At 35.3% G+C, this 230,686-nt stretch carries 213 protein-coding genes, 6 tRNA genes, 1 pseudogene and 1 riboswitch (1 of these 221 only partly in view); of the genes and pseudogenes, 65 read left to right on the forward strand and 155 right to left on the reverse strand.

Going from position 1 to position 230,686, the window contains the following annotated elements:
• Positions 1–185: 185 nt before the first annotated feature.
• The 4 genes from ACONDI_RS08055 to ACONDI_RS08070 form a co-directional block, all read right to left on the reverse strand.
• A complete protein-coding gene (locus tag ACONDI_RS08055) occupies positions 186–2,339 on the reverse strand; it encodes a sigma-54-dependent Fis family transcriptional regulator (protein WP_241078023.1) in 2,154 nt (717 codons plus the stop codon).
• Between the two features lie 23 nt (positions 2,340–2,362).
• Positions 2,363–3,961, reverse strand: a complete 1,599-nt coding sequence (locus ACONDI_RS08060; protein WP_241078024.1) for a long-chain-fatty-acid--CoA ligase — start codon at positions 3,959–3,961, stop codon at positions 2,363–2,365.
• A gap of 193 nt (positions 3,962–4,154) precedes the next feature.
• Entirely contained in the window at positions 4,155–5,774 is a 1,620-nt protein-coding gene (locus ACONDI_RS08065; RefSeq protein WP_241078025.1) for a long-chain-fatty-acid--CoA ligase, read from the reverse strand.
• 69 nt (positions 5,775–5,843) lie between these two features.
• A complete protein-coding gene (locus ACONDI_RS08070) occupies positions 5,844–7,229 on the reverse strand; it encodes a putative sulfate/molybdate transporter (RefSeq protein ID WP_241078026.1) in 1,386 nt (461 codons plus the stop codon).
• A gap of 584 nt (positions 7,230–7,813) precedes the next feature.
• On the opposite strand from ACONDI_RS08070, the gene ACONDI_RS08075 reads away from it, so the two are divergent.
• The gene (locus tag ACONDI_RS08075; protein WP_241078027.1) at positions 7,814–8,863 is read left to right on the forward strand and encodes an alpha/beta fold hydrolase; all 1,050 of its coding nucleotides are present in this window, start codon (positions 7,814–7,816) and stop codon (positions 8,861–8,863) included.
• A 138-nt stretch (positions 8,864–9,001) separates the two neighbouring features.
• Here ACONDI_RS08075 and ACONDI_RS08080 read toward each other — a convergent pair whose 3' ends face one another.
• The 4 genes from ACONDI_RS08080 to tyrS all read right to left on the reverse strand — a co-directional run bounded on the left by ACONDI_RS08080 (position 9,002) and on the right by tyrS (position 13,613).
• The gene (locus ACONDI_RS08080) at positions 9,002–10,990 is read right to left on the reverse strand and encodes a transglycosylase domain-containing protein (RefSeq protein WP_241078028.1); all 1,989 of its coding nucleotides are present in this window, start codon (positions 10,988–10,990) and stop codon (positions 9,002–9,004) included.
• 72 nt (positions 10,991–11,062) lie between these two features.
• On the reverse strand, positions 11,063–11,407 hold the full coding sequence (locus ACONDI_RS08085; RefSeq protein ID WP_241078029.1) for a hypothetical protein: 345 nt from the start codon (positions 11,405–11,407) through the stop codon (positions 11,063–11,065).
• Between the two features lie 89 nt (positions 11,408–11,496).
• The gene (yunB, locus tag ACONDI_RS08090) at positions 11,497–12,192 is read right to left on the reverse strand and encodes a sporulation protein YunB (protein WP_241078030.1); all 696 of its coding nucleotides are present in this window, start codon (positions 12,190–12,192) and stop codon (positions 11,497–11,499) included.
• Positions 12,193–12,404: 212 nt separating this feature from the next.
• Positions 12,405–13,613 (reverse strand): tyrosine--tRNA ligase, encoded by a 1,209-nt coding sequence (gene tyrS, locus ACONDI_RS08095; protein WP_241078031.1) that lies wholly within the window; start codon positions 13,611–13,613, stop codon positions 12,405–12,407.
• 240 nt (positions 13,614–13,853) lie between these two features.
• On the opposite strand from tyrS, the gene ACONDI_RS08100 reads away from it, so the two are divergent.
• A complete protein-coding gene (locus ACONDI_RS08100; protein ID WP_241078032.1) occupies positions 13,854–16,697 on the forward strand; it encodes a transglycosylase domain-containing protein in 2,844 nt (947 codons plus the stop codon).
• Positions 16,698–16,847: 150 nt separating this feature from the next.
• Here ACONDI_RS08100 and ACONDI_RS08105 read toward each other — a convergent pair whose 3' ends face one another.
• The 20 genes from ACONDI_RS08105 to ACONDI_RS08195 form a co-directional block, all read right to left on the reverse strand.
• Entirely contained in the window at positions 16,848–19,256 is a 2,409-nt protein-coding gene (locus ACONDI_RS08105) for an endonuclease MutS2 (RefSeq protein WP_241078033.1), read from the reverse strand.
• Complete coding sequence (gene polX / locus ACONDI_RS08110; protein ID WP_241078034.1) at positions 19,246–20,982, reverse strand: DNA polymerase/3'-5' exonuclease PolX; 1,737 nt, start codon at positions 20,980–20,982, stop codon at positions 19,246–19,248. The genes ACONDI_RS08105 and polX overlap by 11 nt, the downstream gene beginning before the upstream one ends.
• A gap of 20 nt (positions 20,983–21,002) precedes the next feature.
• Positions 21,003–21,467: a CvpA family protein gene (locus tag ACONDI_RS08115; RefSeq protein ID WP_338086493.1), complete on the reverse strand. Its 465-nt coding sequence runs from the start codon at positions 21,465–21,467 to the stop codon at positions 21,003–21,005.
• Positions 21,468–21,485: 18 nt separating this feature from the next.
• On the reverse strand, positions 21,486–21,917 hold the full coding sequence (locus tag ACONDI_RS08120) for a cell division protein ZapA (protein WP_241078035.1): 432 nt from the start codon (positions 21,915–21,917) through the stop codon (positions 21,486–21,488).
• Between the two features lie 131 nt (positions 21,918–22,048).
• Positions 22,049–24,499 (reverse strand): phenylalanine--tRNA ligase subunit beta, encoded by a 2,451-nt coding sequence (gene pheT / locus ACONDI_RS08125; RefSeq protein ID WP_241078036.1) that lies wholly within the window; start codon positions 24,497–24,499, stop codon positions 22,049–22,051.
• Between the two features lie 27 nt (positions 24,500–24,526).
• The gene (gene pheS / locus ACONDI_RS08130) at positions 24,527–25,552 is read right to left on the reverse strand and encodes a phenylalanine--tRNA ligase subunit alpha (protein ID WP_241078037.1); all 1,026 of its coding nucleotides are present in this window, start codon (positions 25,550–25,552) and stop codon (positions 24,527–24,529) included.
• A gap of 278 nt (positions 25,553–25,830) precedes the next feature.
• The gene (locus ACONDI_RS15820; RefSeq protein WP_420848195.1) at positions 25,831–25,935 is read right to left on the reverse strand and encodes a YqzL family protein; all 105 of its coding nucleotides are present in this window, start codon (positions 25,933–25,935) and stop codon (positions 25,831–25,833) included.
• A gap of 56 nt (positions 25,936–25,991) precedes the next feature.
• Positions 25,992–26,807 (reverse strand): TrmH family RNA methyltransferase, encoded by an 816-nt coding sequence (locus tag ACONDI_RS08135; protein ID WP_241078038.1) that lies wholly within the window; start codon positions 26,805–26,807, stop codon positions 25,992–25,994.
• A 24-nt stretch (positions 26,808–26,831) separates the two neighbouring features.
• The gene (locus ACONDI_RS08140; protein WP_241078039.1) at positions 26,832–27,497 is read right to left on the reverse strand and encodes a potassium channel family protein; all 666 of its coding nucleotides are present in this window, start codon (positions 27,495–27,497) and stop codon (positions 26,832–26,834) included.
• Between the two features lie 16 nt (positions 27,498–27,513).
• Entirely contained in the window at positions 27,514–28,875 is a 1,362-nt protein-coding gene (locus ACONDI_RS08145) for a TrkH family potassium uptake protein (protein ID WP_241078040.1), read from the reverse strand.
• 31 nt (positions 28,876–28,906) lie between these two features.
• A complete protein-coding gene (gene rplT / locus ACONDI_RS08150) occupies positions 28,907–29,260 on the reverse strand; it encodes a 50S ribosomal protein L20 (RefSeq protein WP_241078041.1) in 354 nt (117 codons plus the stop codon).
• A 29-nt stretch (positions 29,261–29,289) separates the two neighbouring features.
• Positions 29,290–29,478: a 50S ribosomal protein L35 gene (gene rpmI / locus ACONDI_RS08155; protein WP_241078042.1), complete on the reverse strand. Its 189-nt coding sequence runs from the start codon at positions 29,476–29,478 to the stop codon at positions 29,290–29,292.
• Between the two features lie 50 nt (positions 29,479–29,528).
• The gene (gene infC / locus ACONDI_RS08160; RefSeq protein WP_241078043.1) at positions 29,529–30,029 is read right to left on the reverse strand and encodes a translation initiation factor IF-3; all 501 of its coding nucleotides are present in this window, start codon (positions 30,027–30,029) and stop codon (positions 29,529–29,531) included.
• A 404-nt stretch (positions 30,030–30,433) separates the two neighbouring features.
• Positions 30,434–32,341: a threonine--tRNA ligase gene (gene thrS, locus ACONDI_RS08165; protein ID WP_241078044.1), complete on the reverse strand. Its 1,908-nt coding sequence runs from the start codon at positions 32,339–32,341 to the stop codon at positions 30,434–30,436.
• Positions 32,342–32,458: 117 nt separating this feature from the next.
• Positions 32,459–33,058, reverse strand: coding sequence for a DUF445 domain-containing protein (locus ACONDI_RS08170; RefSeq protein WP_241078045.1), 600 nt, complete (start codon positions 33,056–33,058; stop codon positions 32,459–32,461).
• 49 nt (positions 33,059–33,107) lie between these two features.
• A complete protein-coding gene (locus tag ACONDI_RS08175; protein WP_241078046.1) occupies positions 33,108–34,046 on the reverse strand; it encodes a prenyltransferase in 939 nt (312 codons plus the stop codon).
• A gap of 49 nt (positions 34,047–34,095) precedes the next feature.
• Positions 34,096–34,491, reverse strand: a complete 396-nt coding sequence (locus tag ACONDI_RS08180) for a P-II family nitrogen regulator (RefSeq protein WP_241078047.1) — start codon at positions 34,489–34,491, stop codon at positions 34,096–34,098.
• The gene (locus ACONDI_RS08185) at positions 34,491–34,835 is read right to left on the reverse strand and encodes a P-II family nitrogen regulator (protein WP_241078048.1); all 345 of its coding nucleotides are present in this window, start codon (positions 34,833–34,835) and stop codon (positions 34,491–34,493) included. The genes ACONDI_RS08180 and ACONDI_RS08185 overlap by 1 nt, the downstream gene beginning before the upstream one ends.
• A complete protein-coding gene (locus tag ACONDI_RS08190) occupies positions 34,777–35,559 on the reverse strand; it encodes a DUF1538 domain-containing protein (protein ID WP_241078049.1) in 783 nt (260 codons plus the stop codon). Before ACONDI_RS08190 ends, ACONDI_RS08185 begins: the two co-directional genes overlap by 59 nt.
• A complete protein-coding gene (locus tag ACONDI_RS08195; RefSeq protein WP_241078050.1) occupies positions 35,556–36,248 on the reverse strand; it encodes a DUF1538 domain-containing protein in 693 nt (230 codons plus the stop codon). The genes ACONDI_RS08190 and ACONDI_RS08195 overlap by 4 nt, the downstream gene beginning before the upstream one ends.
• 215 nt (positions 36,249–36,463) lie before the next feature.
• Here ACONDI_RS08195 and ACONDI_RS08200 point away from each other — a divergent pair, with 215 nt between their 5' ends.
• The gene (locus ACONDI_RS08200; protein ID WP_241078051.1) at positions 36,464–37,501 is read left to right on the forward strand and encodes a potassium channel family protein; all 1,038 of its coding nucleotides are present in this window, start codon (positions 36,464–36,466) and stop codon (positions 37,499–37,501) included.
• 26 nt (positions 37,502–37,527) lie between these two features.
• On the opposite strand, the gene ACONDI_RS08205 is transcribed toward ACONDI_RS08200, so the two are convergent.
• The 5 genes from ACONDI_RS08205 to msrB form a co-directional block, all read right to left on the reverse strand.
• A complete protein-coding gene (locus ACONDI_RS08205) occupies positions 37,528–38,124 on the reverse strand; it encodes a hypothetical protein (RefSeq protein ID WP_241078052.1) in 597 nt (198 codons plus the stop codon).
• 36 nt (positions 38,125–38,160) lie between these two features.
• Positions 38,161–38,817: a methyltransferase family protein gene (locus ACONDI_RS08210; protein WP_241078053.1), complete on the reverse strand. Its 657-nt coding sequence runs from the start codon at positions 38,815–38,817 to the stop codon at positions 38,161–38,163.
• Positions 38,818–38,852: 35 nt separating this feature from the next.
• Positions 38,853–39,077, reverse strand: coding sequence for an SHOCT domain-containing protein (locus ACONDI_RS08215; protein ID WP_241078054.1), 225 nt, complete (start codon positions 39,075–39,077; stop codon positions 38,853–38,855).
• Between the two features lie 142 nt (positions 39,078–39,219).
• Entirely contained in the window at positions 39,220–41,691 is a 2,472-nt protein-coding gene (locus tag ACONDI_RS08220) for a heavy metal translocating P-type ATPase (protein ID WP_241078055.1), read from the reverse strand.
• 287 nt (positions 41,692–41,978) lie between these two features.
• Complete coding sequence (gene msrB, locus ACONDI_RS08225) at positions 41,979–42,395, reverse strand: peptide-methionine (R)-S-oxide reductase MsrB (protein ID WP_241078056.1); 417 nt, start codon at positions 42,393–42,395, stop codon at positions 41,979–41,981.
• A gap of 178 nt (positions 42,396–42,573) precedes the next feature.
• Here msrB and ACONDI_RS08230 point away from each other — a divergent pair, with 178 nt between their 5' ends.
• Positions 42,574–42,981 (forward strand): YoqH family protein, encoded by a 408-nt coding sequence (locus ACONDI_RS08230; RefSeq protein WP_241078057.1) that lies wholly within the window; start codon positions 42,574–42,576, stop codon positions 42,979–42,981.
• 98 nt (positions 42,982–43,079) lie between these two features.
• On the opposite strand, the gene ACONDI_RS08235 is transcribed toward ACONDI_RS08230, so the two are convergent.
• The 3 genes from ACONDI_RS08235 to ACONDI_RS08245 are packed head-to-tail and all read right to left on the reverse strand — an operon-like array spanning position 43,080 to position 45,009.
• Positions 43,080–43,682: a DNA-3-methyladenine glycosylase family protein gene (locus ACONDI_RS08235; protein ID WP_241078058.1), complete on the reverse strand. Its 603-nt coding sequence runs from the start codon at positions 43,680–43,682 to the stop codon at positions 43,080–43,082.
• Positions 43,683–43,715: 33 nt separating this feature from the next.
• Complete coding sequence (locus ACONDI_RS08240) at positions 43,716–44,684, reverse strand: alpha/beta fold hydrolase (protein ID WP_241078059.1); 969 nt, start codon at positions 44,682–44,684, stop codon at positions 43,716–43,718.
• A gap of 43 nt (positions 44,685–44,727) precedes the next feature.
• The gene (locus tag ACONDI_RS08245) at positions 44,728–45,009 is read right to left on the reverse strand and encodes a hypothetical protein (RefSeq protein WP_241078060.1); all 282 of its coding nucleotides are present in this window, start codon (positions 45,007–45,009) and stop codon (positions 44,728–44,730) included.
• 237 nt (positions 45,010–45,246) lie between these two features.
• Between ACONDI_RS08245 and ACONDI_RS08250 the strand changes: the two genes are divergently transcribed.
• Positions 45,247–45,810: an ABC transporter ATP-binding protein gene (locus tag ACONDI_RS08250; RefSeq protein ID WP_241078061.1), complete on the forward strand. Its 564-nt coding sequence runs from the start codon at positions 45,247–45,249 to the stop codon at positions 45,808–45,810.
• Positions 45,811–45,900: 90 nt separating this feature from the next.
• Here ACONDI_RS08250 and ACONDI_RS08255 read toward each other — a convergent pair whose 3' ends face one another.
• The 4 genes from ACONDI_RS08255 to ACONDI_RS08270 form a co-directional block, all read right to left on the reverse strand.
• Positions 45,901–47,124 (reverse strand): InlB B-repeat-containing protein, encoded by a 1,224-nt coding sequence (locus ACONDI_RS08255; RefSeq protein WP_241078062.1) that lies wholly within the window; start codon positions 47,122–47,124, stop codon positions 45,901–45,903.
• 54 nt (positions 47,125–47,178) lie between these two features.
• Positions 47,179–48,300 carry a leucine-rich repeat domain-containing protein gene (locus tag ACONDI_RS08260; RefSeq protein ID WP_241078063.1) on the reverse strand — a complete coding sequence of 374 codons (1,122 nt, stop codon included), beginning with the start codon at positions 48,298–48,300 and terminating at the stop codon, positions 47,179–47,181.
• A gap of 81 nt (positions 48,301–48,381) precedes the next feature.
• Entirely contained in the window at positions 48,382–50,043 is a 1,662-nt protein-coding gene (locus tag ACONDI_RS08265; protein ID WP_241078064.1) for an InlB B-repeat-containing protein, read from the reverse strand.
• 181 nt (positions 50,044–50,224) lie between these two features.
• Entirely contained in the window at positions 50,225–50,515 is a 291-nt protein-coding gene (locus ACONDI_RS08270; protein ID WP_241078065.1) for a hypothetical protein, read from the reverse strand.
• Positions 50,516–50,656: 141 nt separating this feature from the next.
• Here ACONDI_RS08270 and ACONDI_RS08275 point away from each other — a divergent pair, with 141 nt between their 5' ends.
• A complete protein-coding gene (locus ACONDI_RS08275; RefSeq protein ID WP_241078066.1) occupies positions 50,657–52,120 on the forward strand; it encodes a stalk domain-containing protein in 1,464 nt (487 codons plus the stop codon).
• Positions 52,121–52,273: 153 nt separating this feature from the next.
• On the opposite strand, the gene ACONDI_RS08280 is transcribed toward ACONDI_RS08275, so the two are convergent.
• From ACONDI_RS08280 to ACONDI_RS08295, 4 genes are all read right to left on the reverse strand, one after another.
• Positions 52,274–52,348 (reverse strand) — tRNA-Val (locus tag ACONDI_RS08280).
• 153 nt (positions 52,349–52,501) lie between these two features.
• Positions 52,502–56,278 carry a helicase-exonuclease AddAB subunit AddA gene (gene addA, locus ACONDI_RS08285; RefSeq protein WP_241078067.1) on the reverse strand — a complete coding sequence of 1,259 codons (3,777 nt, stop codon included), beginning with the start codon at positions 56,276–56,278 and terminating at the stop codon, positions 52,502–52,504.
• 210 nt (positions 56,279–56,488) lie between these two features.
• Positions 56,489–60,019, reverse strand: coding sequence for a helicase-exonuclease AddAB subunit AddB (addB, locus tag ACONDI_RS08290; protein ID WP_241078068.1), 3,531 nt, complete (start codon positions 60,017–60,019; stop codon positions 56,489–56,491).
• An 18-nt stretch (positions 60,020–60,037) separates the two neighbouring features.
• Positions 60,038–61,348 (reverse strand): MFS transporter, encoded by a 1,311-nt coding sequence (locus ACONDI_RS08295; protein ID WP_241078069.1) that lies wholly within the window; start codon positions 61,346–61,348, stop codon positions 60,038–60,040.
• 204 nt (positions 61,349–61,552) lie between these two features.
• Between ACONDI_RS08295 and glsA the strand changes: the two genes are divergently transcribed.
• From glsA to ACONDI_RS08320, 5 genes are all read left to right on the forward strand, one after another.
• On the forward strand, positions 61,553–62,518 hold the full coding sequence (glsA, locus tag ACONDI_RS08300) for a glutaminase A (protein ID WP_241078070.1): 966 nt from the start codon (positions 61,553–61,555) through the stop codon (positions 62,516–62,518).
• A 109-nt stretch (positions 62,519–62,627) separates the two neighbouring features.
• Positions 62,628–63,446: a pyrroline-5-carboxylate reductase gene (gene proC / locus ACONDI_RS08305; RefSeq protein ID WP_241078071.1), complete on the forward strand. Its 819-nt coding sequence runs from the start codon at positions 62,628–62,630 to the stop codon at positions 63,444–63,446.
• Positions 63,447–63,510: 64 nt separating this feature from the next.
• Positions 63,511–64,656, forward strand: a complete 1,146-nt coding sequence (proB, locus tag ACONDI_RS08310) for a glutamate 5-kinase (RefSeq protein ID WP_241078072.1) — start codon at positions 63,511–63,513, stop codon at positions 64,654–64,656.
• 1 nt (position 64,657) lies between these two features.
• Positions 64,658–65,911, forward strand: coding sequence for a glutamate-5-semialdehyde dehydrogenase (locus tag ACONDI_RS08315; protein WP_241078073.1), 1,254 nt, complete (start codon positions 64,658–64,660; stop codon positions 65,909–65,911).
• Between the two features lie 105 nt (positions 65,912–66,016).
• Positions 66,017–66,850 carry a histone deacetylase family protein gene (locus ACONDI_RS08320; protein WP_241078074.1) on the forward strand — a complete coding sequence of 278 codons (834 nt, stop codon included), beginning with the start codon at positions 66,017–66,019 and terminating at the stop codon, positions 66,848–66,850.
• Between the two features lie 38 nt (positions 66,851–66,888).
• Here ACONDI_RS08320 and ACONDI_RS08325 read toward each other — a convergent pair whose 3' ends face one another.
• The 23 genes and pseudogenes from ACONDI_RS08325 to ACONDI_RS08435 form a co-directional block, all read right to left on the reverse strand.
• Complete coding sequence (locus ACONDI_RS08325) at positions 66,889–67,254, reverse strand: phage holin, LLH family (RefSeq protein WP_241078075.1); 366 nt, start codon at positions 67,252–67,254, stop codon at positions 66,889–66,891.
• Between the two features lie 169 nt (positions 67,255–67,423).
• Positions 67,424–68,269, reverse strand: a complete 846-nt coding sequence (gene prdB / locus ACONDI_RS15670; RefSeq protein WP_338086494.1) for a D-proline reductase (dithiol) protein PrdB — start codon at positions 68,267–68,269, stop codon at positions 67,424–67,426.
• Between the two features lie 3 nt (positions 68,270–68,272).
• Positions 68,273–69,355: pseudogene (locus ACONDI_RS15675) on the reverse strand (glycine/sarcosine/betaine reductase component B subunit); the annotation flags it as partial.
• Positions 69,356–69,526: 171 nt separating this feature from the next.
• Positions 69,527–69,617, reverse strand: a tRNA-Leu gene (locus ACONDI_RS08340).
• A 34-nt stretch (positions 69,618–69,651) separates the two neighbouring features.
• Positions 69,652–69,730 (reverse strand) — tRNA-Cys (locus ACONDI_RS08345).
• A gap of 15 nt (positions 69,731–69,745) precedes the next feature.
• Positions 69,746–69,820 (reverse strand) — tRNA-Gly (locus tag ACONDI_RS08350).
• Positions 69,821–69,851: 31 nt separating this feature from the next.
• Positions 69,852–69,927 (reverse strand) — tRNA-Phe (locus tag ACONDI_RS08355).
• A 13-nt stretch (positions 69,928–69,940) separates the two neighbouring features.
• A tRNA-Asp gene (locus ACONDI_RS08360) sits at positions 69,941–70,017 on the reverse strand.
• A 113-nt stretch (positions 70,018–70,130) separates the two neighbouring features.
• Positions 70,131–70,784, reverse strand: a complete 654-nt coding sequence (locus ACONDI_RS08365; protein ID WP_241078078.1) for a redox-sensing transcriptional repressor Rex — start codon at positions 70,782–70,784, stop codon at positions 70,131–70,133.
• 268 nt (positions 70,785–71,052) lie between these two features.
• Positions 71,053–72,093: a hypothetical protein gene (locus ACONDI_RS08370; protein ID WP_241078079.1), complete on the reverse strand. Its 1,041-nt coding sequence runs from the start codon at positions 72,091–72,093 to the stop codon at positions 71,053–71,055.
• An 83-nt stretch (positions 72,094–72,176) separates the two neighbouring features.
• Positions 72,177–73,043, reverse strand: coding sequence for a succinate--CoA ligase subunit alpha (sucD, locus tag ACONDI_RS08375; protein WP_241078080.1), 867 nt, complete (start codon positions 73,041–73,043; stop codon positions 72,177–72,179).
• Positions 73,027–74,193 carry an ADP-forming succinate--CoA ligase subunit beta gene (gene sucC / locus ACONDI_RS08380; RefSeq protein WP_241078081.1) on the reverse strand — a complete coding sequence of 389 codons (1,167 nt, stop codon included), beginning with the start codon at positions 74,191–74,193 and terminating at the stop codon, positions 73,027–73,029. The genes sucD and sucC overlap by 17 nt, the downstream gene beginning before the upstream one ends.
• An 86-nt stretch (positions 74,194–74,279) precedes the next feature.
• Positions 74,280–75,902, reverse strand: a complete 1,623-nt coding sequence (locus ACONDI_RS08385; protein WP_241078082.1) for an FAD-binding protein — start codon at positions 75,900–75,902, stop codon at positions 74,280–74,282.
• Between the two features lie 14 nt (positions 75,903–75,916).
• On the reverse strand, positions 75,917–76,564 hold the full coding sequence (locus ACONDI_RS08390) for a 4Fe-4S dicluster domain-containing protein (protein ID WP_420848196.1): 648 nt from the start codon (positions 76,562–76,564) through the stop codon (positions 75,917–75,919).
• A 112-nt stretch (positions 76,565–76,676) separates the two neighbouring features.
• Positions 76,677–77,156 carry a hypothetical protein gene (locus ACONDI_RS08395; RefSeq protein ID WP_241078084.1) on the reverse strand — a complete coding sequence of 160 codons (480 nt, stop codon included), beginning with the start codon at positions 77,154–77,156 and terminating at the stop codon, positions 76,677–76,679.
• Entirely contained in the window at positions 77,157–78,089 is a 933-nt protein-coding gene (locus tag ACONDI_RS08400) for an FMN-binding protein (RefSeq protein ID WP_241078085.1), read from the reverse strand.
• Positions 78,086–78,658, reverse strand: coding sequence for a hypothetical protein (locus ACONDI_RS08405; RefSeq protein ID WP_241078086.1), 573 nt, complete (start codon positions 78,656–78,658; stop codon positions 78,086–78,088). Before ACONDI_RS08405 ends, ACONDI_RS08400 begins: the two co-directional genes overlap by 4 nt.
• A gap of 24 nt (positions 78,659–78,682) precedes the next feature.
• Positions 78,683–80,293: a hypothetical protein gene (locus ACONDI_RS08410; RefSeq protein WP_241078087.1), complete on the reverse strand. Its 1,611-nt coding sequence runs from the start codon at positions 80,291–80,293 to the stop codon at positions 78,683–78,685.
• A gap of 56 nt (positions 80,294–80,349) precedes the next feature.
• On the reverse strand, positions 80,350–80,580 hold the full coding sequence (locus ACONDI_RS08415) for a hypothetical protein (RefSeq protein ID WP_241078088.1): 231 nt from the start codon (positions 80,578–80,580) through the stop codon (positions 80,350–80,352).
• A gap of 173 nt (positions 80,581–80,753) precedes the next feature.
• A complete protein-coding gene (locus ACONDI_RS08420) occupies positions 80,754–81,290 on the reverse strand; it encodes a hypothetical protein (protein ID WP_241078089.1) in 537 nt (178 codons plus the stop codon).
• A gap of 47 nt (positions 81,291–81,337) precedes the next feature.
• On the reverse strand, positions 81,338–81,895 hold the full coding sequence (locus ACONDI_RS08425) for a Fe-S-containing hydro-lyase (RefSeq protein ID WP_241078090.1): 558 nt from the start codon (positions 81,893–81,895) through the stop codon (positions 81,338–81,340).
• A gap of 24 nt (positions 81,896–81,919) precedes the next feature.
• Complete coding sequence (locus ACONDI_RS08430; RefSeq protein ID WP_241078091.1) at positions 81,920–82,762, reverse strand: fumarate hydratase; 843 nt, start codon at positions 82,760–82,762, stop codon at positions 81,920–81,922.
• 241 nt (positions 82,763–83,003) lie between these two features.
• A complete protein-coding gene (locus tag ACONDI_RS08435) occupies positions 83,004–83,450 on the reverse strand; it encodes a CBS domain-containing protein (protein ID WP_241078092.1) in 447 nt (148 codons plus the stop codon).
• A 166-nt stretch (positions 83,451–83,616) separates the two neighbouring features.
• Here ACONDI_RS08435 and ACONDI_RS08440 point away from each other — a divergent pair, with 166 nt between their 5' ends.
• The gene (locus tag ACONDI_RS08440) at positions 83,617–84,291 is read left to right on the forward strand and encodes a manganese catalase family protein (protein WP_241078093.1); all 675 of its coding nucleotides are present in this window, start codon (positions 83,617–83,619) and stop codon (positions 84,289–84,291) included.
• Between the two features lie 74 nt (positions 84,292–84,365).
• On the opposite strand, the gene ACONDI_RS08445 is transcribed toward ACONDI_RS08440, so the two are convergent.
• The 9 genes from ACONDI_RS08445 to ACONDI_RS08485 form a co-directional block, all read right to left on the reverse strand.
• Entirely contained in the window at positions 84,366–84,785 is a 420-nt protein-coding gene (locus tag ACONDI_RS08445; protein WP_241078094.1) for a hypothetical protein, read from the reverse strand.
• The gene (locus tag ACONDI_RS08450) at positions 84,785–85,462 is read right to left on the reverse strand and encodes a DUF2225 domain-containing protein (RefSeq protein WP_241078095.1); all 678 of its coding nucleotides are present in this window, start codon (positions 85,460–85,462) and stop codon (positions 84,785–84,787) included. Before ACONDI_RS08450 ends, ACONDI_RS08445 begins: the two co-directional genes overlap by 1 nt.
• A gap of 52 nt (positions 85,463–85,514) precedes the next feature.
• The gene (locus ACONDI_RS08455) at positions 85,515–86,102 is read right to left on the reverse strand and encodes a 2'-5' RNA ligase family protein (RefSeq protein WP_241078096.1); all 588 of its coding nucleotides are present in this window, start codon (positions 86,100–86,102) and stop codon (positions 85,515–85,517) included.
• A 71-nt stretch (positions 86,103–86,173) separates the two neighbouring features.
• Positions 86,174–86,884, reverse strand: a complete 711-nt coding sequence (locus ACONDI_RS08460; protein WP_241078097.1) for a FadR/GntR family transcriptional regulator — start codon at positions 86,882–86,884, stop codon at positions 86,174–86,176.
• 106 nt (positions 86,885–86,990) lie between these two features.
• Positions 86,991–88,283, reverse strand: a complete 1,293-nt coding sequence (locus tag ACONDI_RS08465; RefSeq protein ID WP_241078098.1) for a nickel-dependent lactate racemase family protein — start codon at positions 88,281–88,283, stop codon at positions 86,991–86,993.
• A gap of 113 nt (positions 88,284–88,396) precedes the next feature.
• Positions 88,397–90,067 carry an L-lactate permease gene (locus tag ACONDI_RS08470; protein WP_241078099.1) on the reverse strand — a complete coding sequence of 557 codons (1,671 nt, stop codon included), beginning with the start codon at positions 90,065–90,067 and terminating at the stop codon, positions 88,397–88,399.
• A 192-nt stretch (positions 90,068–90,259) separates the two neighbouring features.
• Positions 90,260–91,660 carry an FAD-binding oxidoreductase gene (locus tag ACONDI_RS08475; protein ID WP_241078100.1) on the reverse strand — a complete coding sequence of 467 codons (1,401 nt, stop codon included), beginning with the start codon at positions 91,658–91,660 and terminating at the stop codon, positions 90,260–90,262.
• Between the two features lie 30 nt (positions 91,661–91,690).
• Positions 91,691–92,689 carry an electron transfer flavoprotein subunit alpha/FixB family protein gene (locus tag ACONDI_RS08480; protein ID WP_241078101.1) on the reverse strand — a complete coding sequence of 333 codons (999 nt, stop codon included), beginning with the start codon at positions 92,687–92,689 and terminating at the stop codon, positions 91,691–91,693.
• A gap of 2 nt (positions 92,690–92,691) precedes the next feature.
• Positions 92,692–93,495 carry an electron transfer flavoprotein subunit beta/FixA family protein gene (locus ACONDI_RS08485; protein WP_241078102.1) on the reverse strand — a complete coding sequence of 268 codons (804 nt, stop codon included), beginning with the start codon at positions 93,493–93,495 and terminating at the stop codon, positions 92,692–92,694.
• A gap of 314 nt (positions 93,496–93,809) precedes the next feature.
• On the opposite strand from ACONDI_RS08485, the gene ACONDI_RS08490 reads away from it, so the two are divergent.
• On the forward strand, positions 93,810–94,298 hold the full coding sequence (locus tag ACONDI_RS08490) for a GNAT family N-acetyltransferase (RefSeq protein ID WP_241078103.1): 489 nt from the start codon (positions 93,810–93,812) through the stop codon (positions 94,296–94,298).
• On the opposite strand, the gene ACONDI_RS08495 is transcribed toward ACONDI_RS08490, so the two are convergent.
• The 4 genes from ACONDI_RS08495 to ACONDI_RS08510 form a co-directional block, all read right to left on the reverse strand.
• On the reverse strand, positions 94,278–94,463 hold the full coding sequence (locus ACONDI_RS08495) for a hypothetical protein (RefSeq protein ID WP_241078104.1): 186 nt from the start codon (positions 94,461–94,463) through the stop codon (positions 94,278–94,280). The genes ACONDI_RS08490 and ACONDI_RS08495 overlap by 21 nt on opposite strands.
• 43 nt (positions 94,464–94,506) lie before the next feature.
• Positions 94,507–95,988 carry a CapA family protein gene (locus tag ACONDI_RS08500; RefSeq protein ID WP_241078105.1) on the reverse strand — a complete coding sequence of 494 codons (1,482 nt, stop codon included), beginning with the start codon at positions 95,986–95,988 and terminating at the stop codon, positions 94,507–94,509.
• Between the two features lie 253 nt (positions 95,989–96,241).
• On the reverse strand, positions 96,242–98,281 hold the full coding sequence (locus ACONDI_RS08505; protein ID WP_241078106.1) for a heavy metal translocating P-type ATPase: 2,040 nt from the start codon (positions 98,279–98,281) through the stop codon (positions 96,242–96,244).
• 15 nt (positions 98,282–98,296) lie between these two features.
• Positions 98,297–98,680, reverse strand: a complete 384-nt coding sequence (locus ACONDI_RS08510; protein WP_241078107.1) for an ArsR/SmtB family transcription factor — start codon at positions 98,678–98,680, stop codon at positions 98,297–98,299.
• A gap of 264 nt (positions 98,681–98,944) precedes the next feature.
• On the opposite strand from ACONDI_RS08510, the gene ACONDI_RS08515 reads away from it, so the two are divergent.
• From ACONDI_RS08515 to ACONDI_RS08525, 3 genes are all read left to right on the forward strand, one after another.
• Positions 98,945–100,192, forward strand: coding sequence for a putative DNA modification/repair radical SAM protein (locus ACONDI_RS08515; protein ID WP_241078108.1), 1,248 nt, complete (start codon positions 98,945–98,947; stop codon positions 100,190–100,192).
• Complete coding sequence (locus tag ACONDI_RS08520; protein WP_241078109.1) at positions 100,189–100,953, forward strand: TIGR03915 family putative DNA repair protein; 765 nt, start codon at positions 100,189–100,191, stop codon at positions 100,951–100,953. Before ACONDI_RS08515 ends, ACONDI_RS08520 begins: the two co-directional genes overlap by 4 nt.
• A gap of 376 nt (positions 100,954–101,329) precedes the next feature.
• Positions 101,330–102,472: a cation:proton antiporter gene (locus ACONDI_RS08525; RefSeq protein ID WP_241078110.1), complete on the forward strand. Its 1,143-nt coding sequence runs from the start codon at positions 101,330–101,332 to the stop codon at positions 102,470–102,472.
• Positions 102,473–102,501: 29 nt separating this feature from the next.
• Here the strand turns inward: ACONDI_RS08525 and ACONDI_RS08530 are convergent, their stop codons facing one another.
• Genes ACONDI_RS08530 through ACONDI_RS08540 form a run of 3 tightly spaced genes read right to left on the reverse strand, consistent with a single transcriptional unit; the run spans position 102,502 to position 106,355 of the window.
• Entirely contained in the window at positions 102,502–103,653 is a 1,152-nt protein-coding gene (locus tag ACONDI_RS08530) for a Ger(x)C family spore germination protein (protein WP_241078111.1), read from the reverse strand.
• Positions 103,640–104,728 (reverse strand): GerAB/ArcD/ProY family transporter, encoded by a 1,089-nt coding sequence (locus tag ACONDI_RS08535; RefSeq protein ID WP_241078112.1) that lies wholly within the window; start codon positions 104,726–104,728, stop codon positions 103,640–103,642. Before ACONDI_RS08535 ends, ACONDI_RS08530 begins: the two co-directional genes overlap by 14 nt.
• A 10-nt stretch (positions 104,729–104,738) precedes the next feature.
• Positions 104,739–106,355 carry a spore germination protein gene (locus ACONDI_RS08540; RefSeq protein WP_241078113.1) on the reverse strand — a complete coding sequence of 539 codons (1,617 nt, stop codon included), beginning with the start codon at positions 106,353–106,355 and terminating at the stop codon, positions 104,739–104,741.
• Positions 106,356–106,584: 229 nt separating this feature from the next.
• On the opposite strand from ACONDI_RS08540, the gene trkA reads away from it, so the two are divergent.
• Both trkA and ACONDI_RS08550 read left to right on the forward strand, forming a co-directional pair.
• The gene (gene trkA / locus ACONDI_RS08545; RefSeq protein WP_241078114.1) at positions 106,585–107,931 is read left to right on the forward strand and encodes a Trk system potassium transporter TrkA; all 1,347 of its coding nucleotides are present in this window, start codon (positions 106,585–106,587) and stop codon (positions 107,929–107,931) included.
• A gap of 139 nt (positions 107,932–108,070) precedes the next feature.
• Positions 108,071–109,006, forward strand: a complete 936-nt coding sequence (locus ACONDI_RS08550) for an NAD-dependent epimerase/dehydratase family protein (RefSeq protein WP_241078115.1) — start codon at positions 108,071–108,073, stop codon at positions 109,004–109,006.
• 91 nt (positions 109,007–109,097) lie between these two features.
• Here ACONDI_RS08550 and ACONDI_RS08555 read toward each other — a convergent pair whose 3' ends face one another.
• Positions 109,098–109,277, reverse strand: coding sequence for a hypothetical protein (locus ACONDI_RS08555; RefSeq protein WP_241078116.1), 180 nt, complete (start codon positions 109,275–109,277; stop codon positions 109,098–109,100).
• A gap of 80 nt (positions 109,278–109,357) precedes the next feature.
• A riboswitch (cyclic di-GMP riboswitch) is annotated at positions 109,358–109,450 on the reverse strand.
• Between the two features lie 284 nt (positions 109,451–109,734).
• Here ACONDI_RS08555 and ACONDI_RS08560 point away from each other — a divergent pair.
• From ACONDI_RS08560 to ACONDI_RS08575, 4 genes are all read left to right on the forward strand, one after another.
• Positions 109,735–109,947 (forward strand): hypothetical protein, encoded by a 213-nt coding sequence (locus tag ACONDI_RS08560; protein WP_241078117.1) that lies wholly within the window; start codon positions 109,735–109,737, stop codon positions 109,945–109,947.
• On the forward strand, positions 109,940–111,364 hold the full coding sequence (locus ACONDI_RS08565) for a class I SAM-dependent methyltransferase (RefSeq protein ID WP_241078118.1): 1,425 nt from the start codon (positions 109,940–109,942) through the stop codon (positions 111,362–111,364). The genes ACONDI_RS08560 and ACONDI_RS08565 overlap by 8 nt, the downstream gene beginning before the upstream one ends.
• Positions 111,361–112,914, forward strand: coding sequence for a sulfatase-like hydrolase/transferase (locus tag ACONDI_RS08570; protein WP_241078119.1), 1,554 nt, complete (start codon positions 111,361–111,363; stop codon positions 112,912–112,914). The genes ACONDI_RS08565 and ACONDI_RS08570 overlap by 4 nt, the downstream gene beginning before the upstream one ends.
• An 89-nt stretch (positions 112,915–113,003) precedes the next feature.
• The gene (locus ACONDI_RS08575) at positions 113,004–113,192 is read left to right on the forward strand and encodes a hypothetical protein (RefSeq protein WP_241078120.1); all 189 of its coding nucleotides are present in this window, start codon (positions 113,004–113,006) and stop codon (positions 113,190–113,192) included.
• Positions 113,193–113,249: 57 nt separating this feature from the next.
• Here the strand turns inward: ACONDI_RS08575 and ACONDI_RS08580 are convergent, their stop codons facing one another.
• Positions 113,250–113,945: a metal-dependent hydrolase gene (locus tag ACONDI_RS08580; protein WP_241078121.1), complete on the reverse strand. Its 696-nt coding sequence runs from the start codon at positions 113,943–113,945 to the stop codon at positions 113,250–113,252.
• Positions 113,946–114,177: 232 nt separating this feature from the next.
• Here ACONDI_RS08580 and ACONDI_RS08585 point away from each other — a divergent pair, with 232 nt between their 5' ends.
• Together ACONDI_RS08585 and ACONDI_RS08590 are read left to right on the forward strand one after the other, a co-directional pair.
• On the forward strand, positions 114,178–114,792 hold the full coding sequence (locus ACONDI_RS08585; RefSeq protein ID WP_241078122.1) for an inorganic pyrophosphatase: 615 nt from the start codon (positions 114,178–114,180) through the stop codon (positions 114,790–114,792).
• A 106-nt stretch (positions 114,793–114,898) separates the two neighbouring features.
• Positions 114,899–115,279, forward strand: a complete 381-nt coding sequence (locus ACONDI_RS08590; RefSeq protein WP_241078123.1) for an Asp23/Gls24 family envelope stress response protein — start codon at positions 114,899–114,901, stop codon at positions 115,277–115,279.
• 89 nt (positions 115,280–115,368) lie between these two features.
• Here the strand turns inward: ACONDI_RS08590 and ACONDI_RS08595 are convergent, their stop codons facing one another.
• Positions 115,369–115,509 carry a hypothetical protein gene (locus ACONDI_RS08595; protein ID WP_241078124.1) on the reverse strand — a complete coding sequence of 47 codons (141 nt, stop codon included), beginning with the start codon at positions 115,507–115,509 and terminating at the stop codon, positions 115,369–115,371.
• Positions 115,510–115,526: 17 nt separating this feature from the next.
• The gene (locus tag ACONDI_RS08600) at positions 115,527–115,811 is read right to left on the reverse strand and encodes a hypothetical protein (protein ID WP_241078125.1); all 285 of its coding nucleotides are present in this window, start codon (positions 115,809–115,811) and stop codon (positions 115,527–115,529) included.
• A 214-nt stretch (positions 115,812–116,025) separates the two neighbouring features.
• Here ACONDI_RS08600 and ACONDI_RS08605 point away from each other — a divergent pair, with 214 nt between their 5' ends.
• Positions 116,026–117,105 (forward strand): alpha/beta fold hydrolase, encoded by a 1,080-nt coding sequence (locus tag ACONDI_RS08605; protein ID WP_241078126.1) that lies wholly within the window; start codon positions 116,026–116,028, stop codon positions 117,103–117,105.
• On the opposite strand, the gene ACONDI_RS08610 is transcribed toward ACONDI_RS08605, so the two are convergent.
• The 3 genes from ACONDI_RS08610 to ACONDI_RS08620 all read right to left on the reverse strand — a co-directional run bounded on the left by ACONDI_RS08610 (position 117,088) and on the right by ACONDI_RS08620 (position 119,220).
• On the reverse strand, positions 117,088–117,840 hold the full coding sequence (locus tag ACONDI_RS08610; RefSeq protein ID WP_241078127.1) for a hypothetical protein: 753 nt from the start codon (positions 117,838–117,840) through the stop codon (positions 117,088–117,090). The two genes, ACONDI_RS08605 and ACONDI_RS08610, sit on opposite strands and share 18 nt — an antisense overlap.
• Before the next feature lie 323 nt (positions 117,841–118,163).
• The gene (fabG, locus tag ACONDI_RS08615; protein ID WP_241078128.1) at positions 118,164–118,898 is read right to left on the reverse strand and encodes a 3-oxoacyl-ACP reductase FabG; all 735 of its coding nucleotides are present in this window, start codon (positions 118,896–118,898) and stop codon (positions 118,164–118,166) included.
• Between the two features lie 37 nt (positions 118,899–118,935).
• Positions 118,936–119,220 (reverse strand): hypothetical protein, encoded by a 285-nt coding sequence (locus ACONDI_RS08620; protein ID WP_241078129.1) that lies wholly within the window; start codon positions 119,218–119,220, stop codon positions 118,936–118,938.
• 186 nt (positions 119,221–119,406) lie between these two features.
• Here ACONDI_RS08620 and ACONDI_RS08625 point away from each other — a divergent pair, with 186 nt between their 5' ends.
• Genes ACONDI_RS08625 through fabG (ACONDI_RS08635) form a run of 3 tightly spaced genes read left to right on the forward strand, consistent with a single transcriptional unit; the run spans position 119,407 to position 122,553 of the window.
• Positions 119,407–120,597, forward strand: coding sequence for a poly(R)-hydroxyalkanoic acid synthase subunit PhaE (locus ACONDI_RS08625; RefSeq protein WP_241078130.1), 1,191 nt, complete (start codon positions 119,407–119,409; stop codon positions 120,595–120,597).
• Between the two features lie 18 nt (positions 120,598–120,615).
• Positions 120,616–121,713 carry a class III poly(R)-hydroxyalkanoic acid synthase subunit PhaC gene (phaC, locus tag ACONDI_RS08630; protein ID WP_241078131.1) on the forward strand — a complete coding sequence of 366 codons (1,098 nt, stop codon included), beginning with the start codon at positions 120,616–120,618 and terminating at the stop codon, positions 121,711–121,713.
• Positions 121,714–121,731: 18 nt separating this feature from the next.
• Complete coding sequence (fabG, locus tag ACONDI_RS08635; protein WP_241078132.1) at positions 121,732–122,553, forward strand: 3-oxoacyl-[acyl-carrier-protein] reductase; 822 nt, start codon at positions 121,732–121,734, stop codon at positions 122,551–122,553.
• A 184-nt stretch (positions 122,554–122,737) separates the two neighbouring features.
• Here fabG (ACONDI_RS08635) and ACONDI_RS08640 read toward each other — a convergent pair whose 3' ends face one another.
• Together ACONDI_RS08640 and ACONDI_RS08645 are read right to left on the reverse strand one after the other, a co-directional pair.
• Complete coding sequence (locus ACONDI_RS08640; RefSeq protein ID WP_241078133.1) at positions 122,738–123,100, reverse strand: hypothetical protein; 363 nt, start codon at positions 123,098–123,100, stop codon at positions 122,738–122,740.
• Positions 123,101–123,120: 20 nt separating this feature from the next.
• Positions 123,121–123,354 (reverse strand): YkuS family protein, encoded by a 234-nt coding sequence (locus ACONDI_RS08645; RefSeq protein ID WP_241078134.1) that lies wholly within the window; start codon positions 123,352–123,354, stop codon positions 123,121–123,123.
• A 192-nt stretch (positions 123,355–123,546) separates the two neighbouring features.
• On the opposite strand from ACONDI_RS08645, the gene ACONDI_RS08650 reads away from it, so the two are divergent.
• The 4 genes from ACONDI_RS08650 (at position 123,547) to ACONDI_RS08665 (ending at position 127,254) form a co-directional block, all read left to right on the forward strand.
• Positions 123,547–124,095 carry an NADH-quinone oxidoreductase subunit NuoE family protein gene (locus ACONDI_RS08650; protein WP_241078135.1) on the forward strand — a complete coding sequence of 183 codons (549 nt, stop codon included), beginning with the start codon at positions 123,547–123,549 and terminating at the stop codon, positions 124,093–124,095.
• Entirely contained in the window at positions 124,092–126,005 is a 1,914-nt protein-coding gene (locus ACONDI_RS08655; protein WP_241078136.1) for an NADH-ubiquinone oxidoreductase-F iron-sulfur binding region domain-containing protein, read from the forward strand. The genes ACONDI_RS08650 and ACONDI_RS08655 overlap by 4 nt, the downstream gene beginning before the upstream one ends.
• Before the next feature lies 1 nt (position 126,006).
• Positions 126,007–126,654 (forward strand): 2Fe-2S iron-sulfur cluster-binding protein, encoded by a 648-nt coding sequence (locus ACONDI_RS08660; protein WP_241078137.1) that lies wholly within the window; start codon positions 126,007–126,009, stop codon positions 126,652–126,654.
• 192 nt (positions 126,655–126,846) lie between these two features.
• Positions 126,847–127,254 carry a tellurite resistance TerB family protein gene (locus ACONDI_RS08665; RefSeq protein ID WP_241078138.1) on the forward strand — a complete coding sequence of 136 codons (408 nt, stop codon included), beginning with the start codon at positions 126,847–126,849 and terminating at the stop codon, positions 127,252–127,254.
• Here the strand turns inward: ACONDI_RS08665 and ACONDI_RS08670 are convergent.
• The gene (locus tag ACONDI_RS08670) at positions 127,251–127,478 is read right to left on the reverse strand and encodes a heavy-metal-associated domain-containing protein (RefSeq protein ID WP_241078139.1); all 228 of its coding nucleotides are present in this window, start codon (positions 127,476–127,478) and stop codon (positions 127,251–127,253) included. The two genes, ACONDI_RS08665 and ACONDI_RS08670, sit on opposite strands and share 4 nt — an antisense overlap.
• A gap of 212 nt (positions 127,479–127,690) precedes the next feature.
• On the opposite strand from ACONDI_RS08670, the gene ACONDI_RS08675 reads away from it, so the two are divergent.
• The gene (locus tag ACONDI_RS08675; protein WP_241078140.1) at positions 127,691–127,852 is read left to right on the forward strand and encodes a hypothetical protein; all 162 of its coding nucleotides are present in this window, start codon (positions 127,691–127,693) and stop codon (positions 127,850–127,852) included.
• 53 nt (positions 127,853–127,905) lie between these two features.
• Positions 127,906–128,229: a hypothetical protein gene (locus ACONDI_RS08680; protein WP_241078141.1), complete on the forward strand. Its 324-nt coding sequence runs from the start codon at positions 127,906–127,908 to the stop codon at positions 128,227–128,229.
• Positions 128,230–128,276: 47 nt separating this feature from the next.
• On the opposite strand, the gene ACONDI_RS08685 is transcribed toward ACONDI_RS08680, so the two are convergent.
• Entirely contained in the window at positions 128,277–128,540 is a 264-nt protein-coding gene (locus ACONDI_RS08685; RefSeq protein ID WP_241078142.1) for a metal-sensitive transcriptional regulator, read from the reverse strand.
• A gap of 182 nt (positions 128,541–128,722) precedes the next feature.
• Here ACONDI_RS08685 and ACONDI_RS08690 point away from each other — a divergent pair, with 182 nt between their 5' ends.
• Positions 128,723–129,220 (forward strand): flavodoxin family protein, encoded by a 498-nt coding sequence (locus ACONDI_RS08690; RefSeq protein ID WP_241078143.1) that lies wholly within the window; start codon positions 128,723–128,725, stop codon positions 129,218–129,220.
• Positions 129,221–129,406: 186 nt separating this feature from the next.
• Here the strand turns inward: ACONDI_RS08690 and ACONDI_RS08695 are convergent, their stop codons facing one another.
• Complete coding sequence (locus ACONDI_RS08695) at positions 129,407–129,826, reverse strand: CBS domain-containing protein (protein WP_241078144.1); 420 nt, start codon at positions 129,824–129,826, stop codon at positions 129,407–129,409.
• Positions 129,827–130,000: 174 nt separating this feature from the next.
• Here ACONDI_RS08695 and ACONDI_RS08700 point away from each other — a divergent pair, with 174 nt between their 5' ends.
• Positions 130,001–130,240, forward strand: coding sequence for an MTH865 family protein (locus ACONDI_RS08700; protein WP_241078145.1), 240 nt, complete (start codon positions 130,001–130,003; stop codon positions 130,238–130,240).
• Positions 130,241–130,255: 15 nt separating this feature from the next.
• Here the strand turns inward: ACONDI_RS08700 and ACONDI_RS08705 are convergent, their stop codons facing one another.
• The 8 genes from ACONDI_RS08705 to fusA form a co-directional block, all read right to left on the reverse strand.
• Positions 130,256–132,178, reverse strand: coding sequence for an AAA family ATPase (locus tag ACONDI_RS08705; protein ID WP_241078146.1), 1,923 nt, complete (start codon positions 132,176–132,178; stop codon positions 130,256–130,258).
• A gap of 157 nt (positions 132,179–132,335) precedes the next feature.
• Entirely contained in the window at positions 132,336–133,190 is an 855-nt protein-coding gene (locus tag ACONDI_RS08710) for a hypothetical protein (RefSeq protein ID WP_241078147.1), read from the reverse strand.
• Positions 133,191–133,278: 88 nt separating this feature from the next.
• Complete coding sequence (locus ACONDI_RS08715; protein ID WP_241078148.1) at positions 133,279–135,384, reverse strand: FAD-dependent oxidoreductase; 2,106 nt, start codon at positions 135,382–135,384, stop codon at positions 133,279–133,281.
• A 149-nt stretch (positions 135,385–135,533) separates the two neighbouring features.
• Entirely contained in the window at positions 135,534–136,109 is a 576-nt protein-coding gene (locus ACONDI_RS08720) for a flavodoxin family protein (RefSeq protein WP_241078149.1), read from the reverse strand.
• Positions 136,110–136,356: 247 nt separating this feature from the next.
• Positions 136,357–136,548, reverse strand: coding sequence for a hypothetical protein (locus tag ACONDI_RS08725; protein ID WP_241078150.1), 192 nt, complete (start codon positions 136,546–136,548; stop codon positions 136,357–136,359).
• A gap of 225 nt (positions 136,549–136,773) precedes the next feature.
• Complete coding sequence (locus ACONDI_RS08730; RefSeq protein ID WP_241078151.1) at positions 136,774–138,303, reverse strand: IS200/IS605 family accessory protein TnpB-related protein; 1,530 nt, start codon at positions 138,301–138,303, stop codon at positions 136,774–136,776.
• Positions 138,304–138,654: 351 nt separating this feature from the next.
• Complete coding sequence (locus ACONDI_RS08735) at positions 138,655–139,320, reverse strand: hypothetical protein (RefSeq protein WP_241078152.1); 666 nt, start codon at positions 139,318–139,320, stop codon at positions 138,655–138,657.
• Between the two features lie 166 nt (positions 139,321–139,486).
• Positions 139,487–141,562 carry an elongation factor G gene (gene fusA, locus ACONDI_RS08740; RefSeq protein ID WP_241078153.1) on the reverse strand — a complete coding sequence of 692 codons (2,076 nt, stop codon included), beginning with the start codon at positions 141,560–141,562 and terminating at the stop codon, positions 139,487–139,489.
• A 313-nt stretch (positions 141,563–141,875) separates the two neighbouring features.
• Here fusA and ACONDI_RS08745 point away from each other — a divergent pair, with 313 nt between their 5' ends.
• A complete protein-coding gene (locus ACONDI_RS08745) occupies positions 141,876–142,874 on the forward strand; it encodes an MBL fold metallo-hydrolase (protein WP_241078154.1) in 999 nt (332 codons plus the stop codon).
• On the opposite strand, the gene ACONDI_RS08750 is transcribed toward ACONDI_RS08745, so the two are convergent.
• Together ACONDI_RS08750 and ACONDI_RS08755 are read right to left on the reverse strand one after the other, a co-directional pair.
• Positions 142,862–143,893 carry a diguanylate cyclase domain-containing protein gene (locus ACONDI_RS08750; RefSeq protein WP_241078155.1) on the reverse strand — a complete coding sequence of 344 codons (1,032 nt, stop codon included), beginning with the start codon at positions 143,891–143,893 and terminating at the stop codon, positions 142,862–142,864. The genes ACONDI_RS08745 and ACONDI_RS08750 overlap by 13 nt on opposite strands.
• A gap of 92 nt (positions 143,894–143,985) precedes the next feature.
• Positions 143,986–144,270 carry a GYD domain-containing protein gene (locus ACONDI_RS08755; protein WP_241078156.1) on the reverse strand — a complete coding sequence of 95 codons (285 nt, stop codon included), beginning with the start codon at positions 144,268–144,270 and terminating at the stop codon, positions 143,986–143,988.
• A gap of 193 nt (positions 144,271–144,463) precedes the next feature.
• Between ACONDI_RS08755 and ACONDI_RS08760 the strand changes: the two genes are divergently transcribed.
• A complete protein-coding gene (locus ACONDI_RS08760) occupies positions 144,464–144,943 on the forward strand; it encodes a DUF456 domain-containing protein (protein ID WP_241078157.1) in 480 nt (159 codons plus the stop codon).
• A 27-nt stretch (positions 144,944–144,970) separates the two neighbouring features.
• On the opposite strand, the gene ACONDI_RS08765 is transcribed toward ACONDI_RS08760, so the two are convergent.
• On the reverse strand, positions 144,971–145,528 hold the full coding sequence (locus ACONDI_RS08765; protein WP_241078158.1) for a VanZ family protein: 558 nt from the start codon (positions 145,526–145,528) through the stop codon (positions 144,971–144,973).
• Between the two features lie 132 nt (positions 145,529–145,660).
• Between ACONDI_RS08765 and ACONDI_RS08770 the strand changes: the two genes are divergently transcribed.
• On the forward strand, positions 145,661–146,731 hold the full coding sequence (locus tag ACONDI_RS08770) for an HD-GYP domain-containing protein (protein WP_241078159.1): 1,071 nt from the start codon (positions 145,661–145,663) through the stop codon (positions 146,729–146,731).
• Between the two features lie 76 nt (positions 146,732–146,807).
• Positions 146,808–147,638: an FMN-binding protein gene (locus ACONDI_RS08775; protein ID WP_241078160.1), complete on the forward strand. Its 831-nt coding sequence runs from the start codon at positions 146,808–146,810 to the stop codon at positions 147,636–147,638.
• Positions 147,639–147,755: 117 nt separating this feature from the next.
• Here the strand turns inward: ACONDI_RS08775 and ACONDI_RS08780 are convergent, their stop codons facing one another.
• From ACONDI_RS08780 to ACONDI_RS08805, 6 genes are all read right to left on the reverse strand, one after another.
• A complete protein-coding gene (locus tag ACONDI_RS08780; RefSeq protein ID WP_241078161.1) occupies positions 147,756–148,469 on the reverse strand; it encodes an amidohydrolase family protein in 714 nt (237 codons plus the stop codon).
• A gap of 2 nt (positions 148,470–148,471) precedes the next feature.
• Positions 148,472–149,311 carry an SIR2 family NAD-dependent protein deacylase gene (locus ACONDI_RS08785; protein WP_241078162.1) on the reverse strand — a complete coding sequence of 280 codons (840 nt, stop codon included), beginning with the start codon at positions 149,309–149,311 and terminating at the stop codon, positions 148,472–148,474.
• Positions 149,312–149,418: 107 nt separating this feature from the next.
• Positions 149,419–152,136 (reverse strand): SpoIIE family protein phosphatase, encoded by a 2,718-nt coding sequence (locus ACONDI_RS08790; protein ID WP_241078163.1) that lies wholly within the window; start codon positions 152,134–152,136, stop codon positions 149,419–149,421.
• A gap of 125 nt (positions 152,137–152,261) precedes the next feature.
• Complete coding sequence (locus ACONDI_RS08795; protein WP_241078164.1) at positions 152,262–153,197, reverse strand: DMT family transporter; 936 nt, start codon at positions 153,195–153,197, stop codon at positions 152,262–152,264.
• Between the two features lie 164 nt (positions 153,198–153,361).
• Positions 153,362–155,128 carry a hydantoinase B/oxoprolinase family protein gene (locus ACONDI_RS08800; protein WP_241078165.1) on the reverse strand — a complete coding sequence of 589 codons (1,767 nt, stop codon included), beginning with the start codon at positions 155,126–155,128 and terminating at the stop codon, positions 153,362–153,364.
• A gap of 402 nt (positions 155,129–155,530) precedes the next feature.
• Positions 155,531–157,570 (reverse strand): hydantoinase/oxoprolinase family protein, encoded by a 2,040-nt coding sequence (locus ACONDI_RS08805; RefSeq protein ID WP_241078166.1) that lies wholly within the window; start codon positions 157,568–157,570, stop codon positions 155,531–155,533.
• A 95-nt stretch (positions 157,571–157,665) separates the two neighbouring features.
• On the opposite strand from ACONDI_RS08805, the gene ACONDI_RS08810 reads away from it, so the two are divergent.
• Positions 157,666–159,261: a BCCT family transporter gene (locus tag ACONDI_RS08810; RefSeq protein ID WP_241078167.1), complete on the forward strand. Its 1,596-nt coding sequence runs from the start codon at positions 157,666–157,668 to the stop codon at positions 159,259–159,261.
• A gap of 116 nt (positions 159,262–159,377) precedes the next feature.
• Here the strand turns inward: ACONDI_RS08810 and ACONDI_RS08815 are convergent, their stop codons facing one another.
• Genes ACONDI_RS08815 through ACONDI_RS08825 form a run of 3 tightly spaced genes read right to left on the reverse strand, consistent with a single transcriptional unit; the run spans position 159,378 to position 161,805 of the window.
• A complete protein-coding gene (locus ACONDI_RS08815) occupies positions 159,378–160,214 on the reverse strand; it encodes an energy-coupling factor ABC transporter ATP-binding protein (RefSeq protein ID WP_241078168.1) in 837 nt (278 codons plus the stop codon).
• Entirely contained in the window at positions 160,193–160,915 is a 723-nt protein-coding gene (locus ACONDI_RS08820) for an energy-coupling factor transporter transmembrane component T family protein (protein WP_241078169.1), read from the reverse strand. Before ACONDI_RS08820 ends, ACONDI_RS08815 begins: the two co-directional genes overlap by 22 nt.
• The gene (locus tag ACONDI_RS08825; protein ID WP_241078170.1) at positions 160,915–161,805 is read right to left on the reverse strand and encodes an energy-coupling factor ABC transporter permease; all 891 of its coding nucleotides are present in this window, start codon (positions 161,803–161,805) and stop codon (positions 160,915–160,917) included. Before ACONDI_RS08825 ends, ACONDI_RS08820 begins: the two co-directional genes overlap by 1 nt.
• Positions 161,806–162,057: 252 nt before the next feature.
• Here ACONDI_RS08825 and ACONDI_RS08830 point away from each other — a divergent pair, with 252 nt between their 5' ends.
• A complete protein-coding gene (locus ACONDI_RS08830) occupies positions 162,058–162,471 on the forward strand; it encodes a Fur family transcriptional regulator (RefSeq protein ID WP_241078171.1) in 414 nt (137 codons plus the stop codon).
• 203 nt (positions 162,472–162,674) lie between these two features.
• On the opposite strand, the gene ACONDI_RS08835 is transcribed toward ACONDI_RS08830, so the two are convergent.
• The gene (locus ACONDI_RS08835; RefSeq protein ID WP_241078172.1) at positions 162,675–164,087 is read right to left on the reverse strand and encodes an MmgE/PrpD family protein; all 1,413 of its coding nucleotides are present in this window, start codon (positions 164,085–164,087) and stop codon (positions 162,675–162,677) included.
• Positions 164,088–164,163: 76 nt separating this feature from the next.
• Here ACONDI_RS08835 and ACONDI_RS08840 point away from each other — a divergent pair, with 76 nt between their 5' ends.
• On the forward strand, positions 164,164–164,322 hold the full coding sequence (locus ACONDI_RS08840; protein WP_241078173.1) for a hypothetical protein: 159 nt from the start codon (positions 164,164–164,166) through the stop codon (positions 164,320–164,322).
• Between the two features lie 21 nt (positions 164,323–164,343).
• Here ACONDI_RS08840 and ACONDI_RS08845 read toward each other — a convergent pair whose 3' ends face one another.
• From ACONDI_RS08845 to ACONDI_RS08900, 12 genes are all read right to left on the reverse strand, one after another.
• Complete coding sequence (locus tag ACONDI_RS08845) at positions 164,344–165,972, reverse strand: FAD-dependent oxidoreductase (protein ID WP_241078174.1); 1,629 nt, start codon at positions 165,970–165,972, stop codon at positions 164,344–164,346.
• A gap of 38 nt (positions 165,973–166,010) precedes the next feature.
• Positions 166,011–166,334, reverse strand: coding sequence for a DUF4387 domain-containing protein (locus tag ACONDI_RS08850; protein ID WP_241078175.1), 324 nt, complete (start codon positions 166,332–166,334; stop codon positions 166,011–166,013).
• Position 166,335: 1 nt separating this feature from the next.
• Positions 166,336–167,688, reverse strand: a complete 1,353-nt coding sequence (locus tag ACONDI_RS08855) for an acyclic terpene utilization AtuA family protein (RefSeq protein ID WP_241078176.1) — start codon at positions 167,686–167,688, stop codon at positions 166,336–166,338.
• A gap of 189 nt (positions 167,689–167,877) precedes the next feature.
• Positions 167,878–168,540 (reverse strand): GntR family transcriptional regulator, encoded by a 663-nt coding sequence (locus tag ACONDI_RS08860; protein ID WP_241078177.1) that lies wholly within the window; start codon positions 168,538–168,540, stop codon positions 167,878–167,880.
• A 30-nt stretch (positions 168,541–168,570) separates the two neighbouring features.
• Positions 168,571–169,539: a DNA repair protein RecN gene (locus ACONDI_RS08865; protein WP_241078178.1), complete on the reverse strand. Its 969-nt coding sequence runs from the start codon at positions 169,537–169,539 to the stop codon at positions 168,571–168,573.
• A 158-nt stretch (positions 169,540–169,697) separates the two neighbouring features.
• Positions 169,698–171,767, reverse strand: a complete 2,070-nt coding sequence (locus tag ACONDI_RS08870; RefSeq protein WP_241078179.1) for a TRAP transporter permease — start codon at positions 171,765–171,767, stop codon at positions 169,698–169,700.
• A 118-nt stretch (positions 171,768–171,885) separates the two neighbouring features.
• Positions 171,886–172,917: a TAXI family TRAP transporter solute-binding subunit gene (locus ACONDI_RS08875; RefSeq protein ID WP_241078180.1), complete on the reverse strand. Its 1,032-nt coding sequence runs from the start codon at positions 172,915–172,917 to the stop codon at positions 171,886–171,888.
• Positions 172,918–173,243: 326 nt separating this feature from the next.
• A complete protein-coding gene (locus ACONDI_RS08880; protein WP_241078181.1) occupies positions 173,244–175,220 on the reverse strand; it encodes an LTA synthase family protein in 1,977 nt (658 codons plus the stop codon).
• A gap of 15 nt (positions 175,221–175,235) precedes the next feature.
• A complete protein-coding gene (gene sppA / locus ACONDI_RS08885; RefSeq protein WP_241078182.1) occupies positions 175,236–176,198 on the reverse strand; it encodes a signal peptide peptidase SppA in 963 nt (320 codons plus the stop codon).
• A 14-nt stretch (positions 176,199–176,212) separates the two neighbouring features.
• Complete coding sequence (locus ACONDI_RS08890; protein WP_241078183.1) at positions 176,213–177,658, reverse strand: sigma-54-dependent transcriptional regulator; 1,446 nt, start codon at positions 177,656–177,658, stop codon at positions 176,213–176,215.
• A gap of 66 nt (positions 177,659–177,724) precedes the next feature.
• A complete protein-coding gene (locus tag ACONDI_RS08895; RefSeq protein ID WP_241078184.1) occupies positions 177,725–179,320 on the reverse strand; it encodes an ATP-binding protein in 1,596 nt (531 codons plus the stop codon).
• 86 nt (positions 179,321–179,406) lie between these two features.
• Positions 179,407–180,555: an iron-containing alcohol dehydrogenase gene (locus ACONDI_RS08900; RefSeq protein WP_241078185.1), complete on the reverse strand. Its 1,149-nt coding sequence runs from the start codon at positions 180,553–180,555 to the stop codon at positions 179,407–179,409.
• 315 nt (positions 180,556–180,870) lie between these two features.
• Here ACONDI_RS08900 and ACONDI_RS08905 point away from each other — a divergent pair, with 315 nt between their 5' ends.
• The 4 genes from ACONDI_RS08905 to ACONDI_RS08920 all read left to right on the forward strand — a co-directional run bounded on the left by ACONDI_RS08905 (position 180,871) and on the right by ACONDI_RS08920 (position 185,670).
• On the forward strand, positions 180,871–182,025 hold the full coding sequence (locus ACONDI_RS08905) for an iron-containing alcohol dehydrogenase (protein ID WP_241078186.1): 1,155 nt from the start codon (positions 180,871–180,873) through the stop codon (positions 182,023–182,025).
• Between the two features lie 114 nt (positions 182,026–182,139).
• Complete coding sequence (locus tag ACONDI_RS08910) at positions 182,140–183,873, forward strand: aldehyde ferredoxin oxidoreductase family protein (protein ID WP_420848140.1); 1,734 nt, start codon at positions 182,140–182,142, stop codon at positions 183,871–183,873.
• Positions 183,874–184,056: 183 nt separating this feature from the next.
• The gene (locus ACONDI_RS08915; protein WP_241078188.1) at positions 184,057–185,181 is read left to right on the forward strand and encodes a tungsten cofactor oxidoreductase radical SAM maturase; all 1,125 of its coding nucleotides are present in this window, start codon (positions 184,057–184,059) and stop codon (positions 185,179–185,181) included.
• Between the two features lie 120 nt (positions 185,182–185,301).
• Positions 185,302–185,670 carry a cyclophilin-like fold protein gene (locus tag ACONDI_RS08920; RefSeq protein ID WP_241078189.1) on the forward strand — a complete coding sequence of 123 codons (369 nt, stop codon included), beginning with the start codon at positions 185,302–185,304 and terminating at the stop codon, positions 185,668–185,670.
• Here the strand turns inward: ACONDI_RS08920 and ACONDI_RS08925 are convergent.
• Together ACONDI_RS08925 and ACONDI_RS08930 are read right to left on the reverse strand one after the other, a co-directional pair.
• Positions 185,667–186,170: a nitroreductase family protein gene (locus tag ACONDI_RS08925; RefSeq protein WP_241078190.1), complete on the reverse strand. Its 504-nt coding sequence runs from the start codon at positions 186,168–186,170 to the stop codon at positions 185,667–185,669. The genes ACONDI_RS08920 and ACONDI_RS08925 overlap by 4 nt on opposite strands.
• A 160-nt stretch (positions 186,171–186,330) precedes the next feature.
• Positions 186,331–186,495 (reverse strand): nucleoside-triphosphatase, encoded by a 165-nt coding sequence (locus ACONDI_RS08930; protein WP_241078191.1) that lies wholly within the window; start codon positions 186,493–186,495, stop codon positions 186,331–186,333.
• Positions 186,496–186,665: 170 nt separating this feature from the next.
• On the opposite strand from ACONDI_RS08930, the gene ACONDI_RS08935 reads away from it, so the two are divergent.
• Positions 186,666–188,456, forward strand: coding sequence for a glycosyl hydrolase family 18 protein (locus ACONDI_RS08935; protein ID WP_241078192.1), 1,791 nt, complete (start codon positions 186,666–186,668; stop codon positions 188,454–188,456).
• Here ACONDI_RS08935 and ACONDI_RS08940 read toward each other — a convergent pair.
• The gene (locus ACONDI_RS08940; RefSeq protein WP_241078193.1) at positions 188,448–189,158 is read right to left on the reverse strand and encodes a DUF3786 domain-containing protein; all 711 of its coding nucleotides are present in this window, start codon (positions 189,156–189,158) and stop codon (positions 188,448–188,450) included. The two genes, ACONDI_RS08935 and ACONDI_RS08940, sit on opposite strands and share 9 nt — an antisense overlap.
• A 223-nt stretch (positions 189,159–189,381) precedes the next feature.
• Here ACONDI_RS08940 and ACONDI_RS08945 point away from each other — a divergent pair, with 223 nt between their 5' ends.
• From ACONDI_RS08945 to ACONDI_RS08970, 6 genes are all read left to right on the forward strand, one after another.
• Positions 189,382–189,555 carry a hypothetical protein gene (locus tag ACONDI_RS08945; RefSeq protein ID WP_241078194.1) on the forward strand — a complete coding sequence of 58 codons (174 nt, stop codon included), beginning with the start codon at positions 189,382–189,384 and terminating at the stop codon, positions 189,553–189,555.
• Positions 189,556–189,746: 191 nt separating this feature from the next.
• Positions 189,747–190,451: a response regulator transcription factor gene (locus ACONDI_RS08950; RefSeq protein WP_241078195.1), complete on the forward strand. Its 705-nt coding sequence runs from the start codon at positions 189,747–189,749 to the stop codon at positions 190,449–190,451.
• A complete protein-coding gene (locus tag ACONDI_RS08955; protein WP_241078196.1) occupies positions 190,438–191,967 on the forward strand; it encodes a sensor histidine kinase in 1,530 nt (509 codons plus the stop codon). Before ACONDI_RS08950 ends, ACONDI_RS08955 begins: the two co-directional genes overlap by 14 nt.
• A gap of 299 nt (positions 191,968–192,266) precedes the next feature.
• Positions 192,267–192,524: a hypothetical protein gene (locus ACONDI_RS08960; protein ID WP_241078197.1), complete on the forward strand. Its 258-nt coding sequence runs from the start codon at positions 192,267–192,269 to the stop codon at positions 192,522–192,524.
• Positions 192,525–192,527: 3 nt separating this feature from the next.
• Positions 192,528–193,163: a C-GCAxxG-C-C family protein gene (locus tag ACONDI_RS08965; RefSeq protein WP_277397852.1), complete on the forward strand. Its 636-nt coding sequence runs from the start codon at positions 192,528–192,530 to the stop codon at positions 193,161–193,163.
• A gap of 170 nt (positions 193,164–193,333) precedes the next feature.
• The gene (locus tag ACONDI_RS08970; RefSeq protein WP_241078199.1) at positions 193,334–193,513 is read left to right on the forward strand and encodes a hypothetical protein; all 180 of its coding nucleotides are present in this window, start codon (positions 193,334–193,336) and stop codon (positions 193,511–193,513) included.
• A gap of 29 nt (positions 193,514–193,542) precedes the next feature.
• On the opposite strand, the gene ACONDI_RS08975 is transcribed toward ACONDI_RS08970, so the two are convergent.
• Positions 193,543–194,298 carry a M48 family metallopeptidase gene (locus ACONDI_RS08975; RefSeq protein WP_241078200.1) on the reverse strand — a complete coding sequence of 252 codons (756 nt, stop codon included), beginning with the start codon at positions 194,296–194,298 and terminating at the stop codon, positions 193,543–193,545.
• A gap of 183 nt (positions 194,299–194,481) precedes the next feature.
• On the opposite strand from ACONDI_RS08975, the gene ACONDI_RS08980 reads away from it, so the two are divergent.
• Positions 194,482–194,622, forward strand: a complete 141-nt coding sequence (locus ACONDI_RS08980; protein ID WP_241078201.1) for an LDCC motif putative metal-binding protein — start codon at positions 194,482–194,484, stop codon at positions 194,620–194,622.
• Between the two features lie 36 nt (positions 194,623–194,658).
• Here the strand turns inward: ACONDI_RS08980 and ACONDI_RS08985 are convergent, their stop codons facing one another.
• The 11 genes from ACONDI_RS08985 to ACONDI_RS09035 form a co-directional block, all read right to left on the reverse strand.
• Positions 194,659–195,291 (reverse strand): J domain-containing protein, encoded by a 633-nt coding sequence (locus tag ACONDI_RS08985; RefSeq protein WP_241078202.1) that lies wholly within the window; start codon positions 195,289–195,291, stop codon positions 194,659–194,661.
• A 79-nt stretch (positions 195,292–195,370) separates the two neighbouring features.
• Positions 195,371–197,359, reverse strand: coding sequence for a methyl-accepting chemotaxis protein (locus ACONDI_RS08990; protein ID WP_241078203.1), 1,989 nt, complete (start codon positions 197,357–197,359; stop codon positions 195,371–195,373).
• Between the two features lie 137 nt (positions 197,360–197,496).
• On the reverse strand, positions 197,497–199,749 hold the full coding sequence (locus ACONDI_RS08995; protein WP_241078204.1) for an amino acid permease: 2,253 nt from the start codon (positions 199,747–199,749) through the stop codon (positions 197,497–197,499).
• A gap of 213 nt (positions 199,750–199,962) precedes the next feature.
• The gene (locus ACONDI_RS09000; RefSeq protein ID WP_241078205.1) at positions 199,963–200,619 is read right to left on the reverse strand and encodes a transglutaminase-like domain-containing protein; all 657 of its coding nucleotides are present in this window, start codon (positions 200,617–200,619) and stop codon (positions 199,963–199,965) included.
• Between the two features lie 59 nt (positions 200,620–200,678).
• On the reverse strand, positions 200,679–201,392 hold the full coding sequence (locus ACONDI_RS09005) for an HAD family hydrolase (RefSeq protein WP_241078206.1): 714 nt from the start codon (positions 201,390–201,392) through the stop codon (positions 200,679–200,681).
• Positions 201,393–201,407: 15 nt separating this feature from the next.
• Positions 201,408–201,956: a VanZ family protein gene (locus tag ACONDI_RS09010; protein WP_241078207.1), complete on the reverse strand. Its 549-nt coding sequence runs from the start codon at positions 201,954–201,956 to the stop codon at positions 201,408–201,410.
• Positions 201,957–201,975: 19 nt separating this feature from the next.
• Complete coding sequence (locus ACONDI_RS09015) at positions 201,976–204,198, reverse strand: helix-hairpin-helix domain-containing protein (RefSeq protein WP_420848197.1); 2,223 nt, start codon at positions 204,196–204,198, stop codon at positions 201,976–201,978.
• The gene (locus ACONDI_RS09020; protein WP_241078209.1) at positions 204,176–205,132 is read right to left on the reverse strand and encodes a 3'-5' exoribonuclease YhaM family protein; all 957 of its coding nucleotides are present in this window, start codon (positions 205,130–205,132) and stop codon (positions 204,176–204,178) included. The genes ACONDI_RS09015 and ACONDI_RS09020 overlap by 23 nt, the downstream gene beginning before the upstream one ends.
• A gap of 211 nt (positions 205,133–205,343) precedes the next feature.
• On the reverse strand, positions 205,344–206,357 hold the full coding sequence (locus ACONDI_RS09025) for an HD-GYP domain-containing protein (RefSeq protein ID WP_241078210.1): 1,014 nt from the start codon (positions 206,355–206,357) through the stop codon (positions 205,344–205,346).
• Between the two features lie 159 nt (positions 206,358–206,516).
• Positions 206,517–207,455, reverse strand: a complete 939-nt coding sequence (locus tag ACONDI_RS09030; protein WP_241078211.1) for a metal ABC transporter solute-binding protein, Zn/Mn family — start codon at positions 207,453–207,455, stop codon at positions 206,517–206,519.
• Positions 207,456–207,494: 39 nt separating this feature from the next.
• Positions 207,495–208,349: a metal ABC transporter permease gene (locus tag ACONDI_RS09035; RefSeq protein WP_241078212.1), complete on the reverse strand. Its 855-nt coding sequence runs from the start codon at positions 208,347–208,349 to the stop codon at positions 207,495–207,497.
• A gap of 445 nt (positions 208,350–208,794) precedes the next feature.
• Between ACONDI_RS09035 and ACONDI_RS09040 the strand changes: the two genes are divergently transcribed.
• Positions 208,795–209,124, forward strand: coding sequence for an HD-GYP domain-containing protein (locus ACONDI_RS09040; protein WP_241078213.1), 330 nt, complete (start codon positions 208,795–208,797; stop codon positions 209,122–209,124).
• A 122-nt stretch (positions 209,125–209,246) separates the two neighbouring features.
• Here the strand turns inward: ACONDI_RS09040 and ACONDI_RS09045 are convergent, their stop codons facing one another.
• Both ACONDI_RS09045 and ACONDI_RS09050 read right to left on the reverse strand, forming a co-directional pair.
• Positions 209,247–210,173 carry a hypothetical protein gene (locus tag ACONDI_RS09045; protein WP_241078214.1) on the reverse strand — a complete coding sequence of 309 codons (927 nt, stop codon included), beginning with the start codon at positions 210,171–210,173 and terminating at the stop codon, positions 209,247–209,249.
• On the reverse strand, positions 210,163–210,690 hold the full coding sequence (locus tag ACONDI_RS09050; protein WP_241078215.1) for a sigma-70 family RNA polymerase sigma factor: 528 nt from the start codon (positions 210,688–210,690) through the stop codon (positions 210,163–210,165). Before ACONDI_RS09050 ends, ACONDI_RS09045 begins: the two co-directional genes overlap by 11 nt.
• A gap of 445 nt (positions 210,691–211,135) precedes the next feature.
• Here ACONDI_RS09050 and ACONDI_RS09055 point away from each other — a divergent pair, with 445 nt between their 5' ends.
• From ACONDI_RS09055 to ACONDI_RS09080, 6 genes are all read left to right on the forward strand, one after another.
• Complete coding sequence (locus ACONDI_RS09055; protein ID WP_338086495.1) at positions 211,136–211,501, forward strand: HD-GYP domain-containing protein; 366 nt, start codon at positions 211,136–211,138, stop codon at positions 211,499–211,501.
• A gap of 238 nt (positions 211,502–211,739) precedes the next feature.
• Positions 211,740–213,392: a methyl-accepting chemotaxis protein gene (locus ACONDI_RS09060; protein WP_241078217.1), complete on the forward strand. Its 1,653-nt coding sequence runs from the start codon at positions 211,740–211,742 to the stop codon at positions 213,390–213,392.
• Positions 213,393–213,468: 76 nt separating this feature from the next.
• Positions 213,469–213,708, forward strand: a complete 240-nt coding sequence (locus tag ACONDI_RS09065; protein WP_241078218.1) for a hypothetical protein — start codon at positions 213,469–213,471, stop codon at positions 213,706–213,708.
• Positions 213,709–213,788: 80 nt separating this feature from the next.
• The gene (locus ACONDI_RS09070; protein WP_241078219.1) at positions 213,789–214,127 is read left to right on the forward strand and encodes a chemotaxis protein CheW; all 339 of its coding nucleotides are present in this window, start codon (positions 213,789–213,791) and stop codon (positions 214,125–214,127) included.
• 455 nt (positions 214,128–214,582) lie between these two features.
• Entirely contained in the window at positions 214,583–214,942 is a 360-nt protein-coding gene (locus tag ACONDI_RS09075; protein ID WP_241078220.1) for an alpha/beta fold hydrolase, read from the forward strand.
• A gap of 29 nt (positions 214,943–214,971) precedes the next feature.
• A complete protein-coding gene (locus tag ACONDI_RS09080) occupies positions 214,972–215,529 on the forward strand; it encodes a hypothetical protein (RefSeq protein WP_241078221.1) in 558 nt (185 codons plus the stop codon).
• A 208-nt stretch (positions 215,530–215,737) separates the two neighbouring features.
• On the opposite strand, the gene ACONDI_RS09085 is transcribed toward ACONDI_RS09080, so the two are convergent.
• Positions 215,738–216,958, reverse strand: coding sequence for an IS110 family RNA-guided transposase (locus tag ACONDI_RS09085; protein ID WP_241078222.1), 1,221 nt, complete (start codon positions 216,956–216,958; stop codon positions 215,738–215,740).
• Positions 216,959–217,334: 376 nt separating this feature from the next.
• Here ACONDI_RS09085 and ACONDI_RS09090 point away from each other — a divergent pair, with 376 nt between their 5' ends.
• The gene (locus ACONDI_RS09090) at positions 217,335–217,526 is read left to right on the forward strand and encodes a hypothetical protein (RefSeq protein ID WP_241078223.1); all 192 of its coding nucleotides are present in this window, start codon (positions 217,335–217,337) and stop codon (positions 217,524–217,526) included.
• Positions 217,527–217,534: 8 nt separating this feature from the next.
• On the opposite strand, the gene ACONDI_RS09095 is transcribed toward ACONDI_RS09090, so the two are convergent.
• The 6 genes from ACONDI_RS09095 to ACONDI_RS09120 form a co-directional block, all read right to left on the reverse strand.
• On the reverse strand, positions 217,535–217,684 hold the full coding sequence (locus ACONDI_RS09095) for a hypothetical protein (RefSeq protein WP_241078224.1): 150 nt from the start codon (positions 217,682–217,684) through the stop codon (positions 217,535–217,537).
• Positions 217,685–217,863: 179 nt separating this feature from the next.
• On the reverse strand, positions 217,864–218,820 hold the full coding sequence (locus ACONDI_RS09100) for a 3-hydroxyacyl-CoA dehydrogenase family protein (protein WP_241078225.1): 957 nt from the start codon (positions 218,818–218,820) through the stop codon (positions 217,864–217,866).
• A gap of 91 nt (positions 218,821–218,911) precedes the next feature.
• A complete protein-coding gene (locus tag ACONDI_RS09105) occupies positions 218,912–220,225 on the reverse strand; it encodes a GntP family permease (RefSeq protein WP_241078226.1) in 1,314 nt (437 codons plus the stop codon).
• Between the two features lie 42 nt (positions 220,226–220,267).
• On the reverse strand, positions 220,268–221,188 hold the full coding sequence (locus tag ACONDI_RS09110; RefSeq protein WP_241078227.1) for a beta-keto acid cleavage family enzyme: 921 nt from the start codon (positions 221,186–221,188) through the stop codon (positions 220,268–220,270).
• Positions 221,189–221,240: 52 nt separating this feature from the next.
• A complete protein-coding gene (locus tag ACONDI_RS09115; RefSeq protein ID WP_241078228.1) occupies positions 221,241–222,257 on the reverse strand; it encodes a ketopantoate reductase family protein in 1,017 nt (338 codons plus the stop codon).
• 299 nt (positions 222,258–222,556) lie between these two features.
• Positions 222,557–223,945, reverse strand: a complete 1,389-nt coding sequence (locus ACONDI_RS09120; RefSeq protein WP_338086496.1) for a sigma-54 interaction domain-containing protein — start codon at positions 223,943–223,945, stop codon at positions 222,557–222,559.
• A gap of 633 nt (positions 223,946–224,578) precedes the next feature.
• Between ACONDI_RS09120 and ACONDI_RS09125 the strand changes: the two genes are divergently transcribed.
• Complete coding sequence (locus ACONDI_RS09125; RefSeq protein WP_241078230.1) at positions 224,579–225,970, forward strand: short-chain fatty acid transporter; 1,392 nt, start codon at positions 224,579–224,581, stop codon at positions 225,968–225,970.
• Positions 225,971–225,991: 21 nt separating this feature from the next.
• Positions 225,992–226,918 (forward strand): beta-keto acid cleavage family enzyme, encoded by a 927-nt coding sequence (locus tag ACONDI_RS09130; RefSeq protein WP_241078231.1) that lies wholly within the window; start codon positions 225,992–225,994, stop codon positions 226,916–226,918.
• Between the two features lie 912 nt (positions 226,919–227,830).
• On the opposite strand, the gene ACONDI_RS09135 is transcribed toward ACONDI_RS09130, so the two are convergent.
• The 3 genes from ACONDI_RS09135 to ACONDI_RS09145 form a co-directional block, all read right to left on the reverse strand.
• A complete protein-coding gene (locus ACONDI_RS09135) occupies positions 227,831–228,073 on the reverse strand; it encodes a MoaD/ThiS family protein (RefSeq protein ID WP_241078232.1) in 243 nt (80 codons plus the stop codon).
• Positions 228,074–228,141: 68 nt separating this feature from the next.
• Entirely contained in the window at positions 228,142–229,890 is a 1,749-nt protein-coding gene (locus tag ACONDI_RS09140; RefSeq protein WP_241078233.1) for an aldehyde ferredoxin oxidoreductase family protein, read from the reverse strand.
• A 39-nt stretch (positions 229,891–229,929) separates the two neighbouring features.
• On the reverse strand, positions 229,930–230,686 hold the 3' portion of the coding sequence (locus tag ACONDI_RS09145; protein WP_241078234.1) for an iron-containing alcohol dehydrogenase. It continues 470 nt past the right edge of the window; 757 of the gene's 1,227 nt are visible here — the last part of the coding sequence; its start codon lies off the right edge, out of view; it ends in the stop codon at positions 229,930–229,932.

A 230,686-nucleotide genomic window follows, 5' to 3' on the forward strand; every position in this document is an offset into this window, starting at 1 on the left:
CTCATCTCGAATGCAATAGATATAATAGCAGGTTTGATTATTTATGTCAATAAGATATTTTGAAGAAATCTTGAAGGATGCATTAAATCAAAAACTCTTAAATTTTTGTCGAATTCACTTAAAAGAAGTCTATCAGGCAACGATGTTATATTATAATTAATTATCACGCAGTTTTTTAGTTATTTTTAATTTTCTATTTCATATTCTTTAATCTTTTTGTATAACCAGACTCGACTTATCCCGAGGCTCTTTGCAGTCTTGGTTTTATTCCACTTATTTTTATATAACGCATCCATAATCTCGTCTTTACCAATAGTCTTACCATTACTTGTTGAATTATTTTTTGATATAACTTGTTTTTCTTGTTTTATGTTTTCAGCATTTTCAATTAAAAATTCAGGTAAGTCGTTTGTCGTAATTTCATTGTCATCACAAAAGTTTATTATTCTTTCAACAGTATGCTTTAGCTCTCTTACGTTACCAGGCCAAGAATAATTTGACATCAAAGCTATTGCATCATCTCCTATGCCTTTAATATTCTTATCAAACATCTCATTAAATTCTTTAATAAAACTTGATACCAATAGTGGAATATCTTCTATTCTATTTCTCAATGGAGGAATTGTAAAAGAAATTACATTAAGCCTATAATACAAATCAGCTCTAAAGCTCCCCTCCTCTATTTTTTTCTCAATATCTTGATTGGTGGCTGCGATTATCCTTATATCAGATTCTATTTGATTAATTCCACCAACCCGTTCAAATTTTTTATCTTGCAATACTCTTAAAAGTTTGGCCTGTAAAGATAATGGCATGTCTCCAATTTCGTCTAAAAAAACAGTCCCTTTGTGGGCAATTTCAAATTTTCCAGGTTTACCTTTCTTTTTAGCTCCAGTAAAAGCTCCTTCTTCATATCCAAAAAGCTCAGATTCAAGTAAGTTTTCGGGAATCCCAGCACAATTTATTGTCACCAGGCGATTTGAAGACCTTTTGCTATTTACATGGATTGTTTGTGCTAACAAGTCTTTGCCAGTTCCACTTTCACCTCTTATCAAAACTGTTGAATCATGCTTAGCTGCATCCTTTGCCAACCCCAAAATTCTTTTCATTTTATCATTAGAGGTAATTATATTTTCATCTGTAGATCTTTGTTTTTGAATTTCTTTCTCGTAATAGGCAAGCTTATTATTCATAGAATCTATTAGTTCAGCTAATTCTATAATATCTTTAAAGTTATTAAATATCATTTTGCCTACAGCGCCAATAGGCTTTCCATTTTCTTCTATAGGAATGCCTGATTGGATATATCTTTTATTTTGATAATCTCCAATTTTATTTTTAAAAGGTTTCCCTGTTTTGGTTACTTGCCCAAGCTTGCACTCTTCAATAACATCATTGATGTGGGAATCAAGTAAATTTTTATTTGATTCCTCAACAAACTCACCGAAAGCAGTATTTGAAAATTTAATTTTCCCTTTGTTATCAATTACAACAATCCCATCACTGTCAATATTTAGTACAGTTTCTAATGTTGACGCAATATTTTTATAAGCTTGAAGTTCCGAAGCTAGATTTTCTAAATCATGTATATCCTGCAAGGTGGTAATTGTTCCTACTACCTTCTTCTTGTCAACAATTGGGGTAACATTTATAAAATATCGCTTATCATTAATGCTGACTTTTTGGGCAACTACTTGTTTTTCTGTCTCAACCACGCTTTTAACAGATTCATCAATATTAGGAGCATAGGAAGATAAATCGCTACCCCTTACACAACTAGCTGAAACATCAAATATTTTTTCTGCAGCTTTATTAATATTTATTATTGTTCCTTCTGTATCACTAACAATAATGCCGTTATATATGTTTTTACCTATAGAATTCATTTGGTTAAGCAAAGAATCAATATGATTAAATAAAGTAGAAATAAGATCTTCTTTTGTAATAACCCCTGATAATTTGTTGTTTTTATTAACTACTATTACATATCCATGAGGGTTTTTGGCAGCAATATCAATAAACTTTTCCAGGACAACAGCTTCATTGATAACCCATACTTCACTGTTGATAAAAGGGTCGATTTTTGTGTCTAATTCATACCCTTTAGCTAATGCATTCAATATATCTGTCTTAGTTAATAATCCTATAGGCTCTTCGATCTTGTTAACCACAGGCAATCCATCTAATTTATCCTGGTTTTCTAGCAATTTAATTGCATGATAAAAGGTATCTCCAGGATATAAGACATTCTCACATTTATACAAAATATCTTTTGATTTTATTCCTGAATCCACGACAAACTTACCGGTCAAAAATTGTTTAGTTGTACCTACATACATACCTATACTCCCCTTAATCCTCCTTACATTTCTTGTAATATATGTTTTTGGATTTTTCCTGTTGAGGTCTTTGGTATTTCATCTAAAAACACTATTTCATAAGGACATTTAAACTCAGGCAGCTTCTGTTCGCAAAATTCTGAAATATCATTTTCAGAAGGGCTTGTACCTGGTTTAGGAACTACAAAAGCTTTAGGTACTTCTCCCCATGTTTCATGTTTTTTTGCTATTACGGCCGAGTCTAAAACTAAAGGATGCTTACATATAGCTAATTCTACCTCAATCGTTGAAACATTCTCGCCACCTACAACAATGATATCTTTCTTTCTATCTTTAATTTCAATATATCCATCCTCATGCATAACAGCCAAATCACCGCTGTGAAACCATCCACCTCTAAATGATTCTTTAGTTTTTTCTTCATCACGGAAATAGCCCTTCATAACATTATTACCCCGCATCACTATTTCTCCAAGAGTTTTTCCATCTTTAGGTACATCATTCATACTTTCATCTACAACCCTGGTTTCAAAAGCTTGGATATAAGGGACCCCTTGCCTGGATTTCATCCTTGACTGCTCCATTAGTGACAATTCATCCCAATGTTGTTGTGGCTCACATATACAATATGGACCATAAGTTTCTGTAAGTCCATAGGTATGAATAATATTAGCACCCATAGCTTCCATCTTATGAATCACATGAGGAGACGGCGAAGCTCCAGCTGTCATAATCCACAGTTCCCTATCGATATCCAACATACTAGCATAGGGGCTTTCTGATAATAATATTAGCATAGTTGGCGTAGCACATAATCGAGTTATTTTTTCTTTATCGATCAAATCATAGACAAGATCTGATTTGAAAGACCTTAAACAAACATGGGTCGCTCCAACTGCAGTAACAGCCCAAACAAACCCCCACCCATTACAATGGAACATGGGTAATGTCCATAAAAAGTTATCATCAGAACTCAATTTCATCACAAGAGCTTCTCCCATAGCATGTAGGTAAGCTCCTCGGTGAGTATACATTGCTCCCTTTGGTAACCCAGTTGTACCACTAGTATAATTAATTGAAATAGTATCATTTTCGTTTGATATTTTAGGACTAATTGGTTCTTCTGACCCATGGCTCAAAAATTCTTCATAATCTATTCCTTCTAAATCCGTATGATATTCTTCATCATGTATCAAAACAAATTGTTCCACAGATTTTAATTTATCTTTGATGGGTTCTACAATTTTTGCAAATTCAGTATCTACAAATAATACTTTCGGTTCTGAGTGGTTCAGGATATACTGTACATCTTTTTTGTCTAACCCTGTATTAAAAGAAACCAAAACACCTCCAGATAGAGGAACCCCAAAATAACCTTCTATAAGAGGAGGTATATTAGGTGAAAGAAATGCGACCCGGTCTCCCTTTTTAACACCAAATTTATTTAAAGCTCTTGCTAAACGGTTAACACGAGCATTAAGCTCATGATAAGTATATCTTTTTTGCCCATAAATTATGGCAGTATTAGAAGAAAAAACGGCAGCACTTCTATTCAGAAAACTTAAAGGACTAAGGTTAGTAAAATTAACAGAGTTTTCATTACTATAGCTGATAAGTATCACCCCCACAAAACTGCCATCAACTAATCTATATAAACTATGTTCTAGTGGTGTATTTATTCTATTTTAATCACGTTATACCTTCAAATAATAAAGCATTTGCACAGATTATAATAATAAAAATATTGTTTAAGTGAGTGTCGACATTTGTTATTCTGTTCACATGTTAGCAAAAAACAATAAGGGTCTAAAGAATTTAATAGGTTTGAATCTTTAGACCCTTAATAGTCAAACTGCCATTATTTTTCTTTTTTCTTAATTCAAATTTTTGTACTTTTCCTGTAGCAGTGGTTGGTAAACTATCAACAAATTCAAAAATTGTGGGACATTTATAATTTGCTATCTTTTCTTTTACAAACTTCTTTAAGTTTTCCTCAGTTGGTTCTTCTGCACTCTTATTCAATACAATTACGGCCTTTGGTGTTTCCCCCCATTTTTCATGAGGAATGCCTATTACGGCACATTGATCAACTGCCGGATGCTTGTACAAGACATTCTCAACCTCTACTGACGAAATATTTTCTCCACCTGAGATAATAATATCTTTTTCCCTGTCTTTTATCTCACAGAGTCCGTTTTTATCTATAGTAGCAAGGTCTCCCATGTGGAACCAACCAGGCTTCTTGGCATTAAAAGCTTCTTTTGTAGCCTCTGGCTTGTTCCAGTAGCCTTCCATAACCTGATTACCACGAACAATAATCTCCCCTAAATGCTCATCATCCCAGGGCACATCCTCTCCATCTTCGTCAACAACCCTAACTTTGCATCCCATAACTTCTCCGCCTTGTTTTCTTTTTAAATCATATTTGTCATAGGATTCTAACAGTTTAGGTGAATGGCTTGTCGTAATAATAGGCCCAACTTCTGTAGCGCCATATACATGGGCAATCTCCCAGCCAAATTCTCCCTCAACTCTCTCAATAGTAGCCTGAGGTGGAGGACTACCGGCTGTTGCTATTCTTACTGGACTTTCACCAGTAGTTACAGTATCTGGATTTTCTTTAAAGTAACCCATGAGCATATTTAGCACAGTTGGAGCTGCACACAAATACGAAACATTATATTTATTAACCTTCCTAAAAATTTCTCCAGCATCAACTTTCTTAAGGCAAACATGCTTTGCTCCATTACCGGTTATACAATAAATATGCCCCCATCCATTAACATGAAACATCGGAAGAGTCCATAAGTAAACATCATTATCTTTAACTCCCATATGACCACTTAACATAATGGCATGCCAATGCTCGGTCCTATAAGTTCTCATTACACCTTTGGGTTCTCCTGTTGTACCACTGGTATAATTGATAGTTGCAATATCTTCTTCATCAAATTCAGGTCGCTCTGGTTGCTTAGGGCTTGAACCTTTTATTAAGGCTTCATAATCTTCAAAATCTCCTTCAGTCTTATCAGCATCATAAGCAACATAATGCTCAACTGAAGATACTTTATCCCTTATTTGTTCAATTTGACCTGATAGCTCTTCATCTACAATTACTACTTTTGGGGTACAGTCATTTAAAATATATTCAAACTCACCAGGCTTCAGTCTATAATTCATAGGGACATGAACTAAGCCCAACTGATTAGCAGCATAAAACGTTTCTAACATCCAATGAGTATTAAAGGATAATATTGCTACCCTATCACCATATTTCAATCCCCACTTCAAGAATACATTCGAGAGACGATTTACCCTCTCATTAAATTCATTGTAAGTAAATTCAGTCCCATCATCTGCCACTACTCCCACATGATCTCCATAAATGTCAACAGCCCTGTCCAAAAATTCTATAGTTGTCATAGGTACTTTCATAATATCCAGGCCTCCTTATAATTTGGCTTTAATTTTTAATTTGTTTTATTTAACAATTTTCAGGAAACATTACTCTTCACTGTCATCGTCATCGTTTTTGTTTCCATTTCCATTTTTTTCGATAATCTTCGTCGTAAATAAATCCCTTTCCATTAAAACATGAAGTACAATCCCTGCAGCTATTCCATAAGTAGCGCCATATAAAGCAAGAACTATTCCCATAGTACCCGCAACACTTCTTTCAACTGAGCCTCCTAACTGCTCCATACCAACTCTTAAGCATACCCACCCTGTAAGAAGTAATGTCATAGAAAAAGCAAGATCCAACACAGGTTGGAAGAAAGTTAGCACGGGTGAGATAAAAAGCAAGATAACACAGCAGAACATAAAGGTAGCAGCACCACTATATATTGAATCCATAGCATTACGACCAAATTTGTAACGCTCTGAAATCACTGCTGTCATAGGTGTCCAAATAGGCCCCATCAAACCTGGCCATGGTGCAATAAATGCATGCATAAAGTTTCTTAAAGATGTAACGATATTGATTCTATTCTGATCAACATCAACATCCTCATCTTTTCTAATATCATCTGCTTCATTAATTAGGGTTGTCCCAACTATTACATCACCAAACGCTATAACATAAGCTGCAAAAGCAGTAGGTATAGCCATATAAAGCATCTCAAAATTAGGAAATCCAACTGCAAAAGGTGTAAATTCCATCATCTCTACAAATGCAGGGTTGTTTAGTCCCCATTCTATTGAAGGTCTAGGAAATTCACCTATAGCAAAAGCAATTATGATTGCAATTAATAAACCAGGGAGCAAACCACCGTTAGACAAAATATTTGCAAACCTAAAGTTTTGGCGTAGATTTTTAAATGAAATTGAAAACATAATATAAATACATAATACAAAGCCTATTATTATAGAGATTGGAGCTTCAGGAACTATTGCACCTGGTTCAATCTCCCCAATAATAGCTGCAATACCAGCACCCAAAATCAATCCAGCCTTTAAGGACATTGGAATTCTATCAACCAATTTCTGTCCAAGTCCTGTAAGGCCAAGGATAAGGAAAATCGCGGCTACCAAAATCTGAACAGCAACCACAGCCCTGATAGCATCATCTGTACCTTTCCAAGGTTCTAGGTAAGCTAACATTAAAGGTATCGCCGGAGTAATCCAACCTGGAACCAGGGGAAGTCCCAAAATCGGACCAGATAACAAGGCAAACCCCGAGATAACCGTCATAGCCAGGGCAACTTCATAAGGTGCTCCGAAATACTCTTCAATTGTTGGTATCATCCCCAAAACAATTACAACCATAACTAAAGCTTGAATTGCCTCGGGCCACTCCCATTTCAAATGTATTAGTGGAAGTCTAATTTTTAATGGTCCAACTTTCCAACAAGGATGTTCTTCGCCTTCTCTTCTTTGATATAGCGGCAATTGTATCGCCTCCTTTAAATTTGATAAAATCTGATAAAAATAGAATATTTTATTGCCTTATTAAACTGTTTTATAGAGAAGTGGGAAAATATATCACCTCCTGAAACAAATTAGCAATTAACCGTTCAATTTATTCGCCTTATTGTTTAGAAAATTGCAATTATTATGCCAATTTAAAATATTTAAGAAATTTAATACAGGTATTTCGACAAAAAACCGTCATACAGTATTCTGTAGCTTTAAAATAATTAATAAAATAGATCTGCCCGGTTTACAATCCACACTAACACTTTACAAGTTGTTAATTAACAACTTGTAAAGTTTACACGATAGCTAAGCAAGTTTACTTTACAGTATTTCGAATTTTTTTATTTTAAAACTTATGAAGTTAAATACTACATAATCCAAAGCTTATTGTTAGGATATAAGACAATTGGAGAATTATTAGTTTTGCTCTGAACAATAAATAATTAACTTGCATAATTTGTAGAAATCTAATATCATCTTATTTAGTAAATTTTTCATGTGAAATTTATAATCAGTTTTGGTTATACTAATAATTTTAATATTTAGGAGTGGATTAATTGAATTTAGTTAGTAAAAATTGGGAATATTTAAAGATAGTCACAGATATTCCAAAAGATTATTGGAGTACAAAAAATGAAGTAGTATTGGAAAAAGAAAATTTAAAATTGAGGCGATTTAAAAACAAAAGTAAATCAAGTAACAATGCAGTTTTGATACTACCGCCTCAAGCGGGACACAGCAGTAACATCTGTGATTACGCACCAGATCAAAGTCTTGTTAGATTATTATTAAGTTATGGGTTACAGGTTTATGCTACAGATTGGCAGTCTGCAAGATTAAATCAGGCAGACTTAAGCATAGAAGACCATATAAACTTAACAGATGATGCAGTAGAAAAAATCAGGGAAGAAACAGGTTTAGATTCTATAACCTTAATAGGTCAATGTCAGGGAGGATGGCAGGCAAGCGTCTATACTTCCCTATACCAGGACAAAATTTCAAAATTAGTAGTAGCAGCTTCACCAATAGACTTTTATGCCGAAAGAGATTTCATGAATGATTACGTAGATGATTATCCTATGGAATTTTTTGAATGGCTGGTTAAATTAGGTGGAGGAGTAATGAAAGGTGACTTTATTTTAAAAGGTTTCAAAAGCTATGACCCTTACCAACATTATATTAAAAAGTATCAGGATTTATGGAAAATGATTTTAGAGGACGATAAGGAAGGTATAGAAAGATATAAGAGGTTTTATAACTGGTATGAATATACACAAGATTTACCCGGGAAGTTCTATTTAGAAGTTGTAGAAAAAATATTCAAAAAAAATGGCATGATAAACCCTGGAACTATAGTAATTAATAATACCTCTGTTGATTTATCAAATATAACTTGCCCACTATTTTTATTAGCAGGTGAAAAAGACAATATTACACCACCAAGGCAGTGCTTAGAAATGGCAAACCATGTTGGCACACCGAAGGAAAATATCGTTCAAGTTACTACTAAAGGCGGACATATAGGGACATTAACAGGCAGTAGTGCTCTAAAAAAACATTGGCCTAAGGTAGTAGAATTTATAGAAAATTATTCACAAACTGCTTAATAGAAATATTAATAGCTAGACAGATAAAAAACTACCCGGCAAATCTCATTAGGAGCCGTGATTATTCTTATATCACAGTTGTAGTCTCCTTGGTTTGCCGGGTAATTGTGAATAGACTTTTTGCACCAGAAACAATGTCTACCACCAAAAATCCCATTGCCACCAGCTAGGCTCTTCAATATGCGGACAATCAGCGTAAGAGCAATCTTCATCTGGCTCTGTACCTCTTATAAATATTTCTTCTTCTCCATCAATTGTACAGTCAGAGGACTGAATCAAGCCGGTTTCAGAACAAATAGTAAACTCAACAATATCATCAGGCCTATCAAAATCTTTGGCAGGAGTATCCAATGCCTCATTAATAAATTCTGCCCACAATGGTGCTGCAAGGTTTCCTCCTGTAGCTTCAAGAGGAACCTCAGCATCATCTCCAATAAACAAACCTACTACTAAATCAGGGGTATAACCTACCATATAAACATTTTTAAAGTTTTGCGAGGTACCGGTTTTACCTGCTGCTGGTCTATCCAAAATCATAGAAACTCCAGAAGCCGTACCGTCTTGAACCACATCTTTCATTAAGTCAGTTATTAAGTACGCAACACTTTCGTCGAGCACCTTATCTAATTGGGATGAATTATTTACCAACTCCTCCCCATCAGGACCAATCACACTATCTAGTAACATAGGCTCAATCCTATAACCACCATTTGCAAAAGCAGCGTAAGCAGCAGTTAACTCTAATAAGGTAACCTCAGAAGTCCCAAGAGGCGTAGACAGGTAATTATTCACATGACTATCAACCCCTAATCTTGCTGCCATTTCAACAGTGTTATCACCGCCTACCTCTTGATTTAACTTAACGGCAGTAATATTACAAGATTGGGCAAAAGCTTCTCTTAAGGTTAAGTCTTCGTTATGATAACCACCATCAAAGTCAGTAGGCTCATATGGCTCATCCATTCCGTCTTCATGCAAAGATATCGGTCCACAATGAAAGGTGTCAACTGCTGTATAACCATTCTCCATTGCAGCCGCATATACAAATGGCTTAAAAGCTGATCCCGGCGACCTAGGTAGGTTTACTCGGTTAAGAGAAGTCTCTTGGTAGTCTCGACCTCCAACCAACGCCCTAATTTTTCCCGTATCTGGTTCAAGAGCAATCAATGCCCCCTGAGGTTGAGTAATTCCTTGTTCATCCTTTCTTAAGTTTTCAACTTCTTCTTGTAATATTCTTTCAGCCACGGACTGCATTTCGCTGTCTATAGTGGTATAGAGATCTAAACCTCCGTTTTGGATAATTTCTGGATCATTTTTAGAGATGTCATCAAGCTCTTTGCTTAATATTTGTTCAACCACGTAATTACTTTCTCTTGAAAGACTAGGATTTTCAATAAATTCAATTTCCTCATCCAAAGCTTCTTCTAACTGTTTTTCAGTAATATAACCTTCTTCTTTCATTAGTTTAAGCACAACCTTTTGACGGCGATACGCTGCTTCTTCATTTATAAAAGGAGAATAATAACCTGGACCTCTTGGAAGCCCTGCAAGCATAGCCGCTTCTCCAAGAGATAACTCGCTTGCAGATTTATCAAAAAACAAATTGGATGCTGCTTCAATACCGTAAGTAGCATGTCCGTAGTAGATAGTATTAAGATATTTTTCCATTATTTCATCCTTTGTCAGTTCTCTTTCAAGTTGTATAGTAATAGCAGCCTCATCTAATTTTCTTTGCCAGGTCCTATCATGTGATAAAAAGAGATTTTTGGCAAGCTGTTGAGTTATTGTGCTCCCCCCTTGGGTTATCTGCCTTTCTAATAAGTTCTGACTTGCGGCTCTACCAATTCCTATTAAGTCAAAACCATTATGTTCATAAAATCTCCTGTCTTCAACGGCAATTGTAGCCCATTTAAGTTCTTCTGCTATATCATCTAAAGAGACCTTGGTTCTGTTTTCTACGTATTGGTTGGTCATGATTTCCTTATCCTGGTAATAAAAGCGCGAGGTCTGAGGGCTTTCTATATCGGTTACATCCTCCATACCATATACTACATAGACAAAGTAACCTAATCCCCCGCCCGCAACCACCAATAAAATCATTAATAAAATTAATATAAATCTCGTCAAATTAATCCTCATCTATAACCATTCCTTGTTTATATGTTTGTTTTAAAACAAAAGTGTTTAGATATAAGTATATCATAAATTCATTATATAGGCTCCTGTTGCTACCATCACCACACCTATAAAAGTGTGGATTGAAATACTTTCTTTAAAAAACAAGGCACCAAATATTGATAAAATAAAAAGATATATACCTGTTTGAAAGGCAACTATTGAGGCTAGTCTGGCAAATTTCACTCCGAATTGAAACCCATGAAACAAAAAAGCATTTGCTACTATCATTATAGGCGTGGTATATACTGCATATTTAAGAAGTGTTAAAAAAGAAGGAGTATCATACAACCAGTTTTGAAAAGTGACCACCACTGCTATACCAAGGCTGCCAAGTACTAATGCACCAATACCTAGAAGATAAATCATATCCACTTCTCCTTTATAGTCTTTAAATTTTATATAACTTCAATTTTATCTTTTGTACTATTATTACTCAAGCCTCACTCCAATTTTTTTTATCTATTAAAGAAAGGCATACCATCGCTAATACCTTCACCTCCATCTCCGTCTTTTAAAGGAAATGGAAGGTCTATAACTGTATCCGGTACATCACCCATGTAAATGGTATCTGCTATTGGAATGGCAGTATTTACTTCACGTTCTGCTGATATAAAGGGAACAACAAATTGCACGTCTGCAAAAACTTCTAAGTATATTTTGTGTCTTGTTTGATTGATCCCCGCTTCTGAAAAGGAATGACTAATATCAACATGAACTGTTCCTATTGGAATAAGGGTAACAGGAACCTTGGGACCATAATAAGCCAAAATCTGACTACCAAGCACCTGACCAAGGGGAATCCTAACTATCTCTCCTTCAATGTTTTGTAAAGTACCCTGTACTCTTCTAACAGTTTCTGCTTGTATTCTATTTACTTCCATAGTATTTATCTGAGTCATTGCAATTTTCCCGTCTCGATCTTTTTCGACTTCAATTAGATCATTATATCGTATTTCTTGAGCTACTTTTTCATTTATCGCCTGATTAATGGCATCAAAAGCAATAATCTTAGCTCTCGCCTCTGCTATAGCAAGCAAAGTTGGTCGTAAATTACTTTCCACAAATAAAAAAACCTGAATAATTAATAATATAATTACTATCAAAATAATAAATATTATTAACCTGGGGTTTAATCTTAACCTTCTTAACATTTTAAAGCACCTCCAGGAATTACACTCTAGGCCAAAAACCTAAAGTTATTTCTTTTCTCATTTAAAATATGGCAATTAGCCATTTTGTGTGAGAAAAAAAAATAAAAAAATAGCGATGATAAATATAAAAATTTATCATCGCTATCTGGATAAACCCAATAAGCTAGTAATTTATTATGGATTAATGGCGACTTGCACAAGAATCATAATTTTTATTTAATTTTTACCCTTGCATACTTTCTTTTACCAACTTGAACTATCATGCCATCAGTAAGTGTGACTTCTGTTTTATCTTTTGGAACTTTTTCTTGATCTATCTTGACAGCCCCCTGTTTTAACATTCTTTTCCCTTCGCTATTAGAGGGAACAAGTTCACAACTTTTTAATAAGTTAATGATATTCATACTACCGTTATCCATGTCATCACTGTTTAATTCCACCTCAGGTATTTCGTCAGGAAGGTCTTTTTGTTGAAAAACTTTTTGGAAGCCTTCTTCTGCTTTTAAAGCATCTTCTTCACTGTGATATAAGGTTACCAGTTCTCTGCCAAGTCTCATTTTCAAATCTCTTGGATTTACATTCTTTTCTTCTAGCTGTATCCTTATTTCCTCAATCTCTTCTGGAAACAGATCAGTCACAAGTGTAAAGTAATGCATTAATAAGTCATCCGGAATAGACATAGCTTTTCCATACATATCCCGGGGCGACTCGTATATTCCTATGTAATTACCTAGAGATTTACTCATTTTTTGTCTGCCATCAAGTCCTATCAAAATTGGCATCATATAAGCAATTTGCTGCTCTTGTCCGTATTCTCGCTGTAGATCTCTTCCCATTAAAAGGTTAAATTTTTGTTCTGTTGCTCCAAATTCCACATCCGCTTCTAAATGAACAGAATCATAACCCTGCATCAAAGGATAAAAGAATTCATGAACACTAATTGAGTAATTATTTTTGTAGCGCTTAGCAAAATCATCTCTTTCAAGCATTCTAGCAACAGTACATGAAGAGGAAAGTTTTATTACATCTTCAAATTTAAGCGGTGCTAACCATTCTGAATTGAAACATAATCTAGTTTTTTCTTTGTCTAAGATTTTAAAAATCTGTTCCTTATAAGTATTAGCATTTTTCATAACTTCTTCTTCAGTAAGCGCTTTTCTAGTTTCGCTTCTACCTGTCGGATCTCCTATTCTACCCGTAAAGTCACCTATTATGATTATCACTTCATGTCCTAAATCCTGAAGCAATTTTAGTTTTCTGAGAACAACTGTATGACCCAAATGAATGTCAGGAGCTGAAGGGTCTAGACCTAATTTCAGTTTAAGAGGTCTATCCTTTTTAAGTTTCTTTTTCAATTCATCTTCTGAAATTATTTCTGTAGCACCATGTATAAACAACTCATAATGACGTTTAAAATCCATTAGATTACCTCCCCATCAAAAAGCTTTAACTTTTTCAAGTAATTTTAGCATATTTAACTTTAGATATTCTATCATAACAAGCCTCCATTTACAAAAAAGATTTTCCAATTAAAACATAACATTGAGAGGTTTTTTTCGTCTTATAGTATAATATAATATAAATGAATTTAGTTTAGTTTTTACATTCATTTTAATTGTGATATAATTTCGTTTAGGATAGGTACAGGAGGGGTAAAGACTATGACTAATTTTAATAATGATACTGATAAAAAGAAGTCTAGAACGCCGAGAAAGAAAAATAAAAAGAAAAACATAAAAGTAAATTATAAAAAATCTTTAGTGCTTGCTCTAAAAATTGCACTTGTAATTGGAGCTTTTCTTATTGTCTTTGGTGGAAGCGCTGCTTTTGGAATGTTTGTTGCTTCATTACAGGATATACCAGACTTCGACCCTACAGAACTAGAGTCTACATTACCTTCTAAAATAAAAGATAAAGATGGGGAACTAATAGTTAGATTAGATAGGGAACAATATCGCGAAACAGTTTCACTCGACGAAGTTCCTGAACATGTCAAGCAGGCTTTTTTAGCCATTGAAGACTCTAATTTTTATGATCACCTAGGTTTTGATGTTAGAGGTATCGGTAGGGCAGCGATGATTAATATGAGAGAAACAGGTTCACCTTTTGGTGGACTTCATGGTGGTAGTACAATCACACAACAGCTGGTCAAAAATTCATTTTTGACCCCTGAACAAAGTCTCGAAAGAAAAGCACAAGAAGTTTGGCTAGCAATGCAAGTTGAAAGAGCATATACGAAAGAGGAAATTTTAGAATTATACTTAAACAACGCGGTTTATTTTAACCATAATGCTTATGGTATACAAGCTGCAAGTAATATTTACTTTGACAAAGATGTAGATGAGCTAGAGGTTGAAGAAGCCGCTTTACTTGCAGGAATCATCAGACATCCAAGTCGCCTTTCGCCTTATGAAAACCCGGATGGAGCAAAGCAAAGACAACAGGTTGTATTGCAATCAATGTTAAATCAGGATTATATAAGCCAAGAAGAATTTAACGAGGCAAGTAATAGACCTTTAGACGATATGCTCCATGAGCTTGAAGCTAGAGAATACCCTTATCCTCATTATGTTGATTATGTAATCAATGAGGAGATTTTGCCAATACTTGCAAGTGAAATGGATGAGGAAGATGAATCTATAGATACTCGCTCTGAAGCAGAACAAATGCTTTATCATGGCGGGTTGACAATTTATACTAATATGGACAGGGACTTACAAGCTAGGGTAGAAGAGGTCATGGATAATAATGATAATTATCCGATGACGTTGACTGGTGATAATGGGATCCCTCAACCTCAAGGTGCTGCAGTAATAACAGATCCCGCAACGGGTGAAATAAAAGCACTATTTGGCGGTAGGGGGTACAGCATAGAAAACATGGCAAATAGAGCTAATAGTAATAGCATAAATCCTGGATCAGCGCTTAAACCTATTATAGTTTATGGTGCAGCTTTTGAAGAAGAGATAATGTCTCCAGGAAGTGCAATAGATGACGCCCCTACAGCTTGGGAGGATTCTGGTGGCTATTATACTCCAGAAAACTTTTCAAGAGCTTTTAGAGGACTTATAACAATTAGGGAAGCACTTGTTCACTCTTTAAATGTTCCTGCAGTAAAGGCTTTTGAAGAAGTCGGCAAGGATACAGGGGTAGAGTTTGGTCAAAATCTAGGGCTATCTACATTAACTGAGGGTAATAAAAACAATTTATCCTCTGCAATCGGTGGTGGGGTTGATGTAAACCCTATCGAGATGGCTAAAGCTTACGGTGTTTATGCAAATGAAGGAATTAGAGTTGAAACTAACGCTATTTCAAGAATAGAAAACAGAAATAATGAAGTGATTTATGAATCAAATCCTGATAGAGATGCAGTTGTCTCCCATGAAACATCCTGGTTGATAACAGATATACTTAAAGATGTAGTTTCTAGTGGAACTGCTTCAAGCTTAAATGTAGACCGACCGGTGGCAGCTAAAACTGGTACATCACAAAACAGCAGAGATGGATGGTTGGTCAGTTATACCCCGGATAGAGTAATTTCAATCTGGATGGGATTTGACTCTGGTGGTGAATTCATACCAAGTGCAACTTCTTATCCAGTTAGCATGACCAACCAAATCTTTGATCAAGCTCATGAAGGTATAGAGCCCAGTGATTTTGATATGCCATCAGATATTACAGGACCAATTGAGATAAGTAGCAAATCTGGGCTTCGCCCATCAGATCTTACTCCGGAAGATTATATTACAACGGATTATTTTAGACGAAATATGGTTCCAAGCGAAGAATGCGATGTATTTGTCGAAAAAGAAGTATGCAGTGAAAGTGAGCAGATAGCAGGAGATTATTGTCCTTCTGACACCATAGAAACAGAAGTTTTTCTAAAAAGAGACGAACCTTATGAAGTAACAGACGAAAGATGGGCACCAGAAAGTGAAGGCAGACGCCCATGGGACCATGATTTAGAAGCACCTGATGAAGAATGCGAAGTACACCTTGATGGACCTAATAGACCAGTTGGTGTATCTTTAGATTTAATAGATGACGAGGTTCCAGAAATCTCCTGGTTCCCACCTTTTGGTGAAGAAATTGCAGGATATAATATTTATCGAAGAGCACCAGATGAAGATGAATTCACAAAATTAAATGACAGACCTATTAGTGCTACAAGTTATAGAGATGAAGATGCAGAACCAGGTGAAAACTATGAATATATTGTTAGAACAGTAGACGAAGACGATGTTGAATCAGCTGATAGTAATATTGTAGCTGTCGAGGACGAAGGTGAAGAACCGGATATAGACGACGATGAATTAGACGACATAGATGATATAGATGAAGATGATGTAGATGATATTGAGGATATAGATGAAGAAGATTTAGAAGACGATGACGACAACGATAATAACAATGACGAAGATACCGATGACAATGATGACAATAATAATGACGAAAATAACAGTGAAAACAACGATGAGGGAGAAGAGGAAAATAATGAGGACTAAAACTTCATTAAAATCTTAAGAAGTAATAAAGGGATGCGACTCACAAATTTTTATTGGAGTCCATCCCTTTATATTTTATTTGTTAAAAAGCAAACACTTTCAATTTTGATTCTGTCTGGTTCATGATGTCATATGAGGAAAGTTTTGTTTTTAACCAGCAAGAGTTACTACGGTTACACCCTCTCCACCTTCACCTTTTTCACCTAATCTATAATTTTTTATATGTCCGTGTCCCTCAAGATGAAAGTGAACTCCTCGTCTAAGATCTCCTGTGCCTTTTCCGTGAATGATTCTAACACTATTAAGGCCAGCAAGTAGTGCATCATCCAAATATTTATCTATCTTTTGTATAGCTTCATCTATCCTATGGCCCCGTATATCTAACTCCTGGGACATAGATCCAGCTTTTTGTACACCAAGTTTACTTGATCTTACTTTATTTTCTTTTGGCGAACCAGAAGTACTACCATATTGCTTGGCAGTGTTTCCTTTTTGATCATTTGATTCGTAAGGATAAAGTTCTTTTACTTTGACATTCACCTTCATAAGTCCAACCTGTACTTGGGCTTCTTTTTTGTCCTCAGATATTTCTTGAAATGTTCCAGGTTTATCTAAACTCTTTACATATACTTCTGTACCTGGTTTTAGTTCTGAAGGGTCAATAGGCTTTGATGTGGTTTTGTTAAGCTCTTTTTCTAAAGCTTCTTTTGTTTGAGTAAGTTCATTTCTTACATTCGTTGAAGTTTCTGTTATTTCTTTGTGCGAATCTTTACTTGATAATTTTCTTATTTCAGAGATTTGTCTTTCTGCCTGGCGTTTAGCTTCTGTAATTATCTCTGCTGCTTCTTCTCTTGCCCGTTCTATTATATTTTTTTCTTTTTCTTTTAGCTCTTCTTCTTTCTTAGTAAGTCTAGCTTTCAGGTTATTCACCTCAGCTTTTGACCTTTCAATATCTTCTTTTAATTCCTCTGATTTTTTCTCTTTCTTTGTTAGAGATGATATAAGCTCATCGACTTTTAGATCTCCCTCACCTATAAAGCTTCTAGCAGTTTCTATAATTTCATCCTTTAAACCAAGTCTCTTCGAAATCACCAGAGCATTACTTTTACCGGGAATACCTATCATTAATTTATATGTGGGTTCTAATGTTTTTTCATCAAATTCAACCGATGCATTCTCCATTCCCTGCTTTTTGTAAGCAAAATTCTTCAGACCGGTAAAGTGTGTCGTAGCTATGGTTCTAATCTCCCTACTGTGTAGATATTCGAGTATAGCCATTGCAAGGGCCGAACCTTCTGTAGGGTCTGTACCCGCTCCAAGCTCATCAAGTAACACCAGAGAATTAGAAGATGCATTTTCCAAAATACCTATAATATTTTTCATATGAGAACTAAATGTACTTAATGATTGTTCAATATTTTGCTCATCACCAATATCAGCAAAGACTTCATCAAAAACTGCCATTACACTTCCATCATCCGCAGGAATATGAAGCCCGTACTGAGTCATAAGACTAAAGAGACCCACCGTTTTAAGGGTTACTGTTTTCCCACCTGTGTTAGGTCCTGTTATGACCAGAGTATTAAACTCTTTACCAAGGTTTACGCTTACAGGAACAACCTCTTCTCCTAACAAGGGATGTCTTCCCTGTATTATATCAAGCTTCTTCTCCCTATTTATTTCGGGTTCTACAGCATTCATTTTTATAGCTAGCGATCCTTTTGCCATAATAAAGTCAAGCTCAACTAGATACTGAAGAACTTGTTTTAATCCTTCATTCTCATTTTTTATATCCTGGCTAAGAAGCCTTAATAACCTTTCTACTTCTCTTTCTTCTTTTGCAGTAAGTCTTGCGATTTCGTTACTTAACTCCATCAAAGATTCTGGCTCAATATATACGGTCGCTCCGGTTGTAGAATAATCATGGGTAACACCCTTTACTTCACCTTGATGTTCAGCTTTTACGGGAAGAACGTACCTGTTGTTTCGTACAGTTATAACTTCATCTTGAAGGTACTTACTAAAGCTTCTTTTAACCTTTTCTAAGCGACCTTTTAAATCCGACCTTTTATTTTTTATTTGTTTCCTAACACTTGATAGCTCACCACTTGCATTGTCTTTAAAATCCACTCTATCAATATCAAGTAACTTTTCAAGTTTGACAGTTAAATTTTTTAGACTAGGAATTTGCCCTACAATATTCATAATTATAGGGTATGATTCATATATTTCATCATCTTTAAAAAAGTTTTGTACTCTTTTTTGAGCCTGCAGAACACTAAGTACATCTATAAATTGTTCCATAGAAAGTGTTCCATCTTTTTTGGCTAATTGAAGAGGTCCCCGAACATCTTTTAAGCCATTTAAAGATATTCCCCCGCTTTCCCGGATCAAAAAAGCAGCTTCGCTAGTCTCTTTTTGCATCTTTTTTACTTCATCTACATTCTGGGAAAACTCTGTATTATCTATCATTTCTTTAGCCATATCCGAATATGTTTCTTTTTTTAACTCGGCTAATATTTTATCTAGTTCTAACTTTTTATAAGACTTATCTTTCACTTTGTTCCCTCCCGGGCTTTTTCTCCTTCAACCATAAATTTAACTCATCAAGGGACATTGTATTAATAACATCACTTTGTTCCAAATAACCTTTTCTCGCCACAAAAACCCCATATTTTATCTCTTCAAGTCGATTAGTATCGTGGGCATCAGTATTAATGACAAATTTAATCCCATATTCTTTTGCTTTTTTTACATAATTAAAAGGTAGATCCAATCTATCCACCGATGAGTTTATCTCCAGCGCTGTTCCTGTTTCTATGGCCTTTTCAAAAATCCTCTCCAGGTCAAGCTTATGGCCTTCTCGTTTATTTATAAGTCTACCAAGGGGATGAGCTATCACTCTTACATACGGATTTTCCATCGCTAATAATACTCTTTTGGTTATTTTTTCTTGATCCTGACCAAATCCCTGATGAATAGAACCGATCACAAAATCTAACTCCTTTAAAATTTCATCCGGATAATCAAGACTGCCATCGTTTAGTATATCAGCTTCAACTCCTGAAAATATTTTAAAGCTATCTTGCTTTTCTTCATTAAGCTTTCTTATATTTTCTGTCTGATTTTTTAGTTCATCGATGCTTAAACCCCCAGCAATCGATAATGACCGAGAATGGTCCGTGACAGCTATATATTCATAACCCTTATTTTTTGCACTATAAGCCATATCTTCTAAGCTATCTGTACCATCACTCCAGTTAGTATGGATGTGTAGATCACCTTTCAACTGAGACTTCTCAACCAAATCGGGGATATTCTTGTCTTCAGCAAGATTTATTTCATCCTTGCCTTCTCTTAATTCTGGAGGAATATACTGCAAATCAAGAAAACTGTACACATCCTCTTCGCTAACACTTTCTTTATTTAATTTCCCACCCAAAGATATCTCAAGGTTTTTCTTTGCTACTCTTTCTTTTAGCATTTCGACATGTTCTTTGTTGCCAGTTAGTTCTATCCATCCTAATGGAAATTTGCTTTCTGACAACATAAAAACATCGACCTTAAGCCCGATAATATTTAGAAAAGATATTTTTTCCCCGTCATCTTTCAAGATTTGTCTAATAAGCGGAAGATCAATTATTTTATCTTTTACCTGCTGACGGTTATTATCATTTGTGATAACGATAACGTCAATATCCTTTACTGTTTCTTGTTTTCTTCTAATACTACCGGCAAGTTCTACAAATTCTACCTCATCAAATTCCCTAATATTATTTAAAAGACTCTTAGCAAATGGAAAAGCTAACCCTAACAGATGTCTTTGTTCTTGCTTTTCTAGTTTTTCTATCCCCTGCAATATATTTTTCTCTGTTTTTTTGCCAAGAGAGGGGAGTCTTCTAACTTCTCCGCTTTCACATGCCTTTTTCAAATCATTTAAAGATTTTATTTCCAAGTTATTAAATATAATCCGAGCCGTCTTAGTACCTACTCCCGGTATGCCAAGAATACTTTTCAAAATAGCTGGAAACTCTGATTTTAGTTCTTCTAAAAAAGAACAACGGCCAGTTTTTATTATTTCTTCAACCTGTGATGCAAGTTTTTCACCTATACCTTCAATGCTATCAAGTCTATTTTCCTGGACAAGTCTCACAATATCTTCTTGTTGTCTCTCTATTATCTGTGCTCCCTTTTGGTATGCTCTTACTCTATAAGGATTATCCTCTTTTAGCTTCAAAAAATTAGCTATCTCTTTTAACACCAAAGCTATTTCTATATTAGTCATTTCATTACACCTCTATTAGTCTAAATAAACATCAAAATTATTTTTGGCCAAAACTCCAGCCAAAATAAAAATACCTGTGATTCCCATAAACTTTCCTGAAAAAATCCCCAGGGTAAAACAAACATTATTGCCATCACTATCATAACCACTATTATTCCTTTGATTAAGCCAAAAGCTCCTCCTAAAACTCTATTCAATGTACTTACAACAGGCAAAAAAGTACTTATACCTATTATTCCACCGACAAAGCTAATTAAAGTCTTGGTAACAAAAAATAATATTAAAAAAGCAGCTATATTTACCAATATACTGCCTTCTAAAAAACCACCTAAGTTTAGCACTTCATTAAAAAAATCACTTAATTCCTGAAAATAAGAAACAGAAATAATATACGCTGCTAATAGTTGTAGCACGCTAAATAACTGGTAAACAAAACCCAGCTTTGCCCCTTGAAAAACAGCAAAAAATATAAGTAAAAAGCAAATATATCAAGCCAGTTAAAATCAGCTACCATTGGCTAAATCTCTTTCGTCCACTAAAGCTAATAACTCCTTATGGTCTTTTTCTAAACGCAGATATTCTTCCGCAATATTCAAAGCTGCAAGTACAGCAATTTTTTGACTGCTTAAGGTTGGATGTTTTTCAAATATCTCAGTCATTTTGTAATCCACAAGTTCTGCAATCTTCTTTATATCTTCCTCTGAAAGATCACCTTTAATACAAAAATCTTCACCAAATATCCTTGCCACAACTTTATTAACCTCTTGTTTTTTGTCTTCTGATGCATCCAATGAACTATCTTTATAATTTTCATCTTGCTGATCTATATTATCACTTTCGTTTTTAATTTCTTTATCACCTTTTATTTCAGGATTTTCAGCTTGATCATGATTATTCTTGTTTTTATTTTTTTTGTTTTTCTTTTTAGAAGGCATAGCTAACCTCCTCCAGACTTATAATAATTAATCTTATTTTTACTCGCCTAAATATTTTATTCGATTAGTTATTCAAAATATCCTTCAAGATATTTATAATGGCGCCCAGCATGAGTGGACGCCATCTTTTCCTATTTCCTAATCTCTGCCCCACATTTATCTTTAAGCTCATTTTCTATAGTATTATATAGATTCTCCACTTCCTCATCAGTCATAGTCCTATCAGGTGCTCTAAACTTCAAGGAGTAAGCAAGGCTTCTCTTACCTTCTGGTATCTGCTCTCCTTCATAAAGATCAAATAATCTAATAGCCTCTATAAGATCCCCACCTGCTTTTTCTATCGTCTCTTCTACTTCACCTGCAGGAACATCTTTAGATACCAAAAGAGCAATATCTCTTAACACAGCAGGATACTTTGGTAGTGGTTTATAAGTTGTTTCTAGATTTGCATTTTGAACAAGTTCATCTATTCTAAGTTCGCAGTAAACCACTCTATTTGTTAGTTCATATTTTTCAGATGCTACCATAGGATGTATTTCACCTATAGTACCTACCTCTTTTCCTTTCAAGTTGATTTTGGCTGCTCTAGTCGGATGATAGCTTGGATGTTCATAAGGCAAAAATTCCATTTCATCTGCCAATCCTAACCTTTGAAACAATAATTCAATAATTCCTTTTAAGTGAAAGAAGTCCGCTTTTTCACCTTCTTTTAACCAGCCCTCTTCTGTTGTTTTGCCCATCATGGCACAGGCAAGCATTTCTCTTTCTTCAGGCAGAGTATTAAGCGGCAGCTCTTCTGTCAAAAACACTTTACCTATCTCAAAAATATGAAAATCTCCTTCGCCTCTATTTTGATTATACTCTAACACCGATAAAAAAGAAGGCAGCATTGTAGTTCTCATTATACTTTGCTCTTCACTTAAAGGGTTAGATATCGGTATCGCTTTTCTTAGAGGGTCTTCATTTGAAAGATTAATACTGTCAAATTCTTCAGGCGATATAAAAGTAAAAGTCAGTACCTCACACAATCCACTTGAAAGCATTGTATCTCTGATGATTTCCTTGATTTTTTGGGGGGCAGTCATCATCCCCTGAGTCAATATACCTTCAGGTAGTGTTGTAGGTAGATTATCATAACCATACAATCTCGTCACTTCTTCTATCAAATCAACTTCAATTTTTATATCCTGTCTTCTGGTTGGCGCAGTTATTTTTAACATCTCGTCTTCTGCGCCTGATTCTCCAACTTCTTCAATACCAAATTGAAGCTTTCTAAAAACATCTTTGATTTCATTGCTACTAATTTTCAAACCTGTAAGTTTTCTGACATTTTCAGTTTTTAACTTAATTTTTTCCGGAAAAGCTTTTACTGGATATTCATCAACTGTACCAGAGACCACTTTGCCAATTCCTAGTTCTTCAATTAATTCTAAAGCTCTAAGTGCAGCATTTAAAGTATTATTTGGGTCAATACCTTTTTCAAATCTCAAGGAAGCCTCAGACCTGAGATTTAGTCTATTTGCCGTTCTTCTAATGTTAATATTATCAAAAGCCGCTGCCTCTAAAAGCATAGTCTTTGTCTCTGGTGTGACCTCGGTATTTAGACCTCCCATAACCCCTGCAAGCCCAATGGCTCGCTCTTTATCAGCTATAACAAGAGCACTCTCGTCCAAAGTCCTTTCCTTCTCATCAAGGGTTGTAAGCTTTTCATTTTCATATGCTCTTCTAACAATTATTTCATCACCAGAAACTCTATCATAATCAAAAGCGTGCATTGGTTGTCCGTATTCAAACATCACAAAGTTTGTAATATCAACAAGATTATTAATAGGTCTAATCCCTACAGCTCTAAGACGCTGTTTTAACCAGGTAGGAGACGGCCCGATCTTTATATCTTTAACGATATGAGCAGTATACCTATTACATAGTTCTTCATCTTTTATATCAACACTCACCATATTTTCTGCTTCGTTTTTATCAAAAGTAACTGGCGGTTTTGGGGGTTCAAAAGGAATGTCTAAAAGCGCAGCTACCTCATAACAAACTCCCATCATCCCTAGACAATCAGCTCTATTAGGTGTCAGGTCAAATTCAAGTATGTAATCATCAAGACCCATAACTTCCACCAAGTCTTCTCCTGCCTCAAGAGCAGGATCAAGTACCATAATTCCTTCTTCACCCTCTTCTGGCAGCAGCCCAAGTTCTTCACTAGAACAGATCATGCCATATGATTTTTCTCCTCTTAGCTTTGCTTTTTTTATCTTAAACCCACCTGGAAGCACTGCCCCTGGTAAAGCTACAGGTACTTTTTGCCCTTTAGCAACATTATCGGCACCACAAACTATATGTAGAGGGTCTTCGCTTGTTCCTGCCTTTACTTCAACAACACTAAGATTATCCGCATTTGGATGAGAAGAGACATCCAAAACTTCTCCAACTACCAAGTTTTCTTTTGATAAATCTTCTACAAAGGGCTTAACTGTTTCTACTTCCACTCCTCCATTTGTTAGCTCCCCGGCTAGTTCATACGGATCAATATCTATATTCAAAAGTTCTTTTAGCCAATTATATGAGATTTTCATCTAACCCCTCCTAAGTTCTATTAAGTATTATATGAACTGTCTAAACATTCTCTTATCATTTGCAAAAAATACTCTCATATCATCAAAGCCATATTTTAACATAGCGATTCTCTCAACACCCATGCCAAAAGCAAAACCTGTTACTTTCTCGGGGTCATAGCCGGACATTTCAAAGACCCTTGGATGTACCATCCCTGCACCCAAAATCTCCAACCAGCCTGTATTCTTGCAAATTCTACAGCCACTACCTTCACATATTACGCAAGATATATCTACTTCAGCACTAGGCTCAGTAAAAGGAAAGTAGCTAGGCCTAAGTCTTATCTGCTGTTTTTCACCAAACATTTGCCTGGCAAAATTAAGTAAAGTACCCTTCAAGTCTCCCATAGTTATAACTTCATCTACAACTAATCCTTCAACCTGGTGAAACATAGGCGAATGAGTAGCATCATCATCTTTTCTATAAACTTTTCCTGTGCAGATAATTCTTATAGGAAGCTTTGGAGCTATCTTCTCCATAGTTCTTGCCTGAATAGGTGAGGTATGAGTTCTAAGTAGAATTTCATCGGTAAAATAAAAAGAATCCTGCATTTCTCTTGCGGGGTGCCCCTTAGGAATATTTAAAGCCTCAAAGTTATAGTAGTCAGTTTCAATCTCTGGTCCGTCTTGAATTGTATAACCCATCCCGAGGAAAATTTCATTGATTTCATCCAAAACTTTGTTTAGCGGATGTTTTTGCCCTTGTTCAATTTTCTTTCCTGGAAGTGTCACGTCTATTCTTTCTTTTTCTAACTTTTCTTTAAGTTCTTTTTCCTTAAGCTCTTCTTGTCTATCTTTTAAAAACGATTCTAACCCGTCTCTTATTTCATTTGCTAGTTTACCTATTTTGGGTCGTTCATCTTCTGGAAGTTGGCCCATTTTTCTTAATATTGTAGTTAAGTTCCCTTTTTTGCCCAAAAACTCAACCCTAATCTTTTCTAATTGGTCTAAATTTTCTGCTGCTGATATTTTATCTTTTGCCTGTTGTTCCATATCTCTTAACTCTTGTTCCATTTAATCCGCCTCCCTATCACAATTGTAATTATGAATCCAAAGCTTGATTTCACTAGAAAAAGCTAACCTCAAAATTAACTTTTTCTAGTGGAATCAATCCTCATATACTAAAAAAGACTTTCGCCATATAAGGAACGAAAGCCCGGTTTCGCAGTAATATAATAATTTACCCAATTAACCCAATAAATACCCTAATTAAGAACTGGCCTAAATAAGTAAAGTGCTTAACTATCATTTAACACTAATAAACAATATATCCAGCGTCAAATATATTTTTATCAAACTAATTCTTTATATATAAGATAGGCCGTTACTGATCCCGTAAGCTTAAATAATCTCCAAAAAAAATCTGCAGTCAACATACCGGGATCCCATCCCTTCATCAATTTGGGTAAATTATATCACAAAACCCAACTCAAAACAAGTTAAATCCCTTATATCATCGGCTTCGATAAACTTCATACATAAGTATAGAACCAGCCACTGCAGCATTTAAAGAATCAGAGTTGGCTGATATTGGTATTTTTATTTTTAACATGTCTAAATCACTGGCCAAAATTTCTTTTGAGATACCCCAACTTTCACTTCCAACTATAATGCAAAGTGGATCTTTTGATAATTCAATATTATAACTGCTTATGTCACCATCAGGCATGGCAGCAATTAATTTGTAACCAGCTTCAGACAGAGTTTCTATCAAATCATTCTCATTTAAGCCTGTATTATTATTACTAAATGGAAGGTTAAAAATTGCACCCATGCTGCTTCTTACTACTTTTTCATTAGTTGTATCAACACTATCACCAGTTACAATAATACCACCAAAATCAAAAGCCACAGCACTTCGCATAAGTGTACCCAGGTTTCCTGGATCTTGAATACTGCTAGTTAGGATCAAGTCTTTTTTTGTCTCAATTATTTTTTCTAGTGAATACTCTTTAACACTAGCACAAGCAAGAATCCCTTGAGGACTCTCTGTAAAAGATGTACTTTTAAATATATCATTATCTACTAGATAACAAAATGTCTCTAACTTACTTAACTCTTTAAAAAATTGGCTGCTTCCATAATTATCTTTGAACTCTTCAGATATGATTACAAATTCCAAATTGATATTATTATTTATAGCTTCTTCTACTAGCTTAACCCCTTCAATCGGGATAAGCCCTAGCTTCTCACGCCACTTTTTTTTGTTTAATTTCCTATAGTTTTTTAGATATTTATTGCTTTTACTTTCTATCTTTTTAATTTCCATATTTGTAATATCACCTGTTTAATACTATATTTCTTCAATTTTTTTAATTTTGTCTTCTTTGCCAACAGCTATTAAAATGTCGCCCCTATTAATCTTCACATCAGCACCAGGAGATACGTTAACTTCATCGTTACAATTTTTTATGGCAAGTACATTTATCCCGTACTTTGCTCTCAAATCAAGTTCTTTTAAACTTTTGTTAGCAAGATTTTCTGTAACTTCTATTTCAGCCAGGCTATATTCCGGTGTTAGTTCAATATGATCCAATATATTTGTACATTCCAAGTTATGTGCAACCCTAACACCCATATCTCTTTCAGGAAAAACTACCCTATCTGCACCTACTTTATCTAGAATTTTGCCATGGTTTTCTGAGTTAGCTTTTGCAACTACCATCTGAACCCCTTGTTCTTTAACAAGTAGTGTCGTCATTATACTAGCATTGATATCGTCATCTCCAATTGCAATAATCACTACATCAAAATTTCTAAGCCCAAGAGATCTAAGCGCTTTTTCATCTGTTGCATCAGCCTGGACAGTGTGGGTAACCTTTTTTGCCATCTCTTCAATTTTTTTCTCTCTGTTATCAATGGCAAGTACTTCATATCCTGTATTAAACAAAGTATTGGCAACGCTCTGGCCAAATCTCCCCATTCCTATAACGGCAAATTGCTTTTGTTTTTTCTTCATTACAAAGCTATCCTCCTCAACCAACCAAGATTTTCTCTTCAGGATAACGAATTCTAGGGTCCTCTCTATCCCTGGCCAAAGCAAATGCTAAAGTCAAAGGGCCTAGTCTACCTATAAACATTGTAATTGTAATTAGTATCTTACCAACATTTGTTAGATCAGGTGTTAGCCCTCTAGACAAACCAACAGTCCCAAATGCCGAAATTGTTTCAAATAATACATCAATAAACTCAGCTTTTTCACTCATAAGTAAAATAAGAGCTACTATGAAAACAGCAAGCAAAGAAATAAAAATTATTGCCACCCCACGTGTAATTAGCTCGAAAGGTACCCTTCTTTCAAAGAAAGAAACGTCTTTTTTCCCTTGTAAAACAGCTATTACAGTAAAAAATAATACGCCAAAAGTCGTTGTTTTTATTCCTCCGCCAGTCGAAGCAGGAGAGGCACCAATAAACATCAAAACCATTACAAAAAGGGTAGTTTGGTTTAGTAACTCATCAGTAGGCAGTACATTAAAACCAGCAGTCCTGGGAGTAGCCCCTGTGAAAAAAGAGGTTAAAATTTTTTCTGAAAATGACAAACCTTTTAATGTTTCAGGGTTATTCCACTCCATAAATATAATGCCAATAAAACCCAGTATTAACAAACCACCGGTTATAGTTAAAGCTGCCTTTGTGTGAAAACTAAACTGAAGCCAGTTTCTATTGTAAAATAAATCAATAACTACTGTAAAACCAAGGCCGCCCACAATGAATAAAAGAGGTATAACTGTTAGAATAACCACATCATCTGCAAAAGGGGTCAAACTTCTAAAGTTTCCAATAAGATCAAAACCGGCATTATTAAAAGCACTAATCGTATGAAAAAGTCCATAATAAAACCCACGACTAAAACCATACTCTACTGCAAATCTACTACCTAGAATTAGTGTCCCTATACTCTGCACCACTACAGTCAAAATAAGAACATATTTTACGATCCTTACAGTTCCAGACAAATCAGTTTGATTTAGTGCTTGCTGTATAACAAGCCTTTCTTTTAAAGATATCCTTTTGCCCAAAATAATAAATATTAGGGTAGCCATGGTCATAAATCCAAGGCCACCCGCCTGGATTAATAACATTATCACAATTTGACCAAATATAGTAAAAGTAGTTCCTGTATCAACCACTACAAGGCCTGTTACACAGACTGCAGATGTTGCAGTAAACAAAGCATCAATTACAGGCAAGGAGCCTTGCTTTACTGTAGCTATAGGAAGACTAAGTAAAATAGTCCCTATTATTGTCAGCGCTAAAAAACCAAAAACCAGCACCTGTGCCGGCGAGAAACTTCTTTTGCCTTTTATCCCATTTGCCCCTTCGTTTCCTTCGTTCATTGGGCTTCACCCCGGTCATATACAAAAAGTACTATGCATTTTTCTTAGCAATATCAACAAGTTCACTGAAAGCTTTTGAGTCGTTAACTGCCAAATCAGATAACATCTTTCTATTTATATCAACACCTGCTTTTTTTAGTCCGTTGATAAACTTATTATATGAAAATCCGTTTTGACGGCATGCAGCACTAATTCTTGTAACCCAAAGCTTTCGAAAGTCTCTCTTTTTCGTGCGTCGATCTCTATATGCATAAACTAAGGATTTCATCACCTGCTGATTAGCCAAGCGATACACCTTATTTTTAGAACGACCGTACCCCTTAGCCATTTTTAATATTTTCTTATGTCTTTTGCGTCTTGTTGTGCCAGTCTTTACTCTAGGCATATATATAACCTCCTTCTACTTCAAAATAATTAAATTAGCTTTTTGATATTTTGCTCATTAGTCTTGTTAACCTGTGCAGTTTTCTTTAATCTTCTCTTTCTTTTCGGGCTTTTCTTTCTCAAAAGGTGACTCCTATTAGCCTGATTTCTCATAATTTTACCATTTTTAGTTTTTCTAAATCTTTTCTTTGCACCTTTATGAGTTTTCATCTTAGGCATTAGTAGATTCTCCTTTCTAACAAAATAAATTTAAACGGTTTCAGGTATTATCATTCCTGTCTTGGTGCAAGAATCATAATCATGTTTTTACCTTCTAGTTTTGGTTTTCTTTCCATTACAGCAAGATCTTTAACTTCTTCGTACATTCTTTGGCAAAGCTCTTCACCTAATTGAGGGTGCGTTACTTCTCTTCCTCTAAACATAATAGTAACTTTAACCTTGTCTTCTTTATTAAGAAATCTTTTAGCATTATTAAGTTTGGTATTAAAGTCATTGTCTTCAATATTAGGTCTAAGCTTCACTTCTTTTACATTGATTGTCTTTTGTTTCTTTTTAGCTTCTTTGTCCTTTTTGTTCTGCTCATACTTATACTTCCCATAGTCCATAATCCTGCACACAGGAGGTTTCGCTCCTGGTGAAACAGTTACAAGGTCCAACTTCTTTTCCCTTGCTAGTTCTAGTGCCTTCTGTGGTTTCATAATCCCTAACTGCTCTCCATTACTATCCACAACTCTGATTTCTTTAGCTCTAATTTGCTCATTCACCGGCAAATCCTTAGAAATATTGTGTCACCTCCCAAAAATATTAGAAAAACTAACTTACAAAAAAAATTATCAAAAATATAAAAAAGAGCGGTTTAGAATTCCCGCTCCTCAAGACAACTAAAATATTTTGCCAAATCTCAAAGTACACCTCCACATAAGCATCTTCTCATGTTATTTTAATACTAATTTAAATCCATGAATGATGAATAAAGAATGCCTGTGGGAAATTTGTTTGGCTAGTCTAGTCATATTTAATCTTATCGACCCTACTAACTACCACTTCAGGCGTTGCAGGGTGAGAAGCGAGAACTTCTTCTTTTGATCTTTTTTATTTATTTTTTAAAAGTTCTTTTACTTTTTATGCACCATTTTAAAGTATATCACTCTATCATGACCAAGTCAATCAATTACTATGCCTTATTTTCAATTTTTTCTAATACCTTGTTTTTTACTTCATCAAAATCTTTACTTCCAAGATCGCCCTCTTCTCTACTTCTAAGAGATACCTGCCCTGTTTCTATTTCATTATCTCCAACGACAAACATATATGGTATCTGCTGCATTTGAGCTTCTCTTATTTTGAAGTTAACTTTTTCATTTCTCGCATCAACTTTTGCCCTTATGTCATTCTCTTCAAGACGCTCTTTTAACTTTTCACAGTGTTCTACATGTCTATCAGCTATTGGTAGTACTATAACCTGGGTTGGAGATAACCATAAAGGAAATCTTCCGGCATAGTGCTCGATCAAAAGAGCAAAGAATCTTTCAAGAGCCCCATAGATAACCCTGTGAAGCATAACAGGTCTATGTTTTTTACCATCTTGTCCTATATAATTAAGTTCAAATCTATCTGCCATTAAGAAGTCTAGCTGGATAGTACCACACTGCCATGTTCTGCCGATTGCATCTTCTAGGTGAAAATCTATTTTAGGACCATAAAAAGCTCCGTCACCTTCGTTTATCTTATAATCTATGCCTCGTTTTGTAAGTACATCTTTTAGAGCATCAGTAGCTCTTTCCCAGATCCAATCTGGACCCATAGCTTTCTCGGGCTTAGTAGATAACTCAACCCTGTAGTTAAAACCAAAGATCTCATAAAATCTCTCGACCAGCTTGATTACATTTTCTATTTCACTCTCTATCTGTTCTGGCAGCATGAATATATGGGCATCATCCTGGGTAAAATTTCTAACCCTCATTAGTCCGTGAAGGGTACCAGACAGCTCATGCCTGTGAACAAGGCCAAGCTCAGCTATCCTAAGAGGTAGATCTCTATAACTATACATACCATTTTTATAAATTAACATAGCACCAGGACAGTTCATAGGCTTTATGGAATAATCATCTTCATCTATCCTGGTAAAATACATGTTCTCCTTATAATGCTCCCAGTGACCAGAGGTTTCCCAAAGTTCTCTGTTTAATATTATTGGAGTCTTTATCTCTTTGTATCCAGCTTTTTCATGTTCTTTTCGCCAAAAGTCTGTAAGTTCATTTAATATTATCATCCCATTTGGATGAAAGAACGGAAAGCCTGGCCCTTCTTCATGTAAGCTAAACAGGTCAAGTTCTTTACCGATTTTTCTATGATCTCTTTTTTTGGCTTCTTCAAGGCGTTCAAGGTATTCATCCAGCTGTCCTTTTTTCATAAAGGAAGTACCGTATATCCTTTGAAGCATAGGTTTGTTTTCATCACCACGCCAGTATGCACCAGCTACTTTAAGCAGTTTTATAGCAGTGTGTTTTACTTTACCTGTTGATGGAAGGTGCGGACCCATACACAGGTCAATGAATTCTCCCTGTCTATAACAGGTGATAGTTTCATCATCAAGGTCTTCAATAAGCTCAACCTTATATTTTTCACCCATCTCATCAAACATTTTAATTGCATCTTCTTTTTTATAAACTTCTCTTTCGATAGGAAGGTCTTCTTTAATAATTTTTTGCATTTCTTTTTCTATTGCTTCAAGGTTTGAATCCGACAAGCTATCATTTAAGTCAAAATCATAATAAAACCCATCTTCAATAGCAGGACCTATTCCTAGCACTACGTTATCAAACAACCTCTTTACAGCTTGAGCTAGGATATGTGAACTAGTATGGCGATATATCTCTTTTCCTTCTTCATCATCAAAGGTAATAACTTCTAATTCCCCGTCCTCTGATAGCCTTTCTTTTAAACCTAGCAAGCTACCATTAAATTTTGCCCCTACTGATTCCTTGTACAATTTGTTGCTAATTGTTTTCACTGCTTCTTTTACTTCTATATTTTCTTCTAACTCTATAGTAGAACCATCTTTTAGAGTAATAGTTAGCATTTTATTTCCTCCTTTGTTCAATAAAAAAACCTCAATCCCCTGAAGGGTACGAGAGGTTTGACACACGCGCGCAAATATTATGGCATTATTATACTCATTAAGTACCTTTTTGTCAAATTATATCAGTCTTAACACAATTAACTGAAATATCCCTATAATAACTCCTAATACACCACCAAATATTTCGATAAATTTAAACTCTTTTTTTGCAATTCTAAAGGTCATATCTTCAACTTCTTCAATGTCGAGCAAAAGGATTTGATTCTCTATCATTTCCCCTACGTCTATCTGATCTTTACCTTCTTTTAATAGCTTATCTATACCTTCTCTTACAGAAGTATTCAAATCATCATTTATAATATTTGTTACTATGCTGGATATCCTTTTCTTAATAGATGATGGTACTATCAAACTCAGTCGTTTGTCTACTATATCTTCTACCTTTGTTTCTGTGAATTCTACCAGGTCAACAGCAGCTTTTTCTTTGTCTATCGAGTCAAGCAACTTGTCCTTAGACATCAGCTCCTCTGCTACAACCTGGCTTACAGCCTTTGCTATATCAGCTTTTCTTCTGCTAAACACTCCCTGGATTTTGAAATTAATAATAGGTATGGTATATGGTACTCTTGGCCAAAATAAAAACTTCAAGACTAAAAAGTTTGTAAACCAACCTATCAACCCAGAGATCACAGGAATAAATAAATATCTCCCATCCATTACTAGGATGCCATCCTTTCAAAGCTTATAATTTGGGGTGTTTTTTGATTTAATATTGTTCTGAGATAGCAGCAAGCACCATAAGTGCACCAATAATTTGATATATTTTTATAGTAGTCGCATTGGCCTCTAGCATCTCTGGAATTTGCTCATGATTTTCCTTTGCAATTTTGTAAGCTCTTATCGCAAGCCTAATACAAACCAAAGGTAACAGCCACAGCGGATTTCTAAAATATATAAACATTAAAATAAAACATAAAAATGCTATAATAAAAAGAGCTTTATAAACAATCAACCCTCGTCTTTTGCCAAGTCTTACAACCCAGTTAAACTTTTTCGCTTTGTAGTCTGCTTCATAATCAGGGTACTGATTAATCCATATTACACTTGCAATAATTAAGCCTATAGGAAAAGAAACAAGGATAACATCAAAGCTTAAAGCACTAGCCTGCACCATGTATGCACCTGTAACCATCAAAGGACCAAAAGTAATACCAATAGCAACTTCACCAAGCCCCCTGTAACATAATTTGACAGGGGGAAGACTATAAAATACTGCCAACAATATTCCAGCTATTCCAATCCACAGGACAAAAAATTCCCGGTAAAAAGTGATATACAAACCTGTCATTATACCAATTGACAAAGTCAAATAAAATATTGCCATGGTTTCTTTTATTGAAAGTAACTTTTGTACAATTACCTTTTTCCCTCCACTAAAAGGAGTGGTTTTATCTTTTTCAACAAACAAATCTGCCCCACTTTGATAGTCAACCACATCATTTAATGCATTTTTAGCAATTTCGATAGAATATATACCTATCAAAGTTATCATTAGCCAGTAAAAACTCAACTCTCCCGTATGGCCAAATGCTAAAGCATTAGCTACTATCAATGGAACAGTAGAAGCTATCCATATCTTAGGGTCAGAAATCTGCCAAAAACCTTTCCAAAAACGTTTTATTTCCATTTTTGAAATTTTCCCCATAATATCCCCTCTGCCCTCTTTTTAGATCTTTAAGATATTTGCCTAATTTTCATAAGTCAAAATCATGATTACTATTACCAATCTTCTCTCTTATATCTTCATCAAGTAAGTGAGTAATACCTGCTACTCTTTTTACTTCTAACACAAAAGTAATACCTTTTCCTGGTTTGTCAAGCTCCGCTTCTTCTATTATAGAATTTAATACCTTATCAACGTCATCTCTAGGTACAAGAGTCAAAATTATATCTTTTTCCGGTTCGATTGTTATCCCAAAGAGTTTAGCTTTTTCGTGAATTCCTGTACCGCGTCCTCCTAATATAGTGCCTCCTTCTGCCCCAGCATTTTTGGAAGCTTCTACCACCAAATGAGAACGACCTTTATTAACAATAGTTATGATAAGATCGAATTTCACTTTACATTCTTTTGTTTTACATTCTTCATTCATTATCCTTCAACCCCCTTTAGCAAGTGAACAATACCATCAATCTTCTTTAAATCCATCACAAACACAATACCATTACCAGGTTTGTTTAGCTCACCCTTTTCCACTATTGCATCAAATACTTCGTCTTCTATTTTATCATTAACAACAGTCAAAACCACTTCTCTATCATCATCTAAGGTAAGTCCAAAAATCTTTTTAAATTCTTTCACACTAGTACCCTTGCCAAGGATCGTAGTCCCACCTTCTGCACCGGCTTTTTTGGCTATATCACATATTTTTTTGGCTTTACCCTTCTTGACTATAGTAATTATTACGTTGTGATTCTTTTTCAAGTTCTCGTTCATTTTGCTTCTCCTTTCTCAAATAAACTAAACCTAAAAGTAAAACAGACAATATAGGAATCAATGCAACTAAAGCAATCATTCCAAAACCTTCAACTAGGGGATCTCTTCCTTCTATTTGGGAAGCAACCCCTACTGAAAAGGCCATGATAAAGGTCACTGTCATTGGACCTGTTGCAACTCCACCTGAATCAAAAGCAATTGAAACAAAGTTTTCTTTTGTAATAAGTGTAGTCGCAAGGGTCAAACCATAGCCAGGAAGTAAAATATACATAAACGGTATACCAAATATCGTCCTTATCATAGCGATAGAAATAGCTAACCCTACACCTAAAGATAATGTCATAAGTAAAACAATTTGTGGTATATAACCAGCCGAAACTTTTTCAACTTCATCACTTAATGCTCTTACAGCAGGCTCTGCAAAAGTTGCCACTGCTCCTAGGATAAAGCCTACAACTATAACAACCCATTTACCCGTATGTTCAATCATTCCTTGACCTAATATCTCCCCAACAGGCAAAAATCCAACATGTACCCCTTGTAAGAAAAAAACTATCCCAACAAAAGTAAGGATTACACCTTTAACCATGTTCAACACTTCCATACGGGGTAATTTCAAATAAACAAGCTGAAAGAATATAAAAAATAAGACCAAAGGTGCCAGAGCTATAGAAACCTCTAAAATTGTGTCTAAAAATCCTTCAAATATAACGACTTCGTTCAACCGTAAATCACCCCCAAAATCATCACACCAATCACCGGTCCAATTGATGCAAGAGCCACAAATCCGAAATTATCTGGTTTGCCACTCTTACTACTTAAAACAGATGTCACACCAACACCAAGAGCTATAATAAAAGGAGCTGTTAGAGGACCTGTAGTAACTCCTCCGGCATCAAAAGAAATAGGCACAAAAGATACCGGTGTAAAGATTGACAAAATAAAAACACCTGTATAGCAGACAATTAAAATATACTTCAGAGGAATATTGAATACAATTTTGATAATAGACATAGCCACAAAAATACCTACCCCTATTGCTACAGTATAAATCAAGATAAAATTAGGTATCGCACCATCCGATACCATATCAATCTGAGATGCAAGCACTCTTACATCTGGCTCTGCAGCTGTCACCAAAAAACCTAGTACAAAAGCATAAATTAGAATAAGACTTAACTTTTGTGTTTGTGGAATCATATTTCCAATAGACTCCCCCATAGGGAGTAAGCCGATTCGTATTCCCACAAGAAAAAATATAAGCCCTAAAACTACAAATATTAATCCAACTAAAAACTGCAGCACTTCTTCAATAGGTGAAGATAGTACGGCTATCATTAATAAAAAAACAACTATGGTTAATGGTAATACAGCCTGCAAAACTTCTAAAGTAATTTCTTTTAGTACTTTCATCTTGTTAGGAACTCCTTTATAACTTTTTGTCAAATTAACCGATTATCTTATTAAGCCACTTAACCTTTTTAATATATTTTTCAACATTTTAATTTTATTACCTTCATCATCCGCGATAATTTTGCTATTTTTGTTTGCGTTGGCTTGTATGTTTTCTAAAATAATAATATAATAAACTCCAAAACAATAACCTTATCATAGGAAAGTGAATCAATATGAATACAACAAATAATGCTTTAAAAATACTGATTTCAATTGTCTCAGTTATTATAATTGGAACAATAGGATACATGCTCCTTGCAGGGCTTGGACCATTAGACGCCTTATATATGACAATTATTACTATATCAACTGTTGGATTTATGGAAGTTGCTCCACTTAGTCAGGCTGCTAGATTATTTACTATTTTTTTAATTATAGCCGGGTTAAGTGTTGCAGCTTATGGCTTTTCTTCTATTGTATCATTATTTTTTGAAGGTGAAATCCAGGAATTAATCAGGAGGAGAAAAATGCAAGACAAAATCTCTAAGTTAAACAACCACTATATTTTGTGCGGAGCAGGAGAAACAGGTTACAGTGTCATTTCACAGTTCAAGCGAAGCGAAGCAAATTTTGTAGTTATTGAAAAAGATGAAGAGATGTGCAGTTCTTTAGCAAATGAAGGTATTTTAACTGTTCAGGGGGACGCAACTCAGGAAAAGATTTTACACAATGCCAACATAGATAACGCTTGGGGATTAATTTCATGTTTATCCAGAGATACCGATAATGTATATACTGTTCTAACAGCCAGACAGCTTAATCCTGATTTACATATAGTCTCAAGAGCCATTAACCGGGGCTCTCATTCAAAACTAAAAAGAGCTGGTGCTAACAATACTATTTCACCAAATGAATTAGGTGGCGCTAGGATGGCTTCACTATTGCTTAAGCCTTCTGTAGTATCCTTTTTAGATGTAATAACTCAGGCAGACGAAATCATGTTAGACTTAGAAGATGTAGTGATATGCGAAAACTCAGAGTTTAAAAATAAACAACTAAAAAACGCTAATATAAAAGAAAAAACTGGACTGATGGTCATAGCTTTAAAGAAAAAAGGTGATGAAGACCTTGTATTTAACCCCAGTCCAGAAGAGTTATTAGAAGAAGGAGACCAAGTTTTAGTTCTTGGTAAACAACAGCAAATAAATCTGTTAAGAAACCTTGCCTGTGACTTAGGAACTAGAAAAAACATAAACAAACGTGAATTGTAGCAAACCAACATTAGATGTGACAGCCATCATTCATACCAAAATTCATCCATATCCCAGATATAAGACGCAGGAAGCCCCGGGAATTCATCAAGTCTACTACTATCAAGTCTATTACCTTTGAAGAATAGATATAATCCTGTAGGGTCTTCTTCATGGGGCAGATAAACCCATACTTCCCTGTTGTTTTCCTCTTCTACTGCTATACTTCTAACAAGAAAAGGTGGCTCACCCAGAATGCCCCTAACAGTAGATATTGATTCGCCTTCAAGAGTTGTAGTTTCGTAGTCAGGGAAATATTCGTCCCATCCAGGATTAGGCCTATGGCTGATCTGTGTTGGGTCTGTCGTCTCCTCTTTTTCCTCTTCTAATCTTGTTATTTCAGCCTGGAGATTCTGGTTTTCTTCTTCAAGGTTAGATACATCTTCTTCAAGTTTGGATATCTCCTGATCCACATGGTCCTCATCCATATAATCCTCTTCTTTTTGAGGTATATCTTCAGCCATCTGACCAGCACCCCAGGCAAAATATAGAACTCCTCCAACTATAATAGCGGTAACCAACGCAGTTATAAGAATTACAAGGCCGTATGCAGGTTTTTTAGGACGCCTGTGTTTATCAACCAAAATATCTCACTCCATGCTAAAATATTTTTAATATAGCTACATATTTTCATAATGATTGATTTCAGTTTGTGCAGGCCACGGTAAAAATCTATTAGTATAATTCATATATTCAATATACTCCTCCCCAAACTCTTCTATCATCTTCTTCTCTTCTTTTTTTGCCAACCGGATGTATATAATAAATAGTATTGGAGCCATTACAATGGTTGTAATAGTAGGCCACTGTATCAAAAAAGAAATTATAACTATAAAAAAACCTGTATACTGAGGGTGACGTATTCGACTATAAATGCCATCTGTTACCAACTGACCATTTCCTTTGTGTATAAGTTTCCACCCTTTGGCTATAATTATAACTCCAATTAATAGCAGTATATTACTACCCGGGTGGACTAGATAAGAAATGCCAGGAACGTCTTCAAGAAATACATACAACAAATGACCATGTTCGTGAGACAAAGGATCCATGACCGGGTATCTGCTTCCAAGCCATGAAGTGAGTAAATATATACTAAACGGGAAACCATACATTTCTGTAAACAAAGCCACAAAAAAAGCACTTAATGAACCCAGGCCTTTCCAATCAGCTTTAGTTTTAGGCTTGAAGATTATAAACAACACAAATAATACAATAGCAATATGCCCTATTACTATAGGCCAAAGTCCATAACCATAGTCCATATTGTGTTCCATATGACTATTCCATCCTCTCTATGATAAAGTTTTTATCATTTAATCAAATTATCCTTCTTATGCTTATATTCTTCCTCTGATATTTCCCCTCTAGCATACCTCTCATTCAAAATATCGAGGGCATCTTTTGGCCTATTCTCAATACTTTGAGTCCTATTATTGTCATTGTTAGACCTAAATAACAGATATATAACAAGCACAACTAAAATAATCGGAATTAACATCCAAAGCCCCATCATACCATGCCAAACACCGTGCATATTTAATCATCACCTTCCTAAATATTATTTTTCTATGCTTTAAGTCTTTAATAATATAGGAAGAGAGATTAAGACAAAAGCACTATGCTCTCTTCCTATATTTTAATTAGTTGGCTATGCCCTGGCCAATTTATTTTTTAATTTAGTCAGATTTATCTTCTTTATAAGATGGGTCTAAATTAACTTTTTTGAGCCTAGTAGAATTTAGCACTACATTTATCGAGCTAGCTGCCATAGCTGCTGCACCAATCATCGGATGGATCAAACCAAAGAACGCAGCAGGAATAGCTATTGCATTGTAGAACCATGCCCAGAAGTAATTTTCTTTAATCTTTCTAAAAGTAGCTCTAGAAAGCTTGATCCCCGAAACAACTGCGCTCAAATCTCCTCTTACAAGGGTAATATCAGCAGCCTCTATAGCTATATCTGTTCCTGTGCCTATGGCTATCCCGATATTCGCTTGTTTAAGGGCTGGAGCATCGTTAATACCATCTCCAACCATCGCAACAGTTCCATATTCATCTTGCAACTTTTTAACCTCATCAACCTTACCATCGGGTAAAACTTCAGCCAAAACTTTATCTATGCCAACTTTTTTGGCTATAGCATCGGCAGTTCTTTCATTATCTCCAGTTATCATCGCTGTTTTCATGCCTAACTTTTCTATCTCTTTAATTGCCTGGATAGAATCTTCTTTTAAAGTATCTGCTACCGCAACAATACCTGCCATTTCACCGTCAACTGCTACCAACATAGCTGTCTTTGCCTCATCTTCCAACCTTTCTAATTCGCTATTCAAGTGTTCATGTAAAACACCGTACTCTACCATAAGTTTTCTACTACCAATAAGAATTTCTTTACCTTTAACTTCTCCTTTTACACCTTTGCCAGTTACCGATGAAAAGTTTTGTACTTCTTCCAATTTAATTTCTCCTACTTTAGCATCTTCAACAATTGCTTGACCCAGCGGATGCTCAGATGATGCTTCAATACTTGCCGCATAATAGAGTACATTTTCTCTACTAAAACCGTTGTAATTAATCACATCAGTAACCTCTGGTTTTCCCTTGGTAATAGTTCCTGTTTTGTCAAAGGCTATAATGTTTACATCCTTCATTGTTTGAATAGCCTCACCACTTCTAATCAATACACCTTTTTCGGCTCCAGAACCACTACCTACCATCAAAGCTGTTGGTGTCGCAAGACCAAGAGCACAAGGACAAGAGATAACCAGCACAGCTATAGTCGCAAGTAGTGCTAATGAAAGATGAGGTAAATCCACAGTAGACCATGGAAAGTTAAAATACTCAACAACTGCAACATGAAAATCGGGAAATAACATCCAAGAAACAAAGGCAGATATCGCTATCAAAATAACTACTGGCACGAAGTAGCCGGTTACTCTGTCAGCAAATTCCTGGATAGGAACTTTCGTCCCTTGAGCTTCTTCAACCATTTTAATGACTTGGGATAAGAATGTATCTTTGCCTACTTTAGTTGCTTTAATATGCATTACGCCCTGCTTATTAATAGTAGCACCAATAGCATCGTCATCAACTCTTTTGTTCACAGGAATAGACTCTCCCGTTGCCATAGATTCATCTACGCTGCTTTCTCCTTTAATTACTACACCGTCAGCCGGAATCTTTTCGCCAGGCTTTACAACCATCACATCCCCAACCTGTACTTCCTCTATAGGAACTTCCTTTTCCTCACCATCTTTTAAAACTCGAGCAGTTTTTGCTTCCATCTCTAGGAGCTTCTTAATAGCCTGAGAAGCCCTCCCTTTAGCTTTTATCTCTAGAAACTTACCTACCATATGAAATGCCATAATTGTTGTAGCCATCTCTATAAACGATGTTATCGGCAGTCCTAGTAATCCTAAAAAGTTTATAGTATATGGAATAGCAGATCCCATTGTTACTAGTGTATCCATATTAGGGCTACCATTTTTTAAAGCTCTCCAGGTAGCTTTGTGAGTTGGAGCTCCGATGATAAATATTACAGGAAAACCTAGCACTGCTATAATAGGAATATAATAAGGAACAGGTGCCACAAACATATGAACCATCATTAAAATCATTACTGCACTAGCAAAACCTACAGACCACCACATACGTTTGGCTGCTTCTTTAATCTTCTCTTCTTCTGGGTCAGTCTCTGTTTGAAGATCTTCATCTACGACTTCATAACCTGAGTCTTTGATAGTTTGCTTTAATTTTGACAAGCTAACATCTGAAGGATCATAGGAAATCAAAGCTTTTTCCGTTGCAATATTTACACTGGCATTTACTCCATCAAGCTTATTTAAGCCTTTCTCTACCCTATTAGAACAAGCAGAACAGGTCATGCCAGATATTTTAAGTTCTACCTTTTTCTTATTTTCTTCTTCTACACTAGCATCGTAACCAGAATCTTTTACTATTTTGATCAATTCATCCTGCGTGATGACATCAGGATCATGTTCAATATAAGCTTTCTCTACTGCAAAATTAACTTGAGCACTTTTTATTCCTTCAGCTTTATTTAGATCTTTTTCTATACGACCTGAACAATTGGCACATGTCATACCTAAAATTTTTAGACTTGTTTTTTTTAAATTATTTTCGGTCATTTCACTCACCTCTTTTTATCTGTCCTATTAAATAGACATACTAGACATACTCTCGCTCCTATTATTTGCCCACCCCCCATGGGGTGGGTTGATTTAAATTTATCATACTATTATACTTTTGTCAAACATATAAATCACTTTTTATATTGTTTTCATCTAGCTATCTCCAATAATATGGGAGGATATAAAAGGTATGGGAGCAAAGGCTAGCTGTTACTATAACATTACTAATCAGGAATTTGAACTTCGTAGTGGAGATTTACATAGCTGAAGGAGTTATTTCTTTCTCACTTTTCCTCTTTGAAATCAAGAGATGCTGAATTGATACAATATCTAAGGCCAGTTGGCTTTGGTCCATCCTCAAATACATGACCAAGGTGGCCACTGCAAATTGAGCATAAAACCTCAGTTCTTATCATGTTATGGGAAGTATCTTTCCTTGTAGAAATATTGTCCTCTGACACTGGTTCAAAAAAACTTGGCCAACCACATCTTGAATTATATTTTGCTTTTGAACTAAATAGAGGATTACCACAACCAGCGCAGTAATATGTTCCTTCTTCTTTATGATTGTAGTATTTGTTTTCAAATGGCTCTTCTGTCCCGCCCTCTCTCAATATACAATAGGATTCCGGCGATAGCTCTTCTTTCCATTCTTCTTCCGATTTTTTAATCTTTTCTTTTTGTTTCTTATCTTGAGACATAATAATCCCCTTCCTTTTGACTATTTCATAATCAATCTTTACATCTAACATTATTTTTTCAAATTTATAATATTTAAATCTTGTTATTTCATCACTTCTCCCATAACCTTCAACTTTTCTGCACTGTTAATACTACAATGCATAAAATATAAGTATAAATGATAAGGAGGTATATAGCGTGGAAAACAGTGAACAGCACAATAACAATGAAAACCAACCTTTTATCTCAACTAACCCTTTATTTCCTACAGGACCAGCTGAAAAACTTTTTATAGCAGGAGCTTCAGCCTTTGAAATAACAACATTTACTCCCCCCGTTCAACGCGTTACTATCTTAGGCATTAACCTGCCGGAACCAGATACATTTGGTCCATATGATAGTTACGTAGCTACCCTTACAGTTCCAGACTCTACCTCAACATTAGCAACATTATATTTAGTGCCCACAGAGGACAGTCAGAATTGGGTAGCCTCAACTTTATTAGATTTTGGTGGGACATTACCATTTATAGATGTTTCCGTTAGACCACAATTAGGGGCTCAGCGTATAGGTGAAATAGTACTTCAGGGGCAAGTATTTTCTTAAAGTTTACTTTTCTAACAAAGAATCGGTATTTACCGATTCTTTGTTAGTGTGAACCTACTATAATCATATTTACATAAACTAACCGCGGGGTACTCCAGCTACAACACATTCATCTCCCAAAGATATAGAGACGCAACTGTTCCATATGGCGAATACCTAGCTCTAATTTCCTTAAATTGTTCCTTAGAAACTTCTTTTAGCCCATATAATTTCATCATACCTTTACGGATACCTAAATCTCTATAGCTAACAACATCGGGGCGTTCAAGGGAGAATATTAATATCATCTCAGCCGTCCAAACCCCCACTCCATAAAGAGAGGATAACTCTTTTATTATTTCCTGATCGGCAAGTTTGTTAAGATTGTCAAAATCCACTTCACCCTCTATTGCCGCTTTTGCTATTCCTTTTATATAGGTTGCCTTTCTTTTTGACATGCCGCAACTTTGGATCGTTTCAATTTCTGTTGACATAATGTTTTCTGGTGTGATAGTTCCAAGTAGCTGATATAGTCTATTTCTAACCGTCGCTGCCGCCTTATTCGAAATCTGCTGACCAACAATACTTATAATCAGGGCTTTGAAGGGATCAGGTACAACTTCTCGCTCTATTATACCCATTTTATCAATAGCTTCTCCTAGTATTTTGTCATTCTTTTTTAAGTAATCTATCTCCTTTTGTCCATATTCAAACACTGGCATCAAAATACACCTCAGTTAAAGTTATAATATCAATTAATTACCAGCTGCCATTTCTATAAGTTTTTTACTTTTTTCAGCAATTAATTCGGGTTTGTCAAGGTGAATATAGTGCTCTGCATCCAAAACAAAATATTCCCCGGCAGTTGATTCTGAAAAGGAAATTAAACTCTCCTTCCAGTATTCATCTTCATTCTCAACAGATATAAAAACATGGAAAGGCACATCAGGTTCTCCATGCAGAGAAACGGTCTGAGAGTTTGTTGGTATCGAATCAGCTTCATCCCACATATTCTTTGTTTGGGTGCGGCGGAAAAATATTGTCCTGGCTATCTCAGCTTCTTCTTCTGTCAAATGTCCTTTTTTCATAGCTGGAAAATTATCATTAAAAACATCTGGTTGCTGTCTCATGAGGCCAGTACGTGCCAGTAAGGTTATAACACGCGAAGGAGAAGGTTCATCCTCCGTTTGCTCATAATAATCTGGGATAAGTGGATCCAAACCCACAATAGCTTTAATTTCTTCCGGATGAAGATTAGCCCAATGTATTGCCTCCATTCCAGCCATAGAATGTGGGAACAAAACATAAGGAGGGCTTTCTCCAGAAAGCTGCAATGCGGTACGGGTTTGTTCTAGAACTGTATCTATGTCTCTAGAGCTAGAGGTAATATCACTCCAACCATATCCAGCTCGCTCTACTACGGCAATTCGGTAGTCATCTGATAATTTGTCGTAAAGAACTTTAAAATCATATACTGGAGAACTAGTCCCAAGACCTGACATAAAAACAAGAGTCACTTCCCCGTCTCCTTCTGAGTAAACATGTAACTGGTCGCCATCATCATTAACATCGACAAGCGTGCCAGGTGCTGGGTATTCCTTTTTTTCCTGTGTTACTAACTCTCTGTGTTCAAAATAACTACTCCCAACTATGAATATTACACCCACAATTAACAGTAATGGTATCCCTATCATAATCCATTTAAATATTTTTTTCTTTTTCACTTTTTGTCTCCTTTCTTGTTTGCGTTTGTTATTAGCTCCACATTTAAAGCTCTTCTTTTTTCTTTTGGCATTTATTGATAACTATTGCAGCCATAATGCTTATCATAGATGTGCAAAACAGCATGACACTCCAAATCCCTTTAATTAAGCTAGTTATTCCATCTGTTGCAAAATATCTTGCCGAAATAACTAAATAGACAGCTGCTCCCATCAAAAGGAATGAGGGTATATATTTAAGTATTCTTTTTTTGAATAGTCGAGACAACATATAAGTAATATCCACAAAAATGCACCCTAGTATCAATACAGCGAATAAAAATTCCATTTAAGGTTTCTCCTCTATTATTAATTTAGCCTAAAAGATTAGTGTACCTACCATTTTATCATAAACATGTTTTACGTGACTTACCTATTCATTACACTTAATTAACTGCTATTTCTAAGATTTTTCAGCCTTTTTATGTATTTAAAGTTCATCCTTTTGACCGTTTTGATAATATTGCCAAAACATTAAACTATAGATAGTAAAACAAATAGTAAAACAGTTGGAGGTGTCTTGTAGATGAACATATTGGAAATTAACAATTTATCAAAATCCTTTGGTTCACGAAATGCGGTTGATGGGGTTAGTTTCAACGTAAAAGAAGGGGAAGTATTTGGCCTTCTTGGCCCTAACGGTGCAGGGAAATCCACAACTCTCTCCCTGGTAAGCGGTCTGTTAAATCCAACTGCAGGGAACATAACCTTAGGGGGATGTAATATGGCCAAAGAGAGTCTGAAGGGTAGAAGTTATCTTGGTATCGTCCCTCAAGAACCTGCACTGTATGCAGGACTATCGGCTAGGGCAAATCTAAAGTTCTGGGGAACAATTAATAATGTCAAAAAAGAAGATCTCGAGGAGTCAGTAAACAGAGTACTAACTATCGTAGGACTTCTTGATAGAGCTGATGAACCGATAAAAAAGTATTCAGGAGGAATGAAGCGCCGACTCAACATAGCAGCGGGACTTATCCATAACCCTAAACTTTTGATAATGGATGAACCCACTGTGGGTGTTGACCCTCAATCTAGGAATCATATCATTGAAACGGTCAAAAAATTTGGCTCTGTTATAGTTCGTTGTTGATTTGAGTAAAATTATTTAAGCGGTAGCATTTTTGAAGGAAGCTACCGCTTATGACGCAGTAATCGGAGGATGTACAATAAACCGCTAATATTATAAATCATATCTGATCCGCTTAATTTCAAATGAATCTACCTTATTCTCTTCAAAAGATAAAGTAAAAGTAAAGTGGTGCTGGTAAAAACCAAAGGGAGCTTGATCAGGAAGATGATCTTCAAAGATAATTTTTTCTATAGAAGAGTCATTGTCCAACTTTACATTACCATTACGTCTAATTACATCATCATCTTGATATAAGATCGGAAATTTTTCAATGACATTTTCCACGCTATCGCCTACTTCTATTTCTCGTGGCCCTTTCACATTAGGTTCGAAAGCCTCTAATACTTTAAATTCAAAATCTTTACCTACATCTTTATAATTATGAGTTTTAGAATCATATTCTAATGGTTGCTGAAACATAACTTCAAATTGTGGATATTCATAAGTCTTTTCGTTAAAAGGGCCTACTACATCATAGAGAACTTCTTCTTCAAAAGCTACATCTTCTGGTTCTTCGGGGATATCTTCTAAACCATCTTCTCCTTCTTTAAATATTTTAGAAGAACTTTCAAATTTCAAATCTTCAAGTCCATGAAATCTTTCCATTCCTTCTAACTTAAGTTGTTCTAAATTAGTTAAATTGGTAATAAACTTTTCTTGTTTTGTAGGATCTATGCTATTTAAACATATTTCAAGTTTTTCTAAATTTTTTAATTCAAATATTAGTTCTGGATTTTTTATTTCATTATTTTTCAGGTTCAATTTTTCTATATTAGAAGCATACTCTAAACCAGTTAAATTTTTAATAGCATCATTAGAAGATAAGTCTAGTGATGTTATCTTCTCTAATTCTTCAATTGTCAGTTGACCTTCTGTTTTATTTATTTCATTCCTTATAGCAGTTTCTAAATTTGAATCAGTTATGTCAACTGCTTCCTTTTCAAATTTAGCCTTTATAGTGACATTTTCATTTATTTCAAATTGATAATCTAGTTGATTACTCACTTTCTCGCCATCTTTTTCCCAATTTACAAATTCATAACCTTCTTCAGGTTCTGCTTCTATCTTAACCTCTGCTCCTTCTTCATAAGTGCCTTCACCTGTTATTTCTCCCGCATATTCAGGATCAGCTTGTACCTCTACTTGATATTTATTCAGATTATTTTTATTTTTTTCATCTTCTGCTTTTTCTTCTGGAGCACAGCCTGCTATAAAAACTGTAAAAACTATTACACTTATCACTATTGATATATAAGCTAATTTTCTTACTGACACTTTTACCACCTCACCCCAAAGTATTCAAAAAGGTCATTCATAAACAGTAATTCTTTATCCTCTTAAAAAGTCAGCATCAGTTATATTGACACCTTGTGATTCTAATTCATTAATTACATCAGTGTCATCTGCGGGGTTATCGATTAAGCGAAGGGTTTCAAGATTTGTTAAGTCCTTAAGTGAAGTAATTTCATCTATTGAGTTATATCCCAGGTCTAGCTCTTCTAGATTTGTAAGTTCTATTAATGAGCTGATATCAGTCACTTCATTTCTAGCTAGCCCTAGTACTTCTATACTATTCAGCCCTGATAAAGCGTCGATTTCCTGTATTTCATTACTGCCTAATCGCAGTCTTGTCAGATTATCGTGACCTTCAAGGGGTGAAATATCTGATATTTGATTGTCATTTAGGTAAAGTGTTTCTAAATTTGATAAATTCTTAAGTGGGCTGATATCGGTCACTTCATTTTCAGCATCTTCATCACCCCACTGTAAGCTTGTCTCTGAGTTGGTTAACTGTAGTGTTTCTAAGTTTGTTAAGTTTTCTAATGGTGTAATGTCATCTATCTGGTTTCTGCACAGTTGTAACTGTTCTAAATTCTCTAATTTAGACAATGGGTCTATATTTTCGATTTTATTATCATTTAAAAATAATTGTTCAAGGTTTGTTAACTCTTTAAGAGGAGATATGTCTTCTATCTCATTGTATCTCAATCGCAAATCAGTTAAGTTAACAGCATATTCTAAGCCCGTGAGATCTGAAATATCTTCTTGATAAACTTCTAAGCTTTCAAGATTCTTCATGTCTGACATTGTTATTTCACCTGATGATTTATTTAATTCATCACGTATCGCAGTTTTAAGTGTATCGTCTGGAATATCTACTGTTTCATCAAACTGTGCCGTCACCTCCTTATCAGTTTCAACTTCTAATTCGTATTTCTGATCTTGACTTATTTTTTCTCCTTCTACTTCCCAACCAACAAATGTATAACCTTCTTTCGGTGTTGCCTTTAATAGGACTGTCTCACCTTTTTCAAAAGTTCCACCTTCTGTTACTGTTCCCATATCCTCATCATTAGATTGGATGATGACTTCTAACTCGTTATTACAACCTACCGATAAACTCATAGAAACGAGTATAATCCATACTGTTATAGTAATATTCTTAATCATAAGTTAGCCTCCTGTTTGCCCCAATTATCTATAACTTTTTCTTCTTGGCCCCAAAGTTTTTCACCGTAAAATAGACAATCACTATTTTATCTTCTTTAGTCTATGTTCTTTAACACTGAACTCCCAAGTTGTAGCTTCTATGTCTTCTGAATCAACTTTTTGTCCATTTTCACTAGGGGTCACCTCAAATGATAAGGTTTCTCCATCTTCATCCCACTCTAACCCCTGAAAATTAACATTGTATTCAGGTTGTTCTGTATCCTTTTTTAGTTCGTCATATTCTTCTTCAAACTCATCCCAATCAGTAACTCGAAATACTTCATCTTGATTGGTATCATATATATTTAAAGTTTTACTTCCAGTTTCGCCTCCAATCCATAGCTTCCTAATATATGCCACATAGTCTTCCTGCGGTGACCAAAAGTAATCGTCAATAACTCCATTAACATCTTGAATTATATTTACGTCCTGCTTGTTGCTATTTAAATATCCTAGCACTTCATTTACTTCACTTTTTTCTTGATAAACTATTCTAATATTCTTTTTATCCTGTTCTAGGGTATCGGAGAATTTAATTTGCCGCATATTAGCTTCTGGATTTGAAGAGTCGAGTTTATCTTCTAGTGGACCCAAAATATCATTCAATGGAATTTTGGATTCACTTGGCAATGTAAGAACTGTTTTATCAAGTAAATAAGGATCAATTACTGTTGAAACTCCTGTGAGTTTTTCTTGATCTAATTCAATTTCAAGATTACTATTAAAGCGTGCTAAAACACTATTTATAGAGGATTCATCATAAGCTACTTCAGTATCTGCATCATCAGTTGTTATAACTACTTCATTAATCAGATCAATTACTGATTCTTTATAGAGTTCATCTAGAGATGAATAAGATTCTTCTAGTGAATCCATAGAAGTAACTTTTAGTTCATCATCCGTTTCTTTTAGCACAATAGTTTTCTGTGTTTTTTCCTTCTCAAGGTCTTGATCTTTCAATAGTTCTATAAAAAGTGATCTCAAAGAAACAGAGTCCTCTTCGGCTTGAGACTTCAATTTATTAATCAGTTCTTTTTGGATAATCTCAATATTTTCATTACTGAATTTTGGGTATTTCAGTGAAGCTGTTACTTGAACAGATTCTTCACTTTCTTCAATTTTTTGCAACTCTACATCACCTAAAAAACCAAGCTTTCCAGGGCCTACCCGATCATAATCTTGGTAAACTCCAAAATTAGGATAGCTATTTGATTCTAGTACTTCTCTTAAGCTTTCTTCGGAGAATAGTGTTGTCGAAACATCCTCATTAAAAATTTGAAAAGCTTCTTCTGCTGTTTGTTTAACTTCTTCTAAAGGCCACTCTGCCTTTACGGACTCTTCTACATTAATTTCATCTTTAAAGTTAGCTATTATTTCCTTGTCGTCTTCAACTTCTATTTCGAGAGTCTTGTTTTCTTCTAATACTTCTCCTTCTTTATTCGTCCAATTATCAAAATTGTACCAGTTTTCAGAGATAGCTCTAATTTCTGCTAGTTCCCCTTCTTTATAAGTACCTTCACCTGTTATATTGCCAGCCTCTTCAGGATCAGCTTGTACCTCAACTTCGTATTCAATTGAGTCATCTTTATCTTGTTCTTCCTGTTCATCTCCTGCTTTTTCCTCTGGAGCACAACCTGTCATAAAGGCTACTGAAACAAACAAGCATGTAATCAATAATAAATGAAACAATCTCTTTCCTGACAAAATACCACCTCACTTTAATTTTTCAAAAAAAATTAAGTCCAAATCGGACTATAAAATATCATGCTAACTAATTTTCATCTAATTTTTCTTCATAACCTAGGTTAAATTAAGGAACAGCAAATATCTTATACGCAGCAAACCATACATTACCATTTTGGCATGGCTTAATAATAATTTCAACCTAAACTATGCTAAATTTCGAAGTTCTAATTGAATCATAAGTATCGTTAACTTGGTATAGGCATATTTTTACTAGGAATTCTTTGATATTATTTACAGTATTATCATGTCCGATTGAATCAAGAAAATTATACCATGATAAATAATTATCAAGGTATTTGGTAGAGATACCCTTAAACTTATGAATAAAATCTTTATCAACAACCCTTTTATTATCAACTGTAAGGTAGTCTAAAACCTCAAATTTAACATATTGATTTGGATATAACTGTCTAACTTCAGACCATTTCATATGACCCACCTCCGTTAAGTCCATTATATCACTTAACACTTTGGAAAAACATACCACGACAAATTATAATACACTCTTTTTGACAAAAAAGCTGCTTAATGGTAACTTTTAGTGTGCCAAAAATAACTTGGAGGTGTCTCTTTGAAACGGATAGTTTTATTATTTTTTGTTTTTATGCTAGTTAGCTCATCAAGTTTTGCAGCCGAGCCCCAGGAAGATATCGATATAATAATCGATGATCAGACAATCGAAACTGAGGTTCCACCCAGGCTTGTAGATGACAGGACCTTAGTTCCTGTTAGGGATGTTTTCGAAAACTTAGGTGCCGAAATGAAGTGGGACCCAGAAGATAGAGTAGCTTCAGGTATACATGAAGATCAGAGAGTAGATATACCAATTGATAGTAAGGAAGCTACAGTGAATGAGACTACTGAAACTTTAGATGTTCCAGCACAAGTTTTTGAAGAAAGGACTTATGTTCCACTAAGGTTTTCCGGAGAGGCTTTGGATGGTGAAGTTGATTGGGACGGAGATGCAAGGGAAATAACAATTGACCCTCCAGAAATTGATGATTCTGTAAAGGTTGGAGAACTTACAGCTCACTTTATAGATGTAGGCCAGGGTGATGCTATATTCCTTGAAACACCTTGCGATAATCACGTATTAGTGGACGGGGGACAAAACTGGGAAGGTGACACAGTAGTTAGCTATATTGAAAATTTGGGCATAAATGAAATAGAAAAAGTCGTAGCCTCCCACCCCCATGCTGACCACATCGGAGGATTAAGTGATGTATACCAAGAGCTAGATGTAGAAGTCATCTACGATAATGGTTATGAACGTGATACACAAACTTATGAAGAGTATTACGAATTAGCCAACCAGGAAAGTGATTTTAGAGTGGCCACACAAGGGGATACTCTTGATGTAGATTCTATAGACGCTGAATTTATTCATCCACCAGAAGGCCACACAGGAGATATACACGACCTTAATCTAGTTCTAGATTTGGATTTTGAAGGACAGTCAATTCTATTAACTGGAGATGCAGAGATACCTTCTGAAGAAATGATGATGAATAATTCCCCTGAGCTTCTACCAAGTGAGTTACTAAAGGTAGGACACCATGGGTCTAGCACAAGTACTGGAGACGAATTTTTAGATGCAGTAGATCCCGAAGCTGCTGTTATCCAAGTAGGAGAGGATAATAGATATGGTCACCCTGATGCTGAAGTGCTTCAGCGCCTTCAAGAAAATGATGTGAAAATCTATAGAAACGACTATCATGAGGATGTAGTTATAACTTTGGACGAAAATAGCTGGAGCGCCAATGTTGAACCGTGGGACGGGGAAGTTATAATAGAAGAAGATGAAGCAACTGATGAGCCAGATGATGAAACTGTAGAAGAACCGGTTGGAAGAGTTAATATAAACACAGCATCTTATGAAGAACTGCAGGAAATAATCAATATAGGAGAAGCAAGAGCAGAAGAAATAATAGAGCTAAGACCTTTTAATTCCCTTGATGAATTAGATGCAGTTCATGGGCTTGCCGATGCGACTATAGAAGAAATTAAAGAAGAAGGAATTGCTTATGTTGAATAAAAATATTGCCATCTACACATAAGTGGTGACGATGCAAAACCATTAACCTATCCAAAATATAACAGGGCGCAATTTAGGCTCAACTTGAAGGTTAACAAATTCATTAAAAAACCGCAGGATTGTTATAACCCCTGCGGTTGTCGTTTTCATTAATGGTGGGTCTGGGTGGGTTCGAACCACCGGCTTCTACCGCGTCAAGGTAGCGCTCTCCCCCTGAGCTACAGACCCATTATTTAATTTATCAATATCTTGTTTTTGCGGATATAAGTATAACATATCCAAAGGCACGAAGCAACACTAACTAACTATTAATTCTCGCTATTTTTATCACATCATACCCATTATACTCATCAATTATTTGCTTACTTATAAGTCACTCTGTCAATCCACTCTTATAGCCTTCTCTAACATAATATGATAGATATAGGTCTCTTTCACTTCTTTATTATATATCTTTTCTACAGCCATTTTATAATAATCAAGCTGCACCTTGTAATCTTTTTGCAATCTTTTTAGTTCATTCTCTTTAATATTATCTGTCTTAAAGTCAATTAACAAAAACCCGTCCTTTTCCTCTATAAGATAATCTACAGCCCCCTGGATAACAATAATTTCATCCTTTTCTTCACAATTATTATCAGTCTCCTCCATCTCTTCATAAATCTCAATATCTTTATAAGACACACCCAGGGTAAAATTAATTTCTCTTGTTAAGTTATCCTTATTTTGTAATACTCTCTTTCCAAGCTCTGTTTCAAAAAAACTCTCCACTTTGCCCGGCTCTATCATTTCTATTTGTTCTTTTGTTATTATCTCTTTTTCTATCAATTTATCCAATGATTCACTTAAATGTTCACCAAAAGCATTATAAGCCAAATCTAATGGCACATGCTGAAAGACAAGATGATAGGCCGTACCTAGTTCTGCTCCTGTCAGTTTTTCTTTTTCTTTCAAAAACTCAGGCCTTTTTAAAAATGTCTCAGCTAGATGTTTGCTAGTTTCGTTAGTTTTTCTACTTTCCCTTATTTCTTTAGCTTCCTGCTGTATTTGGGTAACTGTTAGTTTTGCCGGCAGTTGTGTTACATGTTGATATGGATATTTCCAGTTAAGGGCACTTCTAATGGCTTCTAAATCATCAATTTCATCAACAATATCACTAGGTTCTTCCTCATAATCATCTACATCTTCAGTTTCCCTTCCTACAGCAATTTCACCGTACCCTTCTGATTTCTCATACTGATTTTGATCATCCTGAGTTTTCTCATCTTGAATTTCTTCATGAACCTGGAGCTCAAAATATCTTTTATTATGCCCTTCACCATGCCCTTCATCATTCACATCATAACTTATACTGGGGATTATCCAATCAAAATAACAGCCTATATTATCAGGCTCCTCATGACCATCTATTTCCTTTCCACTCCCCACTAGTATCAGGTGTTCTTCCGCTCTTGTAAGTGCTACATATAGTATTCTCATCTCTTCGGCAAGGACTTCTTTTCTTATCCTTTCTTTTATCACTTCATATGAAATGGTCGGATATTTTAATCTTTTGTCAAGGTCAACTATCTTTGGACCGAGCCCAAGCTCCTTATGATAAAGAAGATCTTTCTTTATTTCGTTCATATTAAAACTTTTCCCAAGCCCCATTACAAAAACAACTCTAAATTCAAGGCCTTTGCTTTTGTGAATACTCATAAGCCTTACAACATTTTCTTTTTCACTTAAGACTCTTGCCTTTGCTAGATCTTCATCCCTATCTTCAAGTTTTTCTATAAATCTCAAGAATCTAAAAAGTCCCGACTGAGAAAAAGTATCAAACTGAAGGGCCAAATCATACAGGGAGTGTAGATTTGCCTTTCTCTCCTCACCATCTTTAAGTCCCCTGACAAAATCCAAATATCCAGTAATCTCAAAGATGTCCCAGATAAGCTCCGATAATTTATTTTTCCTTGAAAAGCTGCGCCATCTATTTAGTTTTGTCAAAAATTCATTAATTTTAGATACTAAGCCTATTTTTACTTTTTCTTGCACAACATTTTCTTTCTCATTCTCATTTGCATTTTCACTAAAATCATTACTAACCCCAGAAACATTAATCAAATCTTCATAAAGATCCCCTCTACCTCTAATCTCAAACAGTTCTTCTTCAGTAAAATTAAATATTGGAGATCTAAGAACTGCTGCCAGGGGTATGTCCTGTCTTGGGTTATCAATAACTTTTAAAAGTGAAAGCATCACCTGAATTTCTGGTGACTTGAAATAACCTTTATTTAGCTCCGCATAAAAGGGGACCTCTTCCTCAGCAAATATCTCTGTTATCCGCTCCCCGTGAGAACCTAGCTGTCTATTTAAGACTACAACATCCCTATATTCCAAAGGCCTATACTCATCAATATCTTTTTCATAAACACAGTAGCCACTATCTATTAACTCTTTTATTCTTTTTGCTATAAGTTTTGCTTCTTGTTCTTCATCTGTTAGCTGCCTTTCCTGATCTTTTTGTACAAAGTGTACCTCGACAGGCTTATCTAGCAAAATTTTTTGGCCCTGGTCCTGCTCCGGCTTAGGGAAAGTTTTACCACTATCAAGCCTTGTATTTTCGTCGTAGTCTACTCCTCCAATTTTTCTTGTCATTATATTTTCAAAGATATTATTGACCCCATCAATGACTTTCTTTGAGGAGCGAAAATTTTGTTTTAGTTCAATTAGCCGACCAGGAAAGTCTAAATCATTTTCTTGATTATCATAATCACTATATTTATAATATTTGTTCAAAAATAGCCCCGGTTCTGCAAGTCTAAATCTATATATACTCTGCTTAACATCTCCTACCATAAACATATATGGATAATCGTTCACAGTGCTATCGCTAATGACTTCTAATATTTCGTTTTGTACCCCGTTTATATCCTGATACTCATCTACCATCACTTCTTTATATTTTTCTTTTAACTCCCTTACTATCTCCTCAAACTCTAAAAGTAAAAGGGTTTTATGCTCCAAATCACTGTAATCAAGAAGTTTTCTTTGCTTCTTGACCTCCATGTAGCGCCTGTCAAACTCAAAAACCATGTCTGTTAGTAGCTTCATATATGGAGCTACAGCTTTTAGTTCTTCTATCATTTCATCTTCTTGTCGTGAAAAAAAACTATCTTTAAGGCTTTTTATTTCATCTTTTGCCTTGTCTCTCAAGTTTTTTACTTCTTCTTTTAGTTCATCATCTACCGGATCGTCTTTTTTTATAGAGGGTAGTCTTTTGAACCGAAAGCCCTGACAGATACTTCTTAACTTGTCCCAATTTTTAGTATCATTATCATTAAGCTTTTCTTTTAACCCACAAGCCGTAGTAAGCTCCTCTTCTAACCTTTCATAATATTGATAAGGTCCCCCGGGAAGATTAGCCCTATCTATGGCTCTTTCAAGAGCTTTGATTATCTTTTCTACTTTTTCCTCCAAAATCTCCACTATATCTTCAAAGTATTTACTATCTGACAGTGAACTAACACCCTCCATGGAAAAATATTCTCCAACGTCATTTAACCATTTTTCTGGATCAGGGTGACTTCTAGAAAACTCATGTAGACTGAGTATCATCTGTTTTAAATTTGAGTCATCAAGACTTCCCCCATAATAATCCACAAGTCTAAAGAAAGTATCACTATTTACTTCTTTGCTTGTTTCATTGTCTGACTCTTTTTCATACATCTCTTCAAGATAGCCTTCTAAGACTTCATCTTTAATAAGCTCTACTTCTTGATCACCTGCAATCCCAAAATCAGGGTCAAGCTCTAACATATAAAAATATTTCCTCAACAGTTCATTACAAAAAGAATGTATGGTCGAGATATTTGCCTTATTTATAAGTTGAAGCTGGGCTTTTATCCTTTTGTTAGATGGATCATTAATCAGCTTTTCTGTAAGTGACTTGCTAATTCTCTCTTTCATCTCAAGAGCAGCTTTTTCTGTAAAAGTCACTACAAGAATTTCATCTACATTCAAAGGATTAGCTTCATCCGCTACCCGCCTCACAATTTTTTCAACAAGAACCGCAGTCTTACCAGCTCCCGCCCCAGCAGAGACAAGTACATTTTCATTTTTGGAACCTATTATCTTCATCTGGGTATCAGACCAGGATATCTTTTCCTTTTCACTCATCAAAGATTTTCTCCTTCCTAAATTCAAAAAAGTGTCTCATCTTGAGTTAGCCATAACTCTAGGCATAACTCAATCATTTTCTATCTCGAATACGATAATCTAAACTTGTTTCTGATGTAATACAAAAAAGCCATATAAACTACATAAATTTTTGTTTCAAACATCAATCTTTAATATGCACGATACTTTATAGTTTTTCAAAAAATTTTACTAATCCTCTAGTTCACCGGTTATTAACTCTAAATAATTATCTTTATCTCCAATTCTTCTATAATTATTACCATCAAATCTCAGGTCAAACTGACATACCGGATTATAAGAGCAATATCCGCAAGGTGTATCCGTCCCCATTTTGTAGGGGCTTATATCAAAATTACCTTCACAAATCTCACCAGCAAGCATAGCTAATCTCTTCTCAGAAAAATTAAGCACCTGCGAAAAATCATCTATATCTAGCACCCTACTTCTAGCAGTAAATCTTCCCTGTTTTGTAGAATATTTTTGTTTTAATAAATCATCCCTACCTCCTGTCATGGCATTATATACTCCTTCATCAGCTAGTATATATCCATCCATCTTCATCTTATTTCTAAACTTTTTGTCTGCCTCTTCTTTAGTTAGCGGTGTTTCTGAAGTTATTACAGGGCTTTTTATCCCAAAGTACAGCATCCCACCGGGTTTTACGCTTTTACTATCTATATCTAAAAGGTGTTTAGAATTTTTAACAACTACTAAAAGATAAACAGGAAGCTGAAGGTTTATCCCGTAATATAGTTCTTTTAAATCAATTGGCCTTGTCTGACCCTTGTAATCTATCACCCTGACATACTTCTCACCATCTATCTTTGCTTCATCTATCCTGTCAATCTTACCCTCAAGCTTTAACTTCCTCCCACCATCAATCTCTATCTCCAAAGGCGGAACTTCTCTTTTTTCACCAAATTCAAGTTCAGCATACAAAGGGCTAAAACCATCTTTTATCTCATGCTCGGCCAATATACTAATGGCATTATTCAAGTGTTCTTTTAATTTTTCTGTTACATACCTATTTCTTTCACTGCTCTCCAAAATCTTGCTTTTTAATCTACCTGACAGTTTTTCTAATATTTCATCTATAAAGGTTTCTATCTCTTCGCTTGATACATCCTTCCAAGAGAGGCCTTCTTCATTAAGTTTTTCAAAGAATAATTTTAAGACTGCATGATACAAAATACCAAAGCCAAGAGGGTCCAAACGATAAAATTCTCTTTCTTTTAGCTTTAACATCCTACCTGCCAAAAACATAAAGGGACAGCTGCAGTAGTTTTCAAGGGCTGATACTGAGCTTTTTAGTACTCCGTCATATTTTTCATCAATATAATTATCAGGTAGTTTTGTAACTTGATTCTTGTAGGAAAGACCCAAATAGGCTGGGTTTTGTTTAAGCTCATCAATGTAATCTTCTTTAATTACACTTAATACATTTTTCCAAAAAGAAGATGGCTCATCCATTTTTTGCATCTGTTGGACCATAATTGGAATCAAGTTTTTCGGATTTATTAAGATATCAAGTTCATCCTCTGTCAGATCTTCATGGAAGTATTCTTCTTCAAGGGATGGAATGATTCTTTTGATATTATCTATTATTGGTGATGGATGTAGGGTCCCCCCGTCCTGCCCTGCCAAAGGATAGCTTAAAACAAGTTTTTCTCTGGCCCTTGTAAGGGTAACATAGGCCCAAAACTGTTCATCATATAATTTTTTCTCTGTTGTTGGAGCAAGTTCTATCCCCTTATCTCGAAGAACAAGTCTTTCTCTGTCATTAAATATCCCCGACTCCAAAAATGATGCCGGAAAAGATCCTTCACACAGTCCTAAAAGATATATCGACTTGATATCGTGCTGTCTTGACCTCTCTACAGAACCTACAACTACCTGGTCTAGCGAAGGAGGGATAAGTCCTAAAGATATATTTTCAAAACCCTGTTCTAGCACCTGTAAGTATTCATACACACTCATCTTCTTATCACCAAGATAATAAACAAGTTCATCAAAAAGATCCACCGACACGTCCCAGACCTGGGTATTAAACTGCATTTCATAGTGTTCTTTTGAACTTTTATTATCTTCTATCCACTCCTGAAGCTTCAATGGCACATTTAACTCCTCAATCAATTCCCACAACTTTAAAGTTATCTCTTTTGCCGTATAGGCTTGTTTATGCTTACCAATCTTCAGGCTTTCGTATATTGGTTTAAGAACTTTTACTATTTTATCTCTCGTCACATCAATCTCTTCTAAAGTTTGTTTATCTTTCTTTGATACTTTATCATCCAAATTCTCAAGGTCAGTATCTAACACATAGCCCCAGGGCTCGTCCATAATCCACTGCCTACCCTTTATCCCGTGGGCTAAGACATAATTCTCAAGCTTATCAACCTCATCTCTAGAGACGTCAACAAGGTCAGTTTTCAAATAGCGAAAAACACTTTCATAAGAAAAGTCACTCATAACTATCTCAAGAACCGACCTAAATAACTCAACTAAAGGATGATAATAAACTATCTCTTTTTTGTCGATAAAATAAGGAATATCATATTTTGAAAAGACTGACTTAATGATAGGTTCATAATCATCAAAATCCCTTACTATTATTGATATATCTTTGAATCTTTTGCTATCTTGTTTAACCTCTATAAGGATTTTTCTTGCAATTTTCTCCACTTCACCTCGTCTATTAGAAGCCTGAATAAGTTCAATATTTTGAGGTTCATCCGTATAGACTTCCCTTGGAGATATCTTATCCCAATTTTTCTCCAAAAGATAAAGTTCGTCCGCTTCATTAAACCTATGCTTATCTTTACTTGGAAGCTCAACCTGATCAAGAATATCAATATTATTCTTAAGAGCCATCTGAGTAAGCCTATTATATGTTTCAATAACAGGATAGAATAGATCCACTTCAGTAATATTTTTTTGATTTTTATTTTGTAACAATAAAGGATCCAAAGTTAAAGAAATCTCCATATAACTTACATTAAGCATTATTTTCTCTAACATCATTAGCTCTCTTGGGGTAAAGCCAAAAAATCCATCTACATATACTTCACTATTGTGTAGTAATTCAAATTCATCTATCTTTTCATAGGCTTTAAAATAATAATCTTCCTGGTGAAGATAACTATCCTCAACATGTTTTTGGTAATCATCAAACAGAAATGAAATCTCTTGTAATTTCTTATCAAGAACGTCTTCAGTGTTCTCTTCTTTGTTTTCTTCTGATTTTTCTTCATTAAGCCTGTCTATTACAAAATCTTCGGGAGAAATATTATACATTTTGGCTTCTCGTATCAGGTTTGATAGCTTATCGACAAAACCTCTTTGATTCGCAGCCTTTTTCAAAAATTCTATACTACCCTCATTCAACCTATCTTGAATCAGACCTTTTAAGATCATCTCTTTTCCCGTATCAGTAAGATGTGCCTTGTTATCGCCACCAGTCATTTGAAGAACTTTTTTTGACAAACGTTCAAAACTTAATATATGTAGCCGGGTAAATCCTTCTATATCTTTGTCACTACCTTCTAATCCGTTATCCTCTTTTTCTAAAAAAGCCTGCTCCATCTGAAAGGTAGACTGTTCAGGAACTATTAATATTATCGGATCACCCGCAGGGTCAGATATTAACTTATCTTTAATCATATCTATAAAATAACGGGTCTTACCCATACCGGCCCGACCTAAGACAAATCTAATAGACAAATTAACCACCTCTAGCGTTCATTTTACCCTATTCTTTCCACCAATTAAAGATGTTAATTTGTCCCTAATGGATTTTAGCTTTCCTCCAGCATTTACAGAGATATCAACATCTTCACTTTGATTATTTACTACTAGTATTACAATATAGGAAAAGATAGTCATTAAAAGCAAAAATCCAGCAGCCATGCCAAACATAAAGATCCGACTGACCTGTACCATCCAACCAAATGCTGGTGGCCCAGCTGCAACCCCAAAAAATCTAACACTACCATAAAGCGAAGTAACACCACCCCTTGCACGACCTGTTGTGGAGCTTGTAACTAACGTATTTACAGAAGTCAAGATAACTCCTGCAGAAATGCCTGCAAGAACAATGGCTGCAAAAAATACATAGTCACTTTCAATAAATAAAGCTATAAACAAAAATGCTATGCTACCAAATAATAGACCACCTACTACTGCATATTCCATTAAAGACCTGTCTGTTTTTATAACTTTTCCAATAGTATAAGAAGTAGTTGCCATAACTATTACTGGTATAGCAAGGACAACACCTTTTAACACCCCAAATAAACCATAGCGTATCTCCAAAATATCTGACATATATGACAAGGTCCCAAACAAAAAAAACAACACACTAAAACCTGCAAGATAGGTTCCTATAAGATACCAACCCTGCTTTTTAAAGATATTACCTATCCCAGAAAAATAATCATTAAATGAATTTTTTGAATCCGCACCAGTTGATTTGTTTTCAGGTTCATTTATTACAATCCACATAAAGATAATAACTGGAATCGCAAGAACAGGATACACAAAAAAAGGTGAAAACCAAAACAAAACTACTATAACTGCTCCAAGGATGGGACTTACAATCTTACCAAGACCATTAAAAGCCTCTAAAACACCCATAGCCTTGGTTCTCTTACTTTCCTGAAACAAATCCCCAGCAAGAGCCATGGCAATTGGCCCAGTTCCCCCGGCACCAAACCCCTGGATAAGTCTTCCGCCAAGCATAATGGTATATGGGTCCTCCATCAAAAGAGCAGCAAAACCAGATATAAGCCCACCTAGAGCATAAAGAAATAATGCGATGATTATTATAATTTTTCTTCCTATCTTGTCTGATAAGAACCCAACTATAGGTATTGTAACCCCCGCAGATATCGAAAAGACAGTAATTAATAGCCCTACTTCAAACTGAGTTATATTCAAAGCTTCTTGAATCTGTGGAAAAGCAGGAATTAATAATGAATTACCGAGCACCATAATAAATGGAACGAAACTTAAAGTATATAATTTTAAGCTATCTTTATTTGCAATCTCCAATTAGATCCACCCCATTAATTGTTGAATTCAACTACAAAATTCTTATGAACAAAGTTTTATTTTTGATTGCAATACATCGCTGTCTTTTGTAGCTTTTCCATATTAATTAATCAGATATTCTGGAGCATTTTGGCTATTATGTAAATATAAAATAAAAAGTAAAGTATAAAGAGAATGAAAGAAGATTGAAAGGAGAGAACAAATTTGGAAAAAACAATAAATAATGTACATAATAAAACTTTAACCAATAAATTTTTAAACGAATTAATAGAAAAAAATTTCAACTGGGCAAAAATAGGAAACCTGCCTACGTCTATACCGGCTCTTGCAGAACAGGATCCAAATTTGTTTGGAGTAAGTATACATACGGTAGAAGATGAAAGCTTTAACGCAGGAGATTACGACACCCCTTTTACCATACAAAGCATATCCAAAGTGTTTGCTCTTTTACAGGCATTGATAGATAATAGCGAAGAAAAAGTTTTTTCTGATATTGGTATGGAACCTACGGGCGATTTATTTGACTCTATATCAAAGCTAGAATCTTTTAACAATCTCACACCTCTAAATCCTTTAGTTAATGCAGGTGCTATTGCAACCACTTCTTTCATTCATGGCAAAGATTATGATGACAAATTCAACCGGCTAAAAGAACTCATGATTAGCATATCTAATAATCCTACTATTTCAGTTGATTATGATGTTTATAGATCAGAAAAAGAAACTGCAGATAAAAATCGTTCTATAGCATATTTTTTAAGAAATATCGGGGCTATAAAAGGAGATGTAGATAAAATCCTGGAATTATATTTTAAGCAGTGTTCTTTGAAAGTCACCTGCAAAGACCTATCTTATATTGGGGCAGTACTTGCAAGAACGTCAGGTTTTAACTCTTTGAGCTTTTCTGGGGTAGAGATTCCTTCAAGGTACTTTAGGATTATAAAAACATTTATGTTCACCTGCGGACTTTATAATGAATCCGGCAAATTTGCTGTTAGGGTTGGTATCCCTGCTAAAAGCGGTATTTCTGGAGGTATCCTAGCAGTAGTACCAGGAAAAATGGGGATTGGTATATTAAGCCCACCTCTTAATAAAAAGAGTAATCCTCTGGCTGGGATGAGGCTATTAGAGGATTTGTCAGATAGATTAAATCTATCATTAATTCAATGAAATTTCGTTTTATGGTGTACTAATGCTTATTTCAATGATTATTGAAAAAAATTACTGGGTTAGCTATAATGAAGCGAAGCCTAACTTTTGCAAGGGGGGATTCATTTATATGAATAATGACCAAACAATCGGAATAATAGGTACAGGTAATATGGGAAATGCTCTCTTAAAAGGATTTATTGAAAGTAAAAGCATATCGACTAAAAATATTTATGCTTATGACGCTGACGAAAATAAGGTAAAAAATATCGCCAGTGAACTAAATATCGAAAAAGCTAGCACCATAGATGAATTAGTTAAAGTTTCAGACATAATATTTTTTGCAGTTAAGCCTCAAAACATCGAAGAACTTCTTAGACAAATCCCAACGGATAATTCCACCAACAAGCTATTTGTCAGTGTACTAGCAGGTACACCAATTGAAACTTTTGAAGATTATCTAGGTGATAATGCCAAAATTATAAGATTAATGCCTAATACTCCCTGCCTTGTAAATGCAGGAATGATAGCATTAAGTAAGAATAATTATGTTAGTGACAAAGAAAGTGACTTCATCAAAAAACTTTTGGAACCTACCGGGGAATTAATAGAAGTAGACGAAAAAGACATGGATGCAGTCACAGCACTATCTGGTAGTGGGCCTGCTTACATATTTATGATTATACAGGCTATGTCAAACGCAGGAGTAAAACTTGGACTAACCCAAGAGCAGAGTTTGAAACTTGCCACCCAGACAACATATGGTGCTGCAAAGCTTGTATCTTCTACAGGTGAGCATCCAGAAATTTTAAAAGATAAAGTATCATCTCCCGGAGGAACTACTATTTATGCCCTTCACGAGCTAGAAGATGAAGGCTTAAGGGGTATAATTATGAACGCTGTGGAAGCATGCTATAATAGATCTATAGAATTAAAAGATGATAATTGAAAAAAAGTGTTGGCATAAATCCATAATTATTTTTTGAAAATTAATTCACTGAAGGAATGATAATATGACTAATAGAAATTTAAATTTAACAGAAAATTCAATAATAGTCTTTAAGGTTGGGACAAGTACTATAACTTACCCTAATGGCAAGCTAAATCTTAACTACTGCGATAAGCTTGTTAGACAGCTTTCAGACCTTGCCAACCAAGGGATAAAAGTAATTTTAGTAGCTTCAGGTGCTGTAGGGGCAGGTCTTGGGAAGCTTAATTTCCAAAAAAAGCCGGAAACTACATCGGAAAAACAAGCCCTTGCTGCTGTTGGTCAGGGTGTCTTGATCCAACACTTTGAAAAACTGTTTTCAGAGTATGGGCATACTATCGCCCAAATCCTTCTTACAAGAGATGACATAGCAAATCGTAAAAGCTATCTTTACGCTAGAAAAACTTTAGCTACCCTTCTTTCATACGGTGTGATACCTATAATAAATGAGAATGATACAGTAGCAACAGACGAAATAGAATTCGGGGATAATGACACTTTGAGTGCTCTTGTGGCGAGTACTGTTGACGCAAACCTACTGGTCCTTCTATCAGACATAGAAGGACTGTATACAAAAGATCCTTACAAACATCCTGATGCAAAGTTTATATCAGAAGTTAAAAAAATCACTCCTGATATCGAGAGTTTGTGTGGTATTTCTCATGACAAAAGAGGCACGGGAGGAATGGTAAGTAAAATACAAGCTGCCAAGATAGCCACAAGCTCTGGAGTACCCATGATAATAACTCAAGGTAATTGTCCAGAAATAATCCAAGATATAATTGAGTATAAAAGTGTAGGAACTCTTTTTCATCCTGCCAAAAAAACACTAAACTGCAGAAGAAGATGGATAGCTTTTGCAGAATTTTCTCAGGGCAAGATATATGTAGATGAGGGAGCTAAAGAAGCTATCTGTACTTTAAATAAAAGTCTCCTTCCAAGTGGGATCAAAATGGTAGCAGGTAGTTTTGAGAGATACAAAGTTGTTAGTATCTGTGATGAAGCAGGCAACATCATTGGTAAAGGCATCTCTAACTATTCTTCAAGGGAAATCCACAAAATAAAAGGTCTTCAAAGTAAAGAGATTAGTGCAACTCTTGGCTATAGCCTTGGAAGTGAAGTGATGCATAGAGATAATTTTGTAATATTTGAAAACGAGGAGGTAGTATAAAATGAGTAATGTAAACGTAGAAGCTCTGTGTAAAAAAGCCAAAACAGCAAGTAAAAAACTGGCAATTTTGTCAAGCGAAGCAAAAAATGAAGCTCTATTAAAAATGGCCGAAAGTCTTCGAAAAGAAAAAAGTGCTATTATTGATGCAAACAAGGAAGACGTTGAAAACTTAATGAAAAAAGAAAATTACACAAGTGCATTTAAAGACAGATTGACACTAACTGAAGATAGAATAGAAGGTATGGCAGAAGGATTAGAAGACATAGCCAAATTAGACGACCCTGTAGGCGAACATCTAGGAGCCAAAAAGATCCAAAACCAAATGGAAGTAGGAAGAGTAAGAGTTCCAATGGGTGTCATAGGTATAATCTATGAGGCAAGGCCAAATGTCACTGCTGATGCTGCTGGCCTATCTCTAAAAGCAGGAAATTCTATTGTCTTAAGGGGTAGTGCAGAAGCAATTAATTCAAACATGGCAATAACCAAAGCCCTTAAAGCGGGATTAGAATATACAAAAGTTGACCCTGACTGTATTTCTTTAATCGAGGACAAATCAAGAGATAGTGTGAACGAACTCTTGACACAGGATAAATATGTAGATGCCTTAATCCCCCGCGGCGGCAAAGGTCTTATACAATTTGTTGTCAAAAACAGCACCGTTCCAGTAATAGAAACCGGCAAAGGAAACTGTCACACTTACGTTGACAAAGATGCAGATATTGATATGGCTGCTGAGATCGCCGTTAATGCAAAAGTACAGCGCCCTGGTGTATGTAATGCCATGGAAACATTGCTAATACATGATAACATAAAAGAAGACTTTCTTAAAAAAGTTGTTCCTAAATTAGAAGAACAGGACGTAGAAATTAGAGGGTGCGAAAAAGCAAGACAGGTCTGTGATGTGAAAGCGGCGGACGAATCTGACTGGGATGAAGAATACCTAGACCTAATCCTCGCAGTCAAAGTAGTTAATAATACTGATGAAGCAGTTAATCACATAGAGACATATGGAACAAGTCATTCAGAAGCAATTGTCACCGAGAATTATACAACAGCTAGAAAATTCTTAAACGAAATAGATGCTGCAGCAGTATATGTTAATGCATCAACAAGATTTACCGATGGTGGTATGTTTGGAATGGGTGCAGAGATCGGAATAAGTACCCAAAAACTTCACGCAAGGGGGCCAATGGGAATAGAACAGCTAACAACCACCAAGTTTACAATATTAGGATCAGGCCAGATAAGGAGCTAATAATTTCTATGTAAAATTATTATGGCTGAATTGTATTTTAGTAATAAAATTAAAGTATATGAGGTTATATTTTTGCACTTAGGGGAAAAAGGGGGATAGTTAGTTATGAAAATAGTGTACACAGAAAAAACTCTTGATTACGGGGTAATAGGACATCCTGATAGTCCGGAAAGAGTACAAAAGGCACATGAGTATTTAAAGGATCTAGACATATATGAATTTGTCAAACCAGAGCCAGCAAATGAAGAAGACATAAAGCTAGTTCACACAAAGGATATATTTGAAAAAGTCAAAAAAGGCAATTTTTTTGACCCAGATTGCCCGGTCTATGAAAATTTGTTTGAACAGGCTCTATTATCTGCAGGTGGAGCAATAAAAGCTCAAGAATTACAGGGGTTTAGCTTAATGCGCCCACCTGGTCATCATGCAGGCGAAGGTGCAATCGGTGGATTTTGCTATTTTAATAATCTTGCAATTGCGGTAAAAAAATCAGGGCTAAAAACATTAATAGTTGATTTTGATGGTCATCATGGTAATGGAACAGAAGATATTTTCCATGGAGATGAAAATGTTTATTTCCTCTCACTTCATAGAGCAATTGGTTTTCCTGGTACAGGAAAAAAGTCTAGGGACAATATAATCAACTATCCTATTGGCAACTGTGATGATGATGAATATATTGAGCTTTTAAAAGAAGGGCTAAGTAAAGTTGAAGATATAGAGTTTGAGCAGATTGCAGTCTCAGCTGGCTTTGATGCCCACGAAAGAGATCCACTTGCCTCTTTAGGTCTGTCTACTGAAGTCTACAAAGAGATTGGAGAAATAATAGCTGAATATAACCTTCCTACATTCGCTGTTCTTGAAGGTGGTTATATAGGAGACGATTTGGGTAAAAATATTGATTCTTTCCTAAAAGGACTCACAAAGAACTCTCCGTGACTCAGAAACGGAGAGTTTTCTTTTTTTGTTTAACTTTTCTATTCACTACTCTCCCCATTTTTTAACCATTCCTCTTTGTAAGAACTCTTAAACTCTCTTAGAGCTGCTTCTATCAAACCTCTGATTTCATCATTAGAATATTTAAGTCCCAAATCTTTAAATCTTGATTCAAGCCATCTACTACCTGCACTTAATTTGTCCTGCCCATTCAAATAATTATAGGACTGCTCAATAAAACCTACAGTAATCCTTGCCAAGTCTTTTTTCATCTGAAGCTCTCTTTCGCTTTTTTCAACCATATCTTTTCCAATTTTATTTTTAACCCATGACGCCAAATATGCAGCAAGAGCTGACGATAACACTAATAAAACATTTTTTAGTATGTCAAATAAAATTTCTTCCAAACTTCTCCGCCCCTTTTAAATTTGATATTACTATCAACTTATAATAAACAATATGAGACAAAAGAAAATTTAGTTAATAAAAAAATAACCGTTTATCACACAAGTTTGTGTGATAAACGGTTATTTAAATCATATTATTAACTCTAAACCTACATTATTTTTATAATAATTAAATTTTAGCCTGATATTCATAAGGTATACTGACAAAAGTTCCAGGTTTGTTAATTTTAACTAAATTACGTAACGCTGAACGCAAAATATCTGTTTGAACTTTAACATCACCTGGCGGCCCTACATTGGCACCCATTGGCACTAATGCATGCACTGCCCTTGGAGCACCTTGCTGCTTAGCTACAGGAGGTAGAGAAGCTATAATAATAGTCGGGATTCCTGCTTCTTCGATTTTTCTCTGCACAACCACGGCAGAGCGATGGCATGTTCCTCATCCAGCAGTAAGTACTGCTGCCCCAACATTTACCTTATTTAATTCATCAGCAATGTCAGGGCCCACATAATCATTAAACGCTTCAAAATCTCCTCCACCTCCCATAAATCCAATATGAATTTCAGTAGAATTTTTAATAAATCCTTCTCTAGATAGTTCATTTAACCTATCAATGGGAAACATGCAGTTTATATCTTTTCTCACATCTTTATGATCATAACCACCATGGGTAACCATCAGTCTATCTGAATCAACGTCTCCTGGAATAACTCGATATGTATTATCACCTGCAACGTTAAAAGGCTCTTGGTCTTTGAGATGAATTCCCGCTGCAGAAACTAGTGCAACTTCGGTATTTTTAAGATCTTTAGGTGGCTTTGACCATACTACAGGTGGTTCTTTTGGAACAAAAACTTCGGATTTAACATTTTTCCCTTCATTAAATAGCTTATCTTTTAACATCCAAACAGCCCTATCAGCGTCTTCTTTGATCAGAGTATTCTCTGCTAAAATCTCTGAACCTTTGTCAGATTGACTTTCACTTTTACTTAATTCAACCATAGCATCCATATACTTATTACCAATAACAAGAGCGCCTTTTTTTGCTGCATAAGTAACTCCTACAACTGGAAACTCTCTTTTACCTATCTCTTCAATATGTCTTGCAAAATCAATATGATTATTACCGTAACCTTCTGTCATCACAATAACCCCATCTGGATTAACTTTCTCTACAATCATACCTACTCTTTTTGCTGTATATTCTTTTTCATGATTTGATTGTGGTGACCCTACAGCAATTACTCCACCAAAGTATAATTCCTCATCTTCATCTATTCTTTGAATTAGAGGGTCCCGGCTGTAATGTCTTGTAGTCTCTTTAGTTGAAGGAGCCACACAGGTCATAGCATGTATTGCTCCATCTTGCACCTCATTCGGGCAAAGCATGACCGGTACATTGCCCATATCGACAACACTTTTGCCACCTATGACTCCACAAGGCTCAAGAGGTAATATAGTATTATCATGCATACCACCCTGGCCCATCATCTCTTTGACTAATAATACGTTAGGTTTGTTTTTATATTCTTTGGGATCATTTTCTTTGATTATTCTTTCTCGATCTTTACTGTCATCTATCAATTCTTTTTTCATTACATTTCTAATATCCTGGATAATTTCATCTGCTGCTCTGTGACATGCAGTTGGACCATCTCTTGTCATGGAAATACCATCCTCAATAGTTATATCAATATTTATAATCAAATCATCTTCATCAGGACATCCAGGTTTATTAAAGGCAATTTTGTCAGTTAACTTGCCAGCTGTGCTTCCAAACTCAGCTACCTGTTTCCCTCCCTGTTCTTTACCTGTTAACACCACTACAACACCTTCTAATTCCATTGTGATACCAGTTCCTAAATGTTCTTCATTCTTTGTTTGAATTGGAATTACATCCATAATTGTATTTACCTTTGTATTTTCATTTTTAGTAGATAATACACGGATGTTAATGTCTTTTAGCTCAGAGTATTTACTAACAATATTACTTGCCAGGTTTTCATTCACACATAGCTTTTCTTTTTCAATTTTTGTACACTCTCCCAAGTATACAGAATTTATTTCATGGCCGATTAGCTGTAGCCTTCTATTCATATTTCATTGCCCCCTATCAAAATATTTTCACTATAGTTTTTGCTAAAACAAGGGACAATATTATACCTGCCTGTATAGCAGAGCCAATTTTAAGAAATAAAATAACGCACCTTCTTGTCTTAAGAAAGATGCGCTTTCTTTTTATATAAATATCAACGCTGTCATATCAAATGGTGCAGGAGGAGGGACTTGAACCCTCACGGGCAAAGCATTGCCCCCAGGATTTTAAGTCCTGTGTGTCTGCCGATTCCACCACTCCTGCATTTTAATCCTTACAAGACTTGCATATTTTATAATGGAGGTGGGAGTGGGATTTGAACCCACGAATAACGGATTTGCAGTCCGCGGCGTTAGGCCGGACTTCGCCATCCCACCTTTTTAAGCATTAAATGGAGCGGGAAACGGGATTCGAACCCGCGGCCCTCGCCTTGGCAAGGCGATGCTCTACCACTGAGCTATTCCCGCGTTAGTAAAAGCAAAAGTTCTATTCTTTAGATGGTGCCGAGAGACGGAGTCGAACCGCCGACACGAGGATTTTCAGTCCTCTGCTCTACCGCCTGAGCTATCTCGGCAAAGCCTATAATATGGCGGGGCTGACGGGATTTGAACCCGCGATCTCCGGCGTGACAGGCCGGCGTGTTAAGCCACTTCACTACAGCCCCAAAAGTTGCCTTTCGTCATCGGCACTTTCAAATTATACACAATGTTAACAAACAAGTCAACACTTTTTTTAATACTTTTTAATAAAATTATTTCCTATGTTACAGTAATTAATTTATAACTTCTCTCTTTCTTTAGCATCTGCAGTACTATAATAAATTAAACTCTGAAGTTCAATTGTTAAATCTACATCATGGATTCTAACATTTTCTGGAGCACTCAATTTTGATGGTGCAAAATTTAATATTGCTCTTATATCAGCCTCAACCAGTCTATTAACTACTTCTTGCGAATGTACAGCCGGAACTGTCAAAACACCTACGCTTACATTTTGATCTTCAACAACTTCTTCTAATTTATTTAAATGATATATTTCAACGCCATCAACATTATCGCCCACTAATTCCGGGTTAACGTCAAAAATAGCAACAACATTTGTATATGGGTTTTCTTGAATATTATAACGGGCAAAGGCTGTTCCTAAGTGTCCAGCGCCAACCACAACAACATTAGTAGGTTTATCAAGGCCAATTATTCTGAGTACCTTCTCTCGTAAATAAGATGTATTGTAGCCTGTCCCTCTTGTACCAAAAGCTCCAAAGTATGCTAAGTCTTTTCTTATCTGTTCTGCTGTAAAACCTGTTTCTTTACTTAAATTTCTTGAAGATATTACATCAATATCCCGCTTAACTAGATTATCAAGAACTCGTAGGTATACTGGTAGCCTTTTTATTATTGACAATGGTGCATCTTCTCTTCTGTTTCCCATAATTTTCCCTCCCTCTATAAGTCAAATTATATTCCTTAATTAAAAACTGAAATCATGACCTTATATTCACAAGCATAAAAATAAAAAAAATGAATTCCCCTTATAGTATAATAACAAAAAATTATAATAATTTCAGCAAAATTCATAGGTTAAATTAAAAAAAGCCTGATTAGAATAATATTTGAGGGAATTCCCTCATAACTATACTATAACCAATTAGTTCTATAAAATATACCGAATATTATACTTCTTTAAGCTTATTTTTTAATTATCTGCTTTTAAAGTAAGGTTTAACTTTTTCGCAAAGATCTTCGGGATAAAATGCACTAAAAGGCTCCTTCATTAATAATTGTAACACATTAGCATCAGGAGGACATTCAGTCAAATTCAAAAATGTTCTTGGAATAATTCTGGCATGAATATTAAAACCATTCTTTTCACTTTCAGAAGGAGCAAAATATAATCCTAAATTAAAACTACAAATATCATTATCTTCAAAATAATTAAATAACCTCAAAAGATCATTAACAAACTCCTCTAATGTTTCGTTATCAATATCTTTCACTGTACTTTTGCCGTTGAAGACTGCAATATACTCACCTAAAACACCAAGGGGAGCAAAAGAAGTAAGCCATGTAAGGTTTTTACCTTCATGTACAAATCTTTCATTTATCTCTTTTTCTTTTTCACAAAGATTATCCCAAAAATTCGTTTTATGTTTTTTGAAGTAGTTTTCACTTTCTTCTAACAGTTTTCTATAATAATTTCCCGGTTCTTTAGAAGATAGAACCTGCTGATGTGCATGAACTAATCCACCGCCAGAAGGCGGCATGTAATTCCATCCAAGAAAATGATAAGAAGCTTCAGGTTTTTTATCCAAAATTATTTTATAAAAGTCCAAGCCCACTTCAAAAGCATTCTTTAATACATCAAAGGACATATCTTCTAAAGTAAGTAGGTGTTTGTTACTTACAACTGTAAGTGCACTAAACAGATCATACGGGGCTATATTTGGAATTAATCTCGCTTCACCTTTTTTTAAAAAACCCTCTGGCAATATATCTGCAGGGTATCTAGGTGTCATTTTCTCAATATTGTCCGGACAAAAAGGGCAGCGTTTCTTTACCTCTTCATTATCTAACTTGGTCAAATCTATTTTCTGAGGCTTAATCATTCCGAAATGGCCTAGCCGGGTAGTATCCCTGGTCAACGGATCAAAACGAATCTCAGGATTCAAACCGGTTTCTTCAAAATTTTTACGCGGATCTAGCATTACAGAAGACATCTTTTCGGATTTAAATTCAATCATATGTAAAATCCCCTCCTCTTAATTTTTGTACAAAAAGGGGGCCCTTATCAGCCCCCTCTTCAATTTATAATTATAATCCCTTTTTATAACTCTTTTTTAAGCATATCTATCAGCTGCCACGGCATTTCAGCTACCTGTACACCGGCCTCTCCAAGGGCAGTTACTTTTGACTCAAAAGTCCCTTTATTACCTTCGATAATGGCTCCGGCGTGTCCCATTCGTTTACCTGGAGGTGAGCTTTTGCCTGCGATATAAGCAAAAACTGGCTTTTTCATCTTCTCTTTAATATATCTAGCAGCTTCTTCTTCTCTTGTACCACCTATCTCTCCAATCATAACAATAGCTCTAGTATTAGGCTCTTGTTCAAACAGTTCAAGCATATCAATAAATTCGCATCCAACTACCCTATCTCCGCCAAGTCCAACAACTGTGCTTTGCCCTATCCCATTTAATGTCATATCGCCTACTATTTGGTAGCTAAGAGTACCGCTCCTCGCAACAACTCCTACTTCTCCTGGTCTATAATATCTGTTAGGCATAATTCCTACTTTGCACTGACCTGGTGTAATAACACCAAAGGTGTTTGGACCAACTACTGTTGATCCTCTTTCTCTGGCAAAGGCCATTACTTCCATTGCATCTTGAACTGGAATATGTTCTGATATAATAACTACTAACTCTATTCCTGCATCTATTGCCTCAAAGGCAGCATCTTTACAGAAAGGGGCAGGAACAAATATTATTGAAGCATTGCATGCTGTCTTCTCCCTTGCTTTTGCTACCGTATTGAAAACAGGAACTCCTTCAACCTCTTTTCCGCCTTTTCCAGGAGATACACCAGCCACAATTTTGGTACCATAATCTTTCATCTGGCCTCTGTGAAAACTGCCCTGGTGACCAGTAATCCCCTGTATACATAGCCTAGTATCAGCATTAACCAGAATTGCCATCTACATCAGCCCCTTTTTTACCTTTTTTGCCACCTTCTTTATGCCCCTTAGCAAGCTCAACAACTTTTTTGGCCGCTTCGTCCATCATCCTATATGCTTTGATACCATTTTCCTGAAGCATTTCAACCCCTTTTTCATCATTTGTACCCATCAATCTAATAACAAGGGGTACAGGGATACCTGTCTCATTTTTGACCTGAATAAGGGCATTAGCTACATCATCACATCTAGTAATGCCACCAAAAATGTTTATCAAAACTGCATTAGGATTAGTGGACAATAAGACTTCTAGAGCCTGCTTTGTAAGTTTTACACTGGCTCCTCCCCCGGCATCAAGGAAGTTAGCAGCGCTACCACCAAAGTAATCTATAACGTCCAGGGTAGCCATAGCCATTCCTGCACCATTAGCCATGATTGCTATATCACCTTCTAATTCCACAAATGAAAGTCCCATTTCTTCTACTTTCTTTTCTAGTGCAGTTTTGTCACTTATCTTTGGCAAGTCACTGTGGCGAAATAGCGCGTCTTCATCAATGTTAATCTTAGCATCTGCTGCTACCACTTTTTCTCCGGAAACAACCAAAGGATTAATCTCAACTAGTTCTGCATCATAATTTTTGAACAGGTCATAGATTTTTTTCATAATCTTTGTAACCTGCTTGCTTACAATTTGGTCTAAATCTAATTCATCAACTATTTCCCTGGAAATATAAGGCTCTACTCCCCATTTTGGATCCACATGTCTTTTTACTATTTTATCTTCTGGGACCTCCTCTATATCAACGCCACCTTCTTTGGATGCTATAACTACTGGTTTCTTATTAACTGCATCAATAGCAATGCTCAAATATAATTCTTGGTCAATTTGAAGCTTTTCTTCTATCAAAATTGTGTCTACTTTATACCCCTTAATCTTCATGTCCAAAAGCTCTTCTGCAGCTTCAGAAATTTCTTCAGAGCTCTCAGCAAACTTAATTCCACCAGCTTTTCCTCTTCCGCCGGACAGAACCTGACTTTTTAAAGCGACAGGTGTATCCATTTCTTCGGTTTTCTCCTTTGCCTCGGCAGTCGAGCCTGCTACTTCTCCCCTTGGCACGGGTATTCCATTTTTACCCAACAATTCCTTGGCCATGTACTCATACAGTTTCATTTAGTTAACCCCTCCACTATAGTTCTTAATAACTTAATATTGCACTTTATAATAATGTACTTTTAGACACACACTGAAATACAAATTTACTTTGCAGTTTCAGCCCTTTTAGTGTAATCAGGGAGCAATAGAGGAGCTTTTCTATCTGTCTCAATTCCTGCTGATTTCAATTCCTCTATATAATTTTCAACATGATTTAGTGTAAATTTAGCATTGTCGTTATCAATATCTTTTGATTTTTTAGCAGCAAATTCTCCTGCTCTTCTACCATATACTACAACATCTAATAGGGAATTGCCCATTAGACGATTTGAGCCATGTATACCACCTGCTGCTTCACCTGCTACAAATAAGTTTTCAACGGAGCTTTCTCCATGCTCGTTAATCAACACGCCACCATTTTGATAGTGAAGAGTTGGATAGACTAAGATGGGATCTTTTTTGATATCAATTCCAAATCTTTCGAACTGTCTTACCATAGCTGGTAGTTCTTTATCAATTGTTCCTTTGCCATGAGTTTCCTCAATAATTGGCGAGTCTAACCAAACTCCCTGCATTCCTGAAGGAGTGGTGATCCCTTTACCTTTTTTACATTCCCGAATAAATGCAGATGCTTCTACGTCTCTTGTTTCAAGGTGATAAACAAACATCTCACCATCAATGTTTACTGGTACAGCGCCTAAACCTCTAACTTTCTCTGTTATTAGAAGTCCTTCTAGCTGTTCTGGGTAAGCTGCTCCAGTTGGGTGGTACTGAATAGTATTCATGAATGCTAATTTGGCTCCTGTTCTATAAGCTAGTACTAGTCCGTCAGCTGTAGCTCCGTAATGGTTTGTTGTTGGGAACCCTTGTGTATGAAGTCTTCCAAGTCCTCCTGTTGCGATGATTATAGTTTTAGCTTTGACTACTTCATATTGCTGCGTCTCTAAGTTTAATAAAAGTGCACCAGCAGCTCTACCTTTATCATCCATTATTAGTTCAACTACCGGGCTAAATTCAATGATATTAACATTGCTATTGTATACTTCATCTCTTAGTGTCCTCATTATCTCAGCGCCCGTGTAGTCCCTTGCAGAGTGCATCCTCTTTCTTGAAGTACCACCACCATGCCTGGTGCTCATATTCCCTTCTTCATCTTTGTCAAACATAACTCCTAGATCTTCTAGCCACTTTAGTGCAATAGGGGCATCGTTTACTAGAGCTCTAACAAGTTCGGGATAGTTTGAATAATGCCCCCCACCCAAAATATCTAGATAATGTATAGAAGGGGAGTCATTTGGTTTGTCAGCTCCCTGAATACCACCCTGAGCCATCATAGTATTAGCATCACCGAATCTAAGCTTAGTAGCTAGTAATACATTAGCTCCTTCCTTATCAGCCATTAAAGCAGCAGAAGCCCCAGCACCACCACCACCAACAATAAATACATCAACATCATAATCTACACTCATTTTATCGATATCAAAATCATTTGGATTTATTCTAGGATAAGCTTCTAACTGGTCACATAACTCGTGAGGAAAATCGTCTCCTTCATTTTGACCAATTTTTGCTCCTCTAAATTGATCTTGTATATAGTCAGGATGGTTATTTGACAGAACATCTTCTTTTTCTTCTGGTGTCATTCTTGGATAGTCTTTCCCTACTCTGTCTTTCCTTGTAGCTTCAACTTTTTTAATCAGTTCTCTCATATACGGGGTATAACTCATTTAATTAAACCTCCTTATTTCTCCATGTCTCTATTGTTGTACTTTTCTTTCAATTCGTCAGTACTAGCATTCATCAGCTCTTCTAGTTCTTTGTCGTATTTGCCATCTTCTATCTCTTTAACTCTGTCAGCTAGATGTTTAGCTGGTGGTGCAATATATTTTCCATATAAGCGACGAGCGAGAAGTGTAACATTGTACTGTACCGAATGAGCAGGACATCTTGAAGTACAAAGTCCACACATCAAACAATCGAATGACTCATCTGCAGCTTTTGTAATATCCCCTCTTAACACGTGAGAGATACACTTCATAACTTTAAGATCCTGAGGACAAACTTTAGTACAGGAATTACAACCCAAACATCTCATTATCTCTGGGTACAATTCAGCTATCTGCTGTCCTGTTGGCTCTAGCTCATCAATGTTATAGTTTGCTCTTTGAGCCGGAAAGAAAGGGATCTGTGTCAAATACATTCCTTCTTCAACTTTAGTCTGACAGGCAAGACCAACTTTTAGGTCTGTAGTCTCCGGAGTTCTATAAACTGTACCACACGCTCCACAGAATCCTGCTCTACAGCCACACCCTCTTATCAGCTTATATCCTGCATACTCAAGGGCGTTCATAATAGTTAAAGATGATGGAACCCTATATTTTTTACCCATGATAAAAATATCAATAAATTCTTGTTCTACACCACCTGAGTTTTCTTGATTTTGTTCTTTCTCTTCATTAGCTTTATCTACGGCCACTTTATTCAGCCTCCTTTAACATTATTTACATTGCCAAAAATATACCAAAAATAGCTCCAAAAATTAGGGTTACAAGCAAAGCATAGTAGTTATCAAACAAACTTAGCGGTTTCACGTCAGGAACTAATTCTTGAATTTTGTTATCAGCAATGTGTTCCTTATATTCTTTATTAACCATAGGACATGATAATGCACATGAATAGCATTGCTCACAGTCTTCACCAACTACACTTTCTAATGCGTAAGAAGTTCTTTGTTCTGTTTCTTCTAGCCTTTCAGGTTCTCTTCTTAGCACTGCACATGAATCTACACAGTTTCCACATGCTAGGCAACTTTTGTCACCTTCTAAGTTAGTATTTGTTTGTAGAGCATAATATGGCTCCATTCCGTTTGACATTAATCTTAACCTTCCAACCGGGGGCAACTTAGTTTCTAAAACTTCATCTACCATACCTAAAGCCCCTTTAATTAAACGTTTGGTGTTTTCTGCTTTAGCTGGTGCCATCTAATCTTCCTCCCCCCTTAATTCGTCATGAATTACTTTGGAACTACCTCCAAGCATAACAGGGCTTACCCCATTCGGACATCTTCCTGAACACCTGCCACACCCAACACAATATTGCAATAGCCTATTTACTTCATCATAATCTCCAAGTCTAGATGCTAAAGCCATCTGCATTGGCAATGGCTTATTATCTTCTTCTACATGTCTAACAGGGCAAACTCCGACACAGGCCTGGCAGTTCATGCAATTTAAGGACTGTCCGGTGTTTGGTACTAAAACACCTTGCAAAGTAAAATCTATAAATACAATTATAATAAATACTACCATAAGCTGGAATAATGTTGTACCTGCCCAAAGCCCTGTTGTAAAGAAAGATATTACTGAGACCAAAGCCCCTGGCTGTGCAGTTCCTTCACCTGCAGCTTCATCTAGTGCATTTTCTCCTGCCTCTATAATAGCTTCACTGGTTACAGTAGCACCAGAAACAGTATCTACTTGAATAGTCTGTTCTGCAATAATCCTTTCAGACATTTCTTCTGCTGCCGCGTCACCATAATCAGGTGTATCGTTTTCTGATACTACGACTTCGGTAATCTCTCCACCGGATATTGTAATATCTACCTCTACTATATCCCTATGCCCTTCTGCTTGACCGGTATAGCTGCCATCCTCAACAACCTGTAATGCATCCTGAGTGGCTGCTTCCATTTGCGCATCTGCAAATTGATTTAGTCCAAATAACCCTGCAAACAAAGCTATAGCTATAAGGCCTACAATTGGCCTGCTCCAATCAAACTTTTTAATCGTAAGGTAAAAATAAACACTTGCAATGAGCACTACCATAATAAAAGCTCTGGCATCAGGAAAAAGCAAGGACATAATAAACCCAAGTAACATAAATCTCCAAAAGCGGTCTATTTTTGCTGCTATCACTTGACATCCACTCCCTGCTCAAGCAGATATTCTTCCACTTCTTCAACATACTCGGCTCCAATTCTATCTTCCTCAAGAGCTTCAACGAGTAAGTTGTTAGGTATTCTACCTGCCTTTATTGCATCCATTGTTCTATCCTGCATAGTTCCAATAACACTTGCGATATCTATATCAACTATACAGTACTCAACACATTCACCGCATGTAATACACTCTAACCCACCATCTTTTATAAAGTTTTTATAGTCACCTGTTCTAGCTGCTATTACAAGTTCTGAAGGTTGTAAGTCTGCAGGACAATCATCTCCAACAGCCAGGCAAGATCTGCATTCAAGGCAGTATATAGATTGGCCAGTTCCTATGGCAATAGACTTAGATATTGTAAGCAAAAGCGCCAGAACAATTATAAGCATTGCCATACGATTCAGGTTAGGTGTAAGCATTCTATGTCTTTGTTTTGTAAAATATTGATAGATTCTCCCACCAGGGATTAAATCTACATCACTTTCACTTTGTTTATTTTCGTGATTTTCTTGATTATTTTTATCTTGATCATTATTTTTGTCCATCTAACTTCACCCCCCTTACCAAATTTAAATTAGAGCCATAACTATACCAGCAATAATTCCGCCAATAGCACCCTGCATCAATTCGGTTCCACTTGACATGTCCAGGGAGAAAGCTATAATTGCACCTGCAACTGCCCCTCCGATAATAAACGCTAAAAGGGTCATATCTTTTTTACCTCCTTCACCACCGGATATCCTATCAGGATCTAATGCATTCATTAAAATCAAGTTGACTATCAACAAAATAAATATCAATATCAAGCCAACAACAAAATCGCCTTCAATAGTTAGAAACTTCATAACTATTGCTGCAAGTGGCGTCATTCCAGCCATAATGGCAAAAGATTGACCTGTCCTTAGAAAACCAAGATCAGATCTCAAAAGACCTTCTCCAATAGTACCAACTCCACCAATAGGTGATGGCCCACATGAAGCCGCAGCATTTACGATAAAGGCGGCCATTCCTATAGCAACCTGCTCATAAGTCAATATCTCCATTTCGGCAGGTCCAAGAGCATACATCACCGGAAGTAAAGCTGCTGCAAGGATACGCCCACACGGCATTGGCAGCATAGTTTCTATTTGGACGAAGATGGCAAGCATCCCGGCCAAACCTAATGGAGTTGTGGTTATGAAATCAAAAATATTTCCAAGGGCATCAAAACCACCAGTAGCTGCCAGACTTCCGGCCATTAGAAATCCTGCTGTTAGAGCAGTTACAGGGTGAATAATAATTCCGGCCATCAAGTCTTCAAATCTAACCCTTGCCACAATAATATTAATTAAAGCTCCAATTGTAAGTGCAGTCTGCACCGGAGCAACTCCAAATAACTGAAAAATACTTCCTCCAGTAGCTACTGCAAATACAATAAGGGAAAAATACCCTTGCCATGGTACATTAGGCATTTCTATCTTTCTTCCAAGACCTTTTTCCTCTTCAGGTACCTCTTCCATCTCGCTAAGCCCAACCTGATGAGGATAAAGTTTCGCACTGAATATCTTTAAGAAAAGTGCCATCATTGCAGTTCCAAGTAAAATTCCAAATGACTGTGAAGCTCTTAAAAATCCAATTTCACCGAGAAACCCTTCTCCAATAGTTCCAATACCACCTAGAACTGATGGACCACATGATGCAGCACTGTTTACAACAAAAGCCCCAATCATAACTATCATCTGACGCTTATTAAATATTTTTAATTCTTCGGGACCTAAAGTTATAACAACTGGTAAAAGTGCTGCCGCAAGAATACGTCCACAGGGCATCGCTACCATTGTTGGTATCTGTACGATAATTACTGCAGTACCCGCCAAACCTATAGGCGAGGTTTGTAATTTGTTGATGATTACCTTTAAGGCATCAAAGCCCTTAGCAGCCTGCATACTACCAGCCATTAAAAATCCAGCCAGCAGAGCTGTTATTGGGTGTAGTATAATACCTCCCAAAACTTCTGAAGGTAGTAATGCTACAGCTTCTATCCCCTGTCCGGTTCCTAACAAATAAATAGCACCGAAAATTGTATTAATTGTTGTACCAAGTATCATTACTGTCTGAAGCGGCAGGGGAATAATACGAAACAAAGGGCCTAATACACATATTAAGAACACTAATAGTGTAAGATAGCCAAGAAGTTCCAAAATTTTTCACCTCTATCCATCCATATTTATTACATCTAATGAGGAGCTGTACCTTACTAAACTGTTTTCTCTATACTATCACATTTTTTATCCTTCAGCTTATCCATAGGTGATTGTGCAACCACATAACCTTCTTTAAGCTTAACCAATTTCACTTTTGATCCTTTTTGGAGACTATTCATGCACAAAGTGCAACCTCCAACTAAGGCAGTCGCCTCTTCTCCGTTATCATCCAAACGTACTTTTAAGTTAAATCCTGCACCTGAACACCCTTTTATATCATCCATCCCTATTACTGTCCCCTGCAACTTTTTCTTTTGTTGGGCCAAAAATATACTTGAATATATTAGCAGAAGAAAAATTAATGTAAGGCCACTTATGAGATCAAATTCCTGTAAAACGATTCTTATCCCCTCCCCCCTCAATTACAATTCCAATACCAGCAGGGTTTTTAGCTTAGTTATCCACATCCTTCACACTTATGACAATCTATTCTTCCTGCAAGCTTTTGAATAAGACCTAGTACAACAGATACTATAACTACCACCGGCATATATCTTAATGCTACCTGGAATTGTGCAGGAAGTACTAAAGATATTAGAAAAAGTAAGATTATCCCGGAACCAATTGCACTCAAGGTAAAGTTTATTTCAGGCCTAAACCTGTTACGTAAAAACACATAGATCAAGGTATAAACAAATGATACCGGGACAAAAATTAATGAAAACCAGCCTAATGGACAAACAATTAAGAAAGCATATAATGCACTACCAAAAAGTGTTGGTGCAATAATCTCCAATGCCTGCAAATGAAAAAAGCTAGTTAAGAAGAAGACTACAATCATTGGTCTTAAGATACATCCTATCACTGGAAGAACAACATCTATCCAGGGACCAATTTGTAAGTAAAATATAACAGTTGCTGCTGTCATAAGGCCTAATCTAGCTATTTTTTTTGTTTCGGATATTTCGTATGCTCCATTCAAACTTCTATTCAACCCCTAATCCATCCATTTATTATTCATTTATCTAACTCTTATTTCATTTACTTAACTTCGTATTCTTCTCTTCCTTTTTCATAAAGGTCATTACCATAAGCATCATTTACTACTACAACAGGGAATTCATCTACCTCTAAATGCCTTATAGCTTCTGGACCTAAGTCTTCATAAGCTATTATATCACAACTTTTAATGCTGTCCTTTATCTTAGCTGCAGCACCACCGATAGCAGCTAGATACACTGCATTATTTTCTTTTAAGGAATCTTTAACTGCCTGAGACCTTGCTCCTTTTCCAATAATTGCTTTCACTCCTTCTTTAAGTACCTGAGGGGTATAAGCATCCATCCTACCGCTAGTGGTCGGTCCAGCAGCACCAATAACATCACCAGGCTTAGTTGGAGTTGGTCCAACATAGTAGATAATCTGGCCTTTTAGGTCAACTGGTAGATCTTCCCCTTTATCTATTAACTCTACCAATCTTTTATGGGCTGCATCTCTACCAGTCAAAACCTTACCATCAATTATCACTCTATCTCCAGCCTTTAAGTTTTTGATATCATCATCAGTTAAAGGAGCTGAAATTCTTTTAACATCACTCATATAATAAACACCTCCCTAATTTTTTTAAATTGTTTTCTCTAAGTGCCTTGCAGCATGGCAGTTAATATTCACAGCTACCGGCATACTTGCAATATGCGCAGGGTGTTTTTCAATATTTACATCTAAAGCGGTAACTCGCCCTCCAAATCCTTGAGGTCCAATTCCTAACTTGTTTACTCTTTCTAAAATCTCTTTTTCCATTTCGCTGTACTCTTTATCAGGGTGACTGTCTCCAATAGGTCTGGTCAGTGCCTTCTTTGCAAGATATGCAACTTTTTCAAAAGTCCCGCCAACACCAACACCTACAACTATAGGTGGACATGGGTTTGGTCCAGCTTTGTTTACTGTATCTACAACAAAGTCAATAACGCCTTCTCTACCATCTGATGGTTTAAGCATCTTCAAAGCACTCATGTTCTCGCTACCGCCACCTTTTGGGGCAATAGTAATTTTGACTTTGTCACCAGAAACGATATCAGTGTGGATAATAGCAGGTGTGTTATCACCTGTATTAACTCTATCAATTGGATCTTTAACTACGGACTTTCTTAAGTAACCTTCTTCATAACCTTCTCTAACTCCCTGGTTAATAGCTTCTTTTAATTCGCCGCCAGTAAATTTAACATCCTGTCCTACTTCTAAGAAAATAACAGTATACCCAGTATCCTGACACATTGGTACATCGTTGTCTTTGGCAATCTGGGCATTTTCGATCAACTGCTCCAACACATCCTTACCTGCAGGTGACTCTTCCTTCTCCAAGCCCTCTTTAAAGGCTTTTAGTACATCGTCACCTAGATAGAGATTTGAATCGATACACAACTTCTTCACCGTTTCTTTTACTTCAGAAACATCGATTTCTCTCATAAATCCTTTCCCTCCCTTGTCAAATTTTTTCGATATTTGTCTAACACTCATGGGTTAACCTCTGAGCAAAAGTGCCAATTTATCTTTTTCAGAGGTGGTTTGGGCCAATCGGCTATTCCAATGCTGAACCAATTCTGATAAACTTCTATTCTAAACACCCTGCAAAAATTCCTGCAAAAAAACAAAAAAATTTGTAATGTGTATATATTCAGATAATTCTGTTAATTGCCCTGGTTAACTATTAATCTGTATCTGCAATAATTTCTGCTATATCCGAGTAAGATATAATACCCATTAGCTTTTTGTTGCCATCTAACACAGGAAGCCTTTTTATCCTATTAATATACATGATCAAAACAGCGTGGGATATTTGAGTTTGTGGAGTAACCCATAGCAAATCTCTAGGACTCATAACTTTTTCTACTTTTTCTTCAGAAGCACTTTTTAGTCGTTGTATATATTTTTCTATCAATTCTGGGAACTCTTTTTCTACTTTCAATGCAGGCAGTGCTGTTGGTAAAGAAAGTTGGACAATATCAGATTTTGTCACCATTGATACCACTTCTTCTCCATCAACAACAGGAACTCCACTAATCTTGTGATCACACATAATTCGAGAAGCCTTAGAGAGTGGCGTATCTGGACTTACTGTTTTTACGTTCTCTGTCATTACTTCTTTAACTTGCATGTTAACTTTCCCTCCTAAAATTTCAATTTAAAAAGATTTATTTAAATACTTCTTTACTTAAGTCCAATTCCCTTCCTTATACAAGTGAATACATAAACTAATTTAATTCGGACAAACTAAAAATGCTCGAAAAACCAAAGAATTTTTAGAAAGGAGTTGTTAAGTCATGTTTAAACATGAAAAGCAGTTACTACATCCAGTAAAAGTAGATAGGCCAAACCCCACTTATGCAGCAATGCTTCAAGAACAGCTTGGTGGAGGGAATGGTGAGCTAAAGGCAGGGCTTCAATATATTTCACAAAGTTTTAGAGTAAAAGATCCAGAAATTAAAGATCTCTTTTTAGATATTGGAGCAGAAGAGCTAAGCCATATGGAAATGATCGCAACAACAATCAACATGCTGCTTGGAGATGAACTGCAGGCAACTTCAGTGCAAGGAGGAAATATCCAACCTCATGTTTTAGGAGGTCTTTCTCCACAGCTTGTCAATGCTTCCGGATCGCCATGGACTGGTGATTTTATAAACAGTACCGGAGACTTAGCAGCAGATCTACTCTCTAACATTGCTGCTGAACAAAGAGCAAAGGTTGTTTACGAACAATTATATAGACAAATAGATGATTCAGGGGTCAGAGAAACTATAGATTTCCTGCTTAATCGAGAAGAAGCACATAATGCACTATTTAGAGAAGCTCTAAATAAAGTTCAGGATAAAGGGTCAAATCAGGATTTTGGGGTAGATGAAAACGCAAGACTATACTTCAACCTTTCTACACCAGGTCAATACTACAGTGCCCCACAGCCTACACCCCCATCATTCCAGAATCCAAGAAGCAATTAATTAAAACCACCCTCCAATTATTAAAAGGGCCCTAACCAAAATTAATATTTTGGTTAGGGCCCTTTTATTTTTATTTATTGACTTTCTAACTTTGCTCTCAAAACTTCTACTAACTCTGGAACACTTCCTGATAGATTATCTAAGTACTTTTTGACATTTCCCGGATATTCAAGGCTATCTTCAAAAATTGCAACCTCAACACCCTGTCTTAATAGGTTGATATCGCAAGTTTCATAATGATTTATTTCACAGCTTTGACACTGACCCAAAATCTCAGCTAAGGAATCAACTAACTGATCTCTTTCTAAATCTTTTCTTGGGCTTGGCTCTGGTTTTGTCACTTGATCATAATTATCTTTATCTATTTTCCCTTCACAAACTTCTCTCATAAATCCAACAGGGCATTTACTTTCTTGGCACTCTCCACAAAAATCTTCAGTCAAGCAGGACTCATTAATTTTTTTCTCTATTTCATTCGAATCATTGGCATACATCAATTTTCATCTCCCCTCCCTTTCTTAGCACGAAGTTCCTGCCACCTATCCCTGGCCATTCTAATAATTCCAGCATCGCTTATTTTTTTGTCATTAACAATCCTAGAAAACCAAGTCACTGCTTTTTTTTCATTACCTAGTCTTTTTTCTAGCTCACCTAGTAAGTACAAAAGCCTGGCAAGGTTTATGTCACCACTAGTATCTTTTTCGTAAACCTCTAAATAAAAATCACGAGCATTTTCTATAAATCTGAGTTCGTTCTGTTCATCTTCAGCTTCTCTGTATAACCATGCAATATGTAATAACAGTCCTGCAAGTACGTTAAGATTTTCTTCTTTTAACTTTCCGCACAAAAACCCCAGTTTGAAAGATTCTAATGCCATATTCCAGTCTCTAATAACACCAAAATCCCGTTCTGTCCATTTGTCAGTTACATTAGTTTTAATAATTTCAACTTTTTCAGGGGTTAATTTGCCAAAATTATCTGTAAATGCATAACCACAGCTCGGACATATATTAACCAAATAATAGTTAGGGTTTACTCCTTCATACTGTTTATAAAAATCTTCATCCTGCCTAATAACTTTTAGCCTGCTTGGTCTTGTTTTTTTAGTTGTAAATTTACTTTCACATAATGGGCAAGTATATTTCTTATCATAAAGAACTTCATTTTCCATCTTACATCAGCTCCTACTCCCATTAGCCTTGTTTATTACTTACTTAAATCAATCATACGTTTACTTTGTGACCTAAAGGAAAGAAATCTTCTATTACTAAACGCGGATTGTACTTGGGCCGCCAGAGTTCTAACCATTCTACTTTACAGGTTAAATCTAGCTTCCAATTTTGTATCATTAATTTAGCTTCTTCAAATTCATTTTCGCTCCATTCCCTATCAGCGAAGACCATATTAACCAGACTAATATGAAAATGCCAATTTTCATCAAACTTCCTATCAGTAAAACCTTCTTTTCTAAGCTCTACATTTAACTTTTCAGACAAACTTTTTATTGGATCAGTAGCACTAACATTCAAATTTATAGATTTATAAGGTGGTTCAAAAAAACTAAACCCGTTAACTGTAACTTCAAAAGGCTCAGTTACATCACAAATTGAATCAATTATATTTACAGCTCTTATATACTTCTCTTCATCATCGATATTTAATCGTTCAATTGTAACATGTAGAGGAGGTAATTTATCCCTATATAATTGAAATTTATTATTTAATTTTTCCTGAAGCTGTCTTGACGTTTTTAAAAGTTTTCCCCTGGGGATAGCTACCAAAAACAACATATCATTCAAATCCTGCTTCATAATTTACCACCTAATGTAATATATTCTTAATTATTAAATAATTCTACCATATAATGTAGTCTATTAAAACTTTATTTCTCCTCAAAATAACCTTGATTTTCTTTGTTTACAAACAAAAGATGCTCTCGCATTGCTTCTCTTGCTTTCTCCACATCTTTTTCTTTAATAGCTTGATATATTTTTTTATGCTGTTCAAGTAAAATTTTTTTGTTACCAGGTTTTTCAAACATCTTTACTCTGCTATGCTTCATAGTTTCAATTATCATGTCATAGATAGTATTCATTAGGCGAAGTAATATATTGTTGTTAGTAGCTTCCCATATTGAATAATGAAACATACCATCATGGTACTCCCCTAAGTTACCCTCCGAAATGTCTTCCTCCATTTTCTGTAGATACGTATATATTTTTTCGATATCCTCATCAGTACCTCTTACACAAGCAAGGGCCGAACATTCAACTTCAAGTGTCAATCTGGTCTCAAGAACCTCCATATTACTATCTCTATCAAGCATGAGCATCATGGCAAAAGGTTTTATAAAAGAATCTTCGGGCACTTTTTTTATAAAAGTACCCTCACCGGGTTTACCTTCTAATATACCTAGCATGGATAGCACACTAAAAGCCTCCCTAACAGAAGCCCTACTAACCTGAAGCTTCTCTGACATCGCTCGCTCAGACATTAATTTATCACCTGGTTTAAGACTGCCTTCTGTTATTAGCTCTCTTATTTGATCCAAAATTTCTTCATACACTCTTTTGTGTTTTATCGGCCTAAACATGTATTCCACCTCTAGTTTTTGGATTGTTAGACCAATATATCACAGTTAATTAATAAGTGTCCAACTAAACATCAATATAGATCCATCAAATTATATATAATATAATCTAATAGAGCGGATAAGTAACCGCACCGGTTGGCATTACATAGGCTTTATAATCATCAGGCAAAAACTCTTTCGCTAGCTCCAAAGCCTGATCCAAATTTTTTGCCGGTATCATATTCATATTCTTAATTTTTTCGCCGTGAAGTGAGGATATTATTATAAAAGTGTAATCTTCTGCCCATATAGCCTGCGAAAATCCCATAAAACCAGCAATATTATATTTTTCTCTGAGGAAATTTTCCCTTGCTTCATTGTCAGCATGTTCAGTAAATATCGTATAAAACTTCTCATTTCCTACTCCTTCTCTACACTCTGTCAACAAGATTCCTACTCCTCCGGGTTTTAGTGCAGGAACCATATTATGGACTGTCTTGTAAGTCTGGTATAATTCAATATCTTTTGGATAACCACCGCAGGAGGCAATAACAAGGTCTGCACGTTCTTCTATTTTTATGCCAAAGTATTTATCTACAAATTCGGCCCCTTTTCTGTGAGATTTTTCCATATCTCCTGCAGTAGCATAAGCGATCTCATGGTTTTCTTCGTCAATTACCACATTTAGAGCAAAATCCACTCCCACTTTATTAGCTACCTGAAGCATATCTTCACTTATTGGATTATCATCTAATTTACCAGCTTTAACTTCCGGGTTCAGCCCTTTTCCGTTAGGGTTTAGAGCTAGTTTATGGTTTGCCATAATGCTGTCATATGAACAAACACCAGGCATAACAGCCTTTTTGCCCCCACCATACCCTGCCAAAAAGTGATACACAATACCACTTGTAATAATAACTCTATCAGCTTCTAAGACCTCTTTATTTACCTCAATTGGAGTACCATACTCTGTCTTGCCAAGATTAACTATCTCGTCTGAAGATGTAGACCTGTGATCCATAATCTTTATCCTGTCAAAAACTTCTTCACCCACAAGCTCTCTCCATTCATCTTCTGTCTGTTCCCTATGCGCCCCTGTTGCAGAAATTATAAGAACATCTTCATCTTTAACCCCTGCTTTAGTGAGTTCTTCTAAAATATAAGGCATGAACACATGATGTCTTACCCATAATCTGGTAACATCGTTGATTACGATTACAATTTTTTCACCCTGAGAAACAATCTCAGATAGCAAAGGTGAATCAATTGGTTTCTCTAAAGCTTCTTTTATTATTTCTTTTTCTGATAGTTTTTTTTCAATTTCCTTTGATGTTAATATCCCTAACAAATTCTCACGGGGAAAAGAAAGTTCTTTAAATGAGTCCCCATAACCAAGCTTAAAATTAACTTTTTCACTCATGAAAATCCTCCTTAATAATAATCAAAAGTTGTTGAAGAAAGTTGTTAACTTAATAATAACCTGAAAAATATTACCGGTCCAGAGTTTGAACCGGTAATATTTATTTTAATCTCTTAAAAGACACCTGGTGCCAATACATATACAAAAACCAGCCCCAGCACTCCTACTGCCACTGAGTATATAACAGCAGGAATTAAATTTTTCTTGATTATTAATCCTTCACTATCGACAAGACCTACAGTAGCACAAACTGCTACAACATTGTGAACAGCCAGCATATTACCTATCGAACCACCAACGGATTGAGCAGCTACAGTTATAGTTCTCGAAATATCCAAAGTATCAGCAACTCCAAACTGAAAGCCTCCGAAAAGAATGTTTGCAGTTGTGTTGCTCCCTGAAACAAAAGAGGATAATACTCCTAAAAATGGTGAAACAAATGGCCAGCCGCTGCCTACCGTTTGTGCTGCAAATAGCGACATCACATGAAGCATCCCATCCAAACCTGCAGTATTTACTTCCGATTGTACCAAAACCCTTACTACCCCTAAGGCAAAAATTAGAGCAATTGTAGCAGGTACCAGTTGTTTAAAAGTATTGCTCCAGGCATTTTTGACAACATTCGCATCCATTTTGTGTAAAGGCCAAACAATTAATGCCACAAGCATAAATGGTATTACACCAGGAAGTCCGAGTGGTTCAAAAACATATCCGACTCCTTCCTGGCCAAGTATATTTTCCCAGCTAAGCGATATTAAACCGAGCCAATCATTAAATGGTAGGAACGGTAGCCTTGTAATTACAAGGATTATAGCTATCAATACATACGGCATCCATGCCATTAATAAAGACATCTCTGCTTTTGATTCATCCTCGGCAGGCGGTTCTATTCTACTACCCCAACTTTTATCCCATTTATCTTCTGGGGGAAAATTCCAAGTATTTTGTGGGACCAAAAAGTTGTTTTTTGCAGCAGCAATAATTATAAACAACCCAATCAGGGCACCAACTACAGCAGGCAGTTCCGGTCCAATAAAATATGCCATCAAAAAATAAGGAACTGTAAAACTAAGCCCAGAAAAGATTGCAAAGGGTACAATCTCTAAGCCGTCTTTAATTGATTTGTTTTCGCCAAAAAATTTGGTCATTATACAGATAGCCATAAGAGGAATAAAAGTTCCTACAATACCGTGAAATGCGGCAGCCCATACACCAACATCATACAAAAACTCACTCATTTCAATAGATTGTGGAAGCATTCCAGATACCGAAGCTTCTACTCCTACATTAACTGGTGTACCTACAGCACCAAAAGTAACCGGTGTTGTGTTCAGAATAAGTGCTACTGTTACCGCTGCAAGAGGTGGAAACCCTAACCCTACTAAGAGAGGCGCAGCAAGAGCTGCAGGTGTACCAAATCCAGCAGCACCTTCCAAAAACGCTCCAAAAGCCCAGGCTATAATAAATGCCTGTATCCTCCTGTCATTAGTGATACCATGAAAACCTCTGTTAATAACTGAAATAGCTCCGCTTCCTTTTAAAGTATTTAAAACAAGAATCGCACCAAATACAATTATCAAAATATCTAGAGCTTCAAATATCCCTTCTATTGAAGATGCTACAACCCTTACAAAACTAACCTGCCAGACACTCAAAGCAATTATCACCGTTACTACCCAGGCAACAGGCATAGCTTTTTTGGCAGGCCACTGCCTAAAAACCATCAAAAATATAATAATTATTATAGGCAAAGAAGCCAGTACTGCCAAGCTAAATAGCTCCAATTATAACCCTCCCTAAAAACAGACAAAATTTAAATTTAAAAATAACCAAGTAACTTTAAAAAGCTCTTTAAATGAGTTAACATAAATTCTTTTATGTGCTAAGATTATATAGAAAACTTTAATATATTTTTAATCTGTATTGGGGGCTTTTTAGATTAGCCCCCTTTTTTTATATCTAACCACTTAAACCATCTAGACAAACTTATTTGGGTTAAAAATACCATTTGGATCAAAAGCCTCTTTAATTTTTTTCATTATCTCGTATTCTGTAATAGATAGCTGCTTTTTCAATTCATTTTTTCTTAAATACCCAATTCCGTGTTCTCCTGTAATCGTACCGCCCAATTCAATAGTTGCTTCGTATATGCTCCCTTTCAGTTCATCAAAATAATCCGGTTTTTCATCATTTTCTTTCAAAATAAATACATGAAGGTTACCATCCCCTGCATGAGCCAAAATTGGTATCCTGGTATTAAACTTATCAGCGAGCTTGTCAATTTCATCTATCAAACCGGCAAGTTTACTTCTAGGAACTGTCACGTCAGGCATATCTACAATGTCTTTTTCCACCGAAGGAAGTACATGACTCCTTGTATCCAATATAGATTGCTGTTCTTTAGTACTCTCTGCAATCCAAATATTTAAAACTCCATGTTTTTCACAAACCTTTTCGACTAATTCGCATTTTTCATAAAGAGTATCTTCGTCTTCTTCAGCCATAAAAGCTATCAAGTCACATTTACCATCATCAGTAGCCGGCCAATTTTCACCTAAATCCTTTGCAGTCATTTTTATCTGATCTCTTTCGACATACTCTACAGCCTGGGGGATTACCCCTGCTTGAATAAGAGCAGGTACTGTACGAAAAGCACTGCCTCTATCTTCATATGACATTATCAAGATAGCTTTTGTCTTTGGTTCTGGCACAAGTTTCAATACAACTTTTGTTATAAATCCTAAAGTACCTTCACTTCCTATCAAAAGGTGTCTTAAATCATATCCTGCATTGTTTTTTAATAATTTTCCGTCTTTACCTCCAAAATTGACAATTTCCCCATTCGGAAGAACCACTTCCATCCCCAAAACCTGATCCCTCATAACACCATAACGGATAGCTCTTACTCCACCGGCATTCATGCTCACCATTCCCCCTACATGAGCACCTTCATCACCGGGATGAAGAGGAAAATATAGGGTATCGTGCTTTTTCATCTCTTTTACCAGATCCCCTAGGGTAACAGCTGTATCACAGGTTACAGAGAGATTTTCTTCGTCAATTTCGTGGATCTTGTTTAACCTTTCATCAGAAACTATTATACTTGGCTTATCAGGAATCGCATTAGCAGCCAGGGCAGTTTTTCCCCCTTTTGGAACGACAGGAATTTTTGTTTCATTTGCAAGCTTTAATATTTTTGATATCTCTTCGGCATTTTTTGGCTTTACCACTACACAACCTTCAACTGGCTCTGGTGCCACTAGCTTATAAGAATCCATTGTATGTTCTTTTGCATAGCTTGAAACCCCTTCATTATCGGTTACAACCCATTTGTCCTCAACTATCTCACTTAATCTAGATATAATCTCTTCTTGCATATTAAAACCTCCCCAATAAATTTAGATAAATTAGCTGACAGCAGCCTTTATATTTTTAGTCAAACTTTGAACTACCTGCCTCCAGTCAGCTACAATTCCGTAATCCGCAATCTCAAAAATAGGGGATGATGGATCATCGTTAATTGCAATAATAACTTCAGAATCCTGCATCCCGGCTATATGCTGAGGTGCTCCGGAAATTCCACAGGCTATATATATCCTGGGCTTTACCCTGTTCCCACTGTAACCGACTTGATGTTCTTTGGATATATAGCCTTCCTCAACCACATCCCTAGAAGCTCCTACTTCACCACCAAGTAGCTCGGCTAGTTCTTTTAGGATTTCAAAATCTGATTCACCTTCAAGCCCTCTACCTCCAGCGATAATTACCGAAGCTTCAGTAATATCAATACTTTGTTCTCGAAGTTTTTCTAATATTTTTAGAGGGAATTCACTCTTAAACTCATACTTCTTTTCAATAACTTCCCCTTCTCTATCCGTTTTTCTTGGTGCTTCTGCAAATTCTTTGTACCTTACAGTAGCAATCTGTGGATAAGTTTTAGTTTTAATATGGGCCAAAATGTTTTCACTAAAGGCAGGCCTAATCTGAACAAGAGTTTTGTCTTCTTCGTCAATCTCAAGTCCAGTACAATCAGCAGTAAGTCCGGTATCTAATTTGATAGCTATCCTTGGCGCTAAGGACCTGCCAAAATTAGTGGCTCCAAATAAACATATCTTTGGAGAAAGTTCGTCTAGTAAATCAAGCAGGGCATCTTTGTAAGCCATTACATTAGGTAATTTAAATTCATCGTTTTGCAAATAAAATACTTTGTCTGCACCTCGGTAGGTAAGCTCACTCACATCAATCCCCGAAGGACCTAACACCCCTGCTATAAGAGGCTCATCTAATACATCACACAGTTCCCTCCCTTTATTCAATAGCTCATAACTCACTTTGTGAATCTCACCGTTTGTCTGTTCACAAAAAACAAATACACCCTTGAAGTTTTTATTATTTTTGTTATCCATCATTATCCCTCCATAAATTTAAATTCTTTAAACAACTCAAGAACTTTTTCTACCCCTTCATCTAGCTCTTCTTTATCATAGATCTTACCTTCTCTTTCCATTGGTGGGGGTACTACTATCTTTTTCACTTTAGTTGGCGAACCTTTTATACCTAAACTTTCTGGTGGTATGTCCTTCCCAATATCTTCACGCCCCCAGACTGGTATTTCTGTTTTCCTTGAGTTTAATTTATCTCTTAGAAGTGGAAGTCTAGGATTATTTATGTCTTTAGTTACACTTATAAGGGCTGGAAGTTTAAGCCTTGTCAAAAAACTACCATCAAAAGCCTCAAAAACAACTTCTATTCCTTCTTTGTCAACTTTTTTAACCTCAGACACAAAAGAAGCATTAGGTAAATCCAAAAATTCTGCAACCTGGGGACCTACCTGGGCAGTATCACCATCCACACTCATAACACCAGTAATAATTAAGTCTAGTTCTTTAATTTTCTTTATAGCATTAGATAGAATAAACGATGTTGACCATGTATCAGAACCCGCAAAGCTCCTATCATTTAACAATATCCCATCGTCTGCTCCTCTAGAAATAGCATCTTTTAGAGCTTCTTTTGCCGATGAAGGCCCCATGCTGAAGGCAGTAATTTCACCACCATATTTTTCTTTTATTTGTACTGCTGTCTCTAGGGCATTCAAATCAAAAGGGTTTACTTCAGTACCTGCTGACTTTCGATCAACCACTCCCTTTTCAGTATCAAATTTTACCTTCTCCATATCCGGCACTTGCTTAATCAAAACACCAATTTTCAAAATTGATCCCTCCTGGTTTTATTTAGTAAATTACACCTAAGTTAATAACGTTTTGCAATGTTTCTTCGTTGTAGGTTATTAAGTTTTAGATAACTTTGGATTGATGGTCTAATGGTCTGACCAATTGCTTTGTTATAATTATTCTTTAAAAAATAAAAATATCCTTCTTATTATTTAAATTTTTTTAAATTTACTGATTATTTTTTATAAAGTGAAATTTTTCTCACCACTTGAATTAAATATAAATAAAATATAAAATCAAAATGGCTTTTAAAGCAAAATATTTTACTTTTAGGATTTAAGGGGATGGAGCTATGATTGTTAGAAGAGGAACTAAAGACGACTTCAAAAGACTAGATTGGGGTTGGAATAAAGATTATCCCACTAAAGAAATGTTCATAAATAGAATGAAAAATGGAGTTCACGAATTTTGGGTGGTAGAATCAAAAGAGGTCTCTGAGCTTTTAGGAGAGTTTCATATAGTACTTGAATCTCCAGATAAAGATGAAGCCGATGGAAAAAACAGAGCTTATTTGTGTGTTTTTAGAATACACCCTAGCTACAGGGGAATAGGGCTTGGCAAAAAGTTAAAAGAAAAAGTATTTTCTAGAGTTGAAGAACTTGACAAAATAGAACTTACTATAGGAGTAAAAAAAGAATCCCCTAGGATAAGAAGCATGTATCATAGATGGGGATTTACAGAACTAATCAAGAAAAAGTACATAGATCACCATAATATCAATTATTATGGTGAATACTCTAAGCTGGAGATACCAATTGAGTTATATTTGAAAAAATGCTGATACGAGTAGCATCCCATTTTGGTCTAACAAGCCAAGAGCATATAACACAAACAAAATCAAAGCACCAATAATTGCAATCTTTACTACCATTCTAACTAAATTCCAGATTACTTTTAAGACAACCAACCCTACAAGAATTACAATTATTATTGTTAAAGGATCCATAGCATCACATCCTTAAAAATTGATAATATAAACATTTTGACAGTTAATCAATACCTTCACTTAATTCTTTTAATTTAACTTTAATCCTCTGGGCCTCTTCACCATCTAATATAACTGGCCTAAAATCATTTCTATATTTTACAGATGAGATACTTATTGGGATTACTTCCCTGTATGTGTTAATTAATTCGCCTCCATTAAACTCAAAATACTGCCTGTATATCATGGAATCTTTATCAGATGGGTTTCTATTGCCACCAAAGGAGAAGTTCCCCAAGCTATATATTATATTAACACCTTCATATTCTTCTATACCCTGCAGTATATGTGGATGATGCCCCCATACCATGTCTGCACCACTTTCTACTGACATTCTGCCTATTTCTTTTTGATAATAATTGGGATAGTAAGTATACTCTTCTCCCCAATGATATGACACAATTGCCAGATCTGCTTCTTCGCTTGCCTTCTCTATCTCTTCTTTTATATTATTTCTATTATAATAGTAGTCTCCACTCCATCCTGTGAACCCTAACATTTTTATAGTTATTCCGTTTATCTCTTTTGTATGAACTATTCCATTGCCAAAATAGTCTATTGCTTCATTATCAAGGGCTCTTTTAGTATCTTTGTAGCCTCTTTCACCAAAATCAAAAGTATGATTATTCGCCAGATTAACTGCATCAATTTCGCCTTTACTTAATATTCTACTAAATCTTGAAGGACCTAAAAAAGTAAATTTTTTGTCCACCCTGTCGGAATCATCATCTGACAGTACTCCTTCTAAGTTAACTAAAGAAATATCGCTTTCTTCAAAAACACCTCTAACATCTTCAAAAAAGTACCCATAATCTTCCCCTTGTTTTTCAAACTCATGCATAAAACTATACCCATAGCCATGTCTACTATCATAGCCTAAGGTTGTATCGCCGGCTACTGCAATACTTATCACGGTGCTATCTTCTTTGATATCACCTAGGTCATCATTTATCATATCAGGATAGTAATCATATTCTTTACCTATTTCTAATTCTTTATCTTCCTCATCTTCTTTTTCAAATTCTTTATATTTATTTTCCTCTTTATATTCATCATCCTTTAAATCTTTATCTTCGACTTTGCTATCTTCGTACTCATTCTTTTCTTCTTTATCTTTTTGTGATTTCTCATTTTCTTTAGTTTCTGTTTCTTCTACTTTGTCTGATTGATTCTTTTCCCCTTCGGTTGAGTCTTTATCCTGGACTTTATCGCTAATAAAAGGTTCCTCAACGTTCGGCTCATATTCATAATTACCATCTAGCTTTACAGTAATTAGATTATCAGAATAAAATACATAACTATTAAAAACAGCTAAAGAAAATAATACCATAATAATAGCTGTTATTTTTGCTGCTATTTTCTTTTTATCAACTTCCTTCTCTCTTTCATTTAACTTTATTTTGTAACTTACATAATTCATAACAAAAAACAAAGTATACAAAATTCCAATGCCATAATTAGCGTAGCCTATGTATATATCAATCATTTACTATCCCCTTATAATATATTTTTACTGCCCGCCTGAATACTATATTTTTCTATAAATTTGGAAATTTACCTCTAAACAATTTTATATTTTTAATAAAAAAATATATCACGTTCTAGCATAGTTATTTTTTTTACACTTATTATATATGATTATTTAGCGTTAAATTGTCAGCTGATATGCAGGCAGCGTTTTTCTAGCCGGGACTTATATCTTACAAAGCCCCGGCTTTTTGCTTTACATTTTATCTTTGCTACGAAAAACTTAACCTAAGGGAGTTCATTGCTGCAAGAAACATAACTCCAACATCAGCAATTACTGCCTGCCACATAGAAGCTAGTCCCATAGCCCCTAACAAAAGAACCAATCCTTTAACACCTAAAGATAAAATAATATTTTGCCAAACTATCCATCTGGTTTCTTTAGCAATAGATATAACCTTTTTAAGTTTGCCTGGCTCATCAGTCATCAACACTATATCAGATGATTCAACTGCTGCATCCGAGCCAAGCCCTCCCATAGCAATGCCAACATCTGCCCTTGCTATAACAGGAGCATCGTTTATTCCATCTCCAACATACAACAGCTTTGAATCATTTTGCCTCTCATCATAAATTGCTTCAAGCTTTGATAGTTTTTCTTCTGGCAATAGTTCTGCATATACTTTGTCAATTCCAAGCTTTTTGGCTGTGGAGTTAACAGATTCCCACACATCACCTGATAATACTGCTATATTATTGATTCCTGCTTTTCTAAGATATTGTATTGTATCGCTAGCCCCTTCTTTTAGTGTATCACTTGCTTTGATATTGCCAACATACTCACCTTCAACTGCCAAATGTATAACGGTGTTTGATTTTTCCCCCGTACTTTTTAATACATCCTCACTACCAATTATTTTTTCTCTTTCCATGAGTTTGTTATTACCTGCCAGAAGCTCTTTGTCATCTTTTAATTTTACTTTAACTCCCATGCCCGGTAGTTCTTCATAGCTTTCATAGTCATAACTTTCATATGATCCAGCTACCCCATCAATTTTTTCTTCACTAAAGTCACTTTCTTTAAGCTCACTGTATGCTTTTTTGACGGCTTTGGCCAGTGGATGTGTTGACGGCTCCTCTGCTACAAAAGCAAGTCTCAAAATCTCTTCTTCACTGTAGTTTGACGTAGAATTTATCTCACTTACTTCAAACTCCCCTTTAGTTAAAGTTCCAGTTTTGTCAAAAATCACTGTATCTACATGGTTTAGAGCTTCTAGATAATTACTTCCTTTTATCAATACACCACTTCTAGAAGCCTTACCTATCCCACCTACAAAACCTATCGGAATAGAGACCACAAGGGCACAAGGACATGATATTACTAAGAAAACTAAAGCCCTATAGATCCATTCAGAAAAAGTCGCCCCCTGTAAAATAAGCGGAGGTACAAAGGCAATAGCCATCGCAGCAAAAACTACTACAGGTGTATAATACCTTGCAAACCTGGTAATAAACTTCTCTGTAGGAGCTTTTTTGCTTGAAGCATTTTGTACAAGGTCAAGAATTTTAGAAACACTAGAATTCTCAAATTCCTTGGTCACTTCTACAGTTAATAAACCGGTATTATTAATAAAACCTGCTAGAACATCGTCTCCTTCACTTAGACTTGTAGGAAGAGACTCTCCGGTTAATACCGATGTATCAGCAGTTGATCTGCCCTTTAAGACCTTACCATCTAAAGGTACTTTTTCACCTGGCTTTATTATAATTATATCTCCGGGTTTTACTTTAGATGGAGAGACTTTTTCATGACCTTCTTTTGTTTTTAAATTGGCATAGTCAGGTCTAATATTCATAAGGGATTCAATAGACCTCTTTGATCTATTAATTGCTGCAGACTCTAATAAAACACCAACTTGATAAAATAGCATAACTGCTGCACCTTCAGGATATTCACCAATCAAAAATGCCCCAATTGTAGCAATACTCATCAAAAAGTTCTCATCAAATACCTGTCCTTTGGTTATATTCCTACCTGCTCTAAAAACAACTTCTCCACCCGCAAGTATATAACTAGCAAAGATAAGTCCAAAATAAACTTCTGTAGATAAACTAAATATCGTAGATACATTTAATATCAATGCAGTAGAAAATAGAATTATACCAAGAATTACTCGGTAAAGTTTTTTTCGATGAGAAGACAAACCAGCTTTTACTCCGTTATTATCTTCCGCTCCCGTATCAAAATTTATCTCAGAATCACAAGTAGGACAGCCACAACTCGAGGTATTAGAAGGAGTATTTGCACTCATTTTCCTGCCTCCATTTCATTCAATAATATGCATATAACCTTCATGAAAAATCTTTTCAACATGATCATCGTTCAAAGAATAATAAACAACCTTACCATGTCTTCTTGACTTAACCAGGCGGGACTGTTTTAATACCCTTAACTGATGAGATATAGCTGATTGTTTCATATCCAAAAGAACTGCCAGATCACAAACACACATCTCGCTCTCAGACAGGGCATACAAAATCCTAACCCTTGTACTATCACCAAAGACTTTAAAAAGCTCTGCCAAATCATACAAATTTTCATCCGGCGGCATTTTATCTCGAACTTCGTCAACAATTTCACTATGAATAACCTTTGAATCACAAAGCTCCAGGTTATTTTTATCCTTTTCATTCTTTTCTAAAGAGGACATCTTTTACTTCACCTTCCCTTTCTTGAACATGTGAGCAATTGTTCAAGTGTTCAATTGTTAGTTACATTTTATTCTTTTATTAATCATAATGTCAAGATGAATTTTAGCAGGATGAATTTTAGCAGGATTTTTTAGCAGGGTTAAAAATTTTGCAGGATTTTTAGAACTCTAGTTCGAATACATGCAAGGAAGTATTAATATAACTTCTTGTACTGGAATCAGAATTTAGACAAATTAAATCCGAAATGCCGGGAGTTGGTATTTATGAACACTGAAGAAAAACTTACTATCCTTGCCAGAGCAGCCAAGTATGATGTTTCCTGCTCTTCTAGCGGCTCTACAAGGTCTAACAAAAAAGGAACCCTTGGCAGTACTCACAAAAGCGGAATCTGCCACAGCTGGACAGAAGATGGCAGATGCGTATCTTTACTTAAGATCCTTTTGACTAACTATTGTATATACGACTGTTTGTATTGTGAAAACGGTGCATCTAATGATATCAAAAGGGCTTCTTTTACCCCTGACGAAATTGCAAGCCTAACAGAAAAGTTTTACAGAAGAAATTATATTGAAGGCCTTTTCTTAAGTTCAGCTATTATGAAAAACGAAGATCATACAATGGAGCTTCTAACTACCGTTGTCAAAAAATTAAGAGAAGAATACGCTTTTAATGGATATATCCACATGAAGGCTATCCCAGGAGCAGACCAACGGCTTATAAAAGAAGCCGGAAGCCATGTAGATCGCTTAAGCATTAATATTGAGCTTCCTACCAAAAGAAGCCTTCAGCTATTAGCTCCAGAGAAAAATAGCAAGCATATAATCTCATCTATGAAAACAGTTAGCCAAAAGATAATAGAGAGGACAAAAGAAAAGAAAAAGTTCAAAAAAGCTCCTTCTTTTGTACCCGCAGGCCAGAGCACTCAGCTAATAGTTGGTGCAAGTGCTGACAGCGACCATGATATATTACGCCTTTCTGAAAACTTATACCAGAACATGGGGCTTAAACGTGTTTACTATTCAGCATTTATCCCTGTCACAAACAAACACCAAAATATACTACCTGCTGTTAACAATCCTCCATATTTAAGAGAGCACAGATTGTATCAAGCAGACTGGCTTCTCCGTTTTTATAGATTTACAAGCAAAGAGTTATTTTCTGACACAGGTAAAAACCTATCCCTAGACCTTGATCCAAAAGCTCACTTTGCCCTAAACAACTTTCACCTCTTTCCCGTAGAGATAAATAAAGCAAGTAAAACCTTGCTTCTTAGGGTCCCCGGTATAGGGCCAAAGTCAACTAAGAAAATCATAATGGCAAGAAAACACGCATCCCTTGGGTTTGACGACCTTAAACGTATGGGGATTGTACTAAAAAGGGCCAGGTATTTTATAACCTGCAGGGGAAAATATTTTGGCGGAGTACCATTTAAAAAGGATATTATAAAAAATAGACTCATAGCAGGGCCAGAATACAAACAATTATCTCTGTGGGAGAGTGGTATAACATGAGCTTAACAATTTATTATATATATGATGGAAGTTTCACCGGACTTCTAAGCGCCCTATATTATGCCCTAAATGATAAAGAAAAAGACAAAAACAAAAATATTTACATACTAAAAGAAAACACCCAAATAACCCAGGACCTTTTCGCAGAGTACAAAAAAATAAAACCTGATGAAGACTTAGCTAATCAAATATCAAAAAAAATCAAATCTGATATTTTAAGTAACACTCTATCCAAAATCTATTATGTCTTTCTATCAGAACTAGACGGGGTAGAAAATATAATTTTTGACTATTTGAAAATTAGTTTTAAAGAGGGCAGCCAAATTGATGAAATGCTATCTAATAAAACCGTAGATAAGCTTAATAAAATAAGAAATAAAGTCTCTAAGGAGCGACATCGAATGCTTGGTTTCTTACGCTTCAAAAAATTAAATATGGGTATCTATTACGCCCCGATGGAACCTGATTACGACATATTGACCTTAATAGCACCCCACTTCACTAAACGTCTTGGAGATCAGTCCTGGGTCATCCACGACGTAAAAAGAGAAAAATGCGCTCTCTATAACCAGGAAGATTTGATATACACAATTGAGAATATCCCTGCTGATAAGCTAGTAGAAGATAAAGAAGAACAAGAATTCAAAAACCTGTGGAAAAAATATTTTGACCACGTAACCATCAAGGAAAGAAAAAATTTAAAACTGCAGCAGCAGTTCCTCCCCAAAAAATACTGGAAATATCTCCCCGAAAAAGAATAAGTGGCATGAAATTTTTTCAAGCTGCAAAAAGTCTATTCACATAATATAGTGTTTTTAATTGATACATCTAAGATTTGACAGCAGTTGAAATAAGGCTGCCTAATTAATGAACTCATCCTGAGACAGGTTAGCTAATGACCTCCTGTCATTAGGCCTTATTTCTCCTGCTTTCTCATCAAGATGTATTGTAATTAAAAACAAAACTTTGTTCATATGACTTTTTGCAGCCTGAATCAAAATTTAATTGCATACACAAAATAAAAATACATCTTTCATACCATAAGCGAGTTTTTAATTTGGACTGTCCTGCAAATTCTTACGAGCGTTGGTATGAAAGATGTATTTTAGAATCATAATTTATTTTCGAGGTGTCATAATGCAAACCATACTATTACTTGGCGGCGCTATTTTACTATTATTTTTCCTCACTGCTCACGCCTTCTACAAATTACGAATACCTACACTTCTTGGTTTTATTCTTATTGGCTTTATTCTATCTGGAATTTTTAAAGGTGAAGAAATTAATTTCATCCATGATATTGGACAAATTAGTTTGGTCCTTTTATTTTTTTTGGTGGGGTTAAAGTTTCCTTTAAATTATTTAATTAATATTTTCAGTAAAATTTGGCAGGTAGGTTTTTTGGACATCTTTTTAAATTTTGGGGTTAGCTTTTTGATAGCTTATCTATTTGGCCTTAACTTCTTAAATAGCCTAATCATTGGTGGGGTTGTCTATGCCACAAGCTCCTCGATCACAAAGAAAATGCTTGAAGAAACAGGCCGCCAAAGCACTCCTGAGGCAGATTTTAAGCTTGCATTCCTTCTCTTTGAAGATATAACAGTTCCGATAATAATAACATTATTAACATCTTTATCCTTAGGAGAAAAGATAACCTTTCTCTCGATCTTATCAATTCTATTAAAAGTAATAATCACCATCGCAGTAGCTTTAATCTTTACAATATACGTCTTTAGAAGGCTAGAACTTTTTGTCAAAAGATATCTAGACGCAGATTATATGCCTCTTTTTTTAATGGCTATAACTTTTATCACCGCTGGTGTGGCTTTATATTTTGGCTTATCCAAGCTGCTTGGAGCTTTCTTAGCCGGGGTAATGATATCAGAAACACTATGGGGTGAAGAGCTTTACGAAAAGATCCTGCCCCTCAAAAATTTACTGCTTCCCTTTTTCTTTTTCTGGTTTGGTACTTCAATATCTATAGGAACAGACGTTATGATGCCTGTATTACTTACGATTTTGGTTATCTGGGCAGTACTTGGCAAATTTATTTTAGGGTGGTTTGGAGGCCGTATCTACGGCCTTTCCAAAAAGAGCTCACTTAGAGCAAGTTTCTCTTTGATTCATCGAGGAGAGTTCTCAGTTATTATAGCTAGTATAGCTGATAGCACAGCATTAATAACCTTCAGTGGGCTGTTTATCATTCTAACAGCAATCATTGGAGTAATGTTATTTCATAAGTCGCCTTATATTTCAAGCAGACTTTTTTCTTATATTTAGCCAGTTTTAACTTATACATCAGTTTATTTTTATCTTCTAAGTCCAGGTCTTCTTATTTCAGTTTCGACTTCAACTGCCACTTCTAAGTCTTCATATACTTCATCCCAATCATCTTTTAGCTTATAGTAGATATCTGGGGCAGTCCTATATAGAAGATCACCAAAACCAAATATGTCCGCTTCGTGCTCCTGTGAGACTTCTAAAGCAGCGATAACTTCATTTGCTACACTCTGCGACACTCTGTGATTTAACTGCTGAATATTTTCAGTTGTATCAATTTGGTACCTTCTAACTTGATTTTCAGAAAGTCTGCCCACTACACTTACCTCTATAGATGCTTTTAGTTCATCTGGAGTTGTATTTTCGTAAGAAACTTCGCTTTTTGCATCTAGAATATCTATACTTAACCCTTTTTCTTCATCAAAGGGATTTTGAATGGTAACTGCCCCATCTACTCTACGAGGATTTAAAACCCAGTTAACTCCTCTAGACTCTTTAAATACAAAAAAACTTGCAAATTTATCCTCTTTGAACAAAGAACCGCTTAACACTTCAAAACTTTCTTCTTCCTCATCTCCTTCTTCTTTCATAATATGTCCCATCATAGGGTCAGAGGTTTCGTTTAGAAGAGCCATCATATATTCTCGTAAATCTGCTATATAATGTCTTCCTTTATCCATTAATATATGTAGTTCTAGTGTTCTTGCAGGGAGTTCTTCTATCAGATGAGGTGTTTCTATTATTTCTGACGCTTCTTCGTGGGCAACATACAAATGATTTCTTATATTTATATCAGGATGTCTAAGAAAAAAATCAAGTTGCTCTTCAACGCCTTCTTCAGCTAGCTCATGACCAAAAATTATTACTTGGTTATAACCTAGATATAATTCTCTTCCGGTTTTTCTTCGTATACCTTTTATTGCTTCTTCTATTGTGTAAGCAGTTGTGCTAACTGTGATAAAATCTTGACCTGCTTCACCTTCTTCTCCTGCCCCTTCTATTTCAATTAGCTGAACTGTCACCTCGACCCTGTCATCTTCTTTTGCAGTATCTATCCCAATCATCTTCACTAAAACCCGATTTTCTATATCAAGGCTGTCCCAACAACCAGATAGGTTAAGGGACATGGATAAAGATATTAATATTATTAATACCTTAGATTTCTTATTAATTTTCTTCAAAGCTTATCCTCCTTAAATAGCTCAGTAACAAAAGAATTAAAGGAAAACCTCCGTTTATAAAAAAATAAATAGGAGTTGACCATTCTATTAGTTCAAGCAAATGTATATAGTTATCTATGAAGTAATGACTGAAAACAAAAAACATAATAAAAAGCAGTGGAATAGAACAATTATAATTTGGCATAGGTATAAGTTTTGATGTTAAAAAAGCTACCACGTAATAAAAGATAGCGATTTTAAGTATTCCCCCTACAACCCATACAGCTAGTATTACAACATCTATGTTTTCTAACAATATTAATCCACCTATATACCTGGAGTTTGTTAGAAATGGAAAAGTTAACTCTATAGATAAATCCGGGCCAAGAAGCAAAAGTATAGATAAAACTGACATTAGCATAAAAGTACCGTTAAAAAATACTACAAGAAGCAAAGTTTTGTAGACATTCTTTAATTTTTTTACAGAAGGTGCTATTATAAGAATGATAAAGATTTCACCAAAAAATATTGTTCCAGGTAGTGCCCCTTCTAAAAGTGGAGATATTCCTTCATGTAAAACTGGCCTTAAGAAAAGAAAATTCCATTCGTTGATATTCAAAAGTGCTGCAAACAAAAAGCCGAGAATAAGGAATGGAAAAAAGAACTGATTGGTCCTAGCGATGGGTTCTAAGCCTCCATATACTAAGATACTAGCTATAGCCAAATGAGAAAGATCAAAAAACCACAAAGGCGTCATATCAAAAAAACTAATTAATAATAAAGCGGAGACTTCTCTAATAATCAAGATGTTTAGAAAAAAATAAGCTATAATGATTAGCAGTCCTATTCCTTTTCCGGGTATTTTCCCTATAACTTTTTCTGTGAATTTGATTAAATCAGTTCGCCCCATTCGCCTAATAAGGGGTATGTATATAAGTACTAACAAAAAAGCATATCCGGTAAATAATAAAACGGCTATGTGGCTATCCTGCCTTGCCCCGTCAATAATTTTAGTTGGAGCGGTTAAAATGGCAGTGGGTAAAATAGCTGTTATTAATAGCATCCCTGTCTGAAATAAAGAGATTCTTTCATTCATAAAAGAACTCCTATTCTTCTGTGATTTTATATTTAAAGAAAAATTTACTCAGCTTTGGGCTTTGTCTTTTCTTATCTTTTGCTTCAAAACTTTTTGGTCTACCTCCCTGCAAAAAATAAGGAGTACGCATAATAAAAGCTTTAATATCTGCTAACTCAAAAGGTGCCATTGGGCTAAGATAAGGCACGCCAAAAGACCTCATACTAGCCAGGTGATATAACATCAATAATACCCCTGCCATCACTCCATACATGCCCAAAAGTGCTGCTAAAATTGTAAATATAAACCTTGGTAATATTAGTGATCTAGTAAATTCAACATTGGGTATCAAAAAGGAAGAAATACCTGTCACAGCTCCGATAATTACACCGATAGAACTTATGATGCCAGCTTCAACTACCTGCTGCCCGAGTATAAGGGCTCCTATAATACTGACAGCACTTCCAAAAGCGAGAGGAATAGTAGCACCTGCTTCTCTTAATGATTCGAAAAAAACACCAACAATTATCATTTCTATAAAAGCAGGGAAGGGCACTCCTTCTCTACTGCCATAAACCCTGGCCGCTAAAATAGTTGGAATTATTTCAGGGTGAAAAGATATAACAGAAACATAAAATGCCGGAAGAGCTTCACTTATAATAGCCGCTACGTATCTAATCCACCTGACTATAAATATGTAATGATACCTGCCATAAAAATCAGCAGGTGAAATTAAATTCTCAATAAAGAGCATGGGAACTATTAAAGAGGTTACCGTTCCATCTATCAAAACAGCAGCCCTTCCTTCCAAAAGACCAGCAGATGCCACATCGGGGCGCTCTGTTAGAAACTGCGAATTAAATGGCGACAGTGGATTATCGTCAATCATTTCAGAAAGATTAGTAGCACAAATCAGTTGATCCACGTCAAGACTATCAAGTCTTCTAGTTACTTCCTGAATTATCTTTTCATTACAGATACCTTCCATCCATAGAACGTTAACTTTAGTTTTACTACGACGCCCTATTACAAATTGTTTCACCTTCAATTCAGGACTTTTTATCCTGCGCCTAATTAACCCCATACTAGCTTTAATGTTTTCATTAAATCCCGTTTGAGGCCCCCTAATAGTCCTTTCTGCTTCAGCTTCAGATACAGCTCGTTCGTCCCAACCTTTTGTGTCGGCAATGATACATTCTGGCGAACCTTCAACAAATACTGCAGTATAACCATCTAATATTTTCTCTACTACAGTATTCATTATGTTCTCATAACTAACATCAGAAACATTTAGTACACGTTCACCCAGGCTTTTACTCAATTCTTTTGACGGTTCGATGGAGATATTAGCAGCTCTTTGTTCAAGCATTAAAGGTTTCAGTATATCTTCATTTATAATTTGGTCATCTGTTAATGAATCCACAAAGACAAGTAAAATCTTTATCTTCTTGTTGTTTGAATCATTGATGTATAAAGTTCTGTATTCAAGATCTCCTTCATTATTTGAAAATATTTCATTTTTTAAAGTTTTCTCATTCTCATCCACTTTCTTACTTATATACTGCTCATTATTACTAGACTCTTCATAAAAAATAGATTTATTAGGATCTTGAATTTTATTTTTTATCTTGTTTATTAATTTTTTCATCTAGCTACACCACCTCTTTTTTAGCTTTTGGCAATTAAATAATTATAATGCCAATTTTGTATCGTTAAATCATGGAATTATAGTTAATTATTTATTAATAAATGTTTATACATTATAAGAAAAATTATTGAAAAGCTAATTATAAATAAACTGACCCACTAGTTTATATTAAATGACTAATAAATATAATGTTGATTCGTCAAAATTTATACCGAAAGGAAAAGATATAATGCATATTATAGTAATCGGAGGAAGCAGAGTCGGAAGGGAACTATCCAAAAAGCTAATCAGAAAAGAACAAAGCGTAATAATGATAGAAAAAAATGAAGCTAAAGCAAGGGAAATAGAAAAAAACATCAAAATCCCTGTTGTAGACGGCAACGGTGCAAATATAGATGATCTAAAAAAGGCAAAAGTAAAACACGCCCAGATGGTCATAGCAGTAACAGAAAACGATGCAGTTAATGTTATATCATGCATGCTTGCAAAGCACTTAGGAATACCTTTGACTGTCGCCAGGGTATTACAGCCGGAAAGTGTTGGAGCAGGACATTCATCAGGACTATCAAAATCACAGCTTGGTCTTGATTTTGTAATAAATCCAAAGAAAGCACTCGCTCAAGAAATATCAAAGCTTATCCAATTCCCCTATGCAGGAGAGATTGAGCAGTTTGCAGATGGCAGGGTAACTATTGCAGAAGTTGATGTAGAGTCCGACTCTAAGGTCATAAATCAAAAGTTAAGGGATATAACTTTGCCAGAAGGCTGCATGGTAATGGGAATTAAAAAAACTAACGGCAAATTAATACTCCCTGAGAACAATGACATTATAAAAGAAGGGGACAAAATATATTTAGCAGGTAACACCTGTATTATTGAAGATGCAAGTTTTGAAATAGTCACCGAAAAGTCTTCATCAAATAGAGTTGTTATCCTTGGAGGTGGTAAGGCAGGCTTTCATCTGGCAGAATTATTAGAAGCAAGTCCAGAACATAATTATCTGATCAAAATTATCGAAAAAGACCACAGTAGGTGCTGTTATTTAAAAAGGAGCCTACGAAAAAGTATAATCCTTGAAGGCAGTTACTTTAATGAAGAAGAAATAGAAGAAGCAGACGTATTAGTTTCGTTAACAGGCGATGACAAAACCAATATAATAGCCTCAATAATGGCACAAAAAAAGGACATTAAGATTTTTTCTGAAATTAATGATCTTTATTACAACAATATTTTTGAGGCTGTTGGGATAAAAAAAATTATTAACCCACATTTAATTACCACATCTCAAATATTACGGTTTGCAAGAAAAGAAAACATAGTATCTCTTGTCATACTACAAAATGAAAATGCTGAAGTCATGGAGATTCTTCTGCCTGAATCCTCTCCTGCTTCAGGCAGAAAGATCTGCCAGATAAATTTACCTCCAAAATTAAAAATAGGTCCAATTGTTAGAGATGACAAGGTTATCATACCTGATAAAGATACTGTTTTTCAGCAAAATGATAGAGTTATAGTATTTGCACCCTTTTCGATGAATGACAACAAAATACACAGCTATCTTGTTCACTCTAAATAACACCTATCTCCACCCTTGTTCATTCTTAATTCTATTGCCTTCTTTGCAAAACTTCTCTTGGTAATTCCTCCTACTTGTAGTAAAATGTTGGTATGACTAAATATTAAAAAAAGTATGAAAATTGGGAGGGATTTTTGAGGTGACCTCATTAATAACTGGAGGAAGTGGATTTTTGGGATCAAGTATTGCAAGAGAATTAATAAGTCAGGGAGAAAATGTTGTCCTTTTTAACAGAAGTGGCAAACAAGGTATGATACCCGATTCAATAGTTGACAAAGTAGTTTTTGAACAGGGAGACCTCGCATGCTGGGCTGAGGTTTTAGATGTAGTTAGTAAGCATAAGGTTGATACAATTTATCACTGTGGTGCATTACTATCAGGAAGTGCCGAAGAGTCTCCATTAAAAGCTTATGAAGTTAACACCCTTGGAACGTGGTACATTTTGGAGGCAGCAAGACTCTTTGATGTAAAGAAAGTTCTTTTTGTTAGTTCTATCGCTTCTTTTGGTTCTTATATAGAAGACCCTGTTCCAAACACTGCCCCACAATATCCAAGCACTTTGTACGGCGTTAGTAAGGTCTCTTCAGAAAGGCTTGGAGAATATTACAAGACAAAATTTGACGTTAATTTCAGAGGTGTTAGATTCCCTTCTGTTATAGGTCCAAAAAGAGGTGAAGGCGGTGCTTCAGCTTATTCCTCTCTAGTCTTTGAAAAAGCTGTCTTAGGTGAGCCTTACTCAATATATGTAGAACCCAACTCTAAAATTCCACTGCTGTATATTAAAGATGCGGTCAAAGCATTGATAGAGTTAGGAAATGCAGATGAAAACAGTTTAAATTACCGTATGTACAACATCCGCGGATTCTCCCCTACAGCCAAACAAATTGTAGAAGAAATTAAAGAGATCCTCCCAGATGCAGAGATCTCCTTTGACCCTAACCAGGATATGATAAATATAGTAGATGGTTGGCCGGATTGTCTAGATGATTCTGAAGCACAAAATGACTGGGGCTGGAAAAATGATTATAATATAAAGGACACATTACTTGATTTCAAAAATGAATTAGAGTGTTAACAGCTAAATTAAAATAAAAGATATCGAACAAAAATAGTTGTATAGGTGCAAGATCTTATCTGGGTCTTGCACTTTTATTTTTAGTTTTTAATCACTTTATATTATTTAAGAATTCATCTAATAACTTCTGGGCTTTTTCTAATTTTACAAGGCCATTAGAAGATATTTCTTCTTCTCCTCTTTCTAATCTTTTTTTCTCTTCATTTACAAATTCTTTTACAATCTGCAAAGCATTTTTTAGAATTTCTTTGTTATTTTCACCGATACTCATATGTTTCACACCATCCTTTTATTTATTCCAAAAAACCCCCAGATTAGGGGGCAGGTCAGCTAATAAAACCATCAATATGTTATGGCAGTCTGGCGGTCATGCACTTTTTACTAGAAGTGGTTAGACCCATGACTTTGTGCCCCTAATTTTCATTAGGTTTACCCTTTTCATTTTTTAAAAAATTTAAATTTTCTAATAATTTACCTGAATTGCTTTGCGTACATTCTTTACTTCTACCTTTACTTCTACGCAACTTTTATATAACCTCTAGGTCTTTTGTCCCTTTTTCAGGTTTTTATTTTAAAAATTATTTGAATCAATAGTTTGCAAATTGTTTACTTTTTATTTATAAATGCTTTCCTTACTTAGTGTTAAAATATGATGATAGCATTAAATTACAATGTTCCAATTAAACAATTAATATCTGGATTATTGCTCTTTTGGGGGGAATAGAAGCATGTTTAAGATGAGTATAAACATTATACTTTTCTCTTTGTTAATTTTATTTATGTTCCCGGGAATATCTTATGCCTATCTTGATCCGGGCAGTGGCAGCTTAATATTTCAAATGATCGTAGCAGGTGCAGCAGGGATTGCTTTCGCTGTAAAAGTATTTTGGTATAGAATAAAACAGTTTTTCGGCCTGTTTAGGGGAGGCAGCGATGAGTAATTCTGATCAGCTGCCCTCTTCTTTTAGGGACCCGTCAGGCCAGCTTTTTACCCGGGATAAGGTTTTGTACAGACAGATAAATAACACTTACAAAGAACATTACGAAAAATTAATAAACTCAGGACTCTATGATGAACTGGTAAGTAAAAATCTTTTAATACCGCATAAAGAAGTTGATGTAGAACCCTTTGTACCTGAAAAAGCTTACAAAACAATAAAACCAAAACCTATTTCTTTTATCAGTTATCCTTATGAGTGGAGCTTTAGTCAGCTAAAAGATGCTGCTTTAACCACACTAAAAATTCAAAAAATAGCTTTAGAACACGATATGATATTAAAAGATGCAAGCGCTTATAATATCCAGTTCTACAAAAATAAGCCCGTATTAATTGATACCCTATCTTTTGAAACATACAAAGAAGGTACTCCCTGGGTTTCATACAGACAGTTTTGCCAGCATTTTCTTTCTCCGCTGGCTTTAATGCATTACTGTGATATAAGGCTTGTGGATCTATTTAAAGTTCATATTGATGGAATCCCACTTGATCTAGCAAGCAAACTGCTTCCATCATCTTCTAAGTTGCGTTTTTCTATTTTGTCTCATATACATTTACATGCCAAAAGTCAAAAGTATTACAGTAAGACAAAAAAAGACCCTGATAATTCTGAAGAAAGCTCCAACAAAAGTGAAAATAAAGTGAGTAAGAAAAATATGAGTAGGTTTTCTTTGAAGGGTCTTATAGATAGTCTAGAATCAGCTGTCAAAAAACTGGGCTGGGATCCTGGCAAAACAGCCTGGTCAAACTATTATGAAAAAGAAACAGGGGAAGAGTATATTGAGGACAAAAAGGCCCAGGTAGAAAAAATGCTTAATAGCACTCCTACAGGTACTATATGGGATATTGGTGCTAACACTGGCCTTTTTAGTGAAATTGCAAGCAAAAATGACAATAACAATGAAGTTATCTCAATGGACTTAGATCCTGCGTGTGTTGAAATTAATTATTTAGAAACCAAGGACAAAATCGATAATATTCTTCCTCTTATAGTTGATTTCACAAATCCAAGTCCAGCAATAGGATGGGACAACAAGGAAAGAATGTCCATCTTTGAAAGAGGACCTGCAGATACAGCATTGGCACTTGCCCTGATACATCATTTAGCTATAGGCAACAACGTTCCCTTTCATAGATTGGCCGAGTTTTTCCACAGAATTGGCAAACACCTCATTATCGAATTTGTGCCAAAAGATGATGTCCAGGTAAAACGTCTTTTAAAAAGTAGAGAGGATATTTTTGAAGAGTATACAAAAGAAGAGTTTGAAAAACATTTTAATAATTATTTTGAGATAAAAGAAATGGTTAACATATCAAATTCCAAAAGGATCTTGTATCTAATGGAGGCTAAACCAATATGAAAACAAACGTCAAAACATACATTGAAAAACTTCGATCAAATTGGAAAGACATACTGGTATCATTTTCCCTAGCAAATCTTTTTTTCCTTCGGGTGTGGCATGAGCTTATTTTTGCCGACCCCGAAGGCCAATTTTACTTCAGGACACTTGATCAGGTCAGTATAGCTGCTCTTTTGTTAAATGTATTTTTACTTGGAGCAGTTATTTTGTCTTTATTTATCTTGTTTCAAAAAAATAAAAATAATATATTACAAAAGATCCTAGCCTTTGTTTTATTTGTATCTCTTATTTTTCCTTTAAATGCCCTTCGCCTTCTTGCAACAGAGATTTCTATAACTGATATAGTAGAATTTTTAGGGAGAGCTGGTTTTGGGGTTTTAATCTTCTTAATAGCCGTAAGTGTTGTCTATCTATCATTTAAGCTGCCTGACAGGATTATAAATGCCGTCTCGATTATTTATATAATTTTTTCACCTTTTTTGATACTAAGTTTTGGGCAGGGATTATGGGCTTTTGCAACTACTGATTCATTTGCCCAGGAATCTGTCAGCGAAATGTCAAAGGAGCTCGCACAAGAAGCAGACGAAGAAGCTTCCAAAAGAGTGGTCTGGTTTATCTTTGATGAGCTTGATCAAAGGTTAACTTTTGAAGAAGAAAGGCCAGATGATCTGGAAATTAACGAACTAGACAACCTAAAGAATGATGGTTTTTATGCAACAAACGCCCATGCACCAGAAGATGAAACAATTCTATCCATGCCCGCGTTCACTATAGGGGAAAAAGTAAAAAACGCAGATCCAAAAGGGCCAGCAGAATTAAAGCTAACCTCAAAAGAAACAGAAGAAACTTTTAACTGGAGCGAGCGTAAAAACATTTTTGATGAGATAAGTGTCCGAGGAGGTAACAGCGCTTTAAGCGGTATTTATTTGCCCTACTGTAGAATAATAGGAGACTCACCCGACATTTGCTCCTGGCATCCATTTGGAACAATTGAACATAATAAAGAATATAATTTAACAGAAGCTATGTTTAATCAACTTCTAGCCCCTTTTGCAATTTCGCCTTTTAATCAAAGAAGGCACGCGATTAACGTACACAAGTCGGTTTATGATGATGCTAAAGAGCTGGTAACAAACCCAAATCTTGATCTAGTTTTAATTCACTGGTCAGTTCCTCATTTCCCCTGGATTTATGATAGAGAGATGGCTGATTTTAGTGTATTTAATTATGATCTAAATAAGGGTTATTATGATAATTTGGCCCTTGTAGACCAAACGATCAAAGATATGCGTCTAGCAATGGAATCTGATGGTACATGGGATGACACCTATTTTATTGTCAGTTCAGATCATCCCTGGAGGATGCATCTTTTCCCCACTTATGATGAAAAGTTTGACCCAAGGATTCCCTTTATAATTAGAACACCAGCAGAAAATGAAAAAGTAACACATACTGAGGATTTTAACACAGTGCAAACTTATGATATAATATTAAGTATACTAGATGGTGAGCTTAATTCGGCTGAAGAAATATCCAACTGGCTAAAATAATTATAAGTTTTTGCCAGATTGGAGTTTCATTTGTTTTAGTTTTCAGAATTTTCTTGCTTTTTTGCTTGTAAGGCGGATGGAGTGATGAAATGATTGCAAGAAAAGATTGTCCAAGATGTAACGGCAGAAGCTTTTCTTTAGATTATAGGAGAACTTGGCTATGTCCTTACTGTGGAAAAAATTTGACCAAACTACCTACCAAACGATACGTGCTTCAAAAGTTTAGAGGTGATCAAGATAAAAAACAACATAAAAAAAGCAATACAGAAAAATTATGATTCTGGTGCTTTTTGCACCAGAATCAATTATAGCTCATTACAGAATATATTTTATAGCTATAATTCGCATGAAGAGCCAGGTTCAATAGCTATTACCTCTACCCCTGGAGCCTTCTCAGAAGCTAATGATTTAAATTTATCCGCTGTCTGCTCAAGGATAGGGAAGGTCCCATAGTGCATTGGGACGACAGCTTTTGGATTTAACATTTTTAATGCATAAGCTGCTTGAACTGAATCCATTGTAAATACACTACCTATAGGTAATATAGCAAGGTCTATGTCATATATCTCGCCAAATACCTCCATAGTATTTATTATCCCGGTATCTCCTGCATAATATATAGTTTTGTCATCTTCTAGGGTTATAATATAGCCTGCCGGATCACCTGAAGTAGAAGAATGAACTGCCTGAGTCATTGTAATTTTTATATCTTCCACTTCAACAGTTCCTCCAACATTCATACCTGTACCATAAACCACCTGTTCTTCTGATACACCTTCATTTTTTAACATTTCCATTATTTCAGGTTGTCCAACCATAGTTGCTTTTGTTTGTTTTAGAATTGCTGCCGCTTCACCCAAATGATCGAAATGATCGTGTGTTATCAAAACAATATCAGCCTTATCAACTTCTTCAGCTTTTTTTTCATTTGAAGGGTTGCCATCATACCATGGGTCAATTATAATTGTTTTCCCTTTTGAAGTATTAATTTCAAATGTAGCATGCCCTAACCACTTAACTTCATTAGACATAAATTATTCCCTCCTTTATTTGTTAATACCTTACTTCTATAATTCTCCTTTATATGGAGAATTTATACTGTATATTTTTCTGTTCTCTATAATAAAAGTTTTTCCTGCCACAAATCAATAAATAAAAACGAATAAATATAAGATAATTGGTAATATTAAGCAGGATTAAAGATATTAGTGATGAACTATATGTTAGGGAGCTATAAATTTTGTTTGTCTAGGAGGTAAGCTTATGGGTGATCAAAGGTTCAAAGCACATCCCTGGCACGGGGTAAGTATTGGAGAAAATTGGCCAGACACCGTCAATGCCTTTATTGAAGTTGTCCCAAGTGATACAGTTAAATATGAATTAGATAAAGAAACTGGTCTACTTAAAATTGACAGGCCACAGCTATATTCAAACATTTATCCATCTTTATATGGAATGATCCCTCAAACGTACTGCGGTGACAAGGTAGGAGATCTTTGCAAAAAGAAAACCAATCAGGAGGAAGTAAAAGGCGATGATGACCCTCTAGATATATGCGTTTTGACCGAAAAGATTGTACCACATGGCGATATTTTATTACAAGCCCGCCCTATCGGAGGTTTTCGTTTGCTTGATGATGGTGAAGCCGATGACAAAATCCTGTCAGTTTTAGTAAACGATGCCCTATATGGAGACTGGAATGATATAAGCGATTGTCCTGAAACTGTTATCAGGCGTTTAGAACATTTCTTTTTGACATATAAACAAATGCCAGAAGGCCAGGACAAAAAATGTTATTTGGCAGGGCGCTATGACAAAGAGGAAGCGTTTGAAGTTATAAGACTTTCTTATGAGGATTATCTGGACAATTTTTCTTAGAGTGTAATAGTACAAATTTAGGCATATTAGCATTATAATTCACATAACTTACAAATAAGGTTACTTAATTAAGACTTGATTTTAGTCTAAAGAGGAGGAGATTTTAATGACTGTGCAAAAATACAAAGGAGATAGTGTTTATATAGTAGATGATGTTTTGAAAACCATAGCAGGGATAGCGGTTAGTAAAGTAGACGGTGTTCAGGAAATGATGGGTACTTCCGTGGTGGGAAATCTAGCAGAAAAAGTAAGAAAGAAAGATATAAGCAGAGGTATTAATATTCAGAGAACAGAAGATGACAAAATAAATGTCGCTGTAAGTGTTACTATTAGATATGGTATCAAGATCCCAGAAATATCACAAGATATACAAAATGCAATAAGAGAAACCATCCATACTATGACAGGGTACGAAGTTGAATCAATTAAAGTAAACATTCAGGGCGTTAAGTTTGATTCAGAATTAAATCAAGAAGAAAACGAATAAGCAGGATTAGCATTCTTAAAACCATGTATGCTTCCCCCGATCCATCTATTATTAATCAGGATCGGGGTTTTAATTTTCTTCCAAAAAACTTAAAATTTTATCATCAAATTCATATTTTTTGTCATCAAAAGCACCATGCCCATGCTTCTCCACCCGTCTCTATCTCCAAAAGTAATATAATCCATCTTTCTATTTTGGATTTCGTGTATGCCTCGATTATAAAATATCATTCTTATGAGATTTTCTCCTAATTGTGTTCCAAATATTTCTTTATATGCTGTTTACATTCTGATGAATTGACTTTATTAATAAAGTCTTGATTTAAAGGTAATTTTATTAATTTCAAATATTTAGCTCTATATTGTAAGCCATAATTGACATAAATATGTTTCATTTTGTTAAGGCGTGGTTCAATAACTTCTATATCTCCTAAGCTAAGGATAGCATAAGTTAACTCATCAACAATAGCTGTTGGTGAATCAGTAACATAAGCTGGAATGTTGTTTTCATTATAAAATATAACGCTAGACATAGTACCCTCCCCTATCCTTATGTATAAATAATGGTTTATAAATTATGGTCACATACCCTTAGTTTGTCATTTAATTGAATAATTATGTATTTAAGTTTTCCAATTCTTTCATTTTCTTACTTTTCCGAAGGTTAATATTAAACTTTGTCGAAATATATCTAAGGACTACCAGTAGTTATGTAAACTAACACTTAAACTAAAAGGGGAGTAATATATGTTTTATTGGAATCCTTGGCTAGATTTATATGCCAAGCAAGTGAAATTTTTTGTAAGACTTATGAAGCAACCAGAACCTTATTGGTCAACTCCTAATGAAGTATCCCTAGAAAAAGACACATTAAGGCTTAGGTATTTCCCAAACAAACACAAGAAACTGGGTAAACCTATACTTGTTCTACCACCTCAGGCAGGTCATCACAGTAACATTACAGATTATTCATCAAACCAAAGTCTTGTTAATACTTTTCATAAATACGGTTTTGATGTTTATGTAGCACAATGGTTAAGTCCAAATTATAAGCACAAAAACTTCGATATAAGCGATTATATCCGTCTAACTAATGATGCTGTTCATAATATTAGTAGTAGGACAGGCCATGACAGCATACATCTAGTAGGTCAATGCCAGGGTGGTTGGCAGGCAGCTATGTATGCCTCCCTTTTCCCCCAAAAAATCTCTAGCCTTGTTGTGGCAGCAGCTCCTATTAACTTAGAAGCTGAAAGAGGCCCTCTAAATGATTTCATAGATAATCTACCAATGAGTTTTTATGAATCTCTTGTGGCTTCAGGTTTTGGACTACTAAAAGGTGATCATATGTTAGCGGGCTTTAAGAATATGGATCCCCATAAGCATTATTACAAAAAGTATATTGACCTTTGGAATTTAATTTGGTTAGAGGATGAAAATGGTTTAGAAAGATTTGATAGGTTCACAAACTGGTACGAATTAACACAGGATCTACCGGGTAAGTTTTATTTAGAAGTTGTAGAAAAGATATTTAAGAATAATGGCATGGTTAATCCAGGAACTATAGAATTAAATGACAAAATAGAGGCAAAAGACAAGTGTGTAGACCTAACTAAAATAGATTGCCCTGTAATTCTAATGGCTGGAGAAAAAGATAATATAACTCCTCCTAACCAGTGTCTTGATATGAAAAATCATATTTCTACACCAAAAAAAGATATCATAGAAATAACAACTAAAGGTGGTCATATTGGTACTTTAATGGGAAAAAGCGCACTAAAAAATCACTGGACTACTGTCAGTAAAACCCTAGCCAATATTGCTTAATAACTTATCATCTCTAAACCAACTAACTGTTGCTGGCCATGAATGCTTAATTGCAAAATGGCCAGCGGTCGTACTTAGGTGACCCCCCCGAACACACAACTCTTTACCATTTGGTAAACGGTTTTTAATCGGAGCTGCCATTTCTTTAGGTGCAATATCATCAACCTCAGCTACTATACTCAAAATTGGCGTTTTGATATCTTCAAGAATTATTTTTGTGCCACCAAAGGTTAAGTTGTTATTGGATAGACGGTTTTCTTGATAAAATAATTTAATCCACTGAGAAAAGATATTTTTGGGCATCGGGACGGCATCATTCTCCCACTTATTCACAGCTCGAAACCACTTATAACTTTTCATTAACGGCATCCCCGGTAAAATATCCCCCATCAAAATATCACCCGAATATGTTGGAATATCAGTGATTTGAAAAGGAATTGTATCGGTTGGAAGAATATCTATAAAAAATTTAGGTAAAGCCTTAGTAGGTTCAAAAAGACCAGCTGTAGTAAAATCTATCGGTATGTTATAAAAAACCGCCCTTCTAAAAACCTCAGGGTAAAAGTATAGAGCTATTAAAGCATAAGTCCCTCCTTGACAATAACCAGCCAGGTTTATTTTTTCAATGTTACAAGCTTTTATGGTTTCAAAAACTGCCTCCATCATATAAGAAAAGATCTGTTCTTCAATTGAACATGATTCATTACAATTTGGTTCAGGATTCCATTCAAGCAAAAATACATTGAACCCTTCCTGACAAAGATGTTCTATTAAACTACAGTTAGGATAAAGGTCAAGTATGTATGAACGATTAATCGTAGCATAGACCATAAAAATATTATTGTTTTGTAGCCTATTTGAATTTTCAGTAGATTTAGCAAAATAGTGATATATTTTTGCTCCTTCGTTTTCGTAGAATAAGCGACAATCTTTTGAACTTGGTCCTAATAAACCAGGAAATTCTTTATTAAGTCCTTTTATTTGCTTAGGTAACCTAAAATAATATGTCTCTAAAAATAGTTGTATTTTTTCCTCTAGGTTGTAACCAATATTGTAACTTATAACGTAAGCCCCCCGGTTACTTCAAGAGCGGTACCGTTTATATAATCCGCCTCATCAGATGCTAAGAATAGATAAGCATTAGCTATATCCCTTGGTGTCCCTAGCCTTTTTAGAGGGGTATCATTTTCCATCATAGTCAAGACTTTTTCTGGCACTTTTTCTGTCATTGGTGTTTTGACAAAACCCGGAGCTACTGCGTTGACATTTATTCCCTTCCTCCCTAGCTCCTTGGCCCAACTCTTAGTCATTCCTATAACGCCAGCTTTAGTAGCAGAATAATTTGTCTGGCCAAAATTACCATATATACCTACTACCGATGAAGCATTAATTATTTTCCCACTGCCCTGAGACATCATTATCTCAGATACGACCTGCGTACAATTAAATACACCTGTTAAATTTACTTTAACTACTTGCTCCCAGTGTTCTTTTGAAATATCTTTTAATTTGCCATCTCTTGTAATCCCCGCATTATTCACAAGTATATCTATTCTTCCATAATAATCCTTTACTTTTGATACCATATCTTTAACCTGTTCCATATCTGATACATCGGTTTTAATATATTTGGCCTCTCCCTCATTCTTACTTATTTCACTAACAACATCTGCTTCGTCTATCAAATCAACCACTACTACCTTTGCACCTTCACCTGCAAAACGTTTTGAAGTTTCTTCACCAATCCCTCTAGCGCCTCCTGTTATTATGGCTACTTTATCTTTTAATCGCAAAACAAATTCCTCCCGTTACGTTGATTATTTCTCACTATTATTTTTCACCCTTGCTAAATTTTTCTTTCATTTCTAACAGGTAAGAATTGATTATATTTTCACTATCATAAGAATTATAAGATTCATTACCATCAATAAGTTCACCTAATTCATTTAAAATATCAGCCTCTTCTTGGCTTTCTTCAATAGAAGAAAAGTCAGAAAGTTCATTTGAAAACTCCTCTAAATATTTGTTTTTGTCAATTTCTCCACCAAAATTCTCACCGTATTCTTCATTATATTGCTTATATTTATAAAATAAATATCCATATATATTTTTCATATAGTAGTCACCTCTGCTTTCAAAAATTGTAATTATAATATCCCCGCAAGTTTTATACTTTATGCGATAAAATTTTTCCTGATATTTTGTATATAAAAGGACTGAAAAGTACAAACTCTACTTATGTAGGCAATTTAAATCGATAAAATATAATTTTAGAAATAAAGAAAGCAGGAGGTAGATACTTTGACTGAACAAACCCATAAAAGCAACGATATCCTAAAAAGCATGCTAGATAGTCAGCAAAGGTTTTTTGATATGTGGAAGAAAAACATGCTTTTATTTCAGCCTGATAATACACAAAGCAATTTAGGAGAACCTTTTGAGAGAATGATGAAGTTTTGGCAGGATGCGTTTAGAGGTAATGGTAATAATACAATGCAGATGCCCATGATGCCAATGCCCTTTGCAAATACTAATCAAAATATGCCTAGTAGCACAAACGATTTTTTCACACAATGGTTCAAATCTATGCCTCTTCCCATGGGTGTAGATGAAGAAACTTCTAAAAAAATATTCAATGATTCAAGTAATTTGCTTAACCAGCTTTATGAATTTTGGAATACATTTTTGTCCGGACCACAAAATTTTGACCCAAACCGTTTAAATCAAGTTACAAGGGACATGATGGATAATTACAATCAAACTTTGCAGCAGTTTTTTGCCCTAAATTTACCTGAACCTCTTAGAACCTTTTTTCAAGGAAGTATCGACGTAAACAAAGCTTTTAATGACACCATGCAGAATTTTACAAAGCCGTGGATGGAAAGTTTTGATAATTTTCATGATTCTACTAATCGAGCAGTCCAAGGTGATCAAAGCGCTCTTAATGAATTCTTTAGAACATGGCATGAAGCTTTTCAAAATTCCTATGGGAAGGTATTCAATATACCTGCTATGGGATTTAGTAGAGAAACCAACGAAAAAATACAAAAGAGTATTGAAGCTTATTTGGAATATGTTTATTCAACCAATGAATTTTCTCTTTCTCTTTATAAAGTTGGTTATGATGCCATGGACAAATTAATGAGCAAAATTCAGGAAGAAAACGAAAAAGGTAACCCTCCAAAAACTTTTAAAGAATTTTATGACCTCTGGATCGAAACAAACGAAGAAGTTTACTTAAATCTATTTAATCAAGAAAGTTTTGCCAAGATGCTAGGTAATCTAGTTGATGCAGGAGTAACTTTCAAACGTAGGCATGATGACCTGGTAATGGAAGCTTTAAATGAATTACCTATACCAACAGACCATGACATGGACAGTGTTTACAGTAAAATTTATGAGTTAAATAAACAGGTTAAAGACCACAAAAAAACAATCGAAAACCTTCAGGCAGAGTTAAAAGAAATGAAAATGAAATCAAAACATATCTAAAAGAGGTGATAAACCACAATGTTTGCTATTGATGTCCAAAAAAACGCAGAAGAGATCTTTAGAACGCAAAAAAATCTGCTAAAGGGAGCAGATACCCTACTTTCTATTAGCCAAGAAGATGTAGATGTAGCTAGTACCCCTAAAGAGTTGGTATATCAAGAAGACAAAATGAAGCTTTATCATTATAAACCCGTAAATAAAGAAACAAGTGCTGTACCGACAGTAATAGTTTATGCCCTGGTAAACCGCCAGTACATGATGGATATTCATGAGGAAAATAGTGTCATACGTAACTGGCTAGAATTAGGGTTGGACGTTTATATAATTGATTGGGGTTACCCCGATAAGTCAGATAAGTACGTTACTATGGAAGACTATATTGACGTTTATATGAACAATGCCATAGACGTCATACGCGAACGTAACAATGTGGACAAAATCAACCTGTTAGGAGTATGTCAGGGCGGCACTTTCGGTACTATATACACAGCTCTGTATCCAGAAAAAATCAAAAATCTTGTTACAATGGTCTCTCCTATAGATTTTTCTAAAGTAGACGGTCTTTTGTTTCACTGGAGTAAATTTATGGACGTTGACAAATTAGTTGATTCTTATGGTGTGATTCCAGGAGATTTTATGAATTTTGGCTTTTTAATGCTTAAGCCTTTTCAGTTAAACATAGACAAATATGTAGGGCTTTTGGATAATATTGATGATCCAGAAGTAGTAAAAGACTTTTTAAGGATGGAAAAATGGATTTTTGACAGCCCTGCCCAGGCAGGGGAAGCATTCAGAAAGTTTATTAAGGACCTTTATCAAGAAAACAAGTTGATAAATAACGAGTTTGAACTTGGCGGGCGTAAAGTAGACCTCAAAAATATTAATATGCCTGTACTAAATGTCTTTGCCGAAAAAGATCACCTAGTACCTCCATCAACCAGTAAACCTCTAAATGACGCAATATCTAGCATTGATAAAGATACTCTTTCTGTCAGAGGTGGACATATAGGCATTTATGTAGGTTCAAAATCTCAAAAAGAAGTAGCACCTGGAGTAGCAGAGTGGTTAAACAAACGCTCTGATGGAACAAAATCTGTTAGACATTACAAATTTTAATTAAAGGAGGAAGATAAAATGTCAGCTTCTGATAGTTCAACCGCAAAAAAACTAAACGACAATTATATTTTAGAAAAATTAGACTATGACTTACAGCCATTACCATTAGAAGATAAAGTAGCGGTTGTAACCGGTGGTGCCAATGGAATTGGAGCTGCAATTTCAGAAAAATTAGCTAAGCTTGGCGCTAACGTTGTTATTAATTACAACAAGAGTCAAAAACAAGCCCAGGAAGTAGTAAGTAAAATCCAAGATGAAGGAAGTGAAGTACTGTCCGTTGCAGGAGATGTAGCACAGGTTGATGATATGAATTATTTAGCTAACCAAACTTACAATAAGTTTGGCAAAATAGATTTGCTGATTAATAATGCAGGCATTACAAAGGATAACTTGATGACCAAGATGGAGCCTAAAGATTGGTACAAAGTAGTGGATGTTAACTTAAATGGTGTATTTAACAGTACAAATGCTGTACTTCCTGCAATGAAGGAGCAAAAAGATGGCTGTATAATAAATATAAGCTCAATAATTGGCCAGATGGGTGGTATGGGACAATGTAACTACTCTGCAGCAAAAGCAGGAATTATTGGGTTTACAAAATCTTTAGCCCAGGAAATGATAAAGTACAATGTAAGAGTGAATGCCGTATGCCCTGGTTTTGTAGAAACTAAAATGACAGAAAAAATTCCGGATAATATAAAGGAAAAAATAATTAAGAAAATCCCCATGGGGCGCTTTGCTGATAAAGAAGAAATAGCCCATGCTGTAACATTTTTGATCGTTCATGGTACATATATTACAGGTCAAACGATAAACATCAACGGAGGAATGTACATGTAAAATAAGGCCTAATGACATCCTGTCATTAGGCCTTATTTCTCCTGCTTTCTCATCAAGATGTATTGCAATCAAAAACAAAACTTTGATCATATCACTTTTTAAAGCCTGGATCACATTTGTTATTTAACCCCCCACCTTAGAAGGTGGGGGTAAGCGTTTAAATAGAAAGTTTAATACGAACCATCTAATACGAGCTAGAGGAAGATATTTTAGTAAAAGCTCTTAGCCTTTGCAAAATTTCCATGCCTTCTTGTATAATCTTTTCGGTACTGGGTTCTTCTTCATGTAACTCATCTCTAAATCTAGAAAAAGAATTTAAAAAATAGTCATCAAGGTACCTCGATGCATCTGGATTTTTATTAACTATTTCATCTTTAAATTCTATTCCTGCAGTTTTGTCAGGACTTTTCACCAAAACTTTTTGATCAAAAAAATTAGCAAAGTTCAACATACTTTCCAGCGTTTTATCAAGTTCTCCTGTCCTTTTCAAATAGTTTAAATCTTCTTCAAATCTATATACTTTATCATTAAATTCATTGTAAAACAAATAATCACCACCTCAAAAGTTTAAATAAGTTTACTCTTTAACTCCCTTATAATATCTTCCCCGTCTAACCCTCTAGCATCTATCACAGGTACAGGTGCTTCTACATTTTGCACATTTGTCATATTTTCATCTCTGCCGGAAATTATAATAGCCGAAACCTGCTCGTTACTATCAATTTCAACCGGTTCAAACCCATTTTCCCTTAAAGGGTTTTCAAGATGACTTAGATCTTCTTCTAATGCTACCTTTTTCAATTTTATCATCTCCTTTTTATATTACTTAACTTTTACATTTTTATCATTTACATAGCAAAACAGTTTTATTATAATTCAACATTCATTCAAAAACTTCTTTTAATTTTCGGATAAGTTGCTTCCGTTAGATGTTGACTCTATACAATATCATGTTAGAATATAGCTAAGTGTGTTTAAAGGGAGGGAAAGACCATGTTAGAACTATCCAAGGAAGAAATAGAAACTGTGCAGAAAGTAGCTGACAGCATTTTAAATGAGTTTGAAAACACTCCGGAGAATTTGATTCCTATTTTGCAAAATTTACAAGACAGGCTTCAATATGTTCCTGGCCCTGCTATGGAAAAGGTTGCAGAATCATTAGATATTCCAGAAGTTGATGTCTTTGAAGTTGTAACCTTTTATAATCAATTTCGTTTATACCCACCAGGCGAAAACCAATTTAAGGTTTGCATGGGCACCGCCTGTTATATGGTGGGAGGCGAAATAGCTTTAGATTCTTTTGAAAGAAGACTAGATATAAAAGAAGGTGAAACTACTGAAGATCGTAAGTACGGTTTAGAGAGGGTAGCATGTGTAGGATGTTGTTCTATGGCTCCTGTAGTCGTAGTAAACGACAAGATTGAAGGTCATGTTACACCTACTCGTGTAGATGGACTTTTATTTTCACATGACGAGGACAAAAAAGAAAATAATACTGATGAAAAATCTGATGACAAACCAAAGGAAGGGGAAGAAAAATGAGCAGTACTTCCATTGAACAAAAATTTCAAAATATTAAAAAAGAAGCAGAAGAAAATATAGCTTCGTTAGATGATAAAACGGTTATATATGTTGGCTCTGCATCATGTGGTCTTGCAGCAGGTGCTAAAGAGGTTAAAGATGCTTTTATTAATAAGTTAGATGAAAACAATATAGAAGCTGAGGTAAAAGAAGTCGGTTGCATGGGATTTTGTTATGCTGAACCGATAATATTCATATCTAGACCTGGTTTTCCTACTTTAGTCTATGGATATGTTGATGAAGGCCTCGTAGAGAGTCTGATCAAAAATTATTTGATTGAAGATGATCCTTGCTTTGAGTTTGCATTAGTAGCTACTGAAGTGAACGACTTTTTTCCTACTTTTGCTGATTTTCCGAGAGGGGTTTATGAAGAAAAACAAATTCTAAATGAATGCGGCTTTATAGATCCAGAAGAAATCGACCATTATGTTTCCCGAGACGGCTATCAAGCTTTGTCAAAAGCTCTATCCTCTAGTCCAGTGGAAATTTTGGAAGAGGTAAAAAATGCAAACTTAAGAGGAAGAGGTGGTGCAGGTTTTCCGGCAGGTAAAAAATGGGAAGCTTGCCTGAGTAACGATGGAGATGAGCGCTATGTCATCTGTAATGCTGACGAAGGGGACCCTGGTGCCTTTATGGACCGAATAATGCTTGAATCTAATCCCCACATGGTAATTGAGGGAATGGTCCTTTGTGCTTATACTATAGGTGCCAAGAAAGGTTATCTTTACATTAGATCTGAATATCCTCAAGCCGTAAAAAAAGTTCAGAAGGCAATAGAGCAGGCAAAAGAAAAGAACCTGCTTGGTGATTCTATACTAGGAAGCGACTTTTCCTTTGACTTAGAAGTCTTTCAAGGTGCCGGAGCTTTTGTCTGTGGAGAAGCTACGGCTTTGATCGAGTCAATGGAAGGTGGTTCCGGGATACCTCAGACAAGACCACCAAGAATGGCCCAGTCAGGATATAAGGACAAGCCTACTGTTCTAAATAACGTAAAAACCTTTGCCTATGTACCTTTAATTATAAATAATGGCTCTGACTGGTTCAAATCTACAGGAACTGAAGGTAACCCAGGCACAGCTGTTTTTGCCTTAGTTGGTAAAATTAATAATACAGGCCTAGTAGAAGTTCCAATGGGTACCACCCTTCGTACTCTAATTTATGACGTAGGAGAAGGCATACCCGGAGAAAAAGAATTTAAAGCAGTCCAAATCGGGGGTCCTTCCGGGGGTTGTCTCCCTGAATCAGCTTTGGATATCCCTATTGACTTTGATTCACTTGGAGAAGCAGGCGCAATGATGGGCTCTGGCGGCCTAGTTGTTATGGACGAAAATGACTGTATGGTTACAGTAGCTAAGTATTTTCTTGAATTCACCCAACAGGAATCCTGCGGCAAATGTACTTTCTGTCGCCTTGGCACCAAGCAAATGCTTGATATTTTGACAGATATCACTAAAGGCGAAGGCACCTTGGAATCGCTCGAATTATTAGAAGAGCTAGCAGTTGACATTAAAGATGGGTCATTATGTAATCTTGGTAAGACAGCACCAAATCCTGTTTTGACTACCCTGCGTTATTTTAAAGATGAATATCTAGCTCATATTAATGATGGGGTCTGCCCTGCCAAAATGTGTCAGGACTTAATAGTATATTATATCGTTCCCGAAAGATGCAGTAAACTTTGCAGTGCTTGTGTTGGTAGCTGTCCTACTGAAGCTATTTATACTAGAGATGATGGTCTAAAAGCTATCGAGCAAGAAAAATGTGTTAAGTGTGACAATTGCCTAAAAGCTTGTCCACCTGAATATTACGCAGTCGAAAAGCTATCACCTCCTGAAAAGCTTAAAGAACTTGAAGAAAAGGAAGGGAATTAATATGAGTAAAAATACAGTAACAATATCTATTGATGAGAAAAAGTTAAAAGTCCCTGAGGGCGAAAAAATACTGTGGGCAGCTTTAGAGAATGATATTTATATTCCAAATTTGTGTGCAATAAAAGATTTAAAGAAACCAGCTGCGAGCTGTCGGCTTTGTTATGTCGAGGTTGAAGGAAAAGATGAACCTGTAACAGCTTGTAGTGAAAAAGTTACTGATGGAATGATTATAAAGACCAGATCTGACAAAGTAGATAGACTTGTAAAGACTGCATTTGAGCTATTAATTGCTGATCACGATCTTAACTGCGGTAAATGTCCCAAAAACAAAAATTGCGAGCTGCAGAAAATATCTAAAGAAAGAGGACTCAAGCTGAAACAAAAACGCTTTAGAGATTCAGAGAAAGAAGCAGAAATAGATGACTCACCAAAAACTTTTGCTATGAATCCAAATCGTTGCGTTCTTTGTGGACGCTGTATCTATGCAGATAGAGAAATTGCAAAAGTAGGCGCAATTGGTTTCACTGAAAGGAGCCTACAAAGATGTATATCTACTTTTAAAAATCTTCCTATTTCAGAATCAAAATGCATCGAGTGTGGAGAATGTGTTAAAGCTTGTCCTGTAGGAGCATTGTATTTCAAAGAATAATATAACCAGCGAAAGCACCTGCCTCTACCAACGTGACTTATGGTATCAGGCAGGTGCTTTTAATAAGTATTAACAATAAGCTATAATTGAACTTTAATAAAATAATTGGTCAACAAATCATAAGTATTAGAAGGTAAATATAGACTTTATGTTGAAATATTACTTCCATACCAGTAAAAAGGAGTGACCAAAATGTATTTAAGTAATCTTAATGAAAAAGAAAAAGTTATCTTTTTAGAAATTGCAAATAATGTCGCCAAGGCCAATGGGAATATTGATGCAACTGAACAGACTTTTTTGGACCACTATATTGACCAATTACAATTAGATAAAAATGAAATAGAATTCAAAAACTTAACAATAGAAGAAGCTGTCAAAAAAATTGACTCTGAAAAATCTAAAAGAGCAATTTTTATAGAATGTGTTGCATTAGCATTTGCAGACGAAATATACCATGAAGAACAAAAAGAGGTTATTTATAAATTAAAAGAAGCTTTTGGCTTTTCGTTTCACTTTTATCACAGCGTCAAAAATTGGGTGATCAGAGTTAATGAGCTTTATAAAAAAGGAATGGAGTTAATTGAATCGGATATTGACTAAGTAACTGCATATCCTTCTTCAGTAATAATACTTTTTATTTGATCTTCCTCAATTAAACCAGGATCAAATGAAACCTTTACAAGACCTTCTTCAAGATTTACTTCGACATTTTTTACCCCATCTACATTTAATGCTTTTTCAACAGCTGCTTTACAGTGTCCACAAGACATACCTTCAACTTTTAATTGGATATCTTTCGAATTATCGCCACAGCATTTTGACATAATTTACACCTCCATTTTATTTTTACCCTCCCCCACAGGGGGCGTATTGGTCACTTAATAAAATACCATACTTCGTCCCGAACTGTCAAATATAATATAATTTTTAAATTTCAATTTTTAAAACAATCCCCTACAAACCATTATGTAGTTGACCGGCTTTGTTTTTTTATGTTAAAATAGACCCATCCCACGGGGGAGGAGGTATTTCCAATATGTTTAATAATCCAATCTGGCTTGTATTACTAATATGCCCTTTAATCCACATAATTATGATGCTATTTATGAAAGGTGGATGTCACAAAGGGCAAGAACATGGAAAGGATAATGATCAAGGTCATAATACACAAAATCCGGAAAATAAAAATTGTCATTAAGAAAATTGTTTTTGAGACAGGAAATATAATTTTTGGAAGGGAGGTGAAATAAAATGAAATTTAAAACTTTCTTAATTTTAGCTGTAGTAGCGTTATTAGCAATCTCAGTAACTGTAGGTTTTACACAAGCTGACAACAATCAAGAACTATCTTCCGAGCAGTTAGAATTAATGAAGCAGGATAATCCTGATTTGAATGAAGAAGAAGTAACCGCAATGTATGAAAATTGCGATGAGATGAATGAAGAAAAAGGGGAAGAAATGTATGAGGCATGCCATGGTGAAGATGGCTCTATGGACGAAATGATGAATAATCATCATGACAATATAGATAATCACCATGACAATAATCACCATGACAATATGATGATGTTTTAATTAAATTTTGATGGTTGGTCAAACCCCTATTTTGGCCAACCTTTTTACTATTTTCCCCGGTGTTTAAATACTTCCATTAGTTCATTAATAACTTCTTCATCATCACCTTTTTTAATCGCACTTTTTACACAAGAGTTCAAATGGCCTTCTAACATTTGATCACTTAATTTTTTTAAAGATGACTGTACAGCTGAAATTTGGTTTATAATGTCTATACAGTATTTTTCTTCTTCTATCATTTTTTCTACGCCTTTTAAATGTCCAATAATATTTTTTATTCTCAAAAGCTCTTCTTTATTTCTTTGTGCCATCGATAATCCTCCTTCCCTGCCCCCTGGGGTAGTTTTTTATACAAAATATCATACCATCTGATTATTGTCAAAGCAAGAGCTAAGCTAAAACTTATATATCTGAAAAGCTATCTGAAAGGCTTTTTGCATAAGAAACAAATTTTGATAAAATATATTATAATTAATTGGAAGAGGTGAAAAAAATGGCAAATTATCTTATATTATTTTATACCAAATCAGGCAATACAAAAAAAATGGCTAATGCCATATATGAAGGTATAAAAAATACAGAATTAGGTGCTTCAGATTTTAACCTGGATCTATATAATATTAGTGACAATAACATAGTTATGCACGAATTAGAAAATTACGATTGTATTATTGTTGGAGCTCCTATACATTATGGCAAGCTAGCATCACCTATGAACGATTTTTTAGAAAGCAGTTTTGAGAATAATATCAGTCTCGAAGATAAAATTGGAGGATGTTTTACATCTTATGGTGTAGATATCCAGGGAGCAGAGCTTGCAATACTTTCCCTTGTACAGTTTTTTTTAGAACAGGGGATGATTGTTCCTGGCATTAATAAAGAAGAAGCATTTGGACAAATTATTGCTGGTACTCCTGATGATGAAATATTATCTAAATGTAGGGAATACGGACAAAAGATTGCACATTTAACCAAAAGTATATGTACTTAAACACCTGCCCGCTACCAACCATCTTAATAATTAATGGCAGTTCAGAGAACTGCCATTTTTTTAATTGGTGAAAAATTTGTGATTTGCCATATCGAACCCCTTACTGCTACCAAAAGTGAGCTTTTAATTTGCAAGATTTTTGCAAATTCTTGCGATACGTTGGTAGCAGTAAGGGGTTTTTAATATTTATCTTTCTTCGTCCAGTGAAACTTGGGATAAAGTATATCCTGCTTCTTCATCTGTTCTACTTTCGGTTGCAAGATCACCCAACGAAACCATTCCTACAAGATTTCCATTTTCGATTACAGGAAGTCTTCTAACCTGATATTTAGCCATCAAATCTGATGCTTCTTCCACTGTTGTTTCTGGACTACAGTTAATTATATTTGCAGTCATTACCTCTTCTACTGGAATTTCTGGGTTATGCTGCATTGCTACATTTCTGACAGCAATATCCCTATCAGTCAACACACCTACAATTCTTTCTCCATCAGTAACTGGCAAAGCACCAATATCTGACTCTCTCATAATTTGGGCTGCTCTTGCGATATTTTCTTGTTTGTTAATACTGTAGATTTCTGACGTCATTATATCTTTTACTTTCATTACTCGACAACTCCTTTGTTTTGTAGTATTACTACATTTATATTTTTTCATTATTCAACCTGTATTATTAATCTTTATTAGATTTTTTATTGCTTTTATAGTAATTTACTTCTTAGTGTACATAATAAAAAAAAACAAATTAAAAACCCCCAAATTTTTATGGAGGTGCAATAATTGTCCGATAAAAAAATACTCGAACAAGAATTGAAAGAAACTATAAAAAATGCAAAATTCCCGATTGAAGGCCCTCAAGAGCTCTTGACAGCATTTCCCAGGGGTGCAGATACAACTTACAAAATTGGGGATATAGAAATCTCGGCAGAAGCGGCAGAAAATTTATTAAAAGATTCTGACTATCCTTTAGAAAGCCCGGAAGAAGCAGTAAGAGCAATCATAGTAAGGGCAAACTTATAATTAAAAAATCCGCAATTAATCACTTTGCGGATTTTTAGTTTCGTTTATATATTCGAAAAGCTTCTCGAAACGCTTAATAGTCTCTTCACTTAATTTTGGTAAGATTGCATATTTGTTTTTTAACATAAAAGAGAACGCTTCTTCTCTTCGATACCTACCTGCTAAATTATAGATTTGATTAACAATAGGCTTTGTTTTTTCGATATCTGCCAATGTTATCTTCTTGTTGAATGTAGTATTAAAAATTTCTAAGTATTCATTTATCGCAAACAGATCTTCTATATTACATTCATCTTTCTCAGTAATTTGGCTAAGACTAATTATTCTTGTTGTTGATAGAAGTCCATTTTTTAACAAACCGTCAAAAGCTTTCATCTCTTTGGTTGAGGAGTCTATAAGTAAGGTAGCATTTGTCAGCCCTTCATTCATTGCTGCAAACAAAGGTATATTTTGCATATTACCTAATGGTACCAAGCTAAACCTGCTATCTAGAGAAATACGCCCTAACTCTTTTAAATAGTCATTTATAAGTTCTAAACACATTAGGTCACTAAATTCTCTTACAATTAAGTGATCACCCTCATGTTCAAAGAGCATATTATTGGCCAAATTGTAACTTATCGCTCCCCTTATGGAAAATATAGTATCAGGATTTTGGGGGACTATATCATTTAAAACTACTGCCCCCCTGCCTGGAGCTTCTTTGGTACTTCTGTCCTCAACAAGCCTCACTCTTTCTATTTTAGTAGGATCCACCATAAAAGGTGAATGGGAAGTATAAAACACCTGATTATTTAAAGATAATTTTTCATCGACAAATCTCAAAAAATCTTTTTGTGCCTTTCCATGCAACGAACGCCCGGGTTCATCCAGTAATACTATCACATTATTTTTATCTTTAAAGGAGGAAAAAGCAGCTACAAAAGAAAAGAACCATTTAAAGCCAGAAGATCGCCTGTCAAAATTTGTAGTAATCTCATGACGCAGATCTTCTAGTCTTATATCAACATTTGTATCTATATGGCTGGGGTTTCCTTTTTCATCATTTTTAATTTGTTCTCTAGTTTCAAATCTAACTTTTAAATCTCTGTTTTGTGACCAGTATTCAAATACTTCATTAGTAATGTTGCCAGCAGCTGCCTCCAAACTGGCAATCCTTCTCTCACTATCTTCTGATATTAACTCGGGCCCTTCCATACCTGCAAGTTTTAAAAGTTCAATTGTAGTCATATCTTCCCTGGTAAGAGTATCAGGCGCTTCATTTTTTCTTTCTAATAGTTCTCGTAAGTAAAAACTACCTTTAAGTTGGCTAAATTGTGAATGTCTAAAGAAAATCGGCATATATTCAGATAGAAGGTTTTGTATGTCTTTTGTAAGTTCACCATTTATAATTTTATTTAATCTGTTAATTTTATTTTTCAATCCTTTTAACCCTGTTATTCCTTTAGATTTAGTGCTTTTGGCAATTTGAAATACCTCATCCAAATTTTCTGGATCCCTGCTACCTTTACGTATCTCTTCAGTTCTCATAAGATTCATGGCAGCATCTTTCTCATCTATTAATAATGTAAAATGTAGTTTGTCTCCATAAGTCCTCACCACATTTACCATCACTAGATCAGGCAAAGGAGCTTTTATAAGCTCTTCTAGTGCACCCTTTTCATCTTGACCCAAGGAAAATTTCCCAATAATAAAAGATGCTTCATTTAGGTCACTTTCTTTTTCATCACTTACTTTTCTCCATCTTGGGTAATCAACATTCTTATCTATTTTACTATCATGGGAATAAGCAGGATTTAGCCTATACAAAGCTTCTAAAAAAGCTGTTTTCCCAGATTCATTTTTTCCAACAAGAGTTGTTACAGGTTTGTTAACATTTACCCAGCCCGAGTCATTGAAGTTTTGCCAGTTAAGAACTCGTACAGCTTCTAACTGCATTCCTATTCCTCCCTGCTTAGAAGAATTAAACCCTTAATGATACAAATAACACAAGTTTACTATTATATCTTACATAGTCTAATTTTCGACTTTTTTCTCCAAAATACCTTCTACATAAATATTTTATAACTATACTAAATTGTTGATTCTACTTTAATTAGTTAGAATCTTTTTTGATATATTCCAAGTAAGAGATTGATGAAGTCCACAAAAAGCTTGCCCCCAACAATTCAAAGCTTTCTTCTACTAAATAATCCATCATTCTATACCTAACTTCTATAGACCCTATGTCAGCCAAATATTGATCGACTTCTTCATAAAGCATCAATAGCTCTTCTCCGCCACCAAGGGAGATACTCAAATTATATAGAACATTTCCAGCGGTTTGATACCAAAACATTATATCTCTTGTTCCAGACATCCCGACAGCAATTCCATAGAAAAAATAACCGGCCAAAAGGAATAAAGCAGTTCTACGGTTACTAAAAGGATATCTCCAGTATTTAATTAAAGCAATTAAAGGAATCAAAGCCATAAGGGAAAAATATGCAAGTTCTGTGATACTTCTATAGATCATTCCATCTTTAAATAATAAAACAAATCTAGTAGTCAGAAAATGTCTTACATTTCCAGCGTCTTCCATAATCATAAATACACCAGCAATTGCTAATAAAAGCCAAAATATCGCAGCTTTATTTTCCTTTCTTTCATTCAAAATACCTGCAATGTAAGCACTTGTCATCATAAATAAACCAATAAATAACCATTGAAATATTTCAATAGGTCCACCTTCAGTAAACAAGTAATCCCACAAAAAAGGAACACTAAGCCCATCATGGGCATGCATGCGGTCTCTAATACCCAAAAAATTATGTATATCCACCAGATAAATAGCAATGTAAGAAGTAAGTAAAATCAAAGCAACAAAAATAACTACATAATAATCTTTTATCCAAAGATTGGTCTTAGCTTTCTCAATACTTGTTTCATTTAATTGCTTTTTGAACACCATTATGTTTACCCCCAAAAATAGAATAATACAGAACAACGCAAGTCAAAGCGTTGTTCTGTATTAAAGTTCATTAAAACCATGGGTCTTATTAGCTTAAAGCTTTACCTAAATCTTTCATTCTATTGACTGTCTCTTTAATAGATTCATTGAAATTAGAAACCTGATCAGCTGTAAGGGTCAAGCATTCTACTCTTTCTTCTTCTATACCAACTTCGTTTAATATTGACTTAATATATCCAACTCTCTTTTCTGCCCAGTAGGTTGTCTGTATAAATGGACAAACTTTCTCTTCATTGGACTCAGTATCTTCCTCACAACCAGCTATAATAATTCCGTCTACTCCGCTTTGGAAGCCTTCTAAAATATGAGTCGAATCTATCTTAGAGATACAAGGAAATCTTACTACACCAATATTAGCTGGTTTTCCGTTCATAAATTTGTCTTTAAACTCAGGAAGTGCATATGCGCCATAAGCACAAGAGTAAACTAATATTGAAGGTTCATCTCCTGACTTTGAAGCATTTATCTTTTGGACAGTAGGCTCAATTTGTTCCTCTGCTTCTTCAATATAAGTGCTTCTAAATTCTATAGCAATATTAGGACATACTGTGAGACATAGTCCACAAGCCTGGCACTGATAGTCTCTAATAATCATATTACCTTCTTCATCAATCTTAGGCACATCATAAGGACAAGTTCTCATGCAAGTAAGACATTTTACACAATTCTCAACAATTCTCTCTGCCCCTGCAGCGCATCCAAGGCAGCGACGTCCTTCCCATACTGCGGTTTCTAGAGAATATCCTTTTTCTATAGGTTTGAAGTTGTCACAGCGTTCTTCAGGAGACAGCATTGGAATTTCATTACGCTTAATTTCCACAATATTTTCTTTAACATCATCTTCAAGCTGTGGAAGAGGCTCTTCTTCTTCTACCATCTCGCTTACAAAAGTTTCACCTTCTAGATAACTTTTCACCGCTTGAGCTGCAACTCTCGCGTTTGACATTGCACGAACAGCAGTAGTTGGACCAGTAGCAATCTCACCACAGGCAAATACACCTTCTACTGGTGTCTTTAAAGTACTATGGTCTACTACTAGCCTCCCTCTTTCGTCAACAGGCAGTCCTGCTTCTTTTACCGCCTCCAAGTCAGGACCTTGTCCAATAGAGAAGATTACCATATCACCGGTAATTGTTTTTTTATTATCTTCACAGAATTGAGGGTTAAAGTTACCACTGTCATCAAAGACACAGGCACATTCTTTTGCTTCTAGGCCGGTTACTTTATCCCCTTCAACTACAATTCTGTCTGGTCCCCAGGAACAATTAAGTTCTACTCCTTCTTCCTCAGCTTCTTCAATCTCCCAGGAGAAGGCGGGCATCTCGTCATAGCTCTCTAGACAAGCCAGCTTTACTTTCTTAGCGCCACTTCTTACAGCAGTACGTGCAACATCCATTGCAACGTTTCCACCACCTATAACTATAACTTCTTTGCCTTCCACTCGATAGTTCTCTCTTTTAGTGGCTTTTAAGAAGTCAAGCGCCATTATAACATTTTCGTTGTCTGCACCAGGAAGTGGAAGCCCCCGGCTATTTGCAAGGCCCAAAGCCAAGACAATAGCTTCATAACCATCATTTTTCAAATCTTCTACCTTTATGTCTGTGCCGAATTCTACCCCTGTTTTGAACTCTACCCCAATTTTTTTAAGGTTTTCTATATCTCTGTCGATTGTTTCATCAGGCAAGCGATACAATGGAATGTAGTTACGCGGTGCGCCACCAAGTCTTTCTTGTCTCTCGAAAATTGTTACAGAATATCCTTCCATGGTCAAATCAAAAGCAGCTAAAAGTCCTGCCGGGCCCGAACCTATGACGGCAGCTTTCTTGCCTTTGTTTTCTTTTGGCTGTGGGTACTCTCCGTCCCCGTATGCTATTGCTGCCCTTTTAAGACCTCTAATAGACAACGGCTCATCAACGTTTTGACGGCGGCACTCATCTTCACAATGATGAGCACAAATAGTTCCACATACAGACGAAACTGGATTAGTCCTCATAATAGTCTCTAATGCCTCGTCAAAGTTACCTGTTGCAATAAAACGAAGGTACTCCCTAACCTCCTGGCTTATGGGACATCCATATTCACAAGGTGGTTTCCCAGGAAATCCTTCAAATACTTCAATATGGGATTTTGTCATTGTTTCAATCCTCCCTTTTTTATAAATAAAATAATATTAAACCTCATTAATGACATAAATTAAACTCATCATATAGATATTCTTTTTAACATTGCTTTTTCCTGCTGCGGTAGTGATTTTTATTACAAAATTTATATAATTGTTTAAAACTATTCCTTAATTTTATTCAAAAGCCAGGCAGTGTTTTCACCAAGTATCTCCATGATCTTCATACCTTCTTCATCATTGTCTACTTCACCTTCTCCTTTACCCATTCCCATATTCCAATATATAGAACCAGGTATAATCATTTCATTAATCAGGTAAAAATTATTTATTGCTTGAAAAACATTCATTGAACCAGCTCTTCTTACTGCTGCTACTGCCACCCCAACTTTCCTTCTAAACATGTGATCATTGCCCTTAGCAACAAATCCTGCCCTATCGATCAATGCTTTTGTTTCGGCATTTAGGGTAGCAAAATATGTCGGAGATCCAATTATTATACCATCAGATTCAAGCATTTTTTCAATGCAATCATTTACTATATCATCATCCATAACACAACGTTTATCCAGATTTTCTCTACACTTACCGCATGCTTTGCAACCTTTAATCTCTTTACCCGCAAGGCTTACTAATTCACACTCAATCCCTGCTTTTTCAAGGGGCTCAAAAACCTTTTTGATAAGCGCTGCAGTATTGCTGTTTTTCCTTGGACTACCATTAAAAGCTGTCACTTTCATTTTTTATTCCTCCCTTGTTACAATAGAATTAATTTAAACACGCAAAAATTAAACTTTGCACTATTCATAGCACTATTCATAGTACACCTTTACTATTACTGTATAAGCTCGTCCATCTATAGATTTTACCATAATAATTTAAAATTTGCGAAGAAATAAAATAGACTGCCATAGAGCTATTAAAAACTCTTATGACAGCCTCAATTTTAGGTTCTATTATGTTAGGTTCTATTATGTTTATTTATATCTACTTGTTTTCTTTTAATCCACGAATGCTTTTTAGCTTTTTAAGGTTTGATTCCATGTCTTTATAATCTTTAAGCATTGCTTCTCCACTATAACCCTTTTTAACTAAACTCTTTAAAATACCTTCGTAAGAAGTATCTTGATTTTTGAGTTTTAAATTTATATCCTGAAAAAAATATTTTGGAGCAGCCATATATCGCACCTGGTTACTAAAATATGCACAAATCTAAACATTGTGCCCTAAAACCACCGCCGCCGAACCAAGAAAAGGCGACTTACCGCAGAGATTTTCACTCGGTTTCACCAGTATAGGGTCATCTACCTAAAGTAGAAGACAGACCGGCGACTCCCTGTTAGGGACGGCAGATGCGATAGGCCTTTCCTTCCCATGGTATTAACCTATCGCAGTAAAAGAATTTTAGTAACTCAGGGGTTTCACCTCCTGCCTTTTTAGTTTATGATCGCTCAAATTAAATTCCAAAAATTTATTTGCCATGTTCCACAATGTCCAGTGATGATAATTTTTAAAGTTATCTATCTTTTGGATAATATCTTTTAAATATTTTATCTTGTTGGATTCTTCCTTTGATCCAATAAGATTTTGTAAATATGGTTTTAGTTCTTGTAATTTTTGAATTAGCTCCACTGGGAGCTTTTCTCTGTAGCCAAGACCCCTGCGGCCAATTACCAAGGCTGCAGCCTGGTGAACTGAGAGGCTGTATTTTTTAGAGTATTTAAATCTGCCAATAATCGAGCTGTAAGCAGGGTTTATTTGTTTTATTTCGAACCCGTTTCTAAGTCCCCTTCTTGTTATCCCTTGTAGGAGTTTTTTCCTGGTAAAATTATGAGTCAGACGGTTATATCTTTTGTTTGTGTCGTGATCATTTCTAAAGTTTAGTTTTTCAGTTACTATGGCTCCTACGTTTTCGTGGAGTAGATAGTCTATTATGTCTTTCGAGTGCTCTCCTGCTATGTTTTCTCGTTTGTTGGATGAGACATACTCCATCTCGTGGCAGTAAAATACCCTGGATTTTATGAAGTTACCCTGTTTTGTCATAATGGTAACGGCTGTACGGTCAATATTTACGTCTATCCCGGCTATGAGCTGAACATTAATTGGTTGTTTTGGTTTTAACCATGACCCTGGTACTTCTTCTTCGTAAGTTAGATAAACGTAGTATTCTCCATCTTTTCGCTTGATTTCTATGCTGTAGGGATGATAATTGCCTTTGGAGTCAGGATAGGTAGCGTCTAAGATTTCATCAAAATATTTGTCTGGTATTTCTAGTTCAGCTTTGATACGCGGACTTCTATTGTTTGGTTTTATGTTTAGAGAGTCTGCTATTTCAAGGTAGAATCTATCGTTTTGTTCAGTTATTCTTGTGTTTAGGTTACCTTTTTTAGTTTTGTCACCCCTGGAGTAGAGCTGGTTAGTTCGAAGGTCTTTCCATTCCTGGTTTGTTATATGGCCTTTTGTTCTTGCACGAAAGTTTTTCTTGCCACCAAAAATGGCTGGTGGGATAGTGTGATTATCTATATGATTTTGAAGTTCTGTTTGTTTTTGTTCTAGTTTTTTTACTCTAAACCCTAGTCCTTCTAGGCAGGTTTTTAAGTCAACTTTTTGGGGTGTTTTTTTGCCGGTTTTGTAAGTTTCGATTTTACGGCGGGTTTTTATTAACTTGGCTTTGGTTTCTTCTAGATACAGAGCCAAAAGCTCTTTTTGGCTGTCTATGATAGTTTTTGCCTGAAGGGTAGCATCTTCTGAGTAGCGTTTGTTTAGGCGAAAAACCCGCTGAAGTAATTTGTTTGTCTCGTTTTGATCTAGGCCATTTATTAACCTGTTATAGCTGTAGCGTTTTGCTGCACAGAATTCCCTCATTAAATTATCTAACCGAACCTTGAACTGCGGGGAAATGTTTTTAAGTTTGAGCATCCTGGTGGTTTTCATATTTTGTAGCCTCCAATTTTATTATGGCGGTTAGTGTTTGCGAACTAATGTTCTATATATATTATACTGTTTTTACCCAGGATAATCAACTTAAATTCAGAAAAAAATACAGATTTTCTTAGTTTTTTCTAAAAATGTGCAGAAATTTTTAAGCTGTTTTCAACCTCCTTTATTGTCTATATAGCAATTATAGCATTCTAATCTACAAAAATATATAAATTGGCAATATTTAAGAATAGGAAAATCTTTATGAATAGGTAAATGTTTATGAATTGTTTGACTAATGTGAAATTGTAGACACTTAAAAAATAAAAAAGGGATTGCCATATAAATCAAATCAGGCAATCCCTCTTACAAAAGCTCTTTATAACATTCAGACACCGTCTTAATAAAGTTATCCAGGCCTATATCTTCTAAAGTTGCTTTAACAAACTTTCTGTTATGTTCGGCAATATTAACCGGATCAAAATAAACTATATCATCACAGTTTTTTTCATCATTTAGGATTATATAATAAAATTTACTGTCTGAAGTTACATAAGTATCAGTTATATATTCATATTTTTCAGTTCCTTCTGCATACAAATCTGGCAAATGACCTATCGATTGTCTTTTTATCTTCCTGATGCGTTTCAAATTAGGAGGTAATTTAAGATTTTTGCCTTTTTTCAACCTATACAAATACATTATTGTATTTTGCTGGTTTATAAGTGCCTGCAAAAACCCGTAATAATATAATAAAAAATACCCTTGATTTTCTGTAGATATACTGTCATTTAACTCAGATATAAATTGCTTTATAGCAACATTCGCATTTTCTAAAATCTGAAATGCAGCAAGCTCGGCGTTTTGTTCTTCTTTTTTCTCTTCGAAATGTTCTAATTGCTTGGAATTATCTTTATTAATTCCCATTTCTTTTTTTACTTTATTATCAAGTTCTTTAATATTATCAAGTTCTTCAATACTATCTAGCTCTTCATTTGTATTATTTTTCTCTTCAAGTTCTCTAAATTCCATCACCCTTTTTCACCTCGAAATAAAGGCCAATTAATTTTCAATTTCTTTATATATCTTCAAATTATTTATATATCTTAATTATAATTTTGTCAAACAAAAAAATAATAGGCTCCTACATATTTAAAGCAGGAACCTATCATTTTTTTATTACATGCCGTATTTGATACTATACTTCTTGCTTAGCATCTTCAATTATTTTATCCCTGACATCTCCTGGCACTTGCTCATAATGACTAAACTTCGTTTTGAAACTTCCTCTGCCTTGAGTCATTGAACGTAAGTCTATTGCGTATTTTAGCATTTCTGCCTGGGGTACATAGGCTTTAATTAACTGATCATCTCCGTCCGGATCCATTCCCTGAATTTTGCCTCTCTTACTATTTAGATCACCCATAACATCACCCATATATTTTTCTGGTACTCTAACCTCAACATCCAAAATGGGCTCAAGCAAAATAGGTTCTGCTTTTTCCATTCCCTTTTTAAATGCATTTATACCTGCAACTTTAAATGCCATTTCCGAGGAATCTACACTATGATGCGAACCATCATAAAGGTTAGCTTTTATATCTACAACGGGGTAGCCAGCTAAAACTCCAGTTTCCATAGCTTCTAAGATCCCTTTTTCCACCGCAGGAATATATTGTTTGGGGATTACTCCTCCCACAATATTGTTCTCAAATTCAAATTGTTGTCCTTCAGGAAGAGGAGAAAATTCAATATAAACATGGCCGTATTGACCTTTACCACCCGACTGCTTCTTATATTTTTCTTCAGAATTCACAGTTTTAGTAATAGTTTCTCGGTATGGTACTTTAGGCTCTACAAGATCCACATCTACACCATATTTTTTAGCCATTCTGCTAACGACTATCTCTAGCTGGAGTTCTCCCATGCCGGATATTAAGGTTTCTTTTGTCTCTTTATTTGTTTCTCTTTTTAATATTGGATCTTCTTCCAAAAACTTCGAAAGGGCAGTTCCTACTTTTTCATCGTCTCCTTTATCTTGAGTTACAACTGAAAAGGATATAATTGGTTCAGGAAAATCTACTTCGGGCAAGACGATAGGCTTATCCGGGCTAGATAGTGTATCACCAGTAGAAGTCTTTTGAAGTTTACTAACTGCTGCTATATCTCCAACTGTAACCTTATTTACTGCTATCTGCTCCTTACCTTTAAGGTAATATAACTTTCCAACTCTTTCGCTAGACTTATCATTTGAATTATAAACTTCTTTGTCATCAGATAGTTCACCAGAGTAAACCCTAAAGTAATTCAACCTTCCCACGTAAGGGTCGGCAATGGTCTTGAAAACAAAAGCGCTAAACGGCTCATCATTTGAAGTTTTCAGTTCTATCTCTTCCTCTGTATTTGGATCGCTACCTTTTATACTTTCTTTCTCTAATGGATTTGGTATATAATAAGTTAAGCAGTCAAGAAGCTGGTTTACTCCAATATTTTGAGTAGCCGATCCACTGAGGACAGGTACAAGCCCTCCTTCTTTAGTATATTGCTTAACACCTGTTATTATTTCATCCTCGGTCAAAGGCTCACCTTCAAGATATTTTTCTAGCATTTCATCATTGCACTCAGCTATTTCTTCCATCAATATTTCCCGGTAGTTCTCTGCTTCATCCTGAAACTCAGAAGGTATATCTTCTTCAGATACTTCCCGCCCGTCACCTTTTGGGTAAACAGCTTTCATTGTAACTAAGTTTATTACTCCTTTAAATGAATCTTCTTGACCCATTGGAATTGTTACCGGTACTACCTGATCACCAAAATGATCACGTAGTTGTTCCAATGTTTGTTCAAAGTTTGCATTTTCTCTTTCCATTTTATTTACAAACAAAATACGTGGCAAACCGTAATCATCAGCGTATTGCCAGACCTGTTCTGTACCCACTTCAACACCGGAAGATGCGCTAACCACAATCAATGCACCATCAACTACTCTAAGCGCACTCTTCACATCCCCTATAAAATCAAAATATCCCGGAGTGTCAACGAGATTTATTTTACAGTTCTTCCATTCACATGGAGCTACAGAAGTATTAATTGTAATACCTCTTTCCATTTCTTCCTTATCATAGTCTGTAGTACTCGTTCCTTCGTCAACTTTCCCTAGTCTTTCATTAACCCCTGAGGTGTATAACATAGCCTCAGCTAGAGAAGTTTTACCAGCTCCACTGTGGGAACATATTCCTACGTTTCGTAGTTGATCAGGGTTAAAATTTTTCATAAATGTACCTCCTTTGCAATAATTAAGTGTTATGGGTATTTATAATAAATTAGCTTAATAATCTTCTCTTATGATTATATAATTTAATTATTCTCGCAATTTTTTATAAATTCCTCCTTAAGATCAATTAATTTTCTGAAAAATAACTTCTTCATTTCTGACTATATGTATATTTTTTCCTTGATTTTTTATATTAATCCAAAAAAAAGCGGCAATGCTTTATATAGCTTTGATATTCATATTAAATTGAATGTATGATAAAATACCAATATTAGTTAAGAATAAAATGTGCTAGCTAAGGAGGCAGTAATTTATGTATGAAAAACTCAAAGATAATATTTACAAAATAGAAGTACCTCTCCCAAACAACCCACTAAAGGCAACTAATTCTTATTTTATCAAGGGAAAAGATAGAAACCTTTTAATAGATACAGGTATGAATCGTAAAGAATGTCTCGACGCTCTAAATAAAGCTATTCATTCTTTAAAGGTTGATCCAAAAAGCATTGATGTTTTTGTCACTCATTTGCATGCTGATCATATAGGTCTTGCATATCATTTTGCAAAAGATGATTCTCGTATTTTTTTCAATTATCCAGACTCTGAAATAGTAAGCGATCACACATATTGGAAAAGAGCGTTAAAGAGGGCATTAGAAAATGGGTTTCCAGAGAAAGAAATTGAGGAAGCTATAACTAAACACCCGGGGAACAAATACAGCCCAGAAAAATCAGACGGCTTTACATTTGTAAAAGAAGATCAAATAATCGAGGTTGGAAACTATAAGCTAAAGTGCATAGAAACACCCGGTCACACACCGGGTAACACCTGTCTTTATGAGCCAAATGAGCAAATTTTTTTCTCAGGCGATCATGTACTTTGGGATATCACCCCTAATATTTCAGGCTTTTTGGAAAAATTAAATAATCCCTTAAAAAAATATTTAGAAAGCCTGAACAAAATAAAAGAACTAGAAGTATCCCTTGTTCTTCCCGGACATCGAAGTACTTTTGAAAATTTAGAACTTAGAGTAGAACAATTAAAAGATCATCACTACAAAAGAATAGATGAAATAAGATCAATTCTTAAAAAGTCAGAACACCAAACTCCTTATCAAATAGCATCTAAAATGACTTGGGATTTAGATTGCAAATCCTGGAAGGAGTTTCCCTTAATGCAAAAATGGTTTGCCACAGGTGAAGCCCTTGCTCATCTAGACTACATGCATGAAGAAGGTATATTAAAAAAAGAAAAAATTCCTGAAGAAAAACACAGTAATGAATCGGTTTTTAAAAATTACTACTCTCTATAGATTGCATAATCTACTCTGTCTCTCCCATCTTGCTTTGCTTTATACAATGCCTGATCCGCTAACTCAATAAACTTATCAAGTCTTAGTTCTTTTTTATTGTTATTTCCCCATTCATACTTTACTGTAGCAACACCAACCGATAAAGTAACATGATCAGAAATCTCAGAAGTTTCATGTGGTATGTACAGTGCTTTTACTCCTTTTCTGATTCTTTCACCAATACGAAGAGCATCATCGGAGTCAACATAAGGTAAAATAATTGCAAATTCTTCGCCCCCATACCGTGCGACCAAATCCTGGGGGCGAGTAACTACCTGACATAGTTTATTAGCTACTCTTTTGAGGCATTCATCTCCGGCCTGGTGACCATAAGTATCATTATAAAATTTAAAGAAGTCTATATCGCATATAATTAAAGATAGCACTTTCTTATCATTTTTGGACCTTTTCCATTCCCTGGTCAAAATTTCATCAAAAAAACGCCTGTTAGCTATTCCTGTTAGCCCGTCTATATTAACCATTCTCTCTAATTTTTCATTTTTTTCTTCTAATTCATTATTTATCTGTTCTAAGTGCTTAGTCATATCCTTTAGCTGTCTTTCTCTTTTTTTACGTTCTTTAATTTCATTATTTAATTTTAGGGCAGATTCTACTCTAGCATATAGCTCTATTTTGCCAGCTTGCTTTTGGATATAATCTATAGCACCTGCATCAAAAGCTTTTTTTAACCACTCACTCTTTGTTTCAGAAGTTATCATAATTATCGGTGTATCATTATATTTAGGCTCTTGTTTAATTATTTGACAAGCTTCTACACCATCCATATCTTCCATAATAATATCCATCAATATTAAATCAATTTCATCTGTGTTATTATTATTATTTCTATAAATCCCCAATATATCAAATGCTTCTTTAGCTGAAGAAGCTTCTTTAATTTCCTTATAACCTCTTTCTTCTAACATTTTTTTGATAAAAAAGCGAACACTTCTAGAATCATCAACTACCAAAATTGCCATAACTTTAGCCTCTCCTTACACCTATAGTTAAGCGTTAGTTAGCCCCATCATTTTATATTTAACGATGGGGCTAAAACGATGGGCTGATAAATCTATTTCATTTTGTTTATAAATTGATCTGCTTCAACTGCTGGCATAGTTTTAATTCTGATTGTGCCACGAGAAGCTAGCTCTAAAGATATTTTTTGTATTGTTTCATTATCAGGTGCTTCAACTACATTCAAAAAGTCATAATCTCCTAGCAAAGCATATTGAGAAACTACTCTTCCTCCCATCTCTTCAACATCTTTGTTAACTTCCTTAATCCTTTCAGCGTTATCTTTGATTGTTTTGCAGCCGTCATCAGTCAAGCGACTAAGCAAGATATAAGTAGGCATTACTTTACCCCCCTTTGCTTGTTATTCTTATTAAAATTATAACATATTATTAACATATTATTCATTAAATTTCCTTAATTGTTTGAAAATTAGCTATTATTGTATTTCTTCCACTTTTAAATTCCTTTGCTATATAATATATCATATAATAGATAGTGCAAATATCTAATTAACTCTTAAGGAGACGATATGAATGCATATACCTGGATTAATAATAGCCTCAGTTTTTTTTATTGCTGGTATAGTAGGAACCCTTCTACCAGTCATCCCAGGAGTATTATTTATTTGGCTGGGGATGCTAATTTATGGGTTTTTTATAGATTTTGCAGGACTCTCTGTTAATTTTTACATAATTCAGGGGTTTGCAGCCTTTTTGGTATTAATTGTGGATTATATTGCTACTGCATTTGGAACAAAAAAATTTGGTGGATCAAGAACCGCTACCTGGATGGCAGTTATTGGCCTCCTAATTGGTATTATTACAATTGGAATCCCAGGAATAATTTTCGGGCCTTTTGTAGGAGCTTTGTTAGGTGAATTATTAAGAAAAGTACCTATTAATAAAGCACTTTATTCTAGTTTGGGTACACTTATTGGACTATTAGGAGGTTTTTTATTAAAATTAATTATAGAATTATTGATGATTCTATGGTTTTTTATATCTATAGTTTAGCTATTACCCGTTAGACGTAATATACTGTTAGACATTACTATTATCCCTAGGGGCTCTATTTTTGCCCCGCCAATTGCCAGTTAAGAAAAATGAAAACAAAATTTGTGCTACTGCCAATGATATACCGACCATATTAATCAACACGTCTACTATAGTACCATGCCTACCATCTACAAATGATTGATGATATTCGTCTAATATTGCTATAATAGTTGCAAGAAGAAACGCTCCTGCCACTGCAAGTAATTTGCTTGCTGTATACTCGCGAAGTAACAGAAATACTGCAATTGTTATTACGAAAAACACAACAATATGAGCTATTTTTCTAAGAATAAATTCGATTATACCAGGGTTTTCACTAGCATATTCATAAAAGTCACTGCTAAAAGTTTGGACAGGCCCTAGTTCACCAGGTAAATTAGATGAAATAAAGATAGCTGCTTTTTCAAAACTAACATCCAACAGCCCAAATAAATCGTTTACCTGCTGCAGCACTGGCAGTACTCTTAGTCCAGGGATAGAAGATAAATAGTATAGTGTCCCAAGTAAAACAAATACCAAAAGCCAAGCATGCTTTTTTTGCAAAGTCAGATCCCCCAATTTACGTGATTTTGCTTACAAAATTCTACCATCATAAACTAGTAAAAACAAGTAATCAATTCATATTGTATTCAAGTAATATCGAAACATTAATATCTTGTTTGGAGGAATAAAGTAATGAGATTCGTTAATCTAAATAATATTGAAGAAGGAATGGTATTAGCAAAGCCAGTCTACAACGAAAAAGGTAGTATATTATTACAAGCAGGCGTCAAGTTAAAAAACAATTATATCTCCAAGATTAATGAGTTGGGATATAATGGGATTTATGTTCAAGATGAAAGGCTTGAAGATGTTGAAGTTAAAGAAATTGTAAGTGAAGAACTAAAACGGGAAACCACAAATGAAATGAAAGATACTTTTCAGGATATAAATAGGCAGATGAAAATTTCTAATAAAAAGGTTAATGAAATAAAGAAATCTGTTGATGTGCTTCTAGCCGAAATAATTGAAAATAAAAACCTCATGGTTAACATGATGGACTTAAAAATATTTGATGATTACACATTTCATCATTCAGTTAATGTGACGATTTTATCTGTAATAACAGGGATTTCTTTAGGATTAAACAATTCTGATCTTTACAAACTAGGTTTAGGTGCACTGCTCCACGATGTTGGCAAAGTAAATATTCCAAAAGAAGTACTTAATAAAAGCGGTAAACTTGATGATAAAGAATTTAGTGTTATAAAACAACATCCAGTAGAAGGTTACAAAATTTTAAAACAAAATGACGAGATTCCTACAACATCTTATATGGTTGCACTCCATCATCACGAAAAATTTGCAGGAGAAGGCTATCCTGAAGGGAAAAATGGTAGTGATATCCATTTGTATAGTAGGATTGCAAGTGTAGCAGATGTATATGATGCCTTGGTATCAGACAGGCCATATAGAAAAGGCTTTACCCCCTCAGAAGCTATGGAGTTTATTCTAGGAGGTAGCGGAACAAATTTTGACAGAGATATTGTAACTCATTTTTTCAAAAAAGTAGCTCCCTATCCTGTGGGAACAGAGGTAATATTAAGCGATAATCGTCAGGGTATCGTTATCGAAAATTACGAAATGCACACCCTTCGTCCCAAAATAAGAATTACCAAAGAAAATGGAGCAGATATCTCACCTTATGACATAGATCTAAGGAATAATACTTTAAATTCAGTCACTGTAATATCAACACTAAGTTAATAGTAAATAATAAGAATAATATAGCAGCAATGGTGCCATCTTAATAGTAGAAAATAAAATTAAGGGGGCACCATTAATGAAAAAACTAATTGTCATCCCAGTGATTCTGTTACTTATTATCTCAACTGCGCTACTAGGATGCGAGGCAGAACCTGATAACGGCAATGGAGCAGAAAACGGAGCAGACAACGGTGACAATGGAGCACAAGTAGGGAATGGTCGTGAAGACGGAACTTTTTCAGCTGCATCAGAGGCTGATGATAGAGGTTATGTACATGCAGATGTAACCTTTGAAGATGACGAAATTACCGAAGTAGAGCTGGCTGAATTTAATGACAAAGGTATTGAAAAAGGAGAAGATTATGACTGGGATCCCTTTCATGAAGCTATGGATGAGCTGCCAGAACGTTTCAAAGAAGCAAACGACTCAGACATAGAAGTATACACAGAAGCTACAGGAACCTCTGAAAAAGCAATGGGTGCTGTAGACAAAGCCATCCAAAGAGCAGAAGGCGAGACAGGAGCATTCGATGGTACTTTCCTTGGAACATCTGAGCAAACTGATGACGGTTGGGGAGTAGCTTGGGTAACTTTAGACAACGAGGAAATATCCGAGGTTAAATTAGAAGAAGTCACTTTAACCGACGAAGAAGATGAAGAGTACGAATTTAAAGATGACGACTATCAGTGGGAAGAATGGCATGAAGCAAAAGAAGCCATGCCCGACTGGTTTGTTGAAGAAAATTCCTCAGAGGTAGATGTATACACAGACGCAACTGAAAGTTCCGAAATGTGGATGGAAGCCGTAGAAGATGCCCTACAAAAAGCTGGCCGAGAAGAAGAAGCCGGAGAAGGTGAAACAGAAGACGAAGAAGAAGTTGGAGAAGAGGAAAATGGAGAGGAATAACTTAAATGTCAAATGAATAGGTTAATTCAGTAAAGGAAGGGATTTCTTCTTTGATTCTCAATCAAAAAATCCCTTCCTTATTTTATTAATATTGATGATTATACTGCAAAAAGTAAATCATTTGATAAGGCGAAGAATATTTTGCGCCAGGATTTTTTCTAAATCCTCACCGGAGAATATCTCTTTTATTTTCATACACTCATCTACTGGGTCACCAAAAGGATAATCACTTCCAAAGATCATCCTATCGGTTCCATGATTTTCTGCAAAATCTTTTATTTCAAAAGGACTTGCCAAAGATGTATCAACATAAACACTGGGATTTTCAAAAATTCCTTTTTCCTTTAATCTACTATAACCCCCGTTTAAACTCCCCATATGGGGAATTATTGTTGTTGTTCTGCTTCTAAATTCATCAATTAATTTTATCGTGTTAGAGAACTCTTCTTCAAGCAAGACGGGCAGTTTATTTGCACATATGTATTCAATCAAATCCTTACATTCATCCTTTTCGTACTGATAATTCGGTTCGCTGGCATGCCTGTGCCATTTTATACCACAAAAATCATTCCAGGGAATCATAAAGTCATTCCAAACAAACCAATAAATATAGATATTCTCATCTTTTAACGTCCTAAGATATTCATGAACTTTTCTTCTACTCTCTTTATATTTTTCGCTGTCGATAAAGTTTCGGTCGGCTCTATCATAGATCTCTTCAACAGGAGAAAATATCACACCTCCATCTATCCCACCTTGCTTCCAAATAGAATTAAGTCTTTCAAAGGTAAGCGTCAAACCACAATGAGCATGGGCATCCAAAATTAACAATATTATTTACCCCTTTCTTGCAAATAATTGTTTATCCCCTCTAATCCTTCTAGCCCACCACAGGCGATGGATATGTGAGGGGGCGATATATGATATTCCCTGGGGTTTACTCTAATAACAGCAGCATCATAACTCCTAGCAATACGTTCACTCAAGTTTCTAATTGTAGGCACAGCCGTCCCTGCCCCTATTTCAATCACGGCAATATTCTCATCTTGATATTCGTCCAAAAACTGCCTAAACCTATCTTCCTGTTTGCCAGAGCGCTCACCAACCCACGAAAAGTCTCCAAACATTAAAATGTTTGGCCTCGCAGTCCCGCCACAATTGGGACAAAGGGGAACATTATTAGATCTCATGCTATCTTTATCTATTTCAAATTCTTCATCATTATCCCAAATATCATCACTACATGGCCTAACGCACTGCAAATGATGTATAGAACCATGAACTTCAAAAATCTTGTCGTCAGGATAACTAGCTTTTTGAAACTGACCATCCACGTTAGATGTAGCAATAAAATAATCGAGCCCAAACTCTCTGATCCAATCCTTCAAGATCTTATAACCCTCATGGGGTTCTGTTTTTCTATATAGGTTAACCCGATGTCCATAAAATCCCCAACCAAAAGAAGGATCTTTAGAAAAATGAGCAGGGTTTGCAGCATCCATAAAATTAATCCCTAACCGCTTATATAACGGATAAGCTTTCCAAAAACCCTCTTTGCCTCTAAAGTCGGGAAGGCCACTGTCCACGCCCATGCCAGCACCTGTATTAACAATAATTGCACTTGCCCTGTTAATCACTTGAGCTGCTTTTTCAAATTCCTTTTCTAGCTCCATTTTTACCTTCACCTCCCACCGTGCGACCAGTTTTAAAATAAAATTAATGTTGATTCTAGTGTAAAAAGTCATATGAACAAAGTCTTGTTTTTTATTACAACCAACGCCTATTCTATTTTTATTAAAGCTATAACTTTATTTCCCTTGTGATTATAGTAAATTATATCACTAATCATTGCTGACATTAAGACTCCTCTACCTCTTTCTTTTTCGCCACTTAACTCTATCTCTTTCCTTAATTTTTGCTGCCAGTCAAACCCTTCTCCTTCATCTTCTATTACTGCCATAAGATACTTCTGTTCAACATAAATAATATCTACTCTAACATTCTTTTCTTTATTTAACTGATTGCCATGTTCAATGGCATTAGCAGTAAGCTCATGAAGAGCCATTAAGAAGTATTGGCTTTCTTCAACAGGTGGAAGTTTAGATTGAACATCTTTGTCTAACCAGTTTAACTCTTCTAACTCACTACGCAGTTCGTATGAAAATGACATCTTATTTTGTCTGTATACCTGAAAAACCACCAAGGTTATATCATCATCTCCCTGAAGGATACCATTATTAAAATTGACATAATCATTTTTGATTGCTTCTATGATTAATTCAGGAGGGCAATTGCTATACTTATAAAAAACATTTTTCAATCTATTCCCATAATATTTCCCATCTACAACCTGTTCGGAAAGCCCATCTGATGAAATTAATACCGTTGAGCCGGGAGCTAAATCCCTTCTCAAACTCTGAAAATTGAGCATATCCTTCGGGACAGCAGAAGAAATAGGAAGTCCCACATTATTGAGAAAATACTCTTTGCCATCACCAAAGTCAACAATAGGGGGTTCATGAAATCCAGCTCCTGTATACTTCAACTCATAATTTTTCTGATCAAATACTACTATATATATACATATAAAAAAGTCATCGGGATAGCCCTCATTCAGGTATCTATCAGTCACAAACTCTAAAATCCTACCCGGACTAATTTCTCCTTCACACAAAGAAATATAGGTATCTATAGTATTTTTGATAAAAGAACTCATCATAGCACTATCTAATCCGTGCCCTGTAACATCAGATATGTATAGAACAACCTGATTATCTTTTTTGACAACATTGTAAAAGTCTCCACCTATCATCTCAGCAGGCTGATAAAATGCCGAAACCGACAAATTATCCACTTCCGGGAAAATAACCGGCAGTGCTTTTTCATGCATTTCTTTAGCTTTATTGATCTCCTTATCTAATCTTTCATACAAAGTTTCAAGCTCAATATAATAGTTATCAAGCTCTTCTTCCATTACCCTTTGCTCTGTTACATCTCTTGCAATACCCATTAGCTCAAATTTCCCTTGTTTTTCTTCAAGTATAGAAGTTTTAACATCAACCCATCTCCATTCTCCGCTTTTATGTTTTAGCCTGTATTCTATACTTATATAACTAACATTTTGACCATCTTTTTCTCTGTACTCGTAAATCCTGCTGTCTAGGCTTTTCTTAATTTTTTCCCTATCGTCAGGATGAACAAAAGACATAAAGTCTCTATTTATAATCTCAGGCAATTTATAGCCAAGGTATTCATAACAGTTTGGAGATATATAAGTAAAATAACCTTTATGATCTATAGCAAATATAATATCATTTGCATTTTCAATAAAATTTCTAAATTTCTCTTCACTCTTTTCTAACTCTTCTTGCACTCTTTTTTGTTCAGTTATATCCTGTACAGCACCATAAGCTTTTGTTGGCCTATTTTTGTAATCATATTCTATTTCTGCTAACTCCCTTACCCATTTAATACCATTTTTAGTGTAGATTCGATGCTCAATATTATATTCCTTAAACCCTTTTGCTGCTTTTAACCACTCTTTACTTACATAATCTCTATCATCCGGATGAACTAACGATAAAAAGTATTCATAAGTAATGGGAGTCTTATCATTTATTTCAAATATTTGATACGTTCTTTTACACCATCTTAATTTATTTGTCTTTATATCAAGTTCCCAACTGCCCAGCTTAGCCATCTTTTGTGCTCTAGCCATCTGGGCTTCTCTATCTTTTAGCGCTTCTCTTGATTTTTCCACCTCTGTTATATCTCTGGCTGTAGAAAGCACAGAACTCACTTCTACTTTTTCATCAAATTCGGGTATTAATCTCCAATCAAAAACTTTCTTATAACCATTAATACCCTCATATTCAAACCTGTCATACTTTGGCTCCCCGGTCTTAAAGACACTTTTGATTTTACTTTCCCAATATTCAGACATCTCCCTTGCAAATCCCAATTCGTAATGCGTCTTACCTATAAATTCACTGCATGGGATACCAGTCAGCTCTTCTGTGGCTTTATTCACATAAATATGCCTAATCTCCCTATCAAACCTCATGATAATATCAGGAGAGTTCTCAGCAAGGGCCTTATACATTTGCTCTTTTTCTATTAACTTCCTTTTCATCTCTACCTCATCTGATATGTCATAAAATATACAGGCAAAGTAGCCAGGTTTATCACCAAAAACAGTAACGTAGTACCATTTATCTAGGGGGGCAAAATAACTTTCAAAGTTCACATATCCTCCACTATCAGCTACTGCCGCAAACTGCTCGATCCATGAACCATCTATATCAGGGAAAATTTCTTTTGCTCTTTTATCAATAACTTCTTCACTTGACAGATCAGTCAGGATTTCAAATGCATAATTTACTTTTAAGAAGATATAATCAATAGGTTTATTATCTTCATCATAAACCATCCTGCTGTAAAAAAAACCTTCAGGCAGTAATTCAAGCAGCCTGCGATATTGATCTTTAGAAAAAACCATAATAAAGCCCCTCTCTAATAACTCTTTCTGATGTCTGTTTTATCCTGTGGGAAAAGATTTTCTTCTTTTTGCTAAACAATTCCTTCCTAGCAAGTAAGGTTTTACGAAATTTTCACATCTGATCATCAGTTAAAAAATATTAAAAAACTTCCTACTATAACCACTAAGCCACCAACAATCAGTCTTGATGTAATCAAATCATGCTTTTTCAATATAAAAGCACTTAAGATAATAGCAAAAATCGGCTGAGTAGAAGACAAAGAATTTACTATTGATACAGGAGCAAGGTCAAGAGCTACAAAGATGCTGTAAGTTGCAAGACTATACCATATTCCTACTATAACATAAGAATAGCTAAAACTTTCTTTTTTTAATACCTTTTTAATGTCTAGCTGATTGGTTAATAAAGAATAAATAGTAACAAATAATAGTGAAACTATGCTGCCAACAACAACCCCGATAAAAGGGCTTCCATAAAAATCTGTCCCTAACTTCCTGAAAACATTTCCTGCTCCAAGGGACAGTCCAGCCAATATGCCAAGTACAATGCCTAGTTTTAAAGTTTTCTTACTTATTATGTTTGCTTTACTAGCTATGTTAGAGTTAATACTATTTTTATCATTAGCTAATTTTTGGCTGTCCAGAGTTATTATTAATACCCCACCAAGCACTATCAAAATTCCAAAAAGCTCAAAAATATTTAATTTTTCATTTAATACTGTTACTCCAAGTATAACCGTAAAAACAGGGGCAGTTATTTTTAAAACCGATGCCCTTGATGCTTTTACCTTTTCTATACTAGAAAACAGTAACACCCTTGCCAAAAAAGAAGTAAGTATACCTGCCAAAACATAAAAAGATATCCCCCAAAAATTATAAGCAGGCAGGTCCACATATATTAAGTAAAATGGTAATATAATCAAGTTAAAAAGGTTATTAACCACCAAACTAACAAAAAGTCCTTCATACCTGTTTAGCTTATCTTCTATTATCCCGTGGTTGACATATATATTGCTAGCTCCATAAAAAAAGGCTGAAAACACAGCCAGAATCTCCCCCATTAGCCTCTCCCCTGCCTCTCAAAAAAAAGAAAAATATAATCACATCAATAACAAATCACCTAATGTATATTAACATGTATCATTTATTCTATATCTTATTCTATATCAAACAGATAAGTCCTACATTAAGTCCTACATTTTCAGTTTTATTTGCTTAACTAACTTTACAACTCTCTAATTTTTGCAGTCCCTTCATAATCAATAGTCAGCGTTTTTTGGCATATAACTACTCCATATTCTTTTTTGGCCCTTTCTACTGAGACAAGGCCTTCTTTAACATCCTTTAATACTTTTTGGGGATCTCTTTTATAAGGATCTCCATAACCACCCGCTCCAGGTGTCTGATAATCTATCACATTTTTTGGTGAAATACGAGTTGTGATCTGTGTTGGTAATCTTTTTTTAGCACCATTACTACTTTCTAGAATATTAACTGAGTTAGAACCAGGTTTACCACCAAAAAGCCCCCAGGGTTTTTTGATCCCTCTTTCTGTGCTTAAGGTAGCATTGGTTTCGTGTTCTAAGATTTTGATTCTTCGATATAGTCCCATACCTCCCCTGTATTTCCCAGGCCCTTCAGTGTCGGGCAACAGCCCATAGCCTTCAACCAATAACGGGTATGAAATCTCAATAACCTCTGTCGGAGTATTTAAGGTATTAGTCATATTGGTGTGAACCCCATCCATACCGTCACTACCATTAACTGCGCCCATACCTCCACCATAAGTTTCCACATAAGAGTAATACTGACCCACTCGTGGATCTATACCACCTAGAGTAAGTAAGCTCATTGTACCCGAACAGGCAGCCATTGCTCTATCCGGCAGTGCTTTAGCAAGAGCACCCAAAACAACATCAGCAATTCGCTGAGAGGTATTAATATTTGCATTTGATACCGGAGCCGGGAAATTTGGATTCACAATAGTTCCTCGTGGTGCAGTTACTTCAATAGATTTAAAAGCTCCTTCATTTGGCGGTACATCCGGGTCAATCATAGATTTTGTCCCGTAATAAACACTAGCAAGGGTAACAGCAAAAGTCGAATTCAAAGAAGCATCTACCTGTTTACTTGTCCCGGTAAAGTCAACAAATATATTTTCATCATTTATCTTAATATTAACTTTAATAGGCAATAGCTTATCATCGCTGTCTTCCCTATTCTTGCTATTCTCTCCGCTTAGCTCAAGATAATCGGCAAAACTATATTCACCATTTTCAAGCTCTCTAATCTTGTTTCTCATTCTTCTTTTGGCATAATTGATTAACTCTTCCATAATTTGGGCCATGAACTTTTCACCGTATTTTTCTTCAAGTTCCACTAATCTTTTACTGCCAACATTAGATGCAGCAAGCTGTGCTTCTAAATCACCTCTTAATTCAAAAGGAGTCCTGACATTGTTTTCGATTAGTTTTAGTATCTCCTTGTCAACCTCTCCTTTTTTGCGTATCTTTAGAGGGGGTATCCTAACTCCTTCTTGAAAAATTTCACTGGCGTTAACAGGCATCCCACCAGCAGATATTCCCCCTATATCAACATGGTGTGCAAGGTTTGCTACTATGGCAAATAGTGAACCACTAGAACTAAAAACCGGGGAAAAGATACAAACATCAGGTAGATGGCTTCCGCTTATGTAAGGATCATTTATAATTATTGCATCACCAGGTTCTAGATTATCTTTTGGGTAATGTTTTAATACTTCTTTAATGACAGTAGGCATTAGCCCAAGGTGAAGAGGGATATGCTCAGCCTGAGCGACAAGATCACCATCTGCAGTATATATAGCTGTTGAACAGTCCCTTCTGTCTTTTATATTAGGCGATAGAGCAGTCCTAATCAGTGTAACTCCCATCTCCTCTGCAATAGATTGCAAAGCATTACGCATAACCTCAAGGGTAACAGGATCCTGCACATTCTTTATATCCTCAACCATAATTTCCAACTCCCCTTTTCCTAGAACTCGCGTACTTCAGACTATGAACAAGTTATCCTTGCTGTAGAAAGATTTTATTTATTTTAGCTAATAAACCCCAATGATTTTTCTACAATAAGCAAGCTTTTGATTTGTACTGTTTTACAACTCCTAGCGAGGCCTGTTTAAGTAACAAAACTTGATTCGAGTGCAAAAAGTCATATGAACAAAGTTTTGTTTTTAATTGCAATATATCTTAATGAGAAAGCAGGAGAAATAAGGTCTAATGACGCCGACGTCATTAGCTAATTGAACTCAGGATGAGTTCTTGAATTAGGACACCTTATTTCAACTGCTGACGAATTTTAGATATATCAATAAAAAACACTATATATGAGTAGACTTTTGCAGTAGAATCAAGCTTCAGAACTGTATGGTTATATTCCTATAAGCATCCACATAAGCCTTTTCTCCCGGCCAAACTAATGTAGTAGAATCAAGCTGTTCGATTACACAAGGACCAGCTAGACTTTGCCCTGGTTTTAGATCGTCTCTATCATAAATAGGTGTTTTCACAAATCCATCATCAAAATAAACATCTCTTTCGCCTATCGGTTTCGCACTTTCTGCTGATACTTCTTCACTTACTAGATTTAGTCCGGGAAGTTTGCCAAAAGCAGTTAATCTGTAATTAACCATCTCAACCTCTTCTTCTCTTCTTTCATAGCCATACAAGCTTAGATGCCTCTTATGAAACTTTTCTTCCATTTTTTTGACTTCATTTTCATCTATTAAACCTTGAGAAGCCTCTATCCCTAGTTCAAAGGCCTGACCTTTGTATCTCATATCCACATATCTTAATAGCTCTATTTCTCCTTCGCCAAAACCTTCTGTATATAATTGTTCTTTTGCTTCTTTTTCCATCTCATCATATTTTTCCTCAATATCACCAGGCCTACTATTAATAGTTGATGTCACCTGGGTACGAACATAATCATGTTTAACATCAGCAGTTAACATCCCCTCAGCAGAAGATATCCCAGGATTTTTGGGGATAATCACTTCTTTCATCCCTAGTTCTCTAGCTAGATATGTTGCGTGCACAGGACCAGCCCCACCAAAAGCCACCAGGGAAAATTCTCTTGGATCGTATCCTTTTTCAACAGATACTACCCTTATCCCCCTAACCATATTAGCCCCAACAACTCTCAAAATACCAGCAGCTGCTTCTTCAACCGAAAGTCCAAAAGTCCTTGCAATCTTCTCATCAATTACGCGCCTTGCACCTTCCAAATCCATCTCCATATTTCCGCCCAAAATATAACCAGGGTTTATACGTCCTAAAACAACATTTGCGTCAGTTACTGTAGGTTCTGTCCCACCTTTTTGGTAACACACAGGTCCCGGAACAGCACCTGCACTGTATGGTCCTACTCTTAGAGCTCCACCTGAATCAATCCAGGCAATACTGCCTCCACCAGAACCTATGGTATTAATATCAATCATGGGCAGTTTGATGGGATAACCACCTATTTGGGCCTCGGTTGTATAGTGAGGTGTTTTGTTCTCCAAAAGGCATACATCCAAACTTGTACCACCCATATCCGCAGTAATTATGTTGTCCCTACCAGTCTGCCAGCAGACAAACCTACCAGCCATAGCCCCACCCGCAGGCCCGGATAAGACAGTCCTAGCACTTGCATCCTGTGCTGTCTTAGAAGTTATTACACCACCATTAGACTGCATTATATAAAGGTCAGATTTTATATCCATCTCTTTTAGTTTCTCATCCAAATAAGATACATAATTGTTCACCTTTGGCATGACATAAGCATTAATTGCAACTGTACTTGTTCTTTCATACTCTCTAAATTCTGCCAAAACCTCAGATGATATTGTCACAAATATTTCCGGGCACTTTTCTGCTAATATTTTTTTAATCTTTTTTTCGTGCTCAGGGTTTATATATGAATGCAAAAGACATACTGCAACAGAATCTACTTCTTCGGCTTTTAGCTTTTCCACTATCCTATCAACAGCTTCAATATCTAGATTTTTATAAATCTCACCGGTATGTAGTATCCTCTCAGGGATTTCAAAACGAAGCCTCCTAGGTATTACAGGTTCTGGCTTTCTTGCCCAAAAGTCATACAGATGAGGCCTCGTTTGGCGTCCTATCTGTAAAACATCTTTAAATCCTTTTGTGGTAATTAAGGCAGTCTTAGCGCCCTTTAACTCCAAAAGGGTATTTGTAGCTACAGTTGTCCCATGAATAAGAAAGTTTATCTTGTTTCCTTTTATTCCCATGTTTTCGATAATCGAATTAATACCATTAATCACTGCCGAAGCAGGGTTATCCGGTGTAGATGGCACCTTTGTAACCAAAACCTGCCCTGTATCTTCATTAATTACACTTATGTCAGTAAAAGTTCCACCAGTATCTATTCCTACCTTATATCCCATAGTTCCCCTCCATTTTTGTGATAATTAGCAGTCTTATTGACAAAGCTAAATTTAGTGAAATATCAAAATAATATCCGAAAGGTTTTGATTATATAGTGAAGCACAAAATAAGCCAGGAAAAGCTAAAAAAGCGCCTGTACAGTCGAAATATTAACAAGTTTGGCTTTGATTTAAACCCCTTTGTTTTTATTTTCAGCACTTCATTCATTATATTTTTCTCTTTATATGCTTTCCTAAACTTAGAACACGCTGGCATGGCTTTTAATATGATCAAGTCTTATGTTATCACAAATTTTGACTGGATCCTAATACTATCAAGTAACTTTTTTATTGTTGTCTGCATCTTTCTTGCTATCTCTAAGCTTGGCAGTGTTAAGATAGGAGGACTAGATAGCGAACCTGAATTTAGTAATTTTTCCTGGTATTCTATGCTGATTTCTGCTGGTATGGGGATAGGTTTGATGTTTTGGGCTGTTGGTGAACCTTTGTTTCATTTTACAAAAACACCACCCATCTTTGAAAGCCAGGATGCTCCTATAACAGCTATGGCAACGACATTTTTACATTGGGGACTTCATCCATGGGGTGTCTATGCTCTTATAGCTTTATCACTTTCATTTTTCACATTTAACAAAAACATGCCGTTATCCCTTCGATCTGCCTTCTATCATCTGCTTAAGGACAGAGTATATGGTATTCCTGGGGATTTGATAGATACCCTTGCAATTATAGCGACATTATTTGGCCTTGCAACGTCTTTGGGGCTAGGGATATTACAAATAAATAGCGGCTTAAATTATTTAGTTGGCCTTAGCTTTAGTGTTGTTGTCCAGGTAATACTTATAATGGTGATAACTTTGTTTGCAATTATTTCTGTCGCTACAGGATTAAGTAAGGGTGTAAGAATCTTATCCGAGATAAATATCAAGCTTGCTGTCCTTTTTGTTTTAGCCATATTTATTCTAGGTCCTTCAAGTTATATAATCGAGTTATTATCTAATTCATTTGGACTATACTTTAACGATATCGTTAAAAATGCTTTCTTTATCTCATCAAGCGATAAGTCATGGCAGGCAGAGTGGACAGTTTTTTATCTTTCCTGGTGGATTTCCTGGTCTCCTTTTGTAGGAATGTTTATTGCAAGGATTTCCAAAGGTAGAACAGTTAGAGAGTTAATACTGGGGGTGCTTATAGTTCCGTCTCTTTTATCATTTATCTGGCTTACCACCCTTGGAGGAACTTCGATATACCTAAACAAAGAAGTTGACGGTTCACTCTTTAACACTGTTCAGGATAGTTTCCCCCTGGCATTATTTGAAATGATCGATATATTAAATATGCCTTTTTTGGCAGAAATATTACGTACGATAATTTTTGTTTTGGTTATATCCCTTGTAGTCTCATACTTCATAACCTCTTCAGATTCTGGCTCTCTTGTAGCAAGCAAAATTAGCTCTGGAGGCAAAATCGATTCTCCACTGGTTCAGCGTATATTTTGGGCTGTTTTGGAAGGTCTTATCGCTGCTACATTGTTAATAATCGGAGGAGAAAAAGCACTTTTTACCTTACAAACTGCTGTAATAAGTACAGGACTTCCTTTATCCATTATCTTTTTAATAATGACATACTCCTTAATAAAAGGCTTGACATATTCTTATGAAAAACAATTTAAAGCAGCAGGCAAGAAGTAACTAGACATTTACTTAAATTTGATTCTGGCACAAAAAGTCATATGAACAATGTTTTGTTTTTAATTGCAAAAAACACTTTACTTATGTGAATAGACTTTTTGTGCCAGAATCAAAATTTACTTAAAATAAAAATTTTCATTAATTATTTCTTCAGCTTCCTCCAAAGTCAAAGGTATCTTCCCTTGATAACCTTTGTCTTGAAGATTCTTAAATAACCTCACAAGCACTGGCGGCAACAACCCTGCTTCAAGAAGGTTATCGCTGTTTACTAACACTTTCTGTGGTTTTCCATAGTCAATTACTTTTCCCTCGGCCAAAAGATATATAGTATCTGCCCAGCTTGACACCCAATTTACATCATGAGTTGTTAATACAACGGTGACTTCTTTTTCCTTATTATAATAATTTAAGAGTTCTTCAACTTCCTTTCTTGAATGTGCATCTAGACTATCTAGGGGCTCATCCAAAATAAGTATCTTAGGATCATGGATGAGCGCTCCCGCTAGAGCTACCTTTTGCTTCTCCCCACCGCTTAGATAATGAGGTATCTTTTGCAGTTTGTCATCTATTCCAAGAATAGTAGCTATTTTGTGGACTTTTTTTTCTATTTCCCCCTGATCTACTCTTTCCTGTCGAAGGGTAAACGCTATATCATCATAAACCCTTGGACCTATTATCTGCTCTTCACAGTTTTGTAGTATTACACCAAGCTTTTTCCTTACTTTGTTAAAATCAGTTGTAGGTGAGAGCCCCGCTACTTTCACAGTACCATTTAGAGGTTTAATAAAGCCCATTATAGTTGACAACAAAGTAGTTTTGCCAGAGCCATTAGCTCCTAGTATAGCAACTTTTTCACCCCGTTCTATTTCAAGAGACTTGTCACTTTCAATGTTAACAACGGTACCATCGGGATAAACATGTCTAAAGTTTTCTACTCTAATAATCCAATCCATTGAACCACCGCTCCCATAATTACTAGAACTCCTAAAGAAAGTACCAGGTAATCTTCCTTCTTCCATACCTCATTATAGTTAGATGTTGGTACAAAACCATCATAACCGCGAAGGGCAAAAACTTGATACATACGTTCACTGACATTAAAGGCTTGTATAAATAAAAGCCCTAACATTGAAGCTGTGTTTTTTAAATCATATAATAATTGTCCAGGCCTAAACCCACCTCTAATTTTAATAGTTCTTATTAGGTTTTGACTTTTATGTAACAATATAAAGACACCTCTATAGGTGAAGAAAAAAATATCACTTAACAGTGACGGCATTATTTTTGACAAAACTGAAAACAAATCAACATAAGGTGTGGTACAAAATAAAAATATCAATATAAGAGCTGCTCCTAATGCCCTTAATATAATTATTAGTGAAACCATATAAGAACCCTGACCCAAAATTAGGGCAAAAATAATACTAAAAAATGCAGGATATATTGCATAATGACCAATTTTAACTATACTAATCCCAGCTGCAAAATAAAGTAAAAATATAAAACTCAAAGTCAAAACAAGATAAAAGATATTAGTCCCGGTTATGATTGAAGCCAATATCCCTCCAGTAAGAAATATTTTTGCCGCAGGTCTTGCTCTATGAAAAAAGCTGTCCCCTTTATTAGCAATAAAATCTATTCTCGCAAGGTGCATTAGTCTTCAAACCTTTCGCTATTGTGGTCTTCAAAGTAGTTAATATCATTAACTCCTATAGCAGAAATCATATCCGGTCTAATGGAATTTACATACCTAACAATAAGCGAAGTAACCCCTGCTTCTAGTACTAATCCGGATAATAAAATTACCCCAAGGGCTCCCCATCCTGTTAAAGTAAAGATATGGACATCTTGAATAATTTCATTTAACTCCCCATCATTAGAACCATCTGAATTATTATAATCTTGATTATGGTCACTTATATGGTCATGAACATGATGCCTATCATCTTCTTTTCCATTCTGCTTCACATATTCATGTTCCTTTTCATATCTATGACTGTTATCATGCTCGTGATCATGTTCGTGGCTATGATCATGCTCACATACCGGCAAAGCCTCTCCATAGCCTGCAGTCGCACCCACTATACCTACCATCAATACCAAAGACAAAATCACAGCTGGTACCACAGAAAAAAAAGCAGCCCTAGCAGGCGAAAAATTCCTAACAAAACTTCTAAAAAGATAAGCCCCAACTAAAACCTCTGCACCAATAACAATGGTATTCAAGCCAACAATAGTTATCCCACCATGACCTACCAAAGAAAGAATAAAGTTCACAATAAAAACTGCAACAAACCCAAGACCTGGCCCTACAATGATCCCTGTCAACACTGCCATGCTAAGGTGTATCGGTATAAATCCAAGAGGTACACTCATAGCAATAAGCATAAAAGCAGCAGCCATCGCTACTCTTGGTATTCTACTTGTAGCTTCGAACCTGTTCATCTTATGCAAGATCAAAAGCAAAATTATAAAGGTAGCAATATAGCCTCCGAGCCACCAGGCAATAGGCAAAATACCATCAGGAAGGTGAATATGGCTCACCCAAATCCCTCCTAACATAGAAGCAAAAACGCAAGTCACTTGCATTTTTGTTTATTTTAAGCTTTAACAAAAACCCTGTCAATATTTTATATTTTTTTCATGTTTATCGTATTCATTATTTCAGGAATTTTTTCTATTCTATCGGGGAACTTTACACAGGCGAACAGGTAATTGCAGGTACATTTCTGTTATGATAAAATTTTTTTAACTAAATAACTCAAATTACTTTAAAACTATTAGGAGAGTTTTACTATGGACAAAGAAAGTGCTTACACTTTATTAAATAAATCTGGTTTAAGAAAAACTTCTGGCAGGGTTGCTATTCTAAATTGTTTGATTAAAGAACAAAAACCCCTTACTCAGCAGGAAATTGCGGAAAAACTAACTGATGTAAATTTGAATGAAGTTAGTATTTATAGAGCCCTTGAAGCATTTGATAAGGCAGGAATCATCCACCGCGTAGAAGGTTTGGACAAAGTATGGCGATTTGCAGTTTCTTACCACCCGCTATCGGGGAACTGTCATCCACATTTTATCTGTACAGAGTGCGGGAGGGTAGAGTGTTTAACCGATTTAGAAGTTCCCAAACTCACCCCAAAGAATTACACTCATAAGATAAAAAGCAGGGAGATGATATTAAAAGGATATTGTGAGGAGTGTACTTAGTTTTCAGATATGTCTTTTCTTAAAGTTTTGATTTAACTGCAAAAAGTCATATGAACAAAGTTTTGTTTTTAATTACAATACATCTTGATGAGAAGGCAGCCTTATTTCGACCGCTGACGAGTTTTAGATGTATCAATTAAAAACAATATAACTTTTGTGAATAGACTTTTTGCAGTTAAGTCAGCTTTGTTATAGAAGGTCACTTATGAAGACAAACTCAAGTAAGCCGACAGCTCATTTATATCCTGGATATTTTCAAGGGAGTAAACTTCTTCGATAAACTTTTCTTGTTGATCCTGGGTCATTTTATCCGCAAGAGACTTGAATTTTAAGATCAGTTCATCATCACAAAGTGGGTTTTCAGGATCTCCTTTTGGATGCTCTATTTTACTGTTAAAGACCCTGCCATCCACAGTTTTAATTTCTACCTCACACGGCCATTTTTTGGGGAATTCAGTTTCTAAGTTAGAGTCTCTACTACAGCTCACCTTTTTCATCAAATCTTTTACCTCTATAGAATTTATAACCTCTTCATTATACTCATCTAAGAAAGCACGTTTTTTTAGGATAGCAATTGAGACAGCGTAGGGTAAGCTAAACTGCGCATCTACTACATTCTCAGGATTTTGTTTTTTCTCCCAAGGTTCACCTACAAGCTGCATGCCCGGACCAACCAACTTTACGTTAACCTCTTCAACCTGATCAGCAGTAATATCGTTATTTTTTACTAGATCTAATGTAGCATCAATAGGAGACTGGTTGTACCTGCAGCAGGCATGAGGCTTGATACTGGTATTTAGGGTCAAAAATTCACTTCCTAGGTTTTCAACTGACAACTCTGGCTTTGAATCATCTGAATAAGAATTTAAAAATCCATATTTACCTTCAATCCCTCTCATAGGACCTTTGAATCCACAGGAAGCAAGCTTTGCTCCAATATAACCGCTGTGCGCTGACCAACCAGGATGAAAGCGCTTAGTCCATGTCCCATCATTCAAAAACTCTAAGGAAGAAGCAGCTTGGCTAGTAGAAATACCAAAGGCACTAATAAGCTCATCTGAGCTAAGGCCCATAAGTTTGCCTACAGTCACAGCAGCAGCGAACGTTCCGGTGGTACCAGTAGGATGAAATCCACATTTATAATGTGCTGTAGGGTTAACTGCCCTTCCTAGTCGAATCATCACTTCATAGCCGGCTACTACTGCTGTAATAAAATCTTTCCCATTAGCTCCTGTCTCTTCAGCTGCTGAGATAGCAGCAGGGAACACTACTACCCCCGGATGTATAGAAGCTTCATTAACTACATCATCAAGCTCAAGGCTGTGAGAAAAGATGCCATTTGCCAGGCATGAATATTCATACCTGGCCTTAAATTCTGTACCCGCTACCACGCTACCATTTTCTTCATCAATTTCTTTAAACCCATCTAACTTAGCTAACATTTGAAGTACAGGTTTACTAGACTCCATCTCTGCGCCTTTATAGCTAAGCCCTGCATAGTCAATCAAGAGACGCTTTATCGAATCATTTACTTCCACTGGTATATCTTCATAGTTAAGTGATACTACAAAATCGGCCAACTTCTTTTCTATGTCATTGTACTCACTGTATTCCATTTAATTACCTCCCTTAAAACGAAATAAATTCCCCTGGATGTATCAATTAAAAATTGATTATGGTGCAAAAAGTCATATGAACAAAGTTTTGTTTTTAATTGCAATACATCTTGGTGAGGAAGCAGGAGAAATAAGGTCTAATGACAGGAAGTCATTAGCTAATCGAACTCAGGATGAGTTCATTGATTTGGAAACCTTATTTCGACTGCTGACGAATCTTAGATGTATCAATTAAAAACACTTTAGTTGTGTGAATCTATGAATTTTCAGCCTTTGAAAGATAATCAGGGAACAAAAGCGGCGAATCTTCATTTTCTTCAAGTATAGCATCTATGCCTACCTGTTGAAGCTCTTTCTTATGATTATCTAAATGCTCTAATGTAAGCTTTTCAGATTTAACTTCTTCTATATCTTCTAATTTACCTGCGGCATTAAGTCCTGCCCTTCTACCAAACACCATAACGTCCAAAAGAGAATTTCCAGCTAGCCTATTTCTTCCGTGTACTCCTCCTGAATTTTCACCAGCAGCAAACAGATTTCCAACATTTGTTTCACATTTTTCATCAATTTCAATCCCGCCATTTTGATAATGAAGTGTTGGGTAGATTAGTATAGGCTCTTTTCTCATATCAATTTCGAAGCGTCCAAACTGTCTTACCATAGCAGGAAAATTATTTAATAATGTTCCCTCACCGTGAATTGCTTCTAACAAAGGAGTATCAAGCCAAACTCCATCAAGGCCAGTAGGTGTCTTGATTCCTTTGCCTTTCTCACTGCATTCTCTTATTATAGCGGCAGCTTCCACATCTCTGGGTTCAAGATGATGTACAAAGAGCTCTCCTTCTATATTCACAGGGGTTGCCCCCATGCCCCTTAATTTTTCTGTAACCAGTTGACCTAATATTTGAGGCGGAAAAGCCGCTCCTGTAGGATGGTATTGTATTGTATCCATATATTTTAGCCCTGCTCCAGCCCGATACGCCATCACAAGAGCATCACCAGTAGCCCCGTAATGATTGGTTGTAGGAAAACCTTGAAAATGAAGTCTTCCAGAACCACCTGAAGCAAGGATTACTGTTTTGGCCTTAACAACTACATATCTATTAGTTTCTACATCATAAAGCACAGCACCAGAAGCACTACCTTTGTCATCAAGGATTATATCCATCGCAGGACAAAACTCAAACACTGAGATTTCTTTGTTATATACTTCATCCCTCAAAACCCTCATAATATCTGCCCCGGTGTAATCTCTTGCAGCGTGCATCCTCTTCCTGGAGGTGCCTCCACCATGATTTGGCTTTAAAGTTCCATCCTCTTTTTTGTCAAAATTAACACCTAAATCCTCGAGCCACTTAATTATACCAGGCCCATCATGAACAAGAGTATATACAAGTTCGGGTAAGTTTGTGAAGTGGCCTCCACCCATAGCATCCAAATAATGAATACTAGGCGAATCATGAGGTAAAGTAGCTGCCTGTATTCCTCCCTGGGCCATCATGGTATTACAATCTCCAAGGCGAAGCTTTGTAGCAAGTAAAACAGAAGCACCTTCACTTCTGGCCGACAAGGCAGCTGCGGCGCCAGCCCCGCCACCACCAATAATAAGTACATCCACGTTATAATCAGGCTCATCCAAATTTATATTGCTAACATCTATTCGGCTCGGTTTTTTAAGTAATTTGACTAGTTCTCTAGGCGCTCTATCACCTTTGTTTTTCCCCAATGGTATTTCTTCAAAGCTTTCCTCTACATAATCCGGGTGAAAATTTCTAAGTACATCTTCTCTTTGCTTAGGGGTCATACGATCAAACTCTATACCTTTTCTTTTCGGACGTGTCTCATCTACTTTTTTAATTAATTCCCTCATATATGGCGGATACATAAAGTTCAACCTCCTGTTTGTTGTTGTTATAAATCTAGCTAAGCTAACTTAACTTTTGCATCTAACAAAGGAGCATGCTGCTGTGCCCCGTATACATCTGTATCATTCACTCCTCCAGACGAGACCTCTCTCAAAACCGTTATTTTAATTGCATCTGCCGGCGGATAAAAGTGAATTCCAAGTACTTTGTCTTCAGAAAAACCATACAAATTAGCAACTAATCCTGGAGTGAGGCTTTTTCCTCGCTTAACCTTTTCGAGGTCTTCTTTTGAATTGAAAATAATATCAAAAGTAAGCTGATAAGGTCCGGCATTTTTACTTCTAATTACTTTTGCAACATCCCTTAATTTTGCTTCACTCACATTACTTCCCTCCAATATCTTCTATTTTTATAGGAAAAGTTTTTACCGGATCTATATTTTCTATCAGATGGTGTATAGAAAATTCATAAACCTCCCCCGCTTCAATGTCAGAAGGGGAATATGGAAATGCTAGGTTCCCTGCCGTTGATAAACGCCCTTCATAACCTATATGAAGCATCGTAGAGCGAGCAAAGCTCAAAACAGTATTAGCAAGTTCCTGAGTTTTTGAAACCGCCTCTATGATGATGCCTATTTCATGCCCTTTATTTGGGGACGGTTCTAGTGCTCCCATTACTCCGTTATACCCATATAACCTAAAGTTTAAAGTTCCTTCTGTTTTACCAAAATTATCATATACACTGTCTTTTACTTTTTGAATAATATCTTCTATGTTATCTATCATTACAGGGTCCCTGGTGCCTGCGATACTTATCGAACGATACCCAACTAGTTTCGCACCTTCCAATTTAATAGCATAAGGTTTTTCTACAAATTTGGTTCCTGAGACTTTAACAGTTTTTTCATCAACCTGCTCATATTTTGTCTCTGTTAGATCAAGCTCACCTCCCGGACCATGTAGATGAAAAGGATCCGACTTCTCATATAGTGAGTGAGCAGCTACTGAATCAGGGGTACAGCTCCTCTCATTACCTAAAGGAAACAAGGTAAAATGATCATCTTTTAAAATACCAAACATACAATCTCTTCCACTCCCGGGTTTGGCTGCAATTGCAGCACATTCAAGTATTTTCCCAAGATGTAGAGAAAGTCCCGGGTCAAAGCCTTCGCTTATTGGTTTTGCCGCAAAACACACAGGATCGTATGCCCTTCCTGCCAAAATAACCCGAGCACCTTCTACAAGGGCTTTTTGAAATGGTTCTATCCCCATTTGACCTACTATGCGATTTGTATTTTCTATATCCTCTCTAGTTAACGAAGACACTCCTGTAAGGGGAGTTATCTCTTTTGCATTTTGTTTCGTCATTACAAAATCTTTTGAAAAATCAGCATCTATTCTCGCCATCCTAAAAGATAAGTCGTTTTCATGAGCGATTTCTTTAATTATTTCTTCATTCCAATCAACATGTTCTTTCGCCCCACTACCACCAGCAGTACCTATCAGTACCGGTATATCCTCATTAACAGCTGCTTCTAAAATTATTTCTAAATCTCTTTTTACAGCAGTCCTATCAGTAAATGACTTGCCTTTACCAAGATAATATGGACCAGGATCGATTGAACCAGCATCAATTCCTATAAGATGAGGCTTTAAGTCCATAGCTTTTTTAAAACTTTCTATTGGAAATCCATAACCCAAAATAGCCGTTGGTGCAAGAAGCCTTATTTCTCCCATAAGTTACCCTCCCGTATTAGACGCTATTTTCTTAATTTTGCTTATAGTTATAATTTTATAGACACATATAAAATCCCTTTTTAATAATTGGATATTCTAAAAGCCAAAAAGACTGCTTCATCAAGCGTAAATATGCTAGTTAAACAAAAAAAGCTCCCCCTTCTTTGAGGTAAGGGGAGCATACATGTGTCAATCATTTATTATATAAAAACTTTTGTTCTTGAGTTCTTTTAATAGAGCTTTTTTGGCATTTTCTATATGCACTTTAGTTTTTTCTCCTGCCTTTTTGGCATCATTATTTTGACAAGCCTCTATTATTTCCATATGTTCATAAAAAGAGTTTTTTCCCTGGTCTGAAATAATATCAAAGGTATAACGAGGGAATTTATTCCAAAGATCTCTTAACATCTCTAATAGATAAGAAAACCCGCAACATTCATATAAAGTAAAGTGGAACTTTTCATTAGTTTCTAGCATTTTGTCATAACTTCTGTCATTAGCTGCTTTTTCAAAAAGTTTATTTAACTCAAGAAGATAATTAATTTTTTCACTTGTCAGGTGAGGAACAGCTAACTCTACAGCCATCTGTTCTAAAGTCTTTCTAAGCATGTACACCTCATTAAGATGCTCATGATCGAAAGTACTAACTACAGCACCTTTATTATGTTTACGAACAATTAATCCTTCTTTTTCTAGTTTTTGAATAGCTTCTCTAACAGGCATTCGACTGGCATTCATTTTTTTAGCTAACTCTTCCTGCTTTAATCTTTCCCCGACTTTTAATCTACCTTCTAGTATTTCCTCTCTTAGAAAAAGGTAAATCTGATCCCTTAAAGCAAGCGGTTCATTCATGATTTTTTCACCTTCACTAAAAATATTTTATTACTCACTATTATAAACTATCTCTTCTTCAATGTCTTCTGTCATTTCTATTATATTTTCCATTAAAATGCCTGATTTTAATTTTATCAAATCATTATCTTCTTTTTCCACAGCTCTCTGAAGATCATCGAGATTAATATCAAGGTTTTCTAAAGTTTCATCTACATCTTCACTTTCAAGCTCCTGTTTTAAGTTCTCTAAAATCTCATACATTTCATCAACGTTTTCATTTGCTTTTTCATAATTATCTCCAACTGCTAAGAGAACAACATCCCTTGTCAAATATTTCAAGTCCTGGCCTTCAGCAATAACATTTTCCACTGAAGCAGCTATATAATCTGACATGTAACGCGTCAGTTCATTTCCAGAAACCAATAGTTCAAAATAGTTTTCTTCAATACTATAGGCTGTTATATCATCTAAATGCTCATCAAATCCACTTAACGAATCTGTCAACTCTTCTTTATTCATTAACTCAGATTTTATTTCATTCCATAGATCATGTATTTCTGTAACATTACTTCTTACCTCATCCCAAAGTTCTTTTTGATTCTCAGGATACTCTGGATCTTCTTCTAATTCTCTAATTACAATTTCACTGATTATAGTTTTTTCAAAAGTTATCTCATTTTCATCGTTTTCATCATCTGCTTGAGTTTCAACCGAGTTATTTTCTTCGTCATCATTATTTTCATCTTCATTTTCACCATTATTCTCTTCTTTAGTTTCATCATCTTCATCATTGTCTTCTTCATTAGTCACAATATCTAAAACAGGAGCTATATCTGCTAACTGCATAGTTTCAATTACCTTCATTTCTAATTCCAATATCTCTTCGTACATGTTTTCTCCTTCACTATCATTACCTTCTTTTCCATCTTCTTCGCCACAACCCGATAGTGGGAATACTAATAGCATAAAAAATAAAAGGAAATAAATTATTTGATTTAATTTTTTTCTAAAAAACATACTATCACCTCTCTAGTGATAGTATAACCTTGTTAGACATCTTCAAATCATAATAGCAAGCCAAAAATAAAACAAGGTAGAAAGATTAACTTCTACCTTGTTTTATTAAGTGATTCACAAATGTCTATTGTAACAATCTTAATTCATATAAATTTTGCTTAAATACTACTGCTCTCTGAAGATACTTCTTGACTTTGGTCTTTACTAGCATTTATCTGTAAGAAAGCCACTACAACCAATATTACTACCCCTGAAATATCTGCCCATAGTGGTGGTGTCACTAGTAAAAGCCCAGCAGCCATAACTAGAGCTCTCTTCCAGTTTTCTAACAGACCAAAATACCATGACTGAACAGCAGAAGCTATTCCATATACACCTATAAGGGCCGTGATTGTTCTAAGGACTACGGTTAACATTGCAAGCTCACCGACGACTTCTGCTCCATCAGCCCCTACTGTCACAAGCTGGAAAAGTTCTTCTGTATTTCCTAATATCAATGCCGGAGCATAATAGAACATATATGGCACTATATATGCCGTTAAACCAAGTCTAAATGATAGATAACTTGTTTTCATAGGATCTGAGCCGCTTATACCTGAAGCCGCATAAGCAGCAAGGGCAACTGGTGGTGTGATCGCTGATAAACAAGCAAAGTAAAAAACGAACATATGGGCAACCAAAGTAGGAAGTCCAATGCTAGTTAATCCCGGTGCCAAAATAGACGCCCCAATAGCATAAGCCGCTGTTGTAGGCATGCCCATACCTAATAGTATTGAAACACCCATAGCAAATACCAGTGCCAATAATTGGTTTGCCCCGGCAATTCCAAGAAGCATATTAGCAAACCTTAAGCCTATACCGGTCTGACCAATTACTCCCATAATTATTCCTGCAGCAGCACAAACAGACATTAGCTGAATTGTACCTCTAGCACCTTTTTCAAGGGCCTGCACCACGTGCATAAAGTTCATACCTACCCCAGTCTTCTTCTGGGAAATATACTCAACCAAAGCATGTAGCCAGCTTATAATAAAGCAGGAAACAATTCCTATAAAACCTGCCATAATTATAGACCATCCAGTAAGTAACATATAGAAAAGAATTATTACCGGTAAAAATAGATAACTTCTTTTTAGTACGTGCCTAAGATCAGGTAAAGCCTTTCTTGGAAACCCTTTTAGATTTAGCTTTATCGCTTCGTAATCAACCATTAGATATGCTGAGAAGAAATATAATAAAGCCGGTATAATACCAGCAAGCATTATTCTTTGATAAGGTATTCCTGTTAATTCAGCCATAAGGAAGATACCAGCTCCCATAATAGGTGGCATTACCTGTCCGCCTGCAGAAGCAACAGATTCAGTAGCCGCTGCAAACCTGGGAGTATATCCTACTTTTTTCATCAGCGGAATAGTCAAACTTCCAGTAGCAACTGCATTGCCTGCAGATGTTCCGTTCATTGTTCCCATCAAGGCACTTGCTAATATAGATACTTTGGCAGGTCCTCCTCTAGCGAAACCACTAACTGCAAAAGCCCACTGCACAAAGAATCTACCTACACCAGAAACTGTTAAAAATGCAGCAAAAATAATAAACAATACTATATATCTAGAAGATATAGCTACAGGCTCACTAAAAATACCATAGTCACTGTACATATAACCAAAAAACCTTTGCCAACCAATACCGCTGTGAGCTATCCATCTTGGTAGCATATCTCCGAATAATCCATAACCAAGGAAAATAAACGAAAGTATCAATAGTGCCTTACCACTTGTTCGCCTAACTAGCTCTAATACCATGGCAATACCAGCTATCGCCATTACAACATCAAGTGGATCAGGGCTAACTCTTATTCGCCAGATCAGTTGATCAAATTGTGAAAACAAATACACAAATATTAATAAGCAGGCCACAATTCCAAACCAGTCAATTATAGCCATTCTGTCTTTATATTTTTCACTCATAGGTACCAGTAAAAAACCCAAAGCAGACAAACTTAAAACGTGAAGTGCCCTGAGTTTCATTGGATCAATAGGGTTAAAAACTAAAAAATAAATATGAGCTAACGATATAATTGCGGCAAAAGCCATTAATATTATACCCTTATATCCATCAAACTGCCTCTGCCCCGAGTGCTCAACCTCATCTTCGACATCAAGGTTTTTTAATTGTTCCGCCTGTTCTTCGGTTAGTTCCATTTTATTATCTTTTTTCTTGTTGCTCATTGGCCGCCCCTCCCATCATTTAATCTTATAGATGGAGCCAACCCTCATGAAAGACATGAAAGACTGGCTCCATCTCAATCTTGGGATTTCTAGGTCAAATCAACTAGCTATTTTATTATTAATCTATAGGCTGTGCATCATCATGAATATCATAGTCATTTTCTTCGAACCATTCAGCTGCACCAGGATGAAGTGGTAAGAAGTCGTTTGTATCGATATTTTCTGGCACAGTTTCTTCTGCAGCATCGTGAGCATCAACCATATCTTCATGGTTACTCATAACTGCATCAACGATCTCGTATACAAGATCATCTGGTAGATCTTTGTGTCCAATAGCCCAGTTAAATACAACAACTGTCTCAATATCTTCATCAATTGAATCATAAGTGTCTTCAGGTATTACTGCTTCACTCCAGAAAGGCATATCTTCCATAATTGCATCTCTTTCTTCTCCCTCGACCGGGATAAGATCTACTTCCTCTGGCCCTACATTAGCTTCATATTCAAGATATCCACCAACAGGAATTCCAGATGAGAAACTGTTAGCATCAATCTGTCCATCCATGTGGTTATCTACTAAGTCAGATAGTGCAGCATGCACAGGATCTGCATCCACGCCTACTGCATCAAGCATAAGTGGGTGATAAGTTCCAGGAGTTCCACCAGTTGGTCCAACTCCTACAGACTTGCCATCAAGATCGCTAAGGCTCTCTATTTCGTCATCTGCATGAGCCCACCACTGCGAATAAGTACTATACATTGGGAAAAGTGCTCTTACGTTCTCTTGCGGCTGTCCTTCGTAAGCTGTCCCGTCTTCACCATAGTAACCTTCATAACCAATACCCATAGTAATCATACCAAGGTCGTTATCTCTCGCGTTAACTAGGAACATGTTATCTCCAGGTCCACCTGTTTGCTCAGTATTTACACCAACATCAACATTGTCTTCAATAACACTTGCCCAGCCACTACCATAGTAATAGTACACTCCACCAGAACCTGCAGTACCAAGACTCAAAGTTTCTGGCCATTCACCGTCATCTTCTGGATCATCAACATCTGCCTCTTCACCGCATCCAGCAACTATTAACGCTACTGAAGCAAGTAGTACTAGCATCAATACTAAAAAGCTTTTCTTTTTGAAAAACATTAAAACAACCCCTCCTAATTTTTTGATTTTTTTAAAATTTCTAACCCCAACTTTTTTTTAAATTTTTATATATTTTCTCTATATCCCCCCCTTACACAGACTTGCTTGAATTACTTGAATTGTACGAAAATTCCCATAATACGAAGTCGTAGCCCAACTAGTAACCCCAACAAAAGATAATTTGTATAAAATTTTCACACAATATAAATAATAAGAAAATTTCAGATTTTGATGTTTTACATTATACTTTTATATCATAATTTTGTCAAGGTTTTGTCAATAATCCTAACCACATGGATGTCCGGTTGCATTCTTCAGCTATCTATTCACTCTTTGTATATGACATGATTCTCTCTAAAAAAGTCTGTTTCAAAATAATTTGTCTCATATATTAAGTCAGATATCTCTAAAGCATCTTCAACCTTAGCTTGCCATTCATCTTTATTTTCAACTTCAACTTGGTCAGTTGTATTCATATCAAAAAAAGCATTTTTTTTGGAAATATAATATTTTCCATCTTTAATGAAAGAACCATCTCTAAATATAACAAAATCTTCTTCACTGTTTAAGACATCTCTACCCATGGTATATGAATGATCTACACCCATTATATTCGCTATCGTTGGGAAAATATCTATCATACCCATCTTTTCATCTATTTCACCTTCAAATCTACCATCTTGATCATATATACCAAAAGGTACTTTGTGTATAGTTATTTGCTCCTCTGGCTTATGAACATTTACTCCAAAAAATTGATTTAATTCTTGGTAGTGACGTTCGTTATAGTTAAAAGCAGCATGGTCTCCATAAAATGCGAGTAGGGTATTATCTAATATTTCATTTTCTTTTAGCAATTCATAAAACCTGCCGATTGCAGCATCCGTGTAATGGATTGATCGGATATAATCACCCACAATAGTATTTTCGTAACCAGACACGTCAATTCCTTCATAATCTTCAGGTTCAATATAGTTAAATGGATGATGACTTGTTAACGTTATTACAAAAGCAAAATAAGGCTCCTCTAAATTCTTAATATGATCAACACTTTGTTCTAGAAAAGTTTTATCTCCTAATAACCCATTGTACATTTCATCTTTTTCGAAGTTTTCCATACTAACAAAACTTTCATATCCTACATTTGGGTACGCTTCTTCCCTGTTATAGAACTCTCTATAATAGCCATGAAGTACCGAAGTATTATAACCAACTCTTTGTAAGACCCTAGGAAGAGAATAAAAATAGTTATCAGGATACTGCATATATGCACTCACATTTCCTGGTGGATACAGAGAAAAGTTAACAAGTGCTTCAGCATCAGCAGTTGCCATATCTGTTTGATCGTATGTCTTACTAAAAAACATACTTTCGTCAATAATCCTATTTAAGTTTGGCGTTATCTCTTGTCCATTTATTTCTTTATCAATAGCAACATTTTGTAAAGCCTCAATCTGCAGCAAAATTAAGTTTTTTCCTTCCATTTCCCCATAAAATTCTAACTCTTCCTCTTTCTTTTCAGGTTTATTATTTTCAAACCATCCTTCTATCCTCTGTTTGTCCCTTATATCCAGCCTGCTTTCTTCAACAACAGGGGTCCTGGCAACAGCCTCCCTGGTATAAAACATAAAAGGCCCTGAATCCCTCAACTGAATATGAGGATGCTGTTCTGACACTCCAGTATAAATACTTAGCACAGGAGTCCAAATAATTACCGTTATAGAAACAATTAAGGCAGCTATCATAAATCTAGAAAATTTCTTTTCATTCCTTTTCTCGTCTCCATTAACAACTTCGTAATCAGCTTTTGTGCTTTTACCTATTAGTTCATTTGTTATAGGTTGTCTAGAAAAAATATAAAACAATATCGGAATATCTATGATCCACAAAAATTCTCCCATCCTAAAGGTAGAATATACAGCCTGAAACATGGATAACCCTTCAGTGGAATGAGCCACAGTCTGCAAGGAAATATAGCTATGAAAGAACATATTATATACCCTGTTTGCTACTATTACAAAAGACATACCAAAGTTTATGATTAACCCATAAATAATCTGATAGTAACGTCTTTTTATGAAAAATATAGGTGAATAAAGTACTAGCAATATACTTAGATTTGCAACAACAAAAACAACAACCGTAAGAATACGCCAGTTAAGCTCAACTTCAGGCGCCTGAATACCAATCGAAAACAAAACAATCTTTATAAAAGATAAAGTCACAAGTGATTTTACTAAATTTTCATTAGAATAGGGTTTATTTATAAAATACTTCTTAATTCTGTTGTAATAATCACGCAACAGTATTATACCTCCCTATTGTTTATACTTAAAACGCACTGGAAAGTTGTCGTCAAATTCATCAAAATATTGTAGTTTTTCTGGAGTCCTATAGTTTTCTATTATCGACGGCAAATCGCTAACGATATTAAATAGTTGTTGAGCAAGTGATGGAGATTCAAGTCTAGCCTTTCTTGGATCATCTATCCCTGCAAGCTCTCCCGCTTTATCAACTGCTTCATTCATTCCTCCTAAGCTGTCTACAAGGCCTAGCTCATAAGCTTTCCGACCTGTAAATACTTCCCCCGTTGCAACTTCATAGACTTCATCTTTATCAATACCTCTGTAATCACTTATATCTCCTACAAATTGTTCATAAAAGTCATCGGACATATCTTGAATTTTTTGTTTTTCTTCATCTGTTAGGCTTTCATGACCCATACCTTTAAATTCTCCAGAAGTAATAACTTCAACTTCAATTCCTAGCTTCTCATATAAGCCTTCAAGATTCATAATTACACTAATCACACCTATAGAACCCGTGGTAGTACCAGCATTCGCCATGATATGATCAGCCGGGGAAGAAATATAATATCCACCTGATGCAGCTGTATCTGCCATAGATATAACTACAGGAAGTTCATAATTATCAATTATTGAAGCAATTTCCTGAGATGCTGCAACTGAACCACCCGGGCTATTTACCCTTAATACAACTGCCTCTGCTCCTCTATTTTCAATCTCACTCAGTCTACTATCAACTAAGTTTGGGTTTATCCCAGTATTCATAAAATCAACTGGCCCTTCCTGAATAGCCCCCTGAAGATCAACTACATATACTGTTCCTTCTTCTTCGGCAACATCTGTACCCGTCAAAGCAATAGAAAAGGCACCGACCATCAATAACATAACCAGAGGAATAGACAGGACCAACACAAAAACTATAATACTCTTTAAAGCAAACATTATCAAGTCTTTCAAATCATCTTTAACAAACATCTAACCATCCTTTCTTATTTTTCTTTTAATAAATAACGTAATTTTCTAGGTGTTATATTTAACTTATTAGCGGCCTTTTTTCTATCACCAATTGTTTCTTTTAATGTTTGTGTCACAATATTTTTCATAAAATTATTTTCAGCAATTGTAATTTGTTCCTTAATTTTGTTTAAATCTATCGTGTTTTTGTCTAAGTAATTATTTTCAAACCAGCTATTTAGCTTTTCCTCCAATTCCTTAGTGGAGTTATCCATGTCATCTATATTCTCTTCATTAGTTTCTTCAGTTTCTTCATCAGTTTTCTCGCCAGTTTCTTTAATCATCAAATATTCTTCTTTTATCACATTATCATTAGAAGATAATGCCAGGGCTCTAGAGAGGACATTAGATAGCTCTCTGATGTTTCCTGGCCAGGAGTAGTTTTTTAGTTTAGAAACCGTATCTGAGGTAAATTTAATTTTTTTATTTGATTTTTTCTCAGCAATATATTCTGCAAGAATAGGTATATCTTCTTTTCGATCTCTTAATGGTGGGATCTCTATATTAACAACATTCAACCTGTAATAAAGATCTTTTCTGAATTTTTCCATCTCTACTGCCTTTTCTAAATCTACATTTGTAGCAGCAATTATTCTACAGTTAGTGTTTATAAGTTTTTCTGATCCCACTCTATTAAACTTCCCACTATCTAATACTCTTAAAAGCTTAACCTGCACATTTTTTGAAGCTTCACCTATTTCATCTAAAAATAAAGTCCCATTATTGGCTATCTCAAACACACCTTTTTTGGATGTATAAGCATCGGTGAACGCTCCTTTTTCATGGCCAAATAACTGACTCTCCAAAAGTGTTTCTGCAAAAGCACCACAATTAACAGGGACAAAAGGATTATATGCCCTATCACTTAGACCATGAATATAACGAGCAAGTACTTCTTTTCCTGTTCCCGTTTCTCCTGTTACTAATATATTTATTTTTTTTGCAGCTATTTTTTCTACTACTGAAAGGATTTGCTGCATTTTTTGACTATATCCCACTACAAAACCAATATCTTCTCTAAGTTTTTTCGATTCTTTTGAATCTTTTGCCGGTCCATCTCCACTACTTAAGGCATTTGTAATTACCTCTTCCAAATCATTCAAGTCTTCAAAAGGTTTTTCTATATAATCATAAGCACCTTTTTTTATAGCTTCTACAGCAGTCCTGATTGTGCTTACCCCTGTAATAATAATAACATTGGTCTCAGGGGAATTTTCAGTGATTTCTTCCAATAAGTCAATACCATTCCCATCAGGCAGCTTCAAATCTAATATGACTAAATCATATTTATTCTCCTTTAATAAACCTCTTGCACTACCCATATCAAGCGCTGTGCTTGCTTCTATTTTGAGCTTTCTTAAAAAGTATTTAAAAAATTCTCCAATATCTTTTTCATCATCAACTACCAATACGCCAGACAAGCCAACTCCCCTCCCCAATAACCCAAAAATCCTAAATAAATCACAAAACCAGAATCACGCTTATCATTAAACGGGAATATACAGAGTAAAAGAACTACCCTTACCCTCTTCACTTTTAAATTTTATTTCACCATTGTGGTTTTTAATTATTCCCATACTTACAAAAAGACCTAATCCATATCCTTCTTTGTTATCATCTTTTGTTGTATAAAAAGGTTGAAATAAATTTTCTCTTTCCTTTTCTGCTATGCCACAACCATTATCCGCTATAGTAACATAAACCATCTCTTTATCGTTCTCTTTCTCGTTGATCTCTAAAAGCCCTGTTTGTATTTTAATTTCCGGGCTTATCTCATTTTCTACCGCATCACTAGCATTAAATATAAAATTTATTATAACCTGTTCTAGCTGTTGTTTGTTCCCTGTAACAAAAGAAACGTCCCCTTTTTCAAATATAATATTAATACCCTTTTTTTCTAGTTGATAGGTAATCATCTCCAAGACATCATTTACACATTCATTAAGACATGTTTTTTCCCATTCGCTTCCTTCTTCTTTGGCAAAGGTTAATAATTTCTTTATTATATTTTTACATCTCTTACCACTTTCAACAATTCTTTTTACGAGTATTTTTCTTTCATCATCCTCATCTAGTTCAGATAAAAGCAGTTGTGAATTACCAAGAATGGTTGTAAGGGGATTATTAATCTCATGAGCAACACCTGCTGCCATTTCCCCTGTTGCTTTTAACTTAGCGGATTGGATTAGCTGGCTTTCCATCATTAATTTTTCCGTAATATTTCGCTCACTAATCACCCCACCAAAGACTTGGCCTTCCTTATCTTTAGCAGGATAAGAATAAACATCGAAGTAATCTTCTCCAATCTTTTTTCGTTTTTGGACTGGCTCTCTAAGTTTGAACATTTTTTTCATAGGACATTTGCCACACGGTCTACTCTTGTTATGAAATGCTTTATAGCATTTTTCCCCTGCCGTATCTTCTCTCAACTGATAGTAATTTTTAGTAGCATCATTATACCTAAGCAGATTATAATCCTTATCTATAACATATATTTGATCTGTAATAGCCTTAAAGGTCTCTTCCCAGCGCTTATTCAAGGATAAAACTTCATTATATAGACTTGAGTTTTCAATGCCTATGCTTAAAAGGTCAGTTAAGTTCACCAAAAATTCACCTTTTTGTACATCTAAATCAACATTATCTTCTACTTTTATTATCAAAAAACCTAAATAATTTGATTTTGCTTTTAAAGGAAAAATTGTCACACGATTTTCCAAGCAGCTCTCTGGCCTGGCTTTATAATCAAAATTTATCTGTAACTTTTCTAATTCGTCAGTCTTATCCAGGTCAACAAAATCATTATCTTCAAGTGATTTCCTAACACACGCCAAAATATTGCTGTTTTTTGGGTAAAGAGCTAGAGTATCAATTGGGATCACCTTATTTAACAGAAAGGCAATTTTTTTCAGTATACTTTTTAGGGATACATCTAATTTAATGCTTTTAGCTATTTCATTTATTATCTCTAGCTGGGTATTTCTTTCTTCTAGCTCTTGGGTCTTATCCTTCAATTCTGTATAATAACTTAATTTGGAGGATCCAACCCCTGTTAGATTACTTAATAAATCTCTTTTAGCCATTTAATCACCTTTTTTGTTAAGTTTAATTTTTAATACACTTTACTTTTGTGAATAGACTTTTTGCACCAAAATCATGTTTATAATAGTTATATTGCTGTCTTAAAAACTTTTTCAATATCTTCTTTTGAAGCGTCCCTTGGGTTTGTAACAAGACAAACATCCTTTAATGCATTTTGACTAAGCAAAGGTATATGTTCCTCTTTTACCCCAAATTCTCTTAAATTTCTTGGTATATCTATATCTCTTGCCAGTTTGTCTACTGCAGAGATCGCTTTTTCAGCTAATTCTCTTGAACTTAAATTTTCGTCAGCCTCTCCAAATGCCCTTGCTATATCTGCATACTTTTCTACACAGGAAATGAGGTTAAATCTCATAACATATGGTAACAAAATTGCATTTACTGCGCCATGGGGCACGTCTAGAAAGCCGCCTAATTGATGAGTCATGGCATGAACGGCTCCAAGGATCGCATTAGAAAAAGCTTTCGCTGCCTGAATAGATGCCATAGCCATCGCTTCTTTGGCTTTCATATTATCTTTTTGAGCTGTAGATTGACGCAAATTACTAGATATTAGCTTAATTGCATTTAGTGCATTCACATCAGTAAAAGGTGTAGCGGCAATAGAAGTATAAGCCTCTATTGCATGAGTTAATGCATCCATTCCAGTATTGGCTGTAAGTTCAAAAGGCTTTGTCGCCAGCATATTTGGATCTGATATCGAAATATCAGGTATTAAAGACTTTGAAACTATACTCATCTTTGATTTCTTTTCTTTATTGGTAATTATACAAAACTGAGTTATCTCTGCACCAGAACCAGCTGTAGTAGGAACAACTACAAGGGGAGGCAGTGGCTTTGTTATCTTGTCAATACCTTCATAATCCTCAATACTGCCTCCATTTGCTACCAAAATAGCTATAGCCTTAGCAGCATCAATTACACTTCCACCACCAACTGCTATTATAGCATCACATCTATTATTAAGGTATTCTTCTGCACCATTTACAATTTCATAGTCTTTAGGATTTGGTGTGATCTCTGTCCAAACCGAATACGACAAGTCTGCTTCTTTAATATATTTTATACTTTCATCTACCCAGCCCGTATTCTTAACCCCTTCATCGCTTACAACAAAAACTTTATTGGCACCTAATCTGTCAGCACTTTTTCCTATCTCAATATGAGAACCTGCTCCAAAGATAATCTCTGGTATTACAAACTTGAAAATATCCATTTTTTGCCTCCAATTTATAGAATATATTTATAGAATATATTTAAAATAACTCTTTATTGACAATAATATATTATTCTGAAATAAATACTTCTCCAAAAAAGATACAATCCCTTTTCATTTTTTCGTCACATCGCGACAAAATTTCGGCACATTTTTGCGTTTTTTCGGAAGATATATAAATATGCTATTATACTGAATTATTGTATTTACGGCATTATTGATAACTTTCTGAAATTAGCAATAATTGTGGCATGATTATTGCAAGTTTAATAAAGCAAGTATTTTAATTTAAATTTTTCAAGGAGGGTTTATCTAATGGAAAAGACGTATAGTTTTTTCATGCCAACTGTAAACTTAATGGGACCGGGAACTTTTAATCAAGCGGGAGAAAGAATGAAGTCTCTAAACTGCAAAAAAGCACTTATTGTAACCGACAAAGGTATAAAAGACCTTGGAATGGCTGATGAGCTAAAAGAGGTAATAAAAAAAGAAGGTTTGGAAGCAGTAGTTTATGCTGATACAGCTCCTAACCCCACAGATAAAAATGTCGCAGAAGGCGAAAAAATGTTTAAAGATGAAAACTGCGACATAGTAGTCTCCCTTGGAGGCGGAAGCAGCCACGACTGCGGAAAAGGAGTTAGAATCGTAGCATCTAACGGAGGTAACATAAGAGATTACGAAGGTCTTGATCAATCCGAAAAAGCAGATGTACCTATGATTGCTATTAACACCACAGCCGGGACTGCTTCAGAGATGACCCGTTTTTGCATTATAACTGACACAGAAAGAAAAATCAAAATGGCTATTGTAGATTGGAGAACTACTCCTGATGTTTCGATAAATGATCCTCTAACTATGATGAAAAAACCTCCTCAACTAACTGCCGCAACTGGAATGGACGCTTTGACACACGCTGTGGAAGGTTATGTTTCTGTAGATCACACTCCTGTTACTGATGCTGTAGCACTAAAGGCAATAAGGTTAATCTCAGAAAATTTAAGAACAGCTGTAGCAAATGGCGACGATTTTGAAGCAAGAGATAACATGGCTTATGCCCAATTCTTAGCTGGAATGGCGTTTAACAACGCAGGCCTTGGATTTGTACATGCTATGGCTCACCAGTTAGGTGGATTCTACGATCTACCTCACGGTGTTTGTAATGCAATCCTACTTCCACATGTAGAAAGCTTTAATTTGATTGCTAGCCCAGAGAGATTCAAAAATATTGCAGAAGCTATGGGAGAAAACGTTGAAGGTCTATCAGACAGAGAAGCAGCTGAAGTAGCCCTAGAAGCCATAAAAACCCTTTCAGTTGATATAGGAATCCCCGAAGGTCTTGAAGAGTTAGGAGTAAAAGAAAAAGACGTTCAGATCATGGCAGAAAATGCTATGAAAGACGTCTGCAGCCTTGCTAACCCCAGAAAAGCTAAGCTTGAAGATATCGTAGAAATATTTAAAGGCGCTATCTAATATACATTAAACCTGATTCTGGTGCAAACAATCTATTCTATGACTTTTCGCACCAGAATCAACCATTAATTTGATCATTGTTTTTTAGACTATAGTTTAAGGAAGGTGATTATTTTGAAAATTTATCGTGTAAACCTCAATACTGAGGAAGTAAAGACAGAAGAAGTCCCTGAGAGCTACGCCCCACTAGGTGGAAGAGCTTTGACCTCTCAGGTAATAAGTGACGAAGTAGACCCGGGAGCTCACCCACTTGGTGAAAACAACAAACTAGTATTTGCGCCTGGTCTATTGTCAGGAACAAGGGCACCAAGCTCCGGACGTCTATCAGTAGGAAGCATCAGCCCTCTAACAGGAGGAATTAAAGAGAGTAACGCAGGCGGAACAGCTGCACAGTATTTTGGCAAATTAAATATAAAAGCACTCATAGTAGAAGGTGCTAAAGATGACGGCAAAAACGTCCTTGTAGTAAATAAAGACGGAGTAAAATTAGAAAAAGTTGACGGCCTAAAAGGCCTCGGTAACTACGAAGCAGGGGACAAGCTAAGAGAAAAATACGGCAAAAACGTCTCGGTTATGACCATTGGCCCTGCCGGAGAACACAAGATGACAGCAGCAAGTATCGCAGTCTCAGATATAGACAAAAACCCGGCAAGAGCAGCAGGCAGAGGTGGCCTTGGGGCTGTTATGGGCTCAAAAGGGCTAAAAGCTATAGTCATAGACGATACCGATGCACCTGGCGTAGTAATGCATGACGAAGATGCCTTCAAAAAAGCAAGTAAAAAGTTCTCCAAGATTATCCTTGACCACCCGGTATCAGGAGAAGCCCTAAGAAACTACGGTACCGCTGTACTAATCAACATCCTAAATGAAGCTGGTGGCCTACCCACTAAGAACTTCGAATCAGGAAGATATGACAAAGCAGATGACACAAGCGGTGAAACCATGGTAGATATAATCAAAAAACGTGGTGGCAAAGCAAGTCACTCCTGCCATCCTGGATGTATAATGGGATGCAGCCAGATCTACAACGATGAAGATGGTAACTACTTCACTGCAGGATTCGAATACGAAACAGTCTGGGCTTTTGGGGCTAACTGCTTGATTAACGATATGGACGCTATAGCATACTATGACAGATGCTGTGATGATATCGGCCTTGACACCATAGAAACAGGTGTAACCATGGGTGTTGCCATGGAAGCTGGAATAATAGAATTTGGCGACAAAGACGGGGTAAAAAGACTTTTTGACGAAGAGATCAGAAAAGCCACACCTCTTGGAAGACTCCTTGGTTCAGGTTCAAAAGTAACCGGCCAAACTTACGGGGTTACCCGTGTACCTGAAGTAAAAGGACAGGGTATACCCGCTTATGACCCAAGAGCTGTCAAAGGTGTGGGTGTAACTTACGCTACAAGTACCCAGGGCGCTGACCACACAGCAGGCTACTCTGTAACTGCTAATATCCTAAAAGTCGGTGGAGAAGTAGACCCACTGAAAAAAGAAGGCCAAACAGAACTATCCAAAAACCTTCAGGTAGCTACAGCTGCAATTGATTCTACAGGGCTTTGCCTCTTTGTAGCTTTTGCAGTACTTGACAACGAAGAAGCTGTGCCTACTATAGTGGATATGCTTAATGCGCAGTACGGTATCAGCCTTACACCTGACGATGTAACAGAGCTTGGCAAACAAATCCTTAAGGTAGAGCGTAACTACAACAAAAAACTAGGCTTTACCAGGGAAGATGATAGAATGCCTGAATTCTTCCAGAAAGAAAAGCTGCCACCACACGATGTTACTTTTGACTTTACAGATGAGGAGCTTGACTCTGTTTATCAGGATTTAGAATAAAAGAGTTCAAAGTAAATTAGGATAGATTAATTGATTAGGTTAAAAGTTTAGCCAGTAATATTCAGTAAGTTAGTTTTAACTATTTGCTTCAAAAAAGGGCCGGGTAAATAACCAATTAATTTTACCGGTCCTTTTTATATCCTAAATATTTTGATAGTATAACATTATTGGAGGCGGATATAATTGGATTTAGAAAAAATAAATCTTGATTTTGAAAAAGATTATATAAAAATAAATCAAGGCGATGGAATAAAATTAGTCCCAAAAAAAGCTAATGTCAAAAAACTGTATATTGAGCTAACAACCGAATGTAATTTTGACTGTATAACTTGCATACGAAATTCTTGGGATGAAGCCCCTGGTCATATGCCAGGCAAAACACTGTCCAAAATATTAAAGCAGATTGATGAGCTTTCTGAGCTGCATACTGTTCATCTTGGTGGCTTTGGCGAACCGTCTATGCACCCTGAATTTCTTAATGTCTTAGAAACTATTAAACAAAAAAATATCAAAGCTGAATTTATTACAAATGGCAATGCCCTTAAAGAAGAATATGCAAACAAAATCCTAGAGATAGGTGTAGATAGAATAATTATATCTGTCGATGCACCAGAAAAAGAATCCTTTGAAAAGATTAGACTTGATTCTGATTTTGAACAATTAATTAACAGAATTGAGTATATTAATTCCTTAAAGAAACAAAAAAAATCAAAGAAACCTGAATTATGGATTGAATTTGTCGCAATGAAAAGCAATTACAAAATGCTCCCTGACCTGGTTAAAATGGCTGGAAAATATATGATTGATTCCATAATAGTGACTAACTTACTACCCTACACCAAGGATATGGTTAACGAAATTTTGTACGATGCAAATGAAGATGATCTAGACATTGGTAGTGGTGGAGGTTTAATTTATTTCAAATCCAAACTACCTGAAATGAAGCTTAGAACCACTAGATACTGTAACTTCGTTGAGTCAAATTCAATGGTAATTAGTAGATATGGACAAGTAAGCCCCTGTTATTCTTTTTTACATCAGCAGCCTGAGTATATATACGGACGAAAAAAGCTCAACAAAAAACATTATTTCGGCGATACAAATAAAGAAAGTCTTAAAGATATATGGCAAAAGGAAGATTATATAAAATATCGTTCCAACGTCAAAGATGCCTATTTCCCTTCTTGTACTGATTGCAAATATTTAGAAGGATGTTCAATGACAGACGACAATTCTCTTGACTGCTGGGGGAACTCTCCTACCTGTGCAGATTGTTTATGGTACCGAGGTATAATAATCTGCCCTTAATTTTCTAATTTACACTTTTATGATAATATTAATCACAGGAATTTAATAATTATATCTATATTATCATTACAAAATTATTATCATTACAAAATCAGAGTCATTCATAGGAGGGTACATTTCTTGAAAAAAATTCAAATCAGTACTTCCCAGGTTAAAGTAAAAGCTTATTTGAACGATAGTCATACTGCAGATGTTATTTGGGACAACCTACCTCTTAGCGGCAAAGTAAACACATGGGGAGATGAGATCTATTTCGGTGTCCCTATTAACGAAAAAGAAGAAAACCCTGTCGCTGAAGTTAATATTGGTGACCTTGCTTACTGGCCCGATGGTAATTTCTTTTGTATTTTCTTTGGCAAAACTCCTATATCAACAGACTCATCCATCAAACCTGCAGGACCAGTTAATATCGTCGGCAAAGTGGACGGGGATCCAACCGAACTAAAAAAAGTATCTGATGGAGAAAAAATCCAGGTCGACAAAGTTTAGTTCATATATCTAACTTTGTCACGACGGTATTTAGTATCTGTTCCCTTAATTTCATCTGGATAACCAAGCACAGCAAGGCCAAGGGGTAAGTAACCTTCTTCTAAATCTATTAATTGAGAAGTTTTTTCTATTCTTTCCTGCTTAGGATATATCCCTATCCATACACTTCCAATGTTAAGTGCCGTCGCTGCTAACAAAATATTTTGCATTGCTGCTGAACAATCTTGAATCCAGTATTCTTCCTTTTTATCGCCACAAACTACAATACATGCAGAAGCATCTTTTATCATTCCTGCATAAGGATGAACTGTAGATAATTGTTTCAAAACAATTTCATCACGAATAACTACAAAAAACCAGGGCTGCTTATTCATGGCAGTAGGTGCTGCCATTGCAGCCTGTAATATCTTTTCAACCTTCTCATCTTCTATTTTTTTATCTTTATATTTTCGAACACTTCTTCTTTCAAATATTAAATCAAGCTTATTATTATCAATCATATTATCACCTACCCTAAATTGTTTTGGTATACTTTCCCTTAAGCAGTGAACAAATTGCTTGATATCTTATTAGGCAAGGACTCCCGATTCTTCTCAGTAACTTCAATCAAACTAACATCCTCTCTAGTTTTTACATGATCACAAAATTTATTAGAACTTTTCATCGGGTAGATACAATTCTAAAACCAACCCTTTTATTGTTGTTGCTATCTCTAAGTTCTTCTGTAAAAAATCCCACTACCGGAGTTTTAATGAGCTCTATACTTTTCATTATAACAGTAGTCTTACCAATCCCTGGTCTGCCTGTCAAGAGAATATTATTCACGACTATGAACCTCCTTCCACTATCTATTTTATAAGAAAAAATTATACCTATAAAGATCTTACAAATTTTTATATTCGTTACATTTTATATATTCAATTTATGTCAAATTATATGGTATAATTAAAGAAGCTTGTAATATGTCATCACATTTAAAAAGGGGAGCCTAGCCTATGACTCAAGAACCTTTGCCTGAAGAGAAAACTGAAGAAGAAGAATTAAAAGCAAATTTACAAAACGAAATTAAAAAAAAGAAACATTTTCGGTTTTTTTGGATTAATATTGTAATTGGCGTAGTATTAACTATAATTTTACTTGTAATATTACTTTATCTAGCACCAGGAAGACAAGAAGCTTCACCTTATCCACCCACTGATGAAACAAGATTAATCTTTGAAGATAAGGATTTAGGAACAGAACACACTCTACAAAAAGATGATGAAACTTATATTTCAAAAGTATTTCTAAAAGAACATATCGATCCCTATATTCACTACGATGAAAACGGTGATTACGTAACAATAACATCACATGAAAAAGTTTTTCAAATGCAAACAGACCAGCTCACTGCATATGTTAACGAAGAAGAAACAGAATTAAACTTCCCCCCAACAATCCATGAAGACCAACCTTATCTCCCTGCAGATGTACTACAAGAGGTTTATCCGGTCGAGGTACATTATTTTGAAGAAGATAATCTGGCATTATTAGAAAATCTTGAAGAACAGGCTTTAAAAGGTAATGTAAAAGAAAATGAAACAGGCATTTTGCGTGAGGGCCCTTCCATTAGGAAGGGCATTATTGACAGATTAGACGAAGGGGAAGAAGTAATAATCTATTCAGAGGAAAACAACTGGTTTTTTGATTGGTATTATGTACGCACTCCTGATGGCTATCTAGGATACATATCAAAAGATGATTTAACCTTAGACGATGTAACTTTTAGAGAAGCTGTCAAAAAAGAAACCCCTCGCCATGTTCCAAACATATCTATGGGAGAACCAATTAGCCTTACCTGGGAACATGTCATAACAAATACACCAAATCCTGATGAAATGCCTTTACTTTCGGGAGTCAATGTAATAAGTCCCACATGGTTTCACCTTAATAACTCAAAAGGTGAGCTTGATAATGTAGCAGACAAATCATTTGTCTACTGGGCCCACCAAAATGATAAGCAGGTTTGGGCTCTTATTTCTAATAGATTTGATCCCGCAAAAACACATGAGTTTTTGCGGGATCCAAATGCAAGACAAAATACCATAAATCAACTTTTATTGTTTTCTGAAATTTATAACCTAGATGGTATTAACTTCGATTTTGAAAATATAAAATTAAAAGACCGGGATTACTACACCCAATTTATAAGAGAAGCCACCCCATTTTTAAGAGAGCAAGATCTCGTGGTATCTGTTGATGTAACATTTATATCTGAAAGCGAAAATTGGTCAAAAAGTTATGACCGAAAAGCCCTTGCCCATACAGTAGATTTTGTTATGGTCATGGCCTATGACGAGCACTGGGGAGACAGCCCTGTAGCTGGCTCTGTTGCGAGTCTTCCCTGGGTCGAAAATAACTTAGAAGAAATCCTGAAAAAAATACCAGGTGAACAATTAGTACTTGGCATTCCTTTTTACACAAGGTTATGGAAAGAAGAAGAGAATGAAACAGGCGAAATAGAAGTCTCTTCAAGTGCTTATGGTATGGACAGAATAAAAGAGATCCTCGATGAACACGACGCTGATATAACTTTTGACGAAGATACAAAGCAATACTATGCCGAATACACAAACGATGATAATAGGTATCGTACATGGTTAGAAACACCCGAATCTATCAAAAAGCGTATTGATCTAGTTCACGAATATGACCTTGCAGGAGTTGCATCCTGGAGAAGAGGTTTTGAGACAGATGATATTTGGGACGTAATAAAAGAAAACCTATATAGACCTACATCAGAGTAAAGCACGATTAATTAATCTTAAGGTTGCATTAATGCCCATAACATAGATAGATGCCGTATCCAAATAAGTAGAAATTATCGCATCAAATAAAATATTCCCATTGGCAGAAAACTCATCATCAGCTTCCCAAATAATAAATGCTTGATTTAATTTTGGAAAAACTGGAATAATGGCACCGTAATCTCCCATTTCACCTTTTTCTCCACCAAGGGCTTCTACTCCCTTGAAAAAATTCTCCTTTTTCCCTGCTAGTTTTTTTACAAGCGGAGTAATTGCATCTTCTATAAAACAGCTATGGTGATGCCCCCCTTGGGGCAGTTCCAAAAAGTTAATCCATCTGCCTTTTGGGGGAAGCCCACTTGCATTTCTTAAATAATAAAGCATAAGAACCTGATCGCTGATAAGTATTGTGTCACCCGTATGATCCTCTTCATCTTCTATATTTGTTTCTTTATTAACTGGTCTACCACACCCATTTTTCTCAAGTTGAAATTTGTCTTCTTTGAAATCGTCTGCAAAAGCGAACTCACCCTCTGGAAACTTGATTATATAATCCTGGTTCAAATATCTTAGCTTAAAAATACCCCTCCCCTCTTCAATCTCTTCAAACACAGCCCCGCTGCAATCGGCCATCAAAAATGGATCACCTTCTTTAAATTCTTCCTTAGCTTTTATTAAGGCACTTATATTTTTTTCTTCCAAGTAAACTCACTCCCTTTATTTCATTTTAATTAATCTAATCTTATCATTTATCTTTTAATCATTTATCTTTTAATCATTTATCTTTTATCTAATTCTTGTTTATAAAAAATTATCCTTCATCTGTAAAAATATAAGTCGAGTTTACAAAATGTTTATCTTTTATTTGAATTAGTTTTGAAAAGGCACTATATAATTAAACCATCATAATTGAAGGAGGGATATTATGCTAACATCATTTAAGGGGAAACTAATAGCTATTTTAGCGGTTCTTGTTCTCTCCTTGACAATGGCTATGGGCTGTGAAGAAGAGCCTATGGAAGAACCTGAGCCTAAAGATGATCAAATGGAGGAAAAAGAGGAAGAAATAGGCCTTGGTGATCTTTTAGATTTTGCATAAGTTTATTATTGAAAAGCGCAGATTTGATCTGCGCTTTTTTATTATTTTGAAAATAGATGATATAATATCTTTAAGGTATACTGATACATTAATATATTTACTTAGTTATTTTGTTTTTCTGTATATTTATTATTCTAGGCATATTATATGTGTCTTTACTTTTTGATTGTACAAGATAGGGGGAAGGTAATGTGGAACACCAATTATTAATAATTGAGGATGATACAGAACTATGTAACATGTTAAAAATATCTCTAGAACATAAAGGCTTTAACGTTGAGTTGGCATATAATGGCGATGAAGGGATAGAAAAAATAAAAAGCAATAAATATTCTCTTATTATATTAGATGTAATGTTACCTAAAAAAGATGGCTGGGAAGTATGTCAAAAAATAAGAAGCAGCGAGCATAATTCCAAAACTCCTATTTTAATGTTAACTGCAAAAGTTGAAGAAGATGATAAAATATTAGGTCTAAAATTAGGAGCAGACGATTATGTAACAAAACCGTTTAGCCCTAGAGAGCTAACAGCCAGGGTTGAAGCACTTATAAGAAGAGCAAATGATTTTGAAGAAAAAGACAACGCCTATCAATATAGAGATTTAACAATTGATCCTAATACTTATAAAGTAATCGTTAACGATAGTGAACTTCAGTTAACACATAAAGAATTTGAACTACTGCTTACATTATGTAAAGATTATGGAGTAGTATTTAGTAGAGACAAATTATTAGAAAAAATCTGGGGGTTTTCTTTCATTGGCGGAACCAGAACAGTTGATGAGCATATCAAAAGACTAAGAAAAAAAATAGAATCTAAAAGTGATTATACTTTTATTCAAACTGTTTGGGGAGTAGGATATAAATTCGAGGTGAAGGAAAATGCAAATAATTGATAAAATAAAACCTAAATCTCTATTTTCTAAATTAATAAGCAGCTATATGATCATTATTTTTGTTACACTTCTAATTCTTGGCGGGATTATGTCTTATTTATTAGAGCAGCATTTTTATGGTGCAAGAGAATGGGAGATAAATTCGCAAGCTCAAAAAGCGGCTTCTATGCTCGAAGAACCCATAATTGAAAAAAATGCTTCAGAAATAATTGAAAAAACTGCTACTCTATCAAAATCATTTGAGTCTAACATTAATGTGTATGATAGCAATGGCAATGTTATAACAAAGGCTAACTATATAGATGACACAGATAACGACGCAAGGGATAACGATGATAATGTAAACATCGAAAAAAATGAAAAAGAACACGTTTTAAAAGGTAATTCTTTCACCAAAAAAGTATTTGGACCTCAAGCAAAAAGACTTTTGGTTGCAATACCTATCACAGTAGAGAATGAATCAGTTCATGCAACTACAACTCAAATCGCTGCATCTGATGAAGATGAAATACTTGGCTTTGTAACCTTAAACGCTCCTTTGATTGGTTTTGAGGATACTTTAGCAAGTATTTTTAGAATAACTTTAATTTCGGGGGCAATAGCTGTATTTTTTGCTACAATATTTGCCTTTACAATCTCAAGAAATATCACCAAGCCTTTAAAGCATATTAACGAGTCAGCCAAAAAATTAGCTTCAGGCAATTATAAACAAGTAGGAGAAGAAAACATCAAAGAAAACGAAGATGAACTAAATAAAGTTTCAAAAACTTTCAATGTCGCTGCAAATCAAATAGATCAGACCATCAAAGAGCAAAAAAAGCTCGCAGTCTATCGAAAAAATCTAGTTGATAACGCTTCGCATGAGTTTAGAGCACCTTTAAGTACAATCAGAGGATATTGCGAATTATTGATAGATGGTATTTTGCCAAGAGAAAAACAAAAAAAATATATCCAAATCATTATGAATAATACTTTGAATTTAAATAAGATGGTCGACGAGTTATTGGAACTATCCAATTTAGAAAGCGGCAGTATAAACCTTGAAAATGAAAAGTTAACACCAGAAAAAATAGCCAAGCAAAATCACGAAAATATATTACCTATGGCGGACGAAAAGTCACAGAATATTGAATTACAAATTTTAAATGACAAAAATGATTTAGGTTACTTTCTAGGTGATGTAACAAGAGTAAATCAAATACTCTCTAATATATTAAAAAACGCTGTACAATTTACGCAGCCAGGAGGTAAAATAAAATTTAGCGTTGGGGCAGAAAACAATTTTGTTGTGTATACAATCGAAGACAATGGAAAAGGCATACCTGAAGAAGAAATGCAAAATATATTTCAAAGGTTTTACAAGTTAGATAAATCCAGGAATGACAATTCAACTACTGGTCTTGGGTTAGCTATCGTTAACGAACTTGTAAAAGCTCATGATGGAGATATTAAAGTTGAAAGCAAAGTTGAAGAAGGTAGCATTTTTAAAGTTTATTTCCCAAGATACGAAAGTTAAAATACCATGGAAAAAAATTATTTAAGGTTATGTTGCTTTTGAGGGGCTATCCCAAAATTACTTTTGGGTATAGCCCTTTTTTGAGTGTAATTTTAAATACAATATAAATATTTCTTATATCCATAAAATTTATTTATGTCTTAAGGGCCGCCCTTAAAACCCCATTAAAATGGTTTTTTTATGTTTTTTAAAATTGTTTACAAATTTGACACATTTAAAAATATATTTTAATATTATTATAGATTAAAAAATACCCAATACTTGCCTGGGGTAATTAAAACATTTAGGAGGGATTATGTATGTCAAGGCAACAGACCAGTTTATCTAGGAAAGGTTTTCTAAAAAGATCAGGCGCATCCTTACTTACTTTGTCAATGGCCGCAGGACTTGGCGGAGCAGCGTTAGCAGGCTGTGACAAAGACAAAATAGCAGATGCACCTGATGGAATCGAAGTTCCAGATTGGCCTTATAATTATGTAAAGCTTGATCCAGAGGCTGCTGCACAAAGAGCTTATGATGGTTATCAAAGAAGAATTCATGATGACCTAGGCGGATGAGGTATCGGAGCTGCCGAAGGGACCTTCGGCTTAATGGCGGAAGAGTTAGGAGATCCTTTTAACCTAATTCCACCAGAAATGTATGCACACTTTTCTGGTGGTATAGCTGGCTATGGCTCGCTCTGTGGCTGTCTTTCTGTAGCTGCATCAGCTATTGGCATGGTTTCAGACAGAGAAACTCAAGGGAAGTTAACTCAGGAGCTCTTTAAATGGTACAAGGATGAGGCTCATCCATGTTGGACTCCTGAAGGGGAAGAAGAATACCCTAGGGAAGTAGTAAATTCCATTTTATGTCATGTTTCTGTAACCAAATGGTTAAAACACGCTGCAGAAGAATTTGGAGAAAGAGTTGAGTTCAGTGGCGAAGAACGTGGTGAAAGATGTGCCAGGGTCACAGCGGCAACCTGCAAGAAAGCAATTGAGCTTTTAAATGCCGAGGCAGATGGTGTCTTTGAATCCGAACATAACTTAACTGATGATGTAGAAGATTGTATGACCTGTCATGGCGATGAAGGTGATGCAACAGTTACTCACGGAAGCGACAGCTGCTTAGAGTGCCACAGTGATGTAGACATTAGCGATGATCATGGCGGACTAGACATAAATGAAATGAAAGATAAAATAGATCAAATAAAATAACTTTATAATTTTAAAATGGACAACCTAGTCAAGTGATATCGGGGAGGGTAGAATTATCTATCCTCCCTTTTATTATTTTACAACAAAAAATTACGAATAATTTTTTAGTCCAGGTAATAATATAAGAAAGGAGCTCGTACATATCCTTATTTACTAAAAGGAGGAAAAATATGAGTAGATTAATATACTATTATAGTGGTAAAGTTAAAGATTTAAAGTCAAACTTAGAAGGCGTAATGTGTAGAAAGGTAATAAACCTAAATCAATATAAGTTGATGAAATCGAACAATCAAAAATCTTTTAAAAACAAAGAGTCAAATCAAATACCTTTTCGGCCAAAATACAAATAATTAAATAAATTTCTTCAATAACTTTACCTTCAATTCATCTGAAAAATTCTACCATTATATTTTAACCATTCACGTTTCTCTTTATAATCCGGTATTACACTTTCTACTGCTTGCCAAAATTCTTTCGAATGATTAGGATAAAGTAGATGAGTCAGTTCATGTACAACAACATAATCAATCACAGATATAGGTGCCATAGCTAATTTCCAATTAAAGTTTAAATTACCTAAACTACTGCAGCTCCCCCAACGTTTTTTTTGAGTTTTAATTCTCACCTGGTTAGGCTCTACACCTACTTCCCTTTTATAATAATTAACCCTTTCAATAATAATTTTTTTTCCTTTTTCCCGAAACCATTTTTCTAGGGCATTAATTATTAATTCCCTACTATTAGACTCCTTCAGACATACAATATGAAATATATTATTATTAAAATAAATTTCTATATTTTTAATATATGATTTTTTCTTTTTGCCATCCACTTCTATTATCTCGATAGGATAATCTTCCCCCAAAAATAATATCTTTTCCCCAGTAACAAAATTTTTAGACGCAGGTGGCTCTTTAACTTTTTGTAATTCTTTTATTTTATTAAATATCCATCTTGATCTTTTTTGAAGTATATATTTAATTTCTTCTTCTTTTGCAGTGTGTGGAGCTTTAACTACTACTTTCATATCTGTGTCTATCGTAATACCTATTGTTTTTTTTCGTTTTTTGCTTTTTGTAACATCATATTGGATTTTAAATTCATTATTCTCGTACTGAAGCACTATTGTTTTCATCCGGTTTTATTCACCTACCCAAACAAAATATTTACAACAAATCACCTGACGAAATTCACCCAATAACCCTAATAACCCTATTGACTTATAGTGTTAAAGCTGATACAATTAAGTCAATCATTACCCCCCTCCCACGGGGCGCGGGAAGCAAGGGTGATATTATCAAAATTTGGAGGTGTTATAATGATTAAAGCATTTAAGAATTTTCTTAAAAGGTTAGAAAAAACAAATAAACAAGAGTTTGGCAATAAAAAATTAAGCTGTCATAATGTTAACCAGGCCGGAAGTTGTGAACATGAAAAAACCAAGTCGAATAAAAAATAACGCAGTAAGTTTTTATATAATAAAACAGGGTAAAGATCAACTCCTTTCCCTGTTAATTTTTTTAATGTATCTAACAAACGCAGGGCCAAAGCCAAACAAAGCCTTAACAACCCCTATAATCCAGCCTAAAGCTATACCATATATTATGTAAAAAATCATACTCCTCCTTTTTGTTTTAGTTTCGCCCAAGTACCATAAAAGACCTACAAAATATACAGAAAATATTATACTCAATACAAAGTTCTCTTCTAAGTTTGTTATATGGGTTATAACATTTCCAAACAAAACGCCAATTACTATTCCTACAGCAGTATTTATTAATGGCTTTTTTAGAAGTTCTAACTGTCCTTTTTGAAGTTCTTTATAGCATTCTAAGCAGGATATAATTCCATTCTCAGAACAACACTCTTCGCAAAGAGGATTATTACAAAAAACGCACTTTGCTATAACAGTTCTACTAGGATGCATCTTGCAGTATCCTGTTTGGGTATTTGTCAGAATACAATATGCCTCATTTATTTTTATAAATTCTTTCTCAGCCTTCTTTATATCAGGCGAGTTAACATGCATGTCTGGATGATATTCTTTCACAAGGTTATAATACGCTTTTTTAATTTCCTTTTGGTCTGCATCTTTATTAATTCCTAGTATTTTATAGTATTTATCCAAGGTTACCACCTCTTATAAAAATTTCTTATAAAAATCACCCTGTAACTGCACTGTAAGCATTTACAGGGTGATTTTTTTACTATTTTATTCTAAACTCTCTAGCATAAGCGTTCAGTTTATTAGAGAGTTCTTTTAATTTCACGGCCGATTCTGCTATATTTTTGATAGCACGATTTTGTTCTTCTACAGAAGCACTTACCTCTTCTGCGCTGCTTGTAAATTCTTCTCCCGCTGCCGAAACATCTTGTATCACTCTTTCAACTTCTCTTCCACTTACAGCCATATCTTCTGCATTACTTGAAACTTCTTGAATATATTCTAACAAGCTGTCAATTTCATTCTTTATCTCTTCAAAATTCTTACCGCTTTCTTCAATAGTATTAGTACCTTTCTCTGCTTCCTCAGTACTTTCATTTATACTAGTAATAGCTTCATTGATTTGTCCTTGCACATCACTAATAAGACCTGCGATTCTTTCAGTGGCATTAGATGATTCTTCAGCAAGCTTCCTAACCTCTTCTGCCACTACAGAAAAGCCTTTTCCTTCTTCTCCTGAGCGGGCTGCTTCAATTGCAGCATTTAGAGATAACAGGTGAGTCTGTTCTGAAATATTTCTAATCATATCAACAATTTCATTTATTTGCCTGGACTTATCTCCTAGCGAACCAACTGTTTCAGAACTTTTTATAACCTTCTCTTTTATACTCTGTATACTATCTACAGAAGATTGTATTGAACCGCTTCCTTTATTTACATTATCTATTACACCCTGACTTGCTTCTGACATTTCTTTAACCCTTTTACTAACAAGCTCTATTTTTTGTGTTAGATTCTCCATATTTTCAGCTGCTTCACCTAGTTCTGTAGCCTGGTTCTCAGCCCCTTCAGTCACCTGCTGCATTGCACTTTCCACCTGACCCGAGCTATCTTCAAGTTTACTTGTCGACTCAGACATTTCACTACTATAAGATTCAACTTCGCTAGCATTTTCCTGGTTAGTTTTTATAATACCCGATAAGTTATGTTTCATATCATTGAATGATTTAGCAAGCATTCCAATTTCATCACTTCTATTATCAGGCAGGTCTTCGCCTGTGAGATCTTTATTAGCTATCTTTTCAGAAGCTTTACTTATTTCTTCTACGGGCTTTATTACAATTCTATTAGATACATATATGACAACCACTATAATTACAAGGCCTAATAACGCCATTATTCCTAATGTTCTAGTAGTTGAACTCATAACCATAGAATTCATTTCTGAAATATCTTCAAAAACACCCATCACTGCAATAATATTTCCTTCTGGATCTTCAAGAGGAAATAAAGAATATGCAGTGTTATCATCTAGATAGTTTATACTACTAGCTTCACCTGTTTCTGCTTCCTCAAAGCTCTCAGGATTTATCAAATCTACTAACTCATCATTCGCGTGTTCACCAGTAAAAACAGTTGCTTCATACTCATCATCTTCAACCATAAACATCCCAAGATCACTATGTAAAACTTCTGCTAATTCTCCCATCATTTCTTCAGTGAAATCGAGATTTGTTTCTAAAGTTCCAACGACTTCACCCTCATAAAATACAGGGGCCCAACCCCTCATGCCCACACTATACGCTCCCTCAATAAAGCCAGTAAAATACTCACCTTCCTCAGCGGTACGTAAAATTATCTCCCGATCTGTTGTATCTCCGTAATTTTCAATTGCATGAGCTCTTAATAGGGAGGTGTTATATGGAGCTCTAAGATGCATAACTCCAAGGCCTATTTCTTCTTCTAGGCTCTCAAAGACAGGAACAAGTTCTTCTAAAGCTCTATCTCTGTCTTCTTCTGCAGCTAATTCCATAGTTGAAGGATGGGTTGAAAGAGACACTGCTATGGCTAAAGCTTTCTCTGTCTGCTGATCCAAAATTTCTTGTGCAACATGTCTAGTTGAGTTAATCTCATCTTCCACCATATACTCTAATAACTGATTTTGACCTTGCCATACGACAAAACTTACAATACCTATCAATGCTACTATTATGACTGCAATGCCTATTGTTACACTCTTCTTCAGACTCATAAAAACTCTCCCTTCAAACCCCTATATAACCCGAGGGCATTCAATGTTTTTACTGTTATTATTTATTTTCTACGTAGTTTATCGTTACTCCTTCATTAATTACTTAAAATAAGTAATTAATACTAATAAAATTTATTCTAACCTTTATTAATAAAATCTTTTGCTTTTTTCACATAGCTTCTTATACTTTTTCGCTGGAGAGTATTATGAAAACTCTTCACTGCTAGCACCGAACAGTCGGCATTCTCTACCATTTCGTCCGAACGAATCCCTGTTATATAATCTTTTAGACCCCAGTCAAGAGAAGCACCAAGAATCATCAAGTCATACTTTCCAGTAAGAGCGACTACTTCTTGGACCAAATCCCCAACACGAACTTCCACTTCAAATTCGCTGGTTAAGTTCTCCATAGCCGATTGTATTTGTTCTTTATATTCCATCTCTTCTGAGATACTTTCGATATGGTCTACGACTTTTACAACCGTAACCTTGGCATCTAATGCATCGGCTATTCTTTTAACAACCGCAGCTGTTGTCTGTGAGTACCTCCCCCCTCCGTAAGGGAACAAAATATTTTTTACTTCTTTCAAACCATTATCTTTAAAAACACATACATCAGTAGGTGCTTCTTCAAACATCCTAGTTACTATCCCACCAGTAATATCATACTTAAAGTCATGGGCATGCCAACCTATTAATAACATAGATGACTCGTGTTTTTCTATTGACGAGGTAATTCCATGAGTGATATCCCTAGAGAAGACAACTACTGGCTTTATATAAGAGCCAAACTTTTCTTCATAGTCCTGAAGCCTACCCAGTATATCTTTCCACTCAGTGATAGTTTCTTTCAAATCACCATAATAGCCCGAATCAAGGGGGATCGATTCTGGCACATTAGCCACATGCAGAGGGATTAAATTTGTATTATCCTCAGCTTTTGCAATACTATTTGCAAAATTTATAAGACTATCCAAAGTATTAGGGTTAGCAACTGGTACATAGATTTTACTTTTTGTTCCATTGTTGTTTGCATTAACTGCATTTATTTTATTTTGGATAGGCACAATGGGTATTTCTAAAGGAGATATCCCTTTAGGAGCACTTTTTAACCTTGGAATGCCAAAATAGTAATACAGCAGACCAAGGGCTATTACACCTATAGAAACAAGCAAGGCAAAAGTATCAGTTATCCCCAATTGAACCACCAAAAATATATTCAAACCAATTCCTAATACGGGCGAAAGTGGATATAAAGGAGCCTTAAAACTTCTTTTCAAGTCTGGTTCTTTCTTTCGAAATATTATTAAAGCAACATTAACCAAGCTATATCCTGTTAGAGAAAAAATACTTGTTATAGCTGAAATATGTTCTAAATCCCTTATAGACACAGAAATAATTACAATTATACCTGCTGTTATGATTGAAAAAATCGGTGTCTTTGTCTTATTATTGATAACCTTAAAAATAGAAGGAAAACGCTGATCTCTAGCAAGGGCAAAAGATGTCCTAGAAGATGCAATTATTGCTGTGTTTATCGAGGACACCGTTGCGAAAATGCCCGCAAGTGCAAACAAATACCCTCCGATTACTCCCCCCATCACGACTGCAGTATCTGTCAATGGGGTTCCAGTAACTGCAGGTATCAACTGCTGCCAGTGTATCAAGCCACTTCCGATAAAAAAAGCTGCTGTTTTTAGAAAAATGACAAATACAAGAGAGATAATTATCGCTCTTGGAATAGTTTTTTGCGGGTTAATAACCTCTTCGCTAGCTGTAGTAACAAGCCCATACCCTATATAGGTCATATACAGAAAACCCATTGCGTGAAACATCCCGCCAAGCCCTTCGGTAAAAAAAGGGGTCTGTTTGGTTAAATCTATGTGAAAAAAACCATAAATAATATACCCCATTAATAGCACTATAAGTCCAACAGTAATTATATTTTGCAAACCACCGGAATTTTTCATCCCTTTAATATTTATTCCAATAACATAAACTATCAATATATAAGTCCCTATCATCTCAGGTATAAAGGGGAAAAAATAATTTAAAAAATTCCCAAACCCAATGGCAAAAAGGCCACAGGACATAGCATAGCCAAGCCAAAAACCCCAGCCGCAGATAAAACCAATAACATTGTTATTGGTCGCTTCACGAACATAAGCATAACCTCCGCCGGCTTTTGGGATGATTGTCACAAGCTCAGCAAAGGAAAAAGCCGTAAAAATCGCTGCAATACCTGCCAAAAAAATAGACAGGCTGGCAGATGGACCCGCAGCTTCATAACTGGTACCAGCAAGGACAAAAATTGCCGAACCTACCATTGTACCCACACTTATAGTAATAGCAGAAAACATCCCTAGTGAACGGTCTAACTTTTGTCTCAATACCGTCACCTCCTTTTAGGTACTACGTTAGCTTTATTTTTCAGCATTAGCAAAAAGAGGATAACACATTATTTCTAACCTGACAATATAGTTTTATGACGATATTAAAATGCATAAATTAAAACTCCCCGCAAAACGGGGAGTTTTTACATAAATTTTTAAACTTGCTATTTTGTAAATTATGAGTAAATTTTCAATACTTTTGAATTCTATTTATTTGACTGAGATTTCAAAATTAAGTCTAGATGTTTTTAAATTTTGCCAGGTAAAATTATTTGTACTTACTTCCATCCACCAAGCAACAAAAAAGCCCAAAAAGAAGAAAACTTTTTTGCTAAAAGGCATAAGCTCCATAAAATTGTTATAACTTCTGTAAGTCACATCCCACTGAAAGTCTGGAATTTGAAAACCCTCTTCCTCTGAAAACAAAAACACATCGTCTCTCTCTATATAACCCTCATCCTTACCATCATAATGAACCCAAAAATGATTAATGGAATATCTAAGTTCATAGTCCCTTCCAAGAGCTTCAAAAATTGATGCAAGAAGAATCATTCTAGATTTACAATCGCCTGTCCTATTTGCCAAAACCTCTTCAACCCTTGGATAATACCAGGGAAGATTAAAGGTCTGCCAATCATATTGATACGGGATATAATCAAGCACAAACCTTTCTATTTCACCGTTATCTAAATCACGCATCTCTTCTAAAACATGATCTGATATTACCTCAGGGGCTACTGGTGGATTAAAGACCCTAAAAAATGTCTCTCCAACCCTCATTGGGTTCGGGTAAAAAACTAACAACACCCAAACAAATATAAAAAACAGCTTCCACCTTAATGTAGAATACATGTTGTTTTTAATCAAATTTTTCCTCTCCCAAAAAAATTAATACTATAATTTATAACTATATTGGATAAGTTTAGTTATTCTAGCAAAACATCCTTTAATACACTTACTTGATCAGTGATATATTCTGGACCAACTGCCTCTAATTCATCTTTAGAGCCGTATCCATACAAAACCCCTACACTGTCAATTCCATTCTCCTTAGCTCCTATTATATCGTATTCTCTGTCCCCAATCATTATTTTTTTAGGGTCTATATTTTTACCAGCATTAGCACTACTAGTATTATATTCAATTGAACTCAAAGCTGCATTTATAACTTCTGATTTTGCTATCCTTGTTCCATCTAAGTTGCTGCCAAATACACCTACAAAATACTCATCAATCCCAAAAAATTTAATAATCTCTTTAGCAAAAACAGTCGGCTTTGAAGTTGCCACTATAAGTGTTTTATCTTTTTCTTTCAGAGAATTTAGTAATTCTTTTATACCTGGATAAAGCTTGTTTTCATACATTCCACGCTCAGAAAAATACTCCCTGTAATAATTCACAACATTGTATACTTCTTTTTCATCAAAAGAATAATAAACTTCAAAAGACTCATATAACGAAGGGCCAATAAACTTTTCCAAATACTTATCATCATTTTCTTCTATGCCGTATTTTGACAGCGCATATTTTATCGAATTTATTATCCCTTCTTTGGGATCTGTCAGGGTACCATCTAAATCAAATAATATTATATCGTAGGTTTTATCCTCTTCTTTCATTATGTCGCTCACCTCTTTCATATCGCTCACCTCTGTTCACTCACTTCTAATTCCAAAGATTTTACTTATAATTAGGCCGCTAATAACACCAAAAAAAACTCCTAAGCTGTTAAGCATAACATCATCAATATTGGTTTGTCTCAAAGGGTGAAAAAGCTGTATTAATTCAATAGTTGTAGAAAGCCCGATCCCTATAAATACTACCCAGATAACAGATAACTTCCCTAGAAAGCGCAAAGTCATAAAAAAGGTAAGAGGCATAAACAAAACAATATTACCCCCTACCATCCTCAATATAGTTTCTCTTGTTGAGAATCGAAACATCTCTAAAATATTTTCAAAAGGAACCAAGTTAACCGACATATATACGGGCTCTAACATCAAACCTCGTATTGGAGATAGTGTTAGTAAAATCACTGCTATTAAAGATGTGATAATCAATATCTCTAAAATAAAATTTGTCAGGCTAAATGAAAACCGCCCTCTAATAAAATATTTTAAAGCCAAAATTCCACTGTATATTAAAGCAGCCGCGCAGGCTATTACAAGGAAACTTACAGCATCTATGCCAAATCCAATATACATTTTTAAAATAAGCTCCTTCCTAAACTTTTCTTAGGCCAATCCTTCCTCGTTCTTTGTCTATATCAATGATTTCAACTCGCACAATATTACCCACGGACACCACTTCAAATGGATGTGCTATATATTTATCGCTCAAGTTGGAAATGTGAATTAAGCCATCTTCCTTTATACCAAGATCCACAAAAGCACCAAAATCTACAACGTTCTTTATCTCACCTTCTAGCACCATACCTTCTTTTAGATCTTCAATCTTTAGAATATCTTTTTTTAATCTGGGCTTATCAAATTTATCCCTCGGATCAAAGTGCGGCTTTTTAAACGCACTTAATATATCTTTTAGCGTAAAATAATCTGTTTCTAGTTTATCTGCTAATTCTTCAATCTTTGCCTGGTCATTTTCCAGGGTAGTGATTTTTTCTATAAGCTCACTAGAACCTATATTTTCTGCTTTTTCTTGCATGATATCTAACAGTTCAGTCGCTAGATGATAAGACTCCGGATGAATCGCTGTTTTATCCAACGAGTTTTCACCATTTAATATTCTTAAAAAACCTGCACACTGCTCAAATGTTTTGTCACCTAGCCCTTTTACTTGTTTTAATACTTTTCTAGAGTCAAACCCCTGTAATTCAGTTCTTTTTTCAACTATATTTTCTGCACTTTTTTTATTTAGACCAGAAATATTTTTTAGCAGGTGAACCGAAGCTGTATTAACATCTACACCTACCTGGTTAACTACTTTTTCTACTACAAAAGAAAGGGTCTCTTCTAACTTTTTCTTTGAGACATCATGCTGATACTGTCCCACTCCAATAGAGCCTGGATCTATTTTTACTAATTCTGCTAGAGGGTCCAAAACCCTTCTTGCAATAGAGATAGCACTTCTTTCCTGAACATCTAATTCCGGGAACTCTTCACTGGCAAGTTTTGAGGCAGAATATACACTTGCACCGTCTTCACTTACAATTGCATACTGAACATCCTCGTCCCCGGTTTCTTTTGTATATGAAGATATTGCCCCTACTACAAACTCTTCTGTTTCCCTAGAAGCAGTACCATTACCTATCGCTATAATCTTGACATTATAATTTTTAATTAAATCTAATACTTTCTTTTCTGCTTCTTTGACTTTGCTGTGAGGTTTAGTTGGGTAGATAACATCAACTTCTTTAACATCCCCGGTACTATCTATAACAGCCAACTTACACCCGGTTTTGTATGCAGGGTCTACCCCCATAATAACCTTACCCTTGATAGGAGGTTTCATTAAGAGATTTTCAAGATTTTTGGAAAATATATTTATCGCCCGTCCTTCTGCTTCTTCAAGCTTGTATGTTTTTAATTCTCGCTCAATCGAAGGTACAATTAATCTTTTGACACTGTCAGCCACGGCCTCTTCTATAACTTGTCTTGAGTACCCTTCAATACCTTTTGTTTCTCTTGTTGACAATCTGTCAATAACTTTTTGTTCGGGCGAAGAGTATTTGACTTTTAGAACCCCTTCTTTTTCACCCCTATTAATCGCCATAATTCTATGGGAAGGAAGTTTTATTAGCTTATCACCAAATTCATAATAATCCTTATAAACACCTTTTTTGTCTTTTTCTTTGTCTTTTAACTCTACATTAATTTTGGTTAGATTCTCACAAATATCTTTTGTTTCTTTTCTGTTTTCACTTTTTTGGGCTATTTTTTCTGCAATAATATCATTTGCCCCTTGGAGGGCTTCTTCGTAGGATGTTACACCTTTTTCTTCCTCCAAAAATCTTTCGCTCTCTTTTTGTGCTTCATTTTCAGTAGTTATTTCACCTTTTAAGAAAATATCTGCCAGAGGGCTAAGGCCTTTTTCCTCTGCTTTCATTCCCCGGGTCTTTTTCTTTTGTTTGTATGGCTTGTATAACTCTTCTAGCTCGTGCTGGGTGTTTGACAGATTGACAGCTCTCTCAAGTTCAGGAGTTAGCTTTTCTCTATTTTTCAGGGTTTCGATTATTTCTTTTTTCCTTGTCTCAAGATTATTAATGTATTCCCATCTTTCTATTATATTTCTAATATCATCTTCTGACATATTTCCTGTTTCATTTTTTCTATACCTTGCCACAAATGGTATCGTATTGCCGTCTTCTTTTATTAGTTTAACTACTTTATTTACTTTATCTTTTTTTAGGTCCTGTTCTTTTGAGACCTGTTCTACTATATCTACCACAATATATCCACCTTTCTTAATTTTCAGCTCTGTATACATATCCTTTATATTTGTCAGAGTAGCCAAACTCACCTTCATCAATATTTTGCAAAGCATCAACCACTTTATAACACTCAGCATCCATTAGGTCAGCATGATGCACAAGAACAGCTTCAGGTATCTTTGGCTGAGTAATTGCACCGTACTCAATTTTACCATGATGACTTGCTATAATATGAAGAAGCAAATCCTTTTCTTCGTCGGATATTGAGGTGTTTTCACAAAGTTCTCTCACAATCTCCATTCCTAGTACTTTATGCCCAAACAACATACCTTTTTTTGTAAGCTTTATCGCCCCAGTTTCAAAGGAGTACTCTTCAATCTTTCCTATATCGTGAAATATTGCCCCCAAAATTGCAAGCCCCTGGTTAACACCTGGCTCTTTTTTCGAATAAAAATAAACATGCCTTGCTACATTTAAGGTGTGCATTAATAGTCCACCAAGCTTTTCATGATGAAATTTTATTGCAGCAGGCCAAATTTTAAAGTCCTCATAGTAGCTGCTGCCTAGAAAGTTATCAATTATTTCTAAATAAGCACTTTTGCTTTCATCTAATTCTTTTCTCAAAATATCTATTAAACTATCAAAAGCTTCTAATAATTCATTAATATTTTGTACCTTAGGCATAAATTCCTCTTTATTATAATTACCTTTTTCTGCTTCAATTTGATCAACTATTATCTGTTTTTCTCCATTATATTCACTTGTTTTTCCTTTAACCCTTACTATATCTCCGACCTCTACCAAATCAAATACTTCTTCGGCACCATCCCATTTAATGGCTTTAATCCTGCCGCTATCATCAGATAATTCCATAGTCATAAAATCACCTGGTTTGTTATTGAAAGGCTTTTTATCTTTTCTGGTTAATAAAAAAACATTATCACTTATTAGTTCGTTAGAATCCTGATCCATAATCTGCTTTACCTTCATAAGTCTTTGTCCTCCTGATAAAAAATAATTTCTCCTGGTTCACCAGGAGCTTCTTTATATAATCATACACTTTCTTTTATTTTATCATTTTTGCTAGTTTTTGTTCTAGCATAATAATACTTAAAACATCCAAAAAAATGAAATCTTAAAGCAAAAAAGGCAAGGCTATTCCTATTTTACTAAGGATAACCTTGCCTTTTTATAATTTTTATCAAAATGCCAATACTTCAGATATTTTCAGAGAAGTTTCCTTACTTAAATCAATGAATTCATCGCCAACTTTAACTAGTGAATAAGTTGGTTTTTCTCTATTAACCATTACTACCTCCCCTACTTTCTCATCATTTAAAACTACCTTTGCTCCCACTAACAGGTCTAACATTCTATCTCCAAAAGTAAAAGCCGAAAGTGGGTCCAATTTGTCAAAAGCACTTTCTTTAATTATCTCAATAGCTTTAAAAGCACATTTTTTCTCCATATTTGCTGCTAGGATGTATTCATCAAAAGTATCTACAACTGCAATAATTTTTGCATAACTACATATTGCTTTGCTTTTTAGACTTCTTGGATACCCGCTCCCATCAGCCCTTTCATGGTGCTGATACACACCTTTAGCAATATTATCACCATAACTTGTTTTCTTTGTTATAATATCATAACCATAATAAGGATGTTCCATAAATTCTTTTAATTCTTTTCGCCTAATGTAGATTCTACCTATATCATGCAAAAGACCTGTAAGACCAACTTCTTTAATTTGTGCTTCATCCATCCTAAGCCACCTTGCCAAGAGTGAAGAAAAAAGACCAACATTAACACTGTGCTGAAGAAGATAACTGTTTTTACCCTGCAGTTGGTCCATTAATTTGATAAACAGATAGTGATCAGTAGAAAATTTATATAAATCTTCTGCAAGTTCATTAACCTCTTTAATGTCTAGTCTACCTTTCTGCTTTAACCCTTCCATGAATTTAGTAGTTCTTTCAACAGCTTTTTGATATCTGTGTTTTACTTTTAGCTCTTTTCTCTCCCTATTCTGGATAACATTTTCATCTTCTCTTTGAACATAAACTTCTTCAATACCCCAATTCTTTATAAAATTAATTACTTTTTCTGTAATTACATTGTCCTTAGGATAAAGGACGATTTCATTTTTTACTATATCTTTACCAAGTTTCATACCTGGTTTAATTTCGGATACATGATACTTCTCTATCTTTTTCAAGATTGAACCCCCCTCCCTTTAGGTTCATACATTTCCTTAACTATATTTTACAATAAATAGTTTGATTTAAAATTACTTTTAAGGAAATCACATCTATTTGCTTATTAATTTAGTACTTTTGGGAGGGTCAATCTATAACTACAGTCACGATTTAATTAGTTATTTCAACCCTTCTACAAAGGTCTTGGTATTATGCTTCATTTTATCAATATATGAATCTGCTCCATTGCCTTCCACACCTATAGCATCAGAATATACCTCCCCTGCAATAGCTACCCCGGTCTCATCTTCGACCATCTCCATATACTGTGGGTTAACCGTAGTTTCTACGAATACTGCAGGGACTTCATTATCTTTTACTATATCTACTATTCTTGATATTTGCTGTGGGGTCCCTTCTTCATGAGAGTTTAGTTCCCAGATTCCATCAGTTTCAAAACCGTAAGCATCACCATAATATTTGAAGCAATTTTCGCTGGTAATAATGAACCTATTTTCTTCGTCAACTTCTTCTACTTTCTCTTTAATCCATTCATCTAGTTCTTCTAACTCTGCTAAGTATTTTTCTGCATTTTCAAAATAATAGTCTTTTCCATCAAGATCCAAATTTTTTACCTTATCAAGTATATTCTCAACGTAGTAATCTTGCACAAGCTCTACATCCATCCATAGATGCGGATCTGGAATATTGTCTCCTTCAGCTAAAGGAATTGTAGGACCATCTTCTGCTACGTGTACTATAGGGACATCTGAAATATTTTCAACCATATCTTCCAGCCATGTTTCTATATTATATCCATTTACAAAAAATACGTCAGCATCACTTACTTTTTGAAAATCACTTGGAACCGGCTCATATTCCTCAGGCTCTTCTCCAATTGGCACAATATATTCTACCTCTGCCCTATCCCCTACTATATTCTCTGTCATGTCTGCAATTATTGAGATACTAGTTACAATTTGTAACTCACCTTCTGCCTCTTCTTTTTCTGTTTTATCTGCTTTATCATCACTAGGCTCAGCCTCGCTACCGCAGCCATAGACAAAGATACTTAGACTAATCACAATTAAAAAAATCATAATACTTCTCGCTTTCATAAATACATACCCCTTTCATTAGAAAAAATGTAAAGTTAATCAGGCAGTTCTTTTAATACTTCTAATAAGCACTCCATGTTTAGGAGCCACTAGCAAGGTGATAAAAAATATCACTGAAGCAACAACAACTATCGCTCCACCTGTAGCCACATCATAAATAAAGGAAAAATAAACACCTATAAGAGACGATATAACCCCAAACACTGACGAAAGAACAAGCATATTAAACAGTCTATCCGTTAGAAGATAAGCTGTTGAAGCAGGTGTTATGAGCATTGCAACCACAAGAACTATACCTACTGTCTGAAGGGATGCTACAATTACAAATGAAAGTAATAACATAAAAAGATAGTGTAATAGATTAGTTGGTATACCTATTGCTTTAGCCATAACTGGGTCAAAGGTACTTATTACAAATTCCCTATAAAGGATAAATATACTTGCAAGAACAAAAATACCAACCCCTACAATAAGCCATAGCTCACCTGTAGAAACTGCAAGAACATTGCCAAATAATATATGCCATAGATCAACCTCACTTCCATCCAGCGCTGTAATCATCACTATCCCAACTGCAAAAGCTGCTGTAAACATTATCCCCATCGCTGAATCATCTTTTATCCTACTACCCTGGCCTATATAACCTATACCCAGAGAAGTTATTACTCCTGTGATGACCGCTCCAATAAAGAAACTAAAACCGTAAATATAGGCTATAACCACCCCGGGTAGTACTGCATGCGATATAGCATCCCCCATAAGAGCCATCCTCTTTAGGATGATAAAGCACCCAATCACCCCGCAAATTGTACCTACTAAGACTCCTGCAATCATAGCATTTTGCAAATACCCGTAAGACTGTAGAGCATCTAAGAAAAAGCTTAAGTTATCCATTTTAGATCACTTCCAAAGACATTCATGCAACTACCTCCTTTGTTTTTTTGAATTATCACCTCTTGAACAAATTAGAGGCAAGAAAAAAAGTTGCTTGCGGTTAAAATTAAGCTCAGTATATTCTATCTAAAACAAAAAGATTGGTGCTTGTCACAGCACCAATCTTTGGCCTTTTTGTGAGAGATCTAAATTAACGTATCCTATAAACACCGTTGTATTGTTTTTCTTTAAATATCTAAATCCATTTTTTGTTGTTTCAGCTTGTGTTGCTTATTTGTAATTTCAGTTTTGCCGTTTTGAATAACACGATTAGATGGTTATACATAACACAGGAGATAAATTATGAATATCTTACAAGCAAATTTAAGTAAAGGAGCGAAAGAAAATTGCCCCTTTCAAACAAAAATTATTTAATCAGGACTGTTTAAATAAAGAGAAAGAACCCTTGCATAATGTACTAAAAGGTTTTCTTCTGACTATTCAATCAAAAGATAACTATACTGCAGCCCACAGTTACCGTGTGGCCCATTTTTCTATTGAACTAGCAAATTTATTTGGATTAAAACCTTTAAAACTAAAAGCTTTAAAAACAAGTGCTTTATTACATGACCTTGGGAAACTAGCTGTACCGGATTCGGTTTTAAACAAAAAAAGCTCTCTTACTGACTCTGAGTTCGATTTAATAAAAAAACACCCCAGGATTGGGGTAAGGGGTTCGATTTTAAAGTTGAAATTTGAAAATCACAAGCTAAATCACAAAAAATTCACATGGTGAATAACAAATTTTTCACATTAAAAAAATTGCAGTTCTCTCTAGTAAAAATGAGAGAACTGCAATTATCTTTAAGGCACATAAATCGGATAATGTGTATCAACCTTGTTTAAAACTCCATTTACTTAATAGCTTTTGGGGATATCATTAGTCCCTCTTTTTTCTATTACAAAATCAGAAATTACTGGGTATTCTTCTGCTAAACTATTCTTTTTATCTTCTGCTTTTTCTTTACTATTGAAATAATCTACTTCTATTAAAAATTCTTCATCTTCATCTTTTAACATCCTTCTAGTATCGAGTGAAAATAGCTGTTCTTCTAATATTCCAATTTTTTCACCATAAGGATGTGATTTACTTCTAATCGAGTATATAGTTTCTTCTTTACTTTCTGGTTTTTCTTCTAAAGTAACAACTAACTGTCCTGGCTCTTTATATTCTGTCACTTGATATGAGAAAGGCTTATCCATAGTAATTGAAAATCTTACCATAGAATCGTCTAGTGTCATTAATCTATATATATCCTGTATCATATTTCCGTCCTTCATCTTTTCAAATTCATCTTCAGCAGAAAATTCTCTAACACCTGAAATTTTGAAATTTAAAGTGTATGGGTACTCATTGTAATCAATTTCATAGTGACTTGCAAACTCCTCTTCTTTAATGTCCTGAGAAAAGTTTATTACTATGTGCTCTTTGTTGTCCTTTTCGACCAATGAAATAAACTCTACGTCACTTCCATCAGTAATTTTGCCACCTTCCTGGGGTGCTTCACTAAAATCTAGTACCCTCACTAACTGTCCTGCTATTGGGATATCGTGCATAGCATTTGCAAAAGCAGGCATTGTATTAACACTAACTGTAAAAAGTAACAAAATTGAAGCGGCAACACCTAGACTGATCTTTTTAACCTTATTTTTGAAATTTTTTCTAGCTCTTTCTTGCATTCCTTTTTCAACTCCTTTCATTATACAGTCATCAATCTCTTCAGGGATGTCAATACTTTTGTAATAATCTTCTTTAAAATTCTGAAGCTTATGCTTAACCTTCACAATTATAGCCTCCTTCCAGATTATCTTTAATTTTCTTTAAGCCTCTATAAAATTTTGTTTTAACAGTATTTAATGGATAACCTAGAATTTCTGATATTTCCTTTAACTTGAAACCTTCAAAACTCTTTAATATTATAATTTCTTTGTCTTTTTGCTCTAAATCATCTAAAGCATTATTTAAGTCTATCATCTCAACTATCTCATCTTTGTTATGCCGACTATCTCTAACTTCTTTGTTCTCCATAAAAACGTACTTCTTATTTGATTTAATATAATTCACTGCAGTATTGATAGTAATTTTTACAAGCCAAGTATCGAAGTACTCTGGCTGCTTTAGTTTATCTAGTGAAATGTACGCCTTGTATGTTGCTTCTTGGACTACATCTAGAGCATCTTCTTTATTTTTTACATATGAAAATGCTATGCGATAAATTTTTTCCTTTCTCGATTGTATTAGGTTTACAAAACTATCTTCATCTCCTTTAACTGCTTTTTGAACTTGTATTTCAGTTGTCAATTTTATTTTAGCCTCCTTTGCTACCAATTTACTTCACTAATTAGACAAGATAAGTACAACAAAAAGTTTCACTAAAAAGAAATATTTTATAACTTCCTTCTCAAAAAGTACCCCAAGTTTTCTGATTAACACAAAAGTGGACAATTTTGGTGTTGATGGTAGATGTCAGATAAGTCTTATATTACTTTGTTGAAACTTCTTCAATACCATGTTAAATTTTTAACGAAATTTTCACACTAAAAATCACAAACGATTCACGTCACAAATATTTATTTCTATTGTGAATCATCTTGTGAAAAATTTGTGATTTTTAAGTTATTATTTTAATAAATTCCTGTCATAACAGTAAAAAGTAGCAGTTAAAATTATGCGAATTTAACTACTACTTTTTTGTGATCCACTCTGTGATTTTAGATTTTCAACTTCAAAACCGAACCCCTTAAGGATTGGGGGCGAAATTTTGAATAACCTGAAGTCAGTATCACCTTTCTTAGACATTATATGCTATCACCATGAAAGATGGGATGGAAAAGGTTATCCTGAAGGACTAAAAGGAAAAGAAGTTCCTATCGAGGCAAGGATATTAAGTGTAGCTGACAGTATAGATGCCATGTTTAGCAATAGACCTTATAGAAAAGGAATGATAACAGAAGATGTTAAAAATGTTTTAGATCAAAATAAAGGAAAACAATGGGACGAAAAATTAATTGGGCTAGTATTAGACAATAATTTATTAGATTATGCTTTGAAACTTCAAAAATATAAGAATTTGAATGAAGTTATTTATAAGGAAGATTTGTTTAATTTTTAACACCAATATTTTTAGCTTTGGTGTTTTTTATTTAAAATAAAATTTGATTTTGCATTTTTTGCATTTTTAGTAACACTATGAGTTGTTTTTGCATACCAACTCCACCTTGCTGTTCATAAAATACTTTAAAACTTGCAAGGAGGTGCCAAAAATTAATTTTAGCATACGTAACCAGTTAATATTAGGCTTTGGAATCTTGTTGTTCTTACTGGTAACCATCACTGGAATTAGCTATTATATGCTCGATAATGTTTCAAGAACAAACGAAGAAGCAATCGAAAATATGGAAACGGTTATAACTTTTTTGGAAAGTGAAATTGATCATTTAGCCTGGGCCAATGGATTAGGTATAGCTACTTTTGTTCATGAAGAAAAATTTCAAGGCGAGCTTGATCCAACCCAATGTAGCTTTGGAGAAGAATATTATGACTTCTTAGAAAGTAAAGAGTTTGAACAATCACCAGAGGAGTTGCAGGATGTATTTCTTGAGATGGAAAAACCTCATACAAATCTACACGAATCAGCAGAAGAAATAGTTAGGATAAGTGAAGAATATGAAAATGGATTATCAAGCGAAAAAGGACAACAAAAAGCAGAAGAAATTTATTTAAATCAAACAGAACCCTCTCTTGAGCAAATAAGAAATAGTTTTAATGATGCAGAAGACATTTTTTACAGTCAAAAAGAAGAATTAGCGGCAGATATTGAAACCCAAGAAGAAAGAACTAGAATTATAATTGTTATCGGGGCAATAATCTCGGTAATTATTGGCGGAGTTACTGTTTACTTTCTAAATAGTAATATCACTGTTCCTATTAATAACTTAAAAGATATATTGTATAGATTTTCAAATCATGACTTTTCCTATAATGAAGATAGTGAAGCCGAGAAATATTTACAAAGAAAAGATGAAATAGGTGAAATCACTAATGCTTTAGCAACAATGCAAGAAAATGTAGTTGGGTTAATAAAAAGAATAAATCAAAAAGTTGAACAGCTTGCATCATTTTCTGAAGAACTTAGTGCCAGTATTGAAGAAAATACCGGTGCTGCTAATGAGGTGTCAAAAGCTATTGATGACATTTCCCAGGGAGCTTCTACCCAGGCCGAAGAAACAGAGGATACTTCTAATAAAACTGAAGAACTTGGCTCTTTAATAGAACAAGATCAAAGTCATATTGAAAGCTTAAATGAAACTATTAGCAAAGTAGATAATCTTAAAAAAGAAGGATCAACCGCAATGCAGGATTTAGATAAAAAGGCAGTTGAAACTAATAAATCTATTAAAGAAATACAGGAGGTAATTGAAGAAACTAATCAAAGTGCAAAAACTATTGAAGAAGCAAGTGGCCAAATAGCTGATATTGCAGAACAAACTAATTTGTTAGCTTTGAATGCTTCAATTGAAGCAGCAAGGGCAGGAGAACATGGCAAAGGTTTTGCTGTAGTTGCTGAAGAGATAAGAAAGCTAGCCGAAAAATCCAATGAGTATTCCGCTAACATTACAAAGGTTATTAATAATTTAGCTGACAAGACAGATAAAGCTGTCTCTACTATGGAAAAAATGAATGAGATCAAAGATAGTGAAAACCAGGTCATAAATGAAACTGGTGAAAAATTTGAGGGCATAACTGAAGCAATTGAAGAAACTAAGCAGGTAATTGAAAAGTTAAATGAAGCTGGAAGGTCTATGATGCAAAAGAAAAATGAAATAGTAGAGAAAATACAAAGTTTAGCGGCTATAGCTGAAGAAAATTCATCTAACACAGAAGAATCTTCGGCTTCAATAGAGGAACAAACCTCTTCGCTTGAAGAAATAGCCAAATCAAGCGAAGATTTGGCTAAAATGGCTGAAGAGATGCAAGAAGAAATATCAAAGTTTGATTATTAAATGGCATCCGGAGTAATGTATAAATGAATTTCATTACTCCGGTAATACCAAAGTTAAAATAAAGGAGAGAGGTGTCTTGAAAAAGTTACATCTTGTTACTTTTCTTTGTGAAGAAGAGCTAAATAATTTTATAATGCATTTAAAGGAAAATGAGATTAAAGATTATTCTGTTATTAAGAAGGAGAAGGATAAAAGTAGTTTTTACCAGCTGAAAGTCTCAATGGATTCATATAGAAAGGCATGTGAAATTTTTGAAGAAAAGGTCGGGCGTGCAAACTGGTTGCGTAATGTTTTTAAGAGATACGGAATTATTTAAGAATAGATATATCATGACTATTTTATGAAACACCCAAAAAAATTGATACTAAAAAAGAAAGAAAGTGAGGGTTTAAAAGAATGAGTGAGAACAGTATATTAACAGACCATCAGTATATTGTTTTTGAGCTCGAAAAACAAATATTTGGTATAGATATTCTAAAAGTACAAACAATTGAAGTGATGCTTCCTATAACTAAAATACCTAGTTCATTTGAATATTTTGAAGGGATAATTAACTTAAGAGGTGAAGTGATTCCAATTATTAGTTTAAAGAAAAAGCTTGATCTTAAAGAATCAGAAAGCAAACAAGCTAAAATTATAACTATGTATATAAGAGATGCTAAAATTGGTATAATTGTTGATGAGGCAAAAGATGTAGTTAGAATTGCTAATGAAGATGTAGATACTTCTATGTAATACTTCTATTTCATCAATAGGATTTACTGGAATAAACTTTGAGCATATTAAAGGTATAGCAAAACTAAAAGATGATCTTTTGGTAATACTGAACTTTGAAAAAATTTTTAAGGCAAATGAGATCCAAGAAATTAATGAAACAATATAAATATTATTATTTTATAAAACTCACAGCATTTCGCTGTGAGTTTTAAACTACAATATTTTTTACACCATATTAACATATGTAAATATGCTAAAAGTTTTATTAACTCTAAACTCTTCAATAATATTGCCAAATAAGGTATAATTAAATCGATGGAAAATAATGAAATATCTATTGGGGGATTTATAACACTTCATTTGAGTCCTATTAGCGTCTTTAAATATAAACTTCTAACTAAATGTTATTAGGAAGGAGATGAAAAGAAATATGAAAAAAAATAGTTAAATGGATTATGGTGGGAATTCCACTTTTGTTAATAGTGGTTGCAGCGTTTATAGTTGAAAGTAGCTATGTTGAACATAAAGAGTTAATTGAACAGGAAAAAGAAGAATATCCAGCACCAGGTACTCTTGTGGATATTAATGATGATGGCGATAAATTACATGTTTATGGCAAAGGGGAAGGAGACACAACTCTTGTTTTTATGTCGGGGCTTGGAACTAGCTCTCCAGTATATGGCTTTAAAGTGCTTTACAATAAGTTATCAAATGATTACCGAATTGCCGTAGTAGAGAGGGCTGGATATGGTTGGAGTGATATTTCCTCAAGTCCTAGAGATATTGATACGGTTTTAGAAGAAACCCGTGCCGCATTGGAACTTTCTGGTTAAATTCTCCCTATGTTTTGTTTCCACATTCTATGGCTGGCTTAGAAGCAATATATTGGGGCAATCAATTTCCAAAAGAAGTTGAAGCTATTGTTGGCTTAGATCCTCTTGTTCCAGACTATCAGAAGCAGACCAAAGAAGATATTTCCTTTTCACTAGTGATAGATTTACTGATGAGTACTGGTCTAGTAAGGCATCAGCCAGAAGTTTATAATGATAATTTCCCTGCTATGAAAAAAGGACGTTTGACAGAAGAAGAAGCTGAAATTGCTAGAACAATATTTTATCGCCGTGTTCAAACAGAAAACATGAAAGAAGAAGTGGATTCTCTACCAGATAACACTCAAGTCGTTTCTGAGCAGGGAAAACCTGGTGTACCCTTCCATGTATTCATTTCTGATCAAAATGAAGAAGAATACTGGAGTAAAAGTTTAACTTCTTATGCAAAAGAAACAGGTGGGGAATATTTTATATTGGATGCATGGCATTATATTCACCTTGATAAACCAGAATTGATTGCAGAAAAAAGTAGGGAACTTATTGAAAATGGGTCTAAAAATGAGCATAGAGGCTCTCTAAAACTGGAATGATGGCTCTATGGCAAAATTATATTGTTCGAACTAATACGTTAATAATTAAAACTCAGGTAAAACCTGAGTTTTTTAACATAACATGGCTTGTGGGACACATTCTAAAAAAATTTTTTAATAGAGACGTGCTATGAATAGTCAAGTATAAATTTTTCAAAGATTTTTCAAAGATCACTGTTGTTCTTTGACAACCACATAAGGATTTTGGCTAAGAATTATTATCTGGAGACCACTTGTAGTTACTTTGATAAGGGCGATTGTTTTTCCACAAAGAGAAAATCATATGTACTAATTTTCGAGCCACAGCACCAGTTGCAACATTAGAATGCTTACCTTCTTGTTTCTTTTTTTCATAGAACTCTTTAAGTTCAGGATTAAACCGCCTAGCTGATACAGCTGCCATCCACAAGCTATGCCTTAAAACAGGGGACCCTCTTTTGGACATTTTGTTTTTAGAACCTTCAAACTCTCCAGAAGCGTACACACTAGCATCAATACCAGCAAAAGCTACAAGGGCTTTGGCATTTTTGAATCTGTGGATATCCCCAACTTCACCAATTATGGCAGCAGCAAGGGTAGGTCCAATACCAGGCACAGTTTCTAACACATGGCGATACTCAGTATCTTCAGAAGGACGCATCTCTTCCATGACCTGATCTATGGCTTCTTCAATAGTGTTTATCTGGTCTTCAACAAACTCAATTTGCTCCATAAGAAGCCTAAGCTCTAAAGCATAAGCATCAGCGGCCAGATTTATCCCAAAGGTTCCCTTGGCTAGATCTTTAACCTGCTGGGCTTTATCACTGCCAAACCTTCCCCTTGAATGTTTCTTTAAGAACTCTGTTAACTCTGAAAGATCCACATCAGCTAGTTCTTCAGGGGAAGAAAATTCTTGTAAAAGCTTTTTAGAACTGTTGATAAACACACCAGAAAAACACTCAGGGTATTCTGGGAAAACTCTGTCTAAGATAGCTAGTACCTTGTTTTTCAAATCGCCAACACTTCTAACAAGATCAAAGCGGTGTCTGGATAGAGTTTGAAGTTTCATAACAGTTTCAGATGCAAGCTCAGACTGCGGCAGTCGCCCGAAACGGACCATATCAGCTAAGATAAAAGCATCTTTTAGATCTGTTTTGGTCTTTCTGATATAGAAGTTTCTGATGGCATGAGATTGGATAGGATTAATCACATGAACCTCATAACCCAATTCTGTTAAATGATAGTAAAGAGAAAGCCAGTAGTGGCCTGTAGCTTCAAGGCAAAATTTGCAGTTGTCAGTTGTAATTCCTAAGCGTTCAAAGTTACTAAGAAGTTTATCTACACCCTTTTTTCTATTATGAATATTAATACTAAGAACTGAATTACCTTCAGCATCAATGATGCAAACTTCATGCTTATGTTTTGCAATATCAATACCGCCAAAAAACATTACAAAGATACCTCTCTTTAACAAAATATTGACAGGGCCAGTCCCCAGCACCTCACAAGTCCCAACCTTGCTCGTTACTCGAGGCATACAGCAAGCTATATCCACAACGTGCTCATTCGAGAAATCTTATGAGGGCGGGGCTCCACTCTCTATACCAGGACAGCTTAACTTCCCATGGAGGTGATCGAAGCCCCTGCCTCATTAGAGATATTAGCTACTTAAGGCCAAAATCCCTATGTGGTTGTCAAAGATCAGTGAATTCTTTTGACTATCAATAGCATGTCGGGAACTAACTATATTGTACAAGGGAGGGGTGAGCTGTTAAAGTATAGAAAATCTATCAAATATAACCATTGAATAAGCAGGGGCATTTCTTATGAAACAGTTTGATGGTAAGGATAATTATAGAAAAAAAGAAAAGTTAACAAAAGCATTAAAATCAATTGAAGAATTTATAGAAGCAGATAGATTACGGAAGGAAGAAAAGACCTCCATTTTAACTACCAAACAAAAGCTACAAAAAGCTAGAGAAGATTTACAAGAATTTTTAGATGAAGATCATCACTAGTAATTTGGTTATAAACATTTAATTTTAAATCTACCTCCTGGCTTTTTTTTTATCATTTCAGGATCGTTAATGTATTTTTTATCGGCCATTTCTACAATCTCATTTCTTAGTTGTTTAATTTCTTCTAACAGTAATTTTTCATTACTTTCTTTTTTCATTTTTGATACCCTCCTTAACAACATTGGTAAACAAATATTAGTAATTAATATCTATACTCCTATATTAATACATTTTTTGTCACTTTATTCTCCCCATCTATTCAATCGCAATAAGCATAAACAGCAAGATAAAAGAAAATTACTTGCTGTTTATGCCGCTTACTATTTGTTAAATTCAATTATACTTTTTTGTGATTTTTAAGCAGTTCTATAAGTATATCATCTCTAAACTTTATAACCTCTTCTTCTGTATTACCAAACTCTTTAGAGCGATTTTTCAACTCTTCTTTAACACCTTCCTGTGCTATTTCAGGAAATCCATCAGGAATCTTGGTAAAAGTAGCCATGTCTTCCCACCACTTTTCAACCGAAGGACCTATGTGATGAAGTATTCCTTTTATTCCATGAGCTCCCCCACCTAAATGATAAAGGAGGCTAGGCCCCATAGTTGCATATCTTAAACCTGGCCCAAAAGTTACCGCCTTATCTACGTCCTCTACTGAACACACACCTCTCATGATTAGTTCAATTGCTTCCCTATACAAAGCTAAAGATAACCTGTTTGCTACAAACCCAAGCACTTCCTTTTGAAGGACTATCGGCTCTTTATCTATACTTTTGTAGAAATCATAAGCTCTATCTATCGTTTCTTGACTACTTTTTTCACCTTTTGTTATCTCAACCAGTGGTATTAGGTGGGGCGGATTATATGGATGAGCACCAATACATCTAAAAGGGTTGTTTGAATACTTAGCAATTTCACTAATCAACAATCCTGAAGTACTGCTGGCAAAAATCGCCTCTTCAGGAGCAAAACTATCCGCTTCTTTTAATATTTCCTGTTTTATTTCATATTTTTCGGGAACGCTTTCTTGTATCAAATGCACATCTTTCACGGCTTCTTCTAAAGAGGTAGTAGTTTTCATTAGTGATTTGGCATAATCTTTTTCCTCAACTGTTAAGACTTCTTTTTTAACCAAAAATCCTAAATTATTGTCAACTAAAGAAATTGCTCTATCTAGCTCTTCTTCGCCAACATCATAAAGATTGACGTAACAACCTTTTATTATAAAATTAGTAGCCCAACTTGCCCCTATAACCCCTGTTCCTACACACGAAATTTTTTCTATATTCATCTTTAAGTCTCACCCCTTTTAAAGAAGACACAGAGGGAAACACATGAGAAGAGTTTTTTCAAGCATCCCTTTGTGTCCCCTTATGCCTTTCTTAAATAATTAGCGAGTATATAAGTGCACCTATTATCGTCACTGCCACTGGAATAGCTGCTGTTACCATCCCCAAATCTTTGTATGCTTCTTTATGAGTAACTCCTATAACGGTAAGAACAGTTATAACAGCACCTGAGTGGGGCAAGGAATCAAGGCCGCCAGATGACAAGGAAGAAACCCTGTGCAGGATCTCTGGGTCAAGTCCCATGTTTACATATTCTGTCCCCATAGTTTCCATAAAAATAGTAAGCCCTCCACTAGCTGACCCTGTAATACCAGCTATTATATTAACAGCGAACACTACTGAGATAAGTGGAGGAAAGGGAAGGTTAAAAGCGAAATTCACAAAACTCTGAAAAGCATCTACATTCTGAACTACCGAGCCAAAACCAACTATACAGGAGGTATTAATTAGAGCCATAATACTGTTTTGCATACCTACGTTTAAAGTTTCTAATGGCCTTTCAATTCTAATCCAGTTTAATAGATAAGTGACTATAGTACCTGTTAATAAGGCTATATTAACAGCAAAAATTGCAGGCAATTCTATAACGCTTGCAAGGACAATCAAAAGTACTATAACTATTACCATTGGCAGTAATGCCAGCTTCCAATCAGGAAGTTTCGCTTTTTCTTCTTCCGATAATTCCTGGGCATTATCCCTGGGACCTGGAACAAAACCGTCTCCATGTTCCTTTGCCAGCCTAGCCTGTCTCATAATGTACATATAACCAAGTACCAAAATGACCAAACCTGTTACCAACCCAAAAATTGGTGCTGCAGTAGGTGGTGTTCCAAGTACCTGAGATGGTATAATGTTTTGAATGGCAGGGGTACCCGGAAAAGCTGTCATAGTTATGGTAGCTCCACCTAGACCAATACAAGCCACTAACAATCTTTTTGGCAGATTAGCATTTCTAAATAGTACAACTGCAATAGGATATGCCGCAAAAACCACAATAAAAAGGTTAACCCCTCCATAGGTCAGCACAACAGTGGCCAAAATAAGCACCAAAATAGACTTCTCCTCACCAAATTTATCAAGAAGCTTATAGGATATTGAAGAAGCACATCCACTGTCTCCCATCACTTTCCCAAAAAGAGAACCAAAGACAAAAAGTATCAAGTAAGTCCCGGCAAAATCCGAAAATCCATCAATGTAGTACTCCGACAAACCTACCCATATACCTACTTGATTAGAAAGTATTACAACTATAGAACCAAACAAAGATACAGCTATTATACTTACACCTTTATAAGCTAAAAATATAATTAAAGCTAAAGCAACTATAACTCCTAAAACACCAAGCACAGTTAAAACCTCCCCCGTCTTAATAGATTATTTTGATTGTTATCATTTTAGATTTAACATCTCTCTGGCCTCATCCGGAGTGGCAGGCTCAAAATCATACTCCCTCATTATGCGAACCATCTTTTCTACAAGTTCTGCATTATTTTTAGCGAGATTTCCTTTGTCCAAATATAAATTATCTTCTAGACCTACTCTTACATTACCGCCGAGGAAAAGTCCCATGGTAGCTGCAGGAAACTCCGCCTTGCCGGCTCCGATAACAGACCATTGATAATTATTTTTGCCAAACAATCTATCTGCGGTAGTGTGAAGGTTCATGATGTCATAAGGAGTAGAATTTATACCACCCAAAATACCTGTTACAAATTGCAGATAAATAGGCGGCTTTACTATTCCTCTCTCAAGCATATAAGCTATACTGTAAAGATGACCCGTGTCATAAACTTCAAGTTCAGGTTTAGTACCATTGTCATACATGATTTGACAAATCTTCTCCATAGCAGCAAAAGTATTTTCAAATATAAAATCCTTAGTCATGTCTAACATATAAGGCTCCCACTGGAATTTAAATTCGGGCACCTTCTCTTTAACCGGAAAGAGCCCCCAGTTTATAGACCCTGCGTTCATAGAGGCAAGCTCAGGCTTAAATTCAGGTACTACAGCAGCCCTTTCTTCCACCGACATTCCTGCGCCTCCACCGGTAGTTATACATATAATAACGTCCTCATCTTCTTCTCTTATCTTATCGATTATCTGCCTGTAGATATTTAAATCAGAACTTGGCTTTCCATCTTCTGGATCTCTTGCATGAATGTGTACTGCTGCAGCCCCTGCTTTTGCAGCATCCACAGCGTTTTTAGCAATCTCTTCCGGAGTTATAGGAAGATAGGGCGACATACTTGGAGTATGAATAGATCCAGTTACTGCACAGTTTATAATCCTTTTATTAGATTTATCAGTCATTTTAATACCTCCTTCAACTTTAATACTTGATCTTAATAATAAAAATAGATCTTTACGAAATATCTGGCAGCTCAAAAAGGTCTAAGTTGGAAAATTGATGTTTTAAATTCCCAGCTTCAATGTCCTTGATTATTTTAACCACCTGATCATTTAGTGGTGTTTTGACATTGTATTTTCTTCCCATTTGAGATACCACTCCATTTAATCCATCTACCTCAGTTTTTTGATTTTTTTCCAAATCTTGAAGCATACTCGCTTTTAGTTCCCTATGGGGTTGAAACACCTTATGATAGATAGGCAGTTTCTTTTCCATCTCTTCTCTACTGTCAAAAGAAAGAATGGACAAATCATGACCCTGAATTGGTTCAAGTTGTATACCCATAGCTCTAGAAACTTTTATAATCTCATTTCCTATATGACCTACACATTCTAAAGCTTTTTTATTATCTAAAACTTCTCCAAAGGTACATCCTAGAGAAGCCGACATGCCGCTTAAGGTAGCATTAACTAAAAGCTTTACCCACCTGTGTCCCATTAGATTTTCTGTCACATAAGCTTGACCTGTTTTATTTAAAATTTCTACTACATTATCTACTCTTTCAGTTCTTTTCCCATCAATCTCCCCCACATCGTAAGTCATCTTATCTGTTTCAGAGGTAAGTCTTGAAACTCCTGGCTTTTCCCAAGTAGCCCCCCAACCTACAGTACCGCCAATTGTCCTTTCTTTACCAATAAGTTCTGCCACAGCATTTTCTGGCACTCCATTCTGGAGGGTACAAACTACACTATCTTGACTTAGGTGAGGTAGTAATTGGTTTAGAGCTGTTTCATTATGTGTTTGCTTTACAAGGTAAAGGACAATATCATAAATTCCAGTCATTTCATCAGGGGTTATAGCAGTAACAGGAATATTTACTTCTGTTTTACCTACTATGGTTGCACCATTTTCATTTAATGCCCTTATATGTTCTTTATTTGTATCTATCAAAGTAATATCTTCACCGTTTTTAGCAGCCAAAGCTCCAATAATAGTTCCTAAAGATCCTGCACCCATTAATGCTACTCTCATCAAATTCCTCCTTTGAAAAGTCGAGTTATCAATTCTTAAATTCGAATTCATCAGTAATTGTCACACTAATAGTTTTGATCACCGCCTTGGTATACTCAATTATTTATCATTTAATAAGTGTCGCAATTTTCATGCCAAAATAATTAGGGCATTTGGAATTGCGCTAACTGGGGCAATCTTTGAATAATTATTAATTTTTAAAAAATTTTCGCCCAAAAATCGAACCATTCTATACTCGATTTGATGCTATTTTGAATCACTCTGCACAAAAAAATCAGCCCTATTAATTTTAGAGCTGATTAATTAATATTATACTTCTTTAGTTTTCTTACTACTGAAGTTTGGCTTATTCCCAAAGCTTTAGCAATTTTTCTTGTAGTTTTATACTTTAGAAAAGCTTTATTTAATAGAGCTTTTTCCGCTTCATGTAATAAATTATCTAGCGGTAAGATTTCTTGTATGTTAATACTGCAACTGCTGTTAATGGATTGTTCCTCTAACATTTTATTTGGTAAGTGACTATAATCTATCCTCTCTTCCTGGCTTATGACAACAAGTCTCTCAACAATATTTCTTAATTCTCTGATATTGCCAGGCCAACTGTAGTTCTCAGCTATCTCAAACACCTCTTTTTCAAAGGCAACTTTTCTTTTATATTTTTCATTATATTTTTTTAAATAATACATAATAAGGGGAACTATATCTTCCCTTCTATCTCTTAAGCTTGGCAAGGTTATTGGGACAACATTCAGTCTAAAAAATAAATCCTCTCTAAATTTACCTTCCTTAACCAGCTGTTCTAAATCCTGATTGGTAGCAGCGATAATTCTTACATCCACATTTTTTGATTTTTCTGCCCCTATAGGTTGAATTTCAAAAGTTTCTAAGGCACGCAAAAGTTTTCCCTGCAAATTGAGAGGGAAAGAGCCTATTTCATCTAAAAATAGTGTTCCTTTATCGGCTAGACCAAAAGAACCTACTTTTCCTTTTGTTTTTGCCCCAGTAAAAGAACCACCTTCGTAACCAAAAAGCTCGCTCTCTAACAAAGATTCGGGAATGGCTGCACAATTAATTGTGACAAAATTCTTCTCAGACCTGCTGCTGCTGTTATGAATCAATCTAGCCATAACATCTTTACCGGTACCAGATTCACCACTTAACAGGACAGTGGTTTCAGTAGCGGCGATTCTTTCAATAATCTCCAATGTTTTTTTCATTTCGGCACTATTAGCTATAATATCTTTGTTAGTCCTTTTTTCCCTTTGGAGCTGTGAAAAATACTGATTGGTCAGTTCTTTACTTTTTTCACATTCATATTTAAGGTTTATTAGCTCCGTCAAATCCCTTAGCGTAGCCACTATATATTTTATATTATTGTTTTTATCCATAATTGGAGTAGCGGTAACTAGAACTTCTTTAACGACATCATGTTTTAAGGTCTGTAAGATAGACATTTGCTTTTTTGTTTTGAAAACTTTGGATGTTACCGACTCGTCTATTAGTCCCATTTCTACTAAATCTAAACCTGTTTTACCAAGAAGTTTATCTCTCTTATAACCTGATATTCTTTCTATCCCTTTGTTAGCTTCAATAAATTTCCCTTCACTGTCAACTATATAAATACCATCATGAGTTGAATTCAATATGGCATCTAATATTTCCTGATTAGATTCTACTTCAAAACTAATGACTGTTCACCTCTGAAAAAAATTTGAGGAAGGTTCTCTTGTTATTATTTTGGATTTTCTTAGCCACTAATTCCACCCCACATAGCTTTTTAGCTTAACAGCTTCTATCTAGCGTAAAGTTCTATATAAACACAAAAATCTCCTTCATTTGAGAAGGTTTGCTAACTGTGTATTTTCTAAAACTATATGTTTTTTATTGTTAGAACACTTTTGAACTAAATTTGCATCTTGGAAAAAACATCTTCCTTTTTGAGCAGTTATTTTGTAGATGCTTTTGCTTTTGGGTTTTAATCTCCTTCTTCTCTATCATAGCCATATTCAAAATTTGGTACTTTACCTTTTATACAAGACCAAATTAAACTTTACAATTCTTTGATAATATAGTAAATTAATAGTAATTACCATAAAGTATCATTAATATGACTTCATTAGTTTGTCCAACAAAATAAAAATCTCTTAAAGCCTGGTGTCACTGGACTCAAGAGGTTTTTCTTCTTTTTTAAAAGTTTAGCATAATGGGAGTTCCTTGCTTCTTAACTGCAATGTATATAAAGATCAATATTAAGCAACAAAATTCAAATCTTCTGGGATTAAAAATCAATTTATTTATTATCAAAGGGGAGGGGTTTGTCCGTGAAGTATTTAGGAGAATTATTTGCTGATAAGTTTAGCAGGTGGTTACCTGAATCACTGGTTTTTGCGTTCATCTTAACAATTATTATTGCGGTTACAGCTGTTTTGCTTACACCTACTGGTCCAGGAGAGTTAATTGAAATTTGGTATGGCGGCTTCTGGGAAATGTTAGAGTTTGCGATGCAGATGGCTCTTATAATCACCCTGGGATATGCGATCGGTTTATCTCGGCCCATCAGTAATTTTTTTGACTTTTTGGCAAATAAAATAAATAATCCTTCTATGGCTTATGTAGCTATTTCAGTAGTGTCGCTGATATTGGTAACTATAAACTGGGGGTTAGCGCCAATAGGAGCTGTATTTGCTGTAGAAGTGTGTCGTAGGGTAAAAGGAATAGATATAAGGTTGGCTTGTGCCGCAGTTTATACTGCACTTATCCCTTGGCATGGTGGCCTGTCTTCATCAGCAGCTTTAAAAATGAATACTGAAGGAAATCAATTTATCGAACAGGGAATTGTAGAAGATGTGATCCCTATTTCTGCTACCTTAGGTAGTACATTAAACATATCATTGATTATTGCTAGTTTTATAATAATTCCGACAATAATATTTATATTAGCACCACAAAAAGTCGATAAAAACTTTGATGCAGCTTTGGTTATTCAAGAAAGAGAAGAGGCGGTTGAGGTCAAAGAAAGTTCTATAAATGAAGAGGAGTTTCAGAAATTTCAGATAAGCGCAAAAAATGAGAAAACGCCATCAGACATTCTTAATGAGAGTTGGATTTTAAATGTAATAATTGCCTCAATTGGCTTTGTCTTCTTAATTTTTTATTTTTCTGAAGCTGGTATAGATGGACTAGAGCTTAACAGCGCAAATTTTACATTGTTAATGGTTGGTCTTATCTTGCACAAAACTCCTATACAATATCTATACGCTGTACGTCAAGCAGTCAGAGGAATTGGGGATTTAATCATTCAATTTCCTTTTTACGCTGGGATAATGGGAATATTCATGTTTTCAGGGTTGTCAGAGTTAGTGGTAGAATTTTTTGTTAATATATCGACAGAATTTACTTTCCCTCTGTTTTCATTTATATCGGCCGCTATAGTAAATGTTTTCATCCCATCAGGTGGAGGTCAATGGGTAGCCCAGGCTCCGGTTTTACTACCTGCTGCGGAATCTTTAGGTGTTTCATTAGAGAGGGTTATTATAGCATTCGGTTATGGAGATGCTCTTACTAATTTAATCAACCCATTTTGGACTCTTGCTATTATCCCGATAATATCAAGAGTTATTGATATTAAAGCTAGGGATTTCATGGGTTATGCAGTTTTAATAGCTATTATTTTCTTCTTTATCAATAGTGCTTTAATACTTTTTGTTCCTTAATTCTGTTTTAGGAGGGTTTAGATGTCAGTAAAACATAAAAAAAGGATTGTTAATTGTGCTGTTACTGGTTCGATCCATGTACCAAGCATGTCCCCTTATCTACCAATTACTCCAGAGGAGATTGCACAAAATGCAATAGATGCAGCAAATGCTGGAGCAGCCTCAGTTCATATTCATGCAAGAGACCCTAAGGATGGGAAGCCATCTTCTGACTTGGAGTTGTATAGAGAAATAATAGACAAAATAAGGGCGAAAAATAAAGAGGTAATTATATGTATTACTACAGGTGGCGGTGCTGGTATGAGTATTGAAGAAAGGGCTGCAGTTGTGCCTGAGTTTAAACCTGAACTTGCTTCAATGAACTGTGGTTCTATAAACTGGGGGCTATTTCCCGTAAAAGAAAAAATTCAGAAGTTTAAGTATGAGTGGGAACCTCAATTACTAGATATGACAAGAGACTTTATATTTGAAAACACCTTTGAAGCTATGGAAAAAATATGCGGAATTATGTATGAGAATAACACAAAGCCAGAGTTAGAAGTGTATGATACCGGCCATTTATATAATATTGCGTTTTTATTAGAAAAAGGTATAGTAAAGCCGCCAATTTATCTTCAATTTGTAACGGGAATTCTTGGTGGGATCAACTCTACTCCTTATGATATAATGAATCTACACACTACAGCAGAAAGACTATTTGGCAAAGAAAACTATGAGTGGTCTGTAATAGGTGCGGGAAGCTCAGAATACCCGGTAGCTACTATGGCTTTGTTTCTTGGTGGTCATGTAAGAGTAGGATTAGAAGATAACTTATATTTAGGTAAAGGTAGATTGGCAAAAAATAATGCCGAATTGGTGGAAAAAATGGTTCGTATCATGAATGAATTTGATTATGAACCGGCTACCCCAGCTGAGGCAAGGGAGATTTTGAAAATAAGCAAAAATTAATTAATCAAAGAGATTCTTCTTTCTGGCATAACAAGGAAGCTTGGGCATCCTTGTTATTTTTTGTCGATAACGTGTAAGATATCGAGACTAGCTTGTTATACATATAAACAGAGAAGAGGTACTTATTTTTGAATAAATGTGGCTGGCTAACTCCTAGCGGCAGGTTTTATTCCTGTGAGTCATGGGGGGCACAGGAATTTAGCCGTAGAGTTAATTTAAAAACATGGGATTGATAGTGGTGGTAATATAAACTTTGATCATTTTTTGGAGACTTAAGGATATATTGTGACTGAAGATAGTGTATATGAGCATCTAAGAAAAAGCTTAAGTTATCCATTTTAGATCACTTCCAAAGACATTCATGCAACTACCTCCTTTGGTTTTTTGAATTATCACCTCTTGAACAAATTAGAGGCAAGAAAAAAAGTTGCTTGCGGTTAAAATTAAGCTCAATATATTCTATCCAAAACACAAAGATTGGTGCTTGTCACAGCACCAATCTTAAGCCTTTTTGTGAGAGTTCTAAATTTAGTTTTAAATTTTTCGATAGAAAGTTTTTCTTCTGAACAGTAAAATCGGTTTCTCTATTCCACCCTTTTCCATCCTTTTGCTGTTAGAGTAACGTTCGCTGTAATCAAATTACTACTCCCCAGCATTGCACCACAATATCAAATGTTTAGTTGAGTCTGATGTTTTTTGCCGGATTTGTAATAATCAAACCTTCGTTTGCAAAGTAACTGAAAAATATTTTAAGGGCATTTATTGTACTAACTTTTTCTTCTATACCTTTATGTGTTTTCAACCAAGTATAAATTTCGTTTTTAGTTAGCTATTTAATCTATATACATAGAAAAGGTGTTATCTAAAGTAAGGGCTCGGACTATATTAGTAATTTAGTCAAAAGCTAAAATTTCAACCTCCTGCAACTGGTGGAAATATTGATATCCTGTCTCCTTCTTGCAAAATGTAATTTCCATCAACATTTCTACCATTAACAATAATGAATTTTACATCTTGTGTAGGTAGTCCGATAAATTCTATTAATTCTTTTATATTTGTATTTTTATTTTTATTTATTTTAACAACAAAAGGGATTCCACTTTTTATATTTATATAATCGCATAATGTTCCATAACATCTTACTTCAATTTCCATAACTATCATACACTCCCTTATAATAAGTGGGGGCCGGTAATAAAACCGGCCCGGGTAGTACTGTTTTTCTATTTATTTTCATCCCAAACTTTATCTAAATCGCTATCACTAATATCAAACACGTTATTATGTGGGGGTAGTTCTTCTTCTTTCATAAACTCAGGCAACCTATCATTGACTTCATTAAATCCTGCCAATCTATTAAACTCTCTTTCTTCTGAAATAATATCCATACCTATTTTGCTAACGTCTTCAGCAGTAAATGATGTACCATACAATCCATTAATTGTTTCCAATACCCCGATAAAACCATCTTCGATGTCCATGATTGCAAAAGCTATAAACAAACAATAACCTGTACTATCCAAAAATGCAGTTGAAATTTGCAAGTTTTGCGAAAGCTCAACTTTTCCTTCAGTAGTAAGAGGGTCCAATTTGCCAGTCACACCAAATATTTCTGCTGCTATTGCATATCCGGCAGTATGGTCTGCCCCCATAGGGCTAGTGCTATAAGTAACCCCTATACCTTTAACTCCACGAGGGTCATAAGCAGGCATAGATTGTTTCTTTACGGTAGGTACTTTGTATTGACTAAACACTTGACCTGTGACTGATGCTCCACTACCTATTATCCGTCCAAGAGGAGTTCCTTTTTCAATTTCCTCAAGTAACTTTATTGCTTTTTTTCCATCACCGAAAGGTATTACGTCTGCCTCCATGGCAACTCCTACTGCTGCGCCAGTTTCAATGGTATCAAGTCCTATATCATTACATAATCTTATTAACTCGGCAATATCATCTAGATTATCAATTTCACAATTAGCACCAAAGGCCCAATCAGATTCATATTCAATGCAAGAAACATGCTCTGAACCATCAGGTCTTGGATAGACATTTGAACAGCGAATTATACAACCGGGATGACACCCATGTCCTGTCATACCTCCACCTCTTTTTTCAATTGCCTCAGCAATTGCCTCGCCACTTGTCTTTTCAGCTCCTTCAAAACGTCCTTTAGAGAAGTTTCTTACTGGTAGAGCTCCTACTTCACTCATAACATTTATTACAGCAGAAGTGCCATAAGCATTTAAAACTCCACCAGGCTTAGTAAGATCATGGTTCCTTATAGCTTCAACTAATTTTTTTTGTCCTTGATTGAAAAGTTCTTTGTCCTGTATTTTAACACCGGGAGCATCAGTTTCGTCAACAATAATTGCTCTTAAGCCTTTACTTCCCATTACTGCACCTAAGCCACCTCTACCCGCATATCTGCTAGCTCTATTTTCAGGGTCGTTAAAACATATTCCGGCTGCACTTAGTCGCATTTCTCCTGCTGGTCCAACTCCTATAATACCAATGTATTCTCCATATTCAGATATCAAATGCTTATTTGTTTGTTCCATCCCTTTGCCTATAATTTCATTAGCAGATAATAGTTCAGCACTATCTTTATCTATTTTCAACTTATAAAATTTACTATCATCTTCTGGCATTCCTTCAATTATAATAGCCTTAATTCCAAGCCGGGCAATTTTTTGACTAGTGGGTGTACCTGCATTAGATTCCTTTATCCCGCCGGTCAATGGTGATTTCGCACCAACTGAAATTCTGCCTGAGCAAGGCGCTTTAGTCCCTGTCACCATTCCAGGCGAAAAGACTAATTTGTTCTTATCACCTAATGGATGACATTTCGGAGGAACTTCTTCGCAAACGATCTTTGAAGTTAACCCTCTTCCTGCATCATAAATCAACTTTTCAGAAAGTTCTTCTTCTTTAACTGTTAAATCACTCATATTAACTCTTATTACTCTATTCATTGTAAATACCTCCATTTTAAAATCTGCTTAAAAATTTAATTAAAATGGTTCGCCAAATTTGCCTTCCCAAGTATTTTCCGCGATTGTTTCTGCATCTTCTTTCGAAACAGTCCTTTTGGTCCAAAATTGATAAACAGGAACTACCCATGGATTCGAGTGAAGCCAGTCAGCAACTACAGGCAAAGCATTTTTATCAGCATTTTCATAATCTTTTAAGGCATAAGAAAATCCGACGTCATTTATCAAAGTTGTCACTGATTCAATAGCTTTATATGCTGCTTCCCTTGGAGTTAAGCCTGCAATGTCCTCCCCCATAGCAACCGCTATATCAGCCATTTGTTCAGAGTTGTGAAGAACGTTATATTCCATTGTGGATGGTAAGGCAAGCCCACACGCCTGACCATGAGGCATTTTATATATTGAACCCAAAACATGACCTAAGGCATGGTCTTCTCCTGCCCCTGCTATCTGAATTCCTGCTCCTCCAATAAAAGATGCGTAAGACATATTTATTCTAGCTTCTAAATCATCGGGATAAGCTACCGCTCTGCGCAAATATTTAGAAATCAATCTTATTCCTTGAAGTGATACTGCCCTGGTAAAAGGATTAGAAAGTGCTGTATAACTTGATCCAACACAATGCGCCAATGCGTCTAGACCTGTAGCAGCCGTAAGTTCACGAGGCATACTTACTGTCAACATTGGGTCGACTATAGCTGCATCAGGAACAATATTGGGATCGGCAAAAAATGCCTTAGCATAATAATTTGAGCCTTCCATTTCTGTCGCTACTACT

The organism is Natranaerofaba carboxydovora (assembly GCF_022539405.1).
In the GTDB taxonomy this organism is placed as follows: Bacteria; Bacillota; Natranaerobiia; order Natranaerobiales; family Natranaerofabaceae; genus Natranaerofaba; species Natranaerofaba carboxydovora.

Excerpts from the sequence above, each read along its gene's own strand:
- ACONDI_RS08465 (WP_241078098.1), bottom strand. The coding sequence starts at position 88,283 with ATGAGTGAAAAAGTTAATTTTAAGCTTGGTTATGGGGACTCATTTAAA.
- ACONDI_RS08570 (WP_241078119.1), top strand. The coding sequence starts at position 111,361 with ATGAAAACAAACGTCAAAACATACATTGAAAAACTTCGATCAAATTGG.
- ACONDI_RS08525 (WP_241078110.1), top strand. The coding sequence starts at position 101,330 with ATGCAAACCATACTATTACTTGGCGGCGCTATTTTACTATTATTTTTC.
- fusA (WP_241078153.1), bottom strand. The coding sequence starts at position 141,562 with ATGAAAAATTTTAACCCTGATCAACTACGAAACGTAGGAATATGTTCC.
- ACONDI_RS08270 (WP_241078065.1), bottom strand. The coding sequence starts at position 50,515 with ATGAAATGGTCTGAAGTTAGACAGTTATATCCAAATCAATATGTTAAA.
- ACONDI_RS08535 (WP_241078112.1), bottom strand. The coding sequence starts at position 104,728 with ATGAATGAAAGAATCTCTTTATTTCAGACAGGGATGCTATTAATAACA.
- ACONDI_RS08445 (WP_241078094.1), bottom strand. The coding sequence starts at position 84,785 with ATGTATGCCAATGATTCGAATGAAATAGAGAAAAAAATTAATGAGTCC.
- ACONDI_RS08590 (WP_241078123.1), top strand. The coding sequence starts at position 114,899 with ATGACTGTGCAAAAATACAAAGGAGATAGTGTTTATATAGTAGATGAT.
- ACONDI_RS08370 (WP_241078079.1), bottom strand. The coding sequence starts at position 72,093 with ATGATTGAATTTAAATCCGAAAAGATGTCTTCTGTAATGCTAGATCCG.
- ACONDI_RS08435 (WP_241078092.1), bottom strand. The coding sequence starts at position 83,450 with ATGCAAGTTAAAGAAGTAATGACAGAGAACGTAAAAACAGTAAGTCCA.
- ACONDI_RS08425 (WP_241078090.1), bottom strand. The coding sequence starts at position 81,895 with ATGAGTGATGTTAAAAGAATTTCAGCTCCTTTAACTGATGATGATATC.
- ACONDI_RS08685 (WP_241078142.1), bottom strand. The coding sequence starts at position 128,540 with ATGGCACAAAGAAATAAAGAAGAGCTTTTGAGAATAAAAAATATTATT.
- ACONDI_RS08790 (WP_241078163.1), bottom strand. The coding sequence starts at position 152,136 with ATGGTTTTTTCTAAAGATCAATATCGCAGGCTGCTTGAATTACTGCCT.
- ACONDI_RS08845 (WP_241078174.1), bottom strand. The coding sequence starts at position 165,972 with ATGTATCCGCCATATATGAGGGAATTAATTAAAAAAGTAGATGAGACA.
- ACONDI_RS08715 (WP_241078148.1), bottom strand. The coding sequence starts at position 135,384 with ATGACAAAATCCCATATTGAAGTATTTGAAGGATTTCCTGGGAAACCA.
- ACONDI_RS09020 (WP_241078209.1), bottom strand. The coding sequence starts at position 205,132 with ATGAAGGTAAAGCAGATTATGGATCAGGATTCTAACGAACTAATAAGT.
- ACONDI_RS08745 (WP_241078154.1), top strand. The coding sequence starts at position 141,876 with ATGTATGAAAAACTCAAAGATAATATTTACAAAATAGAAGTACCTCTC.
- ACONDI_RS08390 (WP_420848196.1), bottom strand. The coding sequence starts at position 76,564 with ATGGGTAAAAAATATAGGGTTCCATCATCTTTAACTATTATGAACGCC.
- ACONDI_RS08945 (WP_241078194.1), top strand. The coding sequence starts at position 189,382 with ATGCTAACATCATTTAAGGGGAAACTAATAGCTATTTTAGCGGTTCTT.
- ACONDI_RS08235 (WP_241078058.1), bottom strand. The coding sequence starts at position 43,682 with ATGCCAGTGTTTGAATATGGACAAAAGGAGATAGATTACTTAAAAAAG.
- ACONDI_RS08840 (WP_241078173.1), top strand. The coding sequence starts at position 164,164 with ATGAACAAAGTTTTGTTTTTAATTGCAATACATCTTGGTGAGGAAGCA.
- ACONDI_RS09100 (WP_241078225.1), bottom strand. The coding sequence starts at position 218,820 with ATGAATATAGAAAAAATTTCGTGTGTAGGAACAGGGGTTATAGGGGCA.
- ACONDI_RS08540 (WP_241078113.1), bottom strand. The coding sequence starts at position 106,355 with ATGAAAAAATTAATAAACAAGATAAAAAATAAAATTCAAGATCCTAAT.
- rpmI (WP_241078042.1), bottom strand. The coding sequence starts at position 29,478 with ATGCCTAAGATGAAAACTCATAAAGGTGCAAAGAAAAGATTTAGAAAA.
- proB (WP_241078072.1), top strand. The coding sequence starts at position 63,511 with ATGACTAATAGAAATTTAAATTTAACAGAAAATTCAATAATAGTCTTT.
- ACONDI_RS08415 (WP_241078088.1), bottom strand. The coding sequence starts at position 80,580 with ATGGATGATATAAAAGGGTGTTCAGGTGCAGGATTTAACTTAAAAGTA.
- ACONDI_RS08835 (WP_241078172.1), bottom strand. The coding sequence starts at position 164,087 with ATGGAATACAGTGAGTACAATGACATAGAAAAGAAGTTGGCCGATTTT.
- ACONDI_RS08215 (WP_241078054.1), bottom strand. The coding sequence starts at position 39,077 with ATGCACGGTGTTTGGCATGGTATGATGGGGCTTTGGATGTTAATTCCG.
- ACONDI_RS08730 (WP_241078151.1), bottom strand. The coding sequence starts at position 138,303 with ATGAAAACCACCAGGATGCTCAAACTTAAAAACATTTCCCCGCAGTTC.
- ACONDI_RS08365 (WP_241078078.1), bottom strand. The coding sequence starts at position 70,784 with ATGGGAAACAGAAGAGAAGATGCACCATTGTCAATAATAAAAAGGCTA.
- ACONDI_RS08585 (WP_241078122.1), top strand. The coding sequence starts at position 114,178 with ATGGGTGATCAAAGGTTCAAAGCACATCCCTGGCACGGGGTAAGTATT.
- ACONDI_RS08210 (WP_241078053.1), bottom strand. The coding sequence starts at position 38,817 with ATGGAACACAATATGGACTATGGTTATGGACTTTGGCCTATAGTAATA.
- ACONDI_RS08680 (WP_241078141.1), top strand. The coding sequence starts at position 127,906 with ATGAAATTTAAAACTTTCTTAATTTTAGCTGTAGTAGCGTTATTAGCA.
- ACONDI_RS09080 (WP_241078221.1), top strand. The coding sequence starts at position 214,972 with ATGGCTGGCTTAGAAGCAATATATTGGGGCAATCAATTTCCAAAAGAA.
- ACONDI_RS08490 (WP_241078103.1), top strand. The coding sequence starts at position 93,810 with ATGATTGTTAGAAGAGGAACTAAAGACGACTTCAAAAGACTAGATTGG.
- ACONDI_RS08220 (WP_241078055.1), bottom strand. The coding sequence starts at position 41,691 with ATGACCGAAAATAATTTAAAAAAAACAAGTCTAAAAATTTTAGGTATG.
- ACONDI_RS08405 (WP_241078086.1), bottom strand. The coding sequence starts at position 78,658 with ATGGACAAAAATAATGATCAAGATAAAAATAATCAAGAAAATCACGAA.
- ACONDI_RS08560 (WP_241078117.1), top strand. The coding sequence starts at position 109,735 with ATGTTTAAGATGAGTATAAACATTATACTTTTCTCTTTGTTAATTTTA.
- sucD (WP_241078080.1), bottom strand. The coding sequence starts at position 73,043 with ATGGCAATTCTGGTTAATGCTGATACTAGGCTATGTATACAGGGGATT.
- ACONDI_RS08670 (WP_241078139.1), bottom strand. The coding sequence starts at position 127,478 with ATGTCAAAATGCTGTGGCGATAATTCGAAAGATATCCAATTAAAAGTT.
- ACONDI_RS08975 (WP_241078200.1), bottom strand. The coding sequence starts at position 194,298 with ATGAAAACAATAGTGCTTCAGTACGAGAATAATGAATTTAAAATCCAA.
- ACONDI_RS09010 (WP_241078207.1), bottom strand. The coding sequence starts at position 201,956 with ATGTATATTGGATTTGGCATAGATGCTGTAAGTTTCCTTGTAATAGCC.
- ACONDI_RS08675 (WP_241078140.1), top strand. The coding sequence starts at position 127,691 with ATGTTTAATAATCCAATCTGGCTTGTATTACTAATATGCCCTTTAATC.
- ACONDI_RS08120 (WP_241078035.1), bottom strand. The coding sequence starts at position 21,917 with ATGCCTTCTAAAAAGAAAAACAAAAAAAATAAAAACAAGAATAATCAT.
- ACONDI_RS08595 (WP_241078124.1), bottom strand. The coding sequence starts at position 115,509 with ATGATATTTTATAATCGAGGCATACACGAAATCCAAAATAGAAAGATG.
- ACONDI_RS08990 (WP_241078203.1), bottom strand. The coding sequence starts at position 197,359 with ATGAGTCTGAAGAAGAGTGTAACAATAGGCATTGCAGTCATAATAGTA.
- ACONDI_RS08245 (WP_241078060.1), bottom strand. The coding sequence starts at position 45,009 with ATGGAATTTTTATTCGCTGTATTGATACTAGGGTGCATTTTTGTGGAT.
- ACONDI_RS08660 (WP_241078137.1), top strand. The coding sequence starts at position 126,007 with ATGAGTAAAAATACAGTAACAATATCTATTGATGAGAAAAAGTTAAAA.
- ACONDI_RS08720 (WP_241078149.1), bottom strand. The coding sequence starts at position 136,109 with ATGAAAGTGACAGCTTTTAATGGTAGTCCAAGGAAAAACAGCAATACT.
- proC (WP_241078071.1), top strand. The coding sequence starts at position 62,628 with ATGAATAATGACCAAACAATCGGAATAATAGGTACAGGTAATATGGGA.
- ACONDI_RS08775 (WP_241078160.1), top strand. The coding sequence starts at position 146,808 with ATGAAAAAACTAATTGTCATCCCAGTGATTCTGTTACTTATTATCTCA.
- ACONDI_RS08855 (WP_241078176.1), bottom strand. The coding sequence starts at position 167,688 with ATGGGAGAAATAAGGCTTCTTGCACCAACGGCTATTTTGGGTTATGGA.
- msrB (WP_241078056.1), bottom strand. The coding sequence starts at position 42,395 with ATGTCTCAAGATAAGAAACAAAAAGAAAAGATTAAAAAATCGGAAGAA.
- ACONDI_RS08085 (WP_241078029.1), bottom strand. The coding sequence starts at position 11,407 with ATGATTTATCTTCTAGGTATTGGTGCATTAGTACTTGGCAGCCTTGGT.
- ACONDI_RS08710 (WP_241078147.1), bottom strand. The coding sequence starts at position 133,190 with ATGGTGTTCAAAAAGCAATTAAATGAAACAAGTATTGAGAAAGCTAAG.
- ACONDI_RS08735 (WP_241078152.1), bottom strand. The coding sequence starts at position 139,320 with ATGGAATTTAGAGAACTTGAAGAGAAAAATAATACAAATGAAGAGCTA.
- ACONDI_RS08385 (WP_241078082.1), bottom strand. The coding sequence starts at position 75,902 with ATGAGTTATACCCCGTATATGAGAGAACTGATTAAAAAAGTTGAAGCT.
- ACONDI_RS08935 (WP_241078192.1), top strand. The coding sequence starts at position 186,666 with ATGACTCAAGAACCTTTGCCTGAAGAGAAAACTGAAGAAGAAGAATTA.
- ACONDI_RS08175 (WP_241078046.1), bottom strand. The coding sequence starts at position 34,046 with ATGGGGAAAATTTCAAAAATGGAAATAAAACGTTTTTGGAAAGGTTTT.
- ACONDI_RS08970 (WP_241078199.1), top strand. The coding sequence starts at position 193,334 with ATGAGTAGATTAATATACTATTATAGTGGTAAAGTTAAAGATTTAAAG.
- ACONDI_RS08145 (WP_241078040.1), bottom strand. The coding sequence starts at position 28,875 with ATGAACGAAGGAAACGAAGGGGCAAATGGGATAAAAGGCAAAAGAAGT.
- ACONDI_RS08690 (WP_241078143.1), top strand. The coding sequence starts at position 128,723 with ATGGCAAATTATCTTATATTATTTTATACCAAATCAGGCAATACAAAA.
- pheS (WP_241078037.1), bottom strand. The coding sequence starts at position 25,552 with ATGGAACAAGAGTTAAGAGATATGGAACAACAGGCAAAAGATAAAATA.
- ACONDI_RS08395 (WP_241078084.1), bottom strand. The coding sequence starts at position 77,156 with ATGGCACCAGCTAAAGCAGAAAACACCAAACGTTTAATTAAAGGGGCT.
- ACONDI_RS08725 (WP_241078150.1), bottom strand. The coding sequence starts at position 136,548 with ATGGCTGCTCCAAAATATTTTTTTCAGGATATAAATTTAAAACTCAAA.
- ACONDI_RS08185 (WP_241078048.1), bottom strand. The coding sequence starts at position 34,835 with ATGAACGAGAACTTGAAAAAGAATCACAACGTAATAATTACTATAGTC.
- ACONDI_RS08065 (WP_241078025.1), bottom strand. The coding sequence starts at position 5,774 with ATGAAAGTACCTATGACAACTATAGAATTTTTGGACAGGGCTGTTGAC.
- ACONDI_RS09060 (WP_241078217.1), top strand. The coding sequence starts at position 211,740 with ATGCTCGATAATGTTTCAAGAACAAACGAAGAAGCAATCGAAAATATG.
- ACONDI_RS08440 (WP_241078093.1), top strand. The coding sequence starts at position 83,617 with ATGTTTAAACATGAAAAGCAGTTACTACATCCAGTAAAAGTAGATAGG.
- sucC (WP_241078081.1), bottom strand. The coding sequence starts at position 74,193 with ATGAAACTGTATGAGTACATGGCCAAGGAATTGTTGGGTAAAAATGGA.
- ACONDI_RS08895 (WP_241078184.1), bottom strand. The coding sequence starts at position 179,320 with ATGGCTAAAAGAGATTTATTAAGTAATCTAACAGGGGTTGGATCCTCC.
- ACONDI_RS08900 (WP_241078185.1), bottom strand. The coding sequence starts at position 180,555 with ATGGATATTTTCAAGTTTGTAATACCAGAGATTATCTTTGGAGCAGGT.
- ACONDI_RS08755 (WP_241078156.1), bottom strand. The coding sequence starts at position 144,270 with ATGCCTACTTATATCTTGCTTAGTCGCTTGACTGATGACGGCTGCAAA.
- yunB (WP_241078030.1), bottom strand. The coding sequence starts at position 12,192 with ATGTTAAGAAGGTTAAGATTAAACCCCAGGTTAATAATATTTATTATT.
- ACONDI_RS09095 (WP_241078224.1), bottom strand. The coding sequence starts at position 217,684 with ATGAAAAAAGAAAGTAATGAAAAATTACTGTTAGAAGAAATTAAACAA.
- ACONDI_RS08505 (WP_241078106.1), bottom strand. The coding sequence starts at position 98,281 with ATGAGTGCAAATACTCCTTCTAATACCTCGAGTTGTGGCTGTCCTACT.
- ACONDI_RS08200 (WP_241078051.1), top strand. The coding sequence starts at position 36,464 with ATGAATACAACAAATAATGCTTTAAAAATACTGATTTCAATTGTCTCA.
- ACONDI_RS08315 (WP_241078073.1), top strand. The coding sequence starts at position 64,658 with ATGAGTAATGTAAACGTAGAAGCTCTGTGTAAAAAAGCCAAAACAGCA.
- pheT (WP_241078036.1), bottom strand. The coding sequence starts at position 24,499 with ATGAAAATCTCATATAATTGGCTAAAAGAACTTTTGAATATAGATATT.
- sppA (WP_241078182.1), bottom strand. The coding sequence starts at position 176,198 with ATGTTTGTTAAAGATGATTTGAAAGACTTGATAATGTTTGCTTTAAAG.
- ACONDI_RS08475 (WP_241078100.1), bottom strand. The coding sequence starts at position 91,660 with ATGCAAGAAGAGATTATATCTAGATTAAGTGAGATAGTTGAGGACAAA.
- ACONDI_RS08830 (WP_241078171.1), top strand. The coding sequence starts at position 162,058 with ATGGACAAAGAAAGTGCTTACACTTTATTAAATAAATCTGGTTTAAGA.
- ACONDI_RS08430 (WP_241078091.1), bottom strand. The coding sequence starts at position 82,762 with ATGAGAGAAATCGATGTTTCTGAAGTAAAAGAAACGGTGAAGAAGTTG.
- ACONDI_RS08500 (WP_241078105.1), bottom strand. The coding sequence starts at position 95,988 with ATGATTGATATATACATAGGCTACGCTAATTATGGCATTGGAATTTTG.
- ACONDI_RS08805 (WP_241078166.1), bottom strand. The coding sequence starts at position 157,570 with ATGGGATATAAGGTAGGAATAGATACTGGTGGAACTTTTACTGACATA.
- thrS (WP_241078044.1), bottom strand. The coding sequence starts at position 32,341 with ATGCTAACTATTACTCTAAAAGATGGTTCTACTATAGAGTTAGAAGAA.
- ACONDI_RS08770 (WP_241078159.1), top strand. The coding sequence starts at position 145,661 with ATGAGATTCGTTAATCTAAATAATATTGAAGAAGGAATGGTATTAGCA.
- ACONDI_RS08750 (WP_241078155.1), bottom strand. The coding sequence starts at position 143,893 with ATGGCAATTTTGGTAGTTGATGATTCTAGAAGTGTTCGCTTTTTTATC.
- ACONDI_RS08450 (WP_241078095.1), bottom strand. The coding sequence starts at position 85,462 with ATGGAAAATGAAGTTCTTTATGATAAGAAATATACTTGCCCATTATGT.
- ACONDI_RS09005 (WP_241078206.1), bottom strand. The coding sequence starts at position 201,392 with ATGAAAGAGGTGAGCGACATAATGAAAGAAGAGGATAAAACCTACGAT.
- ACONDI_RS08510 (WP_241078107.1), bottom strand. The coding sequence starts at position 98,680 with ATGTCCTCTTTAGAAAAGAATGAAAAGGATAAAAATAACCTGGAGCTT.
- ACONDI_RS09035 (WP_241078212.1), bottom strand. The coding sequence starts at position 208,349 with ATGGATAACTTAAGCTTTTTCTTAGATGCTCTACAGTCTTACGGGTAT.
- ACONDI_RS08580 (WP_241078121.1), bottom strand. The coding sequence starts at position 113,945 with ATGTCTAATGAAGTTAAGTGGTTAGGGCATGCTACATTTGAAATTAAT.
- ACONDI_RS08495 (WP_241078104.1), bottom strand. The coding sequence starts at position 94,463 with ATGGATCCTTTAACAATAATAATTGTAATTCTTGTAGGGTTGGTTGTC.
- ACONDI_RS09135 (WP_241078232.1), bottom strand. The coding sequence starts at position 228,073 with ATGGAAATTGAAGTAAGATGTTATGGAACATTATGCGATTATATAAAT.
- ACONDI_RS09070 (WP_241078219.1), top strand. The coding sequence starts at position 213,789 with ATGAGTGAGAACAGTATATTAACAGACCATCAGTATATTGTTTTTGAG.
- ACONDI_RS08515 (WP_241078108.1), top strand. The coding sequence starts at position 98,945 with ATGAACACTGAAGAAAAACTTACTATCCTTGCCAGAGCAGCCAAGTAT.
- ACONDI_RS08815 (WP_241078168.1), bottom strand. The coding sequence starts at position 160,214 with ATGGATTGGATTATTAGAGTAGAAAACTTTAGACATGTTTATCCCGAT.
- ACONDI_RS08650 (WP_241078135.1), top strand. The coding sequence starts at position 123,547 with ATGTTAGAACTATCCAAGGAAGAAATAGAAACTGTGCAGAAAGTAGCT.
- ACONDI_RS08565 (WP_241078118.1), top strand. The coding sequence starts at position 109,940 with ATGAGTAATTCTGATCAGCTGCCCTCTTCTTTTAGGGACCCGTCAGGC.
- ACONDI_RS08140 (WP_241078039.1), bottom strand. The coding sequence starts at position 27,497 with ATGAAGAAAAAACAAAAGCAATTTGCCGTTATAGGAATGGGGAGATTT.
- fabG (WP_241078132.1), top strand. The coding sequence starts at position 121,732 with ATGTCAGCTTCTGATAGTTCAACCGCAAAAAAACTAAACGACAATTAT.
- polX (WP_241078034.1), bottom strand. The coding sequence starts at position 20,982 with ATGACTAATATAGAAATAGCTTTGGTGTTAAAAGAGATAGCTAATTTT.
- ACONDI_RS08100 (WP_241078032.1), top strand. The coding sequence starts at position 13,854 with ATGACTAATTTTAATAATGATACTGATAAAAAGAAGTCTAGAACGCCG.
- ACONDI_RS08455 (WP_241078096.1), bottom strand. The coding sequence starts at position 86,102 with ATGAAGCAGGATTTGAATGATATGTTGTTTTTGGTAGCTATCCCCAGG.
- ACONDI_RS08555 (WP_241078116.1), bottom strand. The coding sequence starts at position 109,277 with ATGAGTATCGGTGAAAATAACAAAGAAATTCTAAAAAATGCTTTGCAG.
- ACONDI_RS08320 (WP_241078074.1), top strand. The coding sequence starts at position 66,017 with ATGAAAATAGTGTACACAGAAAAAACTCTTGATTACGGGGTAATAGGA.
- ACONDI_RS08695 (WP_241078144.1), bottom strand. The coding sequence starts at position 129,826 with ATGAAAGTAAAAGATATAATGACGTCAGAAATCTACAGTATTAACAAA.
- ACONDI_RS08820 (WP_241078169.1), bottom strand. The coding sequence starts at position 160,915 with ATGCACCTTGCGAGAATAGATTTTATTGCTAATAAAGGGGACAGCTTT.
- ACONDI_RS09140 (WP_241078233.1), bottom strand. The coding sequence starts at position 229,890 with ATGAATAGAGTAATAAGAGTTAATATGAGTGATTTAACAGTTAAAGAA.
- ACONDI_RS09090 (WP_241078223.1), top strand. The coding sequence starts at position 217,335 with ATGAAACAGTTTGATGGTAAGGATAATTATAGAAAAAAAGAAAAGTTA.
- ACONDI_RS08870 (WP_241078179.1), bottom strand. The coding sequence starts at position 171,767 with ATGAGCAACAAGAAAAAAGATAATAAAATGGAACTAACCGAAGAACAG.
- ACONDI_RS09030 (WP_241078211.1), bottom strand. The coding sequence starts at position 207,455 with ATGAAAGCGAGAAGTATTATGATTTTTTTAATTGTGATTAGTCTAAGT.
- ACONDI_RS08800 (WP_241078165.1), bottom strand. The coding sequence starts at position 155,128 with ATGGTTGAGGATATAAAGAATGTGCAGGATCCTGTTACCCTTGAGGTT.
- ACONDI_RS08865 (WP_241078178.1), bottom strand. The coding sequence starts at position 169,539 with ATGTTTTTTAGAAAAAAATTAAATCAAATAATTTATTTCCTTTTATTT.
- ACONDI_RS08600 (WP_241078125.1), bottom strand. The coding sequence starts at position 115,811 with ATGTCTAGCGTTATATTTTATAATGAAAACAACATTCCAGCTTATGTT.
- ACONDI_RS09015 (WP_420848197.1), bottom strand. The coding sequence starts at position 204,198 with ATGTATACAGAGCTGAAAATTAAGAAAGGTGGATATATTGTGGTAGAT.
- ACONDI_RS08655 (WP_241078136.1), top strand. The coding sequence starts at position 124,092 with ATGAGCAGTACTTCCATTGAACAAAAATTTCAAAATATTAAAAAAGAA.
- ACONDI_RS08260 (WP_241078063.1), bottom strand. The coding sequence starts at position 48,300 with ATGATTAAGAATATTACTATAACAGTATGGATTATACTCGTTTCTATG.
- ACONDI_RS08480 (WP_241078101.1), bottom strand. The coding sequence starts at position 92,689 with ATGGATAACAAAAATAATAAAAACTTCAAGGGTGTATTTGTTTTTTGT.
- trkA (WP_241078114.1), top strand. The coding sequence starts at position 106,585 with ATGCATATTATAGTAATCGGAGGAAGCAGAGTCGGAAGGGAACTATCC.
- ACONDI_RS08135 (WP_241078038.1), bottom strand. The coding sequence starts at position 26,807 with ATGGAAATTAAAAAGATAGAAAGTAAAAGCAATAAATATCTAAAAAAC.
- rplT (WP_241078041.1), bottom strand. The coding sequence starts at position 29,260 with ATGCCTAGAGTAAAGACTGGCACAACAAGACGCAAAAGACATAAGAAA.
- ACONDI_RS08905 (WP_241078186.1), top strand. The coding sequence starts at position 180,871 with ATGGAAAAGACGTATAGTTTTTTCATGCCAACTGTAAACTTAATGGGA.
- ACONDI_RS09110 (WP_241078227.1), bottom strand. The coding sequence starts at position 221,188 with ATGACTGATAAATCTAATAAAAGGATTATAAACTGTGCAGTAACTGGA.
- ACONDI_RS08605 (WP_241078126.1), top strand. The coding sequence starts at position 116,026 with ATGTTTTATTGGAATCCTTGGCTAGATTTATATGCCAAGCAAGTGAAA.
- ACONDI_RS08195 (WP_241078050.1), bottom strand. The coding sequence starts at position 36,248 with ATGAAAGTACTAAAAGAAATTACTTTAGAAGTTTTGCAGGCTGTATTA.
- ACONDI_RS08955 (WP_241078196.1), top strand. The coding sequence starts at position 190,438 with ATGCAAATAATTGATAAAATAAAACCTAAATCTCTATTTTCTAAATTA.
- ACONDI_RS08250 (WP_241078061.1), top strand. The coding sequence starts at position 45,247 with ATGAACATATTGGAAATTAACAATTTATCAAAATCCTTTGGTTCACGA.
- ACONDI_RS08705 (WP_241078146.1), bottom strand. The coding sequence starts at position 132,178 with ATGCAGTTAGAAGCTGTACGAGTTCTTAACTGGCAAAACTTCAATGAC.
- ACONDI_RS08620 (WP_241078129.1), bottom strand. The coding sequence starts at position 119,220 with ATGAAAAATATATATGGATATTTATTTTATAAATATAAGCAATATAAT.
- ACONDI_RS08665 (WP_241078138.1), top strand. The coding sequence starts at position 126,847 with ATGTATTTAAGTAATCTTAATGAAAAAGAAAAAGTTATCTTTTTAGAA.
- addA (WP_241078067.1), bottom strand. The coding sequence starts at position 56,278 with ATGAGTGAAAAGGAAAAGATATCCTGGTCTGATACCCAGATGAAGATA.
- ACONDI_RS08055 (WP_241078023.1), bottom strand. The coding sequence starts at position 2,339 with ATGTATGTAGGTACAACTAAACAATTTTTGACCGGTAAGTTTGTCGTG.
- ACONDI_RS08860 (WP_241078177.1), bottom strand. The coding sequence starts at position 168,540 with ATGAATGAACCGCTTGCTTTAAGGGATCAGATTTACCTTTTTCTAAGA.
- ACONDI_RS08170 (WP_241078045.1), bottom strand. The coding sequence starts at position 33,058 with ATGGATGGGAGATATTTATTTATTCCTGTGATCTCTGGGTTGATAGGT.
- ACONDI_RS08960 (WP_241078197.1), top strand. The coding sequence starts at position 192,267 with ATGTCAAGGCAACAGACCAGTTTATCTAGGAAAGGTTTTCTAAAAAGA.
- tyrS (WP_241078031.1), bottom strand. The coding sequence starts at position 13,613 with ATGGATTTTAAACGTCATTATGAGTTGTTTATACATGGTGCTACAGAA.
- ACONDI_RS08760 (WP_241078157.1), top strand. The coding sequence starts at position 144,464 with ATGCATATACCTGGATTAATAATAGCCTCAGTTTTTTTTATTGCTGGT.
- ACONDI_RS08875 (WP_241078180.1), bottom strand. The coding sequence starts at position 172,917 with ATGTTTTTCAAAAAGAAAAGCTTTTTAGTATTGATGCTAGTACTACTT.
- ACONDI_RS09115 (WP_241078228.1), bottom strand. The coding sequence starts at position 222,257 with ATGAGAGTAGCATTAATGGGTGCAGGATCTTTAGGAACTATTATTGGA.
- ACONDI_RS09130 (WP_241078231.1), top strand. The coding sequence starts at position 225,992 with ATGTCAGTAAAACATAAAAAAAGGATTGTTAATTGTGCTGTTACTGGT.
- ACONDI_RS08520 (WP_241078109.1), top strand. The coding sequence starts at position 100,189 with ATGAGCTTAACAATTTATTATATATATGATGGAAGTTTCACCGGACTT.
- ACONDI_RS08980 (WP_241078201.1), top strand. The coding sequence starts at position 194,482 with ATGATTAAAGCATTTAAGAATTTTCTTAAAAGGTTAGAAAAAACAAAT.
- ACONDI_RS08795 (WP_241078164.1), bottom strand. The coding sequence starts at position 153,197 with ATGGGGGAGATTCTGGCTGTGTTTTCAGCCTTTTTTTATGGAGCTAGC.
- ACONDI_RS08925 (WP_241078190.1), bottom strand. The coding sequence starts at position 186,170 with ATGATTGATAATAATAAGCTTGATTTAATATTTGAAAGAAGAAGTGTT.
- ACONDI_RS08575 (WP_241078120.1), top strand. The coding sequence starts at position 113,004 with ATGATTGCAAGAAAAGATTGTCCAAGATGTAACGGCAGAAGCTTTTCT.
- ACONDI_RS08460 (WP_241078097.1), bottom strand. The coding sequence starts at position 86,884 with ATGTTTAGGCCGATAAAACACAAAAGAGTGTATGAAGAAATTTTGGAT.
- ACONDI_RS08785 (WP_241078162.1), bottom strand. The coding sequence starts at position 149,311 with ATGGAGCTAGAAAAGGAATTTGAAAAAGCAGCTCAAGTGATTAACAGG.
- ACONDI_RS08180 (WP_241078047.1), bottom strand. The coding sequence starts at position 34,491 with ATGAATGAAGAATGTAAAACAAAAGAATGTAAAGTGAAATTCGATCTT.
- ACONDI_RS09085 (WP_241078222.1), bottom strand. The coding sequence starts at position 216,958 with ATGTTTTTTGGCGGTATTGATATTGCAAAACATAAGCATGAAGTTTGC.
- phaC (WP_241078131.1), top strand. The coding sequence starts at position 120,616 with ATGTTTGCTATTGATGTCCAAAAAAACGCAGAAGAGATCTTTAGAACG.
- ACONDI_RS15820 (WP_420848195.1), bottom strand. The coding sequence starts at position 25,935 with ATGAAGGGATGGGATCCCGGTATGTTGACTGCAGATTTTTTTTGGAGA.